Annotated in this window: 218 protein-coding genes, 2 tRNA genes, 1 other RNA gene and 3 pseudogenes (2 of these 224 cut by a window edge); 131 read left to right on the top strand and 93 right to left on the bottom strand. The window is 61.2% G+C overall.

The features are described from left to right. A protein-coding gene (locus tag NO357_RS06530; RefSeq protein WP_306734831.1) for a hypothetical protein crosses the window boundary here: on the bottom strand, positions 1-102 show its 5' end (the start). It extends 450 nt beyond the left edge of the window; the window shows 102 of its 552 coding nt (coding positions 1-102); its start codon is at positions 100-102; its stop codon lies beyond the left edge, outside the window. 182 nt (positions 103-284) lie between these two features. Between NO357_RS06530 and NO357_RS06535 the strand changes: the two genes are divergently transcribed. Continuing rightward, positions 285-524, top strand: a complete 240-nt coding sequence (locus tag NO357_RS06535; protein ID WP_306734832.1) for a hypothetical protein — start codon at positions 285-287, stop codon at positions 522-524. Positions 525-540: 16 nt separating this feature from the next. Beyond that, positions 541-1,245, top strand: a complete 705-nt coding sequence (locus NO357_RS06540) for a winged helix-turn-helix domain-containing protein (RefSeq protein ID WP_306734833.1) — start codon at positions 541-543, stop codon at positions 1,243-1,245. A 36-nt stretch (positions 1,246-1,281) separates the two neighbouring features. Here NO357_RS06540 and NO357_RS06545 read toward each other — a convergent pair whose 3' ends face one another. The 3 genes from NO357_RS06545 to NO357_RS06555 form a co-directional block, all read right to left on the bottom strand. Further along, a complete protein-coding gene (locus NO357_RS06545; RefSeq protein WP_306734834.1) occupies positions 1,282-1,836 on the bottom strand; it encodes an NADPH-dependent FMN reductase in 555 nt (184 codons plus the stop codon). Between the two features lie 142 nt (positions 1,837-1,978). Next, positions 1,979-2,647: a YiaD family glycine zipper/OmpA-like lipoprotein gene (locus tag NO357_RS06550; RefSeq protein WP_306734835.1), complete on the bottom strand. Its 669-nt coding sequence runs from the start codon at positions 2,645-2,647 to the stop codon at positions 1,979-1,981. 123 nt (positions 2,648-2,770) lie between these two features. Beyond that, positions 2,771-3,607 (bottom strand): methylated-DNA--[protein]-cysteine S-methyltransferase, encoded by an 837-nt coding sequence (locus tag NO357_RS06555; protein ID WP_306734836.1) that lies wholly within the window; start codon positions 3,605-3,607, stop codon positions 2,771-2,773. Between the two features lie 115 nt (positions 3,608-3,722). Between NO357_RS06555 and NO357_RS06560 the strand changes: the two genes are divergently transcribed. From NO357_RS06560 to NO357_RS06570, 3 genes are all read left to right on the top strand, one after another. After that, entirely contained in the window at positions 3,723-4,319 is a 597-nt protein-coding gene (locus NO357_RS06560) for a pyridoxamine 5'-phosphate oxidase family protein (RefSeq protein WP_306734837.1), read from the top strand. A 62-nt stretch (positions 4,320-4,381) separates the two neighbouring features. Then, a complete protein-coding gene (nth, locus tag NO357_RS06565; RefSeq protein ID WP_306734838.1) occupies positions 4,382-5,026 on the top strand; it encodes an endonuclease III in 645 nt (214 codons plus the stop codon). Then, positions 5,023-6,006 (top strand): adenosine kinase, encoded by a 984-nt coding sequence (locus NO357_RS06570; RefSeq protein WP_306734839.1) that lies wholly within the window; start codon positions 5,023-5,025, stop codon positions 6,004-6,006. Before nth ends, NO357_RS06570 begins: the two co-directional genes overlap by 4 nt. Positions 6,007-6,104: 98 nt before the next feature. Here NO357_RS06570 and NO357_RS06575 read toward each other — a convergent pair whose 3' ends face one another. The 3 genes from NO357_RS06575 to NO357_RS06585 all read right to left on the bottom strand — a co-directional run bounded on the left by NO357_RS06575 (position 6,105) and on the right by NO357_RS06585 (position 9,111). Next, complete coding sequence (locus tag NO357_RS06575; protein WP_306734840.1) at positions 6,105-6,791, bottom strand: DUF1287 domain-containing protein; 687 nt, start codon at positions 6,789-6,791, stop codon at positions 6,105-6,107. A gap of 273 nt (positions 6,792-7,064) precedes the next feature. After that, positions 7,065-7,161, bottom strand: an RNA gene (ffs, locus tag NO357_RS06580) — signal recognition particle sRNA small type. 45 nt (positions 7,162-7,206) lie between these two features. Continuing rightward, positions 7,207-9,111: a bifunctional 2',3'-cyclic-nucleotide 2'-phosphodiesterase/3'-nucleotidase gene (locus tag NO357_RS06585; RefSeq protein WP_306734841.1), complete on the bottom strand. Its 1,905-nt coding sequence runs from the start codon at positions 9,109-9,111 to the stop codon at positions 7,207-7,209. A 268-nt stretch (positions 9,112-9,379) separates the two neighbouring features. On the opposite strand from NO357_RS06585, the gene nudC reads away from it, so the two are divergent. Together nudC and NO357_RS06595 are read left to right on the top strand one after the other, a co-directional pair. Then, a complete protein-coding gene (gene nudC, locus NO357_RS06590) occupies positions 9,380-10,351 on the top strand; it encodes an NAD(+) diphosphatase (RefSeq protein ID WP_306734842.1) in 972 nt (323 codons plus the stop codon). Between the two features lie 60 nt (positions 10,352-10,411). Next, complete coding sequence (locus NO357_RS06595; RefSeq protein WP_306734843.1) at positions 10,412-10,879, top strand: SRPBCC family protein; 468 nt, start codon at positions 10,412-10,414, stop codon at positions 10,877-10,879. A gap of 124 nt (positions 10,880-11,003) precedes the next feature. On the opposite strand, the gene NO357_RS06600 is transcribed toward NO357_RS06595, so the two are convergent. The 3 genes from NO357_RS06600 to NO357_RS06610 all read right to left on the bottom strand — a co-directional run bounded on the left by NO357_RS06600 (position 11,004) and on the right by NO357_RS06610 (position 13,674). After that, entirely contained in the window at positions 11,004-11,846 is an 843-nt protein-coding gene (locus NO357_RS06600) for a hypothetical protein (protein ID WP_306734844.1), read from the bottom strand. Between the two features lie 117 nt (positions 11,847-11,963). Then, complete coding sequence (locus NO357_RS06605) at positions 11,964-12,329, bottom strand: hypothetical protein (RefSeq protein WP_306734845.1); 366 nt, start codon at positions 12,327-12,329, stop codon at positions 11,964-11,966. A 514-nt stretch (positions 12,330-12,843) separates the two neighbouring features. Then, positions 12,844-13,674: a prephenate dehydratase gene (locus NO357_RS06610; RefSeq protein WP_306734846.1), complete on the bottom strand. Its 831-nt coding sequence runs from the start codon at positions 13,672-13,674 to the stop codon at positions 12,844-12,846. A 123-nt stretch (positions 13,675-13,797) separates the two neighbouring features. Here NO357_RS06610 and NO357_RS06615 point away from each other — a divergent pair, with 123 nt between their 5' ends. The 5 genes from NO357_RS06615 to NO357_RS06635 all read left to right on the top strand — a co-directional run bounded on the left by NO357_RS06615 (position 13,798) and on the right by NO357_RS06635 (position 20,299). After that, positions 13,798-14,322, top strand: a complete 525-nt coding sequence (locus NO357_RS06615) for a c-type cytochrome (protein ID WP_306734847.1) — start codon at positions 13,798-13,800, stop codon at positions 14,320-14,322. Positions 14,323-14,500: 178 nt separating this feature from the next. Beyond that, entirely contained in the window at positions 14,501-16,408 is a 1,908-nt protein-coding gene (locus NO357_RS06620; protein ID WP_376744356.1) for an extracellular solute-binding protein, read from the top strand. Between the two features lie 3 nt (positions 16,409-16,411). Then, positions 16,412-17,500 carry a microcin C ABC transporter permease YejB gene (locus NO357_RS06625; RefSeq protein WP_306734849.1) on the top strand — a complete coding sequence of 363 codons (1,089 nt, stop codon included), beginning with the start codon at positions 16,412-16,414 and terminating at the stop codon, positions 17,498-17,500. Between the two features lie 100 nt (positions 17,501-17,600). Continuing rightward, on the top strand, positions 17,601-18,707 hold the full coding sequence (locus tag NO357_RS06630; protein WP_306734850.1) for an ABC transporter permease: 1,107 nt from the start codon (positions 17,601-17,603) through the stop codon (positions 18,705-18,707). After that, positions 18,704-20,299, top strand: coding sequence for an ABC transporter ATP-binding protein (locus tag NO357_RS06635; protein ID WP_306734851.1), 1,596 nt, complete (start codon positions 18,704-18,706; stop codon positions 20,297-20,299). Before NO357_RS06630 ends, NO357_RS06635 begins: the two co-directional genes overlap by 4 nt. 152 nt (positions 20,300-20,451) lie before the next feature. On the opposite strand, the gene NO357_RS06640 is transcribed toward NO357_RS06635, so the two are convergent. Next, positions 20,452-21,366: an endonuclease/exonuclease/phosphatase family protein gene (locus tag NO357_RS06640; RefSeq protein WP_306734852.1), complete on the bottom strand. Its 915-nt coding sequence runs from the start codon at positions 21,364-21,366 to the stop codon at positions 20,452-20,454. A gap of 17 nt (positions 21,367-21,383) precedes the next feature. Further along, a complete protein-coding gene (hemN, locus tag NO357_RS06645; protein ID WP_306734853.1) occupies positions 21,384-22,739 on the bottom strand; it encodes an oxygen-independent coproporphyrinogen III oxidase in 1,356 nt (451 codons plus the stop codon). 66 nt (positions 22,740-22,805) lie between these two features. Here hemN and fnrL point away from each other — a divergent pair, with 66 nt between their 5' ends. Continuing rightward, positions 22,806-23,552: a transcriptional regulator FnrL gene (fnrL, locus tag NO357_RS06650; protein ID WP_306734854.1), complete on the top strand. Its 747-nt coding sequence runs from the start codon at positions 22,806-22,808 to the stop codon at positions 23,550-23,552. Positions 23,553-23,799: 247 nt separating this feature from the next. Here fnrL and NO357_RS06655 read toward each other — a convergent pair whose 3' ends face one another. Next, positions 23,800-24,639: a universal stress protein gene (locus NO357_RS06655; protein WP_306734855.1), complete on the bottom strand. Its 840-nt coding sequence runs from the start codon at positions 24,637-24,639 to the stop codon at positions 23,800-23,802. Positions 24,640-24,844: 205 nt separating this feature from the next. Between NO357_RS06655 and ccoN the strand changes: the two genes are divergently transcribed. From ccoN to ccoS, 8 genes are all read left to right on the top strand, one after another. Further along, positions 24,845-26,449, top strand: a complete 1,605-nt coding sequence (gene ccoN / locus NO357_RS06660) for a cytochrome-c oxidase, cbb3-type subunit I (protein WP_306734856.1) — start codon at positions 24,845-24,847, stop codon at positions 26,447-26,449. Between the two features lie 14 nt (positions 26,450-26,463). Next, entirely contained in the window at positions 26,464-27,192 is a 729-nt protein-coding gene (ccoO, locus tag NO357_RS06665; protein WP_306734857.1) for a cytochrome-c oxidase, cbb3-type subunit II, read from the top strand. An 11-nt stretch (positions 27,193-27,203) separates the two neighbouring features. Then, on the top strand, positions 27,204-27,395 hold the full coding sequence (locus tag NO357_RS06670; protein ID WP_306734858.1) for a cbb3-type cytochrome c oxidase subunit 3: 192 nt from the start codon (positions 27,204-27,206) through the stop codon (positions 27,393-27,395). A 3-nt stretch (positions 27,396-27,398) separates the two neighbouring features. Further along, positions 27,399-28,274: a cytochrome-c oxidase, cbb3-type subunit III gene (ccoP, locus tag NO357_RS06675; RefSeq protein WP_306734859.1), complete on the top strand. Its 876-nt coding sequence runs from the start codon at positions 27,399-27,401 to the stop codon at positions 28,272-28,274. A gap of 359 nt (positions 28,275-28,633) precedes the next feature. Continuing rightward, positions 28,634-30,061: a cytochrome c oxidase accessory protein CcoG gene (ccoG, locus tag NO357_RS06680; RefSeq protein ID WP_306734860.1), complete on the top strand. Its 1,428-nt coding sequence runs from the start codon at positions 28,634-28,636 to the stop codon at positions 30,059-30,061. Between the two features lie 14 nt (positions 30,062-30,075). Further along, positions 30,076-30,534 (top strand): FixH family protein, encoded by a 459-nt coding sequence (locus NO357_RS06685; protein WP_306734861.1) that lies wholly within the window; start codon positions 30,076-30,078, stop codon positions 30,532-30,534. A gap of 4 nt (positions 30,535-30,538) precedes the next feature. Then, entirely contained in the window at positions 30,539-32,725 is a 2,187-nt protein-coding gene (locus tag NO357_RS06690) for a heavy metal translocating P-type ATPase (protein WP_306734862.1), read from the top strand. A 4-nt stretch (positions 32,726-32,729) separates the two neighbouring features. Beyond that, positions 32,730-32,888 (top strand): cbb3-type cytochrome oxidase assembly protein CcoS, encoded by a 159-nt coding sequence (gene ccoS, locus NO357_RS06695; RefSeq protein ID WP_306734863.1) that lies wholly within the window; start codon positions 32,730-32,732, stop codon positions 32,886-32,888. Positions 32,889-33,106: 218 nt separating this feature from the next. Here the strand turns inward: ccoS and NO357_RS06700 are convergent, their stop codons facing one another. The 13 genes from NO357_RS06700 to NO357_RS06760 all read right to left on the bottom strand — a co-directional run bounded on the left by NO357_RS06700 (position 33,107) and on the right by NO357_RS06760 (position 46,654). Further along, positions 33,107-34,555, bottom strand: a complete 1,449-nt coding sequence (locus NO357_RS06700) for a D-alanyl-D-alanine carboxypeptidase family protein (protein WP_306734864.1) — start codon at positions 34,553-34,555, stop codon at positions 33,107-33,109. Between the two features lie 241 nt (positions 34,556-34,796). Further along, entirely contained in the window at positions 34,797-35,834 is a 1,038-nt protein-coding gene (gene curA / locus NO357_RS06705; protein WP_306734865.1) for an NADPH-dependent curcumin/dihydrocurcumin reductase, read from the bottom strand. Further along, on the bottom strand, positions 35,831-36,247 hold the full coding sequence (locus NO357_RS06710) for a PaaI family thioesterase (RefSeq protein ID WP_306734866.1): 417 nt from the start codon (positions 36,245-36,247) through the stop codon (positions 35,831-35,833). Before NO357_RS06710 ends, curA begins: the two co-directional genes overlap by 4 nt. Positions 36,248-36,249: 2 nt before the next feature. After that, entirely contained in the window at positions 36,250-37,284 is a 1,035-nt protein-coding gene (locus NO357_RS06715) for a phosphotransferase (RefSeq protein WP_306734867.1), read from the bottom strand. A gap of 11 nt (positions 37,285-37,295) precedes the next feature. Next, on the bottom strand, positions 37,296-37,961 hold the full coding sequence (locus tag NO357_RS06720; RefSeq protein ID WP_306734868.1) for a histidine phosphatase family protein: 666 nt from the start codon (positions 37,959-37,961) through the stop codon (positions 37,296-37,298). Then, positions 37,954-38,925: an NAD(P)H-dependent flavin oxidoreductase gene (locus NO357_RS06725; protein WP_306734869.1), complete on the bottom strand. Its 972-nt coding sequence runs from the start codon at positions 38,923-38,925 to the stop codon at positions 37,954-37,956. The genes NO357_RS06720 and NO357_RS06725 overlap by 8 nt, the downstream gene beginning before the upstream one ends. A gap of 88 nt (positions 38,926-39,013) precedes the next feature. After that, positions 39,014-40,216, bottom strand: a complete 1,203-nt coding sequence (locus tag NO357_RS06730) for an acetyl-CoA C-acyltransferase (RefSeq protein WP_306734870.1) — start codon at positions 40,214-40,216, stop codon at positions 39,014-39,016. A gap of 4 nt (positions 40,217-40,220) precedes the next feature. After that, positions 40,221-41,150 (bottom strand): SDR family NAD(P)-dependent oxidoreductase, encoded by a 930-nt coding sequence (locus NO357_RS06735; protein WP_306734871.1) that lies wholly within the window; start codon positions 41,148-41,150, stop codon positions 40,221-40,223. Continuing rightward, on the bottom strand, positions 41,147-41,614 hold the full coding sequence (locus NO357_RS06740) for a MaoC family dehydratase (protein ID WP_306734872.1): 468 nt from the start codon (positions 41,612-41,614) through the stop codon (positions 41,147-41,149). The genes NO357_RS06735 and NO357_RS06740 overlap by 4 nt, the downstream gene beginning before the upstream one ends. A 1-nt stretch (position 41,615) precedes the next feature. Beyond that, positions 41,616-42,434, bottom strand: a complete 819-nt coding sequence (locus NO357_RS06745) for an SDR family NAD(P)-dependent oxidoreductase (protein ID WP_306735539.1) — start codon at positions 42,432-42,434, stop codon at positions 41,616-41,618. 126 nt (positions 42,435-42,560) lie between these two features. Next, a complete protein-coding gene (locus NO357_RS06750; RefSeq protein WP_306734873.1) occupies positions 42,561-43,682 on the bottom strand; it encodes an acyl-CoA dehydrogenase family protein in 1,122 nt (373 codons plus the stop codon). Positions 43,683-43,695: 13 nt separating this feature from the next. After that, positions 43,696-44,859 carry an acyl-CoA dehydrogenase family protein gene (locus NO357_RS06755; RefSeq protein WP_306734874.1) on the bottom strand — a complete coding sequence of 388 codons (1,164 nt, stop codon included), beginning with the start codon at positions 44,857-44,859 and terminating at the stop codon, positions 43,696-43,698. A 163-nt stretch (positions 44,860-45,022) separates the two neighbouring features. Beyond that, positions 45,023-46,654 carry a long-chain-fatty-acid--CoA ligase gene (locus NO357_RS06760; RefSeq protein WP_306734875.1) on the bottom strand — a complete coding sequence of 544 codons (1,632 nt, stop codon included), beginning with the start codon at positions 46,652-46,654 and terminating at the stop codon, positions 45,023-45,025. 178 nt (positions 46,655-46,832) lie between these two features. On the opposite strand from NO357_RS06760, the gene NO357_RS06765 reads away from it, so the two are divergent. Then, entirely contained in the window at positions 46,833-47,801 is a 969-nt protein-coding gene (locus NO357_RS06765; protein ID WP_306734876.1) for an NADPH:quinone oxidoreductase family protein, read from the top strand. A gap of 91 nt (positions 47,802-47,892) precedes the next feature. On the opposite strand, the gene cbbR is transcribed toward NO357_RS06765, so the two are convergent. Beyond that, positions 47,893-48,816 carry a LysR family regulator CbbR gene (gene cbbR, locus NO357_RS06770; protein WP_306734877.1) on the bottom strand — a complete coding sequence of 308 codons (924 nt, stop codon included), beginning with the start codon at positions 48,814-48,816 and terminating at the stop codon, positions 47,893-47,895. A 106-nt stretch (positions 48,817-48,922) separates the two neighbouring features. On the opposite strand from cbbR, the gene NO357_RS06775 reads away from it, so the two are divergent. From NO357_RS06775 to NO357_RS06885, 23 genes are all read left to right on the top strand, one after another. Then, positions 48,923-49,930: a class 1 fructose-bisphosphatase gene (locus NO357_RS06775; protein ID WP_306734878.1), complete on the top strand. Its 1,008-nt coding sequence runs from the start codon at positions 48,923-48,925 to the stop codon at positions 49,928-49,930. A 16-nt stretch (positions 49,931-49,946) separates the two neighbouring features. Next, on the top strand, positions 49,947-50,819 hold the full coding sequence (locus tag NO357_RS06780) for a phosphoribulokinase (RefSeq protein ID WP_306734879.1): 873 nt from the start codon (positions 49,947-49,949) through the stop codon (positions 50,817-50,819). Between the two features lie 25 nt (positions 50,820-50,844). Beyond that, positions 50,845-52,836: a transketolase gene (gene tkt, locus NO357_RS06785; RefSeq protein WP_306734880.1), complete on the top strand. Its 1,992-nt coding sequence runs from the start codon at positions 50,845-50,847 to the stop codon at positions 52,834-52,836. A gap of 23 nt (positions 52,837-52,859) precedes the next feature. Beyond that, positions 52,860-53,858, top strand: a complete 999-nt coding sequence (gene gap, locus NO357_RS06790) for a type I glyceraldehyde-3-phosphate dehydrogenase (RefSeq protein ID WP_306734881.1) — start codon at positions 52,860-52,862, stop codon at positions 53,856-53,858. A gap of 1 nt (position 53,859) precedes the next feature. Then, the gene (locus NO357_RS06795; protein ID WP_306734882.1) at positions 53,860-55,065 is read left to right on the top strand and encodes a phosphoglycerate kinase; all 1,206 of its coding nucleotides are present in this window, start codon (positions 53,860-53,862) and stop codon (positions 55,063-55,065) included. Positions 55,066-55,076: 11 nt separating this feature from the next. After that, positions 55,077-56,132, top strand: coding sequence for a class II fructose-bisphosphate aldolase (gene fba / locus NO357_RS06800; protein ID WP_306734883.1), 1,056 nt, complete (start codon positions 55,077-55,079; stop codon positions 56,130-56,132). 82 nt (positions 56,133-56,214) lie between these two features. Next, positions 56,215-56,913 carry a ribulose-phosphate 3-epimerase gene (gene rpe, locus NO357_RS06805; RefSeq protein ID WP_306734884.1) on the top strand — a complete coding sequence of 233 codons (699 nt, stop codon included), beginning with the start codon at positions 56,215-56,217 and terminating at the stop codon, positions 56,911-56,913. A gap of 76 nt (positions 56,914-56,989) precedes the next feature. Then, complete coding sequence (locus NO357_RS06810; RefSeq protein ID WP_306734885.1) at positions 56,990-57,535, top strand: thioredoxin family protein; 546 nt, start codon at positions 56,990-56,992, stop codon at positions 57,533-57,535. Beyond that, the gene (gene gph, locus NO357_RS06815) at positions 57,532-58,194 is read left to right on the top strand and encodes a phosphoglycolate phosphatase (protein ID WP_306734886.1); all 663 of its coding nucleotides are present in this window, start codon (positions 57,532-57,534) and stop codon (positions 58,192-58,194) included. The genes NO357_RS06810 and gph overlap by 4 nt, the downstream gene beginning before the upstream one ends. Then, positions 58,191-58,925 (top strand): HAD-IA family hydrolase, encoded by a 735-nt coding sequence (locus tag NO357_RS06820; RefSeq protein WP_306734887.1) that lies wholly within the window; start codon positions 58,191-58,193, stop codon positions 58,923-58,925. The genes gph and NO357_RS06820 overlap by 4 nt, the downstream gene beginning before the upstream one ends. A gap of 210 nt (positions 58,926-59,135) precedes the next feature. Then, positions 59,136-60,419, top strand: a complete 1,284-nt coding sequence (locus tag NO357_RS06825; protein WP_306734888.1) for an acetylornithine deacetylase/succinyl-diaminopimelate desuccinylase family protein — start codon at positions 59,136-59,138, stop codon at positions 60,417-60,419. Positions 60,420-60,488: 69 nt separating this feature from the next. Beyond that, positions 60,489-62,267: a carboxyl transferase domain-containing protein gene (locus tag NO357_RS06830; protein WP_306734889.1), complete on the top strand. Its 1,779-nt coding sequence runs from the start codon at positions 60,489-60,491 to the stop codon at positions 62,265-62,267. A gap of 106 nt (positions 62,268-62,373) precedes the next feature. Further along, positions 62,374-63,849 carry an ABC transporter substrate-binding protein gene (locus tag NO357_RS06835; protein ID WP_306734890.1) on the top strand — a complete coding sequence of 492 codons (1,476 nt, stop codon included), beginning with the start codon at positions 62,374-62,376 and terminating at the stop codon, positions 63,847-63,849. Positions 63,850-64,023: 174 nt separating this feature from the next. Beyond that, positions 64,024-64,971: an ABC transporter permease gene (locus NO357_RS06840; protein ID WP_306734891.1), complete on the top strand. Its 948-nt coding sequence runs from the start codon at positions 64,024-64,026 to the stop codon at positions 64,969-64,971. 50 nt (positions 64,972-65,021) lie between these two features. Continuing rightward, positions 65,022-65,822 carry an ABC transporter permease gene (locus NO357_RS06845; protein WP_306735540.1) on the top strand — a complete coding sequence of 267 codons (801 nt, stop codon included), beginning with the start codon at positions 65,022-65,024 and terminating at the stop codon, positions 65,820-65,822. A 97-nt stretch (positions 65,823-65,919) separates the two neighbouring features. Continuing rightward, a complete protein-coding gene (locus NO357_RS06850) occupies positions 65,920-67,521 on the top strand; it encodes an ABC transporter ATP-binding protein (protein WP_306734892.1) in 1,602 nt (533 codons plus the stop codon). Beyond that, complete coding sequence (locus tag NO357_RS06855) at positions 67,518-68,969, top strand: aldehyde dehydrogenase family protein (protein ID WP_306734893.1); 1,452 nt, start codon at positions 67,518-67,520, stop codon at positions 68,967-68,969. The genes NO357_RS06850 and NO357_RS06855 overlap by 4 nt, the downstream gene beginning before the upstream one ends. A 42-nt stretch (positions 68,970-69,011) precedes the next feature. Beyond that, the gene (locus NO357_RS06860) at positions 69,012-69,746 is read left to right on the top strand and encodes an SDR family NAD(P)-dependent oxidoreductase (protein ID WP_306734894.1); all 735 of its coding nucleotides are present in this window, start codon (positions 69,012-69,014) and stop codon (positions 69,744-69,746) included. Between the two features lie 41 nt (positions 69,747-69,787). Further along, positions 69,788-70,285 (top strand): hypothetical protein, encoded by a 498-nt coding sequence (locus NO357_RS06865; RefSeq protein ID WP_306734895.1) that lies wholly within the window; start codon positions 69,788-69,790, stop codon positions 70,283-70,285. Further along, complete coding sequence (locus tag NO357_RS06870) at positions 70,255-71,001, top strand: SDR family oxidoreductase (RefSeq protein WP_306734896.1); 747 nt, start codon at positions 70,255-70,257, stop codon at positions 70,999-71,001. The genes NO357_RS06865 and NO357_RS06870 overlap by 31 nt, the downstream gene beginning before the upstream one ends. A 296-nt stretch (positions 71,002-71,297) precedes the next feature. Further along, the gene (locus NO357_RS06875; RefSeq protein WP_306734897.1) at positions 71,298-72,476 is read left to right on the top strand and encodes an MFS transporter; all 1,179 of its coding nucleotides are present in this window, start codon (positions 71,298-71,300) and stop codon (positions 72,474-72,476) included. An 86-nt stretch (positions 72,477-72,562) separates the two neighbouring features. Further along, positions 72,563-74,113: a trimethylamine methyltransferase family protein gene (locus NO357_RS06880; RefSeq protein WP_306734898.1), complete on the top strand. Its 1,551-nt coding sequence runs from the start codon at positions 72,563-72,565 to the stop codon at positions 74,111-74,113. Positions 74,114-74,360: 247 nt separating this feature from the next. Then, positions 74,361-75,383 (top strand): aspartate-semialdehyde dehydrogenase, encoded by a 1,023-nt coding sequence (locus NO357_RS06885; protein WP_306734899.1) that lies wholly within the window; start codon positions 74,361-74,363, stop codon positions 75,381-75,383. 186 nt (positions 75,384-75,569) lie between these two features. On the opposite strand, the gene NO357_RS06890 is transcribed toward NO357_RS06885, so the two are convergent. Then, positions 75,570-75,992, bottom strand: a complete 423-nt coding sequence (locus NO357_RS06890; protein WP_306734900.1) for a hypothetical protein — start codon at positions 75,990-75,992, stop codon at positions 75,570-75,572. Here NO357_RS06890 and NO357_RS06895 point away from each other — a divergent pair. Continuing rightward, complete coding sequence (locus NO357_RS06895) at positions 75,991-77,622, top strand: DUF4139 domain-containing protein (protein ID WP_306734901.1); 1,632 nt, start codon at positions 75,991-75,993, stop codon at positions 77,620-77,622. The two genes, NO357_RS06890 and NO357_RS06895, sit on opposite strands and share 2 nt — an antisense overlap. A 25-nt stretch (positions 77,623-77,647) precedes the next feature. Here the strand turns inward: NO357_RS06895 and NO357_RS06900 are convergent, their stop codons facing one another. From NO357_RS06900 to NO357_RS06915, 4 genes are all read right to left on the bottom strand, one after another. After that, positions 77,648-78,703, bottom strand: coding sequence for an SH3 domain-containing protein (locus NO357_RS06900; protein ID WP_306734902.1), 1,056 nt, complete (start codon positions 78,701-78,703; stop codon positions 77,648-77,650). 96 nt (positions 78,704-78,799) lie between these two features. Continuing rightward, complete coding sequence (locus NO357_RS06905; RefSeq protein ID WP_306734903.1) at positions 78,800-79,057, bottom strand: transcriptional regulator; 258 nt, start codon at positions 79,055-79,057, stop codon at positions 78,800-78,802. Between the two features lie 162 nt (positions 79,058-79,219). Further along, positions 79,220-79,762, bottom strand: coding sequence for an SRPBCC family protein (locus tag NO357_RS06910; RefSeq protein WP_306734904.1), 543 nt, complete (start codon positions 79,760-79,762; stop codon positions 79,220-79,222). A 75-nt stretch (positions 79,763-79,837) separates the two neighbouring features. Next, the gene (locus NO357_RS06915) at positions 79,838-80,485 is read right to left on the bottom strand and encodes a carbonic anhydrase (RefSeq protein WP_306734905.1); all 648 of its coding nucleotides are present in this window, start codon (positions 80,483-80,485) and stop codon (positions 79,838-79,840) included. Positions 80,486-80,644: 159 nt separating this feature from the next. Here NO357_RS06915 and NO357_RS06920 point away from each other — a divergent pair, with 159 nt between their 5' ends. The 7 genes from NO357_RS06920 (at position 80,645) to NO357_RS06950 (ending at position 87,280) form a co-directional block, all read left to right on the top strand. Beyond that, positions 80,645-81,025, top strand: a complete 381-nt coding sequence (locus tag NO357_RS06920; protein ID WP_306734906.1) for a hypothetical protein — start codon at positions 80,645-80,647, stop codon at positions 81,023-81,025. Between the two features lie 86 nt (positions 81,026-81,111). Beyond that, positions 81,112-82,497 (top strand): leucyl aminopeptidase family protein, encoded by a 1,386-nt coding sequence (locus NO357_RS06925; protein ID WP_306734907.1) that lies wholly within the window; start codon positions 81,112-81,114, stop codon positions 82,495-82,497. Then, complete coding sequence (locus NO357_RS06930) at positions 82,497-83,363, top strand: C40 family peptidase (RefSeq protein ID WP_306734908.1); 867 nt, start codon at positions 82,497-82,499, stop codon at positions 83,361-83,363. The genes NO357_RS06925 and NO357_RS06930 overlap by 1 nt, the downstream gene beginning before the upstream one ends. 597 nt (positions 83,364-83,960) lie before the next feature. After that, positions 83,961-86,006 (top strand): NADH:flavin oxidoreductase, encoded by a 2,046-nt coding sequence (locus tag NO357_RS06935; protein WP_306734909.1) that lies wholly within the window; start codon positions 83,961-83,963, stop codon positions 86,004-86,006. Then, on the top strand, positions 86,006-86,782 hold the full coding sequence (locus NO357_RS06940; protein WP_306734910.1) for an NAD(P)-binding domain-containing protein: 777 nt from the start codon (positions 86,006-86,008) through the stop codon (positions 86,780-86,782). The genes NO357_RS06935 and NO357_RS06940 overlap by 1 nt, the downstream gene beginning before the upstream one ends. Further along, complete coding sequence (locus NO357_RS06945) at positions 86,779-87,129, top strand: antibiotic biosynthesis monooxygenase family protein (protein WP_306734911.1); 351 nt, start codon at positions 86,779-86,781, stop codon at positions 87,127-87,129. The genes NO357_RS06940 and NO357_RS06945 overlap by 4 nt, the downstream gene beginning before the upstream one ends. A 74-nt stretch (positions 87,130-87,203) precedes the next feature. Then, positions 87,204-87,280: transfer RNA gene (locus tag NO357_RS06950), tRNA-Pro, on the top strand. Between the two features lie 68 nt (positions 87,281-87,348). Here the strand turns inward: NO357_RS06950 and NO357_RS06955 are convergent. Beyond that, positions 87,349-87,561 carry a hypothetical protein gene (locus NO357_RS06955; protein WP_306734912.1) on the bottom strand — a complete coding sequence of 71 codons (213 nt, stop codon included), beginning with the start codon at positions 87,559-87,561 and terminating at the stop codon, positions 87,349-87,351. A 622-nt stretch (positions 87,562-88,183) separates the two neighbouring features. Between NO357_RS06955 and NO357_RS06960 the strand changes: the two are divergent. The 5 genes and pseudogenes from NO357_RS06960 to NO357_RS06980 form a co-directional block, all read left to right on the top strand. Beyond that, positions 88,184-88,348 (top strand): annotated as a pseudogene (locus tag NO357_RS06960) (IS6 family transposase); the annotation flags it as partial. A gap of 438 nt (positions 88,349-88,786) precedes the next feature. Then, positions 88,787-90,781 carry an asparagine synthase (glutamine-hydrolyzing) gene (gene asnB, locus NO357_RS06965; protein WP_306734913.1) on the top strand — a complete coding sequence of 665 codons (1,995 nt, stop codon included), beginning with the start codon at positions 88,787-88,789 and terminating at the stop codon, positions 90,779-90,781. Beyond that, on the top strand, positions 90,774-91,787 hold the full coding sequence (nadE, locus tag NO357_RS06970) for an NAD(+) synthase (RefSeq protein ID WP_306734914.1): 1,014 nt from the start codon (positions 90,774-90,776) through the stop codon (positions 91,785-91,787). Before asnB ends, nadE begins: the two co-directional genes overlap by 8 nt. Positions 91,788-91,940: 153 nt before the next feature. After that, the gene (locus NO357_RS06975; RefSeq protein WP_306734915.1) at positions 91,941-92,216 is read left to right on the top strand and encodes an acyl carrier protein; all 276 of its coding nucleotides are present in this window, start codon (positions 91,941-91,943) and stop codon (positions 92,214-92,216) included. Between the two features lie 234 nt (positions 92,217-92,450). Further along, on the top strand, positions 92,451-93,968 hold the full coding sequence (locus tag NO357_RS06980; protein ID WP_306734916.1) for a class I adenylate-forming enzyme family protein: 1,518 nt from the start codon (positions 92,451-92,453) through the stop codon (positions 93,966-93,968). A gap of 306 nt (positions 93,969-94,274) precedes the next feature. Here NO357_RS06980 and NO357_RS06985 read toward each other — a convergent pair whose 3' ends face one another. The 8 genes from NO357_RS06985 to NO357_RS07020 form a co-directional block, all read right to left on the bottom strand. After that, positions 94,275-94,940 carry a CatB-related O-acetyltransferase gene (locus NO357_RS06985; RefSeq protein WP_306734917.1) on the bottom strand — a complete coding sequence of 222 codons (666 nt, stop codon included), beginning with the start codon at positions 94,938-94,940 and terminating at the stop codon, positions 94,275-94,277. Positions 94,941-95,592: 652 nt separating this feature from the next. After that, positions 95,593-96,834, bottom strand: coding sequence for a Coenzyme F420 hydrogenase/dehydrogenase, beta subunit C-terminal domain (locus NO357_RS06990; protein ID WP_306734918.1), 1,242 nt, complete (start codon positions 96,832-96,834; stop codon positions 95,593-95,595). Positions 96,835-97,244: 410 nt separating this feature from the next. Next, on the bottom strand, positions 97,245-97,445 hold the full coding sequence (locus tag NO357_RS06995; protein WP_306734919.1) for a hypothetical protein: 201 nt from the start codon (positions 97,443-97,445) through the stop codon (positions 97,245-97,247). A 401-nt stretch (positions 97,446-97,846) separates the two neighbouring features. After that, complete coding sequence (locus NO357_RS07000; RefSeq protein ID WP_306734920.1) at positions 97,847-98,272, bottom strand: GlcG/HbpS family heme-binding protein; 426 nt, start codon at positions 98,270-98,272, stop codon at positions 97,847-97,849. A gap of 63 nt (positions 98,273-98,335) precedes the next feature. After that, entirely contained in the window at positions 98,336-100,483 is a 2,148-nt protein-coding gene (locus NO357_RS07005) for a malate synthase G (protein WP_306734921.1), read from the bottom strand. 324 nt (positions 100,484-100,807) lie between these two features. Next, positions 100,808-101,443: a VPLPA-CTERM sorting domain-containing protein gene (locus NO357_RS07010; RefSeq protein WP_306734922.1), complete on the bottom strand. Its 636-nt coding sequence runs from the start codon at positions 101,441-101,443 to the stop codon at positions 100,808-100,810. A 713-nt stretch (positions 101,444-102,156) separates the two neighbouring features. Then, positions 102,157-102,927, bottom strand: coding sequence for a VPLPA-CTERM sorting domain-containing protein (locus tag NO357_RS07015; protein ID WP_306734923.1), 771 nt, complete (start codon positions 102,925-102,927; stop codon positions 102,157-102,159). A 921-nt stretch (positions 102,928-103,848) separates the two neighbouring features. Then, positions 103,849-104,973, bottom strand: coding sequence for a Coenzyme F420 hydrogenase/dehydrogenase, beta subunit C-terminal domain (locus NO357_RS07020; RefSeq protein ID WP_306734924.1), 1,125 nt, complete (start codon positions 104,971-104,973; stop codon positions 103,849-103,851). A 205-nt stretch (positions 104,974-105,178) separates the two neighbouring features. On the opposite strand from NO357_RS07020, the gene NO357_RS07025 reads away from it, so the two are divergent. From NO357_RS07025 to NO357_RS07050, 6 genes are all read left to right on the top strand, one after another. Further along, a complete protein-coding gene (locus NO357_RS07025) occupies positions 105,179-105,838 on the top strand; it encodes a rhomboid family intramembrane serine protease (protein WP_306734925.1) in 660 nt (219 codons plus the stop codon). A 106-nt stretch (positions 105,839-105,944) separates the two neighbouring features. After that, positions 105,945-106,661: a polysaccharide deacetylase family protein gene (locus tag NO357_RS07030; RefSeq protein WP_306734926.1), complete on the top strand. Its 717-nt coding sequence runs from the start codon at positions 105,945-105,947 to the stop codon at positions 106,659-106,661. Positions 106,662-107,147: 486 nt separating this feature from the next. Continuing rightward, entirely contained in the window at positions 107,148-107,669 is a 522-nt protein-coding gene (locus tag NO357_RS07035) for a glycosyltransferase (RefSeq protein ID WP_306734927.1), read from the top strand. Continuing rightward, on the top strand, positions 107,666-109,030 hold the full coding sequence (locus NO357_RS07040) for a nucleotide sugar dehydrogenase (RefSeq protein WP_306734928.1): 1,365 nt from the start codon (positions 107,666-107,668) through the stop codon (positions 109,028-109,030). Before NO357_RS07035 ends, NO357_RS07040 begins: the two co-directional genes overlap by 4 nt. 38 nt (positions 109,031-109,068) lie before the next feature. After that, on the top strand, positions 109,069-110,457 hold the full coding sequence (locus NO357_RS07045) for a hypothetical protein (RefSeq protein ID WP_306734929.1): 1,389 nt from the start codon (positions 109,069-109,071) through the stop codon (positions 110,455-110,457). A gap of 301 nt (positions 110,458-110,758) precedes the next feature. Continuing rightward, complete coding sequence (locus NO357_RS07050) at positions 110,759-111,373, top strand: VPLPA-CTERM sorting domain-containing protein (protein WP_306734930.1); 615 nt, start codon at positions 110,759-110,761, stop codon at positions 111,371-111,373. Positions 111,374-111,451: 78 nt separating this feature from the next. On the opposite strand, the gene NO357_RS07055 is transcribed toward NO357_RS07050, so the two are convergent. Genes NO357_RS07055 through NO357_RS07070 form a run of 4 tightly spaced genes read right to left on the bottom strand, consistent with a single transcriptional unit; the run spans position 111,452 to position 115,599 of the window. Next, a complete protein-coding gene (locus NO357_RS07055; RefSeq protein ID WP_306734931.1) occupies positions 111,452-112,348 on the bottom strand; it encodes a glycosyltransferase family 2 protein in 897 nt (298 codons plus the stop codon). Next, positions 112,326-113,150, bottom strand: coding sequence for a CpsD/CapB family tyrosine-protein kinase (locus tag NO357_RS07060; RefSeq protein ID WP_306734932.1), 825 nt, complete (start codon positions 113,148-113,150; stop codon positions 112,326-112,328). The genes NO357_RS07055 and NO357_RS07060 overlap by 23 nt, the downstream gene beginning before the upstream one ends. Positions 113,151-113,162: 12 nt before the next feature. Then, positions 113,163-114,722, bottom strand: a complete 1,560-nt coding sequence (locus NO357_RS07065; protein ID WP_306734933.1) for a GumC family protein — start codon at positions 114,720-114,722, stop codon at positions 113,163-113,165. Further along, on the bottom strand, positions 114,715-115,599 hold the full coding sequence (locus tag NO357_RS07070) for an ExeA family protein (protein WP_306734934.1): 885 nt from the start codon (positions 115,597-115,599) through the stop codon (positions 114,715-114,717). The genes NO357_RS07065 and NO357_RS07070 overlap by 8 nt, the downstream gene beginning before the upstream one ends. 397 nt (positions 115,600-115,996) lie before the next feature. On the opposite strand from NO357_RS07070, the gene NO357_RS07075 reads away from it, so the two are divergent. The 5 genes from NO357_RS07075 (at position 115,997) to xrtD (ending at position 123,255) form a co-directional block, all read left to right on the top strand. Further along, positions 115,997-116,686, top strand: a complete 690-nt coding sequence (locus NO357_RS07075) for a sugar transferase (protein WP_306734935.1) — start codon at positions 115,997-115,999, stop codon at positions 116,684-116,686. A 61-nt stretch (positions 116,687-116,747) separates the two neighbouring features. Then, a complete protein-coding gene (locus NO357_RS07080) occupies positions 116,748-119,192 on the top strand; it encodes a tetratricopeptide repeat protein (protein ID WP_306734936.1) in 2,445 nt (814 codons plus the stop codon). A gap of 127 nt (positions 119,193-119,319) precedes the next feature. Further along, positions 119,320-119,955, top strand: a complete 636-nt coding sequence (locus tag NO357_RS07085; RefSeq protein WP_306734937.1) for a polysaccharide biosynthesis/export family protein — start codon at positions 119,320-119,322, stop codon at positions 119,953-119,955. A gap of 59 nt (positions 119,956-120,014) precedes the next feature. Next, the gene (locus tag NO357_RS07090) at positions 120,015-121,340 is read left to right on the top strand and encodes a hypothetical protein (RefSeq protein ID WP_306734938.1); all 1,326 of its coding nucleotides are present in this window, start codon (positions 120,015-120,017) and stop codon (positions 121,338-121,340) included. Between the two features lie 316 nt (positions 121,341-121,656). Continuing rightward, a complete protein-coding gene (gene xrtD / locus NO357_RS07095) occupies positions 121,657-123,255 on the top strand; it encodes a VPLPA-CTERM-specific exosortase XrtD (RefSeq protein ID WP_306734939.1) in 1,599 nt (532 codons plus the stop codon). A gap of 56 nt (positions 123,256-123,311) precedes the next feature. On the opposite strand, the gene NO357_RS07100 is transcribed toward xrtD, so the two are convergent. After that, positions 123,312-124,487 carry a DegT/DnrJ/EryC1/StrS family aminotransferase gene (locus NO357_RS07100; protein WP_306734940.1) on the bottom strand — a complete coding sequence of 392 codons (1,176 nt, stop codon included), beginning with the start codon at positions 124,485-124,487 and terminating at the stop codon, positions 123,312-123,314. A 217-nt stretch (positions 124,488-124,704) separates the two neighbouring features. Between NO357_RS07100 and NO357_RS07105 the strand changes: the two genes are divergently transcribed. The 4 genes from NO357_RS07105 (at position 124,705) to NO357_RS07120 (ending at position 128,744) form a co-directional block, all read left to right on the top strand. Beyond that, entirely contained in the window at positions 124,705-125,805 is a 1,101-nt protein-coding gene (locus tag NO357_RS07105) for a glycosyltransferase family 2 protein (RefSeq protein ID WP_306734941.1), read from the top strand. Then, on the top strand, positions 125,802-127,010 hold the full coding sequence (locus tag NO357_RS07110) for a GNAT family N-acetyltransferase (RefSeq protein ID WP_306734942.1): 1,209 nt from the start codon (positions 125,802-125,804) through the stop codon (positions 127,008-127,010). Before NO357_RS07105 ends, NO357_RS07110 begins: the two co-directional genes overlap by 4 nt. 1 nt (position 127,011) lies before the next feature. Next, positions 127,012-128,052, top strand: a complete 1,041-nt coding sequence (locus NO357_RS07115; protein WP_306734943.1) for a lipid II:glycine glycyltransferase FemX — start codon at positions 127,012-127,014, stop codon at positions 128,050-128,052. A gap of 125 nt (positions 128,053-128,177) precedes the next feature. Continuing rightward, a complete protein-coding gene (locus NO357_RS07120; protein WP_306735541.1) occupies positions 128,178-128,744 on the top strand; it encodes a polysaccharide deacetylase family protein in 567 nt (188 codons plus the stop codon). 287 nt (positions 128,745-129,031) lie between these two features. Here the strand turns inward: NO357_RS07120 and NO357_RS07125 are convergent, their stop codons facing one another. Next, entirely contained in the window at positions 129,032-129,910 is an 879-nt protein-coding gene (locus tag NO357_RS07125) for a class I SAM-dependent methyltransferase (protein ID WP_306734944.1), read from the bottom strand. A 26-nt stretch (positions 129,911-129,936) separates the two neighbouring features. Continuing rightward, a complete protein-coding gene (locus NO357_RS07130; protein ID WP_306734945.1) occupies positions 129,937-131,358 on the bottom strand; it encodes an oligosaccharide flippase family protein in 1,422 nt (473 codons plus the stop codon). A gap of 156 nt (positions 131,359-131,514) precedes the next feature. On the opposite strand from NO357_RS07130, the gene NO357_RS07135 reads away from it, so the two are divergent. Then, positions 131,515-132,675 carry a polysaccharide pyruvyl transferase family protein gene (locus tag NO357_RS07135; protein ID WP_306734946.1) on the top strand — a complete coding sequence of 387 codons (1,161 nt, stop codon included), beginning with the start codon at positions 131,515-131,517 and terminating at the stop codon, positions 132,673-132,675. 183 nt (positions 132,676-132,858) lie between these two features. Here NO357_RS07135 and NO357_RS07140 read toward each other — a convergent pair whose 3' ends face one another. Next, the gene (locus NO357_RS07140) at positions 132,859-133,932 is read right to left on the bottom strand and encodes a GNAT family N-acetyltransferase (protein WP_306734947.1); all 1,074 of its coding nucleotides are present in this window, start codon (positions 133,930-133,932) and stop codon (positions 132,859-132,861) included. Between the two features lie 647 nt (positions 133,933-134,579). Between NO357_RS07140 and NO357_RS07145 the strand changes: the two genes are divergently transcribed. Then, positions 134,580-136,025, top strand: a complete 1,446-nt coding sequence (locus tag NO357_RS07145) for an O-antigen ligase family protein (RefSeq protein ID WP_306734948.1) — start codon at positions 134,580-134,582, stop codon at positions 136,023-136,025. 68 nt (positions 136,026-136,093) lie between these two features. Here NO357_RS07145 and NO357_RS07150 read toward each other — a convergent pair whose 3' ends face one another. From NO357_RS07150 to NO357_RS07170, 5 genes and pseudogenes are all read right to left on the bottom strand, one after another. Further along, on the bottom strand, positions 136,094-136,930 hold the full coding sequence (locus tag NO357_RS07150) for a class I SAM-dependent methyltransferase (RefSeq protein ID WP_306734949.1): 837 nt from the start codon (positions 136,928-136,930) through the stop codon (positions 136,094-136,096). Between the two features lie 231 nt (positions 136,931-137,161). Beyond that, positions 137,162-137,410, bottom strand: a pseudogene (locus NO357_RS07155) (integrase core domain-containing protein); the annotation flags it as partial. A 309-nt stretch (positions 137,411-137,719) separates the two neighbouring features. Then, a pseudogene (locus tag NO357_RS07160) lies at positions 137,720-138,156 on the bottom strand (transposase); the annotation flags it as partial. Between the two features lie 102 nt (positions 138,157-138,258). Next, a complete protein-coding gene (locus NO357_RS07165; RefSeq protein WP_306734950.1) occupies positions 138,259-139,731 on the bottom strand; it encodes a right-handed parallel beta-helix repeat-containing protein in 1,473 nt (490 codons plus the stop codon). Positions 139,732-140,445: 714 nt separating this feature from the next. Then, positions 140,446-143,298, bottom strand: a complete 2,853-nt coding sequence (locus tag NO357_RS07170) for a right-handed parallel beta-helix repeat-containing protein (RefSeq protein WP_306734951.1) — start codon at positions 143,296-143,298, stop codon at positions 140,446-140,448. Between the two features lie 216 nt (positions 143,299-143,514). On the opposite strand from NO357_RS07170, the gene NO357_RS21420 reads away from it, so the two are divergent. The 13 genes from NO357_RS21420 (at position 143,515) to NO357_RS07235 (ending at position 154,792) form a co-directional block, all read left to right on the top strand. Then, complete coding sequence (locus NO357_RS21420) at positions 143,515-143,601, top strand: hypothetical protein (RefSeq protein ID WP_376744366.1); 87 nt, start codon at positions 143,515-143,517, stop codon at positions 143,599-143,601. A gap of 807 nt (positions 143,602-144,408) precedes the next feature. After that, positions 144,409-144,585, top strand: a complete 177-nt coding sequence (locus NO357_RS07180; RefSeq protein WP_306734953.1) for a Flp family type IVb pilin — start codon at positions 144,409-144,411, stop codon at positions 144,583-144,585. Between the two features lie 122 nt (positions 144,586-144,707). Further along, entirely contained in the window at positions 144,708-144,887 is a 180-nt protein-coding gene (locus tag NO357_RS07185; RefSeq protein WP_306734954.1) for a Flp family type IVb pilin, read from the top strand. 137 nt (positions 144,888-145,024) lie between these two features. Then, positions 145,025-145,834, top strand: a complete 810-nt coding sequence (gene cpaB / locus NO357_RS07190) for a Flp pilus assembly protein CpaB (protein WP_306734955.1) — start codon at positions 145,025-145,027, stop codon at positions 145,832-145,834. Between the two features lie 8 nt (positions 145,835-145,842). Further along, complete coding sequence (locus tag NO357_RS07195; protein WP_306734956.1) at positions 145,843-147,402, top strand: pilus assembly protein TadG-related protein; 1,560 nt, start codon at positions 145,843-145,845, stop codon at positions 147,400-147,402. Positions 147,403-147,406: 4 nt separating this feature from the next. Further along, positions 147,407-147,919, top strand: coding sequence for a TadE/TadG family type IV pilus assembly protein (locus tag NO357_RS07200; protein WP_306734957.1), 513 nt, complete (start codon positions 147,407-147,409; stop codon positions 147,917-147,919). Then, positions 147,916-148,575: a TadE/TadG family type IV pilus assembly protein gene (locus tag NO357_RS07205; RefSeq protein ID WP_306734958.1), complete on the top strand. Its 660-nt coding sequence runs from the start codon at positions 147,916-147,918 to the stop codon at positions 148,573-148,575. The genes NO357_RS07200 and NO357_RS07205 overlap by 4 nt, the downstream gene beginning before the upstream one ends. Positions 148,576-148,596: 21 nt before the next feature. Then, entirely contained in the window at positions 148,597-149,814 is a 1,218-nt protein-coding gene (locus NO357_RS07210; RefSeq protein ID WP_306734959.1) for a CpaE/TadZ family protein, read from the top strand. A gap of 13 nt (positions 149,815-149,827) precedes the next feature. Continuing rightward, positions 149,828-151,222: a TadA family conjugal transfer-associated ATPase gene (locus NO357_RS07215; protein WP_306734960.1), complete on the top strand. Its 1,395-nt coding sequence runs from the start codon at positions 149,828-149,830 to the stop codon at positions 151,220-151,222. A gap of 3 nt (positions 151,223-151,225) precedes the next feature. After that, entirely contained in the window at positions 151,226-152,197 is a 972-nt protein-coding gene (locus NO357_RS07220) for a type II secretion system F family protein (protein ID WP_306734961.1), read from the top strand. Positions 152,198-152,209: 12 nt separating this feature from the next. Further along, a complete protein-coding gene (locus NO357_RS07225; protein WP_306734962.1) occupies positions 152,210-153,211 on the top strand; it encodes a type II secretion system F family protein in 1,002 nt (333 codons plus the stop codon). 230 nt (positions 153,212-153,441) lie between these two features. After that, positions 153,442-154,320 (top strand): helix-turn-helix transcriptional regulator, encoded by an 879-nt coding sequence (locus NO357_RS07230; protein ID WP_306734963.1) that lies wholly within the window; start codon positions 153,442-153,444, stop codon positions 154,318-154,320. Continuing rightward, the gene (locus NO357_RS07235; protein ID WP_306734964.1) at positions 154,310-154,792 is read left to right on the top strand and encodes an A24 family peptidase; all 483 of its coding nucleotides are present in this window, start codon (positions 154,310-154,312) and stop codon (positions 154,790-154,792) included. The genes NO357_RS07230 and NO357_RS07235 overlap by 11 nt, the downstream gene beginning before the upstream one ends. A 144-nt stretch (positions 154,793-154,936) precedes the next feature. Here the strand turns inward: NO357_RS07235 and NO357_RS07240 are convergent, their stop codons facing one another. The 9 genes from NO357_RS07240 to NO357_RS07280 all read right to left on the bottom strand — a co-directional run bounded on the left by NO357_RS07240 (position 154,937) and on the right by NO357_RS07280 (position 163,952). Next, positions 154,937-156,310, bottom strand: a complete 1,374-nt coding sequence (locus NO357_RS07240; RefSeq protein WP_306734965.1) for an aspartate aminotransferase family protein — start codon at positions 156,308-156,310, stop codon at positions 154,937-154,939. Between the two features lie 103 nt (positions 156,311-156,413). Further along, entirely contained in the window at positions 156,414-157,505 is a 1,092-nt protein-coding gene (gene pqqE, locus NO357_RS07245; RefSeq protein ID WP_306734966.1) for a pyrroloquinoline quinone biosynthesis protein PqqE, read from the bottom strand. Positions 157,506-157,675: 170 nt separating this feature from the next. Then, positions 157,676-157,963 carry a pyrroloquinoline quinone biosynthesis peptide chaperone PqqD gene (pqqD, locus tag NO357_RS07250; RefSeq protein ID WP_306734967.1) on the bottom strand — a complete coding sequence of 96 codons (288 nt, stop codon included), beginning with the start codon at positions 157,961-157,963 and terminating at the stop codon, positions 157,676-157,678. Further along, entirely contained in the window at positions 157,960-158,685 is a 726-nt protein-coding gene (pqqC, locus tag NO357_RS07255; RefSeq protein ID WP_306734968.1) for a pyrroloquinoline-quinone synthase PqqC, read from the bottom strand. Before pqqC ends, pqqD begins: the two co-directional genes overlap by 4 nt. Continuing rightward, the gene (gene pqqB, locus NO357_RS07260; protein WP_306734969.1) at positions 158,682-159,569 is read right to left on the bottom strand and encodes a pyrroloquinoline quinone biosynthesis protein PqqB; all 888 of its coding nucleotides are present in this window, start codon (positions 159,567-159,569) and stop codon (positions 158,682-158,684) included. The genes pqqC and pqqB overlap by 4 nt, the downstream gene beginning before the upstream one ends. A 27-nt stretch (positions 159,570-159,596) precedes the next feature. After that, entirely contained in the window at positions 159,597-159,704 is a 108-nt protein-coding gene (gene pqqA / locus NO357_RS07265; RefSeq protein WP_306734970.1) for a pyrroloquinoline quinone precursor peptide PqqA, read from the bottom strand. Positions 159,705-159,801: 97 nt separating this feature from the next. Continuing rightward, positions 159,802-162,042, bottom strand: a complete 2,241-nt coding sequence (locus tag NO357_RS07270) for a hybrid sensor histidine kinase/response regulator (RefSeq protein WP_306734971.1) — start codon at positions 162,040-162,042, stop codon at positions 159,802-159,804. Further along, entirely contained in the window at positions 162,039-163,217 is a 1,179-nt protein-coding gene (locus tag NO357_RS07275) for an FIST N-terminal domain-containing protein (protein WP_306734972.1), read from the bottom strand. Before NO357_RS07275 ends, NO357_RS07270 begins: the two co-directional genes overlap by 4 nt. A 30-nt stretch (positions 163,218-163,247) precedes the next feature. Further along, positions 163,248-163,952, bottom strand: coding sequence for a response regulator (locus tag NO357_RS07280; protein WP_306734973.1), 705 nt, complete (start codon positions 163,950-163,952; stop codon positions 163,248-163,250). Between the two features lie 246 nt (positions 163,953-164,198). Here NO357_RS07280 and NO357_RS07285 point away from each other — a divergent pair, with 246 nt between their 5' ends. Continuing rightward, positions 164,199-165,002, top strand: a complete 804-nt coding sequence (locus NO357_RS07285) for a hypothetical protein (protein ID WP_306734974.1) — start codon at positions 164,199-164,201, stop codon at positions 165,000-165,002. Between the two features lie 119 nt (positions 165,003-165,121). Here the strand turns inward: NO357_RS07285 and NO357_RS07290 are convergent, their stop codons facing one another. The 8 genes from NO357_RS07290 to pedA1 all read right to left on the bottom strand — a co-directional run bounded on the left by NO357_RS07290 (position 165,122) and on the right by pedA1 (position 172,561). Further along, the gene (locus NO357_RS07290) at positions 165,122-166,885 is read right to left on the bottom strand and encodes a PQQ-dependent methanol/ethanol family dehydrogenase (protein WP_306734975.1); all 1,764 of its coding nucleotides are present in this window, start codon (positions 166,883-166,885) and stop codon (positions 165,122-165,124) included. A gap of 237 nt (positions 166,886-167,122) precedes the next feature. Beyond that, on the bottom strand, positions 167,123-167,539 hold the full coding sequence (locus NO357_RS07295) for a c-type cytochrome (protein WP_306734976.1): 417 nt from the start codon (positions 167,537-167,539) through the stop codon (positions 167,123-167,125). A gap of 115 nt (positions 167,540-167,654) precedes the next feature. Next, complete coding sequence (locus NO357_RS07300; protein WP_306734977.1) at positions 167,655-168,191, bottom strand: SEL1-like repeat protein; 537 nt, start codon at positions 168,189-168,191, stop codon at positions 167,655-167,657. Positions 168,192-168,324: 133 nt separating this feature from the next. After that, the gene (gene pedC / locus NO357_RS07305) at positions 168,325-169,116 is read right to left on the bottom strand and encodes a lanthanide ABC transporter permease protein PedC (protein WP_306734978.1); all 792 of its coding nucleotides are present in this window, start codon (positions 169,114-169,116) and stop codon (positions 168,325-168,327) included. A gap of 46 nt (positions 169,117-169,162) precedes the next feature. After that, on the bottom strand, positions 169,163-169,894 hold the full coding sequence (gene pedB, locus NO357_RS07310; RefSeq protein WP_306734979.1) for a lanthanide ABC transporter ATP-binding protein PedB/LutE: 732 nt from the start codon (positions 169,892-169,894) through the stop codon (positions 169,163-169,165). Beyond that, on the bottom strand, positions 169,891-170,325 hold the full coding sequence (locus NO357_RS07315; protein WP_306734980.1) for a hypothetical protein: 435 nt from the start codon (positions 170,323-170,325) through the stop codon (positions 169,891-169,893). The genes pedB and NO357_RS07315 overlap by 4 nt, the downstream gene beginning before the upstream one ends. 15 nt (positions 170,326-170,340) lie before the next feature. Continuing rightward, positions 170,341-171,297 carry a YVTN family beta-propeller repeat protein gene (locus NO357_RS07320; protein WP_306734981.1) on the bottom strand — a complete coding sequence of 319 codons (957 nt, stop codon included), beginning with the start codon at positions 171,295-171,297 and terminating at the stop codon, positions 170,341-170,343. Between the two features lie 91 nt (positions 171,298-171,388). Then, positions 171,389-172,561 carry a lanthanide ABC transporter ABC transporter substrate-binding protein PedA1 gene (gene pedA1, locus NO357_RS07325; RefSeq protein WP_306734982.1) on the bottom strand — a complete coding sequence of 391 codons (1,173 nt, stop codon included), beginning with the start codon at positions 172,559-172,561 and terminating at the stop codon, positions 171,389-171,391. 161 nt (positions 172,562-172,722) lie between these two features. Here pedA1 and pedF point away from each other — a divergent pair, with 161 nt between their 5' ends. The 6 genes from pedF (at position 172,723) to NO357_RS07355 (ending at position 178,656) form a co-directional block, all read left to right on the top strand. Next, positions 172,723-173,403: a cytochrome c-550 PedF gene (pedF, locus tag NO357_RS07330; RefSeq protein ID WP_376744357.1), complete on the top strand. Its 681-nt coding sequence runs from the start codon at positions 172,723-172,725 to the stop codon at positions 173,401-173,403. Between the two features lie 16 nt (positions 173,404-173,419). After that, positions 173,420-174,322 (top strand): substrate-binding periplasmic protein, encoded by a 903-nt coding sequence (locus NO357_RS07335; protein ID WP_376744358.1) that lies wholly within the window; start codon positions 173,420-173,422, stop codon positions 174,320-174,322. A 95-nt stretch (positions 174,323-174,417) separates the two neighbouring features. Beyond that, positions 174,418-174,942, top strand: a complete 525-nt coding sequence (locus tag NO357_RS07340; protein ID WP_306734983.1) for an SRPBCC family protein — start codon at positions 174,418-174,420, stop codon at positions 174,940-174,942. Between the two features lie 36 nt (positions 174,943-174,978). Then, a complete protein-coding gene (locus NO357_RS07345) occupies positions 174,979-175,461 on the top strand; it encodes a (2Fe-2S)-binding protein (RefSeq protein WP_306734984.1) in 483 nt (160 codons plus the stop codon). A gap of 30 nt (positions 175,462-175,491) precedes the next feature. Continuing rightward, positions 175,492-177,858, top strand: coding sequence for a xanthine dehydrogenase family protein molybdopterin-binding subunit (locus NO357_RS07350; RefSeq protein WP_306734985.1), 2,367 nt, complete (start codon positions 175,492-175,494; stop codon positions 177,856-177,858). A 15-nt stretch (positions 177,859-177,873) separates the two neighbouring features. Beyond that, positions 177,874-178,656 carry an FAD binding domain-containing protein gene (locus tag NO357_RS07355; protein ID WP_306734986.1) on the top strand — a complete coding sequence of 261 codons (783 nt, stop codon included), beginning with the start codon at positions 177,874-177,876 and terminating at the stop codon, positions 178,654-178,656. 151 nt (positions 178,657-178,807) lie between these two features. Here the strand turns inward: NO357_RS07355 and NO357_RS07360 are convergent, their stop codons facing one another. Beyond that, complete coding sequence (locus NO357_RS07360; RefSeq protein ID WP_306734987.1) at positions 178,808-179,689, bottom strand: FAD:protein FMN transferase; 882 nt, start codon at positions 179,687-179,689, stop codon at positions 178,808-178,810. Further along, positions 179,686-181,758: a 4Fe-4S binding protein gene (locus NO357_RS07365; RefSeq protein WP_306734988.1), complete on the bottom strand. Its 2,073-nt coding sequence runs from the start codon at positions 181,756-181,758 to the stop codon at positions 179,686-179,688. The genes NO357_RS07360 and NO357_RS07365 overlap by 4 nt, the downstream gene beginning before the upstream one ends. Positions 181,759-181,880: 122 nt before the next feature. Between NO357_RS07365 and NO357_RS07370 the strand changes: the two genes are divergently transcribed. Together NO357_RS07370 and NO357_RS07375 are read left to right on the top strand one after the other, a co-directional pair. Then, positions 181,881-182,468, top strand: a complete 588-nt coding sequence (locus NO357_RS07370) for a rhodanese-like domain-containing protein (protein WP_306734989.1) — start codon at positions 181,881-181,883, stop codon at positions 182,466-182,468. Between the two features lie 39 nt (positions 182,469-182,507). Then, positions 182,508-182,894 carry a RidA family protein gene (locus tag NO357_RS07375; RefSeq protein ID WP_306734990.1) on the top strand — a complete coding sequence of 129 codons (387 nt, stop codon included), beginning with the start codon at positions 182,508-182,510 and terminating at the stop codon, positions 182,892-182,894. A gap of 6 nt (positions 182,895-182,900) precedes the next feature. Here the strand turns inward: NO357_RS07375 and NO357_RS07380 are convergent, their stop codons facing one another. The 3 genes from NO357_RS07380 to NO357_RS07390 all read right to left on the bottom strand — a co-directional run bounded on the left by NO357_RS07380 (position 182,901) and on the right by NO357_RS07390 (position 184,949). After that, positions 182,901-183,842: a quinoprotein relay system zinc metallohydrolase 1 gene (locus NO357_RS07380; RefSeq protein ID WP_306734991.1), complete on the bottom strand. Its 942-nt coding sequence runs from the start codon at positions 183,840-183,842 to the stop codon at positions 182,901-182,903. Continuing rightward, on the bottom strand, positions 183,842-184,624 hold the full coding sequence (locus NO357_RS07385) for a quinoprotein dehydrogenase-associated SoxYZ-like carrier (protein ID WP_306734992.1): 783 nt from the start codon (positions 184,622-184,624) through the stop codon (positions 183,842-183,844). Before NO357_RS07385 ends, NO357_RS07380 begins: the two co-directional genes overlap by 1 nt. A 73-nt stretch (positions 184,625-184,697) precedes the next feature. Beyond that, complete coding sequence (locus NO357_RS07390; RefSeq protein WP_306734993.1) at positions 184,698-184,949, bottom strand: HypC/HybG/HupF family hydrogenase formation chaperone; 252 nt, start codon at positions 184,947-184,949, stop codon at positions 184,698-184,700. 57 nt (positions 184,950-185,006) lie between these two features. On the opposite strand from NO357_RS07390, the gene NO357_RS07395 reads away from it, so the two are divergent. The 7 genes from NO357_RS07395 to hypB all read left to right on the top strand — a co-directional run bounded on the left by NO357_RS07395 (position 185,007) and on the right by hypB (position 191,710). Further along, entirely contained in the window at positions 185,007-185,489 is a 483-nt protein-coding gene (locus NO357_RS07395; protein ID WP_306734994.1) for a hydrogenase maturation protease, read from the top strand. A 153-nt stretch (positions 185,490-185,642) separates the two neighbouring features. Further along, complete coding sequence (locus tag NO357_RS07400; RefSeq protein ID WP_306734995.1) at positions 185,643-186,083, top strand: hydrogenase expression/formation C-terminal domain-containing protein; 441 nt, start codon at positions 185,643-185,645, stop codon at positions 186,081-186,083. 32 nt (positions 186,084-186,115) lie between these two features. Continuing rightward, on the top strand, positions 186,116-187,204 hold the full coding sequence (locus NO357_RS07405; protein WP_306734996.1) for a hydrogenase small subunit: 1,089 nt from the start codon (positions 186,116-186,118) through the stop codon (positions 187,202-187,204). Next, a complete protein-coding gene (locus NO357_RS07410) occupies positions 187,201-187,866 on the top strand; it encodes a hypothetical protein (RefSeq protein ID WP_306734997.1) in 666 nt (221 codons plus the stop codon). The genes NO357_RS07405 and NO357_RS07410 overlap by 4 nt, the downstream gene beginning before the upstream one ends. After that, entirely contained in the window at positions 187,863-189,128 is a 1,266-nt protein-coding gene (locus NO357_RS07415) for a (Fe-S)-binding protein (protein ID WP_306734998.1), read from the top strand. The genes NO357_RS07410 and NO357_RS07415 overlap by 4 nt, the downstream gene beginning before the upstream one ends. Before the next feature lie 16 nt (positions 189,129-189,144). Beyond that, the gene (locus NO357_RS07420; RefSeq protein ID WP_306734999.1) at positions 189,145-190,863 is read left to right on the top strand and encodes a nickel-dependent hydrogenase large subunit; all 1,719 of its coding nucleotides are present in this window, start codon (positions 189,145-189,147) and stop codon (positions 190,861-190,863) included. 1 nt (position 190,864) lies between these two features. Next, on the top strand, positions 190,865-191,710 hold the full coding sequence (gene hypB, locus NO357_RS07425) for a hydrogenase nickel incorporation protein HypB (RefSeq protein WP_306735000.1): 846 nt from the start codon (positions 190,865-190,867) through the stop codon (positions 191,708-191,710). A 265-nt stretch (positions 191,711-191,975) separates the two neighbouring features. On the opposite strand, the gene hypE is transcribed toward hypB, so the two are convergent. From hypE to NO357_RS07460, 7 genes are read right to left on the bottom strand one after another with little or no spacing between them, the layout of a single operon-like run. Then, the gene (hypE, locus tag NO357_RS07430; RefSeq protein WP_306735001.1) at positions 191,976-193,016 is read right to left on the bottom strand and encodes a hydrogenase expression/formation protein HypE; all 1,041 of its coding nucleotides are present in this window, start codon (positions 193,014-193,016) and stop codon (positions 191,976-191,978) included. Continuing rightward, positions 193,013-194,137: a hydrogenase formation protein HypD gene (gene hypD, locus NO357_RS07435; RefSeq protein WP_306735002.1), complete on the bottom strand. Its 1,125-nt coding sequence runs from the start codon at positions 194,135-194,137 to the stop codon at positions 193,013-193,015. The genes hypE and hypD overlap by 4 nt, the downstream gene beginning before the upstream one ends. Further along, positions 194,134-194,361 (bottom strand): HypC/HybG/HupF family hydrogenase formation chaperone, encoded by a 228-nt coding sequence (locus NO357_RS07440; RefSeq protein ID WP_306735003.1) that lies wholly within the window; start codon positions 194,359-194,361, stop codon positions 194,134-194,136. The genes hypD and NO357_RS07440 overlap by 4 nt, the downstream gene beginning before the upstream one ends. Beyond that, entirely contained in the window at positions 194,352-195,455 is a 1,104-nt protein-coding gene (locus NO357_RS07445; RefSeq protein WP_306735004.1) for a Kae1-like domain-containing protein, read from the bottom strand. Before NO357_RS07445 ends, NO357_RS07440 begins: the two co-directional genes overlap by 10 nt. Then, a complete protein-coding gene (gene hypA / locus NO357_RS07450; protein WP_306735005.1) occupies positions 195,452-195,793 on the bottom strand; it encodes a hydrogenase maturation nickel metallochaperone HypA in 342 nt (113 codons plus the stop codon). The genes NO357_RS07445 and hypA overlap by 4 nt, the downstream gene beginning before the upstream one ends. Next, positions 195,786-196,778, bottom strand: coding sequence for a hypothetical protein (locus tag NO357_RS07455; protein WP_306735006.1), 993 nt, complete (start codon positions 196,776-196,778; stop codon positions 195,786-195,788). Before NO357_RS07455 ends, hypA begins: the two co-directional genes overlap by 8 nt. Before the next feature lie 59 nt (positions 196,779-196,837). Next, on the bottom strand, positions 196,838-197,140 hold the full coding sequence (locus NO357_RS07460; RefSeq protein WP_306735007.1) for a ribbon-helix-helix domain-containing protein: 303 nt from the start codon (positions 197,138-197,140) through the stop codon (positions 196,838-196,840). Positions 197,141-197,333: 193 nt separating this feature from the next. Between NO357_RS07460 and NO357_RS07465 the strand changes: the two genes are divergently transcribed. The 11 genes from NO357_RS07465 (at position 197,334) to NO357_RS07515 (ending at position 202,474) form a co-directional block, all read left to right on the top strand. Further along, the gene (locus tag NO357_RS07465; RefSeq protein ID WP_306735008.1) at positions 197,334-197,831 is read left to right on the top strand and encodes a YeeE/YedE thiosulfate transporter family protein; all 498 of its coding nucleotides are present in this window, start codon (positions 197,334-197,336) and stop codon (positions 197,829-197,831) included. A 3-nt stretch (positions 197,832-197,834) separates the two neighbouring features. Continuing rightward, the gene (locus NO357_RS07470) at positions 197,835-198,473 is read left to right on the top strand and encodes a YeeE/YedE thiosulfate transporter family protein (RefSeq protein ID WP_306735009.1); all 639 of its coding nucleotides are present in this window, start codon (positions 197,835-197,837) and stop codon (positions 198,471-198,473) included. A gap of 25 nt (positions 198,474-198,498) precedes the next feature. Then, entirely contained in the window at positions 198,499-198,801 is a 303-nt protein-coding gene (locus NO357_RS07475; protein ID WP_306735010.1) for a sulfurtransferase TusA family protein, read from the top strand. Between the two features lie 4 nt (positions 198,802-198,805). Further along, positions 198,806-199,015, top strand: a complete 210-nt coding sequence (locus NO357_RS07480) for a hypothetical protein (RefSeq protein WP_306735011.1) — start codon at positions 198,806-198,808, stop codon at positions 199,013-199,015. A gap of 111 nt (positions 199,016-199,126) precedes the next feature. Then, positions 199,127-199,399 (top strand): hypothetical protein, encoded by a 273-nt coding sequence (locus NO357_RS07485; RefSeq protein ID WP_306735012.1) that lies wholly within the window; start codon positions 199,127-199,129, stop codon positions 199,397-199,399. Position 199,400: 1 nt separating this feature from the next. Next, positions 199,401-199,982 carry a rhodanese-like domain-containing protein gene (locus NO357_RS07490; protein ID WP_306735013.1) on the top strand — a complete coding sequence of 194 codons (582 nt, stop codon included), beginning with the start codon at positions 199,401-199,403 and terminating at the stop codon, positions 199,980-199,982. Positions 199,983-200,003: 21 nt separating this feature from the next. Next, positions 200,004-200,294 carry a hypothetical protein gene (locus NO357_RS07495; RefSeq protein WP_306735014.1) on the top strand — a complete coding sequence of 97 codons (291 nt, stop codon included), beginning with the start codon at positions 200,004-200,006 and terminating at the stop codon, positions 200,292-200,294. A 12-nt stretch (positions 200,295-200,306) separates the two neighbouring features. Then, positions 200,307-200,585 (top strand): hypothetical protein, encoded by a 279-nt coding sequence (locus tag NO357_RS07500; RefSeq protein WP_306735015.1) that lies wholly within the window; start codon positions 200,307-200,309, stop codon positions 200,583-200,585. A gap of 12 nt (positions 200,586-200,597) precedes the next feature. Beyond that, positions 200,598-200,786, top strand: coding sequence for a hypothetical protein (locus NO357_RS07505; protein WP_306735016.1), 189 nt, complete (start codon positions 200,598-200,600; stop codon positions 200,784-200,786). A gap of 46 nt (positions 200,787-200,832) precedes the next feature. Continuing rightward, positions 200,833-201,783, top strand: coding sequence for a sulfurtransferase (locus NO357_RS07510; protein WP_306735017.1), 951 nt, complete (start codon positions 200,833-200,835; stop codon positions 201,781-201,783). A 16-nt stretch (positions 201,784-201,799) separates the two neighbouring features. Next, the gene (locus NO357_RS07515) at positions 201,800-202,474 is read left to right on the top strand and encodes a hypothetical protein (protein WP_306735018.1); all 675 of its coding nucleotides are present in this window, start codon (positions 201,800-201,802) and stop codon (positions 202,472-202,474) included. Between the two features lie 30 nt (positions 202,475-202,504). Here the strand turns inward: NO357_RS07515 and NO357_RS07520 are convergent, their stop codons facing one another. Both NO357_RS07520 and NO357_RS07525 read right to left on the bottom strand, forming a co-directional pair. Continuing rightward, positions 202,505-203,224 (bottom strand): hypothetical protein, encoded by a 720-nt coding sequence (locus NO357_RS07520; RefSeq protein ID WP_306735019.1) that lies wholly within the window; start codon positions 203,222-203,224, stop codon positions 202,505-202,507. A gap of 20 nt (positions 203,225-203,244) precedes the next feature. Next, positions 203,245-205,674 (bottom strand): Lon protease family protein, encoded by a 2,430-nt coding sequence (locus NO357_RS07525; protein WP_306735020.1) that lies wholly within the window; start codon positions 205,672-205,674, stop codon positions 203,245-203,247. 475 nt (positions 205,675-206,149) lie between these two features. On the opposite strand from NO357_RS07525, the gene NO357_RS07530 reads away from it, so the two are divergent. The 5 genes from NO357_RS07530 (at position 206,150) to NO357_RS07550 (ending at position 209,900) form a co-directional block, all read left to right on the top strand. Next, positions 206,150-207,328: a tyrosine-type recombinase/integrase gene (locus NO357_RS07530; RefSeq protein WP_306735021.1), complete on the top strand. Its 1,179-nt coding sequence runs from the start codon at positions 206,150-206,152 to the stop codon at positions 207,326-207,328. After that, on the top strand, positions 207,325-208,188 hold the full coding sequence (locus tag NO357_RS07535) for a hypothetical protein (RefSeq protein WP_306735022.1): 864 nt from the start codon (positions 207,325-207,327) through the stop codon (positions 208,186-208,188). Before NO357_RS07530 ends, NO357_RS07535 begins: the two co-directional genes overlap by 4 nt. A gap of 76 nt (positions 208,189-208,264) precedes the next feature. Continuing rightward, positions 208,265-208,462 (top strand): helix-turn-helix transcriptional regulator, encoded by a 198-nt coding sequence (locus tag NO357_RS07540; protein WP_306735023.1) that lies wholly within the window; start codon positions 208,265-208,267, stop codon positions 208,460-208,462. A gap of 253 nt (positions 208,463-208,715) precedes the next feature. Next, entirely contained in the window at positions 208,716-209,321 is a 606-nt protein-coding gene (locus NO357_RS07545; RefSeq protein WP_306735024.1) for a hypothetical protein, read from the top strand. Positions 209,322-209,363: 42 nt separating this feature from the next. After that, positions 209,364-209,900, top strand: a complete 537-nt coding sequence (locus NO357_RS07550) for a hypothetical protein (protein WP_306735025.1) — start codon at positions 209,364-209,366, stop codon at positions 209,898-209,900. 505 nt (positions 209,901-210,405) lie between these two features. Here the strand turns inward: NO357_RS07550 and NO357_RS07555 are convergent. The 4 genes from NO357_RS07555 to NO357_RS07570 form a co-directional block, all read right to left on the bottom strand. Beyond that, the gene (locus NO357_RS07555; protein WP_306735026.1) at positions 210,406-211,371 is read right to left on the bottom strand and encodes a restriction endonuclease; all 966 of its coding nucleotides are present in this window, start codon (positions 211,369-211,371) and stop codon (positions 210,406-210,408) included. Next, the gene (locus tag NO357_RS07560; RefSeq protein ID WP_306735027.1) at positions 211,368-214,817 is read right to left on the bottom strand and encodes a class I SAM-dependent DNA methyltransferase; all 3,450 of its coding nucleotides are present in this window, start codon (positions 214,815-214,817) and stop codon (positions 211,368-211,370) included. Before NO357_RS07560 ends, NO357_RS07555 begins: the two co-directional genes overlap by 4 nt. A gap of 160 nt (positions 214,818-214,977) precedes the next feature. Continuing rightward, positions 214,978-215,053, bottom strand: a tRNA-Ala gene (locus NO357_RS07565). Positions 215,054-215,142: 89 nt separating this feature from the next. Next, a complete protein-coding gene (locus NO357_RS07570) occupies positions 215,143-215,463 on the bottom strand; it encodes a TIGR02300 family protein (RefSeq protein ID WP_306735028.1) in 321 nt (106 codons plus the stop codon). A gap of 112 nt (positions 215,464-215,575) precedes the next feature. Between NO357_RS07570 and NO357_RS07575 the strand changes: the two genes are divergently transcribed. From NO357_RS07575 to NO357_RS07595, 5 genes are all read left to right on the top strand, one after another. Next, on the top strand, positions 215,576-216,262 hold the full coding sequence (locus tag NO357_RS07575; RefSeq protein WP_306735029.1) for a M48 family metallopeptidase: 687 nt from the start codon (positions 215,576-215,578) through the stop codon (positions 216,260-216,262). Positions 216,263-216,347: 85 nt separating this feature from the next. After that, entirely contained in the window at positions 216,348-217,541 is a 1,194-nt protein-coding gene (locus tag NO357_RS07580; protein WP_306735030.1) for a pyridoxal phosphate-dependent aminotransferase, read from the top strand. Positions 217,542-217,602: 61 nt separating this feature from the next. Then, positions 217,603-218,250: a GntR family transcriptional regulator gene (locus NO357_RS07585; protein ID WP_306735031.1), complete on the top strand. Its 648-nt coding sequence runs from the start codon at positions 217,603-217,605 to the stop codon at positions 218,248-218,250. A 3-nt stretch (positions 218,251-218,253) separates the two neighbouring features. Then, complete coding sequence (locus NO357_RS07590) at positions 218,254-219,414, top strand: cation:proton antiporter (RefSeq protein ID WP_306735032.1); 1,161 nt, start codon at positions 218,254-218,256, stop codon at positions 219,412-219,414. 51 nt (positions 219,415-219,465) lie between these two features. After that, positions 219,466-220,473: a hypothetical protein gene (locus NO357_RS07595; protein ID WP_306735033.1), complete on the top strand. Its 1,008-nt coding sequence runs from the start codon at positions 219,466-219,468 to the stop codon at positions 220,471-220,473. Here NO357_RS07595 and NO357_RS07600 read toward each other — a convergent pair. Then, positions 220,453-221,415 carry an acetyl-CoA carboxylase carboxyltransferase subunit alpha gene (locus NO357_RS07600; RefSeq protein WP_306735034.1) on the bottom strand — a complete coding sequence of 321 codons (963 nt, stop codon included), beginning with the start codon at positions 221,413-221,415 and terminating at the stop codon, positions 220,453-220,455. The genes NO357_RS07595 and NO357_RS07600 overlap by 21 nt on opposite strands. 144 nt (positions 221,416-221,559) lie before the next feature. On the opposite strand from NO357_RS07600, the gene NO357_RS07605 reads away from it, so the two are divergent. The 3 genes from NO357_RS07605 to NO357_RS07615 are packed head-to-tail and all read left to right on the top strand — an operon-like array spanning position 221,560 to position 223,076. After that, positions 221,560-222,009, top strand: a complete 450-nt coding sequence (locus tag NO357_RS07605) for a helix-turn-helix domain-containing protein (protein ID WP_306735035.1) — start codon at positions 221,560-221,562, stop codon at positions 222,007-222,009. A gap of 33 nt (positions 222,010-222,042) precedes the next feature. Further along, entirely contained in the window at positions 222,043-222,675 is a 633-nt protein-coding gene (locus NO357_RS07610; RefSeq protein WP_306735036.1) for a GyrI-like domain-containing protein, read from the top strand. Then, entirely contained in the window at positions 222,672-223,076 is a 405-nt protein-coding gene (locus tag NO357_RS07615; protein WP_306735037.1) for a DUF1801 domain-containing protein, read from the top strand. The genes NO357_RS07610 and NO357_RS07615 overlap by 4 nt, the downstream gene beginning before the upstream one ends. Before the next feature lie 129 nt (positions 223,077-223,205). Here the strand turns inward: NO357_RS07615 and NO357_RS07620 are convergent, their stop codons facing one another. Together NO357_RS07620 and NO357_RS07625 are read right to left on the bottom strand one after the other, a co-directional pair. Further along, positions 223,206-223,805: a hypothetical protein gene (locus tag NO357_RS07620; protein WP_306735038.1), complete on the bottom strand. Its 600-nt coding sequence runs from the start codon at positions 223,803-223,805 to the stop codon at positions 223,206-223,208. A gap of 1 nt (position 223,806) precedes the next feature. After that, entirely contained in the window at positions 223,807-224,406 is a 600-nt protein-coding gene (locus NO357_RS07625; RefSeq protein WP_306735039.1) for a LysE family translocator, read from the bottom strand. An 81-nt stretch (positions 224,407-224,487) separates the two neighbouring features. Between NO357_RS07625 and NO357_RS07630 the strand changes: the two genes are divergently transcribed. Both NO357_RS07630 and NO357_RS07635 read left to right on the top strand, forming a co-directional pair. Then, entirely contained in the window at positions 224,488-224,931 is a 444-nt protein-coding gene (locus NO357_RS07630; RefSeq protein ID WP_376744359.1) for an Lrp/AsnC family transcriptional regulator, read from the top strand. Positions 224,932-224,942: 11 nt separating this feature from the next. Beyond that, on the top strand, positions 224,943-225,545 hold the full coding sequence (locus tag NO357_RS07635) for a 2-hydroxychromene-2-carboxylate isomerase (RefSeq protein WP_306735041.1): 603 nt from the start codon (positions 224,943-224,945) through the stop codon (positions 225,543-225,545). 84 nt (positions 225,546-225,629) lie between these two features. Here the strand turns inward: NO357_RS07635 and ilvD are convergent, their stop codons facing one another. Continuing rightward, positions 225,630-227,462: a dihydroxy-acid dehydratase gene (gene ilvD / locus NO357_RS07640; protein ID WP_306735042.1), complete on the bottom strand. Its 1,833-nt coding sequence runs from the start codon at positions 227,460-227,462 to the stop codon at positions 225,630-225,632. Positions 227,463-227,608: 146 nt separating this feature from the next. Between ilvD and NO357_RS07645 the strand changes: the two genes are divergently transcribed. Beyond that, positions 227,609-227,977: the 5' portion of an NAD(P)-dependent alcohol dehydrogenase gene (locus tag NO357_RS07645; protein ID WP_306735043.1), read on the top strand. 591 nt of this gene lie beyond the right edge of the window; 369 of the gene's 960 nt are visible here — the first part of the coding sequence; the start codon lies at positions 227,609-227,611; its stop codon lies off the right edge, out of view.

The raw sequence follows: 227,977 nt of genomic DNA on the forward strand, positions 1-227,977 counted from the left end.
CACGTTTCGTGTGCGTTTGTCGGTGGCCTGGGCCTGGCTTGCGGACAGGCCGGCAACGGCGAGCGAGGCCGCAGCAATCAAGGTGATGAACTTGCGGGACATGGGGCTGATCCTTTCGCATTTCGGTTATTTGCGGCGGCGCGAGGGGCCGCGACGCCTTGACGCCACCAAGTTCGGACCAACCGACAGAGACAGGCAATAACGCCCCGATGCTATAGGATAACAGCGCAGTAAATAGCCGCTGGATATTGAATAACGGTCGATCCTCGCGCATCGTCTGCGCCATGAAACAGATTTCTCGCATCACTTTGCTGGCCCTCGGGCTGGCGCTTGCCGCCGGCGGCGCGCAGGCAGCTTGCGTTGTTGAGTACAAGGCCAAACGGGACAACCCGCTTGAACTGTTCTACGGCACGGCGCAGGTTGGCGGCGACTGCTCGGTGGGCGACGCAACCGATCGGTTGCGCAAGAAACTCGGCCAGGAGGGGCTGACGCTTCTCAAGGTCTTATCGGTCACGAAAAACTAGGGATACCAGTCGGCGCATGACGGATTCGTCGAACAGCGTGACGGAGGCGCGCCGCGCCGGCCAGCGGGTGGTGGTCTGGGGCGTCGTCGCGATCGTGGCGATCCTTGCGCTGGCGGCCGTGTTCCTGTTCCTGTCGCTGCCCGATGCCAACGCCTTCAATGCTCGGGTCGAGCGGATCTTCGTGGAGAACGATGCGCTGACCTCGGATGCCGAGATCAAGCTGTTGGAGATCCTGGCGCTGTCGGGCACCGCCTTTGCCGAGACCCTGACCTCTTACCGCATGGTGATCTTCGTGCTGCTGGTCTTCGCGACCGCGCTTCTGATCGCTGCGCTGGTGTTCCTAGTGATGCTGGTGGCGATGAACCGGCGGATGGCGCAGGTGGAACGGGCGGGGATCCAGGTCAATTCACTGCTGATTTCACGTGAAGAAAACACGGTTTACCTGAACAACCTGGGTTTCAAGCTGACTGCGGCGGCAATGGAGACACTGAGCGTGCTGGCCGAAGCACGGATGGATGACGACGTGTTGTCGGGGGCCGAGATCGAGGCGATGATTTCGGGCCGGAACGCTGCTGACTGTGACGAGGCGGCGGGCGCAACGCGGGTGAAGCGGTTGCGGGATACGTTAGGCAATCAGCTTGTCAGCGAGCTTCTGGTCAAGAACATCGCACGACGGGGTTATATCCTGTCCATCGACAAGGACGTGATCCAGGTTTTGTAAGCGGGCGTTGGGCGAATGCCAACGCGCTCGCCCTGGTTAGCCGTGCTCCCAATCCACCAGTTCGGCCCGCAAGTCGCGCATCAGGATACCCAGGTTCTTGCGGTAGAGCTCGCCTGCCAGCTGGCCGTTGCCGTCGAATTCCTTCTCAGTCCCGGCCACCGCGATTTCCGGGCCGAGCAGCAGGCGCGGGCGGAACGGCGTGAGGAAACTGCGCAGGATCACCTGGGCGCGTTCGCCGCCGGCACGGCCCGACGCGGCGGACATGATCGCCACCGGCTTGCCCTTCCACGGGTTGCCCTTGACGCGGCTGACCCAGTCGAGCGCGTTCTTGAGAACGCCCGAGGGGCCCTTGTTGTATTCCGGTGAGGCGACGATCACGGCGTCGGCCTCGGCGATCTGGTCGAACAGAGTCTGCACCGCGGCGGGGATTCCATGGGCGTCCTCGTCGTCGCCATTGTATAGTGGCAGGTTGAGGTCGGCCTCGCTGAACGCGGCCTCGCCGAAGGCGGCCGCGGCCTCGCGCATCAGTTTGCGGTTGTAGGAGCCTTTGCGCAGTGAGCCGCAGAGGCCAAGAAGCTTGAGTTGGGTCATGGGCGTCTTTCCTGATCGCAAATTTTCACCGAGATAGGTCAGCGGCCGGCATGTAGCAAGGCGACGGGTGCGCGCAGAGGCTGTGCGCAAAACAAAAGCCCCGCCCGAAGGGCAGGGCTGTCTGGTGCCGGAGCGGGTCGGATCAGGCCGCGTTGGGCAGGATCACGATTTCCACACGGCGGTTCTGCTGACGACCCTGGGACGTGAGATTGGAGGCCACTGGCTGGCTTTCCCCGCGGCCGATCGAGCGGACCCGCGCGGCCTTGACCCCGGAGTTGACCAGCAGCAGCGCAACCGTTTCGGCCCGACGTTCGGACAGGCCCTGGTTATACCCGGCGTCGCCGACATTGTCGGTGTGGCCCAGCACCTGCACTGTGGAGTTCGGATAGGCGTTGAGGTTTCTTGCCACGGCGCGGATGTCGCTTTGCAGATCGGGGCGCAGCGAGGCGCTGTCGGTCGCAAACAGGATGTCCTGCGGCATGGTCACAATCAGACGGTCGCCGGTATTGGTGATTCGGACGTCGTTGCCAACGGCATTTCGCAGGTCGCGTTCCTGGCGGTCGAGGATCGAGCCGCCGATCACGCCGGCGGCCGCGCCGACGACGGCGCCGGTCATCGCGGCCTTGCCGCGGTCACCGCTGCCGGCGGTGACGGCGCCGATCGCGGCACCAAGCCCGGCGCCCAGAAGCGCACCCTGCTTGGTCTTGTAGTCGGGATCGTCCGGGCTGAGATAGGCCGGATCGGTGCAGGCCGTGGTCAGGCCCAGAGAGCCGGCGGCCAGGGCCAGGGTGATTTTTCGTGCTCGGTTCATTGTCTGCCTCGTAGCGTAGGCCGCTTCCCCGCGGCGATACGCATAATATATGCGAGGGCTTCCACCGACCCAAGTGGTAATAAGGGGGGAAATCGGCGGCAATTCGCGCAGAACGGCGGTACGTCACGCCTCGGCGCGCGCGGATTCCCAGGCCAGAAGCGCGCGTTTGACAGGCAGACCCCAATGATAGCCGCCAAGAGCGCCGGATTTGCGCAGGGCGCGGTGGCAGGGGATCAGCCAGCTGACCGGGTTGCGCCCGACGGCGGTGCCGACGGCGCGCACGGCGCGGGGGCGGCCGATGGCCTGGGCGATCTCGGAATAGGTGGTGACCTGGCCCGAAGGAATCTGCAGCAGCGCTTCCCACACCTTGATCTGGAACGGCGCGCCGATCAGGTGCAGCGCGGTTTCGCCCTTTTGCGCGAAGGCGGCATCGACCAGCGGTTTCAGGCGCGTGGAGTCTTCTGTGAACGTGGCGTTTGGCCAGCGCGACCGCATGTCCTCCATTGTGGTCTCCGGGCCGGTTTCAGACGCAAAGGCCAGGCCGCAGATGCCCTTGTCGGTGGCCATCACCAGCGCCTGGTCAAACGGGCTGTCGAACCAGCCCCAGAACACCTCGAGCCCTTCGCCCTTGCGGGCGAACTCGCCGGGGCTCATCGCCTCCCACCGGACGAAGAGATCGTGCAGGCGGCCCGAGCCCGAGAGGCCCAGCGAATGGCTGACCTGCAGCGTAGTCATGTTCTCGGCCAGCATGCGCTTGGCCTGGCCGAGCTGGAGATATTGCTGGTAGCGCTTGGGGCTGACCCCGACCCACTGCGAAAAGACCCGCTGGAAATGCGCCGGCGACATGTCCATCGCCGCGGCCAAGGCGTCGAGCGACAGTGGTTCTTCGGCCGCGTCGATCAGGTCGAGCGCCCGGCGCATGACGTGGTAGTGATAGCTGTGCTGCGGTTCGGCGTTCATCGGGTATCCTCCGGTTGGCAACAAACCTAGTGGCGCAGGGCAATCGGTGCGACCCGGATTTTGCGCAAAGGGTGCACGCGAGATATGAACCGGGCAGGCAAGGAGGACCCTCACGATGGACACTGTGAACAGCATCGAGGCGCTGGAGGCGCTCTATGGCCCGCCGGTGCCGGCATCACTGACCAAGGTGACCAACCGGATGACGCCGCTTTACCGGCAATGGATCGAAGCGGCGCGGTTCATGGTGCTGGCCACCGTGGGCCCCGAGGGCACCGACGCCAGCCCGCGCGGCGATGACGGGCCGGTGGTGCAGATCGCCGGTGACGCCACGCTGCTGCTGCCCGACTGGCGCGGCAACAACCGCATCGATTCGCTGCGCAACATCGTGCGTGACGGGCGGGTGAGTGCGATGTTCATGGTGCCGGGGTCGACCAATGTGGTGCGGGTCAACGGCACCGCGGTGCTGACCGCCGACGAAGGGTTGCGGGAGACGTTTGCCAAGGGCAGCAAGCGGCCAGCCACGGTAATCGTGATTACCATTGGCGAGATGTATTTCCAATGCGCCAAGGCGGTGATGCGCGCCGACCTGTGGGGCGACGCGCGGCCAGAGGTTCCGACGGCGGGGCAGTTCATCCGCGAGATGCAGGCCGAGTTCGACGCCGAAAGCTATGACGACGGTTATGCCGACTACGCCAAGCCGCGCATGTGGTAGGTGAGTTGTCATCGGGCGCGGGGGCCCTTATCAGGGCTGAAACCGCAAGCCCGGACACAGCCATGGCCAAGCAGCTCGATTACCACACCATCCGCGAGATTTTCACCCGCTTCCACGCGTCCGAGCCCGAGCCCAGGGGCGAGCTGGAGCATGTCAACGCCTATACGCTGGTGGTGGCGGTGGCGCTGAGCGCGCAGGCCACGGATGCCGGGGTGAACAGGGCGACGCGTGAGTTGTTCAAGATCGCCGACACGCCGCAGAAGATGCTGGACCTGGGTGAAGAGGCCTTGATCGAGCATATCAAGACCATCGGGCTTTTCCGCAACAAGGCCAAGAACGTCATCAAGATGGCGCGCATCCTGGTCGACGAGTATGGCGGCGAGGTGCCCAACAGCCGCGCCGCGCTGCAGGCGCTGCCGGGGGTGGGGCGCAAGACCGCCAACGTGGTGCTGAACATGTGGTGGCATTACCCGGCGCAGGCGGTGGACACCCATATCTTTCGCTTCGGCAACCGTTCGGGCGTGTGCCCGGGCAAGGACGTGGTGGCGGTGGAGCGGGCCATCGAGGACAATATTCCGGTGGATTTCCAGCGCCATGCGCATCACTGGATGATCCTGCACGGGCGCTATACCTGCGTGGCGCGGAAACCCAAATGCGCGGCTTGCCTGATCCGCGACCTGTGTCAATTCGAGGAGAAAACCCTGTGAGCAAGTACCAGGTTGTCGGTATCGGCAACGCGATTGTCGACGTAATTTCCACCTGTGACGATCATTTCCTGACCCGGATGGGGATTGACAAGGGCGTGATGCAGTTGGTCGAGCAGGAGCGCGGCGAGTTTCTTTATGACGAGATGGATAACCGCACCCAGGCGCCCGGGGGATCGGTGGCCAACACGATCGCCGGCGTCGGCTCGCTGGGGTTGTCGACGGCCTTCATCGGGCGTGTGCATGACGACGCGCTGGGCCGGTTTTATGCCGCCGAGATGGCTGCCGACGGCACCGATTTCGTCAACCCGCCGGTGGCAGGGGGTGAGCTGCCGACCTCGCGCTCGATGATCTTCGTGTCGCCCGATGGTGAACGGTCGATGAATACATATCTTGGCATTTCCGCCGAGCTGGGGCCCGAGGATGTCGACGACGCCGTGGCCGGCCGGGCCGACATCCTGTTCCTCGAAGGCTACCTGTTCGACAAGGACAAGGGCAAAGAGGCGTTCCTGGCGGCGGCGCGGGCCTGCCGGGCGGGCGGCGGCAAGGCCGGGATCGCGCTGAGCGATCCGTTCTGCGTCGACCGCCACCGCGCCGATTTCCGGCGGCTGGTCAAGGAGCTCGACTACGTGATCGGTAACGACCACGAATGGGAGTCGCTTTACCAGGCGGATCTGAGCACGGCGCTGGAACAGGCGGCGGCGGATGCCGGGATGGTCGTATGCACCCGTTCGGGGCATGACGTGGTGCTGTTGCGCGGCGACGAGGAGGCGGTGGTGCCGGTGACCGAGATCGTGCCGGTGGACGCCACCGGCGCTGGCGACCAGTTCGCCGCGGGTTTCCTTTACGGTGTGGCGACCGGGGCGAGCCTGGAAGTTTCCGGTCGGATGGGCTGCGTTGCGGCGGCCGAGGTCATCTCGCATTACGGGGCGCGGCCGGAAACGGACGTCAAGGCATTGTTCCGCAAGGCCGGGCTGGTCTGAGGGCTATCCCGCGGCCGCCCGGCCCAACCCGCCCACTCGACCGTAGAGTGCCTCCGGCGGAAGCTCACCAAGCAAAAGAAAAGGCTTCTTGGGCCGTATCAGAGCCTGTTTTCGAGGCGGTAATGGCCGGTCATCGGATAGGCGTGGAGAAAATCCTCGAGCCGGGCGCCGGCGCCGACATTGTGAAGGATCAGCGGGCGATCGGTGCCGGGGACGAGGCGGTCTGACACGATGCCGATATGCGGCAGACCCGGGCCCAGGGTCCAGGTGACGAGATCGCCCGGGTGGAATTCGGTCTCGGGTGTCGGTGACGGCAGTTCGGCGCCGTGGCGGGCGAAGAAGCGGCGCAGGTTGGGCACGCGGCGATGGTCGATGTTGCGATCGGGGCGGGTAAGGCCCCAGTTTGCTGGGTATGCCGAGAAGGCGCGGGTCATGTCTTCGTGCACTGTCTTCTGGAGATCGATACCATGGGCATCGCGCAGAGCACGAATGATAACATCGGTGCAGACTCCGCGCGTGCGCGGGACGTCGCCCCCTGGGTAGGCGAGGCTCTGGTAGGAGCCATCATAGATCGTGGTCACGCCGATCTGGGTTTCGGCGGCAGCGATCAGCGCGCGGGCCCAGTCGCTGGAAAAAAGGGACATGGGTGATGTCGTAGTGGCAGGAAGCGGAACAGCATCGGTCAGCTTGGCTTGGGCGATGCTCAGGTTGTGGGGCCGGGCAAAGCCGATCGCCGCAAGCGTGAGCGCCAGGAGGACCATGAGGATTGCGAACGTCTTTTGCATGGGCGCAGTTTACGTGTGGTTGTGAGAAGTGGAAACTGATCCCCGCACGGTGGGCGGGCGCTTGCGCGCCCGCAAGCGGGATCGCGGGGAGCAGAAAGAGTGCCCGGGACTTCGCTCCTCCGGCTCTTCACGGTCTGGGACAAGGTCGCGAGGCTCGTCGCCGCGGATGTGCGGGTTCGCGGTGAAACGGGTTCGGTTATGCCGGTGAACTTACTCTCTCGGCGGCAAATACGCCTTTCGGAACGACGCCGATTTGCGAGGCAAACGCGCATGGGTGAGAGGCTGGACAACGACCCAAGCGGGGCTCGTTACGGCTGCTTCCTTCCGGACCTGACCGGGTTGGCGAGGCGCTTGCCCGCGCCAACCTCTCGCCGCCGATATAGGCGGACCGGAGAGGATTCGCAAGCCGGAGCGGTCAGAGCGTGACGCGGAAGCGGGCAAAGCCTTCGGGCGTGTTGCCGAGGTCTTCCAGCGGCGGCAATTGCGGCTCGCCGAGATAGGCGCGGGCAAGCGGCGAGGTTTCGAACCGCAACCTGGCCCCGCCCAGCGGCGCAAAAGACCAGACCGGCACCACATTGGGCAAAAGGGGATCAGACTGGCGGATGTAATCAAGCAGAATGTCGCGGTTCGAGACCGGGGCCGTGAAGACGACTTCGGGGGGCGGGTCGGAGAAACCGATTCCGTAGATTCGATAGGAATTGGAGGCGACGAGAAAGACCTGGTCGTCAATGATCGGCCGGCTCTCGTGACACAGGGAGCGAATGCGCCAGGCAGCGGGATCGGTGATCCGGCGGTGCGAATCGTAACGGGCTGGCCGAGACAGGTCGATTTCGTAGGTCAGGCCGCAGAGGATGTCGAACTTGTAACCAGGGAACGCGTCGTCAAGCAGAGGTGTGTCGTCGGGTGTGGCTTGTTCAACGTGGCAAAACAGGCTGGCGGAATGTTCGAGCCATTCCCGCAGCTGGCGGCCAGTGACCTTCACGGCACAGATCGTGTTGGGATAGATGTACAGATCGGTGACCGACCGCCGGGTCAGCGGTCCAGCGGGAATGTGGGTGTAGTGGTCGGGCCCGCCCAGTCGCCCGGTCTTGAACGGGTTGGCGGCGGAGAGCATCGGCAGCTTGGCCAGCGGTGTGCCGGCGATGGCGTTGGCCAGATAGCAGGTCTGCGCCCCGGCGACGAGCTGGGTTGCCGCATCATTGCCAAGCAGCGCAAAGAAACTGTGCAGCGGCTGGAGCGTCCGGCCGATGGGTTCGCGATTGTAGCGCAGGGTTTCGGCATGGGCGGGTTCGGTGAGCGTAACGAGGTCGGGATCCTCCGGGGTAAGGCCGGCGATGATCCCAAGGGCGTCGCGCCGGGCCAGCGGTGTCACGCTGCACCGCGCCTCGGTGACGATCCACTTGCTCTCCGCATCGAGCGACAGGACCAGGTCAGCCTGGCCGAGATGGTTGCCGGAAAAGCCGGATATCAGCACCGGGGTTCCGTGGATGCGGCCGCGTTCGGTGTCGATCGACTCGTGCGCGGCTGGCGTGGCTGGGTCAGGTGGAAAGGTGAGATGGGTGTGCCCGCCGAGGATCAGGTCGAGGCCGTCGAGCGCGGCCAGGTCGATCAACGCGTTTTCCGCGCGGGCCTCTGGGGCGGCGGGGTCGATACCGCTGTGTGCCAGCAGGATGGTGAGGTCGCAGCCTTCGGCCCGGATGTCGGCCAGGGTGCGCCGCACCGCGGCGACCATGCAATCGGTGTCGAACCTGTCCGCGAGGGCATGATCCCAGTCTATGGTCTGCGGCGGTAGGCAACCGATAATCGCAACTCTAAGATCATGCCAGGCGCCGGTTGAGTCGCTGACGCGGCGTTTGAGAATTGCGTGGGAGGCAAAGACCATGCTGCGGTCGCTGACCGGACCGCGGTGCAGGAAATTGGCCGATACGACCGGAAACGCGGCGCCTTCGAGGGCGCGAAACAGGAAGTCGGAACCGTGGTTGAAATCGTGGTTGCCGGGGGTGAAGCCATCGTAACCGAGCGCGTTCATTGCTGCAATCATCGGGTGCACCTGGCCGGGAGCGAGCCCGGTTTCGGCGGTCAGATCGCAGACCGGGCTGCCTTGCAGGGCGTCACCGGTGTCGAAGAGCAGCGTGTTGGCCGCCCCGGCGCGGGCGGCCCGGACCAACGTTGCAGTGCGGCTGAGCCCGATCGTTTCGCTGGGCTTGTCAGCCAAATAGTCGAAGCCGCGCAGCGCACCATGCAGGTCGGACGTGTGCAGGACCCGAAGACGGATATCGGCGGTGGCGGAGTTTCGGGAGGAGGTCGCGTCGCTGGCCAAGATCGGTCGAACCTGTCTGAGGAACTGGTGACGGGCCGCTGCCCGCGATCCCGGGAGATATCTTTCGCGCCTCCGATGGCTTGCCGGAAGTGATTTCCAACCGGAGCCACGCGAGCGCTATCCTAGCTGCCCACTCAGGGGAGTGCAATGTTCAGAGTTGAGTGATCGAGTGGACATACTCGTTTAGATTGCTGAAGCCGGGTATCAGTCGCCCGCACCATTGTCGTGCCGTGGCAATCATGCGACAGGGAAGACAAAGGAGAGGGACATGCGGGACGCGGAACTGGTGACTTTCGGCGGGTCGGGTCTGGACCGGGCGGCGCATCTGCGCGGCGATACGGAGGAACTGGCCCGGGCTGCGGCGGACGATCGGGCACGCAGCATCGTGTTGTGGCGCGGCAAACCGCTGATTCAGGGGGAAGAGCGAGACCGGCTGGCGCGGCTGGCAATGGATCACCCGCTGGTTGCCGTCTCGGCGATGCCGCCGATCTTTCTGGGGATCGAGGCCGACGGGACGCCGGCCTTCGCGCATGACATTTCCGGCTGGCAACCCGAGGATCTCGACCGTGAGGCGATGGGCCGGTTCCTGGACCCGACCGAGCAGCGCCACCCGGACGGGCCGGAAAACGCGGCGTTCTGCGAACTCAGGGCGCGGATGGTGGCGCTTTCCCCGCGGGATGCCGAATTGGCCGCGACCGCGAAGGCGATGTTCAGTTGGCATCGAAGCCATCGGTTCTGCGCAAAATGCGGGCAAGAGAGCCGAATGGCGATGGCGGGCTGGCAGCGCAACTGTCCGGCATGCGGGGCGCCGCACTTCCCGCGCACCGATCCGGTCGTGATCATGCTGATCACGTACGGAAATTCCGTGCTGATGGGGCGCAGCCACGGCTGGCCCGACGGGATGTGGTCGCTGCTTGCGGGCTTCGTCGAGCCGGGCGAGACGATCGAAGCGGCGGTGCGGCGCGAGGTCGAGGAAGAGACCTCGGTGCTGGTGGGGCAGGTCGACTATCTGGCGAGCCAGCCCTGGCCCTATCCCAGTTCACTGATGATCGGGTGCCGGGGCGAGGCTTTGCGCCGCGAGATCAAGGTTGACCCGAAGGAGATCGAGGATGCGCGCTGGTTCACGCGAGAGGAGATCGGCGACGCATTTGCCGGCCGGAACCCTGTGCTGAAACCGGCACGCAAGGGCGCAATTGCGCACTTCATCCTTTGGAACTGGCTTGCGGATCGGCTGGATTGAGGCGAGACTCGCGACCGCAAAACAACCGGTAAACCGGGAAGCCAAGGGGACAGGCAGGCAATGAAATTCAAGACACGAGAGGATATTGGCGCGCCGATCGACTATGTCTTCGGGGTGGTGTCGGATTTCGAGACGTTCCAGCGCAAGGCACTGCGGCGCGGGGCTGAGATTGCCCGGCGCGACGCGCTCGAGACGCCGGGTGTCGGCATGGCCTGGGACGTCGCTTTTGCGTTCCGCGGCAAGCGGCGCGAGATGCAGGTGCAACTGGTCGACCACGAACCGCCGAACCGGATGTCGTTCGACAGCCGTATGCCGGGCATGATCGGGTATATGGGCGTGGAGTTGATCGCACTGTCGCGGGCGCACACGCGGATGGTGCTGGAGATCGAGCTCAAACCCGAAACCCTGTCGGCGCGGCTCTTGGTGCAGTCAATGAAACTGGCGCGTGGCTCGCTCAACAAGCGGTTCCAAGTTCGCGTGGCGGAGTTTGCCAAGACCACCGAGGACCGGTACGGGCGGATGGTTTGAGGGGCCGTTTTCACCGCGTTATTCTCGTTTGGGAGGATCGTGAAAAAAACGGTCGTTTCTGTCCAGGTCACAATCCCCGGGTAAAACTCGCGTGATCGGCTAAATTTGGTCGGCAAAATCGCCCTCAGAGAAGAGCGCTTGTTAGAAGCCACGCAGCTAAGAAGGCGGCCAATGCCCAGATACCTCTCCGAAGATATATGTAGGTGTTGTAGCTAGGCCTTTCCGTCAAAGGGGCGCCTAGCGGTTGGACGTCACTTCTGGAAAGCAATGGTACCAATTCGTCTTTTAGGTGTTCTATTGATGTGCAACTGCTGTGGTTGTGAGTAAAGAAGCGATCCTGCACAAACCCATTCAAGAAACCTGTAAAGCCGACGTCACTGTAGCTGTCTGGGCGAGCAGTGCTCGCCCAAAAAGGCCAATAATCTTTGATGCCAACATCGTTCACAAAGAGCTCTGTGCATCCATGCAGTCTCTGCGCATGTCTTCTGTGGCAAACGCTTCCTAAGAAGACAACTGTATCAAATTTTCCTTTAGGAAGGGTGCTCGCAAGACTGTCGACAATATCTGAGAATAGAGCTGAACCCATACTATGGGCAAAGACATTTACTGATGCGTACTCTCTTTGCGAAGATAGTATACTGATTTGGCTAGTAAAATTATTCCTAAAACCTGAAAGGCCAACTCTTGATAGTAAGTGCCAGCTGGACAGTCGATCCGTGTTTCCTCCGTTTCCGCGAACGGGCACAAAGTGTATCTCTCTGCCATCCCAAAGAAGCTCTTGCATCCTTGCTTCTTGAGCCCACCAGCCATTGGTTCGAATTCCAGGTATTAGAAAGACAAGATGAGGTGAATCATCCCTAACTCCTTCAAGTTCTTCGGGCTCAAGAACTTGAATGTCACTTTCGTCAAAATCGCCCTTTTCTACAGAGTCGAAAGCTAGTGTTATTTCTGAAATGTCTCGTGCCAATGAACGTCACCCCATGAAATAGGGGTGACGTTACCTTTCTGGGCTCGGAAATCAACCTATACGGTGATTTGAGGGCCTATGAGCCTACCGAGTAGTATTGGACACCTCAAAACATGCTTAGACCACGCCAAGCTTCGGTTTATTCACGACGGATCGACCTTCTTTTGGTGCAGTCTGCCCTGCTTCTCTAGAGGCGGCGGTCGATGTACTCTCGGCATCAGGTTGCTCAATAAGATCGAGTGCAGGTAGTGCAACCATCTCGATTTCATCATACTTTGGGTCATAAGAAGCAATTCTCCGACCTTTCTGTGTTTCTTGAACAGCCCACTTCATGAGTGCCATTGAGTTGCTAAAAAGCTCCTTCTTCGAACTGAGGCCACAGATGTTCACTAAGTTATCGATGATGTTCAGTTGGGCACGGCGTACGTCAAATTGAAGACGAACAACATCTTTGATTTTCTTAGCTGGTGCTTGAGCGTTCATTGTTCTCTCCTTTCTTGCTTGATGTTCATTTTGTAGGTGTGGACAGCTTGTTTTGTTTACACATTTGAGAGCTTCCAATTTTTACGGCTTCTGGGGTTAGGACTTCTGGGGTTAGGACTTCGGCCGCCTGGGGGAGGATCAGGTTCATCGTCGTCGATGACGGTTACCTCCAGGAACCAGTCTTCCACTTCCAGTGTTCTTTCTTTCACTTTACGGCCCTTCGGGGCTCTATCTTGGTTGGACTTCAGCATATCATGCCTCCGTGTCAAATCGCGGGTGGCCCTAAGACCATCAAAATCAATGAGTAATATATGAGTAGATTTTACTCATGTCAAGTTTTGCGTACGGTTTGAGAGAATGATCACCCTGAAAGCCAGGAAGCTATCGACAAAATTTGCCAAAAACGGTGGTTTCTGTCACAAATGGCCACGCTACCTGAAATCAGTCACTTGCTCAGGACATAACCCCCCGGCAAAACCGGGGTGCTATTGGCAGGGTTTTGTCCCACGAGATGTTATCGTACCCGGTCCGCCGGGTAGACGCCTAGGATGTTGAGGTAGGACGTGAAATAGTCGAGTTCTTCCATCGCCAGCCGGACGTTTTCGTCATCGGGGTGGCCGTCGATATCAGCGTAGAAACGGGTGGCGGTGAACGAGCCGTCGACCATGTAACTTTCCAGCTTGGTCATGTTGACGCCGTTGGTGGCAAATCCGCCCATTGCCTTGTAGAGCGCCGCCGGAATGTTGCGGACCTCGAAGACGAACGTGGTCATCATGCCGAGCTTGCCGCGACGGGTCAGGTCCATCTCGCGGCCCATGATGACGAAGCGGGTGGTGTTGTGGCCGTGGTCCTCGATATCGCGGGCCAGCACGTCGAGACCATAGATCTCGCCGGCCAGAGCCGACGCGAGCACGCCCTCGCCGGCGGTCTTGTGCTTCGCCAGCTCGGCGGCGGCGCCGGCGCTGTCGGCGGCGGCATGGCCCTTGATTCCGTGGGTCTTGAGGAAGCTCGCGGATTGCGGCAGCAGCACCAGGTGCGCGCGGACGGTGTGGACGTCTTCGAGCTTGGTTCCAGGCAAGGCGAGCAGGTTGATGCGGACGCGCACGAAGGCTTCATCCACGATGTACAGACCGCTCTCGGGCAGAAGGCGGTGAATGTCGGCGACGCGGCCATAGGTCGAGTTTTCGACCGGCAGCATGGCATAGTCGGCGCGCCCGTCGCGCACGGCCGCGATCACCTCCTCGAAGGTTTCGCAGGGCACGGCCTCCATGTTGGGCCGCGCCTTGCGGCAGGCTTCGTGCGAATAGGCGCCGGGCTCTCCCTGGAAGGCGATACGCTGGCTCATCTGCGGTATTCCTGTCATTTTTACCCGGAAGGGCGATTGGTCGCGGAAACTACACCTTGCCTTGAGCAAGGGGAAGCGGATAGATACGCGCCGACAGACGACTCCAAATTCGGAAACGGGCACATGTTTGACACGATGACATCCACCAAGATTATCGGCGCTTTCTGCGGATCGTTGCTGATCCTGATGCTGGGCAAATGGGCCGCGGAAAGCCTTTATTCGATGGGCGGCGGCCACGGCGATGAGCACCACGCGGCCTATGTGATCGAAGTGGAAGGCGGTGACGACCATGGCGCCGAGGAAGAAGAGGCCGGCCCGACCCTTGAAGAACTGCTGGCAGAGGCCGACGTCGCCAAGGGCGCGAAGGTGTTCGGCAAGTGCAAAGCGTGCCACAAGATCGAGGATGGCGCCAACGCAACCGGTCCGCACCTGTTTGGCGTGGTCGGCCGCACCATCGGCTCGGTCGCCGGTTTCGGCTATTCCGGCAACCTGAACCAGGTCGGCGAGATCTGGGATGCGGCGGCGCTGAACGCGTTTCTGATCAGCCCGAAGGCGGCTGCACCGGGCACGTCGATGAGCTTCGGCGGCCTCAAGAAAGACACTGACCGCGCCGACCTGATCGCCTATCTCGACAGCCTCGACGACTGATCCGGGCAAAACAGTTGCGAAAAAGCCGCCGGCACCCGCCCGGCGGCTTTTCTGTGCCGGTTCTCGCGACGGGCGCGTGTCATTCACGCCAGATCACGCATTCTCAACTTGAATGTCGCGGAGCGGGGCTTTTAGCTTATATAACAAAACGGCCCCGGCATAGCGGGGCGGCAGGAGGATGAGCGATATGCGGAAATCGCAAAGCGCAGGTCGCGCCATGGAGGGCCCACATACAAGGGCGACGTTTGGATTGATTCTGGCCGTGCTGGCGGCATTGGCGGTGGCGCTGCCGCTCCGGGCCGAAGAGAAGATCATCCGCAGCCACGGGATTTCGACCTTCGGAGATCTGAAATATCCGGCCGATTTCGAAAATTTCGACTATGTGAACCCGGACGCGCCCAAGGGTGGCGAGTTTTCGACCTGGGCGTTTGGCACCTTCGACAGTCTGAGCCCCTTTATCCTGAAGGGAAACGCGGCGGCCGGAGCGACGATTTTCTTCGACAGTCTGATGAGTGGGTCGATGGACGAGCCGGATTCGATGTACGGACTCCTGGCGCATACGGTGGAATATCCCGAGAATCGGGAATGGGCGATCTTCCACCTGCGGCCAGAGGCGAGCTTTTCGGACGGCACGAAGGTGACGGCGCAGGATGTGGTGTTTTCTTTCGAGACGCTGCGCGACAAAGGCCAGCCGGCCTACAAGGTGACGTTCCGTGACTTCATCGGTGCCGAGGCGCTGGATGATCACAGGGTGAAATTCAGTTTCAAGCCCGAGGGCGCGCTGCGCGAGCTTATCCTGACCGCAGCCGGTCTGCCGGTGTTCTCGAAAGCCTACTACGATACCCGCGATTTCACCGAATCGACGCTGGAACCATCGCTGGGCTCGGGACCTTACATGCTCGACAAGGTCGAGCCCGGGCGGACGGTGAGTTACAAGCGGCGCGACGATTACTGGGCCAAGGATCTGCCGGTGAATGTCGGGCAGAACAATTTCGACACGATCAAGATCGAGTATTTCGGCGACTACACCAGCGCGTTCGAAGCCTTCAAGGGCGGGGCCTATACCTATCGAGAGGAATTCCTGTCGAAGCTCTGGGCGACTTCCTATGACTTCCCGGCGATCGACAAGGGTTGGGTCAAGGTCGAGACCCTACCCGACGGCAATCCGGCGGGCACGCAGGGCTTCTTTTTCAACCTGCGGCGCGAAAAGTTCAGCGACTCTCGTGTTCGCGAAGCGATCGAGCTGGCGTTCAATTTCGAATGGTCGAACCAGAGCCTGTTCTATGGGCTTTACACCAGGACCGACAGTTTCTGGGAAAACTCGACGATCCAAGCCGAGGGCATGCCGTCGCCCGAAGAACTGGCGATTCTGGAGCCGTTCCGGGGGCAGGTGCCCGATGATGTGTTCACCGAGCCGGCCTATGTTCCGGCGGTGTCGCGGGACCGTGCGGTGGGTGACCGCAAGAACCTGCGCGCAGCCGGTCAGCTTCTGGACGAGGCGGGTTGGGCCGTCGGCAGCGACGGGCTGCGCCGCAACGCTTCGGGCGAGGTGCTGAGCATCGAGTTTCTCAATGACAGCCCGTCGTTCGAGCGGATCATTTTGCCATTTATCGACAACCTCAAGCGGCTGGGGATCGATGCGACCTCGGAACGGGTGGATTCGGCGCAGGCGCAGGAGCGCGAGAAGAAGTTCGACTTCGATGTCGTCATCAACCGCTATTCGATGTCATTCACGCCGGGGGTAGAACTGCGGCAGATCTTCGGGTCGCAGTCGGCGGATCTCGAAGGCTCGGCCAACCTGATGGGACTGAAGAACGAAGCGGTCGATGCGTTGATTGAGAAGATCATTGCGGCCAAGACCCGCGAGGAGCTGAATCACACCGTCAAGGCGCTGGACCGGGTTCTGCGGGCGATGCATATCTGGGTGCCGCAATGGTACAAGGCCTCGCACAACATTGCCTATTTTGACTTGTTCGAGCGTCCTTACACCGACAACCCGCCGCCCAGCACGCTGGGGGAAACCGCGATCTGGTGGTACAACGCCGAGAAGGCGGAGAAGCTGAATGCGGCGGGGGCGCTGCAGTAAGCGATGGGCGCCTATATCCTCCGACGGCTGTTGCTGATCATTCCCACGCTTCTGGGGATCATGATCATCAATTTCACGCTGGTGCAGTTCGTGCCGGGCGGACCGGTGGAGCAGATCATCGCGCAGCTTCAGGGCCATGGCGACGTGACCGAGGGGTTTGCCGGCGGCAGCGATGCCGGAGGTCCGACGACGCCGACGGGCGGCGATGACCAATCGGTCGGATCGCGCGGGTTGCCGCCGGAATTCATCGCCCAGCTGGAAAAAGAGTTCGGCTTCGACAAGCCGCCGCTGCAGCGGTTTCTTGACATGATGTGGCGGTATATGCGGCTGGATTTCGGCGAAAGCTATTTCCGCTCGATCGGGGTGATCGACCTGGTGATCGAGAAGATGCCGGTGAGTATCACGCTGGGTCTGTGGAGCACGCTGATCGCCTATATCGTGTCGATCCCGCTGGGAATCCGCAAAGCGGTCAAGGATGGCAGCGCGTTTGATACCTGGACCAGCGGGGCGATCATCGTGGCCTATGCCATCCCGGGGTTCCTGTTCGCGATCCTGTTGCTGGTGCTGTTTGCCGGGGGCTCTTTTTGGCAGGTCTTCCCGCTGCGCGGGCTGACCAGCGACAATTGGGATGAGCTGAGTGCCTGGGGCAGGGTGGCGGACTATTTCTGGCACATCACCCTGCCGGTCGTGGCCTCGACCATCTCGGCCTTTGCGACGCTGACGCTGCTGACCAAGAACAGCTTTCTTGACGAGATCAAGAAGCACTACGTGATTACCGCGCGGGCCAAGGGGCTGAGCGAAGGTCGAGTGCTTTATGGTCATGTCTTCCGCAACGCCATGCTGATCGTGATCGCTGGCTTCCCGGCGGTGTTCATCGGGGTGTTTTTCGGCGGCTCTCTGATCATCGAGACGATTTTCTCGCTCGACGGGCTGGGGCGGCTGGGCTTCGAGGCCGCGGTGGCACGGGATTACCCGGTGATGTTCGGCACGCTGTTCATCTTTGGCCTCATTGGCCTGATCGTCGGGCTCCTGAGTGACTTGATGTATGTGTTGGTCGATCCGCGGATCGATTTCGAGCGGAGGGAGGGGTAGTGGGTTTCCCTATTGAGATGAATCCGATTTTGCTGCCTCTCGCCTTCGGCTCGAACGCGAAATCCGATACCGGTGTTTCCCTGAAAAAGGAAACGCATTGATGGCGCTGTCGCCGCTCAACGAGCGCCGCTGGCGCAGCTTTCGCCGCAACGGGCGGGCCTTCTGGTCGCTGATCGTCTTCTGCGTGCTGTTCGGGTTGAGCCTCTGTGCCGAGTTCATCGCCAACGACAAGCCGATCCTGGTGAAATACCGCGGCGATTTCTACATGCCGATCTTCAAGTTCTATCCGGAGACGACGTTCGGCGGGGATTTCCAGACCGAAGCCGTCTATCGCGACCCGGAGGTGAAATGTCTGATCATCACCGGCGGACTGGAAGACTGTTTCGACGATCCCGAGGCGCTGATCGAGGACGCGGCGGATAGCGAGGTCGGCGGAGAGACAATCGCCAAGGGCTGGGAGTTGTGGCCGCCGGTTCCGTATTCCTTTGACACCCCGGTCGATCGTCCCGGCGCGGCACCCTTGCCGCCGGGAGAAGGCAACCTGCTGGGCACCGACGACACCAAGCGCGACGTGCTGGCGCGGGTGATCTATGGCTTCCGACTGTCGATCCTGTTCACGCTGCTGGTGACGGTACTGGCAAGCGTGCTGGGGATTATCGCGGGGGCGGTGCAGGGCTATTTCGGCGGTTGGCTCGACCTGATCTTCCAACGGATCATCGAGATCTGGGGGGCGACACCGCAGCTTTACGTGATCATCATCCTGTTTGCGGTGCTGGGGCGAAGTTTCTGGCTGCTGGTCTTCATCACCGTGCTGTTCGGTTGGACGGCGCTGGTGGGCGTGGTCCGGGCCGAGTTCCTCAGGGCGCGGAACCTTGAATATGTGCGGGCGGCGAAGGCACTAGGGGTATCGAACGCTACGATCATGTTCCGTCACATGCTGCCGAACGCCATGGTGGCGACACTGACCATGCTGCCCTTCATCGTCACCGGCACGATCTCGCTTCTGGCGGGGCTCGACTTTCTGGGCTTCGGGCTGCCGTCGTCGTTGCCGTCGCTGGGGGAACTGACGTTGCAGGCCAAGCAGAACCTGCACGCGCCATGGCTCGCGTTCACCGCGTTCTTCACCTTTGCCATCATGCTGTCGCTGCTGGTCTTCATCTTCGAGGGCGTGCGCGATGCTTTCGATCCGAGGAAGACGTTTCAATGAGTCTTCTCGAGGTGCGCAACGTGTCGGTGGCCTTCCGCCAGGACGGCAAGGTCAACCAGGCGGTGAAGGGGGTTTCGTTCACCGTCGACCGCGGCGAGACGGTGGCCCTGGTGGGCGAGAGCGGCTCGGGAAAGTCGGTCTCGGCGCTGTCGACCGTGTCGCTGCTGCCGTCGAGCGCCGAGATCGAAGGCTCGGTGCTGTACGACGGACAGGAGATGATCGGAGCGAAGGAAAGCGTGCTGCGCGATGTGCGGGGCAACGACATCTCGTTCATCTTCCAGGAGCCGATGACCAGCCTCAATCCGCTGCACACGATCGAGAAACAGCTTTCCGAGAGCATCCTGCTGCACCAGGGGATTGCGGGCGACAAGGCGCGGGCGCGGATACTCGAACTGCTGCAGAAGGTCGGCATCCGCGATGCAGAAAGCCGGCTCGGGGCCTATCCGCATCAGCTTTCCGGCGGACAGCGGCAGCGGGTGATGATCGCCATGGCGCTGGCCAACAAGCCCGACATCCTGATCGCGGACGAGCCCACGACGGCGCTCGACGTGACGATCCAGGCGCAGATCCTCGAGTTGCTGGCCGAACTGAAACGCACCGAAAACATGGGGCTTCTGTTCATCACTCATGACCTCGGCATCGTGCAACGTTTCGCCGAAAAGGTCTGCGTCATGAAGGACGGCGAGATCGTCGAGGCCGGGCCGACGGCCGAAATTTTCGCGTCGCCGCAGCATCCCTATACCAAGAAACTCCTCAGCGCGCGGGCGGTCGGGCAGCCGGCGCCGGTGCCGGAGGGAGCCGAAACACTGGTTGAGACTCGGGGCCTGAAAGTGTGGTTCCCGATCCAGCGCGGGTTTTTCAAGCGGACGGTCGGCCATGTCAAGGCGGTGAACGATGCCACCATTGACGTGCGTGCCGGCGAGACGCTTGGAATCGTGGGGGAATCCGGGTCGGGCAAGACGACGTTGGCACTGGCGATCATGCGGCTGATCTTGTCGGAAGGCAGCATCACCTATCGCGGCGAGAATGTGCGGGCCTGGTCGACCCGCAAACTGCGCGATCTCAGGCGCGAGATGCAGATCGTGTTTCAGGATCCTTACGGGTCGCTTTCGCCGCGGATGAGTTGCGAGCAGATCATCGCCGAGGGACTGGGAGTGCATGGCCATCCGGGTGGCCGGAACGAACGCGACCTGGTGGCGGAGGTGATGGAGGAAGTGGGACTCGACCCCGCCACGATGGACCGCTATCCGCACGAGTTCTCGGGCGGGCAGCGGCAGCGGATCGCGATTGCTCGGGCCATGATCCTGCGGCCGCACCTGCTGGTTCTGGATGAGCCGACGAGCGCGCTGGACATGACGGTGCAGGTGCAGATCGTGGACCTGCTGCGGGCCCTGCAAGTGAAATACGGGCTGGCCTATCTGTTCATCAGCCACGACCTCAACGTGGTCCGAGCCATGAGCCACAAGATGATCGTGATGAAACAGGGCGATATCGTCGAGGCGGGCGCGGCGCAGCAGCTGTTCGAGAACCCGCAGACCGACTATGCCAAGACGCTGCTGGCGGCGGCGCTGGACCTGAAGGCGGAAGTCTGAGCCGACAGGACGCGCCCCCTCGGCAGTCCGCCCACCCACCCGCCCCGGACCGCCGAGGGGGCTTGGAATCCTATCCGGGACCACTATGCCAGCGGACAACGGAGATTGAGTATTTTCGCCAAGAAAGAGACCCGTGTGGCGGGCGTGCCGGCTCAGTCCAGATCGACGTAGATCAGCGCGTGGTCCGAAGCATGCGGGCGGTGATGGCCGGTACCGGCCAGGCGGGGACCTGTGTACCGACTGGTCTCGAAGCCCAGGCCTTGGCGCAGGATGATCGGCCTCGCCGCGGCGTTGGCCGCCGCGAGCGCGGGCGAGGCCAAGAGCTTGTCCGGGGCCGCGTAGAGACGGGCCTGCGGTTGATGGTAGGACCAGCGTTCGGCGTCCGGCAGGCGGTCAACCAGGCTTTCGGAAAAGGGCGGCAGCAACGGCGCGATGGCGCGGTGGCGGCTTTCCGGCGCATCGCGGGGATCGTTGAGGTCGCCCAGCACCAGCCAGCGCGCGGTCACGGGATCGGCAAAGCGGGTCTCGATCAGGTGGCGCACGGCCAGTGCCTCGGCCCGGCGGGTGGACCAGGCCACGTCCGGGTCTGGGTAGGGCGCCTTGAAGTGACAGGCAAAGAGGGTGAGGTCGTCAAGCTCGATTTCGAGACAATCCCGGCGGAACACCGGCTCGTCGGGTGCGAGGCCGAGGGCCGGGTCGATCCCGGCCTGCGCGGCCGTCAACCCGGCATGCGACCTGATCCGGATCGGTCGCAAACGGGCGAGAACCGCAAGATCGAGACCGCGGCCGTCATTGCCGGGCAGGCAAGTGCGGTGGGGATAGTGCACGCCGGACGGGACAAGGTGACGACGATGGAAATGTTCGAGAGTTTCGGCATCGAAAACTTCCTGCAGCACCAGCAGATCGGCCTCGGCGTCGCGGATCAGCGCGGCGGTGAGGCGGCGGTCGAGAACGTCGAGCGCCTCTGCCATCGGGCCGGTGTCGCCGGGCGTATCACCGTCGCGGGCGCCGTCGAGATGATCACCGCGCAGGCGCATGTTCTGGACGTTGAGCGTGGCGATGCGCATGAGATCGCCTCTCAGGGTCAGATGGCCGAGCTGTGCCCGGCCTTGGAAAGATCATAGGCGTCGAAAGCCCGCGCGATCATCCGGGTCAGTGGACGGGCCTTGATCGGGATCGTGAGGCCGTTGCCGCTGATCTTGAGGATGTTCCGAAACTCGGCATTGGCGGCTTCGAACATCGTGTAGAGCGCGTCGCGCGAGATGTCATGCTCGCGCAGAATCTCGCGGGTATCAATGCGGAAGTCGCACATCAACATCTCGATCATTCGGGCGCGGAGCTTGTCCTCGTCGGTGAAGACGTGGCCGCGGGCGGTGGAGAAGCGCCCGTCGCGGATCGCCGCGGTATGGGCCGAGGTGGCCGGCGCGTTCTGGGCATAACCCTGCGGGAAGCGCGAGATCGATGAGGCGCCGACCCCGATCAGAACCTCGGCCGGGTCGTCGGTATAGCCCTGGAAGTTGCGGCGCAGCTTGCCGGCCTTCTGCGCCACCGCGAGGCCGTCCTCGGGTGTGGCAAAATGGTCGATGCCAATCTCGACGTAGTTGTCCCAGAGAAACAGTTTGCGGGCGGTCTCGAACAGCGCCAAGCGCTCTTGCGGGGTGGGCAGCTTGTCCGACGGAATCATCTGCTGGCGCTTGGCCATCCAGGGCACGTGGGCATAGCCATAGAGCGCCACCCGGTCAGGCGACAGCGCCAGCAGCTTCTGAACGCTTTCGGTGATCCGCGCGTTGGACTGGTCAGGCAGGCCGAACAGGATATCGGCGTTCAAGGAATGTACGCCGCGGGCACGAATCTCCGCGACCGCGTCGCGGGTGATGTCGAAGCTTTGGATCCGGCCGATGGTCTGCTGAATCTCGTCGTGGAAATCCTGCACCCCGATCGAGGCCCGGTTCATGCCGGCACCGGCGAGCGCATCGAGCCGCGGGCCATCGATCTCGTTGGGATCGATCTCGACGGAAAACTCGTAATCGTCGGCGAAGGCCGCAATCTCTGCGATGGTGCCGGCAAGGTCCTGCATCATCGGCGCGGTCAGCAGCGTCGGCGTGCCGCCGCCCCAATGCAGCCGAGACAGCCGCACACCCGCCGGCAGTTCGGCCTTGAGCAGGGCCAGTTCGCTCTTCAGGGTTTCAAGATAGGCCTGCACCGGCGCGTCGCTTTGCGTGCCTTGCGTTCGGCAGGCGCAGAACCAGCACAACCGCCGGCAGAAAGGCACGTGAACGTAGAGGGATATCGCCGAATCAGGGGCGATGTCCCGGATCCAACGCGAGAAATCCCCCGGTCCGACCGAGGAATTGAAATGCGGTGCCGTGGGGTAACTCGTGTAACGCGGGACTTTCGCGTCAAATAGACCCATTTCGGCGAGTTGCGTTTTCGTAACCATCGGCGTAGCGTTATGAGACGATCAGGGCGAGAGCCTTGATGCAGATCAAACGCGCGAACAGACCACATGTTGAAAGACAAACCCGTAATCGCTCCGCACGAGTGTGTGGACTGTCCGATCCGGCATCGCGCGGTCTGTGCCCGTTGTGACGTGAACGAACTCGAAGAGCTCGAGGCAATTAAGTATTACCGCTCTTACGAGGCGGGTCAGACGGTGATCTGGTCGGGCGACCGGATGGATTTCGTCGGCACGGTCGTGAGCGGCATCGGCACGCTGACCCAGACCATGGAAGATGGCCGGACCCAAATGGTGGGGCTCCTGCTGCCGAGCGATTTCGTCGGGCGGCCGGGGCGGGACGGATCGGCCTATGACGTGGTGGCGACGACCGACCTGGTAATGTGCTGTTTCCGCAAGCGCCCGTTCGAGCAGATGATGGAGCGCACGCCGCACCTGTCGCAGCGGTTGCTGGAGATGACGCTCGACGAACTCGACGCGGCGCGAGAGTGGATGCTGGTTCTGGGCCGCAAGACGGCGCGCGAGAAGATCGCGAGCCTGCTGTCGATCGTGGCGCGGCGCGATGCGTCGCTGAAGCTGGGTGTCCCGGACGGGCCTCTGGTTTTCGATCTGCCACTGACGCGCGAGGCGATGGCGGATTACCTGGGTCTGACGCTGGAGACCGTGAGCCGCCAGATCTCGGCACTGAAGCGCGACGGGGTGATTCATCTCGAAGGCAAACGGCACGTGACGATCCCGGATTTCACCCGGCTGATGGAAGAGGCGGGCGACGACAGCGACGGCGGGATGCTGGTCTGACGCTGGAAACCGAGCGGCAGGCCGCACAGTGAGCCCCATCCGATTCGAAATACCGCGCTCTCAGTTCATACCCTAGGACTCGTTGCGCTTTGCCTTCAGCCCTTGGCTGTTAAACCACTTCATGACGCCAAGACCGACCATCAGGATTCCGAGTCCACCAAAGAAAAACCAAGGAATAGACCTAGATCACCGAGAACTTGAGCACCTGTTTCAGTCTCGTTTTCTACTGTCTGCCGAACGTAGCGCCTCAGTGCGCCATGAACACCGGCAGCTTGGCCTGTTCCAGCATGTAGCGGGTTGCGCCACCGAGGATCGCCTCGCGGAAGCGGGAATGACCATAGGCCCCCATCACGATCAGGTCGGCGTCGATGTCGTTGGCATGGCGCATCAAAACGTCCGACACGCGCGGCATGGTTTTCGACAGCACGTCAATTTCGGTCCGGATGCCATGGCGCGATAGATATTGCGACAACAACCCTCCTGGATCCGAGCGGTTCGGTCCGTGGGTGGGAGGGTCGATGACGACGACATGCACGTTATCAGCAAATTGCAGCACCGGAAGCGCCGTGCGTACAGCATTCAGCGCTTCGGAACTTTCGTTCCAGCCGATCATCACGGTCTTGGGCGTGGGCTTGGGCGGGCCTTGGTCGGGCACCACGAGTACCGGGGTCTGACCTTCGAACAGGGCAGCCTCGACCACTGGTTCGAGTTCGGCGCCTTTATTGTCGCCATAGGGCTGCGGCAGGATCGTAAGATCAGAGAACCGCGACCGGGCTGCGACATGGCGACCGAGATCGGCCAGTTGGGCGACACCATGATCGGTGCCCCAACGGATGTTCGAGCCAGCCAACACGGACTTCGCTTTTTCCTCGATTTCCTGTGCCTCTTCCTGGGCGCGGTTGATGGTTTCCTGCAGCACCATCGCGTTGGCGCCGGCGTAGTAGTAACCGGTCTGGCTGCGGTCGACACCGAGGCAGAGCACGTCGAGATGGGCGTCAATCGCGTTGGCAATGGCGATGCCATGGGCCAGCACGTTTTCGGCAAGGTCGGTATCGGTCAGCACCGAAAAGAGTGATTTATAGGCCATGGAAGTCTCCTGAGATAGCAGTGGACCGTATCAAACAAGCATATCGCTATACGCAACTGCGTTACTTTGATGCGTATCAGGAAAACACGCCGCTATTTTTGATGCAGATCAAGGCAGTTTGTTGGCGGACACACGCATTAAGCTGCCAGTCAAATTCCCCGCCGCGGGAGAACGAATCGCGCCGGGCAAGACGAAGGGACGAAAAATGGGTAACTATATCAAGCTGATCGTGTTCGGCGTGATCGTGCTTCTGGCACTGATCGCAGCGTCGTATGCACGTGATGTGGCCTACATGGTGAATGCGCTCGAAGTCGCGCTGGTCGCCGCAGTGGCTTTCATCTGGATTTTGCGCCGGACCGACGAACCGGTGAAGAAAGTCGATCTTTCCGGCGAATACATGGACGGGCCGATCCGTATCGGCGTCGCCCTTACGGCTTTCTGGGGTGTCGTGGGCTTTCTGGTCGGCGTGATCATCGCCTTCCAACTGGCTTTTCCGCAGCTCAACTTCGAATGGGCGCAAGGCTATCTCAACTTTGGCCGGCTGCGGCCGCTGCACACCAGCGCCGTGATCTTCGCCTTTGGGGGAACCGCACTGATTACCACGTCTTTCTACATCGTGCAGCGCACCAGTGCCGCGCGGCTGTGGGGCGGTAACCTGGCGTGGTTCGTGTTCTGGGGTTATCAGCTTGTGATCCTGTTGGCGGCGACCGGTTATCTTTTGGGCGCAACCCACGGCAAGGAATATGCCGAGCCGGAGTGGTATGTCGACTGGTGGCTGACCATCGTCTGGGTGGCCTATCTCCTCGTCTTCGTTGGCACGATCATGAAGCGGAAAGAGCCGCATATCTACGTGGCCAACTGGTTCCTGCTTTCGTTCATCATCACGGTGGCTATGCTGCACGTGGTCAACAACCTAGCCATTCCGGTCTCGTTCTTCGGCTCGAAATCGGTTCAGGTGTTCTCGGGTGTGCAAGATGCCATGACGCAGTGGTGGTACGGCCATAACGCGGTTGGCTTCTTCCTGACCGCGGGCTTCCTAGGCATGATGTACTATTTCGTGCCGAAGCAGGCGGAGCGTCCTGTGTTCTCGTACAAGCTGTCGATCATCCACTTCTGGGCGCTGATCTTCATCTATATCTGGGCCGGTCCGCACCATCTGCACTATACCGCTCTGCCGGATTGGGCTTCGACTCTCGGCATGGTGTTCTCGGTCGTGCTGTGGATGCCCAGCTGGGGCGGCATGATCAACGGTCTGATGACCCTGTCGGGGGCTTGGGACAAGCTGCGCACCGACCCTGTGATCCGGATGATGGTGATCTCGATCGGCTTCTACGGCATGTCGACCTTCGAAGGGCCGATGATGTCGATCCGCGCGGTGAACTCGCTGTCGCACTACACCGACTGGACGATCGGCCACGTGCACTCGGGTGCTCTCGGCTGGAACGGCATGATCACTTTCGGCGCGCTCTACTTCCTGGTGCCGAAACTGTGGAACCGTGAGCGGCTCTACTCGCTCAGCCTCGTGAGCTGGCACTTCTGGCTGGCGACCATCGGCATCATCCTCTACGCCGCAGCAATGTGGGTGACGGGGATCATGGAAGGCCTGATGTGGCGTGAAGTGGATGCCAACGGCTTCCTCGTGAACTCGTTCGCCGACACCGTGGCGGCCAAGTTCCCGATGTATGTCGTGCGCGGCACCGGTGGTTTGCTGTTCCTCACGGGCGCAATCATCATGTGCTACAACCTCTGGATGACCGTGAAGCGTTCGCCGGCTGTGGAAGCCACGAACCACATGGTCCCGGCTGAATAAGGAGGGCCGGACACATGGCAATTCTCGACAAACACCAAGTTCTTGAGAAGAACGTCACGCTTCTGGCCATCTTCGCCTTCCTGGTGGTGACCATCGGCGGTATCGTGCAAATCGCACCGCTGTTCTGGCTGGAAAACACGATCGAGGATGTAGAGGGCATGCGCCCCTACACCCCGCTCGAACTGGCCGGGCGTGACATCTACATCCGCGAAGGCTGCTATGTCTGCCACAGCCAGATGATCCGGCCGATGCGCGACGAGGTCGAGCGTTACGGTCACTATTCGCTGGCGGCGGAGTCGCAGTACGATCACCCGTTCCAGTGGGGGTCGAAACGGACCGGGCCTGACCTCGCCCGCGTCGGTGGCCGCTACTCGGATGAGTGGCACGTGGATCACCTGCGTGACCCGCAGTCGGTGGTGCCGGAATCGGTGATGCCGAAATACGGCTTCCTCGAAAACCGGCTGATCGACGGCAAGTACATCGAGGACGTGATGGCGACCCACAAGATGGTTGGCGTGCCTTACACCGACGAGATGATCGAAAACGGCAAGGCGGACTTTGCCGCCCAGGCGGATCCGGACAGCGACTATGATGGGTTGCTGGAACGCTATGGCGAAAAGGTCCAGGTCCGGAACTTCGACGGGCGGCCGGGCATCTCGGAAATGGATGCGATGATCGCCTATCTGCAGATGCTCGGCACGTTGGTTGATTTCTCGACCTTCACGCCGGACGAAAGCCGATAAGGGAGGGACCGATGGAAACGTATTCCCTTCTGCGTGAGTTCGCCGACAGTTGGATGCTGCTTGCGCTTTTCACCTTCTTCGTCGGGATGGTCCTTTGGGTCCTGTTCCGGCCGGGAAGTTCGAAAACCTATCGCGACGTGGCAAATATCCCGTTCCGGCATGAAGACAAGCCCGCGCCTGAGCGGGACGCCAAGGAGGCGTAAGACATGGCAAAACAACCTCAACAACACCAAGACCCGGATACCACGGGCCACAAGTGGGACGGCGATCTCGAAGAGTTCAACAACCCGCTGCCGAAATGGTGGGTGTGGATCTTCTACCTCACCATCATCTGGGGCATCTGGTACACCATCGCTTACCCGGCCTGGCCGGGCATCAAGAGCGCAACCGCCGGGTACCTTGGCTTTTCGACCCGGGCACAGGTGGCCGAGGAGATCGCGGAGGTGGAAACGGCCAATGCGGCTATCACCGAGAAGCTGGCTTCGGTTGAGCTTGCGTCGATTTCCGGCGATGCGGAGCTGAACAGTTTTGCGCTGAACGCCGGTGAGGCCGTGTTCAATACCTGGTGCGTTCAGTGCCACGGTCGCGAGGGTCGCGGCTTTGTCGGCTATCCGACATTGTCGGATGACGACTGGCTGTGGGGCGGTACCATGGAGGATATCCATTTCACCGTCACCCACGGCATCCGTAATGAGGATGATCCCGAAGGCGAAGCCCGCTATTCGGAAATGCCGGCCTTTGGCGTCGACGAGTTGCTGGAAGAAGAGCAGGTCGACCAGGTGGTCAACTTCGTTATGTCGCTGTCGGGCGATGCACAAGACCCGGCCAAGGTCGCTGCGGGCGCGGTTGTCTATGAAGAGAACTGCGCGGCATGCCACATGGAAGACGGCTCGGGTGACCGGGCACAGGGCGCACCCAACCTGAAAGACGCCATCTGGCTGTATGGTGGCGACTTTGCCTCGATCAAGGAAACGGTTTGGAACTCGCGCTATGGCGCGATGCCCAACTGGAACACCCGTCTGAGCGAGGCTGAAATCCGCGCGGTTGCGACTTACGTCCACCAGTTGGGCGGCGGCGAGTAACCGTAAAAAAGAATTCCGGGGGCGAAAGCCCCCGGATATGGCACCGGCCCTTCCGTCCTGTTCGCGCGTTTCCTGGAAGGCCGGTGCCAGCTTTTTCACCGATCTCTCGGACCCGCGTCAAGCCCGCCGCTGGCGGGATTTCGGTTTTGTGGAGCCGTCTGACGCCCGGATGCGGGATGGGACCGCGCTCCGGGTTGCAGGAGTTTTGGACATCGGAACCGCCGGGCCGAGGCATCTGAAAAAATGTGACAAACGTAATAGATGTTTCAAAAATGCAGAATTTGATGCAGGTCAAAGCCGCAACCGTGTTCTCCTGTGAGAAGGGCGGGAATTGCGTACAGTAATATCGGAGTGATTCCGTGTCCCAGGCCGAACCTGAACAACTATACGCCGCGCGCGAGCCGGTTTTCCCCAAGAAGGTCTATGGCAAGTTCCGTAACCTGAAATGGGGCCTCATGATCTTCACGCTGGGTATCTATTACCTGACGCCCTGGATCCGCTGGGACCGTGGCCCGAGCCTGCCGGATCAGGCGGTGCTGATCGACCTGGCCAACCGGCGGTTCTATTTCTTCTGGATCGAGATCTGGCCGCACGAGTTCTATTTCATCGCCGGGCTGCTGGTGATGGCGGGGCTTGGGCTGTTCCTGTTCACTTCAGCGCTGGGCCGGGTGTGGTGCGGCTATGCCTGCCCGCAGACGGTGTGGACTGACCTGTTCATCCTGGTTGAGCGTTGGATCGAAGGCGACCGCAACGCACGGCTGCGCCTGCACCGTCAGAAGAAATGGGACCTGAAAAAGCTGCGCCTGCGGCTGACCAAGTGGGTTTCGTGGATCGTGATCGCGGCGGCCACGGGGGGTGCCTGGGTGTTTTATTTCGCCGATGCACCGACGCTTCTGGTCGATCTGTTCACCGGCAATGCCCATCCGATCGCCTATACCACGGTGATGGTGATGACCGGCACGACCTTCTTCTTCGGCGGTATCGCTCGCGAGCAGGTCTGCATCTATGCCTGCCCCTGGCCGCGGATCCAGGCGGCGATGATGGACGAGGACACGCTGACCGTCGCCTATCGCGAATGGCGCGGCGAGCCGCGCGGCAAGTTGAAGAAGGGTCAGCTGGACCCAAGTCAGGGCGATTGCATCGATTGCATGGCCTGCGTCAACGTCTGCCCGATGGGGATCGACATCCGCAATGGCCAGCAGCTGGAATGCATCACCTGTGCGCTGTGCATCGACGCCTGCGACGAGATGATGGACAAGATCGGCAAGCCGCGTGGCCTGATCGACTACATGGCTTATACCGACGAGACGGCCGAGCGTGCAGGCGGCAAGGCCAAGAACATCTGGAAACACATCTTCCGGCCGCGCACGGTTCTCTACACTTCGCTGTGGTCGTTGGTGGGCATAGGCCTGGTGGTGGCTCTCTTCATGCGTTCGGACATCGACATGACGGTCGCCCCGGTGCGCAATCCGACCTTCGTGACCCTGTCGGATGGCACGATCCGCAACGTTTATGAGATCAAACTGCGCAACAAGCACGGCGAGGAACGCCCGTTCACAATGTCGATTTCCGGTGACGATACGCTGGCGCTGCGGATTGAAGGTGAAGACGATACCAACGTTATGGTGCCTGCCGACACGGCGCAGCCGCTGCGGGTCTATATCGAGGCGCCGAGAGGATCCGCCGCCGCGGACAGCGAGCGCTCACCGTTCCGTTTCTGGGTGGAAGACGATATCAATGGCGAGCGGGCCTACAAGGACACGGTCTTCAACGGCAAGGCCAACTGATGAAAGGCGCAGAGATGGCAGAACGCGAAATCACCGGAAAGCACGTACTGATCGGATTTGTTGCCGCCTTCGGCGTCATCATCGGGGTGAACATGGTGTTGGCGGTCAGCGCGGTAAAAACCTTCCCGGGGCTCGAGGTGAAGAACTCCTACGTGGCCAGCCAGGAGTTCGACAAGCGCCGCGCCGCGCAGGAGTCGCTGGGCTGGGCCGTGACGGCGGAGCTTGAGGGTGAAGAGCTGGTGCTGTCGATCACCGACAAGTCCGGTCAGCCGGTGGAACTGTCCGGACTGATGGCGGTTCTGGGGCGCCCCACCCATGTCAAGGAAGACCGCGAGCCGGCGTTCCGGTTCAACGGCCAGGCTTATGTCGCGCCGATGCAGCTAGAGGACGGCAACTGGGATCTGCGCATGGAGGCCACCGCCGCCGACGGCACCGAATTTCGCCAGCGTATAAAATTGCATGTGAAGAAATAGCGCCATGACCGCCACGATGCGCCCCAATATCTCGGCTTGTCCGGCCTGCGCCGCTGCTCCGGCGGCCGAAGCGTTGGCCGAGCAAGAGGCGCAGAAGGATGTCCGCATCGCATTGTCGGTCCCGGCGGTGCATTGTGCCGCCTGTATCGTGGCGGTGGAAAAAGCACTGGCCAACCACCCCGGCGTTGAGAGTGCGCGAGTCAACCTGACGCTGAAACGCGCGACGGTCGAAGCGGAACCGCACGTGATGCCACAGGACCTCGTGAAGGTGCTCGAGGGCATTGGTTATGAGGCGCACGAGCTCGACGCTGGCACGCTTAGCGCCACCGAAACCGACAAGGCCGGGCGTGAGCTTCTGATGCGGTTGGCGGTCGCCGGGTTCGCTTCGATGAATGTCATGCTTCTGTCTGTGTCCGTATGGTCGGGTGCGGCGGATGCGACCCGCGATATGTTCCACTGGATCAGCGCTGCGATCACCCTGCCGACGATTGCCTTCTCAGGTCAGCCCTTCTTCCGCAGTGCCTGGGCGGCGCTGAAGAACGCCCGGTTGAACATGGACGTGCCGATCACGCTGGCGATCCTTCTGGCGATCGTGACCTCGCTGTGGGAGACTTCTTTGTCCGGTGAGCACGCTTATTTCGACGCGGCGCTGGCACTGACCTTCTTCCTGTTGGCGGGGCGTTATCTGGACCACCGCACCCGGGCGATTGCGCGCTCGGCGGCCGAGGAACTGGCGGCGCTGGAAGTGCCGCGGGCGATCCTGCTGGTGGACGGGGAACAAAGACAGGTGCCGGTGGCCGAGGTCGCGGTGGGCGATCTGGTGCTGGTGCGCCCGGGCGGGCGGATGCCGGTGGATGGCGAGGTGGCCGAGGGCCAGTCCGAGCTCGATCGGTCGCTTCTGACCGGCGAGACGATCCCAGTCTATGCCGGGCCGGGGCTGGGCGTGTCGGCCGGTGAGGTGAACCTGACCGGGCCTCTGGTGATCCGCGCCACGGCGGTGGGCGAGGAGACTTCGCTGCACCGCATGGCCGACCTGGTGGCCATCGCCGAGTCGGGGCGGTCGCGCTATACGTCGCTGGCCGATAGTGCCGCCAAGCTTTATGCGCCGGGAGTGCACATCTTGTCGGCGCTGAGTTTTGCCGGCTGGTACCTATATACCTTCGATGTGCGCACGGCGCTTAATATCGCGGCTGCGGTACTGATCATCACCTGTCCCTGCGCGCTGGGCCTCGCCGTGCCAGCGGTGACGACCGCCGCCTCGGGACGGCTCTTTCGCAAGGGTATGCTGATCAAGCATTCCACCGCGCTGGAGCGGCTGGCGCAGGTAGATACGGTGGTGTTCGACAAGACCGGCACGCTGACGGCCGGGGCGCCCGAGTTGATGAACCTGGGGCAGGTCTCGACTCGCGATGTGCAAGTTGCTCTGGCCCTGGCAGAGGCGTCGTCGCATCCGCTGTCGCAATCATTGGTCAAGGCCGCGCGGGATGCCGGGTTTGACCCGGCAGAGGTGGACGAAATCACCGAAGTGCCGGGTTATGGCACCAAGGGGCTCTGGCAGGGGCGCGAGGTGCGGTTGGGCCGGGCGAGTTGGCTGGAGGCGCCGACGATCTCGCGCACCGCGGCCTGGCTGAAGGTCGGCGACGAGGCGCCTCAGGCGTTCGAGTTCATCGACCGGCTGCGCGACGGTGCCGAGGAGGCCATTGCGGCGCTGAAGGCGGCTGGCAAGGAGGTCTACCTGATGTCAGGTGACACCACCGCCGCGGTCGAGGAGATGGCCAACCGGCTGGGTATCCCGCACTGGCTGGCCGAGGCGCTTCCGGCGGACAAGGCGACCCGGGTTCAGGCGATGACGGATGACGGCAAACGGGTGCTGATGGTGGGTGACGGGCTCAACGACACCGCGGCCCTGGCCGCAGCGCATGTCTCGATTTCGCCGGCAAGTGCGCTGGATGCGGCGCGGGTGGCGAGCGACATCGTGCTGCTGGGCCATGACCTGAGCCCGATCGGTGACGCGGTGACAACGGCGCGTTCGGCGATCCGCCGGATCAGGGAAAACTTCCGTATCGCCACGCTTTACAACGTGATCGCCGTGCCGCTGGCGGTGGCAGGGCTGGCGACGCCGCTGATTGCCGCATTGGCGATGTCGGCGTCTTCGATTACAGTATCGCTGAACGCGTTGCGCCTGAGGTGAGACCATGAACATTCTGGCCTATTTGATCCCGATTTCGTTGGTTATGGGTGGCGTGGGGCTGTTGTTCTTTATCTTCACCGTGCGCACCAACCAATATGACGATCCCGAGGGCAACGCCCGGCGCATCCTGTCGGGGGAATACGACGACAAGCCAAAATCCTGAACGTCGGCCTTTCGGAGCCGACGGGATTTCGTGGTCTCTCCGCACCATGACGTTCAGGCGCATGGCCGACGGCGAATGAGTATTTTCGGCAAGATGAAGCAGACAGACATTGGCAGCCCTTGGATCGCCGAGCGTCAACGAGACGCGACTTGCGACCGGGTGTCTGCGCGGTCAGCTGACGGCCGATCCTGCGCGATACGCGGGGCGAGTTGTCGGGATTAACTCGGACCCAGCATGAAACAGGTGACGTTGCGCGCCTGCAGGCGGCGGCAGGCCAACTCGGCGCTATCGCGGTTGAGACCCATGAAGTTGGCATCAAAGCCCTTGCTTGTCTTGACTACGCGCCGCAGCGTGCCGTCGAGGGTTTCCATCTCGTTCAGCGCGGTTTTCAGAAGCACGCGCTCGGCCTCGTAGCGCGACCGGTAGCGTCCGACATTGATGCCCCAGTGCCGCCCGCCCGAGGTGCTGACGCGGGTAACGATCTCCTGGACCACTGGATCGGGCGTGGTGACGGTGGCCGGGGCAGAAGCCAGCACAAGGTCGCCGGGCCGCGCCCGCGGAGACTTTGCCGGCGCGGTCTGTTGCGGTGTCGGCTCTGGTGTGGCTTTGGCGACAGGTGAGGCGTTGGCCTCGGCCAGGGCGTCCTTGATGTCGTCCTTGAGGCCGGCGACCAGGACCGGCTGCTGCGCCGGGGTCGGTTCTGCACCCGGGCGGAGCTGAGGCCGCAGGCTTTTCTTGACGGCCGTGACCAGCCGGATGGTCTTTCCGGCGGTGCCGGGGGCGGGTTTGTCGGGCCGGGTTTCGGCGTAGATCGGGGCGGACGGTTTGCGCACCGGCGCTTTCGACGGCGAACGGCGGAAACCGAGGTCCAGCAGTTCTGCCACCTTGGCATTGCGCGAGGCTGAAGAGCGGCCGCCGAAAACGGTGGCGATCACCCGTTCGTTGCCGCGTTCGGCCGAGGCCACGAGGTTAAACCCGGCGGCGCGGGTATAGCCGGTCTTTATGCCGTCGGCGCCCTGGTAGCTGTCGAGCAGGCGGCGGTTGGTGTTCGAGACCTCGCGCAGACCGGCATAGGTCGAGCGGCGCGAGAACAGGTTGTAGTATTGCGGATAGTCATAAAGAACATGGCGGCCGAGGATCGTCATGTCGCGGGCGGTGGAGAGATGTCCGGATTCGGTCAGCCCGTTGGCGTTCTTGAACGTGGTGCGGGTCATCCCGAGTGCCTTGGCGGTGCGGTTCATCCGGCGGGCGAATTTCGCCTCGGAGCCTTCGATGGCCTCGCCGATGGCGGTGGCGGCGTCGTTGGCCGATTTCACCGCCGCGGCCCGGATGAGAAAGCGCAGCTTGATCTGCTGGCCTTCCTTGAGCCCGAGTTTCGAAGGCGGCTCGGCGGCGGCGTTTTTCGAGATGCGCACCTTGGTGTCGAGGCTGATCTCGCCGCGTTGGATCGCCTCGAAAGCGATGTAGAGTGTCATCATCTTGGTGAGCGAAGCCGGGTGCAGGCGGGTATCGGCGTTGCGGGCGTGCAGGACATTGCCGGTGCGGGCGTCCATCACCATCGCTGCATAGGGTGCGGCGGCGGCCGACAGGGGCACGACGACGAGCATCCAGATCGCTGCAATTACGAAGAGCCCGGTTCTGGCCGGGGACCTGCCACGCGTGCGCATGGATTCTTACCTTTGTCTGCCTCGTTGCCGCCGGTTTTCCGGCTGGCTTGTTCTGCTAATTAACAGCCTAGCACGGGCGGTCTTCTAATTAAAGTTTAGATTTCAAAAGGATAGGCGCGCTGTTTTTCCACATCTTGGGGCGCGTCGGGAAACGCCCCCAAGATGGGTGATTGTGGCAGGAATGTGGCAACGGATTTTCACGGAAAACCCGTGGGCCGGACAGAATGATTTTTCCGCCGCGTCAGATCAGTTTCACGATCTGTTTTCCGACATTGCGGCCTTCGAGCAGGCCCATGAAAGCACCGGGTGCATTGTCGAGCCCTTCAGCGATGTCTTCGAGATAGGCAATCTTTCCGCTGGCCACGAGCGGGGCGACCTCGCCTACGAATTCGGCGAAACGGTCCCAGTGATTGGAGATGATGAACCCCTGTGCCAGAAGGTGTTTGACCAGCAGCGTGCGCCAGAAGACCGGGAACTTGTCGGGGCCTTCCCCGGCAGTGCCGCCGAGTGCGCCGGTGTTATAGCCGGAGATCATGCCGCAGACCGGAATGCGGCCGAAGCGATTCATCAGCGGCAGCACCGCTTCGAATACCTTGCCACCGACATTCTCGAAATAGATGTCGATGCCGTCGGGCGCGGCTTCGGCAATGGCCTTGCGCAGGCTCCGAGCGTCGTCGAAGGCGCGGTGGTCGATGGCGGCGTCAAACCCGAAGGTGGCGGTGGCGAGTTTGCATTTTTCAGCCCCTCCGGCGATGGCGACGGTGCGCAACCCGCGTGACTTGGCAATCTGGCCCACCATCGAGCCGACCGGTCCGGTGGCGGCGGCAACGACGAGGGTTTCACCTTCCTTCGGCTTGCCGATCTCGGTCAGGCCGTACCAACCAGTGAAGCCGGGCATGCCGAGCACTCCGAGCGCCGTGGTGATTGGCATCCCGTCAGGCAGCTTGCGCAGCATGGTCCCGTGCTGCACCCCGTGGGTCGTCCAGCCGAACATGCCGAACACCATGTCGCCGGTCGAGAACTGCGGATGGTTCGAGGCGATCACCTCGCCCACGCCGCCGCCTTCCATGATACCGCCGATCGGCACCGGTTCGGCATAGGACTTTGCGTCGTCCATCCGCCCGCGCATGTAAGGGTCGAGCGACATGTAGTGGACGCGGACCAGCACCTCACCGTCGCCCGGGGTCGGTATATCGCGCATTTCGAGCTTGAAATCGCTGTCCTTGGGGGCGCCTTGAGGCCGTGCGGCCAGTGTGATGCAGTTCATTTGGTCGGTCATGTCGTCTCTCCCTTAAAGGTGCCGCGATAGCGGAAAACACCGGTCGCGGTGGCAATCAGGTTGCCGTTTTCGTCCTTGATTTCGCCTTCGGCGAAGGCGGTTGATTTGCCGCCGCCGGTCTTGCGCCCTTCGGCGATGAGATGTGCACCGCTGGCAACGCCCAGATAGTTGACGTTGAGCGACAGGGTCATCACCAGCTGTTTCTTTTCCGGATCGCCGGTGAAGCAGACGGCGAACCCCATGGCTGTGTCAAGAAGCGTAGCATGCACGCCGCCATGGGGAATGCCGTAACGGTTGCCGATATGAGGCACCATGGGCTGTTCGACGCGGCAGTAGTTGTCCGACCAGTCGGCTATAGTGAAGCCGAGATGAGCCTGAAACGGATAGGGCGGCTCGCGAAAGGAATCTTCCATGATCACACCGTCTTTGCCGCGTCCAGCCCGGCCTGCGCGAATCGAGGCACGTATCCCCCCAGCTTGCGCGCGCGCTCTGGATTGGAAGCATTGCCGTCGATGGCGCGTTTCAGCACGCCTTGCAGGATGCCGCCCATGCGGAAGAAGGTGAACGCGAGGTAGAAGCCGAAGTCCGGGATGCCCGGGATACCGCGGCGCTCGCAATAGTGGGCGATGAAATCCTCGTCGGACATCAGCCCTTGGGCGGCCCGGTCAATTCCTGCCAATCCGCGGCCCTCGGCGCCGTTGGGCATCTGCCATTGCATAATGACGGCGGCGAGATCTGCATAGGGGTGGCCGATGGTGGACAGTTCCCAATCAAGGACCGCAAGGACACGCGGTTCGGTCGGGTGCCAGAGCATGTTGTCGATGCGGTAGTCGCCATGGACGAGCGTGCGCTGTCCATCGTCTTCCGGGATGTTCGACTGCAGCCATTGCGACAGCGCATCCATTTCCGGGATGTCATCGGTTTTGCTGGCTTCGTACTGCTTGGCCCACCGGCCAATCTGGCGCTCGTAGTAATTTCCGGGCGGGCCGTAGTCGGCGAGACCTACCGCCTCGATATCGACCTCGTGGATAGCGGCGAGGACGCGATTCATTTCATCGATCACCGGGCGGCGTTGGTCTTTCTCCAGCTCCGGCAGCGCCGGATCGTCGAAGCGGCGGCCGTCGATGCAATCCATGACGTAGAAGGCCGAACCGATGACGTCATCGTCCTCGCACAGAAGATGCATTTTGGCCACCGGCACGTCGGTGCCGGCCAGGGCTTTTTGTACGCGGAACTCGCGGTCGACAGCATGGGCGGATTTCAGCAGCACCCCTGGCGGTTTGCGGCGCAGAACGTACCTGCCGGAAGGCGTGGTCAGCCTGAAGGTCGGGTTAGACTGGCCAACCGAGAACTTGTGCAGCTCGATAGGGCCGCGGAAGCTCGGCAGGGTGTCGGAGAGGTAGCGTTCGACGGCGTCGGTGTCGAGTTGGGCGGCGGCGTTTTCGCTCATGGAGCCCTCCCTTAGCTATAGGTCAGAAGCCGCTCTTGATTGGCGGCGTTGATATGGGGGGTTTCGTTGAACCCGTGCAGGTAGACCGACTTCGCAGAGTAGACGAAACGGTTTACGGCGCAATTCTTCATCTGCAGTTGCAGCTTGATCTGCTGGCCGGGACCGCAGTTGAGAAGGGATGAGATCATGCGGGCGATGGCGCCGCCGGAGGAGATGGCAAGCACGGTCTGGTGATCAGGAGTCATGATCGTCTGGCGTGCGGCTTCGACGCGGTTGGTGAAGTCGGCCCAGGATTCCTTGGCGTCCGGGATGCCGCCCTGTTCCCATTCCAGCACCGTGTCGCGCAGGGTGCGGAAATGCGCCTTGCGCTCGGTGTGCATGTTTTCGGGGCCGGTGCCGTCGGCGTATTTGGCATCGAGCAGGTTGGTGAAGTCGAACTCGTTGAGGCCGGCGTGAATTTCCGGTTCGCCTGTCGTGGCTAGTCCTTCGAGGATACCTTCCAGCGTTTCCCGGTGGCGCATCATGTCGCCGATGAAGAAGGCAGTCGGGATGACGCCCTGATCTTTGAGCGCGCGACCCAGTTCGCGGGATTGCTCGTGTCCGAGTCCGGAGAGCTTGTCGTAGTTCGCCGCCCCGAACGAGGCCTGGGCGTGGCGGATGAGGTAGAGCTCAGGCACTGCAGAGCTCCTTGTAAGCGGCAGCATACTCGTTTGCCAGACGGTCGATCAGCCGAGCGGCGGGCACGATTTCCTTGACCGCGCCGATGCCTTGGCCTGAGCCCCAGATTTCTTTCCAGCTTTTCGGTTTTTCCCGGTTGGCGCCGAAATTCATTTTTGACGGGTCGGATCGTTCGAGATTGTCGGGATCCATCCCCGCGCGGGCGATGGAGGGTTTGAGGTAATTGCCGTGCACGCCGGTGAAGAGGTTGGAATAGACGATGTCTTCGGCGCCCGAAGCGACGATCATGTCCTTGTATTCGGGCTGCGCGTTGGCTTCCTCGGTGGCGATGAAGGGCGAGCCGATATAGGCGAAGTCGGCCCCCATCGCGCGGGCGGCGAGGATTGAGCGGCCATTGGCGATGGCGCCGGACAGGGCCACCGGCCCGTCGAACCATTCGCGAATTTCGCTAATCAGCGCGAGCGGCGATTGGGCGCCCGCGTGACCGCCGGCGCCGGCAGCAACGGCGATGAGACCGTCGGCACCTTTTTCGATGGCCTTCTTTGCAAAGGTGTTGTTGATGATGTCGTGCAGGGTGACGCCACCGCAGGAATGGGCAGCCTCGTTGACCTCGACCCGGGCACCGAGAGAGGTGATCCAGATCGGTACTTTCCACTTGGCGCAAATCTCCAAGTCGCGTTCCAGCCGCGTGTTGGAGCGGTGGACGATCTGGTTGACCGCGAAAGGAGCCGCGGGATTGTCCGGATTAGCCTGGTTATGGGCGTCGAGTTCCTCGGTGATGCGCTTGAGCCATGACTCCAGCATGATCGGCTCGCCGTCTTTTTCGCGGGCGTTCAGCGCCGGGAAGGACCCGACGATGCCGGCCTTGCACTGGGCGATGACAAGATCGGGGTTGGAGATGATGAAGAGTGGGGCACCGATCACCGGGATGCGCAAGGATTGCAGTTGCGTGGGGAGAGTCATGGTCCGTTCATCTTGGTAGGGGAAGCCGGGCTGAAGCCCGGCCTACGTTTGTGGATGGGGTAGGGCGGGCTTCAGCCCGCCTTTTTTGTCACAGAACCTCGAACAGGCCTGCGGCGCCCATGCCGCCGCCGACGCACATGGTGCAGACGACGTATTTCGCGCCACGGCGTTTGCCTTCTATCAGCGCGTGGCCGACCATGCGTGCGCCAGACATGCCGTAGGGGTGGCCGATCGAGATGGCGCCTCCGTCTACGTTCAGGATCTCGTTGGGGATGCCGAGAACGCGAGCAGATTGCAGGACTTGACTTGCGAAGGCTTCGTTCAGCTCCCACAGGTCGATGTCGTCCATCGTCAGGCCGTGGGCTTTCAGCAGTTTCGGCACGGCGTAGATCGGGCCAATGCCCATCTCGTCAGGCTCGCACCCGGCAGCCATCACGCCGACATACCGGCCCAGCGGTTCCAGACCGCGCTTCTCGGCCTCCTTGCCTTCCATCACCACGGCGGCGGAAGCGCCATCCGACAACTGCGAGGCGTTGCCGGCGGTGATGTATTTGCCTTCCTTGATCACCTGGCCGTTCTTGAAGACCGGTTGCAGGCCTTGGAGGTTTTCCAGCGTGGTGCCGGGGCGGTTGCCTTCGTCCTTCTCCAGCGTGACCTCGTGGAAGGACACCTCCTTGGTTTCCTTGTCCATCACGCCCATGGTGGTGGTCAGTGGCACGATCTCGTCATCGAACCTGCCGGCCTCTTGCGCGGCGGCGGTGCGCTGTTGCGATTGCAGCGCGTAAGCGTCCTGGTCTTCGCGCGACACGCCATAGCGTTCGGCCACGGTTTCGGCGGTTTCCAGCATGGTCATGTAGAGCGCCGGCTTGTTCTGCTTGATCCATTCGTCGGCTAGATGGTCGACGCGCATCTTTTCGTTCTGCACGAGGCTGATGGACTCGACCCCACCGCCGATGGCGATATCCATGCCGTCATGCACCACCTGCTTGGCTGCGGTGGCAATCGCCATCATGCCCGAAGAACACTGACGGTCGAGCGACATACCGGCGACCGTCACTGGCAAGCCGGCGCGGATCACCGCCTGGCGGCCAATATTGCCGCCGGTCGAGCCCTGCTGAAGCGCGGCGCCGACGATGCAGTCTTCGACTTCTGAGCCATCGAGGCCGGCGCGGGAGACGGCGTTGGAAACGGCATGGCCGATCAGGGTTTGCGCCGAGGTGGCATTGAAGGCGCCGCGATAGGCTTTGCCGATCGGGGTGCGGGCGGTGGAGACGATGAGTGCTTCGCGCATGGGTTTAGTCCTTTTTCTCAAGCGAGATGCCGCGCAGGTTTGCGGCCATCTGGATATATTTGTTGGTCTGGTCGAAGGCGCCAGGCATTTCCCTTTGGCCTTCGGGGTCGCGGATCCGGGCCATGTTGGCGACGACGGCCTCGGGGGTGAGCTCGTCGTCGGGCAGCGCCACGCCGGAGGTTTCATAGATCTTTGTTTCGGCAAAACAGCCGCCGCCGGCACCGAGGATCATCCGGCTGGGTGCGTCCTCGGACACCAGGGCCAGAAGGCCCGGGGTGATGGTTTCAGGCCTGAGAAGCGGAAGCACCTCGGCCGGGAGCAGTTCCTGGGTCATGCGAGTGGCGGCGGTAGGGGCGAGCATGTTGACGCAGATGCCCTTGCGGTGGCCTTCCTGGTGCAGGACGTTCATCAGCCCCAGCATCGCGGTTTTCGCGGCACCGTAGTTCGACTGGCCGAAATTGCCGTAAAGGCCCGAGGCCGAGGTGGTGAAGACGATGCGGCCGTATTCGCGTTCGATCATGTGGCGCCAAAGGGCATGGGTGCAGTTCACCGCGCCCATCAGGTGCACGTCCATGACCGCCTGGAAATCCTCAAGATGCATCTTGGCGAAAGTCTTGTCGCGCAAAATGCCGGCATTGTTCACCAGGATGTCGACATGACCAAACTCGGCGATGGCCGCGTCGACCATGGCTTGCACCTGATCGGCATCGGCGACGTTGGCGCCGTTGGCGATGGCGTGGCCGCCGGCCTCGCGGATCTCATGGACCACAGCCATGGCGGCATCACTTGACCCGCCCGAGCCGTCGCGCGCGGCGCCGAGATCGTTGACCACGACTTTGGCGCCGCGGGCGGCGAGTCCAAGGGCATGGGAGCGGCCGAGACCAACGCCGGCGCCAGTGACGATGGCAACGCGTCCGTCAAAACGTACTGTCATGGGTTTTCTCCGAAATAGCGCCGGCCGATCCAGTCGGCGACCAGCGCGGGTTTATCCTGTCCTTCGATTTCGACTTCGACCGTCGTATAGCTGGTAACGAATCCGGGGCGGCTTTCATCCAGTTTCGTCAGTGTGAAATGGCCCCGGATGCGGCTGCCTGCGGGCACGGGCGACAGAAACCGGATTTTGTCGAAGCCATAGTTCACACCCATTTCGACACCTTCGATCACCGGCATTTCATAAACCATGGCCGACAGCATAGAAAGGGTCAGGAAGCCGTGGGCGATGGTGGTTCCGAAGGGGGTTTCCTTGGCGGCTTCCGGTTCGACATGGATGAATTGCCAGTCCTCGGTGACATCGGCGAACTTGTCGATGCGATCCTGGTCAATCAGATACCAGCTTGTCGTGCCCATCTTGTGGCCCACGAGCGCGCGCATTTCGTCGAGAGTCAGGATCTTGCCCATCTCAGAGATCCTCGTTGAAGATGCCGGGCTGGGCCTTGGACTGCATGCCGCCAGAGAGCGGCAGGATGGCGCCCGAAAGGTAGGAGCCGCCGCGGCCGCAGAGATATTGCAGCGCCCCCGCGACATCCTCGGGGCGGCCGACCCGGCCCAGCGGCACGCCCTTGGCGGCAACGTCCTGGCCTTCCTTGGTGGCGATGGCGAAGGCGGTCATTTTCGACACGAACGGGCCCGGAGCGATGGCGTTGACGGTGATGTGCTCGGGCGAGAGGTCGTTCGACAGCACCCGGGTCATATGGTGCACGGCGCCTTTCGACACCGCATAGGAGTAGGTCTTGGTACCTTTGGGAATGTCACCCATGACCGAGCCCACGTTGACGATTCGGGCGGGATCTTCGGGTTTGGCGGCCTTGCGCAGCAACGGCAGGAGCTGTTGCGTGAGGTGGAACATGCCGGTGACGTTCAGCGACAGAAGCTTGTTCCAGGCGTCATAGGGATGTTCGCCCAAGGGCGCCCCCCAGGTGCGGCCGGCGTTGTTCATCAGGATATGCAGCTTGTCGGTACGCTTGCCGACTTCGGCGACGATGGCGTCGATGCCCTCTTCCGTTGCCACGTCACCCCCGAAGCCTTCGACAGAGCCCGGCAGACCGATGGCGTTGATCTCGTTTGCCACCGCTTCGCAGGCATCAGCCTTGCGTGAACAGATGATGACGCGGGCGCCGGCGGCGGCGAGGCCTTCGGTGGCCATGCGGCCAATGCCGGTGGCGCCGCCAGTGACGAGGGCCACTTTGCCGGTCAGATCGAACAGCGCTGAGGGAGTCATGTTGCTCATGTCTTTATCCTTCTGTTCCGCCGCGTCCCGGGCATGACCCGGGACCTCTGGCAGGGAGCGGGGAGAGGCCCCGGATCAGGTCCGGGGCGGGGTTTGAGAGCGGAAGCCCGTTACGCATCAGACCCCCCGTGCGGCGGCGACGATGGCGGCGTGATGCCCATAATCGCCCAGCCACTCGGTGCCGACGCGGGCGCGTTTCATGAAAAATCCGGCGTCGTATTCATCGGTCATGCCGATGCCGCCATGCATCTGGACGCCTTCCATGACGGCGAGCTTCGCGGTCTGGCTGGCCCGGGCCTTGGCCAGCGACACTGCGACCTGGGCAGTCTCCGGGTCGGCATCCAGCACCCGGCCGGCGTTGGCGATTGCGCTGGCGGTGACCTCGATTTCCGCGAACAGATGGGCGGCGCGGTGTTGCAGCGCCTGGAAGCTGCCGATGGTGCGGTCGAACTGCTTGCGCTCTTTCAGATAGCCCAGCGTGATCGCGGCAATACCCGAGGACAGCCCGCCCAGTTCCGCCGCCAGTGCTGCCTGTCCGGTGCGCAGCGCGGGGGCCAGGGCGGCGAGGCCGTTGTCGACGTCACCGACCACGTCGTCGCCGGTGGCGTCGACATTGTCGAAGTCGAGCGTGGCGAAATCGCGGGCGTCGATGCTGTTCGCTGTGGCGCGGGAGAGACCCGCGCGATCCGCGCCGATGTCGAAGAGGGTGAGGCCCTGGTCCTCGCCGTCGGCGCCCGAGGTGCGAGCGAGAACGAGGAGGCGGTTTGCCGTGCTGCCGTCGGCGACGAAGCATTTGCGCCCCGAGAGTCGGAAAGCGTTGCCGGTCTGCCTGGCTTCCAGCGCGGTGCGGGTGGGGGCGTGTTTGACGTGTTCATCGATGGCGAGCGCATATAACGCGTCGCCACCTGAGATCTCGGCCAACCGGTCGGAGCCAGTTTCACGCAGCGCGGTTGCGGCGATGACCGCCGACGAAATGAACGGTGTGGCGGCAAGCGTCTTGCCCATTTCTTCGCTGAGGATACCCGCGGCGCGGTGGCCCATGTCGGCGCCGCCAGACTCTTCCGGCACCAGCACTCCGGCCCAGCCCATCCGTGCCATTTCGGCCCAGAGGCCGGGATCGAAGGGGCGGCCCGCGTCGCGATTGGCGCGGAAGGCGGTGATGGGGGCGTTTTCATCGAGGAAACCGCGGGCAGCGTCACGCAGCATGACCTCGTCGTCGCTGTCGAGGAGTTTGTCCATGTCTCGTCTCCCCTTACTTCGACGGCAGGTCGAGTACACGTTTCGAGATGATATCGAGCATCACCTCCGATGTGCCGCCTTCGATCGAGTTGGCCTTGGTGCGCAACCAGTTGGCAGCAAAGCCTGCGTCCCAGTCGAGCGCGTCCGAGCCCCGGGCCGACATGATGATTTCGTGCCGGCGCTTGTTGAGTTCGGTGCCGTAGTATTTCAGCATCGCCGAGGCATGGCCGACGCCCTGCCCGGCCTCGGCCATATCCCGGTACCGCTCCATGGTCAGCGCGAAGGCCATGGCATCGACCTCCAGTTCCATCGCTTCGGCCCGGATCACCGGGTCGGCTGCGGCGTCGGCATCCATTGTCCCGATCATGTCGGCGAGCGTCGAGCCCGAGAGCAGCCCGCCACCGCCGCCACCGATCATCTCGCGTTCGTGGGTGAGCAGATATTTGGCGACGTCCCAGCCTCGGTTCTGCTCCCCGACGATGGCGCCGTCTTTCGGCACTTTAACGTTGTCGAAGAAGGTTTCGCAGAACGGCGAGGCGCCGGAGATCAGGCGAATGGGTTTGGTGGAGACACCGGGCGTCTGCATGTCGATCAGCATGAAGGAAATGCCCAAGTGCTTGGGCGCGTCGCGGTCGGTGCGCACGAGGGCGAAGATCTTGTCGGCCTTGTCGGCATAGGAGGTCCAGATCTTCTGGCCATTGACCCGCCAGTGATCGCCCATGTCCTCGGCCTTAGTCTGGACATTGGCGAGATCGGACCCGGCGCCGGGTTCGGAATAACCCTGGCACCAGCGGATCCTGCCGGCGGTGATGTCGGGGAGATGTTCAGCCTTCTGTTCGGGCGTGCCGAATTTCAGCAACGCAGGACCCAGCATCCAGATGCCGAAGGATTCCAGCGGCGAGGGGGCGCCGGCATTGAGCATTTCTTCGCGGAAGATCTTTTCTTCGTCACGCGACAGGCCGCCGCCGCCATATTCAGTGGGCCAGCGCGGACAGGTCAGGCCCTTTGCATGGCAGTGCTCGAGCCAGAGACGCTGCGCGTCGGAGGCAAACCTCCAATTTCGTCCGCCCCAGCAGATCGTCTCTTCATTTCGGGCGATGCCCTGCAACTCGGAAGGCAGGTTTCCAGCGATCCACGCGGTGATGTCACTGCGGAAGCTTTCGAGATTGTCGGACATGCACGGTCTCCTCCCAGAACCTTATCCAAGGCACACCGGAATCGCGCCGTGGTGCAAGGGGCGCAGTGGCCTGACGGAACGTCATTCGGAGCAAGTGCCGTGGCGTTCCGGCGCGGGCGGCCCCGCCGCGCGAACGTGCGTTCGCGTGACCCGGCATCGAAGTTCAGCGAAGATCAGGCAGTTTGTAATCGGCCATAATCTTGCGCAGCGTGAGTTTCGAGACCTTGCCGGTCGCGGTCAGCGGCAGCTCGTCGACCCAGATCACATCGTCGGGCAACTGCCACTTGGCGAAATGCTCTTCCATATGGGAATGTAGCTCTTCGAGCGAAGGTTTGTCTTCGCCCGCGGCAACAGCCACCAGCACCGGGCGTTCGTCCCATTTCGGGTGTGGCATGGCGATGACGGCGGCATTGGCGATGCCGGGATGTGAGATAGCAGCGTTTTCGAGATCGATCGAGGAAATCCACTCACCGCCCGATTTCACCAGGTCCTTGGCACGGTCCTGGATGTTGAGGAAGCCGTCCGGCGTGATCGAGGCGACGTCGCCGGTACCGAACCAGCCGTCGGCGTCGATGGCGCCTTTCGACGCGTCGTCGTTCTTGAAATAGCCCGAGACGATGGCGTTGCCGCGAACGAACAGTTCGCCCGCAGCCTCGCCATCATGCGGTAGACGGTTGCCATCTTCATCAACGATCTTGAGATCCACGCCGAAAACACGGCGGCCCTGCATCGATTTCTTGTCGATCATGTCCTTGAAGGGAAGCTCTTTCACCCATTTCGGCATGGTGCCGTGGGTGCCGATCGGCGACATCTCGGTCATGCCCCAGGCATGGACGACGTCGACATCCATCTTCTCGAAATTCTCGATCATCGAGCGCGGCGCGGCCGAGCCACCGACGACCACATGCGAGAAACTGCCGGGCTTCCGGCCCTGCGCCTTGATTTCACCCATCAGGCCCATCCAGACGGTGGGCACGCCCCAAGCGGAATCGACTCGTTCCTCTTCCATCAGCTTCCACAGCGATGGTCCGTCGAGCGCGCCGCCGGGCATGATCAGCGAATGGCCCATCAGCGGCGCGAAATAGGGCAAGCCCCAGGCGTTGACGTGGAACAGCGGCACCACAGGCAGGATCCGCGCCTCCTGCGGCAGGCTGACACCCAACGCCATGGCGACATAGAGCGCGTGCAGCACAGTCGATCGGTTGGAATAGAGCGCCCCCTTGGGGTTGCCGGTGGTACCGGAGGTGTAACAGAGCCCGGCGGCGGTGTTTTCATCGAACTCGGGCCAGTCGATCGTTTCGGGCTGACCGTCAAGCAATTCTTCGTAGCAGAGCGCGTTCAGCGAGTTTTCCGGCATGTGTGCGCGATCGGTCATGATCACGTAGGTCATGTTCTGCGGCAGGTGGTCCTTGAGGGCCTCGAGGATCGGCACGAAAGTCGTGTCGACGAACAGAATCTTATCCTCGGCGTGGTTCACGATGTAGATCATCTGCTCGGCCGACAGCCGCGGATTGATGGTGTGACAGATCGCACCGATGCCGGAGATGGCGTAGTAAGCCTCGAAATGCCGGTAGCCGTTCCAGGCCAGCGTCGCGACACGGTCGCCGAGCGCAACCCCGCGTGCCTTGAGCGCATTGGCCAACTGAGCCACGCGGCGGGCGGTTTCGGCGTAGGTCTGGCGGTGAATGTCGCCTTCGGTGCGGGCCGAGACGATCTCGCCCTTGGGGTGCATCTCGGCGCCATAAGTAAGGATATCGCTGATCAGCAGCGGACGCTGCATCATCTGGCCTAGCATGGCTCTCTCTCCCTGATGTTCTTGTCGCAAAAGCCTAGTGTCAGGGAGGGGATTCCGAAAGGGATTTCAAGAGGGCCGCGTGGATTGCCGTTTGTGACGTTCCGGCATTTTCACTGGCGGGCCTTGCCGGGGGCGGGCCGCTCTCTCTAGGTTGACGGCAACAAGGGAGGATGCGCGCATGAAGGCGATTGTCTGCAAGGAGTTCGGACCGCTAGATGATCTGGTGCTGGATGATGTTCCGGAGCCGCAGGCAGGCAAGGGCCAGATCGTGATCGGGATAGAGGCAGCCGGCGTGAACTACCCGGATGGGTTGCTGGTCCAGGGGCTTTACCAGATGAAGCCCGACCGTCCGTTCACGCCGGGGATGGAGGTGGCCGGCACCGTCGCGGCCGTCGGTGAGGGCGTGACCGGCTTTTCCGTGGGCGACCGCGTGGCCGGAAAGGGCGGGCTGGGCGGCTATGCCGAAAAGGTGGCGATGCCGGCGAGCCAGTGTTTCAAGATGCCCGCAGGGATGGATCCGGCCGACGCCTGCGCGCTGATGGTGGCCTATGGCACCTCGCACCACGCGCTTAAACAGCGGGCGGCGTTGCAGTCCGGCGAGACGCTGGTCGTGTTCGGGGCGTCGGGTGCGACGGGGATCGCGGCGGTGCAGATCGGCAAGATTATGGGCGCTCGGGTGATCGGCGTGGCTTCGACCGAGGAGAAGCGGCAATTGGCAAAGGCGGCCGGCGCAGACGAGGTGATCGGCTATGACAACCTTAAGGACGACGTGAAGGCGCTGACCGGCGGCAAGGGCGCTGATGTCTGTTACGATGTGGTCGGCGGTGACGCGTTTCACGCTGCCAGCCGCTTCATGGCGCGCAACGGGCGGCTGTTGGTGATCGGCTTTGCCGGGGGCGAGATTCCAAAGCTGCCGGTGAACCTGACGCTGGTGAAGGAATACAGCGTGGTCGGAGTGTTCTGGGGCAACTTCACCATGCACGAGCCGGACGTCTATGCGCAGAACATGGACGAGCTTTTCGGCTGGTATGCCAGTGGCAAGGTCAAGCCGCTGATCGAGGGGCGCTATCCGCTTGCGGAGGCGGCGGAGGTTCTCAAACGGGTGTTGGGCCGGGGCGCCACCGGCAAGATCGTTCTGACCCCGTGACAGGCCGCGCCGCCGAAGTGCTTCCCGTCGACGACAGCGACAGTGGCGGTCAAAAAAATGCCGCACAACGGCTGCGCAAAACCCGGGCGCGTCAGAGCTGCGGCAGGAAGGCGCCCTTCTGGTCGGAGATATAGCCAAATACGGTTTTCAGCGTCGGGGACAGGTCGAGATCGGCGCGGTGCAGAAGGTACCATTGCCGGCGGATCGGCAGGGTGTCGGCGTCGAGAGTCACCAGCCGCCTGCTGCGCAACTCGTCGGTAACCGTGTGTTGCGAGATCATGGCGATGCCCAGCCCTGCGATCACCGCCTGCTTGATGGTTTCGTTCGAGTCCATCTCGATGAGTCGGTAGGGTGTGCCACCGCCGATCCGGTCGAGATAGCGGGTCATCAGGATGCGCGTGCCCGAGCCCTGTTCGCGGGCGATGAAGGTCTGGTCGAGCAGGGGCTGCGGCGCGATGCCGCGCACGCCCGCCAGCGGGTTATCCGGGGCGGCGATGATGACGTGGGGATGTTCGCCGATCGGTTCTGAATGGACGATGGGCGTGCGTGGCGGGCGGCCCATGATCGCCAGCTCGATCGTGCGCTGCTGCAGGGCGGTGACGATACCATCGCGGTTCGAGACCTTGAGAGACACCTCGATTTCGGGAAAGGCGTCGCGCAGCTGGGCCACCAGGCGGGGTGCGAAATACTTGCCTGTCGAGACCACGCCCAAGAGTACGAGGCCCGATCGGCCCTCCTTGTAAGCCCTTAGTTTTCTGGAGCAAATTTCCAGCGCAGACTCGATAGTGATATCCGCATCAAGCACCGCACGACCCTCGTTTGTGAGCTGCGCCCCGCCCGAAGACGAGCGATCGAGCAAGGTGCAGTCGAGATTCTGCTCGAGCGTGCGCAACTGGGTATGCACGGCCGGGGGAGTCAGCGACAGGATTTCCGCAGCCGCCGTGATCGAGCCATACTCGGCCACGGCGCGCAGGGCGCGGAGCTGTTTCAGGGTGATAGATTCGAGTCTAGCCATTAAATTCCCTTTAAGCTGGAGAATAATTTATTAAATTCTATAAACCTCTCGATTCTGGAATATCAACCCCGACAACAGCTGCCAGTTTCAGAATCGGGAGGGGATCATGACGACGACAGACAAGGTCATTGCGGTGGATCGCATGCCGGCCGAACTTGCCCCGATCATCGCGGCACTTTGCGAGGTCGGGCGCGACGTCGCCGGGATCATCGCCAAAGGCCCGCTGGCCGGGGCGCTGGGTGCCGGCGTCGGGGAAAACCTGGGAGGCGACCAGCAGAAGGCACTCGACGTGATCGCGGACGACATGTTCGCAGAGCGGTTGAAATCTACCGGCGTCCGCTATTATGCCTCGGAAGAGCAGGACGATGTCGTCGAGCTGAATCCCGATGGAAACTACGCGTTGGCGATTGATCCGCTGGACGGATCGTCGAACATCGACGTGAACGTGTCGATCGGTACGATTTTCGCGATTTTCGAGGCGGCCGATGGCGCTGACGAGAGTTTCCTGCGCACAGCGCGCGAGCAGGTCGCGGGTGGCTATATCATCTTCGGTCCGTCGACCGCGCTTGTCGTGACCTTCGGCGACGGTACACAGATGTACACGCTCGATCCCGAGACGCGGGAATACGTCCTGACCAACGAGCGCATGTCGATCCCCGAGACCTCGCTGGAGTTCGCGATCAACGCCTCGAACTATCGCCACTGGAGCAAACCGATCCGGGCTTATGTCGACGATTGCTTGGCCGGCGACACCGGTCCGCGTGACCGCAATTACAACATGCGCTGGGTGGCGTCTCTGGTGGCCGAAACCCACCGCATCCTGACCCGTGGCGGTGTGTTCCTCTATCCCGGCGATGCGCGCCCGGGGTACGAGCGGGGCCGTCTGCGCATGATCTATGAATGCGCGCCGATCGCGTTCCTGATCGAACAGGCGAACGGCAAGGCCACCGATGGCTGCGACGCGATCCTCGACCAGAAGGCCGACACGCTGCACGCGCGCACGCCGTTCGTGTTCGGCTCGGCCGAGAAGGTCGACCGGGTGGCAACCTATCACGACCTGCCGGACGAGGAGGTCTCGGCATTGTTCGGACAACGCGGCCTGTTCCGTGGCTGAATAAGGGAAAAGGACTATGAGCAAGAAACACCCCATCATCTCGGTGACGGGCTCGTCGGGGGCGGGCACCTCGACCGTCAAGGGCACCTTTGACCAGATTTTCCGCCGCGAGGGCATCAAGGCGGTGTCGATCGAGGGCGATGCGTTCCACCGTTTTGGCCGGATGGCGATGAAAGCCGAGCTGGAAAAGCGCACTGAAAGCGGTGACCACACCTTCAGCCATTTCTCCTATGACGCCAATGAACTGGCCAAGCTGGAAGACGTGTTCCGCACCTACGGCCAAACCGGCGCCGGCGAGACGCGGCACTACGTGCACGACGACGAAGAGGCTGAGAAATACGGCGTGCCGCCGGGACAATTCACTGACTGGGCGGCGTTCGAGGACGGGTCTGACCTTCTGTTCTACGAAGGGCTGCACGGCGCAGTGGTGAACGACGAGGTGAACCTGGCGAAATACGCCGATCTCAAGATCGGGGTGGTGCCGGTCATCAACCTCGAGTGGATCCAGAAGATCCACCGCGACAAGGCGCAACGTGGCTATTCGACCGAGGCCGTAACCGACGTGATCCTGCGGCGGATGCACGACTACGTGCATTGCATCACACCCCAGTTCACCCAGACCGACGTGAACTTTCAACGGGTGCCGGTGGTCGACACGTCGAACCCTTTCATCGCGCGTTGGATCCCGACGGCGGACGAAAGCCTGGTTGTGATCCGTTTCGCCAATCCGCGGGGGATCGATTTCCCCTATCTGACCTCGATGATCCATGACAGCTGGATGACCCGGGCGAACTCGATCGTGATCCCGGGGGGCAAGATGGATCTGGCGATGCAGTTGATCTTTACGCCGATGGTGCACCGGCTGGTGAGCGAGAGTAAGCGCACCTGAGCGCGGTCTTTGGGAGGAGACAAGTATGAACACGCAAGCGGCAATTTCGACTTCGACCGAAGACCTGATGGCCAACGCCATTCGCGCTCTGGCGATGGATGCGGTGCAGGCGGCAAATTCGGGCCACCCCGGCGCGCCGATGGGGCTCGCGGATGTGGCGACCGTGCTGTTCAACCGGTTCATGAATATCGACCCGAGTGCCGACCGCTGGGCCGACCGTGACCGGTTCGTGATGAGCGCGGGCCACGGTTCGATGCTGGTCTACGCGATCAATCACCTGCTCGGCTATGACGACATGGACATGGACCAGATCCGCAACTTCCGGCAGATGGGATACCGCACCGCGGGACATCCGGAATACGGCCATGCTAAAGGCATCGAAGTGACGACCGGTCCGCTGGGCCAAGGCATCACCACAGCCGTCGGCATGGCGTTGGCCGAGCGGATGGACAATGCGCGGTATAGTGACGACCTTGTCAATCACTATACTTACGTTGTCGCCGGCGACGGCTGCCTGATGGAAGGCATCAGCCACGAGGCGATCGACTTCGCCGGCCATATTGGGCTGGGCCGTTTGGTGGTGCTGTGGGATGACAACAGCATCACTATCGACGGCAGCACCGATATATCGACTTCGACCGATCAGAAGGCGCGGTTCGAGGCAGCAGGGTGGCATGTCCAGGCTGTGGATGGCCACGACAAAGAGGCCATTGCGGCAGCTATCGAGGCCGCCAAGGCCGATCCACGCCCTTCGATGATTGCCTGCAAAACAGTGATCGGCTTTGGGGCGCCGAATAAGCAGGGTACCTCGTCGACCCACGGATCGCCGCTGGGTGAGGAAGAGGTTGCAGCGGCGCGCAAGACGCTGGGCTGGTCCCATGCGCCGTTCGAGATTCCCGGAGAGATCTACGAGGCATGGCAAGCAATTGCCAAGCGTGGTCAGGCGGCTCGTGTTGCGTGGGAGAGCCGCCTGACCTCCCATCCTAAAAGGTCTGAGTTCGAGGCAAGCCATGGCGCCGTGGATGGTGCGGCGTTGACGGCGGCGCTGACCGCCTATCGCAAGCAACTGTCGGCGGATGCGCCCAAGGTCGCGACCCGCAAGGCCAGTGAGATGGTGCTGGAAGTGGTTAATGCCACTCTGCCCAACAGCATCGGCGGCTCGGCTGACCTGACGGGCTCGAACAACACTAAGACCAAGGGAATGGAAATCGTCACCCGAGACAGTTTCGGCGGCGATTATCTGCACTATGGCGTGCGCGAATTCGCCATGGCGGCGATCATGAACGGCATCGCGCTGCATGGCGGCTTCAAACCATATGGCGGCACCTTCCTGGTCTTCTCGGACTACTGCCGCCCGGCGATCCGGCTGTCAGCGCTGATGGAGGTTCCGGTGGTCTATGTCATGACGCACGACTCGATCGGGCTCGGTGAAGATGGCCCGACCCACCAGCCGGTGGAGCATGTGGCGAGCCTGCGGGCGATGCCGAATCTCAACGTGATCCGGCCGGCGGACGTGGTCGAGACGGCGGAAGCCTGGGAACTGGCGATGACCGAGACGAAGACGCCGTCGGTGCTGGTGCTGAGCCGCCAGGGGCTGCCGTGCGTGCGCACCGCGCATACCGATGCAAACATGACGGCGAAGGGTGCCTACGTCCTTCGGGAGGCCGACGGCGGGCGCGACGTGACGCTGATCGCCACCGGCTCCGAGGTTGAGATCGCGCTCGACGCAGCCGACAAACTGGCCGAGGGCGGCATCAAGGCGGCGGTGGTATCGGCCCCCTGTTTCGAGCTTTTCGCGGCGCAGGACGCGGCCTATCGCGCCGAGGTTCTGGGAGACGCGCCGCGCGTAGGCGTCGAGGCGGCTGTGCGGCTGGGCTGGGGCGACATGGTTGGTCCGGACGGTGCCTTCGTGGGGATGAGCAGCTTTGGTGCTTCGGCCCCTGCGGGCGAGCTGTACCAGCATTTCGGGATTACTGCCGATACCGTGGCCGCGGCCGCGCGTGGGCTTTTGAACTGAGACGAGACGAGAGAGGACAAGACATGACTGTCAAGGTTGGGATCAGCGGGTTTGGCCGCATCGGGCGCTGCACGCTGTCGGCGATCATTGAAAGCGGCCGTGAGGATATCCAGGTGGTGAAGATGAATGCCACCGGGCCGATCAACGACATCGCGCATCTGCTGAAATACGACAGCGTGCATGGCCGTTTCGCCGGCGATATTAAGATCGACGGTGACATGATGGACGTAGGCCACGGCCCGATGAAGGTGTTCTCGACCTACAACCCCGAAGAACTCGACTGGTCGGGTGTCGATGTGGTCCTGGAATGCTCAGGCAAGTTCAACTCGAAGGAAGCTTCGTCGGTTCACCTGAAGCAGGGCGCCAAGAAGGTACTGGTCTCGGCGCCTGCCACCAATGCTGACAAGACCATCGTCCATGGCGTCAACTCGGACATGCTGACCGCCGACGATCTGATTGTGTCGAACGGGTCGTGCACCACCAACTGCCTGGCCCCGGTGGCCAAGGCGATCAATGACGCAATCGGGATCGAGTCGGGCATCATGACGACGATCCACTCCTATACCGGCGACCAGCCGACGTTGGACCGTCGCCACAAGGACCTCTACCGCGCCCGCGCCGCGGCGATGAGCATGATCCCGACCTCGACCGGCGCGGCCAAGGCCATCGGTCTGGTCCTGCCCGAGTTGAACGGCCGGCTCGACGGCTCGGCCATCCGGGTGCCGACGCCGAACGTCTCGGCTGTCGACCTGACTTTCCTTGCGTCAAAGGATGTGACTGCCGAGGACATCAACGAGGTGATCGCGGCGGCGGCTGCGGGACCGATGAAGGGTATCCTGACCTACGAGACCGAGAAGAAGGTTTCGGTCGACTACAACCACAACACCGCATCGAGCAATTTTGCCGCTGATCAGACCAAGGTGATGGGCGGTCGCCTGGTGCGGGTGCTGTCGTGGTATGATAATGAATGGGGTTTCAGCTGCCGGATGGCTGATAACGCCGTTCATATGGGGAGCCTGTGATATGACCGTTCCTGCGATTTCCGAGATGAATGTGGCCGGCAAACGCCTTCTGGTGCGGGCTGACCTGAATGTGCCGATGAGTGAAGGCCGGGTCACCGACGCGACCCGCATCACCCGCTTTGCCGAAGGCATGAAGCCGCTTTTGGCAAAGGGCGCGCGGCTGGTGATCCTGACCCATTTCGGTCGGCCGAAGGGTCAGGTCATGCCTGAAATGAGCGTCGACGCGCTGCGCCCGACGCTGGCCGAGGCGCTGGGCGTGGATGTGGCGTTCTGTTCGACCTCGTCGGGCCCGGAGGCCGAGAGGGCGGCCAGCGCGCTGAAGGATGGCGAGGCGGTGCTGATGGAGAACGTCCGCTTCGACTCACGGGAGGAGGCCAACGACAGCGGCCTGGGCGCGCTGTTTGCACGGCTGGGGGACATTTACGTCAACGATGCCTTTTCGACTGCGCACCGGGCGCATGCCTCGACCGAGGCGGTGGCGCATCTGATGCCGGCCGCGGCAGGTCCGCTGATGATGGAAGAGATCACCGCCCTGCAGAACGCGCTGGAGGCGCCGCAAAGCCCCGCAATCGCAATCGTGGGCGGGGCCAAGGTCTCGACCAAGATCGCGGTTCTGAAGAACCTGGTGAAAAAGCTGGACGGCGTGATCATCGGCGGTGGTATGGCCAACACTTTCCTCTTTGCCGACGGCGCGCCGATGGGGGCCTCGTTGCACGAGCCCGACCAGGTGGCAACGGTCGAAGAGATCCGTCGTCTGGCGGCCGAGAACGACTGCACGCTTCACTTGCCTGCAGATGTAGCCTGCGGCGCCGAGTTCAAGGCAGGCGCGGCGATGTCGTTGGTGCCGGCGGACAAGTGCCCGTCGGACCAGATGATCCTTGATGCCGGGCCGCAGGCGGTGGCGAGCTTCAAGGCGGCGCTCGAGACCGCCAAGACGATCCTGTGGAACGGGCCGTTGGGCGCCTTTGAAATCCCACCCTTCGACAAGGCGACAACCGAGCTGGCCAAGAAGGCGGCGGAACTGACGAGAAACGGCAAGGCTGTGTCGGTTGCCGGTGGCGGCGATACGGTTTCGGCGTTAATCCATGCCGGGGTGAAAGATGATTTCACTTACGTGTCCTCGGCCGGGGGCGCGTTCCTGGAATGGCTCGAGGGCAAGACCCTGCCGGGGATCGCCGCTCTGATGCGCTCGGAAATTGCTGCTTAAAGGACTGAACGATGGCTCTCATTACGCTTCGACAACTTCTCGATCACGCCGCCGAGCAGGGCTATGGCGTGCCCGCCTTCAACATCAACAACATGGAGCAGGGCCTGGCGATCATGAACGCCGCCGCGAAATGCGACGCGCCGGTGATCATGCAGGCCAGCCGCGGGGCGCGGTCTTACGCCGGCGATATCATGCTGAAACACATGATCCAGGCGCTTTCGGAAATGTACCCGGATATCCCGATCTGCATGCACCAGGACCACGGCAACAACGAACAGACCTGCCTGAGCGCCATCAAGCACGGTTTCACCAGCGTCATGATGGACGGCTCGCTTGAGGCGGACATGAAGACGCCCGCCAGCTGGGACTACAACGTCGAGATCACCGAGCGCGTCGCCCGCATGGCGCACTGGGTCGGGGCCTCGGTCGAGGGTGAACTGGGTGTCCTGGGCTCGCTGGAGACCGGTGAGGCCGCGGAGGAGGATGGCTCGGGCGCCGTCGGCAAGCTGAGCGAAGACCAGCTTCTGACCGACCCGGACGAGGCGCTGGATTTCGTCAAGCTGACCAAGGTCGACGCGCTGGCGATTGCCTGTGGCACCTCGCACGGCGCCTACAAGTTCAGCTCGAAACCCACCGGCGAGACGCTGGCGATCAGCCAGATCGAGAAAATCCACGCCAAGATCCCGAACGTGCACCTCGTCATGCACGGCTCGTCGTCGGTGCCGCAGTATCTGCAGGATTTGATCAACGAGTATGGCGGTGAGATGCCCCAGACCTATGGCGTGCCGGTCGAAGAGATCGAGCGCGGCATCAAGTCGGGTGTGCGCAAGGTCAACATCGACACCGACAACCGGATGGCCATCACCGGTCAGTTCCGCAAGGTGGCGCAAGAGAAGCCCAGCGAATTCGACCCGCGCAAGTTCACCATTCCCGCGATGGAAGAGATGGAGAAGCTGTGCCTCGACCGGTTCCAACGCTTCGGCACCGCCGGCAATGCCAGCAAGATCAAGCCGATCGATCTTGACGATATGGCCAAGCGGTATGCAGACGGATCGCTCGATCCGTGAAGTGGCGGCGGGCTGAAGCCCGCCCTACGCCCGCAAGGGAGGTGCGTGTACTCTCGCACCCTACATAAAGGAGGTTTGGATCATGAGTTTTGACCGTTCCATCAAGATTGCGCCCTCGATCCTGAGCGCCGATTTCGCCGATTTCGGCCGTGAAATTCAGGCTATCGAGGCACAGGGGGCTGACTGGGTTCATGTCGATGTGATGGACGGTCACTTTGTGCCCAACCTCACTTTCGGGCCGCCCGCCGTGAAGGCGTTCCGGCCGCATGTGAAGACCTTCATGGACGTGCATCTGATGATCGCGCCGGTGGATCCTTACATTGAGGCCTATGCCGAGGCGGGCGCCGACATGATCGTGGCCCATTTCGAGGCCGGCCCGCACCCGCACCGCACGCTTCAGGCGATTCGCGCGACCGGCAAGAAGGCTGGGATCAGCCTGAACCCCGGCACGCCGGCGTCGGCCGTCGAGTATCTGCTCGACCTGTGCGACATGGTGCTGGTGATGAGCGTGAACCCCGGATTCGGCGGGCAGAAGTTCATCCCGTCGAGCGTCGACAAGGTGCGCCAGGTGCGCGAGATGATCGGGGATCGCGAGATCCATATCCAGGTGGACGGGGGGGTGGACCCCAACACCGTTGGGCCGCTGGTGGCCGCGGGAGCCGATTGTTTCGTCGCGGGCTCGGCGGTGTTCAAAGGCGGCTCGGTCGAGAACCCGGCGCCTTACGGCGAGAACATCCGCGCGATCCGCGCGGCAGCGAAAGGTGCGCTCAAGGCAGCGTGACGCTCGTCGGCCCTGGCGGGCCGCCTCGCGCGACGTATTGAAAAATCCCACGATGTAACAGCGAGAGGAGAGGGACATGGCTGCAATTCCCCCGGTATGCGATTTCGGATGGCAAGCCCCGGATTTCACCCTTCCGGGTGTCGACGGGAAAACCTATTCCTTTGCCGATGTGGCGGGCCCGAAAGGCGCGCTGATCATGTTCATCTGCAACCATTGCCCTTACGTTCTGGCGGTAAAGCAGCGGATCATCCGTGACGCGCTGGAGCTCAAGGAGCTCGGTATTGGCGTCGCCGCGATTTCGTCGAACGATGTCGCAGCCTATCCGCAGGATAGTTTCGAAAAGATGAAGGAAGAGGGCTATCCCTTCCCATATCTCTATGACGAGAGCCAGGACGTGGCCCGCGCCTATGACGCGGTCTGCACGCCGGATTTTTTCGGTTTCAACGCGGATGGAGCGTTGCAGTATCGCGGGCGGCTTGATGCAAGCCGCAAGGAGACCGGCCCGGCCGACCTTCGCCGCGACCTGTTCGAGGCGATGAAACAGGTGGCCGAGACGGGGCGTGGCCCGGAAGACCAGATCGCTTCGATGGGCTGTTCGATCAAGTGGAAGGAAAGCGCGTGAAGGCCATCGTATTCGATCTTGACGGCACGCTGATCGACAGTGCGCCGGATATCCGTGCCGCCGCCAACCGGATGCTGGCGACGCTCGATCTGGAGCCGCTCGATCTGCCGACGATCACGTCGTTCATCGGCAACGGGTTGCCAAAACTGGTCGAGCGGGTGATGCGCACGCGCCAGATCGACATGGTGCGGCACGAAGAGCTGACACAGGTGACTCTTGATTTCTACAACCAGGCGAGCACCGAGCTTACGCGGCCTTACCCTAACCTGATGACCGTGCTGGAAACGCTTAAGAATGCAGGCTATGCCATGGGGGTCTGCACCAACAAACCGGAGGCCCCGGCGCGCGACATCCTGCGCGACCTGGACATGGAGCGGTTCTTCGATGTGGTGATCGGCGGCGACTCAATCGGCGTGAAGAAACCTGACCCGGCGCCGTTGTACAGGTCTTTCGAAGATCTGGGCGCGACGGCCCGGCTTTATGTCGGCGACAGCGAAATCGACGCGGCGACGGCGCACAGTGCAGGGATCGATTTCGCGCTTTTCACCGAAGGTTATCGTAAGGTCCCGATTGAACAGTTGCCGCACCGGGCGAAGTTCGCCGACTTCGCGGCGCTGCCGGGGATCGCGGCGGATGCCTTCCGGGTGGCTGCTGAATGAGCCTGGAGGCGCTGATCTTCGATGTCGACGGCACTCTGGCCGAGACAGAGGAAGCGCACCGCACCGCGTTCAACGCGACCTTCGAGGCGTGGGGCCTGTGCTGGCACTGGACGCAGGCCGACTACCGGGAGCTTTTGAAGACGACGGGCGGCAAGGAGCGCATCAGGGCGTTCCAGAAGACCCTGCCTGGGGGCGCGCGGCGGCTGTCGGACGAAGAGGTCGCGCTGTTCCATGCCGAGAAGACCGCCGCCTATACCGATATCCTGGCCCGCGGTGAACTCGAGTTGCGGCGAGGCGTCGCCGATCTGATCGCGGCGGCCAAGCGCGCGGGGCTCAGGGTCGCGGTGGCGACGACGACGAATCTGCCCAATGTGGAAGCGTTGACCCAGTGCTGCTGGGGCCAGCCGGCGAAAGAGGTGTTCGAGGTGATCGCGGCCGGCGACGAGGTCGAAGCCAAGAAACCGGCGCCGGACGTATTCGAACTGGCGCTGACGCGGTTGGGGATTCCCCCCGATAGGGGGCTGGCGTTCGAGGACAGCCGCAACGGGGTTCTGTCGGCCAAGGGCGCCGGACTCGAGGTGGTCGTGACGCCAAGCGCCTATACCGATGCCGACGATTTCTCGGCCGCGGATTATGTCGTGCCGTCGCTGGAGCCGGCGCATTGGCCCGTGAGACTGCGTGAGGCGATCGCTGACGTGGTTGAAAGCGCACAGGGTCAACGCGTGGGTTAACGCCACCATGCGGTGGACAAACCCGGGTATGGCGGCCTGGCTGGCACGCTGGCTGGCATCCCGTCTGGCGCGCGGTGGGGCAAGAATCCGGCAACGGACGGGGTTAACGCGGCGCGCGGTAGCAGTGGTGGGTTGGCATCCATCCGGCGGGGTTGCGCTTGCCCCGGTCCCGCGCGCATCATCGTGCCCGCGTGACAAGGGAGCGATGGGATGGACATTGCCGAGAAACTGATGCTGGAAATTTCGGCGCGACGGGATGACCTGGTCACGTTGACCCAGGATCTGATTCGTATCCCGACGTTGAATCCACCGGGCGAAAACTACCGCGAGATCTGCGATTTCCTCGACCGGCGGCTGGTGCGGAGCGGTTTTCATACCGAGCTCATCCGAGCTGAAGGCACGCCGGGCGACAGCGACCGCTATCCGCGGTGGAACCTGGTGGCGCGGCGCGACGGTGCGGGTCCGGGCGACTGCGTGCATTTCAACTCGCATATCGACGTCGTCGAGGTGGGCCGCGGCTGGACAACCGACCCGTTCGGGGGAGAGGTGAGGGACGGCAAGATCCATGGCCGCGGCGCCTGTGATATGAAAGGCGGGTTGGCGGCGTCGATCATCGCGGCCGAAGCCTTCATCGCGGTCTGCCCCGGTTTCCACGGTGCGATCGAGATCAGCGGCACCGCGGACGAGGAATCGGGCGGCTTCGGCGGAGTCGCGTACCTTGCCGAGCAAGGGTTCTTCAGTCCCGAGCGGGTGCAACACGTGATCATACCCGAACCGCTGAACAAGGATCGGATCTGCCTCGGGCATCGCGGCGTCTGGTGGGCCGAGATCGAGACCCACGGAGAGATCGCGCATGGATCGATGCCGTTCCTGGGCGATTGCGCGGTGCGGCACATGGGGGCGGTGATGACCGAGATGGAGGCCTCTCTGTTCCCGCTGCTGGCCTCGAAACGGACGACCATGCCGGTGGTGCCGGACGGGGCCAAGCAATCGACGCTCAACATCAACTCGATCCATGGCGGCGAGGCCGAACAGGAGGCCGATTACACCGGCCTGCCTTCCCCGTGTGTGCCCGACAGTTGCCGCATGGTGATCGACCGGCGGTTCCTGATCGAGGAGGATATCGACGAGGTTCAGGAGGAAGTGTTCAACGTCCTCGAGACTGTCGCGGCGCGGCGCGAGAACTTTCACTATGACGTGCGCGAGATTCAGCGGGTGCTGCCGACGATGACCGAGAAGTCGGCACCGGTGGTGCAGTCGGTGGCGAAAGCGATTGGCGCCGTGATGGGTAAAGACCCGCAATATGTCGTCAGCCCCGGCACCTATGACCAGAAACACATCGACCGGATCGGCAAGTTGAAGAATTGCATTGCCTATGGGCCGGGGATCCTCGATCTGGCGCACAAGCCTGACGAATATGTCGGTATCGACGACATGGTCGAGTCGGCGCAGGTGATGGGGCGGAGCCTGCTCGACCTGCTGGATCAGGTCTGACCGGGCGTCACGCTGGGCAGGCGTGGTCGTCTGTGCCAACTTTCGGCCAGAGTGGCGACGGGGGGCGGTGTGAACATCATCAGGGCAGAAAGTGCGGCGATCGTCGCCGAGATTCGCGTGGCGCCAGGCGATGCGGTGGCAGCGGGGTCGGTGCTGATCGTGACCGAGCTGATGAAGATGCACCACGAGATCTGTGCCGGGAAGAGCGGCGTGGTTCGGGCGGTGCATGTGGCCGTGGGAGACGAGTTGAAAGGCGGTGAGCCGTTGCTTGAATTGGAGCCTGCCGAGGTTGGTCCGGTTGAGCCTGAGGCGGCGCGCGGGTCACGTGCGGATTTCGCGGAATACCAGGCACGGATGGCGCTGCTCGAAGATGCTGCCCGGCCTGATGCCGTGGCGAACCGGCACGCGCAGGGGTTCCGCACGGCGCGCGAGAATATCGCCGACCTGTTCGACGAGGAGTCTTTCATCGAATACGGCGCGCTGGCGGTGGCGGCGCAGCGGTCGCGCAAGCCTTTGGAGGACTTGCAGGCAAGGTCACAGGGTGACGGCATCATCTGCGGCACCGGCACCGTGGACGGGCGGCCGGTGGCGGCGATGGCGGTGGATTACATGGTGATGGCGGGCACCCAGGGCTTCAACCATCACCGCAAGATGGACCGGCTGATCGAGGTGGCCGGGCGCGACGGCCTGCCTATCGTGCTGTTTGCCGAAGGCGGCGGCGGGCGGCCCAATGACAGCGATGTCGCGCAGGTGATGGCAGCGTGGTTGAACGTGACCTCGTTCCGCGCTTTTGCTGCACATCGGGGGCCGAAGATCGGGATCGTGGCGGGCTATTGTTTTGCCGGCAATGCCGCTCTGTTCGGGGTGTGTGATCTGCGGATTGCGAGCCGGCAGAGCTGGATCGGCATGGGCGGGCCGGCGATGATCGAGGGCGGGGGTCTGGGCGTGGTGCGGCCCGACGAGATCGGGCCGAGCGAGGTGCAGGTGCGCAACGGGGTGATCGATCTGCTGGTCGAGGACGAGGCCGGGGCGGTCGCGGCGGCGAAAACGGTGCTCGGTCTGAACGGGATGAGCGAGACGGGCATGTCGGAGCCCGGCGAGCGGCCCGGTCTGCGCGACGTCGTGCCGGCGGACCGGACCCGGGCCTACGACATGCGCGAGGGCATCGCGATGCTGTTCGACGAGGGGTCCTTCCTGGAGCTGCGGCGTGGGTTTGGCGCGGGCATGATCACCGGTTTTGCCCGCATCCGCGGCCAGGCGATGGGGCTGATGGCCAACAACCCGCTGCATCTTGGCGGCGCGATCGATGCCGAGGCGGGCGACAAGGGGGCAAGGTTTTTGCAGCTCTGCGATGCCTGGGGACTGCCGGTGGTGACGCTTTGCGACACGCCCGGCTTCATGGTCGGTCCGGAGGTCGAGACGACGGGGCAGGTGGCACATATCTCGCGCCTGTTCCTGGCAGGCGCCCATTTTTCGCAGCCGCTGGTGACGGTGATCCTGCGCAAGGCTTATGGTCTGGGCGCAATGGCGATGGCGGGCGGCGGTTTCGACCGGCCGCATTTCTGCTGTGCCTGGCCCACGGGCGAGGTCGGGGCCATGGGCCTGGAAGGGGCGGTGAAGCTGGGTCATCGCGACCACCTGGCCGCGATTGCCGACCCGGAGGCACGGGAGGTGGAATATCAGCGGCTGGTGGCGGAACTTTACGCGCGCGGCAAGGCCATGAACGCCGCGAGCCTTCTGGAGTTCGATGCAGTGATCGACCCGGCGACGACGCGGGACCAGATTTGCCGCGCGCTGGCGGTTGCCGGGCCGGCGCGGCCCGGGTCGCGTTATGTGGACGCGTGGTAGACGAGCCCGTCCGGCAATCGCTTGATTTCGCGGGGCTTTAGGGGGACACTTGACGCAGAATCTGCGGACCGGGGTGGTTCCGGTCGGGGAAACAGGGAGAAAGCTCATGTCTTTTCTGAAGCTTGGCGCGGCAAGCGCGCTGGCGATGCTGGTGGCCGGGGGAGCGCTGGCGAAAACCGATATCGTGGTGGCGATGCAGCTGGAACCGCCGCATCTGGACCCGACGAGCGCTGCCGCGGGTGCGATTGACAGCGTTCTTTATTCCAACGTTTTCGAAGGGCTGACCCGGTTCGGGCCGGATGGCAGCGTCAATCCCGGTCTCGCCAAGAGCTGGGATATCTCGGACGACGGGTTGACCTATACCTTCCACCTGAATGAGGGTGTGACGTTTCACGATGGCACGGCGATGGATGCCGAGGACGTGAAATTCAGTCTCGATCGCGCCCGCGCCGAAGACAGCGCCAATGCGCAGAAGGCGCTGTTTTCGGCGATTGCCGATGTCGAGGTGGTGGACCCGGCGACCGTGAAGGTCATGCTGAGCGAGCCCAACGGCAATTTCCTGTTCAACATGGCCTGGGGCGACGCGGTGATCGTGGCGCCCGAGTCGATCGAGAACATCAAGCAGATGCCGGTGGGCACCGGCGCCTTCAAGTTCACCAACTGGGTGCAGGGCGACAATATCACGCTTGAAAAGAACGGCGACTACTGGGGCACACCGGCGAAGCTCGACGAGGTGACGTTCAAATTCATCTCGGATCCGACGGCGGCCTTTGCCGCGGTGATGGCCGAGGATGTGGACGTCTTCACCGGTTTCCCGGCGCCCGAGAACCTGCCGCAGTTCGAGGCCGATCCGCGGTTCCAGGTGATCGTCGGCAACACGGAAGGCGAGACGATCCTGTCGATCAACAACAAGATGCCGCCGCTGGACAACGTCAAGGTGCGCAAGGCGATTGCCCACGCCATTGACCGCCAGGCGATCATCGACGGCGCGATGTTCGGTCTCGGCACGCCGATCGGAACGCATTTCGCGCCGCATAACCCCGACTATGTCGATCTGACCGGCAATTCGGCCTACGATCCGGAGATGTCAAAGGCGCTGCTCGCCGAGGCGGGGTTCCCGGACGGGTTCAAGACCACGCTGAAGCTGCCACCGCCGTCCTATGCGCGGCGCGGCGGTGAGATCATCGCGGCGCAGCTGCGCGCTGTGGGGATCGAGACCGAAATCACGAACCTGGAATGGGCGCAGTGGCTGGAGCAGGTGTTCCGCGGTAAGGATTACGGCCTGACCATCGTCAGCCATACCGAGCCGTTCGATATCGGTATCTATGCGCGGCCGGACTACTATTTCCAGTATGACAACAAGGCCTTCCAGGACCTGATCGCCGAACTGAACAAGACGACCGATCCGGCGATGCGGACGGATATGCTGCACAAGGCGCAGACGATCATCAGCGAAGACTATGTCAATGGCTACCTGTTCCAACTGGCCACGGCGACGGTTGCCAAGGCCGGGGTGACGGGTCTTTGGAAGGATGCGCCGACCCAGGCGACCGACCTGACGGCGGTTTACTGGGCCGAGTGAGGACCATGCGGCGGGCCGCCCCCCGGGGCACGCGCCCGCCCACCCACCCCGCGCGCCCCGGGGGGCGGGATCAAATTGCCGACCGGAACGCGGAGAGTGGGTTCGGGAGCCTCAGGCGGGGACATTTCTGCCGAGACGACGTAGGAGCGGGGCGATGACGGAGCGGTACGCGCGATGCTGAGATACGCTTTGAAGCGTCTGGTGTCGCTGGCGATTTCGCTGGTCGTGGCCAGCGTGGTGATCTTCGCCATGGTCGAGGTCGTTCCCGGCGATCCGGCTGCGTACATGTTGGGCATCAATGCCACCGAGGAGACGTTGAACGCGTTGCGCGATCAGCTGGGGCTGAACGGGACGCTGCTTGAACGGTATGCCGGTTGGGTCGGCGGTATGCTGCGTGGCGATTTCGGCACCTCTTACACCTATCGCACACCGGTGGCCGAGATGATCGGCGAGCGGTTGTGGATCAGCCTGCCGCTGGCGCTTTTCGCACTGACGCTGAGCACCGCGATTGCCTTTCCGGCCGGGATCTGGGCGGCCTCAAAACGCGGGTCGCTGGTGGACACGTCGGTGATGGGGGTGACCCAGCTGGGTGTGGCGATCCCGAATTTCTGGTTCGCGATGCTGATGGTTCTGGTGTTCGCCATCAACCTGCGCTGGTTCAATGCCGGCGGGTTCGCCGGTTGGGACGCGGGGATTTTGCCTGCGATGAAATCGCTGACTTTGCCGGCGATTGCGCTGGCCCTGCCGCAAGCCTCGATCCTGGCCCGGGTGATGCGATCGTCGCTCTTGGACACGCTGGGTGAGGATTTCATCCGCACGGCGCGGGCCAAGGGACTCAGCAAGCGGCAGGCGCTGTGGCGGCATGCGCTGCGCAATGCGCTGATCCCGGTGCTGACCATCATCGGTCTGCAATTCTCGTTCCTGATGGCTGGCGCGATCATCATCGAGAACGTCTTTTTCCTGCCGGGGCTGGGGCGGTTGGTGTTCCAGTCGATTTCGGCGCGTGACCTGATCGTTGTGGAATCGGTGGTGATGCTGTTGGTTTTCGCCGTGGTGATGGTGAATTTCGCCGTTGACCTGGCCTATGCCGTGGTCGATCCGCGGCTGAGGGTGCGGGCGTGAGTCTGACAGAGGAGAGCCTGGCCCGCGCGGCGCTGCGCTCGCGCAACCTGATGCTGGGCGCGGCCCTGACGCTGATCTTCGCCGGGGCAGCTCTGATCAGTTTCCTCTGGGTGCCATACGACATCACCCAGCTCGATATCGCCAACAAGATCAAGGGGCCCAGCGGCGCACACCCGCTGGGGACCGACCATTTCGGCCGCGATATCCTGTCGATGATCATGGTCGGTGCGCGCACCTCGATCGCCGTGGCGCTGGTGGCGGTGGGGATCGGCATGGGGCTGGGGGTGCCGCTGGGTCTGGCGGCGGCGGCGAAGACGGGCTCGCTTCTGGACGAGGTGATCATGCGCGGCAACGATCTGGTTTTCGCCTTCCCCTCACTTTTGATTGCGATCATGATCACCGCCGTGTTCGGAGCCTCGGCGCTGAACGCAATCATTGCCATCGGCATTTTCAACATTCCGGTTTTCGCCCGGCTGGTGCGCGGCGCGGCGCTGAGCCTGTGGACCCGCGACTATGTCCTGGCGGCAAGGGTTTCGGGCAAGGGCGCGGCGCGGATCAGCGTCGAGCATATCCTGCCCAACGTAACCAACCTGCTGATCGTGCAGGGGACGATCCAGTTTTCCCTCGGCATCCTGGCCGAGGCGGGGCTCAGTTACGTGGGTCTCGGGGCGCAACCCCCGCTCCCGTCGTGGGGGCGCATGCTGGCCGACAGCCAGACGATGATTTCCTTTGCCCCGCACATGGCGCTGTTCCCCGGCCTGGCGATCCTCCTGACCGTGCTCGGGCTGAACCTGATGGGCGACGGGCTGCGTGACCTGCTCGACCCGCGGCTCAGGAGGGGGGCGAGATGACGGGTTGCGTCCGGGACCCCGGAAAATGCAGGCGTGGGGGCCAGCCCCCACACCCCCGGGATATTTGTGGTCAGATGAAGGGCAGGGGGTGTGCGCCGTGAGCCTCCTGGAGATTGAGGGGCTGGATCTGGATATCCACGGGGCGCCGATTTTGCGCGGCGTGTCGATGAGCGTGGCGCCGGGACAGATCGTGGGGGTGATCGGCGAGAGCGGCTCGGGCAAGTCGATGACGGCGTTCGCGGTGCTGCAGCTGTTGCCCGAGGGCGCCATGTGCCGGGGGCGGGTGGAACTGAACGGTCACGATATGCTGGGCCTGCCGGAGCCGAGCCTCTGCCGGCTGCGCGGTAACGAGGTTGGCATGGTGTTCCAGGAACCGATGACAGCGCTGAACCCGATCAAAACGATCGGCGAACAGGTCGCCGAGACGATCCTGATCCACGAAGACGTATCGAAGCGCGCGGCGATGGCCCGGGCGCGGGAGGCGCTGGACCGCTGCGAGCTGCCGGGCGACCGCTTTCCGATGAGCCGCTATCCGCATGAACTCAGCGGCGGGCAACGACAACGGGTGGTGATCGCCATGGCGATCGCGCTGCGGCCGAAGCTCTTGATCGCCGACGAGCCGACGACGGCGCTCGACGTCACCACGCAGGCCGAGATCCTGCGGCTGATTCGACGGCTGGTCGAGGAGGACAGCATGGGCTGCATGCTGATTACCCACGACCTGGCGGTGGTGGCCGACATGGCTGACGAGATCGTCATCATGCGCCGGGGTGAGGTGGTCGAGGCGGGGCCGACAGCGCAGGTCTTTGCCGAGATGAACCACCCCTATACGCGGGCGCTGTTCGAAGCCTCGGGTCATCAGCCCGTGCGGGAAGCGCAGACCCAGAGCGTGCCGCTGTTGCAGGTGCGGGACGCGGTACGTGACTATGCCCTGCCGCGCAACCGGCTGTTTGCGCCTCAGGACTATTTCCGGGCGGTGAACAGAGTAAGCCTGACGATCGAACGCGGCGAAAGCCTGGGGCTGGTTGGCGAGTCGGGCTGCGGGAAGTCGACACTGACCCGGGCGATCCTGGGGTTGGAGGAGCTGCAGGGCGGGGAGATCCTGCTGGACGGTGCACCGGTTTTTTCCGGGCATCAGCCCAACCGAGCCGTACGCAGGCGTATGCAGGTGGTGTTCCAGGATCCTTACGGCAGTTTCAACCCGCGCTGGAAGGTGGCCCGGCTTGTGGCCGAGCCGTTTCATCTGATGGACGCCCGCCCGGCGGATTGGCGCGATCAGGTCGCGAAGGTGCTGGAGGATGTGGGCATCGGGGCCGATGCGATGCATCGCTATATCCACGAATTCAGCGGCGGGCAGCGGCAGCGGATCGCGATCGCCCGGGCGCTGATCCTGAGGCCGGAGCTGGTGGTGCTGGACGAGGCGGTCAGCGCGCTGGATGTGAGCATCCGCGCCCAGATCCTTGATCTGCTGGCGGCGCTGCAGAAGGACTACGGCCTGTCCTACCTGTTCATTTCCCACGATCTGAGCGTGGTACGCAACATTACCGATCGGGTGCTGGTGATGCGGGCGGGCGAGATTGTCGAGCAGGGGAAGACGGCAGCCGTGTTTGACAACCCGCAGAATTGGTATACCAAAAAACTGATCGAAGCGGCGCCGGTTCTGCCGGATCACGGCGTTGCAGGAGGAGGTGCTGAATGAGCCTGGAAGATCTGTGGTTAGATCCGTCGAAATGCCTGATCGACGGGGCATGGGTGGCCCCTGCTGGGGGCGAAGTCCTGCCGTTGATGAACCCGTCGACCGGCGAGCAGATCGGGGAGATCGCGCGCGGGCGGGCGGCGGATGTCGATGCCGCGGTCGCGGCGGCACGCAAAGCATACGATAGCGTATGGTCACGAACCCCGGCGGCGGAACGGGGTCGCATCCTGATGCGGCTGAAAACGCTGGTCGAGGAAAAGGTAGAGGCGCTGGCGCGGATCGAGGCGCTGGATGTGGGCAAACCCCTGAAACAGGCGCGGGCCGACGCGGTGGCGCTGGCGCGGTACATGGAATTCTATGGCGGGGCCGCCGACAAGCTGATGGGCGAGACCATTCCCTATCTCGATGGCTACACGGTCTACACGCTGCGCGAGCCGCACGGGGTGACGGCGCATATCGTGCCGTGGAACTACCCGATGCAGATCATCGGCCGCAGCGTTGGCGCGGCGCTGGCGGCGGGCAATGCCTGTGTGTTGAAGCCGGCCGAGGACGCTTGCCTGACGGCGCTGGCCTTCGCCGACCTGGCCAAGGCGGCCGGCCTGCCGGACGGAGTGCTGAACGTGGTGCCGGGCTGGGGCCACGAGGCCGGTGCAGCGCTGAGCGGGCATCCGGGGATCGATCATGTCAGTTTCACCGGCTCGGTGGCCACGGGGGCGATGATCCAGGCGGCGGCGGCAAAGAACGTGGTGCCGGTGACGCTGGAACTGGGCGGCAAGAGCCCGCAGGTGGTGTTCGATGACGCCGATATCGACACAGCGCTGCCGTTTCTGGTGAATGCCGGCATTCAGAACGCTGGGCAGACCTGTTCGGCGTCGTCACGCATCCTGATCCAGCGCGGGGTCTATGACGAGGTGGTGGGGCGGATGGCCGAGCGCTATGCCCTGCTGCGGGTGGGGCCGGCGATGGACGATCTCGATGTCGGGCCGCTGATCTCGGCCAAGCAGAAGGGGATCGTCAGCGGATATCTCGACCAGGGGGATGACCTAGAAACAGCGGCCTTGGGCCAGCTGGTGAACGCGCCCAAGGGCGGGAACTATGTCGCGCCACGGCTCTTTGCCGGGGTGTCGGCGGAACATGCGCTGGCGCGGGACGAGATTTTCGGCCCCGTACAGGTGGCGATTCCCTTCGATGAGGAGGAAGAGGCGGTGAAGATCGCTAATGGCACCGATTATGGCCTGGTGGCGAGCATCTGGAGCCGGGACGGTGCGCGGCAGATGCGGCTGGCCAGGGCGATCAGGGCCGGGCAAGTATTCATCAACAATTACGGTGCCGGGGGCGGCGTGGAATTGCCCTTCGGCGGCATGGGAAAGTCGGGCCACGGACGTGAGAAGGGGTTCGAGGCGTTGTATGGGTTTACCGTGCTCAAGACGGTGGCGGCCTATCACGGGTAAGGGACGGTGCGTTGAAAACGCACCCTGCGGAAGGGGGATCAGATGATTTTCGAAGGACGGTTCGCCGGGCGGCGGGCGATTGTCACCGGCGGGGCCTCGGGGATCGGCCGGGCCTGCGCGGCGCGGATGCGCGACGAGGGCGCCGAGGTGACGGTGTGGGACATCGATACGGCCGCGATGGCCGTTATGGAGGGGGTCCGCAGCCGCGACGTCGACGTGACCGATGCGAGCGCGGTCGAGGCGGCGATGGCGGCGGATGCCGAGGCGATGGGCGGGCTCGACATCCTGGTCTGTTCGGCCGGGATCACCGGGCCGAACGCAACGACCTGGGAGTATCCACTGGAGGATTGGCACCGGGTTTATGACCTGAACCTGCATGGGGTGTTCTATTGCAACCGGGTGGCGGCGCCGATGATGAAAGCGGCCGGCTATGGCAGGATCGTTAACATCGCCTCGATCGCGGGCAAGGAGGGCAACCCGAACGCGCCGGCCTACAGCTCGTCCAAGGCGGCGGTCATCGGGTTGACGAAATCGCTCGGCAAGGAGTTGGCCGATACGGGCGTAACGGTCAACTGCGTGGCGCCGGCGGCGGTGGAAAGCCCGATTTTCGAGCAGATGACCGAAGAGTTCATCGCCTATATGAAATCGAAGATCCCGATGGGACGGTTCGGCACTACCGACGAGATCGCCGCAATGGTGACCTGGCTGGCCTGCGAGGAGGCGGCGTTTTCCACCGGCGCCTGTTTCGACGTTTCGGGCGGACGGGCGACCTATTGAGCGCAATGCGGGCAGCCCGGCTTGAGAGGCTTGCGCGGGAAGTGCGTGCGTTTCTGGAGCCGCACTGGGCCGTGTGGCACGCGCGGACCGGATCGCCAGAGGGACGTCGCACGCTGTCGGAAGGTACTTGCGGACGATCGTCGCGCTTCCTCTGCGAGGTGCTGCGGCGGGACGGGTTCGAGGCCGAGTTGGTCTTTGGGTCGCCGGTGGAATGTGACTGTGGGTTTCGAACCGAGGCCGGGTGGAAAGGGCACGGCTGGGTCTTGGTGCGAGAGCCGGCGCGGATCGTCGATCTGACCGCCGACCAATTCGGCGCCGCGCCGGTGATCGTGACCGGGATCGATGACCCGCGCTATCGCGCCGGGCACGACATAGCGGGGCCTGGTTGGATCGCCGAGCGCCAGCGCGTCGCGCGCACGCTGCTGCGGGCCTGGGATGCACGCGGCCTTGCGTCGGAGGGCAAAAGCACGTCATCTGATCCGGCAAAACTGAGAAAGGGAGGAGGCCGATGCGGCTGGAAGGAAAAACCGCAATCGTGACCGGCGCCGCGAGCGGGTTCGGTGCGGGCATCGCCCGCAAATTCGCGACCGAGGGGGCGCAGGTGATGGTGGTCGATATCGACCATGACGGCGCCCTGGCCATGGCCGAGGAGTTGGGCGAAGGCGCGTTCGGCCACGCCGCCAACGTGGCTGACCGCACCCAGGTCAACGGGGTGATCGGGACCGCGCGCGAGGTTTTCGGCGAAGTCGATATCCTGGTGAACAATGCCGGGGTGACCCATTTGCCCGCGCCGATGGAGGAGGTGACTGAGGCCGATTTCGACCGGGTTTTCGCGGTCAACTGCAAATCGATCTATTTCTTCGCGCGGGCGCTGGTGCCGCATATGAAGGCGCGCGGGTCGGGCGTGATCCTGAACGTGTCATCGACAGCGGGACTGAGCCCGCGGCCCAATCTCAACTGGTACAATGCCTCGAAAGGCTGGGTGAATGTCGCCACCAAGACCATGGCGGTCGAACTGGCGCCGCATGGCGTGCGGGTCAACGCGCTCAATCCTGTAGCCGGCGAAACGCCGCTGCTGGCGAGCTTCATGGGCGAGGACACGCCCGAGATGCGGGCGAAGTTCCTGTCCACCATTCCGCTGGGACGGTTTTCGCAACCGGACGACATGGGCAATGCCGCCGCCTTCCTGTGTTCCGACGAGGCCAGCATGATTACCGGCGTGTTGCTGGAGGTCGATGGCGGGCGCTGCATCTAGCGGATCGCAACCTGAAGGAGCGCCTGCGGCGCGCAGGTTTGTCTCGTCTTCGGCCCCTGGCCTCATCCTCGGGATTGGCGCCCGTGGCGAAGCTGCGGGACAGACCTGCCGGTCGGTGAGCGCGGGTGGCGACGTCGTCGTCGACGCCTCGGGCCGAGGCGGCCTGTCGCGTGGTCACGGTGCATTGCCGGGAGTGCGTAGGCGTCGATTGCCGGTGCGGAATGGCGTGCCGGGCCGGCAGGTTGGGCTTGCAGCACGGGTCTGCGCATGTCACCGGTGGCGGGCAAGGAGGGGACATGCGCGCAGATCTGATCCTGCTGACCTTCGCCTATGTGCTGAGCCAGTTCTACCGCACCTTCCTGGCGGTGTTGGCCGAGGTGCTGGACGCCGACCTGGGCGCCGACGCCTCGGCGCTGGCCACCGCATCAGGTTTCTGGTTCCTGTCCTTTGCGGCGATGCAGATCCCGGTGGGCTGGGCGCTGGACCGGATCGGACCGCGGTTGACGGCGAGCGCCCTGCTGCTGGTCGGCGGCGGCGGCGGGGCGGCTCTGTTCGCAATGGCGCAGAGCCCGGCGCATGTCTCGGCGGCAATGCTGCTGATCGGGGTGGGCTGTTCACCGGTGCTGATGGCTTCGTACTACATCTTTGCGCGGGTCTATCCGCCGGCGGTGTTCGCCACGCTGGCGGCGGTGATCCTTGGAATCGGGAGCCTTGGCAACCTGGCGAGCGCCCTGCCGACAGCGCTGATGGCCGAGGCGATCGGATGGCGGATGGTGATGTGGATCCTGGCCGCGATCAGCAGCGCGACGGCGCTGGGGCTGTTCCTGATGGTTCGCGACCCGGAGAAGCTCGCGGCGGGTGAAAAGGGCTCGGTCTTCGAGCTTTTGCGGATGCCGGCTTTGTGGCTGATCTTTCCGCTGGTGTTCGTCCACTACGCGCCGTCGGCAGGGTTGCGCGGTTTGTGGATCGGGCCGTTTTTCGCGGATGTCTTTGATTTCGGCCCGGCGACTGTGGGTCAGATCACCCTGGTGATGGGGGTAGCGATGATCGCCGGGACCTTTGTCTATGGCCCGCTCGACCGGGTATTCGCCACCCGCAAATGGGTGGTTTTCGTAGGCAGTTTCCTAGGCATGCTGAGCGTGATGGCGCTGGCTTTCGCCCAACCCGAGGGGGTGTGGGCGACAACGGTTTTATTCGCGGCGGCCGGGTTCTTTGGGGCGTCCTATCCGGTGCTGATGGCGCATGGGCGCAGTTTCTATCCCGATCATCTCGTGGGCCGCGGCGTAACGCTAATGAACCTGTTCGCGATTGGCGGCGTCGGGGTGATGCAGGTGATCACCGGCAAGCTGTTCGCGGCGGCCGAAGCGACCGGGCAGGGTGCGGGTTATGCCTATCAGACCCTGTTCGGGTTCTTCGGGGTGACGGTTCTGGTCGGGTTGATCATCTATCTCTTTGCCGAGGACCGCACCGGCTGACCCAGGGGTGTCGCAAACGGACGGGAATTGCCGCCGGTCTGTTGTGAGGATGATCCCAGCTCAGGCAGGGAGGCATCGTTCGGATCATGGCAGATGGGAACAGGCGGGTCCGGTCTGGTGGCCGGGCCGCGCGGCGGGCGCTGCGCACCGGAACCGATATCGCGATGCTGCCCGGGCTGCGCCGGGCGCTGCCGCTTTGCGAGGTGATGGATGGCGCGCAGGTCGAGCGGATCGACGCGGCGTCGATGGATATCCTGGAAAATGTCGGGGTGCAGTTCCGCGACGCGGTGGCGCTTGCCGACTGGGCGGCGGCCGGGGCCAAGGTGGAGGGCGAGATTGTCTATCCTGACCGCGGTCTTATCCGCGAGCTGATCGCCAGCCTTCCCGAAAGCTTCACCTATCACGCCCGCGATCCGAAGAAAAACGTGGCGCTGGGCGACAACCAGTCGATTTTCGTGCCGATGACCGGCGCCCCTTATCTGCGCGACCTCGACGACCGGCGACGGGCGCCGACGCTTGACGACCTGGCGATGTTCCACAAGCTGAGCCACATGCTGCCGGCGCTGCACAGCTCGGCGCATCATATTGTCGAACCGATGGATCACCCGATCAGCCAGCGGCATTTGCGCATCACCTATTCGTCGATGAAACATTCCGACAAAACCTTCATGGGTATGACCACCAGCCCGAAGAATGCCGAGGACGTGTTGGATATGTGTGCGATCCTGTTCGGCGCTGATTTCATGGAGAGCCACCCCGTTATCACCGGCAATTGCAACGGCAACAGCCCGCTGGTCTGGGACGAGACCATGCTGGGGTCGATGCGTGCCTTTTGCCGGCGCAACCAGCCGGTCTTGTGCTCGCCCTTCGTGCTGGGTGGGGCCAACACGCCGGCCAGCGTGCCGGCGGCGGCGGCGCAGCTCAATGCCGAGGCGCTTTCGGCGCTGGCCTATACCCAGATCATCCGCAAGGGCTGCCCGGCGATCTATGGTCATTACCTGTCGACCGTGTCGATGCGCTCGGGGGCGCCGATGGCGGGCACGCCCGAGATCAGCTTGATGAATTTCATGATCGGCCAGATGGCGCGGTTCTACGGCGTGCCCTGGCGTACGTCGGGCGCGTTGGGCGGGGCCAAGACATTCGACGCGCAGGCGGGATATGAAAGCGCCGCGACCCTGTCGGCGGTGTTGCACGCCGGGGCGCATTACATCTGGCACGCGGCCGGCTGGAACGAGGCGGGGATGCATTGTTCGGTCGCCAAGTTCGTGGTCGATGCCGAGCAATGCGCGATGGCCTATCGCATGGGGGCCGGGCCGGACTGGAGTGATTTCGACGCGGCACTTGCGGCGGTGGTGGATGTCGGGCCGGGGGGGCATTTCCTCGGTCATCCGCATACGCTGGAGCATTTCGAGAGCGCGTTCTTCATGCCGGAACTGTTCGACAACAACTCGATTGAGCAATGGCAGGCGGAAGGATCGGTCGAGATCACCGGCCGGGCGCTGGCCCATGCGCGGGCTTTGCTGGCGGCTTATGAGGAGCCGGTGCTCGACCTGGGCGCAGACGAGGCGCTGCGCGATTTCATTGCCCGGCGCGAACGGGAAATCCCGGCCGCGGATGCCCTGAATACGGAATACTGACGCCGGGAGACTGCCAGACGGGTGCCGCATGCCGGGGCGTGATAATTTGGCGCGCAAGTCTTGAGACATGGGCCGCTTTCCTGCCTAAAGCGTCGCGCCTTATACCTGAGACACGGATAAGTTGGGGCGCAGTGCAACATATGAGCGTTGCGCGCGCCCCGCCAAAAACCCGCAGATCAGGTTTTTGGCGTGACGCTTTTACGGCGCTGGGGTATGACGCGGGTCGATGAATCGAAGGAGACCCGAGATGGGCTATAAAGTGGTTGTCGCCGGTGCCACGGGGAACGTGGGCCGTGAAATGCTGAACATCCTTGCCGAACGTCAGTTCCCGGTCGACGAGATTGCGGCGCTGGCTTCGCGCCGGTCACTGGGCACAGAGGTGAGCTTCGGCGACAAGACCTTGAAGACCGAGGATATCGAACAGTTCGATTTCACCGGCTGGGACATGGCGTTGTTTGCCATCGGATCGGACGCGACCAAGGTATATGCGCCGAAGGCCGCCAAGGCGGGCTGCGTGGTGATCGATAACTCGTCGCTCTACCGCTACGACCCCGATATTCCGCTGATCGTGCCGGAAGTAAACCCGCAGGCGGTGCATGGCTATGCCAAGAAGAACATCATCGCCAATCCCAACTGTTCGACGGCGCAGATGGTGGTGGCGCTTAAACCGCTGCATGATCGGGCAAAGATCAAGCGGGTGGTGGTGTCGACCTACCAGTCGGTATCGGGCGCCGGCAAGGAAGGCATCGACGAACTGTGGGATCAGACCAAAGCGATGTACAACCCGACCCAGGAGGTTGAGCCGAAGAAATTCACCAAGCAGATCGCGTTCAACGTCATTCCGCATATCGATGTCTTCATGGAAGACGGATCGACCAAGGAAGAATGGAAAATGGTGGCCGAGACCAAGAAGATCATTGATCCGGCGATCAAGGTCACGGCGACCTGCGTGCGGGTGCCGGTTTTCGTCGGCCATTCCGAGGCGGTGAATATCGAGTTCGAGGAGTTCCTCGACGAGGACGAGGCCCGCGACATCCTGCGTGAGGCGCCGGGCATCATGGTGATCGACAAGCGCGAGAACGGCGGCTACGTGACGCCGGTGGAATGCGTCGGCGATTTCGCCACCTTCATCTCGCGTATTCGCCAGGATTCGACCATCGAGAACGGCCTGAACCTGTGGTGCGTCAGCGACAACCTGCGCAAGGGCGCGGCGCTCAATGCGGTGCAGATCGCCGAGCTCCTGGGCCGCGAGGTTCTGAAAAAGGGCTGAGACTTTTCAGCCATTTTCGATCAGGTGGGAGCCGTCTTCGGCCCCTGCCTTTTTCTTTTCGACATGCGGCGAACGCGGATGGCCAGAGAAAGGCCGCCGATTCGAAACATTCGCCGGGAAGAGCCAAGGCTGTGATCATGGGCCTTGCAGATCCGCCGCCCGGACGAATGGGCGTACGGGGTCAGCTCACCGCCGGCCGAGCGCAGCTGTTCGCGATTCTGCCGCGGCCGATCCTGAAGATGGTCGCGTTGGAAGCATGGGCCAGGCGAAGGGCGCGACGAACTGTTCGTCTACCCTGTCTGGCAGGTTCGCTGCCGCATGCCGGCGGATTTCACGTGCAACGAAGTTACGCAGGTTCTGGCCGACTGCCGCGTTCCGGTGGCGGACGATGGTGACGATCGCGCGTGACCTCCCGGGATGCATCTTGAACCGGCAGCTTTCCATCATGCCCGGAGGTTGGTCGATCCTGGAACAGGAAACCTTCACGATTCCGCCCGGCGAGCCGATTTTCGCCAAGGTTTGGCGCATTCGAAACGTCATACCGATGCCCCCTTTCCATTGTTCCGGCGATGGGATTTGATTGGATCTGTCGAAAAGGAGATATCGCATGCGTGCCCTGCCCCTTGTCCTGGTGTTTTTTCCGTCCGTCGTTCTGGCTGACGAGATCGCACTGACCAGTACCGTTTCCGAGGTCACGCTCTATCCCGATGGCGCCAGGATCGTGCGCTCGGTTCCCTTCGCGGCACCGGCGGGCGATCACGTGTTGCGCCTGCTGGACGTGCCGGCCGGAGCGGTGATGGAGACGCTCAGGGTTAAGGTCGATGGCGCAACCATGGGAGCGGTCACGGTACGCGAAAGCTATGTGCCGCCCCGTGGCGACACCGAAAGCGATGCGCTGAAGGCGGCGCGCGAAGAAGTCGAGCGCCTGGAGGACGCGGTGCGCGCCAAGGCGGACGAGGCCGAGGCGCTGCGGCTGGCGAAAGAAGCTGCGGACACGCGCATCACCTTCCTGGGTCAGCTGGGTGAAGGCGAGGCGCTGACCGGGGCGACCGCCGACCAGCTGCGCGAGGTCGCCCGCATGATCGGCGAGGAGACGCTGGCGGCCCGCCAGGCCCAGATCGCGGCGGAAGCCCAGGCGCGGGCGGTGGACCGTGACATCCGGGATCTGAAGGACGACCTGGCCGATGCCGAGGCGGCGCTTGAGGCGTTGGTACCCGAAACCGAAGAACGCAATCTGGTTGAGGTTCGGATAACGGCGGCGGCGGCGACCGACGGTCGCCTGACCCTGATCTACAATGACTGGGAGGCGGGCTGGATGCCGGTCTATGACGTGCATCTCGATCAGGCCGGCGGCACCCGCTCGCTGCGGATCGAACGCAAGGCGCTGATCGGGCAAAGCACAGGTGAAAACTGGCAGGGTGTGAAGCTCGGCCTGTCCACCAGCCGGCCCGGCGGCCAGTCCGAGCCGGGCGTACTGTGGCCCAGGAAGCTGGAGATCGGCGATCCCGAACCGCCGCGGCCGGTGCTGATGCGCAAGTCGAGCGACATGGCGGGCGCGGCAATGCCCGAGGCGATGGTCATGGCCGAGCCGTCGATCGTCGAGGAGGCGGTAACGCGGATCGGCGAATTCAACGTGGTCTATGACTATCCGACGCCGGTCGATCTGGCCAACGAGGCCGATGACGTGCGGATCACGCTGGGCACGGTGGAGATATCGCCTGACCTGCAGGCCCTGGCGGTGCCGCGGCGCGACCAGACGGCCTTCCTGACGGCGGCATTCGTCAACGAGAGTGGCGAAATGATCCTGCCCAGCGACGAGGCGCAGTTTTTCCTCGACGGTGAATTTGTCGGCCGGCGGGGGATGGCGCATATCGCGGCAGGGGCGGAAGCACGGTTGTCCTTCGGGCCGATCGACGGGCTCAGGCTCAAGCGCGTGGTCGACCGAAACGAGGGAGATCGGGGCGTGTTGACGCGGTCGAACGAAATCACCGAACAGGCGCAGATCGAGGTCGAAAATCTGACCGGGCGGACGTGGCCGATGCGAGTGCTCGACCAGGTGCCCTATTCCGAGCAGGAGGATCTGGTGATCACCTGGACCGCGCGCCCCAGGCCGTCAGAAGTGGATGTGGAAGACGGCAAGGGTATCCTGGCCTGGGAATTCGAGATCGGCGCCGGCGAGACCCGCACGATCGATCTGAACCACCGAATCGAATGGCCCGAGGGTAAGGTGCTGCGGTGACCTGCAGCACCGGCCCGGCGGCAGATCAGTCGATGCCGATGATGATGTTGTAACTGACGGTCGTGCCGCCGCGGTTGAATACCTCAATGGCGTGATCGCCCGATTGCCAGAGCTGGCCGCGATACTCCTGCGCCGGATCCATCGCTCCGAGGAGGAAGCTGCGGTCGGGGTTGAAGATCTGGTAGCTGAGCCCGGGCCCCTGAGGCGCGACCCGAACGTAAAGGGCTTGATTGGCCGCGGCACCGATCAGGTAACGGCGCGATTCGCCAGGGGCCAGCGCGCCGGTCATCTCGCTGCCGGTGGTACCGGCGGCAAAGCGGACGCGGACGTCGGACGATGCGCCGGACTGGCCGGCGCCGTGATGCGTGGGCTGGACGGGCGCGGCGCTGGCCCGGTCGCTGCCTTCGATGAGGAAGTCGCCGGCAACCCAGCCTTCGTAGCCGGGATCGGCCAATGTTGCGACGCGACACCAGCGGCGGCCTTCGGCCATGCGGCAGCCGAGATTGCGCAGGTTGGTGCCGTTGCCGATCTTGGTGACCGCGCCCGCTTCGGAGGAGGGGCCGGTGCGCATGTTCAGGCCGCCGCCCGAGGTGTTGACGCGCCAATAGTCCGGCCCGCCCTGAAGCCCGTCGGCGTAGTCGGATTGCACCGTGGCGCCAGTGGCACCGGTGATCGAGATGTCGAGGGCGTAGTCCGACACCTCGTTCCGGCGCGCGGCGACCCGCATCATGTAGACCGAGACGGTATAGTCGCCCGAACCCGGCAAGATGCCGTCAAAGCGGTTCAGGACCAGTGTCATCGAGCTGTTGGCGATGGCCTGATCGCCGGGGCCGCTGCCGGGGCCGTAGACGTTGAAATAGGTCTGGGTATTGCTTGGATTCAGAGTGATCGAGAGGCGCTGCCCGGCCTCGGCGCCGAGCTTGTAGGAGACCGACTCATAACCGGTGATCCGGTCGCGGATCGTGGTCCCGGACGCGCCTGCGGCGAAGTTCACCGTCTCGGTGCGGATATCTTGGGCGGAGGCAAGGGTCGCGGGAAAAAGCAGGCATAGTGACGCGACGAGACGGACAGTATGTTTCATGACATGACACTCCCTTTTCTTGGGTCAGTGTGACCCAACCCGGTTGAAGCCCGCAAGGTTTCGGCGAGTCATTCCGCCAGACGGTGCACGCCGCAGTCAGAACCGCTCGCCGCGCAGCACCTCGCAATCGGTGATGCTGACCACGCCGATATGGCGTTCGACCACCTTGAAGGCGGCGTTGAGCCATTCCGGGCGGATGATACAGACGGTCTGCAGCATGCCTTCGGCGCGTCTGACCTGCCCCGAGCGCGACCACTCGCCCGACCGGCCCGAGCCGCCATAGACCTGCAGGATCGTGTAGCCTGTGACCCCGGCGCCCTGCAGCGCCGCGGCCAGGCCCAGGGCGAAGCACAAAACGAAGAGCCAGGCGAGATTGTCCGCCGCCAGCTAAAGCTTTTCGGTCATGATCGAGCGTCGCCGTTGCGCGTGTTGCCTACTCTTCAGGAAGGCCGGAACGGGAGAAAACCAGCTGACGGGAAAAACCGGACGATTTCGATCCGGAGCGTGGCGGTTTCGCTAGTTTGCCTCGGCCATCCGTTTAAGGTCGGCCAGGCCGCGTTCGAAATCCGTGCCCACCCAGCGGTCCATCATCAGGCCCAGCCAGCGACGCAGCGGGTTCATGCCCAGATCGGTGGTGAAGTGCCAGGTGATCAGGGTGCCGGTTCCGGCGGGTTCGAGGGTATAATCGGCCTGCGCGCCGCCCATCTGTCCGAAATCGAGGTCCGTGGTGACCCGCTTGCCAGCCACGCTCTCGGTAATGATCTGGGTGCCCGAACCGACCTTGGGATGATCCGACCGCCAGTCGAGCCGGTTGCCGATGCCGTTGTCTGGGCCGGACCAGGCCAGGCGCACATCCGGATCGAGCGCCAACCAGGGTGACCATTTCGCGGCTTCCCGGAGGGAGTTGACCAGGGGAAACACCTCGTCGGGCGTGGCATTGATGGTGATCGCGCGGCTGACATCGACCTGGCGCGGCAGCAAATAGGCCAGCGCCACGGCGGCGGCGATCAGCAACAGGATCAACCCGACCAGACGTCTGAAAAACCGCTTGATGCGCATGGTGCCCCTCCACGGACCGCAACCGTCATCTTGGAAGCTAGCATGGGAGAGGCCGGTGCCGGAAAGGCTGGCTGCTCAGATCGGCTGAAACCCGCCCGTTTCGGGAAGGAAATGTTCGACGCCGCCTTCGCCGATATCGTTCCACAGACCGTGAAGCGACAGCCGGCCTTTCTCGACTTCTTCGGCGACGAACGGGAAGGTCATCAGGTTCTCAAGGCTGACGATCACCGCCTGCTTTTCCAACGCATCGCGCTGGCTTTCCGATGGAAGCTCTTTCACCCGGTCGTAGCCGGGGCGCAGGATGTCCATCCAGCGGCCGACGAAGCTCGACGTTTCTTCGAGTTCCGGGGCGTGGCCGGAACACATGTCGAGGCAGCCCTGCACGCCGCCGCAGTTGGAGTGACCCAGCACAAGGATATGCGCGACCTTGAGCGCAGTGACGGCATATTCTACCGCCGCCGAGGTGCCGTGCTGCAGCCCGTCGGGCTTGTAGGGCGGCACCAGGTTGGCGATGTTGCGGTGAATGAAGAATTCGCCTTGATCGGCGCCGAAAATCGAGGTGACGTGAACGCGGCTGTCGCAGCAGGAAATGACCATCGCCCGGGGGCGCTGGCCCTCGTCGGCCAGGCGATGATACCAGGCCTGGTTGTCCTTGTAGGTGGTGGCCTTCCAGCCGTGATAGCGCTGGACCAGGTAGGAGGGCAGGGGCTTGGCGTGTTGCATACTGTCTCCGTCAGCGTGACGCGTGTTTTTCCCGGCTGAATAGCCACTATTCACTGAGAATTCGAGAGAAAACACCCTGTGTGCCTAACCTTTTGGGAAGATAATTCGGCGAAGGATGGGCACCGTGCCGTGGGGGCGCAGATGTGAAGGGGTGAGAACGTGGCTGAAGTGACCATTCTGGCTCAGGATGAGGCGGTTCGGCTGGACGCGGAAAAACTGGAAGCGCTCTATCGCCAGCTGGGCGATGTCAGTGCCGAAGATATCGTCTGCCGGGCGATGGAGGAACTGGCCGTCAAGCTAGCGCAAGTCGAGCGCCACTACCGCGAAGGCCGCGCCGGGGAAATGCGCAAGACCGCCCGCATGATCGTGGCGATCGCCGAGCAGATCGGCATGCAGATGCTGGCGCGGGTGGCGGGCGACGCGGTCCGATGTCTCGATCATCGCGACGAGATTGCGCTGGCGGCCGTTCTGGCGCGGCTGATCCGCACCGGAGAGCGGTCGCTGACCGAAGTCTGGGAGCTACAGGATCTGTCGATCTGACCGGCACTGCGCCGGCGCGCGCATGGGGTTGCAGGCGGCGCGGATCGGGATAGGCTGGGTTTCGACGGTTGCAAACGGAGACCCCCATGCCGATGACCTTCGCCGCCAACGATGCGGCCGCTTTGCCTCTCACCCTGCTCGACTCCGAAGCGCTTGAAAGCTGGCTTGAGGATCAGCCCGAACGCGTGGCCCGGTGGGTCCGCGGGTCGGGGTTCGAGGCCAAACTGGGCCAGGCGCTGGTCATTCCCGGTGAGAACGGTGCGCCGGTGGCGGCGCTGGCAGGCTATGGCGATGCCAAGGCGCGGGCGCGGGGCCGGTTCCACCTCGCCGGCGCTGCCGGCAAACTGCCCGAAGGCGTTTTCCGGCTGGAAGGCGACCTTGACGGCGCGGCACTGGAGCAGGAGGCGCTGGGCTGGCTTCTGGGAGAATACACCTTTGACCGCTACGCCAAGGCCAACGGGAACAAGGCGCAGCTTGTGGCCCCCGCGGGTGTCGATGCAGCGCGGCTCGAGGCGATCGCGGCGGGGGAAAAACTGACCCGTGACCTGATCAATACACCGGCGAGCGACATGGGGCCGGTGGCGCTCGAAGCGGCCTGCGTCGATCTGGCGGGACAGTTCGGGGCAGAGATCAACGCGATCCGGGGCGAAGGGCTTCTGGAGCAGAATTTCCCTATGATTCATGCGGTTGGGCGGGCCAGTGCGCAGGCGCCCCGGCTCATCGACATGACCTGGGGCGCGGCGGGTCCGAAGCTGACGCTGGTGGGTAAGGGGGTGTGTTTCGACACCGGCGGGTTGAACCTGAAGCCTGGATCGTCGATGGGATTGATGAAGAAGGACATGGGCGGTGCAGCCACGGTGATGGGGCTGGCGCGAATGATCATGGCGTTGAAGCTGCCGCTGCAACTGCGCGTGCTGATCCCGGCGGTGGAAAACGCGGTAAGCGGTGACAGTTTCCGGCCCGGGGATATCCTGACCAGCCGCAAGGGGCTGACGGTTGAGATCAACAACACCGACGCCGAGGGACGGCTGGTGCTGGCTGACGCGCTGGCGCTGGGGGCTGAAGCGGAGCCGGACCTGATGATCTCGATGGCGACGCTGACCGGTGCTGCGCGGGTGGCAGTGGGACCTGACCTGTCGCCTTATTTCAGCGATGATGCCGGGGTGGTTTCGGCGCTGGAAGACGGCGCCGCTCGGGTGGCCGACCCTGTCTGGCGGATGCCGTTCTGGACCCCTTACGAGAAGATGATCGAGCCGGGGATCGCTGATCTCGACAACGCGCCGAAGGGCGGGTTTGCCGGGTCGATCACGGCGGCCTTGTTTCTGCGGCGGTTCGCCGGGGAAACGACGCGGTACACCCATTTCGACATTTTCGGCTGGAACCCCACGGCGGCGCCGGGGCGGCCCAAGGGCGGGGTCGGTATGGGGGCGCGGGCGGTACTCGAGGCGCTGCCCGGGATGCTGGGCCTGTGATGGATCGGCGGCGGACTCCGGCCAACGCGCGCGTGGCCGACGTGTCGCTGAAAGGGCAGGTCAAGGCCGAGCGGTTTGTCGACGGCGTTGCAATGCAGATTGGCGAAACCCGGGCTCCAATTCTCGCGGCTCCGAATGGGCCGCGCGAACGGGAACTGATCACCGGCGAGATTTTCACCGTTCTCGAAGAACATGAAGGAATGGCTTTCGGTTTTGCGGATAGGGACGGGTATTGTGGCTATGTCGCAGGCCATTTCCTGCATCCCCGCCGGGATGTCACACATCGCGTCGTCGCGGTGCGGAGTTATCGCAAGGAAAACCCTGGACTTAAGGACACAAGCCGCGCCGTCGACCTCGTCTTCGGATCTTTGGTGCGGGTCGTCGATGCACGCGACGGGTGGTCGGAGATCGAGATTGATCTTTCCGGTCACGGCAAGCCGTTTCACCAGTATGTGCCCACCGTCCATCTTGCTCCGGTGGGCGATCTGTTTTCTGACCCGGTGAGTGTGGCGGAGCTGTTTCTTGGTACGCCCTATCTCTGGGGTGGTAACTCCGCCCTAGGAATCGACTGTTCCGGGTTGGTGCAGGCGGGGTGCCTGGCTTGTGGCATTGCCTGTCCGGGCGACAGCGACATGCAGGAGGCGGAGCTGGGCGCGCCGCTGTCCACGACCGCCCCTCTGCACCGGGGAGACCTGTTGTTCTGGACGGGGCACGTGGCCTGGGTGGTCGACCCGGAGACCATCCTGCATGCCAATGCGCACCACATGGCGGTGGCTTACGAGGGGCTGGAGGAGGCAATCGCGCGGATTGAGGCGCAGGGGGATGGGCCGGTTACGGCACGGAAAAGATTGCAGGAACTGGGATGAGCGAACGGTTTTTCGCGGCTCAGGCGGAGGTGTTCTGCCAGGACGGTTGTGCGACGGGTCGACGATGATCCGGGCGCAGGCCCCGGTTGGCGGCATCAGGCCGTTCGAGGTAACGACCTGAGCGACGCTCGCTGAATTTCGCCGGGTGCAAAGTGGTGCGGAACTGGGCGGTCTGACCGAGAGCGTCGCTGTTCGAATCGCCGGGTCGAGCGGCGTTCCCGGGCGCGTCGATCATGTTGCAGCCGCCGCGCCCGGGCAAGATCGACGGTGCAAAGATTAACGCCCCCGCACGATGAAAACCGGCTGTCTGGCAACCTGGCTGGCAGGCTGTCTGGCCCCCTGTCTGGCGTACGGTGGGGCAAGGATTTGGCAAGGGGCGAGGTTAACGCGGCGTGCGCCCCCCGGCACGCCGCCCACCCGCCCGCCCCGTCGTGCCGGGGGGCGCGGCGCGCGGGTTCGTCCGATATCGTTTGTGGCGCGCGGCGGATGCCTCCGGCGGGGATATTTTCGGAAAGAGGAAGGGACGGGTCCGGGAAAGAGGCTGGACGCCACGACATTGTGTGACAGGATGGCAGTGGACCGGAAGGGAGAAAGCTCATGTCGCAAGATCCGTTGTTGCAGCCCTACAGGCTGAAGCATCTGACTCTCAGGAACCGGATCATGACGACGGCGCATGAGCCCGCCTATGCCGAGGATGGCCTGCCGACGGAGCGCTACATCGCCTATCACGAGGCGCGCGCCAGGGCAGGGGTGGCGATGGCGATGACCGCCGGGTCGGCCAGTGTCAGCCGCGACAGCCCGCCGGCGTTCAATAACCTTCTGGTCTGGAAGGACGAGGTGGTGCCCTGGGTGCAGCGCCTGACCGACGCGTTGCACGCGCATGGCTGCGCGGCGATGATCCAGCTGACCCACCTGGGCCGGCGCACCGGCTGGAACAAGGGGGACTGGTTGCCGTCACTGGCGCCGGGGCCGCACAAGGAGCCGGCGCACCGGGCCTTTCCCAAGGTGATGGAGGACTGGGACATCGCCCGGGTGATCAGCGATTTCGCCGATGCCGCCGAGCGGATGCAGGCCGGCGGCATGGACGGGATCGAACTGGAGGCCTACGGTCATCTGCTGGAACAGTTCTGGAGCCCGCTGACCAACCGGATCGAAGGCGCGTACGGGCTGGGCAGCATCGAAAGCCGGATCCGGTTTTCGATGGAGGTGGTCGAGGCGATCCGCAAGCGGGTGGGGCCGGACTTCCTGGTCGGGCTGCGCTACACGGCGGATGAGACCGTGGCGGGGGGCACCACGGCGGAGGAAGGGCTGGAGATCGCGCGGCGCTTCCGCGACAGCGGCATGGTCGATTTCCTCAATGTCATTCGCGGACGGATTCATTCCGACCCGGCGCTGACCCAGGTGATCCCGCTGCAGGGGATGAAAAGTGCGCCGCACCTGGATTTCGCCGGCCGGGTGCGGGCCGAGATCGGCCTGCCCACCTTCCATGCCGCGCGGATCCCGGACGTGGCCACGGCGCGGCACGCGGTCAGCGCCGGGCTTCTCGACATGGTGGGGATGACGCGGGCGCATATGGCCGATCCGCTGATCGTCGAGAAAGTCATGGCCGGGCGCGAGGACGATATCCGGCCCTGCGTCGGGGCGACCTATTGCCTCGACCGGATCTACGAGGCCGGCGGGGCGCTGTGTATCCACAACCCCGCCACCGGGCGCGAGCTGGAGATGCCGCATGTGGTCGGGCCGGCGCCTGAGCCGAAACGCATTGTGGTCGTGGGGGCCGGGCCCGGGGGCCTGGAGGCGGCGCGGGTGGCGGCGGAGCGCGGCCATGAGGTGACGGTCTTCGAGGCGCAGCCGGACCCCGGCGGGCAGGTGCGGCTTCTGGCGCGGGACGCGCGTCGGCGCGAGATGATCGGGATCATCGACTGGCGCATGACGCAATGCGCGGCGCGCGACGTCGCGTTCCGGTTCAACAGCTGGGCCGAGGCCGAGGATGTGACCGCGCTCGACCCGGACGTGGTGATCGTGGCCACCGGCGGCCTGCCCAACCGGGTGCTGCTGGAGCAGCGCCGGGAGCAGGAGCTGGCGGTCACCGCCTGGGACCTGATCGCGGGCGACGTGGCGCCGGGCCGGGACGTGCTGATCTATGACGAGAGCGGTGATCATCCGGGGCTGATGGCGGCCCAGGTGGCGGCGGCGGCCGGGGCGCGGGTGGAGGTGATGGGGCCGGACCGTGGCGTTGCACCCGAGGTCATGGGAATGAACCTGTCGCCTTACCTGGCGGAGTTGCAGCAGCAGGAGGTGACGTTCACGGTGGCGCGCCGGCTTTTCGGCGTGCGGCGTGACGGCAACCGGCTGATCGCGCGGATCGGGACGGACTATTCCGATCACGTCAGCGAGCGGGAGGTCGACCAGGTGGTGGTGAACTATGGCACCTTGCCGATGGATGCGCTGTATTTCGACCTGAAACCGCTGAGCCGGAACCTGGGCGCGGTCGATTACGAGGCGCTGATTGCGGGGCGGCCACAGGCAGTTGACCGCAACCCCGAGGGCGCGTTCATGCTCTACCGGATCGGCGACGCGGTCAGCGCCCGCAATATCCACGCCGCGATCTATGATGCGCTGCGACTGGTGAAGGACATCTGATGAAGATCGGGTTTATCGGCACCGGCACGATTGCGGCGGCTGTGATCGAAGGCATCGTCGCGGACGGGCACGCGATTTGGGTGTCCGAGCGGTCGCAGGATGTCTCGGCCCGGCTGGCGGCGCGGTTCGACAACCTGCGAGCGGCTGGGAATCAGGGTGTGGTGGACGCGGCCGAGGTGATTTGTCTCGGCCTGATGGCGGATGCCGCTGCCGAGGTTCTGGGGGCGCTGAATTTCCGCGCCGACCAGGTGGTGTTTTCCTTTATGGCGGGGGTGTCGCTGGCTGACGTTCAGGCGATGGTGGCGCCGGCGCGGGCCGAGGCGATCGTCATCCCCTTCCCGGCGATTGCGCGGGGTGGCTCGCCGGTGCTGTGCTGTCCGCGCTCGGACCTGGCCGAGGCGGTGTTCGGGGCCGGCAACCAGGTGATCGCGCTGACCTCGGAGGATGACCTGGCGGCCTATATGGCGGTGCAGGCGCTGCTGTCGCCGGTGGTGAAGCTGCTGGCCGAAGGGGCGGCCTGGGCCGCTGAGCGGACGGGCGACGCGGCCGGCGCCGAGCGGTTCCTGCGGCTTCTGGTTGGCGGCGGGCTGCTGGCGGAGCCGATCGATCAGGACGGCGTGCTTGCGGCAATGCTCGATGCGCTGAACACCCCGGGCGGGTTGAACGCGGAACTGCGCGAACATCTGGGAGCGGCCGGGACGTACGACGCGCTGCGAGCCGGGCTTGACCGGCTGGAGGCGCGGACGAAGGGTGACGAAACGGGAGAGACGACATGATTGCGGTGATTTTCGAAGTCTGGCCGGCCGAGGGCCGCAAGGCGGAGTATCTGGACATTGCCGCCTCGCTCAGGACCGAGCTGGAGGGCCATGACGGGTTCATTTCGGTCGAGCGGTTCGAGAGCCTGACAAGCCCCGGCAAGCTGTTGTCGTTATCGTTCTGGCGCGACGACGAGAGCCTGGCGGCCTGGCGCAACATAAGCGCGCATCGCGGGGCGCAAAGCGCCGGGCGCGGCGGCGTGTTCCGCGACTATCGCCTTCGGGTGGCGCGGGTTCTGCGCGATTACGGCATGACGGACCGCGCCGAGGCGCCGGCCGACAGTCGCACGGCGCATGACGCGGGGTGAGAGAAAAGCGCGCCGCCGCGGCACGCGGACCCTTGCCAAAGCGGCGCGCATTCTGTAAGCGGCATCGGCACGGTCGGAGTGTAGCTCAGCCTGGTAGAGCACTGTCTTCGGGAGGCAGGGGCCGGAGGTTCGAATCCTCTCACTCCGACCATTAAAACAAGGCCCCTGACGGGGCCTTTTTTGTTTTTTGACGATCTCGCCGCAACGATATTCGCAACGTTACAATGGCTGTTTTGTACGGCGGGCATCGGCCCACTGCTTTTTCAGCGTGTCGATCAGGCCCGAGGCGATCAATTGCCGGGACTTGGCGGACATCTGGGTCAAAGGGTTGCAGTCGTAGGGGCAGTCCGGGTCGGCGAGGTTCCAGATCAGCGCCGTCTCCGGGCAAGACCCCGCGATCTGCTCTGCCGGATCGCCATAGGGATCGAGCAAGCAGAAGCCGTGGCCCTACCCGAGATCCTTTCGCATCATGTGGTTTAGCAGCGTTGACTTGCCGGTGCCGGTCTCGCCGAGGAAGTAGATGTGCTGAATCTTCGTGGTCTTCGGCGTGGGCAATAGGCGCAGACGTTAAAAGGCAATGACCTCTGCTCCTGCATTAAGCATGAGCGACATTTGTCTTGTCCAGTGAAGGGGAACATCCAGAAAGAATTATGTAATGAAATCAGGACAATGGCTGGTGGCGTCAGCCGGGCGAAACAGTCAGGTATTTAACTTAGAAAGGAACCAGCGGAACTCTCGGAATTTGGGTACCGGCGGCTCGTAAATTTGAAGTATCGGGCCAGACCCGCCGTTGACGACCTGATTGATCGCCGCAGCGCTGCTTCACCAGAGCGGACCTTTGAGGCACGCTGCAGCAATTCGGAAAAGAGAATGACGGCAGAGTGGGACTTACCGCGCATTGGAACACAGTTATTCCGCGTTCTGGACGCGCTCGGCCGTAGAGGTCTGTGGTCCGGATTTTTTCTGATCTTCAATCTTTGGCGGTTCAGATGAGCCAGAAAATCTCCGTTCCGAAAACCCCTCAACCAGTCCCAAAGGCGCTGATCCCGGACGCTCGCACCTTCCATTCCGACGACGAGCGCGCGCGATGCAGCGCTTCCGCGGCATGCGAAGTCTTCAGAAATTCGTCGCCGCCCACTCTTTCGTCTTAAACCACTTCAACCAGGATCGTAGCCTCGTCCCACGGGATCACTTCAAGCGGAACCGAACCGCCGCCTAGGCCAAGCGGCGCGGTTTCTGTGCGGCATAAGGGACAGATCTATCGCCCCGGCAGAGATGAGTTCGAATTCGTCTGACAGCACCCTCTTAATCGTCTTACTCCTCGTTCGGAGAAAAGGCTAACCTCAAGTCTAGGACATTTCAGGGGAGCAGGTCACCCTGTGACCCGTCTCAAGCCAAGGCATTCCGACATGACACTATCCGCGAAAGAAACGAGTCAGTGGTAAGACCGGTCACGGAAGAGCACTTTTCCTGAAATGAAGACGATAGCAAGCGGCAGCCTGAATTGTTCAAAAAATGGCCACAAAGGCACACGTGAACTGGAGCTTGAACGTTTTTTTTGGGGGGTGCCCTCGATGAAAGCTCAGAAACCGCTTTGAAGCCAAGCCACTTCCAAATTAGCATGTTGCGATGGGGAATTTACGGTTAACAAACTGACGTGTGTGGGATCTGCGGTATATTTGTTAGTCATCCTGGCGCGCAGCTGCCAGACCACGCGATAACTGACATGCTGGGCATGATACAACATCGTGGTCCAGATGCGTCCGGTGTCTATCGCGACGACCAGATCACCCTTGGACATGCACGTCTGTCAGTGATCGACCTTGAGACAGGCGATCAACCCATTTCCTGCAGCCGGGCACGGTATTGGATCTCCTATAATGGCGAAGTCTACAACTATCTGGAACTCAGAGATGAGTTGATTGCCCTTGGCCACACGTTTCACACGAAAAGTGATACCGAAGTGGTTGTGAATGCGTTCTCCGAATGGGGCCCTCGCTGCTTTCAGAAGTTCAACGGCCAATGGGCCGCTGCGATTTGGGACTCTTGGGAAAACCGATTGGTACTTAGCCGCGATCCAATAGGGATTTGTCCGCTCTTCTACGTCCAGAACAACGGCAATCTCCTTTTCGCATCGGAAGTTAAGGCGATCTTCGCCAACGCCAATGTGTCACGCGCACTTTCGAAGACAGGTTTGTGTCAAGTGTTCACATTGTGGGGGTCTTACGCCCCTCAGACCGTGTACTCCGAAGTCCATGAAGTGCCTCCGGGTCATTGCGTCTTGATCAGTTCAGATACTATCAGGAAGGAAGCATACTGGAGATTAGAGTTCGGCGTTAGTGAACCCGGTGACCGGCGGTTGGAGTTTGGTCCGGCGATGGAAGAACTCGAAGCCCAGTTGACCCGAGCAACTCAGCTGCGCTTTACACGTGCGGATGTTCCAGTCGGCGCTTATCTCTCCGGTGGTATCGATTCAGCGATTACCGCTAGTCTGGTGAAGCAGCTATCATGCGCGCCCGTCGACACGTATTCGCTGCGGTTTTCCGATCCAGAGTTTGACGAAGGAGAGTACCAGAGCTTAGTGTCAAGCGACCTTGGAACAACCCACCATGAAATTGCGGTTTCGGCCGAGGATATTGCCAAAACTTTTCCAGAGGCTGTGTTCCACGCGGAACGCCCAATTCTTCGCACCGCGCCAGTGCCTATGTACCTGTTGTCGAGGGAGGTTCGAAACAACGACAAAAAGGTGGTGGTTACCGGAGAGGGAGCTGATGAGATGCTGGGGGGATACGACCTGTTCCGCGAAGCAAAAGTACGAAGGTTCATTGCTCGAAACCCGACCTCGAAGGTTCGCAAGCATCTGGTTGAAAAACTCTACCCTTGGATGGAACGAAACCCTGCCAACATACCCGCGTTCGGGCAGTCATTCTTCTCCAAGAACATCGATCTTGCAGACCCGGGATTCTCGCACAGACCGCGATGGGATACCAGCCGCGCCATCACGCAGTTCTTGCACGATCCAGACACCAGTCCTGAGAAGTGCGTGCTGGACGACCTTCCACACAATTTTGAAACCTGGCACCCTCTTGAGATGGCACAGTGGATCGAGATCAAGACCTTGCTAAACGGGTACCTTTTGTCTGCGCAGGGAGATCGCATGCTGATGGGAAACGGTGTCGAAGGGAGATTTCCGTTTCTAGATATCAATGTCATTGAGTTTGCCTGCAAAATGAACCCTGCCTACAAACTGTGGGGCCTAAGAGAGAAGCATATTCTGAAAAGGGCCTTTTCTGGCAGGATTCCTACGCGAGTCATTTCAAGACCTAAACAACCCTATCGGGCGCCCGAAGCAAATGTGTTTTTTTCACCTTCTGCCCAGGACTGGATCGACTACCTGAGCCGAGATGTACTTGATACGATTGAACTGATCGACTCTCGGAAAGTGAAAAAGCTATTTGAAAAAGGCGAAAAGTTCAGCTCAAAAAAGATGAGCAATACTGACAACATGAGGATTGTGGCAATGTTATCCTTGGCACTTATCCAAGAACAATTTGTCCTTGGCAGAGGTCTGCGCCCCAAGCCTGTCAAAGTTACTCGTCACATTGACAGACGAAGTGAACGACGTGAGACAAAGGGTGATGAATATGTTTAGTGATAAGGGAATGCTGGACTTCAAGGAAAAAATCACTTCCGCCATATCCTTGGACTGTGAGGCAGAAGCAGACCGCATCGCTACGTTCTTGAAGGAAACAGTTGGCAAACGGTTGAAACGGCACGGTGTCGTTGTCGGTGTTAGTGGCGGAATAGATTCAAGCGTGACCTTGGGATTGTGTGTACGGGCCTTTGGTGCTCAGCGAGTTGTGGGCCTGTTGATGCCGGAACGGGACTCGTCGGAAGACACTCTGAAACTGAGCAGAGCGGTAGCAGACCATTTCGGCGTCCGAACCATCCACGAGGACATCACGGCCGCGCTGGAGGGGTTCAGAACGTATGACTTGCAGGAAGACGCTGTGAAGCGCGTAATTTCCGAGTTCGATAAAGGTTGGAAATTCAAAGTTGTCTTACCTAGTGTGATTGAAAAGGAAAGCCTTCGAGTCTTTTTCATCGTGGCCCAGTCTGCTGAAGGCAAAATAGTTAGAAAACGCCTACCAAAGGAGGAATATCTCCAGATCGTTGCTGCAACAAACTTCAAACAGCGAACACGAAAGTGCTTTGAATACTATCACGCTGATAGGCTTCACTATGCGGTTGTAGGCACGCCAAATCGTCTGGAGTTCGATCAAGGGTTTTTTGTCAAACTTGGAGATGGCAGTGCCGATATCAAGCCCATTGCTCATTTGTACAAAACGCAAGTCTATTCCTTGGCTTCGTATTTGGAAGTACCAGATGAAATCTTGAACAGGGCACCCACAACGGACACATATTCGATGCCCCAAGAGCAGGATGAATTCTACTTTTCGTTGACGTATGATAAAATGGACATTTGCCTTTTAGGTCTGAACAATAACTTTCCGAAGGATGAGGTCGCCAACACCGCCGGTTTGACAATCGAGCAGCTTGAACGTGTATACAAAGATATCATACAGAAACGGCGCGCAACACAGTACCTTCACAGTTCAAGTCTTACTATTGAACCTATTCTGGAAGGCCAAAACTGATGGTGCGGTCGAATTGTACCGAGATGACGGTAGGGGAAGTAGTTCTTTCCCGGTACATCGCGACGGACGTGGGGAATCGCGGGAAAACCAAAAACTTACTTAAGAAACAAGCATGAAGCTGAACAAAAGAACACCACTGGGAAGAGGTTCACAATGAGAAATGAAGTACGGGAATTTATCATCGAAAATTTCCTTTTTGGCGACGAAGCTGAAATGGTGGATGATAATGACTCACTGATGGAGACCGGCATTATTGACTCGACGGGTGTGCTAGAAGTCATCATGTTTTTAGAAGAAGAGTACACGATTTCTATCGAGGACGATGAATTGCTGCCCGAGAATTTGGATTCTGTGCCGGCTATCGTTCGATTTGTTGGCCAAAAACTGTCCACGCCCAAGGCGCAAACCGGATTACTGGCCGTGGAGTAGTGTCATCTAGAAAGGCTCCAAGCGCTGGCAATACGAACCGGGCAGACCTCGCTGTGCGCGTGTTTCGTGGCGCAGGTGTCAGCTAAGGCGCTTTTCGTATCGAATAAACAATAGGAAACGCAGTCCTATGCTAAACAGAGATTTGGCAGTCGGGCCTGCACGGCAATCGCATCCAATGTACTCCAAGACATGCGTTGGGAAGGTCGAATGAATACTAACAGAACTCAACGGTTAATGCATGAAGGCCTGCTTCGTTCCGCGGACAAATTCCCCGAAAAAACTGCAATACTTGCAGAGGGCCAGCCATACCCTTACGCGCAGCTGAAGCGGGATGTCCTGAACATTGCCGAATACCTCATGCTTAAAGGCATCCAACGGGGGAGTCGTTGCGTAATTTACATGGACAACACCTACGAATGCGTCGCAAGCGTTTATGCAGTCCTAGCCATTGGAGGAGTCTTTGTTCTAGTCAACCCGCAGACAAAAAGGGATAAACTTCATTATATACTGAATGATTGCAACGCATCGGCTCTTCTTGCGAGCAGCCATCTGTACCAGAATTTTAAAAATGCGGCAGACGAAGTTCCGCCATTACAGGTCGTCGTATCGTCTGGCGACGACGTGCCGGATCCCCGCGTCCGTCCATTCTCTGAGCTTCTTAAACCGACCGAACCAGATTTGGATTTGCCCCAAATCATACCTAACGACCTTGCCGCATTGATTTATACCTCGGGCAGTACCGGACGGCCAAAAGGCGTGATGCATACACACTCAACAATGCTTTTCGCTTTGGGCAGCTTGATTGAGTACCTCCGATTGAGGGAAACTGACAGGATGCTTGTTGTACTCCCCCTATCGTTTGACTATGGGCTTTATCATCTATTCATGTGCGTGCAACTCGGAGCAACGTTGGTTCTAGAGCGATCGTTTGCTTTTCCATCTGCTATTTACAATCGAATCCGGGAGGCGAAAGTTTCGGTTTTTCCTGGCGTCCCGTCCTTGTTCTCGTTGCTGTTGTCTTCACACAAGCGGCAGCGCTTAGAGTTTCCCAGTGTGACTCGCGTAACGAACACCGCAGCAGCACTTCCGCATCAGTTCGTATCTGAACTAAAGGAAATCTTTCCAAATGCACTAATCTATAAGATGTATGGTCAAACCGAGTGCAAACGAGTTTGTTTTCTTGAGCCTGAATTGGTCGATGAGAAACCAAATTCGGTGGGCAAAGCCATACCCGGAACAGAAGTTTTCATTGCGGATGAGCAAGGCAAAAGGCTTGGTCCAGGGCATTCGGGAACACTCTATGTAAGAGGACCACACATAATGTTGGGATATTGGAATCTTCCAGAAGAAACAGAAAAAGTTCTATTGAAGGGCGACCTGCCAGGAGAGCGTGTGCTCTGCACTCAGGATTTGTTTAAAATGGATGATGAAGGGTTTCTGTATTTTCATGGCCGAAATGATGATATCATAAAATCTGGAGGTGAGAAAGTAAGCCCGACAGAGATAGAAAACGTTCTGCTTTCGATTGACGGAATCAAGGAGGCAGCCGTTGTTGGTGTAGATGATGAAGTCCTTGGAGAAGCCACTAAATGTTTCCTAGTTCTGGAATGTGATGCCGAAATTTCGGCTCTTCAAGTTAAAAAGGCTTGCGCAGAGAAACTAGAAAATTTCATGGTCCCGAAACATGTGGAGTTCGTCGAAGAGCTTGAAAAAACCGTAACCGGAAAAATTTCGAAGAAAAACCTGAAATAGACCATAATCGTGCTGCCATAGCAACTACAAATTTCCCGATTGATGTATTTGCGCTGCGCCTTACGCCGTCAATTAACTGAGCCGGGTGGCCGATCCGATTTTCTCCGAAATGGTCTCGAGTGCTGAGGCTTTGGCACAGTTCGAAGTTGAAAAAGACGCAAGCTCGCCGGAACACCAAACACTGAAGGATCGACCACAATACGGATCTGCGACACACATCTCTTGCCCACGTCAAACTAAGCTCCACTATTTTGACCCGCCCTGTTGAAGCTGGTCTCTCAATTCAGATCACCTAGGTCAGGCTGATTATTGCTTCGAAATCTTGAATTCTTCAATTTGGTCGGCAAGCTCTTCGATATCCTTTTCCCACCATTTTGACTGCAAGAGCTCGGCTATTCTTTCTTCCGAGAAGCGATATCGAACAATACGCCCCGGATTGCCCAGCACCACAGCATAGGGCGGCACATTCTTGTTAAGGACCGCACCGGCACCAATTACAGCGCCGTGTCCGATTTCGGTGCAGCTGGACAGGATATTCACGTTTTGACCGATCCAAACGTCACTCCCGATACTGAGTTCCGAGTCCGGAAGATATTGTCCTGTGATATACCCCAAGTTCGGATTAAAGAAAAATGCGTGAGACGATATTGTTTGAATTGGGTGATTCCTGTGCGCTTGTGCCGACGCACCAATCGAACAATACCTACCTACGTGGGTTCCCGGAGGAAAATTACCCGGAGTGCAACAGCCCCCGTGGGAATACAGTCCTACTTCAATACCATGGACGTCCTTAAGCATTTTCCTAAGCGACAATGAGTAAAACTGGTAGTGTTTTCCTAAAACATACCAAAGTAGTTTGAGCACGAGCTTCTTTAGGTTGAAAAAATTTTGGCGATACAGCAAATACAGGAGTTGGCCGGTGATCCCTTTATCACGGCGAAAACTGAAGTCGACTTTCTTTCGATTGCTCACACTCAAACCCGCCTTCTGATCTAGGGTTCCTCTGCACCTGTTTGATGATGGCAACTTTTCCGTTGGTTTCTTAGAGTTTATTTTCGTCGTTCGATCAGTTATTGGCCCGCCGTGTCGACTGGTCCTCCGGCTTTTGCTTAGTCCAATTCCCGATGGAATCAACCCGAAACTTCGGTTTCTAAGTGCGGCTACTTCACCAGTCCAGGTTTATTTCTCTAGCATACCTTTAGCTCGCGCGATAAGCACGGTTGCGCCAATTCATCTCCTAGGGCTAGTGTTTGGTAGCTCTGCGGAAATATGAGATAATGTGGGAAATCTTGTGAACTGAGGCGGTCGTGTGCGATGGACCAAGGGTCGTGGTGCCGGTGCGGACGGACTTAGTATCGAATCAGTCTTGAGAAGACTCTGTGATTTGACAGCTCTCCTCCTCTTCCAGGCAACGCGTTCAGATCAGTGATCATCGTTGATGCGTTCGATCATCGAACTATTGTCGGGAAACGCGTTCAGCTCGCTTATGCGTCTGGTGCGCAATCTGCTCATTGCCAAGCTAACAAAGTGTGACTATCGCACGAGCATCTTCTTTGCTGACCGGCTGAAAAGGGAGAAATGGGTTCGATGGCAATTGATGCTGGCTGCAGCCGCCGGCTTCTCTTCAATCGGCGTAATCAGCCTTAACCGCCTGATCGCCTTGACCCGCGCGGACACGTGTTAACGTGCCCGCGAAATTGCGCGCTAAAGTGTCCGGGTCGAGGCCGGCGGAGCAGGCATTCAGTCCGAGCCCACGGAAATTGGGTTCGGGCAGGCCAGCAATCCGTGCAGCGGCTAGCCGGGCGGCCAGGGCCCGCCGGAGGTCTACGTGGTGGGGCTGGGTGTCGGACAACAGCTCAATATCAGACTCCTCGAGCCGGATCTTGCCGGCTTCTTCGCACTCGGCCAGCAACTGCTCGCCGACCTCGGTATGGGCGATCAGCATGTTCCAGCCCTCGCTCTCGCCCGTCGGCCAGCCGCCCGGCCAGGCGTCGCCAGTGGCGATGTCCGCCTGCAACCCCACTGCATCCGGACATATCTTGCAGCGAAACTGCGTGGTCCATTGATGATCGACCCAGAATTCACGATAGGGGCCTTCAAACTCACGACCATCCGCTGTTCGTGCGTAAGTCGGCCCCGGGCAACCGTGGCCCCGCCAGCGAAACTCCGCGATATCCTCCCGCGCCAGGCCGCGCCGGGCGAGGAAATCGTCCGAGGCTTTCAGGCTCGGGACCGTTCCGCAAAACAGTGCGATGGTGCACACGATCAACTCGCGTGCCCGACTGTCCTCGGCCTGCAAGTTTCGGATTGCGGCGATGTCGCAGGGTTTCATCGCGACGGCAATCGGTTCGCCTTCGGCCAAAATATCGGGCAGTGTTTCGAGCGTGGCGCAGGTGGCATAGCGCGACCCTGAGCTTGCGAGCACGGAACCCGCATCGCGGCTCACAACCGGCCGAGAGTGAAGCGCGTCTTTCGGATCGGCTTGCACCTGCAGGACTTTGCTGACCAGGCCGCTGTCGATCAGAAACTGGCTGAGCGCCGTCATGATGCCGCCGGCGGCAGCCCTGAACCGGATATCAGGATCCGCCGCATAGCCGCGCGCGATCCTTCGTACCTGCCCCCAGACCGGATCGACCTTGTCGATTTGTTTTCCGAATGGCCCGTGAACATTGATGCCGGGACAAAGCCGCAGGATCGCGGCTTCTTGGTCAACGGGAATAGAGTTGGCTGCGCGCGGGCGCAGATGGCCATTCTCAGACTCTGCCATGGTGATAGCGGCTCCGGGCGCCAATGCCTTGCAGAGACCGCATCCGATACAGAACCCATTGTCGATGATGTCGTCTAGAGTTTCGAAATTGCGCGACATGGGGGCGCTCTCTTTACTGGAGGTCGAGGTTCAGGCGGGGCTCGCCTGATCAGGCTCATCTCCACCTTGGATCATTTCAAGCGAAATCGTACCGCCGCTCTGTTGCGGGCGCGTCCGTCTCCCACCGTAAAGCCGACAGAGCCACCACTTAGGCATTTGAACGGAAAGTCGGGGCCGAGCCCTGGGCGACCATCGAGCATAACCGCTCGTTAAAAGGTCTTAGGGGACTGGTTTCTGGAAAACTCCACAAGAGAGCGATTGATCAAAGACTAGGTGTCGAAGCCGCCCTGTGCGACCCACGCCGGGTTGCGCTGTCGCGACCGACCTGACCTCTGGATCTTTGACGTTAAGTCAAAAGAAACCGGGCCAATGACGCCCGGTTTCTCTCCATCCTGGTTAATCTTCTTGGATCAGGTGCCGCTTGCCGCAACAGCCGTGATCACGGCAAACGTGGTGATAACAAGGACCCCACCCAGGCCCATTCCTCCCAAACCTCCCGCCATCTGAGTCGAGATGAACGGGTCGGGCTTGGTTGTTGTGATGTCTTCAGCGACCGCCGGTCCGGCGACGAAGCAGGCCGCAATGACAGCGGCGCAAGCAGTTTTCTTCATTTCAGGGTCCTTTCACATTCGATCGAAAGCCAACCGATCCTCGTATGACGTGATAATGCGGAGGATTTTGGGACCTGTCAAAGAACTTCGGCTTGAGACCGGCAGGCGGCTTTCGAACCCTGCGCAGATCACAAGGCGCTGTTCTTTGGCATATTCTGGGACCAGCTCCGAGATTATCCACCTGGCGGTGAGGCGTCATGTCTGAAAGCCGTTGCCGACAGCCACGGCAGCCGCGACAAGGGCGCGATTAACAGTTCGGCCCACGACCTTTTAAACAGTGGCAATCCACATTGTGACATGGACCAGACATAACAGCCTGATGCTGGCTCAAAGATCCGGTTGCCACGGTCTGTTCATGTTCAAACGCGGACGCCGATGATCGGCATGATCCTGGTGCGAGCTCAGATTTCGCCGGTCAGCCCCGCCGCCGCGATCCCGGCCACCGCCGCGATCGCATCGTTGTCCGAGCTGTCGCCGGTCACGCCGACAGCGCCGATGACCTCGTCGGCGTCGTTGCGAACGAGCACGCCGCCAGGCACAGGAACGACCCGACCACCGAACAGCCCGTTCATGGCATCCATGAAATAGGTTTGACTCTCGGCCCGTTGCATCTGCGCGGTGCCGGCCAGGCCGAGCATGATCGATCCGTATGCCTTGCCATGCGCAATCGCGAAACGCCCGGGCGAGGCGCCGTCCTCTCGTTCGAAGGCTTTGACGTGACCGCCGCTATCCAGAACGACCACAGACAACGGCTTCAGGTCCAGCTCCCGGCCTTTTTCAAGGGCTTTTGCGATGATAGTGCGTGCTTCGGTCAATGAAATCGCCATGGTTTTCCCTTCCAGACATGTCTTCACCCCCGGCTTTCCCGACCGTGGGCAGCTCTCGCAACCTCAGCCGAGGCTTTTGCGCTTCAACTCAAGCCGTCGTTGATGGAGAATAGGCTCGGTGTAGCCTGACGGCTGCACCCGCCCCTTGAACACCAGGTCGCAGGCCGCCTGAAACGCGATCCCGTCGAAGCCGGGGGCCATCGGGCGATAGTGCGGATCGTCCGCGTTCTGCGCGTCCACGATTTCGGCCATCTTGCGCAGCGCGACCATGACCTGGTCCTGGCTGACCACCCCGTGGTGCAGCCAGTTGGCGATGTGCTGGGCGGAAATACGGCAGGTTGCACGGTCCTCCATCAGGCCGACATCGTTGACATCCGGCACTTTGGAACACCCCACGCCCTGGTCGATCCAGCGGACGACATAGCCCAGGATACCTTGCGCGTTGTTCTCGACCTCGCGGATGATCTGCTCGGACGTCCAGCGCCGGAACGTTGCGAGGGGGATGTCCAGGATTCCGTCGACATGTGCCCGGCGGCCGCCCGCTTTGAGTTTCTCCTGCACTTTGAATACGTCCACCTTGTGGTAGTGCAACGCGTGCAGGGTCGCGGCGGTTGGACTGGGCACCCAGGCGCAGCTTGCCCCGGCGCGGGGATGCTCGATTTTCTGGTCCAGCATCGCCGCCATCATGTCAGGCATCGCCCACATGCCCTTGCCGATCTGCGCCTTGCGCATCAGCCCGCATTCCAGCCCGATATCGACATTCAGGTTCTCGTAAGCGCCGATCCAGGCTTTGCGCTTGATGAAATCCTTGCGGCTGAATGGTCCGGCTTCCATCGACGTGTGGATCTCGTCGCCGGTCCGGTCGAGGAAGCCGGTATTGATGAAGGCGACACGGTGTTTGGCGGCGCGGATGCATTCCTTGAGATTGACCGAGGTGCGGCGTTCCTCGTCCATGATGCCGATTTTCACGGTGTTGCGCGGCAGGCCCAGGGCATCTTCGACCATGTCGAATGTCCTGACGGCAAAGGCGACCTCCTCCGGCCCATGCATCTTCGGTTTGACCACATAGACCGAGCCCTCGACCGAGTTGCCACCATCGCGCTGCAAGTCGTGTATGGCGATCAAGGTCGTGATCATCGCGTCCATCAGACCTTCGAAGACCTCTTCGCCATCGCGGTCCAGAATGGCGGGGTTGGTCATCAGGTGTCCGACATTGCGGACCAGCATCAGGGCCCGGCCTTTGACCGAGCTTGGGCTGCCGTCAGGCGCCGCGTAGGTCAGGTCGGGACTCAACGCGCGGGTAAACCGGTCTCCACCCTTGGACACTTCTGCGGTCAGGTCGCCGCGCATCAGGCCCAGCCAGTTGGCATAGGCCAGGACTTTGTCTTCGGCATCGACGCAGGCCACGGAATCTTCGCAATCCATGATGGCCGACACGGCGCTTTCCAGCCGAATATCCGCCAGGCCGGCCTGGTCCCGACTGCCGATGGGGTGGGTGCGGTCAAACACCAGTTCGACATGCAGCCCATGATTGACCAGAAGCACGGCGTCCGGTGCCTTGGGATGGCCACGGTAGCCGACGAATTTTTCCGGCTGCATCAGTGGCAGGTCATCAACCAGCAGCGCCCCGTCGCGCACGTGATATCGCCGCGCGTCGGCATGCGACAGGCCGGCAACGGGGAAAGCATCGTCAAGGAACACCCGCGCCCACGCCACGACCCGCGCGCCGCGCCCCTTGTCGTAGCCTCCCGCGGGAGGGGCTGAGCCCAGCGCGTCGGTCCCGTAAAGCGCGTCATAGAGGCTTCCCCAACGGGCGTTGGCGGCGTTCAACGCGTAGCGCGCATTGGTGATCGGCACGACCAGCTGCGGTCCGGGGATCAGGGCGATCTCGGGATCGACATTCGAGGTCGCGATCTCGAAATCCGGCCCTTCCGGCGCCAGGTATCCGATATCGGTCAGGAACGCCTTGTATGCGTTGTGATCATGTGGCTGCCCTCGCCGTTCGATGTGCCAGGCGTCGATCTGTTCCTGAAGCCGTTGCCGCCGGTCAAGCAGTTCGCGGTTTTCCGGTCCCAGTTCATGGATGATCTTGGAAAGGCCGGTCCAGAACGCTTCTGTTTCGACCCCGGTCCCGGGAAGCGCACGCTCATCGATGAACGCGGCCAGTTCGCTGGCGACCTGTAATCCGGACTTGTCATGTCTTTCGGTCATTTCCGAGCTCCGTTCGAATTCATATGCAACCGTATACCGTTTGGTTCCGCAATAAACAGGCCCTCTTACTGAAAACCCGAAAACTGCCGTGACGTCGTTTTCAAACGACTTCGAATGCGAAGCAGCCAGGACAAAGATTTCGTTCTTTACTGTCGAGGGATCCAGCCACGCGGTTGGCGTACCGGTAGCGCGTTGCTTGAAACGATCTCGCTAAGCCTGCAACAGTGGCACCTGCCGCGGGGTCGTCGCAATCTGGTTGTTGAAATATTAAGCGGGCGGCAGACTTGTCGTCCACCGCCCGCTCAAAAATCTCTCTGTTCGCGGTTAGGCCGCGCGGCGCTTCCGTCGTGCCACGAAACCCAGACCACCAAGCGCCCCGATCAGCATCAGGCCGGCTGCCGGAATAGGGATGGGCGCTACGTAGATCGCCAAGTGTGAAAGATCCTTATTCCAGGCGACGTCGAACGTGCCGCTGGTCGAAGTATTGTTAGGATCACCAAAGAACGACCATACGCCATATCCAGGCGTGCTTGACGCTTTCAGGACGATCAGGAAATCCTGCCCGATAGCGGACGTGATCGTCCAAGTGCCCGAGGTTCCTTGAGTCCAGGTCAGGCCGATATCCGCCCCTTCGGTCACACCAGTGCCATTATCGAATTCGTATTTGGTCAGGAACGTGTATTCGACGCCGTCCAACTCGAATGCCCCGCCGGGACCCGGATCGTTCCCATCGTAGGCGCCCCAGCAATCGTCAGCTCCACCGTTATTGCCGGTGACATCGCCAACCGAAATCGTGTTCGCGTTACCTTCCGAGCACTGAATGTTTGAGTTCAGCGACACAGTAGCCGCAATGGCGTTCGATGAAAGCGCTGTGAAGGCAACAGCAGCTATGGCTCCCAAGAGACGCGGCGTTTTCATGGTACTTCCCCCAACAAAAAAGATGGCGCGAATCGCGCCCAATTGAAACACTCCATGTTTATATTAAGGCAAAACGAAGCCTATTTCCATCAAAAATTAAGATATTGATTTTGCTAGAAAATCACCCCTAAGAAGAAAATTTCTTTATGGATTTTCAATCCCAAGCTGAAGAAATCTGCACACAATCACGACTGGAAAGCCTCGTTTGTTCGCAACTTGGAAACACTCTGATCGTCTTTGTCTGGAACGATTCGCAAGGAGCGGGGTCGTTCGGAAGTCCGTAAAGTCGGGATTTATAACCAAAATATGGCGGTTGCGGCGAAGGCTAAGGTGGAGAGGAAAACCTTTGAGCTTCAGTTTTTGCCGGTGCCGTGTGCCGCCCGTCCTTCAGCCTGCTGAAGAAAATCTCGACCCGGTCGCGGCGCTTATCGAATGTGACGGGTTTCATTCGATCATTTTGGCGCTGGATGCGTGGCCTGAAATCTTCTTTCGTGGGTTCGGGACCAGTCGGTGTTATTCCCGTAATCTCGTAGAAGCCACTCGGTATGCGGCAGATTGCTCCGGAATGCGACGGCGCCGATGTGGTCGCGGACAGGAATGAGCAGTGTTTGCGGAGCACTTTCAGGAGGAGCCTTTTCAGGAACTGCATCGCGAACTTTCAATCCAGGTCGATTAACAAACTGAAACGGCCTGCCAAGTCCGGCAGGCCGTTTCAGTTTGTTAAAGCAAGCGTGACGTCGGTTGTCAGGCTCGCATCAGCTTTCCTTGCGGCGCCGCCGAGCGGCGAAGCCAATCCCGGCCAGACCGGTCAGCAGCAGCAGGCCCGCTGCAGGCACCGGAACGGCTGCAATGCTAACAAGATTCTGATTGGTACCGCTGTTGTGCTGCCAGAACGTCAGGTCGTAATTTTGCTGAATCGTCCCGCCAAGGTTGGCCAGAAACCCGTCGGCAGCATCGTTGACTGCGTCACGCGTGCTGTTGCTCGGGCTACCCTGGAAATTGCCGCTTGTAAGACCGTAACTGTCCCCGGTCTCGTAGATAATCTCCCAAAGCGCCATCTGGAAGCCGGCGGACTGGATGCTGTTCACCCCGGAGTAGATCGCTTCAACGGTGAGCGCATTGACTTCGAAAAGGTTTTCGATTTTCGCCAGCTGTTCATTGGTCAGCACCGGCGCTTGCCAGCTGTTTCCGCTCGCGGTGGAATAAGGGTTCGGGTTGCTCCCTGCCGTAGGATCTGATTCCGTTCCGGTGAATGGCCCGTTCAACTGGGTGTATTCACCGCCGGCGAGATAATCATACAAATCAAGGCACCAGGCCAGGAAGGTTCCGCCGGTATCGTTGTTGTTCATCGTGAACACGCCGGCTGACCCGCTTCTGTTCGGCGGATCGTCGCTGTTGGTCGTGTAAACGCCAACCGCGCCGTTGTTTTGCCCGTCATAAGAAAGCGAAACGGCCTCCGCGCTTGTTGACAGAGATACAACTGCCACGGCGGCGCCGGCCAAAGATCCAAAAAGCTTACCAGTCATCACAACCTCGTTAACAGTCACGGCATCTGCAGCAGTGCCGTCCGATTACTATTGGGGGGAGAGTAGCGGCACAGTTTCCAGTCAGCAACTCAGTCGCCGACCGATTCCCTAGAAATCGCCTTGATTTTGCCGCGATTTCATTCCACGTGGCCCTGGCCTTGAGAGATTGGTGCAAATATCGAAACAGATTGCCCACTAAATGCCGCGAGTATCGCCCTTAGGGGGCAATAAGGTGGAGGCTTCAACCAGAAGTTCTGTAGATTTGTTCCTCTCCGCGAATCAACAGGGAATTTCGCCGAAAGCAACATCGTTCCTGCTTCAGTTGAGCCCCCAATCCGCGGTTTTCGTGATTCCAGATGCCAGGGAGTCTCGTGTCGAATTGTTGGGCGTGTTCCGCCAAATACTTTTTCGCGTATGAGGAATCAGCCATGTGTCGCCGAACTGAATTGTCCTTTTTGCAGCAGCGCTCGCTCAGGGAACATACTCCATCGACCTAAGTCAGATCCCGTTTCGTAGGATAGAACCATACAGAAATCGCGATCGCACTGAGGGCCAATGGCCACAAAACGCACAGAACAAAGCTAATCAGATTGAAAATCGGGCTGCTTTTCCCAAGCCGCTTCTGCTCCTGATATGTCATGCTGATGGCAAAAAGAGATACGCAGATGTAGAGTGAAATGAAAACTGACCAAAACACGTTAACCCCCCTTCGTGACGAGCCTATTCACATTACAAGAGTAACATTTCAAAGGCCCTTGTCTACTGTCAGGAGCTTTTTTCACGAGCTGCTGAACATCACCGGTATACGTCCGGTCTGATCTTTACGGGGCCGCCTGTTTGGCGCTCTTCGGCGTGATCGCCCGCTTTTCGGTCAAGGAAGGAAAAGGTCGGAACAATAAAGAACACCCACGTCGCATGAACTCAGTCCAATCGCCCGGTTAATCCACGCCGAAGCATTCCAACGAAATTCCGGAGGTTCTTTGCAAAACTGTTTCGCCGGGCGGCGGCGAAAATGTGCAGCCCGCGATACCGTGGCACCGGACGTCCGAGCAGGCGCAAACCGGCCAGCCTGGCAAGAAGTGCGCGGCGACGTCCCAGTTGACCCGGCTGGATAGACTTCAGGTCTTCAAGGTTGAAGGGAGCCAATTCTATCTGCCCGGCATCTTCGGCCTCTCGCATGATCGCCGCACCGGTTTCGGTGCGCGCCATCACAAGGCTGACGCCCTCGCTTTCCTCAAACAGTGGATAGCCTTTGTCATCGCAGTGCCAGGCATCTGCGCAGACCAGATCAGCGGCCTTTCCTGTGCCGTCCGCGCAAATCTTGCACCGCAGCTGGGCATGGTCCGAAAGGATGGTCCCCCAGCTTTCGTGATACGTCATCGATCGCTCGGTCCCGTCTTTCAGACTGGCGGTTGCGCGGCCGGGCCAGCCATTGCCGCGATAGCGGAAGGACTCGGTGCTCTGCAGATCCGTGCCGAGTGCCGTCAGGACAGCTTCGCCCCCTGCTTGCGAGGGAACACCCGCGCAGAAAAAGGAAAGCATATAAGGGATGCTTGCCCCGATTCTCGGGTCTTCGGCCGCAAGCGCGCGCAGGGCGGCAACATCGCAGGGTTTTCCAACGAACGTGAAACGCAAATCGCTGTCGAGGTGCGGCGCCAACTCGGCGAGCGGCGCCGAGGGAGCGTATCGCGAGCCTGCGGCGGCCTGTACGTCGGCCGCGGTTTTCGACAGCACCGTTACATTCGCAACCGGCACCTTGGGCGATGCCGCCGTCTGGATCACGGCATCGACTTTCCCGCTTTGCAAAAGATGGACCAGCAGTGCCGAAAGCGCTCCGCCGGAGGAGGCTGAAAACCGCAACCCGGGATCGGTGGCAAAGCCGACCTTCACGGCCTCGTAGGGTCCCCACAAAACATCGTCAGTTCGGCCGGCGGGTTCGACATCCTGTCCCAACCCCGGGCAAATTCGGGCGATGCGCGCATCCTCCAGTTCAGTGAGTGGCGCAGTCTGACGGGGACGAAGATAGCCGGGGGGCGTCATTTCCATGACAACCTTTCCTGGTGCGACCAGGGCGCAACCGCCGCAGCCGGCGCACAGATTGCCGCGCGCCACACGTCCCAGCGATGGTGCCTTGGGGGAGGTTTTCCCGGTGGTCAAAACAGTTCTCCAGCAGCTTCAGCCAGTCTCAGGCAAGAGCCAGTGCCCTCGGCTTGGCTTGCCAAATTAGCGGGCAGATCGCAAGAAGGGCTTAATGACGCCTGAAACACGATCATCGTCCTCTGTCTGTACATACCTCGGTCACCTGCGCTCGTGGACGGTCTTGCTGCTGTTGGCGGGGCTTTGCTGCGTAGTGGAACTCGTGCTGATGTCAGCTGACCTCGGGTTCATTGGGTCTACCCGATGGCGGGGGTTGGCCTATCAAAATGGCGCTTTCTGGGCGGGTCTGCTTGACGATTGGCGGCCGAACTATGTTGCCCAGCCCTGGTTGATGTTTCTCAGCTATTCCTTTTTACACGGCGGATTATCGCATCTTGCCGGCAACATGCTCATTCTGGTCTTTCTCGGTCCGGCCGTGCAGGCGCGCGTGGGGCAATGGAAGCTGCTGGCGATCTATGTTTTGTCGGCTATTGGAGGCGCGGCGGGCTTTGCACTTTTGGGAAACAACCCCCAACCCGTCGTCGGTGCCTCGGGGGCTTTGTTCGGATTGGCCGGAGCTCTGGTTTTCTGGGAATTCGCGGATCACAGGCGCGAAGGTCGGGGGCTCTGGCCTGTCGCAAGCATAGTGCTGGTTCTGATCGCGATGAATGTCATATTTTGGGTGCTGTTGGAGGGCGTATTGGCTTGGCAAACCCATCTGGCCGGGTTTGTTTCGGGTTGGCTAGCGGCTTGGATGTTGAAAAGATCGGGGTAGCGAACGACTAGGCAATTTGATTTTGTGAACAAGCTGTTTACAGGGGTTCATCTTGAGACGTTAGCGGACTTGTGCGAGAGTTTCGCGACCGATTGGAGAGTATTTCGTGATTGTCCTTTACGCCGTTGCGCTTTTTGGCTCTCTTTTAGCGGCTTGGTACCTGATTCCATTCGCTTTAAGGCGGCTATCGTCCGGCAAATTGCGCCGGTATTGTCGGGAACAAGGAATAGTCGTGCTCAGCTATGACGACGGTCCCAGTGAGCAATTGCTGCCTCAGCTTCTGGAATTGCTCTCGGAGCACAAGGTACAGGCAACTTTTTTCCTTCTTGGACGCAATGCCGAGGTGAACCGGGAGGCCGTCCGGCTCTTGCGCGAAGGCGGGCACGAAGTGGGCAGCCACACGTATGATCACAGTAACGCATGGAAAACCTGGCCTTGGCACTCCGCTGCGGATCTCGCCAAGGGGTTGAAAAGCCTGCAGAGCAACGGTGCAACAACTGAGATTTTCCGACCTCCTTACGGCAAGGCGACGCTGTTGACTTTTTTTGACTGCTACTTGCGCAAACTTCGATTGGGGTGGTGGACAATCGATAGCCAGGATGTTTGGAAGAGGCGACCGGTGAGCGATGTTCTCAACGAGTTGAAAACAGACGGAGGTGGGGTGATCTTGATGCACGACCTCGACCGCGACGAAGTTCAGGCTGATGGGATGTCCCATTCTGACTATGTACTTGGTTTGACGCGTGAAGTTATTGATTTTGCATCAAGAAGTGGTTTGAAGATGCAACGAATGGGCGACATTTATGCCAAAGCTTTGGACTAGGAAGACTGGCGAACGGCCAAAACGCGTGCTGGCTATTGCGTCAGGCGGCGGTCATTGGGTGCAATTGTGCCGTCTAATTCCTGCGTGGGACGGTTGTTCCGTTACTTATGTCACGACCCAACCCGGTTACCGGACCGGAGTAGCTGAAGTTGCGCTCGAACGCGGACAGGAAGAACCAGCGTTTTTTGTCGTTCAGGAAGCAAACCGGCATCAAAAGCTGAAGCTAGTCAAATCGATGCTGCAGATATGCTGGATCATTCTGCGAGTTTGGCCGGACGTTATCATCACCACGGGTGCGGCGCCTGGCGGTATGGCATTGTTCGTCGGATCCCGACTGCGCCGCCGGACAGTCTGGATCGACAGCATTGCCAATGCGGACGAGCTTTCAATGTCCGGACAACGGGCAGGGCGATATTCAACGCTATGGCTCACGCAGTGGGAGCACTTGGCCAAACCTGGTGGGCCGGATTGTCGCGGCGCGGTATTATGATTTTCTTGACAGTCGGCACTCATGAGCCTTTCGACCGGCTTGTACGCGCAGTAGACAATTGGTGCGCAGCGCGCCCTGATAAACCGGACGTCCTCGGCCAGATTACTGCCCGAGCAGGTTACCGGCCGCAGAATTTTCGCACCGTGGATACTCTCGATCCAAACGACTACCAACTTCATTTCCGCGAAGCGGAATTTGTCATATCCCATGCCGGCATGGGCTCGATCATCACGGCACTGATGCTGAATAAACCCGTGGTAATTCTTCCCAGGCGCGGTCATCTTGAGGAAACCCGAAATGATCATCAGTATGCCACGGTGCAGCGACTTCGCGACAAGCCGGGAGTATTCGCTGCTGAGGATGAAACCGCTCTTCCGGACTTGCTGGACAGGCTGGCAAGGGGCAAGATCGATGCGGGAAAAGTGATTTCTTCTTACGCGAGCCAAGAATTGATCGACGCGCTGCGCTCCTTTATCCATATGGACGACACTGGCAACAGAAAAGGGACAAATCAGTGAATGTGCTGAAGCAGCCTGGATTGCCGAAAAACTTGTATACCGAGCTGTTGCACATGGTGCAGACATGCCAGGCAACCGTGGGCGTGATCGGTCTTGGCTATGTTGGCTTGCCACTGGCGGTAACCGCAGCGGATCGTGGAAGGTATCCCGTGATCGGTTTCGATATTGACAGTGGGAAGGTCGCGGCGTTGGACCGTAGCGAGAGCTATATCGATGCCGTCAGCCAAGAAATGTTGGACAGTGTTGTTAGGACAGGCCGGATATCGTGGTCTGCTGATTTCAGCCGTCTGGCAGAATGCCAAGTCATCGTTATCTGCGTTCCCACACCGCTGACAAAGCATCGCGAACCGGACTTGTCATATGTTGAGGCAACAGCACGCGCCGTTGCAGAGAATATGGCCCAGGGTACGCTTGTGGTCCTGGAGTCCACCACCTTCCCCGGGACTACCGGAGAGGTTCTTACTCCGATTCTTGCCAGTGGCGGGAAGGTAGCCGGAACGGATTTCTGGGTCGCGTTCAGCCCAGAGCGCGAAGACCCCGGCAATGCAAAGTTTTCGACAAGCAGTATCCCAAAGATCGTGGGTGGCGACAGCGTCGAAGCCAACCAATTGGTAGCCGCATTTTACGAAAACGTGGTCGACAAAGTGGTGCCGGTTTCATCAACCCGGACTGCCGAGGCGGTCAAGATCACTGAGAATATCTTTCGAGCGGTCAACATCGCTTTGGTGAACGAGCTGAAGATGGTCTACGATACTATGGGTATCGATGTCTGGGAGGTGATAGACGGTGCGGCGACCAAGCCTTTTGGCTTCATGCCTTTCTATCCGGGGCCTGGTCTGGGCGGGCACTGTATTCCGATAGATCCATTCTATCTCACTTGGAAGGCGCGCGAATATGGTCATTCGACCCGCTTCATTGAACTTGCCGGCGAGATCAACGTCAATATGCCGGGATATGTCATAACGCGACTCCGAGAGGTTTTGGATAAGTCTGCCGGAAAGGCGCTCAGCAAAGCGCGGGTACTTCTGGTAGGGATCAGCTACAAGAAGAACGTTCCGGACACCCGAGAAAGCCCGTCGATCAAACTGTTGGACATGATGTTGGATGGCGGCGCCGAGGTTGATTTTCTCGATCCCCATATCGAAAGTATCCCGCGTTTGCGGGAGTTCCCTCATCTATTTGGCCGTAAGGCTGTTCAACCTTCAGAAATTGGCGAGAGGGTTTACGACGCGATATTGATCGCCACCGATCACGACCAGGTGGACTATGCCGAGCTCGCAGCGCTGAACATTCCAATAGTTGATACCCGTAACGCTTTTGCTGCGCGGGGCCTGCCAATGAATCTGGTGACAAAAGCCTGAGGGGCCGTGGAATGCGAGGGCGGGGCACGGCAAGCTGGGTGGCCGTAGCCGTTTTTCTAGTTCAGGCTATTGCCGTTTTTGGCGGTCCGCTGCAGGCGCAAGAGTCGCGGCTACCGGCATCAGTTCTTCCGGTCGTTGTGCAGGATGGTATCGCGACAGTGCAGGTAGAGAACACGGTCACGCTGTTACCGAGTGATCGGCGGCTAATTCGTATGGTCTTTCCCGACAACCACACGACGGTTCTGGGAGAGACGCAGACCGGCGCGGCGGAAGGGTCGCTGCGGCGTCTCTATGCAACAGGTCAGGCCGCCGGCAATCATGGTGATCTTTACGAGAACCGCGATCGCGGCCACTCTACCCTGCCCGAGGGCGCTTTTCCGCAACTCACCCGCGTTACTTATGGCGAGAAGCTGCGCGCGGCCCGGGTCGACTATGGCGCCGCTCTCGGGTTGATCTTCGATGCACCGTTGATCGGCAATTCCTCGATGGCGGCTACTGGCGGCAGGTTCTGGCGCTCATTGCCACGGTTGATTCTGACCCAGGAGGGCGGTCCTGCCCGTCTCTTCCAAAACTATGTGGCCGGCCAAATCCACGTCTATCCCGAGCACAAAGACCACGACCCAGAGCTTGGCGATCTTTTGCCGGCGAACACGCCCTATTATCTGGTCTCGCAAGGATCTTCCGGGTTCGACCAAATGCACCTGGAGGCGCTAGCGATGATTCTCGCGGCGTTCCGGCCAGATACCAAGGCGCGTTTGCGCGAAACCGGGCTGATCGCGCCGACCGTGCAAATGGTCTATCGACGGGCAAGGGTTTTGAGCCGGGAAGCTTACCTGAGTGGTGCAGCGCACCCTTCGGTTTTTGGTGCGGAGGAAATTGTTGCAGGCCGCATGGTGTCGCTGGCCAATGCGATTGCGCCGGACTCAGTGCCACCGATGATACGGTTGGAGGTTGTCGCGGAGGACTTGGCGGAGGATGAAAGGTACTTCGACACGCCGTCGGCTATCGCCCGGATCTGGAGGCACGAGGCGTTTCGACGTGAAATGGTCGTTTCCGCCGAAGGGACACGCGACCCGAACGGGCGGGAGCTGATGTTTTCCTGGGTGCTTTTACGCGGTGATCCGGAAAATACACTTATCGAGCCGCTGGACGAAAAAGGCCGGCGGGCGCGGATCGAGGTGAGCTGGCAACAGCCCCGCGCAACGCCTGGGCGCAATGATGTCCTCTCTTCTCGAGTCGATATCGGTGTTTTCGCCCATAACGGGGTTTTCGATAGCGCTCCAGCGTTCATCTCTATCTTGCTGCCGCGGCATGAACAGCGCGTGTATGAACTGGGGCAGGACGGTGATTGGCGATTGGTACGATCTGATAAGGTGCCGCGCGATGAGGTCTATGTCGACCCTTTGCTCTTTCCCGATGAACCATAATTCGAGCAGCGCTGAACTGAATGCTGCAGGTTTTCGGTTCGGGAGGAAGCGCGATTCAGAAAAAGTCATTACCGAATCCGGTTTGTTGCGGCTATGGAAACAGTCTGTTCGGCAAACCGCGCATGTGGGCAGGTTTTGCAGCTTCAGCGAGAACTTCGGCGGACCAAATGTGTCAAAAATATGGAAACTTGAAGAAAAACATTGAGCGACTCACTTCGTACATGTAGGTTTACTCGGAGAGTTGAACCATTCTATGTGACTGGTTTGTGTTCAAAGAAGCTTACAAGGTTTGGGGGCGAAAATGATTGACCTGAAGAATTTTCTGAAATCGGCGGTGGCTGGGGCCGTTCTGGCGGTGGCGCCTGTTGCAGCCAGTGCTGTGACTGTGGGCAACCTCACATACACGTCTGAACCTTCCGCTCCGCTGGAGCTGGACGCCATGGAAGAGAATGGAGTCGCATTTGCGCATCCGCACGCCGTGAATAGTATCTCGATGGGGGATGTCTTCGACGGCGAACTGCAGGCGGTCAATTCCACGAATGGTGGCGCGATCGCATTTTACTTCTACGCTGAAGAGGATTTGACGGCGCTGAATTTCAGCACGACCAACCCGCTGGACCCGTTTGTCGGTCTTCGTATATCCTGGTGCTCGGACAACTCGACCTCGTCTCCGCTTTCGTGCCTTGGCGAACTCGCCTATACGACCGAGCCGGTCGATGGCGCTCTCTCGGTTAGTGTTAAAGCTGGTGACTATTTCTCGCTGGTCGCGACGTGGGACAGCATCAATAGTGCTGTGCCCGGCCAGGCGAACATGGACTTCCTCATCGCGGCAGTGCCGCTGCCGGCCGGTGGCCTGCTGCTGCTGACCGCGCTTGGCGGTCTTGGGATCGCACGCCGCCGTCGCAAGGCAGCCTGATCGCTCAGTCACGATCTGTACGTAATTCCGGAAAGAGGCCGCTTTGCGGCCTCTTTTCTTTTGCGACAGCCAGATTGTTTAGATTGCTCTGCCTAGCGCTTGGCGCAGCATCCAAACCATCCGCAGGGTGCGTAGATGAACCAAGGTCAGCGCACCGCGTAGCCGTTCGCCAAAGCTATCGAGCTTGGGGCTGGCCAGGATCTTCGGCAGATGAACCAACGCGCTTGCTGGCATAGCCAGCGCTTTCAGGCCCCAGCGAATCCGCGCCATCGGCGCAGGATGGGTGGTTAGCGCCAGGGCAAAGCTCTCCTGCATCAGCCGGCGCCATTTGCTCCGGAGGGCCGGCCAGTCGGCGCGTGACGGGTGGCTCGCCACCAGGTCATCCGCGTATTCCAGCCGGTAGCCTTTCGCCACAGCGCGGCGGGTCCAATCGGTGTCTTCCGACACGACTGTGCGGAAAGGTCCAACATCGTCGAAAACGGCACGAGACGTGACCAGGTTACCTGCTCCGGAAATGCCCTGAACCTCGATGTATCTTTTAAAGTTGAAGGCAAATACCTTTTCGAAAGCCTGCGCACCGCTGCGTGGCGGCGGGGTTTCGTCGAAGACATCGACACGGCCGCCGATCAGGTCTGCGCGCTTGGCCACACGACGCGCGGTCGCGAGCCAATCGTGGCCCGGCACGCAATCCGCATCGATGAAGGCCAGAAACGGAGCTCGGCTGGCGGCGACGCCACGGTTGCGGGCAGGTCCGGCGCCTTTTTCAAGCTCGTTCAAAAACCGTACCTTGGGAAATAGATCGTGCAGTCGGTCAGGTGGGTCCGGTGAGTTATTGTCAATCACCAGAACCTCGGCCCCAGCGATGTCGTTCTGCATCAATGCGGTGAGGCATCGCTCAAGCCGCTCGACATCGTTGTAATGCGGAATGATGACGGCGATGTCGGGTGCGGGCTCAGTAATAACTGTTGTATTCATGCCCATGCGCCCCGTCGGTGTAGCGGCACTTGTTCAGGACGATGCCCATGACATTGGTCAGATCGGCGACCTGGCGCTCGGCGACGTCGATCTGGGACATGGTGGTCTTTTCTGCCGCGACCAGCAGCAGCGCGGCATCGACGTTATGCAGAAACCCGAAATTGTCGTCACTGGCCATCAGCGGTGGCATGTCAAAAAGCATCAGGTCGGGCTGATAATCGTTCTGGATCTCGTCGAGGATAGCCTGTGTTTTTTGGCTCTGCAGAATTTCCGAAGCGGTTTGGGTTGATTCGAGGTTGAATCCAAATGCCACATTTTTTCCATAACGAAGAGCATGGTCGGCGAAAGACACGCGGCCCTCCAGCACGTCAGCCATCCCATATGTGGGCTTTTGCCGGAAGAGTTCAGTCAGACCACGCCGGCGCAGGTCGAAGTCGAAGACCAATGTCCGGATACTGGTTTGCCGGGCCAGGCTGAAGGCGAGGTTGGCGACAGTTGTGGTCTTGCCGCAGGAGCTGTGCGGTGACACAAACGCAATGCGACGCCAGCCGTGTGTTTTTGCCTGACGCAGCATTCGCGTACGCAACAAATCGAACGGTGCGGAAATCGCCCCGCTTTGTGGTGTGACGATCCGGTTGCGGTGCAAGGTGCCGCTCTTGAATTGAATCGTGGGCAGCGCGTCCCACGCTTCCTCCACCGATGTGGGGACAGGCGAGATATCTTCTGAGGGCTTCTGCCGTTCTTTGACTTCGCCGTCTCGCTGTGCACGGGCCTTTTCGATCGCTCTCTGAAGTTTTTCCATATCGCTTGACCCTTACCAACGCACGCCGATTTTGTTCATAAGCTGGTCGGCGAGCAAATCCAGCGGCAGGTAGTAGACATGAACCGCATAAATTGCGGCGGGAATACCGGTTAGAATGGCGAGGATCAGAAACAGCTTCGAAGCGCGTTGTCTGAACCGCTGTCCGCGTGTCCGGACATAGGGGATCGTCGTAAACGGCGTGATTCCAAACCGGTTCACAAGGTCTTCGGGCCGACGGGCCGTAGTGTTGAGAAATTCCAGCAGCACGACCAGAGCAAGCCCGGCAACAACCCCAAACAGGGTACCGCCCGCAGCTATCAACATACGGTTTGGTTTCGTCGGTTGGCTCGGAACAGCGGGCTGTTCAATCACCGAGATCCTTTGGCCACGCGACCGCGCCTCGATCCGTTCGCCGGTCCGGGCCTTCGACAGCCGGTCTTCGGCCTGATCGAACTGGGTTTGGATCGTGGAGTATTTGCGCTCCATCTCCTGCAGAGTGATTGCGACCCCGGGTGTCCGTTCAATGCTTTCCGTCAGTCGTTTCAGTCGAGCGTCGACCTCGGTTTTTTCGCTGGACAGAGTTTCGAGCCGGCTGTCGATCTCAGCCAGTTGGAAATCAAGCATCGATGGCGTTTGGGCTCCGATCGCGTTCTCGGGGGTCTCAACCTCATTAGCCGATGCTGTGGTCGCTATAGTGGCTTGCAACTGTTTGATACGGGCCTGGAGCAATGTCACGCGCGGATTCTCTGGCGAATAGATCGCCAGGGCTTCATCAAGCTGACGTTGCAGGTCTGCCAGGCGTTGTTGATCCGGGGTCAGAGAACGCTTGTCTTCGTCAGGATCTGCGACCCTACCGGTTTGCTCGAAAAGTTCGATCAGTCGCGTGCGCTGGTTTTGAAGGCTTGCGATCTCACGGTCGAGGCCGTTGTACCGCTCCTGCAACAGCGCTTGCTGGCTGAGGCGGAAATCCAGACTGTCGGGAAGATCGTTTGTATTGGCTTCTTTGAATTCGAGTATACGCGCGCTTTGGTCGTCGAGCTCATTGCTGAGTCGTTCGATCTCTTGGGAGAAAAATTCCAAGGTCTCTCCAGCCCGGCCGCGACGGAATTCGACATCTTCTTGCTGAATCAGGGTTAGGTATTCGTTGAGTACCTCCGCAGCATTGCGGGGAGTCGGCGCCTCGAAACTTATCGTCATCAGCGGTACAGGATTGCGGCCCCGAGGCATTTCAAAGGAGGTGCGTGCCCGCATCGCTTGGACGATCTGATCGGGGTTCATCTTGTCCGTATTGGGAAGCACATTGAGCCGCCGCGCGATATCCAGAAGATTACTCCGCGTAAGAAGTTTCTGCTGAAGTACCTCCAACTGTTCCACCGGCGGTGTTCGCACAGTCGACGGTGCCAGTTCTTCAGGGATTTGCGGCGATTCAACAATCAGCCGCATCTGGCTGACATAGGCAGGTGGCAGCGTGAATGCCACGGTGACAGATATAGCCGACAAGATGGTTGATACCACCAGAAACCAGGGCAAGCGGCGTAGGAAAATCGAGAAATAGTACTTCAGATCACTCATCTGTGCTGCCGTTTCTCTGGAACATCACCAAGTTTTCGTCAGAAGGTTGGCGTTCTCCGAAGAAGACGCCGTCGTCAAGAACCTGCTTTACGATTTGCTCATCGACGATGCCAGACTCACTACTCCATGCATAGAGCAGGGCAAACTCACAAAGTTGATTGACGAGTCGCGGAACGCCGCCAGTTGCGTCGTGAATCCGCTTGCAGGCCTCTGGTGTGAATTTTTTTCCACTGCCGCCCGCCATTTGCATCCGGTGGTCGATGTAGAGGGCGACAGCTTCTGCATTCAGCGTGTCGATATGAAAGCTTGCCGCGACACGCTGCGCCAACTGCTGCATTCTGGGGTCTCTGACCATGTCCCGCAGTTCGGGCTGGCCAACCAGAATGAGTTGGATCAGCACGTCCTTGTTCGAGTTGATGTTGGTCAGCATCCTGAGCTCTTCGAGGCCTTCGAGCGACAGGTTCTGCGCCTCGTCGAAAATCAGCACAACCCGCTTCCCGGCGGCGTATTCAGCGAGCAGGAAATCCTGAAGCGTCTGGAACAGCAAGACGTAACTGGCGCTTGCTTCGAACTCGACCGAGAGAGCATTCAGAATCCACTGCAATAGCTCGCCGCGGCCGCCCTGAGCATTTGAGACCAAACCGATTGTGACGTTTTCATGGATGTCGGCCAGAAGCGCCTGGACCAGAGTTGTTTTTCCGGCACCAATCTCGCCGGTGATCAGCGTGATCGGTGCACTGGACAGGACCCCGAATTCGAGAACCGAGTATGCCTGTTTGTGCTGCTTGGACCAGAACATGAAGTTCCGATCCGGCACGAGCGTGAACGGGCGCTCACTCAGCTCGAAAAAATCCAGATAGAGCCTGTTAGATGACATTCTGTCTTCAGAATCCTAAAAGAACCGATTTACCGTCTTACCCTTGGTGTCCCCCACACAGCCACTTACCACGAGTGGACAGGTGTGGAAACATACCCTTCCAAATTCCGGGCGAAAACCTTTGCAGGTACAGACGAGCTGCGTGCGTTGTTGGCTAAATGATCATGATATCTCGCAAATTGTTTCCAAATACCGAACGCCTTCAGCTTGTGGTTGTGAGGTGGTCAAGCCGTTGGTTTAAAATAGAATCACTTTACTCTACGGCGATTTTCGATACTCTAAAGAAAGTAGGAATTATGGCTGTGGGTCAATTCAGCGAGGCTGCATTCAGGTAAGTCATCCGCCGAAGCAGGTTGGTGATATTGTATTTTTGGAGAGTGCTTGGGGGAGTACCATTGTGACTGTTCAATTTAGAGACTCCGTTGGCACGGAGACCGTTGATATTTCTGAACGAGAGATCGGGCGCCAAGGCGATCGTTTTGGCATCTATCGTGCATTCGGTAAGCGTGCCTTTGACATATTCTTCGTCCTCATCACGGCGCCAGCCGGCCTGATGTTGGTCGCCCTTACGGCACTCCTGACCGCATTGGATGGCCATTCGCCATTTTACTGGCAAAAACGAGTCGGTCGAGGCGGCCGGGTGTTCAGGATGCTGAAGATACGCACGATGGTTCCCGATGCCGAAGCCCGTCTGCTATCGTTTCTGGACGAAAACTCGGAAGCGCGCCGGGAGTGGGATCTCAAGCAGAAGCTTCACGACGATCCGCGCGTTACCCAACTGGGCCACATTTTACGTCGAACTTCGCTTGATGAACTGCCACAGCTTTGGAACGTGTTGAAGGGAGACATGTCGATCGTTGGGCCGCGTCCGATGATGGAGGACCAAAAGCAGCTTTATCCCGGGCAGGACTATTATGCGCTGCGTCCAGGCATCACGGGTCTTTGGCAGATTTCCGACCGCAGCTATGGAAGTTTCGCTGCGCGCGCGTCATTCGACACCGTTTACAACCGAATTCTCAGTTTCGGCACGGATCTGCGCATACTTGCGGCGACGGTCGGGGTTGTTCTACGCTGCACCGGGCGGTGAATAGCTGGAAGTCAAGCGGGGCCTGACGGTAGCGTAGTCATTAATCAAACTTGAGGCTCAAATGCTAAAACGCGCAGTCGTTATTCTGACGCTCTTTCTTGGTGCAGGCTTGTTGGCCGGTTGCGACTCCGCTGAAGAGCGCGCCGAAGAGCACTTTGAGAAGGGGATGGAACTGCTCGAAGCAGGTGACACGGACCGTGCGCTTGTCGAGTTCCGCAATGTCTTCAAACTGAACGGGTACCACCGTGATGCACGGCTTGCGTATGCGCAGGTTGAAGAGCAACGCGGCAATATTTCTTCGGCCTATGGCCAGTATCTGCGTTTGGTAGAACAATACCCTGAAGATCTGGATGGGCGCCGGGCATTGGCGCGGCTGGCGTTGGAGACAGGCAACTGGGAAGAGGTCGAGCGCCATGTTGTCGTGGCAAAAAAGTTGGCGCCGGATGATCCGATTGTGCGGGCCGTTGGCACAGCCTTCGACTATCGCAAAGCGCTGCTCGATCAGGATCCGGCTGCCGCTGGAGCCGCAGTTGCCGTGGCGCAAGAGTTGGTCAAGACAGACCCGAGCCTGATGAATGCTCGCCGCGTCGTAATCGACAATCTGATCCGTCGCCAGGACTGGCCGGACGCGCTGGTGGCTATCGATGAGGCTCTCGCAGTCAACCCGGATAGCCGGACTCTGCACAACTTACAGTTGATTTCGCTAGAGCAACTCGGTCGCGAGGATGAGATCGAGGCCCATCTGAAAATGATGGCCGAACGCTATCCCGAGGACAAAAGTATTCACCGTCAGTTGATCGGCTGGTTTGTTGCGCGCGAACGCATTGCAGATGCCGAAGATTATCTTCGTAGCCGCATTGCCTTGGACGATGAGGCCGTCGAGGGGTACGTAGTGCTGGTAGGTTTTCTGGCTCAGTATGTCAGCCCCGATGCCGCCCGCGCCGAAATTGAACGGATTCTTTCGGAAACCGAGGCTGATCCAGCCCTGTTCCGCTCGATACGCGCCGGGCTGGATTTCAACGCCGGCAAACAGGATGCGGCGATTGCCGAGATGGAAGACATTCTGCAGGGGGCCGAGCCGTCGGATCAAACCCGCAGAATCAAGATCGCGCTGGCGAATATGTTGATCCGCACCGGCAACTCGGTCGGCGCGCGTGCGCAAGTCGAGGAGGTTCTGAATGAGGACCCAACCCATGTCTCGGCGCTGAAGCTCAAGGCCGGATGGCTGATAGATGATGATCACACCGGTGATGCGATCGTCGAACTGCGACGGGCGCTCGATCAGAGCCCGCGCGACGCCGAAGTGCTAACGCTTCTGGCGCGCGCCTACGAACGTGCCGGCAACCGCGAGTTAATGAACGAAATGCTGGCGCTTGCCGTGGAGGCCTCGAACAGTGCGCCGCCTGAAGCCTTGCGCTATGCACGGGTTTTGCTTCGCGACGAAAAGCTCCTGTCGGCGGAAGATATTCTGTTGGATGCCTTACGCCTGAAACGCGACAATCCTGAACTTCTGGAAGCTTTGGGGAATGTCTATGTCCGGATGGAAGACTGGTCGCGTAGTGACCATGTGATCGATACTTTGACACGGCTGGGTACTGTTGAAAGCCGCGCTGCTGCCAATGAGCTGACGGCGCGCAAACTTGCCGGCCAAAACCGTGAAACCGAGCTTGGCGCCTTTCTCGACCAGTTGGCCGAGGTTGACGGTGGATTAAGGTCCGTCGCCGCGGTGGTTCGACTGCGGTTGGCCAATGGTGACGTGCAAGGGGCGCTCGAATACGTCAACGAGCAACTCGAAGCGGATCCGGAAAACCCGGCATTGCGCTTTGTGGCGGCTACGGTTCTGGCGATCGAGGGCCAGGTGGAAACTGCGGAGAGCATGTTTCGAGAGTTGTTGGAAGAGTCGCCCAATCGGGAAAATATCTGGGTCGCGCTCTATAACCTTCACCGCAGTCGCGGCGAGAACGAGGCGGCGGCAGCAGTTCTCAGCGAGGGTTTGGAGGTCTTGCCGGAAAGCGCCAACCTTAACTGGGTTCAAGCCGGTGAGTTTGAGTCTCGGGGCGATATCGAAAAGGCCATCTCGATATACGAGACGCTTTATGAGCGGAACAGCAACTCGCAGGTCATCGCCAACAACCTGGCGAGTCTTATTTCCTCTTATCGCGATGATGATGAAAGCCTTGAGCGTGCTTTCACGATTGCCAGGCGCTTGCGCGGCACCAAAGCCGCACCGTTTCAGGACACCTATGGCTGGATCGCGTACCGGCTGGGAAATCACGAGGAAGCGTTGGAGTACCTGAAACCCGCCTCGGAAGGCCTTCCAGAAGATCCACTGGTGCAATATCATCTGGCGATGGTCTATTCGGCGCTGACACAGCAGACGGAGGCGCTGGCGAAGCTAAGAGAGGCGGTCGAACTAATCGAAGAAAGCGGCAGGAGACCGGAGATACTGGACAAGGTAAAAGCTGAGATTGTTCGACTCGAGGCGGAGGTGCCTGCCGATAACTGATCCGCAGCGGCAGCTCAAACTTGGCAAATCTGCCGCACCGAGAGTTTTTTTTCCAGGGCGAGTTCCGTCGGTCGGTGCAAACCGGCATATTTTTTCCACGTGGAAGCCAACTAGACGAAAGCAACACATGCCGCGACATCTGATGAGAGTTATCAGCGCCCTGGTTCTGACTATGGTGTTTGTGGTGACTTCAGCCCCATCGTCCACGGCGCAGGACGGGTACCGGATACGTCCCGGGGACACACTGCGCATTGAAGTGTTGGAAGATAGCGCTCTGAATCGCGATGCGCTGGTTCTTCCTGACGGTACGATCAGTTTTCCTCTTGCAGGGACCCTTCGGGCGAGCGGGCGCACGGTGTCGGACCTGCAAGGCGCGATCGCAACCGGACTGGCCTCGAACTTTGCTGCGGCGCCGAACGTGTTCGTGTCGGTCAATACTCTGGCTGAACGCAAACCGGTGCGCAGCCGCCGCGCGGCGCCGCCGGTGGTTGCCGCCTATGTGATGGGCGAGATCGCCAAGCCGGGCAAACTGGAAGTATCGCCGGGCACCACCATTTTGCAGCTCCTTGCCGAGGCCGGCGGATTGACCAAGTTCGCAGCACAAAAACGTATCGAGCTTCGCAGGACCGATCCGGCAACCGGCGCCGTGACGACTTATCTTTTCAGCTACACCGGCCAGAGCAACAAACCGCGCATTCCCGGTAGTACAGTTCTTCAGTCGGGAGATGTGGTTGTAGTTCCCGAGCGACGTCTTTTCGAATAGCCACAGGTGGGGAACATATGTGGTCTCGCAGGTTCAGAGCGGCTCTGGCAGGAGCCGCCGTGCTGGCTGGCGCGGCGGAGGCATCGCCGCAGCAGCCTGCCGGGGGACTGCGACTGACGTTTGGGATCAGTTCTGATCTGCGGGCCCATGACAATCTGGATCTTGACCCGGTTTCCGCCGGATCGACGCTGCGCTTTGACAACCGACTGAGTTTCGGCTTGGAAAGCGAAACCCGGCGTCAGAAGCTGGCGTTGAGTGTTGCTGGCACCTTTCGAACCGAAGATGCGCCGGGCACCGGGTTTTCCACCGTTATCGAGAACCCAAGCGTCGATCTCAGCTATGCGCTTGAAGGCGCCAATGCACGACTGTCTTTCGATGCCAGCTTTGACCGAACAGAGGTCGATGGATTCACTATCCTGGAAGAAGGCGAGGATCCCGGTGAGATCGACCTGATCACCGATAACGGAACGCGCGACAGTTATCGCGCTACTATGACCTTTGAGACCGGGCTAAACGCGCCTTTGGGTTTTCTTCTCGAACTGGAACATCGCGGCACCCGATATGACGGCACCACGGATCCAGGGCTTTTCAAGCGGACGACCAACAGTGCCAAGGCCACAACAAAGCTGCGGTTCTCTCCGCGAACGGAGGGCCAAGTGATGGCGACCTTCGCGCGCTATGAGGCCGCGGACGCTACGTCGACGAAACGTGACACCCGGGCGCTGAATTTCGGCATTACGCATGAGCTGTCGGAGACCACCGTCATTGAGACCAGCTTAGGTGTGCGCAAAATCGATGATTCCGTTGCGGGCGTGACTCAAGGGACAGAACTGTCACTGTCATTGTCCCGTATTCTTCCGCGGGGTGCGATTGCACTGCATTTGAACAGCGAGCAGACCAGTGCCGGGCGCCACAGCACGGTAGAGGTGGAACGACAATATGTGCTTCCGGCGGGTTCGATTACCATCGGCCTTGGCGCCATGGATGCTGATGGTATCGACCCTAGGACAATCGGCAAACTCGACTACAGCCATGAATTGCCGCGGGGTCGAGTCACGGTTTCACTGTCGCGCAGCTTCAATGTCAGCGATGAGGCGGAGGTCCAGCGTGTGACACGCGGTGCGCTTGGCTTGGGATACGAAATAACCGAGTTTTCCGAGCTAACCTTCGATCTCGATTACGTCGATGTCAGCGATGCCGGCACCGGCGGGATCATCGACCGTGCCCGCGGCCAGTTCCGTGCGGCCTATCAGCGTGAATTGGCGCGGGACTGGACCCTTTCGCTTGGCTACGAGCGCCGCTATCTCTTTACGTCCGGTATCGGCACCGCTTGGGACAACGCCGTTTTCGTGACACTTGACCGCAGCGTTTCCTGGTTTCGCTGAGAGCGAATGGCGAGAAGGGGTGATCAGCCCGACCTGAGTGGTCCAGTTCGACGATTGAAAAAGACAACCTGCGCGGCTCGGAGATTTTCTAATATACCAACAGATTGTGCGCGTGGTGAATCAAATAGCGTCCTTGATTTTTACGCTCATTTTTCAACCGGAAACAATGAGTGAATGATCATGCATTTTGTTTCGATTTCGATTGGGCAAAGCCAAGTTCGGGAGATCACGACATTTTTTCTCGTCTCCCATTGTCTGGTGTGGACATGAAGCTTAACGTGTGTGGGTCCGAGTCAATGTGCCCGTCAGCTGAATCATGTGTGCCGTTTCATCAGAACAGAGCCTTCACGTAACACGTCCCGGTATCAACGCCGCCGGCCTTTTCTGGTTTGCTCTTCTGCTCGCCGGATCTGTCCCGATTTTCTGGATCGGCATCGTATCGCTCGCCCAGGCGTGGAGTACCGCCGAATATAGCCACGGACCGCTCATTCCGCTCATCTCGCTATACCTTTTCTTGCGTGAGCTCCGGCGCATGCCTCTGCCGGAGGTGAACCCACCTGATCGCTGGCCCGGAGTTCTGGTGATCCTTTTCGCGCTGGTGGTGGCGGTTTTCGGAAACCTGACCCGGATTCCCGACATCGTTACTTACGCGATGATCATCTGGATTGGCGGCGTTGTGCTGACCGTTTTTGGTTGGCGACGCGGAAAACGGCATCAGCTTGGCGTTGTGCATCTGGTCTTCATGCTGCCATTGCCGCAAATCCTCTACTGGAAGATGACCATTTTTCTGCAGTGGGTGTCGTCGGCGATTGGCGTCTGGTTCATCAGCCTTGCCGGCATCTCGGTCTATCTGGAAGGCAATGTGATCGACCTTGGGGTCTACAAACTTCAGGTCGCAGAGGCCTGTTCCGGCCTGCGGTACCTCTTCCCCATTCTGAGCTTCTCGTACCTTTTCGCGATCCTCTATCGTGGGCCGCTTTGGCACAAAGTTTTTCTCCTATTGATGGCTGCACCGTTGTCGGTGCTGATGAATTCCTTCCGGATCGGGGTGATTGGATTGCTGGTCGATCGCTACGGGATTGAACAGGCAGAAGGCTTTCTGCATTTCTTCGAAGGCTGGGTGGTTTTTCTGGCCTGTATTGCCGTTTTGTTCGCGACGGCCGTGATGCTGCAGCGCCTGACCGCAAACCCCAAACCGCTTGCGGAGGCGATCGATCTCGACACAAGCGGCTTTGGGGCAATTTTGGCGAGACTGTGGGGAATTCGTGCATCCAAAGCCTTAGCCGCAGGGGCGCTTATCACGCTGGCGGTTTCGGCTGCCTGGAGCATCCGCGGTGTCAATGACGCTCCGCCGCTAGACCGTCAGCCCTTTGCGCTTTTTCCCTACAGTATAGGGACCTGGTCGGGAACCACACACACGTTAGAACCCGAAGTCGAAGAAGTCCTGGGCGCGACCGACTACCTGAACGCGACCTACAGCTCCGTCGAGGCCTCGGCCGCTGTGAACATGTTCGTGGCGTTTTACGACACGCAGGCGGAGGGTGAAGGCATACATTCCCCCGAAGTCTGCCTGCCTGTCGGAGGGTGGGAAATCTTCAGCCTCGAACCTTACCGCATCGATATGACCGGCGCTGGGTATGGCGTTTTCGAAGTGAACCGTGCGGTGATCCAGAAGGGATTGTCGCAGCAGCTCGTTTATTACTGGTTTGAACAGCGTGGCAAGCGAATGACCAACGATGTCTTGGCAAAGTTCAGCGTTGTGAAGGACGGCCTGACCATGGGCCGAACCGATGGCGCATTGGTGCGCTATGTCACGAAGATTGGCGGCGATGAGTCCGAGGTTGAAGCGGATGCCAGGCTGAAGGATTTCATAGCACAGAGCCTCAAACGTCTTCCTCGATTTGTGCCTTTGTGACGAGTGATATGGTTACCTTCGACGGCAGTTCCTGCGTCGTCGGAGCATGCTTCGTTCTAGTTGCGCTGGTCATTCGGTTCAGACTGAATAACATGATGTAATCGACCAACAATTCGAGCAATCGCATCAGCGGAAAGCCCCTGATGCAAGGGAAGCGACAGAATGTTGTTTTTAAGAAATATGGCGTCTCCGCAATCTTCGTTCCAAACCAGGTGACGGTTGTACCCGGCCCACCATGGGGTGGCGTCAATTCCACTCCGAATGAGGAAAGCTGCAACCTGATCACGCCGTTTGACGAGGATCGGAAAGGACTGTGGGCAGGTGGTCTCAGGCAATTGAGGGAAAAGCGGTTCTACGCCCTCTATCCCAGCAAGCAGATCCAAATAGGTCAGGTAGTTCTCGCGCCGCTTTTGGATGGTTTCTTGAGAATTAAAAGACCGCATCGGCCACTTAGCAAACAGATCGATGCGGGCATCTGACAGCCGGGGGTCAAAGTAGTAGTTAGATGGCATGTCTGGCCGAGCTTCAAGCTCGGCCGCTGTCTCGGGCGAGCGCTGCCGGAAGCGCAGCTTTTTCAAACCACTCAGGAGTCGTGAGCCAAGAAGCATACCAGAAGTAAGACGCAGCCGCTCCTTGTATACTCGGGCGGCTGGGGCGCGGCCGACAAACCGCGGCGCGTTTGGAATTGAGGCACTATTGATGACCAGCGCTCCGCCGGAGAGAACCGGAAAGAATTTGTAGAAACAGAAGACCGCGACGTCTCCGCTGTATCCCTCGGCGGGAGCGGTGCCGCTAAGAAGACTAAGCGCGCAGTCCTCGATCAGGTACAGTCCACTCCGGTTGCACAACTCCCGCAAAGCCTCTGTTTCGGGCTGCAGGAAGCCGAAATAGTGTGTCAAATAGATTGCTCGTGTCTTTTCCGTAATCTTGGCCTGCAATCCCGCCAGATCGATCCGTGCTTGTCGATTGACTGGATAGAGCGTGACTTTCAATCCGGCATGGAGTAGCGGGTCAAGTTCAGACCCACAATTGTAGGCTGGAGCTAAAACCTCGTCTCCAGGTTTCAATTTCAGAAGGTCGCAAGCTTTTCTTATTGCAGCACGGGTGTTGAACGAATATCCGATCCGCCGATTTGCGAAGAGACCAGGTACGCCGCCGTTCTTGTCAGCTACCAAAAAATCCCGGATTTTTAGTCGGGGGTGAGTGCAAACAGCTTTTCTTCTAAACTTCACGTGGCAACTCTTCTTGCATCGAGTAACGCTGGCTACCCGAATGATTGTCCACGCTGAAACCTGAATGCGGGACTTGGTTGCCCGGATGGAAAAGCCACTTGGTGACTATCCGGGCGTGCGTCAGCATCGGGTTCCTGCATACAGAACACTCTGCCGCGTTTGTCAGCATCTGGCTCCTCAGTAAAATCGCTGTTCTGGTGTCTGCCAGCCGTTTTTCTTGTATGTTTTCATACTCCTCAAGAACCTTATCAACTCGGCTGTGGATGAGGAAGTGACTTCCGCAACGGTTTTCTGTAAGGCCATGTATAACGAAAGAAAACGCGAAAAAACACATTCTATGAGTAACTCCATCGATCCGCAGGTGATAGGCCAAGAACAGATTCGCGTCTCCGTTATCATCGTGAACTGGAACACTTGTGATTTGTTGCATAATTGCGTCCGGTCGGTGAAGGCGCAGACCTCCGCGGTTCACGAAATCATCGTCATCGACAATGCCAGTTCCGACGGCTCTGCCGAGATGGTTCGGAGGGAGTTTCCCGATGTGATCCTGATTGCCAACACCGGGAACCGGGGGTTCGCAGCAGCCAACAACCAAGGGTTAGAAATCGCTCGCGGCGAGTCTGTTCTTCTGCTCAACCCGGATACGGTTGTATTGGATCACGCTATCGATACCATGCTCGACTGGCTTGAAATCCACCGAGATGTGGGATGTGTTGGCTGTCAGGTGCTGGAAGGGCCGGATGTCGTCCAGAAGACGTGTTTTGCCGACCCCTCACCGCTGAACCTCGCGATCATCGAGCTTGGGCTGTTGCGACTGGCACGGTATGCTCGCGTTCTGGGACGGCCTTGGTATATGGATTGGGATCGGGAATCGACACGTGACGTCGACGTGGTTTCAGGAATGTTCATGTTGGTGCCACGCATGGTCCTGCAAGAAGTGGGGCCGCTGGATGAGGGTTTTTTCGTTTATGCTGAGGAAGCCGACTGGTGCCGGCGTATCCGAAAGGTCGGTTGGCGCTGCGTCTTTGCCACGGAAGCCCAGATTATTCACCTTGACGGTGGTTCGAAGAGCACGGCACAAATCCGTTCGCGGATGTATGTTCAGTTGCAGAAAAGCCACCTTTACTACGTTCGCAAACACTATGGGCGTCTAGGCTTTGCTGCAGTGAAGACGTTGTTTGTCGGTTCGGCACTGGCGCGCGGTGTCTTGTTTGGAATTCGGTCCGTTTTCCGACGCGACGCTGATACGCGGGCACGAGTGCGTCTGTCGGCGGCGGCGCTTCGCTATCATTTGTTCGGACGAGAGGCCGAGTCGTGACAGTTGAAGGTTTTCAAGTGCGTTGTTTGCAGTCCATTGATGAACTGCAGGTTCACAAGGACGAATGGGACGCCTGCGTGCACCGCACGAAAGGAGATATCTACTTTTGCGGTGACTGGGTATCGGTTTGGATGAAGCATTTCGGGAAGGGGCATCCCTTTCGGGGCGTATGTCTCTGGGAGGGAGAGAATCTTGTCGGTGTTCTGCCGATCTATTTGGAGAAGTTCGGACTTGGACCGTTTTCCGTTACAATGGCGCGATTAGTCGGTGTCCATTCAAGTTATCCGCTGCTTTCTCTCCCCTTGCCTGCTGGGAAAAAAGAGACAGTGTTGAGCGATGCTGTGAGCCGAATCCTGAGTGACGAAAATTGTCAGGGGATCAGTTTCTCTCCAATATCAGGTCATGCCGATGACATTGCTGGCTTGAGGTCGGCAGTTTCAAGCTTGCCCAATGCATGTTTTAGTGCCGATACGGAAATCGGTAAGCACACGATTTTTCTTCTGCCGGATAGTTTTGAGGAGTACTTTAGCAGCCTTTCGAAAAGCCGGCGCCGTGAATACCGGAAAGGATTGTCTATTCTGGAAAGCAAATATTCTCTGGAGCGGCGAGTTTCCGATCAAAAGACCATCGCAGCCTTTTTTGACCGATTTGCAAAGCTTCATTCCAAGCAATGGCAAGCTGTTGGGAAAGCCGGCCATTTCCAAGACTGGCCCGGCAGCGAGGGGTTCTATCGCGAACTGTTAGAAAAGATGTCCCCTTCCGGGCAATGTGGCATCGAGGAATACTGCGATCAAGACGAGGTGTTGGCGGCGCAGTTTTTTTTTCAGTTCGGTGAAAAAACCTATTGGCGTCTCATAGCGCGCACTCTTGATCCGTTGGCAACCAAGGCTGGCGTTGGTCGCATCGGAATGGTTGAACGGATCATGCATCTGATTGACCAAGGTGTAGAAGTGATTGAATCTGGAGCAGGAGAGTACGACTACAAAACGAGCTATGGTGGAACTCTAACGCCTTTTCGGCGATGTGTGATTGTTCGCGATCAGAAATGGTCTAAAGTGCGTGTCGCAACGCTGCTGGCATGGGCGGATTTTTTGGACTTGGCTTATTATCGCATCTGGTTTTTGAAACTGGCGCCGCGGTTGCGCAAGCTGACCGGGGCGAAACCGCGTCCGCTCTGGCGAAGCTGGATCCGGACACGGCTCTGACATGCACGTTCCCGTTTCATCCGTGCAGATCGTTGCAGAAAAAGTCTGGCCGGACTTGTCTGGCCGGTTCCGCGATCTGACCTACGAACAGAGCCTGACCTATGCCCAGGCGGCGGCGCGGCGGATCGGGGCGGAATTGCAGTTGCTCCGCGTGGAATGCGACGGCGAACTGGTTGCGGCCGCCGCAGTGCGGATCAAGCGGGTGCCGGGACTGCGCCGGGGCATTGCATGGATCGCATCCGGCCCCTTGACTATGCCGGTCGCTGGCGTGGTTCCCAATGACGACCGGTATCGGGACATTCTGCGCGCCCTGCGCGACCACCTGGTTACCCGCGACGGCCATGTGCTGCGCCTGCGCTTCCCCGGGATCGCTTTTCACGAGGCGGAACGGATGGATGCAATCGCAGCCAAGGCTGGGTTCGATCCGGCGCCTCGCGTCGCGCCCTACAGATCATTTGCCATGGATCTGAGCCTCGACGAGGAAAGCCTGATGACGGCACTCAAGGGCAAGTGGCGCACCGATTTGCGCTATGCGCAGAAATCCGGTCTGGGGTTGGACAGCGGTCTTACCCCTGATCTGGAAGAACGTTTCCTGGCGCTGTTCGAGGAGGTCCAGAAGACAAAGGAGTTTCGGCCCGACATCACCCCGGAGTTTCACTTTGCACTTCAGGGGGACGACCTCAGGCATGACATCCTGATCGCGACTAAGGACGGCACCGATATCGCCGGCATCGTCACAGGTAGTTGCGCACGCACGGCTGTCTATCTTTACGGGGCAACGTCCGACATCGGAAGGCGCCTGCGGGCGGGCTATTTTCTGACGTGGCAAGGAATTGCCCTGGCGCGGGCGCGCGGGTTGGCCTGGTATGATCTCGGTGGGGTCGATTTCGAAGAGAATCCAAGCGTTGCCCGTTTCAAAGAGCGGATGAACGGACGCCCGATTCTCGCCGCGGGTCCCTATGAAGCACGACCTGCAGGCGTTTTTCCGTACCTCGTAGACAAGCTTGAAACCTTGCGAGAGAAGATCAAGGCACGAAGGTGACGGCAAGGATGGCGACGCGAAATATCGGCATAATCATCCACGGGATCGGTCGGCCTGGGCGAGCGCTTGAAACCGGTGAAGCGCCCTTCTGGATAAGCACGGACCAGTTTGACACTCTGCTAGGCATGATCACCGAGGCGCCACGGCCTGACTTGATACGGCTTAGTTTCGATGACGGCAATGCATCGGACTGCGACATCGCCCTGTCCCGGCTATTGGGCCAGGGAATGACTGCTGACTTTTTTCCACTAAGTGGACGTATAGACCACGAAGGGTCACTGACGGCGGAGCAGATCCAGACGCTTGCCGCTGCTGGGATGGGGATAGGCAGCCATGGCGTGGCGCATCGGGATTGGCGCCGACTGCCGCGGCAGGAGCTTCGCGAGGAACTCATCCGTTCGCGGGCCGAGCTGGAGGCGGTCTGTGGAATGCCAGTGACCGAGGCGGCGATTCCCTTTGGCAGCTATAATGGCCGGGTCCTTCGCGCGCTCAGGCGGGCCGGTTACCGCGTGGCCTATTCCAGCGATCGTGGACGCATGAACCCCGGGGCCTTCCTCAGACCGAGAAGCTCTGTCCGGGGCGACATGCAAGACAAAGATTTCGCCGACCTCTTGCGCGGTGAGCTGCGCCTGGCCCGCCGCCTTCGACGCGGACTCGGAATGACGCTCCGACAGGTGCCAGGATTGCGATGAGGAAGAGTAGGGCAACCTGACGCCGGACCAGTTTTTCACGATCCAAGAGGCAGTTTTTTCCACGTCTTTTCGTGGCCGGTCGCCATGGTACTTTTTTCGTTCATGACGGTACTAGGCTCCGTTGGTCCATTGCCTTCGTGCCTGCACGGGCAACTCTGTGGGGCGGGTCGTTAAAGCAGGTCTATGTCTTCCGGCCTTAAGGGCCTTGGTAAGGCCACGAAAGCGGTAAATTGTTCTGCTATGTCTCGGGACATTTCCCCGGTCGACCTAGCTTTTGAAATTTGTTTCTATGCCTTTTCAAGAACTGCTATGTCTTGAAAAAAGAGTCCGGGAACTTCTTTCCAATTCCCCGGATAGAATTTAACAATCTTTAGTCCCGCATTCTGCATCTCTCTCTTGAATGCGTCTTCAGTCACTGCAATTGCTGCCTCCGGAGGGTCTGCCCAAATTGGGCAAAACCACTCAGAAGAACCGTATGCCTTTTTTTCGAAAATCCACCGACTTTTAGGTTGTGGATAGTACCTACTTACCTCTGGCCCTCTCTTTGACAAGGTTTCTCGATAGAGATCATCTAGCACGAAAAAGCTAATGACGGCTCGCCCTCCTAGTTCAAGCCTACCAGCTACTTGTCGAAGATAACCGACCCAATCCTCTTCATTGAGATGCGTCCAAACGGAAAGAGCGGTAATCAAGTTAAATTTCTGCTTGCCGAGTGGCCATTCGACAACCGAGCGCGTTGCTTCTGGTGCATAACTTGCATTCGAAGCTTCGTAGTAAACGAAGTTTACTCTACTATCGGAATAGTGACGCCTGCAAATTTCGATCGAGGCTTTTCCGACATCTAGTCCCGTATAGGTATCAGAGTCTTTCATGAAAGAACTTGACGACAAGAATAAGCGGCCTGTACCGCAACCGACATCTAAAATGTTTAGAGGAGTTTCCACATCGGGTTTGTGCAGGAACAGTATGCTCTGGAAAACACCAACGGTATAACACCATTCGCCATACGTGATAGTCCCGAGGCCTCCCAGACGGTCCGAGTAGCGAGGGATATTCTTCAGAACACTGCCGCGCGAGAACGCCCTTTTCTCGAACTTTCTGTAGATGTTCTCGAAACACTCTATGACAAAGGTTTTCCCTCGCCGCAACAAGCTTCGTATTCTCATTGGGTTTTCCCAAGCCTTAGCGCCATTCAGTTTTCTCGCCAATCAGTTTTCGCGTCACGGAAAACTGTGATCAAATCCCTTACATTCATAGCAACTATGGCTAAGCAAGCAAGGCTAATTACCACCAAGTACCAGTTTCCGTTTGTATTTGTGCTAGTAGAGATGGCACTCGTGGCGAGGGTTGCTATCGCTAGAACTCCAGCGATCAATGACACTCCGACTCGGCCAAAGTCGAGGCTCAAACGGTAGTGTACGAGAACCAGCGACACTGCGAACGCGATCGCTTCACCTGCTATTGCGACCCAGATAACGACGAGCACATCGCCCCAGATCGTTGCCGCATACCAAGCGAGTGGTAGTACCAGAATGCGCATCGTGTTGGCGATCATGGCATTGCTGGTGTGGGCCCTCGAAAGCGCGACAATTGCGCATCCGACCTTGAGATTACGGACGGCCTGCTGGATGGCCAACCAGCTCAAAAGCGGCACAAGCGCCTCGTATTTTGCGCCAAGCAGGAGGCGAATTGTGGGCGGCCCGAAAGCGAAGACAGCCAAGACCAGGAACAGGCTGCTGAGCAGGCTGGCTTGCATCGCCGCAGCGGCCAATTGTGCAAATCGATCCCGGTCCCGGTCCCGGTGCTGCGCCGCAGCTGATAGTTGCGGCAGGAAGAACTGTGTTTCGCTTGCCGCCGTCACCAAGGTCGGCGTCAGGGTCAAGGTCACGCCCATGGCAAAGATCGCCAGGGCCTCGATGCCAAGCTCTCGGCCGACAATCAGCTTGTCGCCTTGAAACACCGCAAAAAGCAGGATGTTGTTGACGAGGATCGGCCATCCGAAAGACAAGGCGTGGGCGGACTGGTTCAGATCAAACCGGATCCTGAAAGGACGTTCCGCCAGAAGATGCGAGGCAGCGACCGTGCAGGCCCACTGGATAAGCACCGCGTAGAGCATCACCCGATAGTCGGCAAAAAACTGATAGAGTGGCCAAAGGCTCAGGACAGACAAGAAGGCCGGCACCGTCTTCGACAGGATCAACGGGCGGTAGACCATACGCCGGTTCAGCCGGTGGATGTCGAAATGCTCAAAGCCGCGCAGCGCCGGCACCAGCGCGAGCATCTGATAAGCCCAGGCCACATCAGGTATGCCGAGAAATTGCGCAATAGGAGATGCCAGCAGGAACAGAATTGCACCTGAAAGGAGACCGCGCAGCAAGTTGAACCCATGCAAACCCGCCTGCAGTCGCGGGTCGTTGCCTTCTTTGTCCTGAACGATCAGTTGCTGCAGGCCGAGCCCTGAAGCCATCTCAACTATGGCCATGCTGATCGCGAAGGTCGCAGCGATGCCGTAGTCCTCGACGCTGACCAATCGGGCGACCAGCAAGTTGCGCGCGAGCAGCATGAGCGATCCAAGGGCGTTGCCGGACAGCAGCAGGATGACGGATCGGAACATCGAAGGCCTTTCGAAACTTAATTCAGCAAAATCGGCGCCGGCTGTGGGTGTTCTTTCCGCTACGATGGGGAAGGTCAAGAAAAACGAAGGTTTCAACCCTTGCCAAATCGGGTTCTATGGAATGCAGTATGACCAACGAACAGCCTGGATTGTCAGATGCTCAAGATCGCCTTGATCGGCCACGATACCCGTAATCCAAATCTCGGTGTTGGCGCGCTGACGGTTTCAGAGATCGAGTTGATCCGTCGCGTCGCACAGCGCCGGGGACTGGAAATTGAAATCACGGTTCTGATCGGGCCAAGTACTTTTCCAAGCTGCGTTGAGGGCACTGAGGTTCGCGAACGTTTTGTGCGCCCGCTGCGCAAACCGCTGGACTATTTCCGGGCGGTCCGGGCCAGCGACCTGGTGATCGACATCTCAGGCGGCGACAGCTTTGCCGACATTTATGGCAGCAAGCGGATCTTCCAGATTCTCTTGATGAAATATCTCACCCATTTGGCCGGCCGTCCGCTGGTGATGGCACCTCAGACGGTTGGGCCGTTCCGCCACCGTCTGTGGCGCAGCCTGGCTGCCGGATCCATTCGACGTGCGGCCAGCGTCGCGACCAGGGATGACAAGTCGACTGCTTTTCTGCGCGAAATAGGAATACGCCGCGAAATCGTGGAAGCATCAGATGTCGCTTTACGCCTGCCCTTCGTTGCGCCGTCCACGCACTCCGGTCCGGTGCGGGTCGGTCTGAATGTCTCGGGGCTTCTGATGAATGGTGGCTATACCGGTTCGAACATGTTTGGTTTAGAGTCCGATTATCCGACCCTGGTCCGGGACATTATCAAGAGCTTCCTGTCCCATCCCGAAGGCTGCGAGCTTCACCTCGTCGGCCATGTGATCCCGCAGGACCGCGGGGGCGTCGAGGACGACTACCAAGCCTGTCTGGACCTTGCCGCGGAATTTCCAGAAACCATCGTCGCTCCCGCATTTTCAACCCCGTCAGAGGCTAAGAGCTACATTGCCGGGCTTGATTTCTTCATGGGGGCACGCATGCACGCTTGCATCGCCGCGTTCTCTTCCGGCGTTCCGGTGGTTCCGATGGCATACAGTCGGAAGTTCGCCGGGCTTTTTGGCGCACTGGGCTACACTGAAACCGTCGATCTCGCCGCCGACAAACCGAAAGACATCGTGATGCGGATATTGAGGTCCTACGAAAACCGCGAGAACATTTCTGGCGAGATAGAAACCGCTCTTAGTATCGGCTTGAACCGGCTGGATGAGTATGAGGCGGCTTTGGAAAAGGTTTTTGTTTCGTGGTATTCGCATTAGCCTCACAGGGTTGGGACTGAGAAACACGGAGAGGAATGCGTGCAATCAGGGATCGAGTTATCGAGACTCATGATCAGGTATACGCGGCTGATGGTCTATTTCCCCGAAAAGTCTCGATTTAGTCTTTATTTTTTTGCTGTTAGATTTAGCGCACATCCCTTGGGCCGGCCGCGGGGCAGGGTCTCAGCGCTGCCACAGGCGTTTGGACAGTCGCCTTGCCTGCCCGATCATCTTGTCAGCCCCAGAGCCAGTCAGATGCGTGAATTTGTTGACTGGTTTCTCGCGAGCACTGACGCGGTAGACCAGGTCTGGACTAAGTTCTGATTTGTACTTGTAGATATTGCGCATTTTTGAACCGGGAGCGGGCAGCTCGTACCCCTCGACATCCATGGCCGCGCAGCCCTTCTCCTGCCCCCATTTCATGGCTTCAAACCAAAGGGCTGGTGCGATCCGCAGGTTGCCTGCCTTGGCTAGAGGCTCGGGTTCGGTGGTAAAATGACTAACATGAACGGTTGTCCTGCTTCTGATCACGAACACTCCGGCCAGAAAACAATCTGCCTTCCACGCGGTCATTAGCACCCCGATGTCGGCCGGACGAAGAACCACTCGAAAAGCGGCCATGAAACCCTCCCGCGTGATGGGCTTAAGATGCCGCTCGGTTCGTAGGGCGTTGAGGCTGCGAAGAAAGATAAGCGCTTCGCTGTCTGTTGCAGCAGGCCTGTAGACTACCTCTTGCCTCGCAGCTCGACGCACTTCCCGCCGGGCGCTTTTCGAGAAGTCTGCGAAAGCCTCTTCGGCTTCTTTTTCGAGGTCAATGATGCCGGTACTCGAAAACCGTTCCTTTCCGGAGGTTTTCCAGCCAGCCTTGTCGAATTCCCGATCCATCTCGGTGCTTTTTTCTCCAATCCAGTACGGCGAGACATGCAGCCGGCCGACACGTGACAAAGCCTCGTGCGTTTTCAATACCTCCAGAAATTCGATCATCCCTGATGCGGAATTGCAGATCGGACCGCTCTGCCACCATGCCGTCGAGAAATATCCGGGGAAAAGCTTGTGCGGTTCCAGCGATATCAAGGCTGCTGCTGTGACCCGGCCTCCGGACCTGCCGACCGCAAACACCGGACGGCGACCGAGCGCACGTTCCTCCTCAGCGAAAGCCGGATGCTGACGAGGATGTTGGTGGGGGCTATTTTCTAGAAAGTTCCGCCACTCGACATCCAGATCGGAAGTTAGTTGTTCGTGAATTTCGACGTCCATGCTTTCTAACTCGGCACCCGAAAAATTTCCAAAAATAATGAAAAAACTCGTTTGGCGATACTTGTTCCCGCTCTTTGCTCAACAAACGTCAACATATTCTTCCCGGCTCCCAAACGCCTTTGCTCCATTGATCCGAACCAGAGAAAGCGTTCAATTGTCATCATGATGAAAACGACAGAGTCACGATACTCCAGAAATTCATCATGGGAGATTCGGGCGCGCTTGGACAGAATTGCAGCATTCACCGACGTTCCCCAAGTAGAATGTCTTATTCTGTATGCTGCCGTTTTTTTGTGACCCGATCAAGCCACTTGGAAACGTTGTACCGCGGCTCGGGCATCTGACACGCAATTTGAGTAGATTTTCAACCTCGGCGGTGGGGTTATCCGGATTTTCGCCTGATCGACGCCCCTGTGGACAGACCAGCCGAGCCGCTTTCCACCAGGTTTTGCTGTTATCACCTTCATGTGACATCCGCAAAGTGCTGGAGGGGATCAACAGTAATTTTCTTTCGGGTCGGTTTCGAGGTCGGCTATCTTTCGCCGTTGCTTTACAACGGCCTGACGAACGCCGGATGGCCCGGCGTCTGGACAGTGGGAATGATGAAATTGAGTTGGCCATGATTGTTAAGGGTAAAGATAACTGCTATGTACGACAAAAAGCAAACGGTGGACAGGCTTAGCATGAAGGCGGTTCAAAGTAGCAGTCGGCCCGCAAACCGCATGCTCCATCGCAAAGGTCTCGGTAAAGCCCGGAATGATGGAGTACCCTTCGTCGTAGCTCTGTTCATTGTCGGCCTCTTAACGCCGCTTTTCATCTACGCGGGAACGCTTAGGCTTTCCGTCTATCGAATTGTACTTCTAGCTCTGTTTTTCCCGAGCCTCTACCTCCTTGTTCTCGGCAAAGCGGGGCGTATCAAAATTGCAGATATTTGCGTCGTGCTGATCTGCATCTGGTCATCGCTTTCTCTCACCGTTGTTCATGGTTTCACTGAGATGATCGAAACAATCGGTATTTTCTGGGTCGAGACACTCGGCGCCTATTTGATCGGACGCTGCTTTATTCGTACCCCTGAGGCTTTCTATTCGACGGTGCGTATGTTCTTTTTTCTAGGATTGCTTCTTATTCCGTTCGCTCTCTTTGAGATGTTTACCGGCCGTAACTACGTTCTTGATTTCTTCGACTCCCTTGGGGCCACCTATGCCGATGTGCCAAAGGAAAAGCGACTTGGTTTCGAACGAGTCCAGGGTCCATTCGCTCATCAGATCCACATGGGGGTGTTTTTTGGTGCCTTGATCGGTCTTACGTATTACGTCTTGGGCTATCAGCGGCGCTGGCTTGGACGTATGGGGCGAAGTGGAGCAATCGCGTTTCTTGGATTTAGCTCGCTTTCCTCTGGCCCGCTCGTTGGGATGATGACGCAGATTTACATGCTTCTTTGGGACGGGATCATGAATCGTGTCAGACAACGCTGGTATGTTTTTGTTGGCCTTGCGGTCGCCGGGTTTGTGACTGTTGATTTGATCTCAAATCGTACTCCATTTCATGTTATCGTTGAATACTTGTCCTTCAATAAGGATACGGCGTATAATCGTATTCATATATGGAACTTTGGGACAGAAAGCATTTTTGCCAATCCTGTGTTCGGTATCGGCCTCAGCGAGAATTGGGAGCGGCCTTGGTGGATGTCGCCAAGCGTGGATATGTTCTGGATCGTCGGCGGTATGCGTCACGGCGTTCTTGTTTGGGGCCTATATATTTTTCTTTTCCTGATTGTCTTCGTTGCTGTCGCCATGAAAAAGAACCTGAGTGAGCGTGTATCTTGGTACCGCACCGGGTACTTGATTTCTATGTTCGGGTTCTTTATGGCCGGGTGGACCGTCCACTTTTGGGATGCAATCTACGCTTTCTTCATGTTCCTCTTCGCAAGCGGTATATGGATACTGGACTATCAACAGAGTGAAGTTAGTGAGGATGCTGGAAACTCTAATCAAGCCAAAACGCCCGTGCCCCATTCAGGTTACACGCGATTTCCAACCGCTTCGGTCCTTTCCGATACCCAATCAAACGCTGCCTCCACTCACGAGCAGTGATTGCCGCATAAGAAATCAGGGGAAAGGACATGCTTTTTTTGAGAGCTTTTCAGAGGAGCAATTCAAGCTTAAATTCGCTTGAGCCATATACTTCCCGCGTTTTGCTGTGGATTTATCGGAGTAATGTCTTGAAGAACTTCTTTTAGCTCGGGTTCAAGCCTGGTTGCCACGTAGTACGACGGAAAAATCACCTCAAAGAATCCTGAAAGTATCCAACCTATCAGCGCATTTTGCTCCGAAAACATACGCTGGTTCCATTCAACAGGGTAGGAATCAGGTAGAAAAATGTCATGGACATGAACGAGAGCACCGGAGGGTAACGCGGGAAACATGCGATTGAACTGAATGTCTACGTCCATCCCTGGAAGCATTACATGACTGGAATCTATGAAAAGAACATCGTTTGGTTCAAAGTTTTCAACTAGTTTGGCGTCTTCAGTGCTTAAAGTGCGACAGTGAACTTCCGCTCCTGTGGACTCAATTGACCGCCGGGGCTTTGGATCAATGCACAGGAGGTTCCCGTGCTGATTGTCGTTCAAAGCACGTGCCAAAACATGCGTAGAGGCTCCGGAACCAATTTCGACTACTCTTGTCGGTTTTCTTTCCCTTACCAAATGGTAAGCCGCTATCGAATCCAGCTTTGGGAACATTCCACACTCCTCAAATGGTATCGCGTTTTCTTCAACAGCTTTGCGAAAATCGGGAAGAGTCGTTTTGATGCTCTCTAAAAAAACTTTGAAATCGGCTATCGAGCCTTCGAAAAAGGCCTCGACGGCCTCGTAGGCCGGCACTTCGGAAGAAACAGATGATGCGTAAGCAAATGGGGTGAAGAATCCTGATTTCCTAATCCCTAAAGCAGTTAGTATTTGCTTAACGCGGTAAGAGACGGTTTCTCTATCGAACACTTCAGGCAACCTCCGTGAGCCTATCTTTTTTCTCCAATCCGAAACGATTAGCGGTTTCGTCGGGAGCTCTACGAAAGAACTTAACAAAGCTCTAGACTTTTGGATGCAAAATCCAAGGCATTTGTCAATCTCAGTTCTGTCCCGCAGAGCTTTCTATCACGCGTTGTGTCGTAAAAGACCGCAAAATGCACCCTTGATCAGCCTCACTTGAGTGGTCAAGTTTGGTGTTAAGTGCATGACTGGCCGTGGGTCTATCGGGGCGATCGTTTCAGGGACCGGCGGGCGGCAACCCAAAGCACTGTGTGGTCGTTTGGTGTTGTAGTGTTTCCTCCATGGTTCGATCAGGATCTGCGCATCGCGCAGGCTGTAGAAGATCTCACCATTGAGCAACTCGTCGCGAAACCGGGCGTCGAAGCTTTCGAGGTATCCGTTGTCTGAAGGTGAGCCGGGTTCGATTTAGGCGTTCTTGGCCTCGACGGCAGGACAGCCGCGCCACGAACTCCGTTCCGTGGCACGTCGGGAAGACGCGCTGTTGAGAGGTTATGGCCACGCGCGCAGCCCTCAAATTGCGCAGCAGGTGGCCATAACCGGGTCTCAGTTCTCAACAGTGGTTTTGTGCAGCCACACTGATGAGGAGACCGGCTATGACCGCCATCCAATCTACCGCTTCGACCTTGCTGGCCGGCATCGATATTTCCAAACACCGTCACGAGTTGCCGACCGGAATTCCCGGCAAGAAGCGCTGTCGCTGATTGACGATCGCGAACACGCTGGAGGACTTTCAGCGCCTATGCCCCTCTCGTCGCCACAGACCTTGAACCGGCTTGTCGTTCACCTGCCAGCCTGAGTCTCGCAGCAAGGCAGCGATCCGGCGATAGCCGTAGCGGCCATACTGGCGAGCAGTTCGGTCATGTCCGCCACCAGGGCTCTCTTCGTCAGCACGACCTCTTGGCAGCTTCCTCTGAGTGGATCGGTGTTGACCCAGAACACGACAGGCGCGCCGTTCAGATACTCGGAACCCGCGACGCACATGATCGATGCAGGCACGGCGGCGAGGGGGCTCAGAAGTTTCCCCTTACAGCTTCCGTCGGGATCAGCTTGAGGTCTGAGACGGCTCTTTGAAGCCGCTCGTTCTCCTTTTGAAGCCGTTTGAGTTCCCGCAGTTGGTCTATTCCCATCCCGCCATACTTCTTGCGCCAGCGGTAGTAGGTCTGCTCGGCAATCCGGAAAACTGTTTCATGCCTAGGACGGTGAAACACCGTTTTGTCTTTGAGCACCGCTTAGGAAACTGCTTTAAATCAAGCGGTTATCATCTGGCTCGTTCTTGTTTATTTATTCTTTTTGTCTTTGCCCGGTGGGGTTTCCCATTTTGGGCCCCAGCTGTTGCCGCGCCGCCCCGAATTCCCATCGGTCGTCGTGCCGCTATCCGTAGAAGTCGTGGTACCATCGGTCGTCGAACCTCCACCCGTGGCGGTCCCGCTGTCTGTTGATGTTCCATTCCCTCCGGTTGCGGTCCCACCCAATTCATAGGCTCCGACATCCGGTCCGGCGCCGGCCGGACGTGCATTGCCGAGGATATCAAATGCTGGTGCGTGATCCGGATTGCCTTTGTCGACAAATCCGCTGTCCACTGTCGGGCGGAAATCGTAATTGCCAGCATTCTCAAACTGAGAGAAAGGATCCGAAATATAAACGTTGTCTGTCAAAACAACGTTATCCATATCGTTCGAGCCCAAAACGAAATTCGGAGCGACATTGTTGGCGACCAAAACATTCTGCGCACGCTGACCGTTCCTGTGATCAAACACCCCGATCCAAGAAACCATGTTATCAATCCGCCCGCTACTCACAAGCGTGTTGTTGACGATCGTCGCATTACGGCCGCCATAGACCGAAATGCCGTGGTAGTAAGTGACGGAAACGACATTGTTCCGGATAATCAGGTTGTCATAAAAACCGTCAAAAAGACCGATCCCCTGCATTGCACCTCGCAGGGGATGCGTCTCGGACGCGTTCCATTCAATGAAGGTATTGTTCTCGATAACGAGACCATCGACACTGCCGCTGGTTGCCCACGACTGGAAGCCATCGTCATGATTGTCGTCAATTGTAATACTGTTGATTACACGGTTTCCACGGAAGACACTTTGGTTGCCCAGGCCCCGCAGGCCATCGCCTGAAAACCCCTCGATGATGTTGCCGGTTACCACTGCGCCTTCTCCCACCGTGGTCACCCCAAAAGTCACTCCAATCAAAGTATTGTCACGCACAGTGCTGTACGGCCCGGTCAGGAAAACACCTTCATTCTTCGAAGACCACTCATTGGCCGTCCAGTTCAAATACTCCTGAGACAATTTCCCGCCGCCACGAATATCCAATCCTTGAATTGTGATGTGGCTCGTGTCCGCTAACGACTCTACCAGCTTTCCGATTTTTGTATTCGGCGTATTGGGCCAGACACTTAGATTCTGGAAAGTTAGATTGCGGCTGCCACCAAGGACATAAATGCTTTCCAGGTGGGCGTTCTTTGCGTTCAAAGACCGAATGACGACCGGAGTATCAAAAACCACACCATAGATTTTAAGCATCCCGAAATCGCCATCCATCAAGAGGATTGTATCCCCGCCTATGGCGTTTTTAAGTGCATCAGCGATAGTTGCCCAAGGTTTGGTCTCGGAACCGTCAGCCGTGCTTGCTGTGGCTTCACCCGGGGGCGCGACATAGTGCGTGGTCTGCGCAAAGGAATTGCCTGCGAGGATCGACCAAAGCATCAGGGTAGCGAAAATCAAGCGAGGAAACATTTCATAACTCCATATTGCACGACTTCACGCACTCCATGCGCGTTCTGTCCAAGCATTAGAAAGAACATCGTGGCAGCGGATAGGCATCATTATGGCATGCCGCGTCCCAGCCTTTTTCCAAGCGGACTTTCGCCGATGCCCCACCGCTATTTGGCGTCCCAGCCTGATCAACCTGGCCCGGGTTGTCCAGTTTGATTGCAGGTTCATGACCGGCTTTCGGTCCATTCGGGCGACAGTTTCCGGGGCCGGTGGGCGAAAGTGCAGGGCAATGTGCGGTGTTTTGGCGTTGCAGTGCCTCCTCCATGGTTCGACCCGACCTTTTTCCAGAGGCGCTTCAGTTCCGTGCGTTGGTCGGTTTCCATCTCAATGCTTGGCCGCGTAATGCCCTCTCCGTTCAATACCATGAGCCGCTGTCCAGTTTTGGCAGTACCGTCTGTAATAGTTTTAACAGGCGTGCCCACAAGGATACGGATCGTTGGACGGGGCTATTGTGACGCCGATGTGTTCTAAACTGGCCTAGCCAACGGAACCGCTCTGGGCGGGTAGTTCGGCAAGGTCGAAGAACGCCCGCGGATCGGCAGTGAGTGAGCGGGTGCACGTGAGGCCATTCAATTCGGCCCACACAGGCCGGCCGGAAAACAACGGATTCAGGTCAGGCGAGGTGCAACAAGTTGATCGCAAAGATGACTGTTTAGAGACGTTCGCGATTGGTGTTTAGAAGATAAAGTCATTGGCATCGAGATCCGCCAGGTTCACGTTCTCGAGCACAATCGAGTTACCGCCACCGGTATCGATCACCACGTTGGCGCCCACCTGCATGGCGGCACCGTTGTTGGGATTACTCAAGTCGAGATCGACAAGCGAGGCGATGGACGAAACGTCCGTAAGATCGATCTTCTCTTTGTCGTTCAGGGCATCGAAATCGACGATCGTGTCGTTACCGTGACCATCGCTGAAGACAAAGCGGTCGGCATTGATGCCGCCTATTAGGACATCGTCTCCAAGACCGCCCTCTAGCCTGTCGAACCCGATGCCGCCAATCAGCGTGTCGTTGCCACCGCCGCCATAGATCTGGTCGTATCCGCCTGTGCCCAGCAACCGGTCTGGGCCCAGGTTGCCGTTGATCGTATCGCGCCCTAGACCACCAATGATTTCATCACTACCGTTACCGCCGTTTACTCTGTCGTTGTCGGCTTGTCCGAGCAGCGTATCGTTCCCGTCGCCGCCGTTCAGTGTGTCGTTTTCGGAGCCACCTTCGAGAACATCATTGCCGTCACCACCTTCGAGAAGGTCCAGTCCGACCCCACCGAGCAACGTATCGCTGCCCAATTCTCCGCGCAGCGTGTCGAAACCGAGGCCGCCGTCGAGCAGGTCCGCTCCGATGCCACCAAGTATCAAGTCGCCGTGCGCTCCCCCGTAAAGAAAGTCGTTGCCGTCGTCGCCGTTCAGAGTGTCACTCCCGAAACCGGCTTTGATCACGTCGTTGCCCTCGCCGCCGAACAGCAGGTTTGCATTGGGATCGCCAAAAAGACGGTCGTTCCCGGGGCCGCCAAGGATTGTATCTCCGACGAGGCTGATTTCGAAACGGTCGAGAATGCCTTCGAAGTTCTCGGTAGAAAAAACCGAGCCGAAGGTCAGATCATGGTAGACGGGGTCTACAATAGAGCCTGAGAAGGCCTGAGAGGCTAACACGTCACCATCTACGGACAGAGCAATCTGGCCGTTATTCAGATGGAGGCGGATTTGGTGTGGCAGGCCGTCATTGATGACGATTCCATCTGATCGCAGAACAACTATTTGCCCTTCAGAGGTCCAAATGGTGATTTCAATTTCACCGTCGGCGGTTACTTTTGCCAGGAAGCTCCCATGCAGCCGGAAAACTTCACCGAAGGTACCGGGCTGCGAAGACTGCAAGGTGAAATCGATCGCGAGACTATCCTCACCGAAAATGCGTTGCAGGTAGTCACGCCCGATTATCGCCGCGGGTTCGGATCCTCCAAGTATCAAGTTGGACTCAGAGTCGAGTGGCATACTGTCCTCGACCAAGGTTTCCTGTCCTTCCGAAGTGGCGACGAACCCACCCGTTTCGGTCAAACGTAGGATTAGTGGGTCTTCAACTGCCATTTCGAAAGTAACTTGATCTGTCGTGCCGTCTGGATTCTCGACACTTAGAGTGACCGAGTAACGGCCGCCATTTGCAAACGCGTGCTCGACAATTTCACCGGTCGCGGAAGTGCCGTCACCGAACGTCCAAACATATGTGGCATTCTCCGCCACGATGCCAGTCGTCGCCGAAGCATCGAACACAACGACGCGCGGATCATCTTCCGGTGTCGTGGCGTTAAATGCAGCATTTAGTCCGTCTACAGAAGGCTCTCTGGTCGATTGTGCCCCCGCGTTCAAAGCAACAAGCGTGCTATCGGCTTGTGCAACGAAGACATGGAGCCCGTTCTCTAACGCCATACTTGATGTTACAAATTCATTGCCGTACCAACCGGCCAAATGGGGGTGTTGATCCTGAACGAAGACGTTGTCAGTGACCACCCAAGTCGCTTGGCCTGAAAACCCGGAGATATCTGAGGTCGCGTTTCTCACGATCGTCACGTTTGTCGATGAGGATGCCACGTAGATCCCTGGTATCTCGACGCCAGGATCAGAACCGTCTGGGAAATCGCCATCGGCATGCAGCACGGTATTGTTCGAGATTGTGAGGCCATTTGTTTCACCAACGGTAATGCCATGCAGGTGGCCGTTGATGATCACATTGTCCTTGATCACTATGTTTTGGTAGAAAAGCTCTTCACCCGCAGCCCCAGTATCCACCAGTTCATTGCGCATGAAGATCGATTGGGTCCAACGGCCCTCGCCGATGTCGAGCACGTTGTTGCGAATGATGATATCCGTCGAGGGTCGCGACGTGCCGGTTGTCCAGAACTGGATCATGTCCGCATGTTCTGAAGCACCGTCTGGAATACTGAAATTGTGGATTACGTTGTATTCAATTACCACGCCTTGAACGGATGAAAAGGTCATGCCGTCCATTCGAATATGGTAGATTTCGTTGTTGGCGATGTAGACGTTATCGCTCTCACCTACCGCCAAGGCCCTGTAAAAATTAAAAAATTCGCTATTTGTAACGGAAATCCCGTCAACGTCGGCGATGAGCAGACCCTGACCCGTCCCGAACCCATCATCGATTGCGGACAGCCCGGACGCCAAATCGCCTTCGAATATGCAATTGTCGAAGCTGATGTTGCTGCCACCACGAACGGTAAACGCCACAACCCAAAGCGGCGCCCCCTCATCGGCCTCATAATCGAAGGTAATCCCCTCGAAACGAAGATTCGATGCACCCTGAAGAACCAGCCCGTTCACGATCACCGGCTGAGCTGGATCGGCAGCCCTGATTATGACCGTGTCAGAAAAGGTCAGATCGAATGCACTTGAATCCCGCAGATCAAGTTCCCCGTAGTTTCCACCGGCCAGCAGAATGGTCTCGCCGCCTGTCGCATTTTCCAGTGCGGCAAGCAGCTCGGTTTGATTGGAAACGTAAATTGTTGCAGCCATGTACGAAGCCCTCAGAGAACGGTTGAGACGAAGATTTGCCCGATAGTCGCGATTTCAATTGCGGTTCTAAGAGCAGTTTTTGGCAATGAAGAGGCGATTTTTAGAGTAGGACTGATTTCGAAGCTTTTTCGGCGGTTTTGCGCTTTGCGGTGGCGACTTTTCGCCGAATCCGGGATCGTGGCCGAGACGCTGGTCGAGGACTCGACGGTTCCGGACGTGGCGGCGAGGTTTGATCTGCAGCCCAATAATCTTTCAAAATGGCGGCGACTGGCGCGGGAGAGGAAGCTGGATTTGCCAGCGTAGCCTGAACCGGAGCTTGCCTTCGCATCAATGGGTATTTCAGAGTCAACCGAATGCACGGTTGGGGCCCGGGACGCAACGCTCGAGATTGTCTGTGGCAACGTGTCGATCTGGCTGGATGTGGCGAATTCGACGAAGCGGATTGCCGGAATTGTCCGCGCGCTCAACGAGGCATATTTGCTTCCCTTTGAACCGGGTGCGGACCTGTGGTGACGACGCGGACTTAGGACTTCAGGACGGGCTATGGCGGGTTGGCGGCGCTGGCGGAGAACGAACTGGTAAAAGAGCTGTTTACAGGGGGACGGCCCGTGGCGCCCAACTATGCTCAGTTCGAGGCGCTGTTTGCCGGGCTTTGATCTGGTTGGGATCGGATATTTTGTCGAAACCTTCCGGGTTGTCGCACTCGCCGGCAGAGGCCGAGAAACTTGAGGCGGGGGTGCGGGGTTTGGTGTCTTTTGCTCCTGGCACAGTGGTTTCATGTCTACCGACAATTACCAGTTCACGGAAATTCCCCGAGCAAGTCGGTTCGATCCCTTGATTTCTGCTTGCCGTAGGGTTTGGCGGCAGCAGAGTGAATCACCGTCACCTCCTGCCAAGCCGTCTTCCGCCACGTGGCCGATTTCAGGCAGGAATCTGGTCGAATTGTGGCGAAACCATGAAAATTTCAACCTGAGCGGGCAAACTTCATCCTTTGGAACGACGCGGCGGTCCATGGCGTCGCGGTAGATTCTTAACAGGCCTTTAAGGACTCTGAAGGGCCGTGTCGCCGCGATCAGTCATGCGGCAAAACGCAGACCAAAGGAGAAAGTTATGCGTGATCTCATTGAATACACCGTTGGCCGCTTCATCAAGGATGAGCGCGGTGTGACCCTGGTTGAATACGGCATCGCCCTGACGCTGGCCGTGACGTTCGGCGCTGCTGCGCTCGTCGCGCTGGGTGGCGAAATCGGTGGTGCCACCACCGCCGCCGGCAACGCGATGCCGTAAGAGCGCTTCCTGGTTACCAGGATGCTCTGAGCGTCCGCCGCGGGATCGTCCCGCTTCCGCGGCGGACAGCTAAACCACAACGCCATGCGGGGCGACGTGCATTCATTCGATCGGATTTCGCCATGAAACCACTGCTTGCCGACATGCTGTTCCGCCTGTGCCGAGATGAGCGCGGCGTGACCCTCGTTGAATACGGCATCGCCATCACCCTTGCCGTGACCGTTGGCGCGGCGGGGTTCGTGGCTCTCGGAGGCGAAATCGGGGTGGCAACCGTGGCCGCCGGCGCCGAGATGCCGAACTGAGGCGCGGCCATTCGATCGGACCCGTATGTCCGTTGCCGACCAGATGGCCGGGACATGGCCGTGTCGGCGCACCGACTTGTTGCGCGATTGAGGGCCTCGGTCACAGCGCAGGACTTTGAAACCGACTGGAGAAAACCATGAGACTAGCCGCCTTGTTCACCGCAGTTGCAGGTCTCGCCGTTGCCGGCGGATCGGTCTATTTCGCGCGAGATTATCTGGCGCTTGACCTGGCCGAAGCCCAGTCCTCCCGGGAAGACAAGACTGTGTCTGTGATTGTTGCCAGCCGTGACGTAAAATTCGGCGAGGCGATCACTGCGCAGATGCTGACGTCGATCGACTGGCCGCGGGACTCTGTTCCCGAAGGCGTGTTCAACAGCAGCATCGACCTGTTGCCGGAAGAAGGACGAGATCCGCGCCGGGCCCGGCGTCAGATTTCTCAGGGCGATCCGCTGCGTAACACGACGATTTCCGATTTCGGTGAAAAGGTGACGATCGTCCAGACGCTTGCGCCCAATACGCGGGCCATGGCGATCAAGGTGGGCGCGGAAACCGCGGTTGGTGGGTTCGTCACGCCAGGCGACCGGGTGGACGTGGTGCTGACGCAGGGCCGGGAAGAAACGCTGCGCGCCGTGACCATCCTGCAGAACATTCGCGTTGTCGGTGTCGACCAGGAGTCTAACGAGTTGAACGAAACCCCGGGCGTGGCCCGCACCGTGACGGTCGAAGTCACAGCGGTGCAGGGCCAGCGCCTGGCGCTTGCGCAGATGGCCGGCACGCTCAGCCTGTCGCTGCGTGCGCTCGAGGACGAGCGGTCGGTCGAGCTCGAGACCACGCGCCTGAGCGACCTGCTCTATGATTCTCCGGCTCCCGAGGCACCGGAGAAGCCGCGCTCGGTGGTTCGTGTCCGCCGCGGCAGCACCGATGTGACCGAAACTCCGGTGAACTGAGGCAGACGATGCGCCAGCCCCAAGCCATATCGCGGTTCATTCGCTCGGAAGATGGCGGTGTGCTTGCCTTCTGGGGAGTGTGCCTGGCCGCGCTTCTGGGGATGGTGGCGCTGTCGTTCGATTTCGGTCGCATCGCCGTCACCCAGACCGAATTGCAGGCCTTTGCCGACAACGTGGCCCTGGCCACCGCGGGCGAGTTGGACGGCACCGCAGACGCGCTCGATCGCGCGACCCTCGCCGCCGCGCAACTGATCTCGGATTACCAGACTTACGGCAATGGCGACAACGTGCTGTCCGGCGCGACCGATTACACCCTGACGTTCCTGGCGTCCTTGCCGGAAAGCGACACCGATATCGCAGCCGACGTGACGGCCGATCCCGTTGATGCCGCCTATGTGCAGGTGTCGGTTTCCGCTCAGACCGTCGATCTGACCTTTGCCGCCGCGTTCTCGGCGTTGACCGGTCAGGACCCGATGGAGAACGTCGTCAGCGCCACTGCCGTGGCGGGGTTTGTCTCCTATGCCTGCGACGTGACGCCGATGATGTTCTGTATGCCATCGCCGTCCTGGACCGCGGATGCTAATATCGGTCAGATGATCCAGCTTCGCGCTGGTGGCCAGGGCGCGGCCTGGACACCGGGGGCGTTCGGATTTCTCGACCCGTCCAAGGTGCTTGTCGATACGGAAGGGCCGTGCGAGGGGCTGAACGGCGGCAACCTGGATCGCTGTCTTATGGGTGCAGCAGGCCCGATCACCCAGTGTTTCAGCTATCGCGGTGTCGATATCGAGCCCGGTCAGAAAACCGGCAGCTTGGAGGCCGCGATCAACACCCGGTTCGACATCTACAATTCGACGATGAACGGTGAACGCAACGATGCGGACTATGCGCCGGCGCCCAATGTCATCAAGGGGATCGTCCCGGCGGGCGGCGGATCTTGCATCGGCAACAACGAAGCGCTTTCTCCCAATACCGTCGGCCTTCCCCGCGACACCTGCTTCGGTGACGGTGTGACGCCCAATACCTGCAATTCGGTCAATGGCGGCGTGGGGACTCGCTTTGGCGATGGAAACTGGGATCGCAGCGGCTATTTTGGGACAAATTATGCGCCGTTTGACGGCACAGTGCCGGCGTCGATTCAAGGTTGGCTGACCACGAACGCGGCCAACGCGGCGCAGCCGACCCGGTACGAGGTTTATCGGGCCGAGATCGCGACGGCGGGCGACATCCTGACCGGCGATATCGACGGCAATGGCAATGACGGCAACCCGATCGCCGAGTCGGGCCGGCCGATCTGCAACACTCGAAGCAACCCGGACATCGACTATTCCCGTCGCGTGATCGTGGCAGCCGGTATCAATTGCGGTGCGCCCAACAACATCAGCGGCGCCGCAACGAATGTCCCGGTCGAGGAATACGTGAAGATATTCCTGACCGAGCCGGCCAGCAATGACGGCACTGGCAACAGCTTCACAATCTGGGGCGAGGTCGCGGGCACCGCCGGCGGCGACGGCGACGGCGTTTCGGAAGATGCCGGTCTCTTCCGTGATCTCGTGCAGCTCTACAGGTGACGCGATGAGATGGTATCCCAGACATATCAGTGATGCAGCCCGGCGCTTCCGCAAGGACGACCGTGGCTCGGCGCTGGTCGAGTTGGCGATTTCCCTGCCGCTGCTGCTGCTGGTCTTTGCGGTGATCATCGAGGGGTCCCGCTTGTTCTGGGCCTACCAGATGACGGCGGCCGGCGTGCGCGACGCGGCGCGGTACCTCGCCCGTATCGCCGACTCCGATTCCTGCGTGAGTGGCGCCAGTTTCAGCACGCATACCGACAAGATGACCGAGATCGTACGCCAGACCAGCACTGGCAACTCGTTGCTGCCCAGTTCGATCACTGTGACCTCCGTCTCGCCTCAGCTGATCTGCATCAGCGGTGCGTTTCGGCAGTCGCCGGTGCCGATCGCACAGGTGACGGCGACGATTGAGGTGACCTTCCCGTTTGGTGGCGTGTTCGGGCTGATGCAAGGGCTCGACGATCTCGCGACCATCACCACGACCGTAACCGACCAGAGCAGGGTGTTCGGCGCATGAGCTGCTTGGCGATCATATCGAGACGTGCAACCCGCGGTGTGAAGGGTTTCTGGCGGGATGACAGTGCCGCGACGCTGGTCGAGTTCGCCCTGTCGATTGCCCTGATGCTGTTCCTTCTGCTCGGGATCATCGACTTCGGCCGCCTGGCGTTCCACTATGTCGCGGCTGAGAAATTCGTCCAGCACGCGGCGCGCATTGCCGCCGTCCGCCCGCCCGCCTGCGGCGGCGTTCCGGAGACGTATACCCGCGGGACGGCGGGTGATGGGCCGCGGTTTGGGACGTCGTGCCGCGCCGGCGTGGGGATCTGCGTCAATCCCGGACCGATAACCTGCACGGCGACACCGGATGACCCGACCTCGCAGGAGGTCTGGGCCTTTCTTCAGGTCGCACTTCCGGATGATGCGACGATGAACAACGTCGTGTTCCGCTATGATTACGACCCCGATCTGGGCTTTCTCGGAGGTCCCTACGTGCCGCTCGTGACGGTGGAACTGACGGGGCTGACCTTCGATTTCATCGCCCCGCTGAGCGAGCTTGCCGCGCTGATCATCGGGGAAACCACGAACATGACGGAATCCCTTGGCGGGAGCATCACTTTCCCGGCACTGAGCGCCTCGGTGCCTGGCGAAGATCTTGCCTTGGGAACGAACGGATAGGGGCTCGAAAGGACAGGAACCATGACGACCGCGAACCATTCGATCATCCTGATTTCAAACGAAGACGACATTACCCATGCCGTCGGAGAAGCGCTAACGGACATCAAGGATGTTACTCTTGACGTGCGGCCCGGCACGTTGGCCTCGGTCAATGGCGCCGCGGTGCAGATGGTGGACCAGCATAACCTGATTGTCTTCAAGCTGAACGCGGACACCGATCGTGAAGCGGTGGCGGAACTTCGCGAACAAGTGGGCGCGCGCGGAACGCTCCTGGCGCTCAGCGACGGCAGCATTTCCCTGGCCGAGGCGATGGAGCTCAAGCAGAACGGGATTGACGAGATCCTGCCATTTCCGATTTCCCGGGAGGTGCTTACCAAGGAGCTTCTGGCGCTGTCAGGCCATCGCACGCAGCTTCCGGCGCTGATGAACGACGAGGATGCACCCCGGATGGGGCATGTTGTTCCGGTTATGCCGGTACGCGGTGGAATCGGCGCGACGACCGTCGCGATCAACCTCGCGGACGCGTTGCAGCAGAAGACCGGTATGCGGCGCAAGACGGCGGCACATCGCGTTGCGCTGGTGGATCTGGATATCCAGTTTGGCACGGTCGCCAATGCGCTGGACCTGGACCCGTCCGATATCTTCTTCCGCATGGCCAGCGAGCAGGTCAATCTGGACGCGACCTTCATTTCGCAATCCATGCAGCAGCACGACTCGGGTCTCGATATCTTGGCCGCGCCGGATCGGTTCGCGCCGATCGAGGCGCTTGACCGGGCCCAGGTTGATGCCCTCGTCGGTCATCTTCAGCGCGGCTACGACTATGTCGTGATCGACATGCCGCGGACCCTTGTCGAGTGGATTGCGCCGATCCTGACACGGGCCGCGCGGCTTCTCATGGTGACGGATACGACCGTGCCGTCGATCCGCCAGGCGCATCGGTTGATCGAGTTCTTTTCGCAGGAGCGGCTCGATCTGCCGGTCGACATGGTCGTCAACCATGAAAAGAAACCGATGTTCGCCGCGCGCCATCATGTCGAAGCCCAGAAGGTGCTCGACCGACCTCTTAAATACTGGTTGCCGGATGATCCGCGCCATGCGCGCCAAGCGCTTGATCGTGGAGAACTGCTTTCCGATGCAGCCGGGGGGGCGCCGCTGACCAAGGCGATCCGCCGGATGTCCGAGACCATCCTGACCGAAACCAAGAATGCCGACGCGGCACAGCCCAAGACCAAGAAGTGAAAGGATCACGGACATGTTCAACAATTTCAGCAAGTCCAAAGCCGGAGAATCGGATCGTGTCGTGGTCCTGCCGAGTGCCAACCGTGTGGCGGTCGAGCCGGATAATGTCATCGAGGCGTTTCAGCCGGAAGATCCCGAGTTGACGGCCTGGCTCGACCTCAAGACGCGGTTGCATGAGGCGCTGCTCGAGCGCCTGAATCTGTCGGTGATCGAAAAGGTCGAATCCGAGGACCTGCGCCGCGAGGTTGCGGTGGCGGTCGGGGAATGGCTCAAGGAGTCGGGCGAGGCACTGAACGGTACCGATTTCAATCGGCTGATCGATGAGCTGCTGCACGAATTGCTGGGCTTCGGCCCGCTTGAACCGCTGCTGGCCGACCCGACCGTGAACGACATTCTGGTCAATGGCCATCGCAAGGTTTTCGTTGAGAGGTTCGGGGTGCTTGAACAGGCGCCGATCCGTTTTCGCGATGAAAAGCACCTGTTGCGTATCATCGACAAGATCGTGAGCCGGGTCGGCCGCCGCGTCGATGAAAGCCAGCCCTGGGTCGATGCCCGTCTCGAGGATGGCAGCCGGGTGAACGCCATCATCCGGCCCTGCGCGATCGACGGACCATCGCTGTCGATCCGCAAGTTTTCGGCCAAGCCGCTGACCATGCAGAACCTGATCGATACCGGGTCGCTGTCGCAGGCCGCTTCCGAACTGTTGCAGGCGCTGGTCGCCGCGCGAATGAACATCCTGATCTCAGGCGGCACCGGTTCGGGCAAGACGACGATGCTCAACGCGCTGTCGTCTTATATCGACCCGCGCGAGCGGATTGTCACGATCGAGGATGCCGCTGAGCTTCAGTTGCAGCAGAGTCACGTAGTGCGCCTGGAAACCCGCCCGCCGTCTTTGCAGGGCAACGGTTCGGTCGGGCAGCGCGAACTGGTGCGCAACGCGCTTCGGATGCGTCCGGACCGGATCATCGTCGGCGAGGTACGCGGCGCCGAAACCTTCGACATGCTGCAGGCGATGAACACTGGCCACGACGGCTCGATGACGACCGTTCACGCCAACAGCGCACGCGACGCGATCAGCCGGCTGGAACAGATGGTCACGATGATGGGCATCGAGTTCCCGCTTTCGACGATCCGGGCGCAGATCGCCTCGGGCCTGCATTTCGTGGTGCAATTGACCCGACTCTCCGACGGCAAGCGCCGGGTCGTGAGCGTGTCGGAAATCACCGGCATGGAGGGAGAGGTGCTCTCGATGCAGGACATTTTTGTTTTCCGCCGCGAGGGGCGGGCGGAAACCGGCGAGGTTCTGGGCCGGTTCATGCCCACGGGCGTGCGGCCAAAATGCATGGATCGTCTTCTTGCTGCCGGGATCGACCTGGATCCGCGGGCCTTCCGCCCCTCGGAGGGTTGAGCGATGGAAAACCTCCTGACCGTCGAAGTCATCAACTATATGGTCTATGCTGGCACGTTTCTGGGCATCTTGCTGCTCTTTACCGGCGTTGCCCAGTTGGCCCAACGCGGCGAAACCCGCGGCGAGGCGCGCAGCCGCCGGATGCAGATGATCGACAAGGGTGCCGACATCGAGGAAATTCTCTCGGTGCTCAAACCTCCGCGGAAAACCGGAGTCTGGGCTCACATACCCTTGATTGGCCAATTGCCCGACCTGTTGTCCCAGGCCGGGATGACCATTTCTACCAACCGTTTTCTGTTTTTTTGCGGCCTCGCGACCATCACGGTGTTTAGCGTCGCGTCGGTGATCTTGATCCTGCCCGTTGCCGTTCTGGTCGGCCTAGGAATCGGATTTCTGGTGCCCCTTCTCGTCGTCAAATCGCGGCGCGATACGAGAATGAAGAAACTTGTCGAGCAGCTTCCAGATGCGCTTGAGCTGATGGCGCGCGGGTTGCGTGTGGGGCACCCGCTCAACACCTCGATCGGATCGGTTGCCCAGGAGATGCCTGATCCAATCGGCACGGAATTCGGCCTGATCTTCGATCAGATCAGTTTTGGCGACGATCTGCCGGATGCCGTTCAGGAATTCGCAGACCGTGTCGGGCTGGAGGACGTGCAATACCTGTCTGCCAGCATCGGCATCCAGCATGGCACCGGCGGTGACCTGGCGCGGGTTATCCGCATCCTCGCCAAGGTGATCCGCGACCGGCTGACCATGCGTCAGAAAATCCTCGCGATTTCGTCGGAAGGCCGTCTGACCGCAGTGTTTCTGTCGGCGTTGCCGGTTCTGATTTTCGTATTCACCACCATCACCAACCCGACCTATTTCGGTGGCGTGCGCGATGACCCGTTGTTCGTTCCGATGATGGTAACGATTGCGGTTCTGACGGTTCTCAACTTTCTCGTCCTGCGCAAGCTCGTTCATTTCCGCGTCTAGGGAGCGTCGATCATGGAACAGTATTTCACTCTTCTTTCGACTCGTTTCGGCGTCACGCCGGAAATTCTGGTGCTTGCCGGGATCGGGCTGGGGGCCGCCGTGTTCTTTATTTCGTTGGCCGTGGCGATCGGCCAGCGCAACCCGGCTGCCGAACGCATAGCGGAAACGCGCATGGCAAAGGCCAACGCGCGCTTTGACCGGGGGCTGCTGCGCGAGACGGTCAGGACGCCGAAGGGATTGCTGCGCGCCGCGCTGCCGACTGACGAGCAGGAGCGGTTGAAGATTGAACAGAAATTCCGGCGGGCCGGGATCACGTCACCAAATGCGCTGCGGGTCTATACGCTGGTTAGGATCGGTCTGGGCGTTCTGTTGCCGCTGTTCTTTGCCGCGCTGGTGGTTGCGTCGAAAACGCCCGGAATGCCGGTGCCCGAGGCACTGGCCGAGCGACTGGCCGGGCTCAACCGTCTGACGGTCATCCAGATCATCGCCGTAGCTGTCGCGGTGGGCTACTATCTGCCAGCGATCTGGCTCGACGGGCGGGTCAAGGAGCGCCAGCTTCGCATCACTGAGAGCTTTCCCAATGCCCTTGATCTTCTGCAGGTTTCGATCGAGGCTGGGCTTGGCTTCGATGCGGCGATGACGCGGGTGGCCAACGAACTGGCCGCAGTATCGCCCGACATCGCCTTCGAGTTTCTCACCGTGCAACACCAGGTGGCGGCAGGTCGTCCGCGAGAAGTGGCGTTGCAGGCCATGGCCCGGAACACCGGCGTGGATATGGTGCGTTCGTTTTCGACCGTCATCGTGCAGTCGATGCATTTCGGCACGAGCATGGCCGAGGCGCTGACGACCTATGCCCACGAAATGCGGATTGCGCGCGAACTCAAGGCACAGGAAATGGCGAACAAACTCCCGGTCAAGATGTCGGCTGTGCTGGCGTCGCTTATGCTGCCTGCCGTCGTCATCGTCACGATTGGCCCTGTTGTGATTCGGTATATCCGGGTTTTTTCGGGTTGAGACAAAGATATTTCCGTTTGCCCAGAAGGCCGATTGTTAGCTCTTTAGATCGAATATTTTGTGGATACGAGGATTGTTCAGAGCAAATACACGCCAGACGTGAAAATCTGTCATTTTCAAGGCTTCAAATTGACTGAAGTTTAACGAGATCGATAATTTTACCTTGGGGGCGTTTTGAGCCGAAGCCCGTGTATTGGGGCGCAGTTCAAGTTTCTTGGGGAAGTTTTCGAATGTTCAGTGGTGGAATCGAGGAAAGGCAGTCCGGTCACGATCCCGGGCTGGGTGTCAGCTGTATAGAAGCGGTCGCTTCGTGGTGCCAGGCGGTACAAGGTAGTGTGCCACTTACCGGTGCCCTTCGGCAGGTTTGCAACGCTTTCGGTGGAGAGCTTGCGGCGGTTGCGCGGGTCAATCACGAAAACAAGGGTAGCCGGATTGACAGGGTTCGCATCGTGGCTTTCGATCGTCGCGCGAATTTCATCAATGAAATTGAGGGGTTCAACGTTTCCAGTGCCGAGGCCGTCTGCAGCAAGTATCTTGCCGTAGCAAAGCTGGGGTCGATCTGGCACGCGCATGTGATGGATTTCATAAATACGCCGCGTCTGTGGGCGCCGCTGAACCAGCGACGGCTGGTGGAAACCGTCGTCATTCCACTCGAGCATCACGTAAACAGCAGCGACTTTCTGGAAATCCATTTCCCGGCGGAAATTCATGCATCGACACTCGATAAACTGGGTCTTGTTGGCGAGACGATTGCGAAGGCATGGAAAACCCGGAGCATGGGTCTTTTATCGCGCAATTTCATGCGCGACGGCCATTCGGCGAAATCCGGTGCGGGGAAGTCGCAGAAAAACATCGACGTTCTGGCGATGGACAATCCGTGCAAACTCAGCCGTGCGGAATACAGGGTATGTCTGCTTCTAAGTTCGGGGCTGAAAAAGGCGGCACTTCTGGAAGAGCTTTCTATCGGAACGGCAACGTTGCGCACGCATCTTCGGAACATTTATGCCAAGACCGACACGGCCTCGCAGGCGGAATTGTTGCAGAAACTGCTCGTACCTGCGGCGCGGCGCGGAACGCACCGTTCGGAGGTGACCAGCCGTGTCGCCTGAGTTTGTGCCGCTGTTGTTCACCGCACCGCTGCTTGTTGTCATGGCTGCGAGCGACGTCAGGCACATGCGTATTCCGAATTGGCTGGTTCTTGCCATGATCGTTGTCTTTGCTGCGGTGGCGCCGTTCTATCTGAGCGGGGAAGAGATCGTGATGCGGGTTGCAGTGGCGGGCGGGGTTCTTCTGGTTGGCATTGTAGCATTCACATTCCGGATAGTCGCCGGTGGCGACGTCAAAGCCCTTGCCGCGCTCATGCTTTTCGTGCCGGCGGGGGCGACGTCGATTGCCTATTTCGGGTTCACTTTCTCGGCTGCCATGGTGCTCGGCATGATTTTCATGCTGACCCTGCGCCGCGCGTTCAGCTCTCCCGAAAGCAGCTTTCTCAGCCTGTCGATCGACGCGGGATATCCGATGGGGCTTTCGATCGCCTTGGCCGGGCTCGCCTTCCCGGCGGTACACATCTTGATCGGGTGATCCCGACGGCTCGAGTCCGGGACGCGACAAAATACTCACGCTTGCCAGCGTTGGTGCATTGGATGCCGTCGGCGGGGCCAAAGTACGAGTTGGCCCATCCCGATAGCTGACGTGTCCACAGCGGCGTAATGGATCCCGTCCGGCCTAGCCGAGCACCGTATTCACTGCCCTGGCGGTGGCGGCGACGACGCTGTCGGCTTCGTCCCGGGTCAGGCAGAACGGCGGGGCAAAGCCCAGAATGTTGCCCTGTGGCATGGCGCGGGCAATCACCTTGTCTCGGTCGAGGAGCGCGGCGGCGATTTGCGGGCCGATCTTGTCGGCAGCGTCGAAGAAGGCGCGTGTATCTCGGTCCTTCACGAACTCGACGGCGCAAAGCAGGCCTTCTCCGCGGACCTCGCCGACATGTGGGTGATCGGAGAGCGCGTCGCGCATCGCAGCGTTGAGATAGGCACCGGTGTCGCGGGCGTTGTCGACAAGGTTCAGATCGTCGATCAGTCTGAGGTTGGCCACTCCGGCGGCGGCACCGATCGGGTGGGCGGAATAGGTCCAGCCGTGACCGATCGGGCCGTTTTCGTCGGTGCCCTGTTCGAGCACGTTCCAGACCTTGTCAGAGACGATCGAGCCCGAAAGCGGCGCATAGGCCGAGGTCAGGCCCTTGGCTATGGTGATGATGTCGGCCTCGATGCCGTAGTGATCCGAGCCGAACATGGTGCCGAGGCGACCGAAACCGGTGACGACTTCGTCGGCGATGAGCAGGATGTCGTGTTTTTTCAGCACGGCCTGGATCGCGGCCCAGTAGCCGGCGGGCGGGGGGACGATGCCACCTGTGCCAAGAACCGGCTCGCCGATGAAGGCGGCGATGGTGTCGGCGCCTTCGCGTTCGATTAGCGCCTCCAGCGACGCGGCGCATTGGGCGGTGAACTGTTCCTCGGTCTGGGAGAGGTCGTCGCGGCGGAAGTAGTAGGGTGCGTCGGTGTGGATCACCTGAGCCAGCGGCAGGTCAAATTTCTTGTGGAAGAGCTCGAGTCCGGTGAGCGAGCCGGTCATCAGTCCGGAGCCATGATAACCGCGCCAGCGCGAGATGATTTTCTTTTTCTCGGGACGGCCCAGGATGTTGTTCATGTACCAGACCAGCTTGATGTTGGTCTCGTTGGCGTCCGAGCCGCCGAGGCCGAAATAGACCTTCGACATGTTCGCGGGCGCGCGGTCGAGGATCATCTTGGCAAGTGTGATCGAGGCCTCGGTGCCATGACCGACGTAAGAATGGTAATAGGCCAGTTCGCGGGCCTGTTCGGCGATGGCATCGGCAATCTCGGCACGTCCGTAACCTACGTTGACACAGTAGAGCCCGGCGAAGGCGTCAAGCAGGCGATTGCCGTCACGATCCTCGATATGGCAGCCGCTCGCGGTCTTGATGATACGGTTGGGACTTTCGCCGCGGGCGTGCTGGGCGAGGTGAGTAGAGGGGTGGAAGAAGTTCTCGCGGTCCCACGCGTCAAGTTGATCGTTCTTCAGCATGCCCTGTCCTTTCTTGTGCCAACCCGGCCAGACCTATGCGATTCGGTCGGGTGGGGCCAACCCCCGGGCGGTATGGCTTGCGTTGTCCGGGTGCAGGTCAGGCTTACGGGCGCGGTATCACGCGGTAGGTGAACGTGGCGCTGTCGGCCTCGGCCATGGCCTCGGAAAGCAGCCGGTCCACGCGGCCATGATCAGGGGATCTGCGGCAGACCGGGTCGGTGGCGGCGGCATCGCCGGCGATGGCGAGCGCCTGGCAGCGGCAGCCGCCGAAATCGACCTCGACTCGGTCGCAGGATTGGCAGGTGTCGGGCAGGAAATCGGTGCCGCGGTAGGCATTGAAGGCGGGGCTGTCATACCAAATGTCGCGGAGCGGCGTGTCGCGGATGTTGTCGAAGGTCAGGTGCGGAATGGTTTCGGCGGCGTGGCAGGGCAGCACCTTGCCGTCGGGCGAGATGTTGAGCCCGGCCGTGCCCCAGCCGCCCATGCAGGCCTTGGGATAGTCGGCATAGTAATCGGGCGGGACGAAATCGAAGGCGAGCGTGCCGCGCAGCCGGGCCTCGGCTTCGGCCACCTTGCGCTTGGTCGCCTCGGTTTGCTCGCGGGTCGGCAGCAACGCGGCGCGGTTCAGCGTGGCCCAGCCGTGGAACTGGACGCAGGCCACTTCCAGCCGGCGCGCGCCCAGTTCGACCGCCATGTCGATGGTGCGGTCGAGGTCGTCAAGGTTGTGACGGTGCATCACGGCGTTGAGGGTGAGGGGAAGGCCGCGTTTCCTGATTTCCTCGGCCACCATCATCTTGCGCTCGAACCCGCCCTTGTAGCCGCCGATACGGTCGGCCAGCTCGGGCGTGGTGCCCTGCAGCGAAAGCTGGATGTGATCGAGCCCGGCGGCTTCGAGCGCGTCGAGCCGTTTCGGGGTCAGCCCGATGCCCGACGTGATGAGGTTGGTGTAGAGCCCGGCCTCGTGAGCGGCCCGGGTCAGGTCAACCAGATCGGGGCGCGAGGCGGGTTCGCCGCCCGAGAGGTGCAGTTGAAGCACGCCGAGATCGGCGGCCTGGACGAAGGCGTCGGCCCAGGTCTCGGTGGCAAGCTCGGTTTCCTTGCCATGCAGCGCCACCGGGTTCGAGCAATAGGGGCAGGAGAGCGGGCAGCGGTGGGTGAGTTCCGCCAGCATGGCGATCGGGGGCGGGGTGGTCATGGATCAAGCCTCCTGCCCGACAGGGAACACGCCGGAATTTTTCGAAAATTCTGGTCCGAATTCTTTCGAAGAATTCGGGGTTGCGCACGTGGCTGAAAGGCGCGTACGCGGAAAATGCGACATTTTCCGGATCGTTTTCTTCGAAAGAAAACCAATGGCTCGACCCCCGGTCATTTCACTACCGTCAGGAAGACGCGGGCGCGCAGGGATTGCAGGAAGGCCTGGACGTCGGATTCGATCTGGTCGCGCGGGGCGCTGTAGGTGTCGGCGAGATCGCTGACGATTTCGGCGAAGGTGGCGTCGCCGGTGACCCGGGTCAGGATCGCCTCGCCGATGGCGTCGAGCGCGATGGCCTTTTCCGGCGCCAGCAGCACCATGCCGCCGCGGACCCGGTCCTGCGCCAGGCGCACGCCCCGGGGCAGGCGGGGCCGGTCGGTGGGGGCGAGGGCGAGGCTCATGCCATGCTGTCTCCGGGTTGCCAGGCGCCGGGCGGCACGTGGCCGTCGACGTAAGCCGACCAGAGCGCGTCGAGCTGGGCCCAGAGCATATCGGTTTTGAACAGGAGCGCCTCGCAAGCCATGTCCTCTTTCTCGGGCGTGTCGGCGTGGTCGAGCACCCATTTCAGGCCGTAAGCCACGTCCTTGGGAGCTTCGGTCAGGCGTTTGCGGAAATAGGAGAGGCTGACAAGGTTGGCGAAATCATAGTGTTTCAGCAGGCCTTCGATGCGGTTTTCGTGGATTTTCGGGGCGAAAAGTTCGGTGAGCGATGAGGCGACGGCCTGCAGCAGCGGTTTTTCGCGGACGTAATGCACGTAAGCTTCGCAGGCAAAGCGCGTGGCCGGCAGGATGCCGACGCCGGAGGCAACGTAATCGGGGTTGAGCCCCACCGCCTCGGCCAGTTTAAGCCACCGACGCAAACCGCCGCCTTCGTCGATGCCGCCGTCATGATCCTCGATGCGGCTTCGCCATTCGCGGCGGATATCGGGATCAGTGCAGCGCGACATGAAGGCAGCATCCTTCATCGGGATCGCAGCCTGGTAGGCCCAGCGGTTGATCACCCAGGCGCGGACCTGGTCCGGCGTGCAGTCGCCGCCGTGTAGCTTGTGATGGAACGGGTGCTTGTCATGATAGCGCTCGGCACCAATGGCGCGCAGGCGGGCCTCGAGGCTGTCGCGGCTCATAGGTCGACCTCCAGTCCGTCAGATGCGATCTGCCAGCCATGTTCGAGCACATGGGTGCGCTCGGGGCTGTCGGGACGCCAGACGGGGTTGGTGTTGTTGATATGGATGAAGGTTTTGCGCGCGTGTATCGGAGACAGCCGGGCGATTGAACCGTCGGGGCCGGACATCGAGATATGGCCCATGCGACGGCCGGTTTTTTGGCCCGTGCCGGATCGGATCATTTCGTCATCGTCCCAGAGCGTGCCGTCGAAAAAAAGCTGATCGGCATCCTGAAGCCGTGCCAGCAGGTCATCGGGGACATGGGCGCAGCCGGGAATGTAATAGACCACCTTGCCGTTTGCCGTGAGGCGGACGCCAACCGTCTGTTCGCCGACCAGGTCGGTTTCGACCACCTCGCCCTCCATGAAGAGCGGTACCTTGCCAGGGACGGCGAACAGCGTGGCCTCGAGACCTTCGTGGAGGGGGAACGGGGTGTCGAGCGCGATATGGTTGCGGGTGACCTTGTCGCGCGAGACAGCGTCGAAGATGCGGTTCTCGTCAAGCACGGAGTGAATCTCGTGCGTGGCGAAGAGGGTGAATGGGGTCTGTTCGCGCAAGGAGAGCAGCCCGGCGATGTGGTCGATATCGCCATTGGTGACCAGCACCGACGCGACCGGCGTGTCGCGCAAGGAACGCGGGTGCAGGGCGGGGAGGTCCTGCATCTGGCTGCGGATGTCGGGTGAGGCGTTGAGGATCGACCATTGCGATCCGTTGGCGGAGACCGCCAAAGACGACTGGCCGGACGGCGCTAGCCGCCCGGCGCGGGCATCAATGCAATTGGGGCAGCCGCAATTCCATTGCGGCAGGCCGCCACCGGCCGCGGCACCCAGAACGAGACATTTCATCGATCAGGGCCTCCGCGGCGGGCGCTATCAGAACAAGTCGTCGTTGCCGCGGCCGCCTTCGTCCTCTGCCGGCGTGTACATGTTGATTTCCATGCCGCAGTTGACTTCGCGGAGCTTGGGAGCAGTCCAGGCCATTTTTCACCTCCACTGGCTGGTTGTCTGGGTTCAACACTATCGGCAGTGTGGACCGAGTCCAATGCTGCTTTGGTCGTAATCGCGAAATGGGCGGGATTCAGCCCCCCGTCAGAATCGGGGCAACAAAGGGCGTCTTGGCTGCCGAGGCGAGAAAACCGCGCAGGGTTTCGGGGGCCACCGGCTTGTGAAACAGCGGCCAGCCGTTCTGGACGCAGAGCTCGGTCACCTCGGGCGCACGGGTGGCGGTGATGATGCAGGCCGGCACCGGGCCGAACCGCGCCTGGATGTCGGAAAGAAGATCGGTGCCATACTGACCGGCACCAAGCTGAAGATCGGCGATCACGACATCGGGTGAGATGCCCTCACCGTCGACCAGCTCGATCGCCTCGGAGATGCCCGAGGCGGGCAGGACGCAGACGTTCCAGGACTCCAGCGCGACCGTCAGGGCGTGCCGCAGGTTGGCGTCGTTTTCGACCAGTAGCACGATGAGATCATCGAGGCCGGACGGTTGGACGGGGCTGTCGCCTTCGGCACGGCGCGAGGAGAATCCGAGCGATTGTGCCAGCGGTAGTTCCACGAGAAAGCCGGTGCCGCGGCCCACCGTCGAAACCAGTTCGAGTGGGTGGCCGAGCAACGCACAGGCGCGTTCGACGATGGCGAGGCCGAGCCCCATGCCCTCGGCTGCCGAGGCGGCAGCGTCGAGGCGCTGGAATTCGCGGAATATAATGTCGCGTTGGTCCGGGGCGATGCCGGGGCCGGTGTCCCAGACTTCGAGCCGAACCGATTTCGGCCGCCGGCGAACGCCGACGAGGATCTTGCCGCGTTCGGTATAGCGCACCGCGTTGACGATCAGGTTCTGGGCAATGCGGCGCAGGTAGGTTGCGTCGGAATTGACGACGGCGCTGGTGGGCAGGATGCGAAGGTCGAGCCCCTTGGCGCGCGCGGTGGGGCCGAGTTCGTCGCCAAGCTGACGCAGGATCAGGTCGAGCGGCACCGGGGCGCGGAGGACGGCGGCCTTGCCGGAATCGAGGTTCGAGATGTCGAGCAGGGCCTCAAGAATGGATTCAACGCTGTCGAGCGAGCGCCGGGCTTTGTCGGCGATCTGGCGGATTTGGTCGGGAGACTGATCCGGTTCGATCGACGCCATGTAGAGCTTAGCCGCCGAGAGCGGCTGCAACAGGTCGTGGCTGGCTGCCGCGACGAAGCGCGACTTGGAGGCGTTGGCGCGTTCGGCCTCGGACAGCGCGTCGGCAAGCTCCAGTGTGCGTTCGCGGACCCGGGCCTCGAGCATCTCGTTGGCCTGCTGAATGGCGCGCACGGCGGTGCGTTCGGCAGAGACGTCAGTGAACGAGATCACGAAGCCCTTGTCCGGCATTTCCTGAGCATGGACGGCGAGGGTCTTTGCCTCGCCCTGCTCGATGTTCAGGCTGATCGGCGGACGGCTGTCGGTGGAGTTGATCCAGTTGCGGATGAACTCTTCATCGATGCCGCTGGAATAGGAGGCGACCTGGGAGAAATCGCGAAACAGTGTGAAGAACCGCGTGCCCATGGTGAACTGCCGCGCCGGGATCGACAGCATCTCGCTGACCCGCTGATTCCAGCCGGCAAGCCGGGCCTGGTTGTCGAAAATACAGACCCCCTGGTCGAGATGGTCGAGCGTGGCGCGAACGAGCCGAGCCTGGTCATCGAGCATGCGCTCGCGTTCCTGGCGTTCGAGCCGCATGATGTCGGTCACATCTGTCTGCAGGATCACGGTGCCGCCGTCCGGGGTGCGGTGTTCGCTGACCTGGACCCAGCGGCTGCCGACCATGCGGACGTTGAAGATCACGTGGTCGTCCTTGTGCCGCTCCATCCGCCGCTCGATCCAGTCTTCGGGCGTCATGTTCTCGGGCAGCGACATGAAAGCCGAGCGGCTGACCAGGTCGACATACTGGTGGAAGGTGAGGCCAGGTCTGAAGCGGTCGCGGATGTCGGGCATGTGCAGGCCAAAGCGGGAATTGCACATCACCAGTCGCTCGTCGCGATCGAACAGCGCGAAACCCTCCTGCACTGTTTCAATCGCATTGGCGAGGTTCGAGCGGGCCTCTTCGGTGGCGCGGTTGGCCTCGGCCAGGCGGGCGTTCGATTCGTTCAGCAGGTCGAGTGCGCGTTCGAGATCGCGGGTCCGATTGCGGACTTCTTCCTCAAGGAGCGCGGCGCGCTGGAACTGGGCATAGGCGGCGCCGGAATCGTCAGTGGTCTGTTCGACCCGCCGCATCAGTGACAGGTTGATCTTGGTCAGCTTCTCGATCTGGCGCTCGGGCGTGTCCTGGGGATTGATCAGCGAGGCAGAGGTCATGGGGACTTGTCCTCGTCCGGGGGATAGATCGCGACGCCGGTGAGTGTCTGGTTGACGTGCATCGAGTTGAACTGCTCGCCATAGGTCGAGAAGCCGACAACGTGGTTGTCTCGCAGAATCTCCGACAGCGCGCCGGTGACCTGGGTCTCCTGGGCCTCGAGCCGGCGCAACACGCAATCGCAGCCTAGGATGACTGCGGGTTTGCGGGTCTCGGACAGCCGCTCCATTTCCTCGCGCAGGTGCTCGACCATGTCGCGCGGTTCGGCGAGCGTCAGCACCAGCCCCTCGTCGATCGCCGAGAAGAACACCAGATCACCGTTCTCGGCAACCCTTTGGATCGAGCGGACGTGATGCTGCCCGCCAATGCGCACAACGACCGGGTGGGCGGCAAAAGTGAAGGTGGTGAGCTGTTCGGGGTCCTTGCCCAGAATGCGAGCATATTCTCTGGCCGCGGGTTCGGCGTTGATCTCGTGCACGGTACGGCGGGCCGGGTCGGCGCCGGTCACGACCAGGCGCTGCTCGGTCGGTACCAGGTGGTCGGTTTTGAACACGCGCACCGGGCAGCGGGTGCGGATCTGGGTGAGGATAGCGGCGTTTGAATGGGCGGCGCCGTCGCAGAGCACGAAAGTGGCGCCGAAATCCTCGCCGTCACCGGCCGAGCCACCGAACAGTGGCACCGGCCCCAGCCCCATGGCAATGTCGGAGACCAGCTTGTCTTCGAGCGTCGAGAGCCCGTCGATCATGATGAAGTTGAACTCATGGGACCAGTCGGGTTCATCGAGTGCCATCTCGTGCCGGGTCTGGATCATGCGGTCGATGAGCGCCTGGGCGTCGTAATCGGTGAGGTCGGGGATCAGAGTGGCGCGGGCGCGGAAGTGTTCGCGCGGAAAGCCGATGGCGACGATTTCGCCTTCGGTATAACCGGCCTCGGAGATTTCGCCTGCTGTGGTGCAGCCGATCACGGTGGTTCCGGTGCAACAGGCCGAGGCATCGCGGATGACCGACGCGAAATCTGCCTGGGGCGAGACCAGCAAAACCACCAGTTCGAGGTCGCCGGTGTTGATGTGGGCGGCCAGTGTCTCGATGGCATGCGGGTGGTCGTGCCGCACCGACGCCGTGCGCAACACCAATGGCGCGGTTTGTGTCGCGCGGGCCGGACCCGGATCGAGGTCCAATCTTTCCTCCCTTTTTCCCCGACGGACAGGTTACGCCTTGTTTTGACCCTCTGGCAAGAAGGACGAGAAGCTGGTCTTCTTGGCGATCAGCACCGCCTGGGTACGGCTTTGCACGCCGAGTTTGCGCATGATTGCAGTGACGTGCGCCTTAACGGTGGTTTCGGCGATGCTGAGGTCATAGGCGATCTGCTTGTTCAGCTTGCCCTCGCAGACGAGTTGCAGGATGCGGGCCTGCTGATTGGTGAGCGAGGCCAGCCGTGCCAGCGCGTCGTCAGTATCGGGGCCATCGTTGCTGTTGCCGGAGACCGCGACGAAGCCTTCAGGGGTAAAGCGTTCGCCGCGGGAGACGGTTTCGATGGCCGTGCGAAAGACGTCGCGTTGAGAATGCTTGGGCACGAAACCGGCGGCGCCGGCGCTGATCACGCCCGAGATAACCCGGTTGTCGGCCATCGACGAAACAACGATCACCGGCACCTCAGCGGCAGTCTTGATCCGAACGAGACCATCGAGCCCGTCAACATCGGGCAGGTTTAGGTCGAGTACCACGAGATCGGGTTCGAGCTTGTCGGCGATAAGGTCGAGCGCCTCCTGCAGGCGGGCGGCGGTGTGAACCTGGCGGATATCGGCGACCGCCTGGAGGGTCATCGACAGCGCGTCGCAAAACAACGGGTGATCGTCGACGATCAGGGCCGACTGGAATTGCGCGGGCTGGGACGTCTGGGCGGCGGGTTGCATGAAAGGGCCGTTTGGTTGCTGTGACGGAAAGTTTAGCGCGCCAAGGGGGAAAGGCCATAGGCCAAAGGTCGAATGCGCGCCGGAAACGTACCCCGGCCGCGCCAAAATCCCACCGACTTGTCATCGCAGTCTAAGCAGGTCAGATCGCGCGTAAGCAGGTCAGGTCACGAAGATACCATTTTGAAAGGCTTCTTCCTGTTCATTCGTCGTCTTTGATAGGATCGTCGCCGCTATGCGATTTGCGCCTTGCTGTTGTTTGCAGCGGGGTATCTGTCATTCATCGGCGCACCGCAGAAATTTCATGGCGTGTCCTTTCCGATCGTGGTCGGGTTGGCGTTTGTCATTGGCATCCTGCCGCTTGCGCCGTTGTTGTGCCTGATTATCCCGTCATGGCGATTTTCCTGCGAAACTTCGGCGTTGGGCGTGTTCCTGATTACGCTAATCGGAGCGTTCAACCCAATGCTGGGCCTAACTTCGGTTGTGTTTGCCGATGGCCCGGGGTTCTGGATCTTTCTGTTTGGCATCACCATCATCGGGCAGCTTTGTTGTAGCCCGATGGTCGACCGGTCAGCGCGCAAGCGTCACTGGACCGGCTACAGCGTGACCACGCGGCTGGAGCCCAGCGCACTGTGGGATGGACTTATCGGCGAGCCGACGCGCGGCGACCGGTATGTCGACCGGGACATGATGATCGCCTTCGAGCATCTTGAAGCAGGTCGACCGGATCGACGTCTGATCTACCGCATCAACCCGGGCGGGCGGCTGGAAGAGCATCATTTCATCGACGAGATCAACGAGCCTCACCAGATTCGGTTTCGCTGGAAGGCCGTGGACGGCACTGAGGATCAGCCATTTGCTGAGGGCGAGAAACACATCGCCATCACCGATTGCGGGCGCAAGCGCGTGGTTAGAGTTACGCAGCAACCGCGAGCGCATCCGTGGCGGGCGGTGGTGATAAACTGGATCGACGACAGTTTCGGGCGGCCAGGCGATGACCGGGTGGCCGGACTGGAACGGCGCATGAACGACGGGTCGTTTTCGTCGCCCTAGGATACGGTGGAGGCGCATCCGGTGTAACGCCTGAATTAACAAAACCCTCACCTTGCACAAGAAAAAGCGCGCCCCGTGAGTGGGGCGCGCGCCATGCGTGGGAAGTGTTAAAGCTTCCCTCAGTCAGCCGAGGCCAGCTGTTTCGGAAGGCGGAAGGTCCAGAGCGTGCCACCCTGGTTGAGGTAGTTGACCTTCTTGGCCACCTCGCCGCCCCAGAGCGGAACCGCGCCGCCCCAGCCCGAGATGATCGAGACATACTGCTCGCCATCCTGTTCCCAGGTAATCGGCTGGCCGACGATGCCGGAGCCGGTCTGGAACGACCACAGGACTTCGCCGGTTTCATCGTCAAAGGCGATGAACTTGCCTTCCGGCGTGCCGGTGAAGACGAGGCCGCCCGCGGTGGTCATCACGCCGCCCCAGAGCGGTGCGTCGTTCTTGAACTCCCACTTCAGCTCGCCGGTGTCGGGGTCGATGGCCTTCAGCGAGCCGATATGGTCTTCGTAGTTCGGCTTGATGGTGAAGCCGGCGCCCAAATAAGCGGCACCCTTCTTGTAGGTGATCGGCTCGTTCCAGATGTCCATGCCCCATTCGTTTGAGGGCACGTAGAAGTTGCCGGTCTTTTGCGAGAACGCCATCGGCATCCAGTTCTTGCCGCCGAGGAAGCTGGGCGAGGCAAAGATCACTTCGCCTTTCTTGCCGTCGGCTGCAGCCGAAGGATCGCCTGGGCGATTGTCTTCATTGAAGATTGGTCGGCCGTTTTCATCGAGGCCAGAGGCCCAAGTGATGTCCTTCACGAAGGGCACGCCGCGGACGAATTTGCCGTCCTCGGCATTGAGCACGTAGAAGAAGCCGTTGCGGTCGGCGGTGGCGAGGCGCTGGTTGCCGTCGCGGTCGTTGAAGGCCACAACCTCGTTGACGCCATCATAGTCCCATCCCTCGCGCGGCGTGGTCTGGAAGTGCCACTTGATCTCGCCGTTCTCGGGATTGATGCCGATGCGCGAGGCGGCATAGAGGTTGTCGCCCGTGCCGTCGTTCGTCTGGCCCGCGTCGCGCAGCCAGCTGTTCCACGGTGCCGGGTTGCCAGCGCCGAAGATCAGCGTGTCGGTGCGCGCGTCGTATGAGCCGCCGAGCCAGGTAGCTCCGCCGCCGGTTTTCCACATGTCACCTGGCCAGGAGGCGTTGAGCGTGCCGGTCATGGTGCTTTCTTCGCCGTTAAGAGTGCCCATGTGGCCTTCGATCACGGGCCGTGTCCACACCAGCTCGCCGGATTCGGCGTCGCGCGCCTGGACTTCGCCGACGATGCCGAATTCACCGCCCGAGTTACCGGTGATGACCAGACCGTTCACGATCAGCGGCGCGGCGGTGTAGGAATAGCCTGCTTTGTAATCGGCGATCTTCTTGTTCCAGACGACGTCCCCCGATTTGGCGTCGAGTGCCACAATGCGGGCATCGAGCGTGCCGAAATAGACCTTGTCGCCGTAAAGTGCTGCACCGCGATTGATCACGTCGCAGCAGGGCAGGATGCCTTCGGGCAGGCGCGCGTCGTATTGCCATAGCTCGTCGCCGGTCTTGACGTCGATGGCATAGAGCCGCGAGTAGGAGCCGGTGATGTACATCACCCCGTCATAAACGAGCGGCTGGGTTTCCTGGCCGCGCTGTTTCTCGCCGCCGAGCGAGAAAGCCCAAGCGGGGACGAGATTCTTAACGTTGTCCTTGTTGAGCGTGTCGAGCGGCGAGTAGCGCTGAAGATCGCGCCCCATACCGTTGGTCACGATCTGACTGGTGTTCGTCTGGTCGTTGGCCAGGTCTTCCTCGGTGACCTGGGCCTGCGCGCCGGTTGCCGCGATAACGCCAGCAACGACCGCCATGATAAACCGGTTCATCGGTTTCCTCCCTTACAATCCTGTTTCAGCCGGATTTGCCCCGGACGCGGGGATTTTGGCTGAGTGGCATTATTGGAGGGAGTGGTCTTCGGCGAAATTGCACAAAGGTCGTAATGGCGGAATGCGGCCGGTTGGCAGCTGGTCCAGTGGTCGTGGGAGGCGCTGCTGAAAATCGGTTAAGCCCCAGAATCCAATGAGAATTCCGGGGCCACCACGTAGAGAGGAGAAATGCTTTGGCTACTCGGAAATTTTCGTGGCGTCCCGCGGCGAGATGCTGGCGAGATAGGCGAGGATGAAATCCTGCACGGTGCGGTCGGTGATGCCGACATGCCGCATCTTGGTGCCGGGCATGAAGCCCTGGTTGTCTTCCATCCAGGCCCGCAGTGCCGCCGGTGTCCAGACAATGCCCGAAGCCGAAAGCGCGATGGAGTAGTCGTAGTCGGGATAGGTGCCGGCGCCGCGACCGATCACGTTTTCCAGCGGTGGGCCGTAGCTGGTGTCGCTGGCGTCGGCGGCGTGACAGCGGCGGCACTCCGCGTCGTAGAACGCCTTGCCAGCCTCGATCTTGATGCGGGTGAAGGTTTCCTCCTGCGCCGAGGAGGGCCCGGCGAGAGCAGCGGTGGCGAGTGCAGCGGTGAACAGGGTGGTTTTCATCTGGGCCTCCTCGAGGATGTCCGCGCGATCTGGCCCGGTGCGGCCAGTCTTTCCAAAGGCATAGCAATGCGCCCTGGATTTTTCTTCTGTCCTTTGGTCGTAAGGCGAGCGCGTCTCAGAAGACCGGGGCGTATTTCCAGTTGTCGGCATCCGGCGTGACTTCGTCGAGGTCATAGTCTGCGGCCTGCAGGCGTTTCGCGACGGGCAGGCCGTCGGCGGCGGCTTCATCGACAAGGCTGCGCCCCAGCGCTTCGTCTCGTGCAACACCGTGGCCGCGCAAAAGGCTGATGCCGTAGTTGAACTTGCCCACCGGGTCGCCGGCCTCGGCCGCGCGGCGGTCCCAGTCGGCGGCGGCGTCGGGATTGTAGTCGCCCCCGAGCCCGTTGTTGTCGAGCTGGCTCATCCAGGTCATCGCGCCGGTATAACCTGCCTTGGCGCAGGTTTCGAAAACAGAGCGGGCGTCGCCGTGATCGCCTTTCTTGGTGATCATGTAGCCCATGGCACAGGTCATCATGCCGGTCTCGCCACGTTTGGCCCGCTCGATTTCCAGCGATAGTGTCATCTCGTCGGGATTGGTGGTGCCGTATTGGCTGAGATCCTCGGCAAGGACCGGTGTGGCGAGAAGTGTCGCGAAAAGGGCGGTGCGGATCATCGGGAACCTCCTGTTCGAAAAATAGGATAGCAGAAAGGGCGCAGCGGGTCAGGGGAGAATGATCGCGGAGGTGTTGAAGGGTTTTGGCCTCCGGTCGCCGGAGCCAGCAAAAGCATTGATTAGATACCTTTACTCACCCCTTGCGGCGCAAGAATCCCCGGGCAGGGTCGTAGCCCCAGAGCGCGAGCGCCAGAAAGAAGAGGCCGGCAAGCACGGTCCAACCCAGCGCCGGCCAGTTGGGTTCGGCATAAAGCGCGAAACGGATCATCTCGACGGCGCGGGTAAAGGGGTTGGCGGCACAGATGTCGCGCAGAAGCGTCGAGCTTTCGGCCATTTTCCACAAGGGGTAAAGGGCGGTGGAGAGAAAGAACATCGGGAAGATAACGAAGTTCATGATGCCCGCGAAATTCTCCAGCTGTTTGATCAGCGAACTGAGCGCAAGGCCTAACGCCCCGAGCATGATGCCGGCGACCACCAGTGCGGGCAGGACGGCGAGGTAGCCGAGGGTCGGCATCTGGATGCCGTACAGCCAGGCGACAGCGAGAAAGGTGTAGACCTGCAGCACAGAAATCGCGGTTGAGGCGACAAGACGGCAGAACAGCAGCCACCAGCGCGGCAGGGGCGAGGTCAGCAGGAGCCGCATCGAGCCCATCTCGCGGTCGTAGACCAGGCTGAGGCTGGACTGCATGCCGTTGAACAGAAGGATCATGCCACAGAGGCCCGGGACGATGTAGGTCTCGTACTGGATATAGGTTTGGTAGGGTGGGGTGATCGACAGCCCCAGCGCGGCGCGGAAACCGGCGGCGAAGACCATGAGCCACACGAGCGGACGCACAAGCGCGGCTATGAACCGGCCGCGCTGGCGGACGAAGCGCAGGGCCTCGCGGGTGACGATGGCGCGAAGGGCGGTGAGCGCGGCGTTCATCGGCAGCCCGGGTGTTCGAGTATTTTTAACAAGATGAACGGGGCCGTCATGCCGGCTCCATTGTTTGCGCGAGGAAATAGTCCTGCAGCGAGGTTGGACCGCGCAGCGAACCGGCATTGCCGTTCTGCAGCAGGCGGCCCCGGTGCAGGATCAGCAGGCGGTCGCTGTCTTCGATTTCGTCGGTGAGATGCGTGGCCCAGAGCACGGTGAGGCCGTCGTCGCGCGAGAGCGCGTGGACGTGATCGGTGATCGCGCGGCGCGCGGCGGCGTCGAGGCCGACGGTTGGTTCATCCAGCAAAAGCACCGAAGGGGAATGGATCAGGCAGCGAGCGATCTCGGTACGGCGGCGATGGCCGCCGTTGAGGTCGCGGGCGCGCTCCTGAGCGCGGTCGGCCATGTCCAAACGCTCGAGCGCGGCGTCGATCCGCGCACGGGCGCCGCGGCCCGACAGACCATGCAGCGCGGCAAAATAGGTCAGGTTGCGCATCACCGTGAGGTCGAGATCGAGCGTCGACTGCTGGAACACCACGCCGATCCGGGCCAGCGCGGCGCGGGGGTTTTTCGAGAGGTTGTGGCCGGCAATTTCGATCACGCCGTCGCGGGTCGTGAAGAGCCGGGTGAGCAAGGAAAACAGCGTCGACTTTCCGGCACCGTTGGGACCCAACAGGGCGGCGAACTCGCCGGGGGCGATCGAGAAGCTGACAGTGTCGAGCGCGCGTTTCGACCCGTAGCTGTAGCTGACATTCCGGGCCGAAAGGCCTGCCGATCGCCCTGTCACTTGATGGTAATCTCCAGCCGCTGGGTTTCGCCGGTCGAACCCGGCACCTTCATGTAATAGCGGCCGGGTTTGATGGCGACAAAGCCTATTTCCATCTCGCCTGCCTCATCGAATTCGATGCTATCGAGCCCGAGCGGGCGAATCTCGAGGCCTTCGACGACGATCTCGTCGATCCAGATGGCACGGAAGAACTCGGGACCGACCAGCGCCAGTTCCTGGGAGCCGTCGCCCTGGATTTCGAACTCGTAATAGGTGCCGGACTTGAGCACCCACGGGGCGTCGGCAAGCGGTATGCCGGCGGAGAGGGTGACGGGAGGCAGGTCCTGTTTGTTGCTGGCTGACAGGATGCCCGCGAGGCCAAAGCCGTTGTCGTCATCGGCGAGGGCGACCGAAGGTAGGGCGAGGGCGGCGACAAGTAGCTGCTTCAGCATGTGGAGATCCTTTGGTCAGGGGCGCAAGGCGGCGCCCCAGGGGAAGCGGCCGACCTTGATGGATTTGATGGCTTTGCGCTTGGCGACGTCGATCACGGTGACATCGCCCGAGACGCCGTTGGTGGTGAAAAGGCGCGACTTGTCGGAATTGAAGGTCATGTGCCAGACGCGGCGTCCGACAAGGATGTAGTCTTCGACGTCGTATGTTTCGGCATTGACCACGGCGACATGGTTCGACGGTCCGAGCGCGACGAAGGCGGTTTTTTCGTCCTCGGTCAGCTCGAAGCCGACCGGCTGTACCCGGTCAGGGTGAACGCCCTTGACCTCAAAGGCGATTTTGGCTTTTTCGGCTTGGGTCGCGACATCGAAAATGGTGATGGTGCCACCGATTTCGGAACTGACCCACAACTCTTTGCCACCGTGAACGAACTCGGCATGGCGCGGGCGGCTGTCGACCAGAGTGTTTGCGAAAAGCTCGCGTGTTTCGGTGTCGATCCAGTGCGCCATGTTGGTGGTCTCGGACGTTGTGATGGCGATCTTGCCGTCCGGCGAGACGGCCATGCCTTCGGGTTCGATACCGACATTGATCTGGGCGATGACGGTCCGGGTCTCAGTGTCGACCACGGTGGTGACCGCATCATCTTCGTTGGCGATGTAGAGGTGGCGGTCATTGGGGTGCAGGACGAACTGCTCGGGGTCTTCGCCGGAGGGAAGGTCGTGCAGGATCTGGCCGGTCTCCGGGTCCATGACTTGCACGGTGTCGCTGTCGGAGGCGCAGATGTAGACGCGGGAATAGTCCTTCGAAAAGGTGATGCCGCGGGGGCGTTCGCCAGTGGGTATGGTGCGTGTGACCTCAAGCGTGGCGACGTCGATTACACTGATGGTGTCGTCCTTTTCGTTGGTGACCCAGATTTCCTCGGCGGCTAGGGGCGTGGCAAGGGTAAGGGCCAGCGAGGCGCAGAGGGCTTTCATGGCGGTGATCCTTTGGAGGTGCCGGAGTGTTTCGAAAATTCCGGTCCGAATTCTTTCGAAGAATTTCGGAGGAGCGGTACAGACGGGCCGGTCATTGGAAGGCCTCGCATCTGGATTCGGGTTCATCCAAACCCAGCGTGTCGAGCTCGGTGCGCTGGTGGAGGAAGCCTTCGACCGGGGCCTGGATAACGACGGCGCGGTCGGTCACCAGCGGAATCGGCTGCCGCATCTGGCCGTTCCAGGGGCGGAAACTTTGCGGGCGGCCCTTGAAGCCTGCTAGTTCGAACTGATCGGAGAGGATGAAGGCGCGCAAGCGGGTCGGGTCGTTGGACTCGGTGCGGGTGACGGCTTCGCCCAAGGCGCGGACCGCTGCCCAGGCGGCGTAGTCGCGCGGGCGCATGTCGCGGCCAGTCAGTTCTTTGAAGCGCGATTGCAACTGGGCTGCGCCCCATTGTTCGACCACGCGACTCCAGGCCACGGGCACCAGGCCCTCTGAGCCTGCCACCGGGCGGGGCAACCAGGTGTTGTAAGCGATGTAGCGGCCGAAATCGTGGATCTCGTCGGCGACCAGCAGCACGTCGTGGTCTTTGAAGTCCTGCGTGAAGAGCGGTACCTCCTGGCTGGCGTTGCGGCGCATGTCGGCGTCGAAATCCCATTCCTTCTCGCCGACGATTTTGAGGCCGAACTTGACGGCCGAGCGACGCAGGGCATGAGCAAATGCCTTGTCCGGCGCATGCGGACCGGTGATCAACGCCAGCCGCACGAAGCGCTTGCGTTGCAGCGCCTGCATCAACGCATCAGCGCGCATCGCCTCCGACGGTAGGGTGTGAAACAGGTTGGTGCGGCAGTCGGCATCGCGCAGGCGGGTATCAGGTGCCGCGACGTTGAAAATGAGCGCGCTCGCGGCTTCGGGCAGGTCGGTGATGCGCAGAACGTCCGCTGCCGGCGCGTTGAGGACGAGATAGGGTGAGGCGGTCAGCGCCGACTTCGCCGCAGCGATCAGGTCACCCCCGGGGGGCACGCTCGCGGTTTGCAGCGCGTAGTTGTGGCCGAGGAAGGCGCCGGTTGTCCTGTTGTCGCCCAGCCCGAGCCGGGCGCCGTCTTCGCCCAGCGTGTCGGGGATTGGATCAAGGTTCGACAGCACTGGCGGTAACGGCACTTCCTGGTGGAGAAAAGTGATGGTCAGGAACAGGTCGGCTCGGGCCGCGCCTGCGAGCAGGCCGACACACAGAAAGAGGGCTGCTTTGATGAGCCTTTTCGGCACGTGTTTTCTCCTCTCTGACGTACAAACTAGGGAGACTTGCCACCTGCCTGCCATTGTACCAAAGTCGAAACCCGCCGGTGCGGGTTCGGATGGAACCAAGGTCGAATACCGGGCCCGGCCGCGACACGGTATCACCGGGGCAACCGAGAGGATACTGGAGGATGCAGATGTTTGACGCGATGAAAGGCGGCGCGCTGATCATGACTCTGAGCGCAGGCGTGGCGCTCGCCCACGGGGACGTGGCGCCGCAGCCGGTCAACACCGACGCCCTGCCGAATGTGGGCGAGGAATGGCTGATCGAAAATCCCTATCGCGCCGAAAAGGTGGGCGAAGAGGTCTGGAAAGCGGCGGTTGCCATCGGCGACTCTGGTTATAACCAGAACTGCGCGCGGTGCCATGGGCTGGGGGCGGTGTCGGGCGGTTTGGCACCGGACCTGCGCTATCTTGAAGCCGAGGAATATGGCGATGAGTGGTATGCCGAGCGGTTTCGCACGGGCTATACCCAGAACGGGATTACCAAGATGCCGGCATTTGGCGAGTTGTTGGGCCAACAGGCTGCCTGGGCGATCCGGACCTATATCGAGACTCGGCCGGATGACGGGGCGCTGGACGATTTCACCCCGCGGCTGAAAGAGATCCGAGACCAGCTTGCGGCTGGGGCAGGCGACATTGCCGCTTTGAAGGACGAGTTGATGGGGATTGCCGGTAAGATCGAGACCGCTTCGGGCGCGCCGGTGGCCGATAGCGCCGCCTTCCGGGCGGCCAACCTGATCGCGGGCGACTCGCCGGACGTGAAGGCGGCCGCTGAAGCGCTGACTATCGGGCTGTCGGCGGCGCATTGAGGAGGGTCGGCACTCGATGACTGCGGTGTTTCGGACGGTAATCGGTGCTCTGCTGTTCGTGGCGGCAGGGGCGATGTCGGCCGAGGCGCGCTGTGCCGATCACGTGCCGCAGCCGAAACCCCAGAACGCCAGCCGTGATATCGTCGGTGCAGATCTCGACTCCATCCAGGAGCGCGGCTGGATAGAGTTTGCGGCCTACGAGGATTTTCCGCCCTGGAGCTGGGAAGAAGGCGGCAAGCTCAGGGGTGTGGATATTGAGATCGGGCGGCTGATTGCCGAGGATCTGGGCGTCGAGGCGCGGTTTAACCTGGTGGCGGCCGGTGAAAACCTGGAAGCCGATCTGCGCAACTGGCTGTGGAAGGGGCCGGTGGTAGGCGGGCGTGTCGCCAACGTGATGCTGCATGTGCCCTATGACAGCAAGTTCGCCTGCCGGGTCGAGCAGGTGGTGTTCACCGGACAGTACCATGTCGAACGGGTCGGCATCGCCTATCGCGAGGACGCCTATCCCGAGGACAAGCCGGTGCCGGCCTATTTCCGGTTCGACACGGTAGCCGTGGAAAACGACTCGATTGCCGATTTCTACCTCGCCGCCTTTCCGGGCGGACAGCTGGCGCGCAACATGCGGCGATACCCGAGCATGGCAGCGGCGATGGCGGGGCTCGCTTCTGGCGAGACCAAAGCGGCGATGGGGCCGCTGGCACAGCTGCAGCATGGGCAAAACGATGGGATAGGAGTGCACACACCGCCGCTGCCGGGCTTCGGCTTGGGCCAATGGACCGTGGGCGTCGGCGTGCATTTTGCCTATCGCCCGCTGGGCTATGCAGTGGATGACGCGGTCTTCGCGGCTATCCAGGATGGGCGCATGGCAAGGATATTCGCGGATTACGGCGTGAGCTTCTCGCCGCCGAAGCTGCGGTGAAAACGGATTGAATTTCGGCGGGTCTACACCCAAGGTCGAATAGAAGCAGCGGGCTGGGCGGCGTAGCGTGGCCCCGATACATGGAGTGACGTGACATGCACATGAGCGATTCCCGCGAGATTACTGCCGACCGCGAGACGGTGTGGGCGGCACTTCTGTCGCGCGAGGTGCTGAAGGAATGTGTGCCAGGCTGCCAGGAAATGACCGGTAGCCCTGAAGAAGGCTTCGAGGCTACGGTGGTGCAGAAGGTCGGCCCGGTGAAGGCTACGTTCAAAGGTGGCGTGACGCTGTCGGACATCATCGACGGTGAGAGCCTGACGTTGACCGGCGAAGGCAAGGGCGGCGCGGCCGGGTTCGCAAAGGGTGGCGCGAAGGTATCGCTGGCCGATGGCGAGGACGGCAAGACCGTTCTGACCTATGACGTCGATGCCAAGGTGGGCGGCAAGCTGGCCCAGCTTGGCAGCCGGATCATCGACGGCTTCGCCAAGAAGATGGCGGATCAGTTCTTCACCCGGTTCCAGGAAGCCGTGGAAGGCCCGTCGGAGACGGAGGGTGGAACGGATGCCCCGGAAGAGGGCGGACAGAAAAAAGGCTGGTTCAAGCGTGTGCTGTCGCGCTGAGCCAGTGAGACTTGGATAACTTAAGGGAGGATAAGGATGGCGACGATATCGATGGTTGTGAATGGCCGGCAGATGTCCGGCGAGGCGGAGGGGCGGACGTTGCTTTCGTCTTTTCTGCGTGATGCGCTGGGATTGACCGGCACCCATGTGGGCTGTGACACCGGCCAGTGCGGGGCCTGCGTGGTGCATGTCAACGGAGACGCGGTCAAAAGTTGCAACATGCTCGCAATGGAGGCCGATGGCGCCGAGGTGGCGACGATCGAAGGCCAGGCGGCGCCGGATGGTACGCTGAACGCGATCCAGGCGGCGTTTCAGGAGTATCATGGGCTGCAATGCGGCTTCTGCACGCCGGGCATGGTGATGTCGGCAGCGGCCCTTCTGAAGGAAATCCCCAAGCCGAGCGAGGCGGAGATCCGAAAGTATCTGAGCGGCAACCTGTGCCGCTGCACCGGCTATCACAACATCGTACGAGCGATCATGGCGGCGTCCGGTCAGGACGTGGCCGTCGCAGCGGAATAAGCGAAACAGCGATCCAGGGAGGAGAATGACATGCCCATGGATGGAGGCATCGGCGCCAGCACCAAACGGCGCGAGGACGTACGGTTCCTGACGGGAGCCGGGAATTATACCGACGATATCAACGTGAACGGCCAGGCCTATGTGGCGTTCCTGCGCTCGGATGTAGCGCACGGCAAGATCAAGAGTGTCGATACCAGCGACGCCGCCGGCATGCCCGGCGTGATCCGGATCTTTACCGGCGCCGATTTCGAAGGCATCGGCGGCCTGCCTTGCGGTTGGCAGGTGACCGACCGCCACGGTGAGCCGATGCAGGAGCCGGCGCATCCGGTTCTGGCGCAGGGCAAGGTGCGCCATGTCGGCGATCCAATCGCCGCGGTGGTGGCCGAGACGCTGGAACAGGCCAAGGACGCGGCGGAAGCCATCGAGGTCGATCTCGAGGAACTGCCGGCGGTCGTGGACATGAAGGCAGCGCTGGTCGACGGCGCGGTGAAAGTGCACGACGACCTGACCTCGAACCTTTGCTACGATTGGGGTTTCGTCGAGGAAAACCGCGACGCGGTGGACCAGGCGATCAAGAGCGCCGCGCACGTGACCACGCTGGAGCTGCGCAACCAGCGATTGGTGGCGAACCCGATGGAACCGCGTGTCGCCATTGGCGATTTCAACCGCGCCACGGGTGAATCGACGCTCTACACCACCAGCCAGAACCCGCATGTGATCCGCCTCTTGATGGGCGCCTTCGTGCTGGGCATCCCCGAGCACAAGCTGCGGGTGGTGGCCCCGGATGTGGGTGGCGGCTTCGGCTCAAAGATCTTCCACTATGCCGAAGAGGCGTTCTGCACCTTTGCGGCCAAGGCGATCAACCGCCCGGTCAAGTGGACGGCGTCGCGCTCGGAGGCGTTCCTCAGCGATGCGCAGGGCCGCGACCACGTGACGAAGATCGAGCTGGCGCTCGATGCGGACAACAACTTCACCGCGATCCGCACCGAAACCTATGCCAACATGGGGGCGTATCTTTCGACTTTCGCTCCCTCGGTGCCGACCTGGCTGCACGGCACGCTGATGGCGGGCAACTACAAGACGCCGGTGATCTACGTGAACGTCAAGGCGGTCTTTACCAACACGGTGCCGGTGGATGCCTATCGCGGCGCTGGCCGGCCCGAGGCGACGTTCCAGCTGGAGCGAGTGATCGACAAGGCAGCGCGCGAACTGGGCGTCGACCCGATCGCGCTCAGGCGTCAGAACTTCGTGACCGAGTTCCCCTATGCGACGCCGGTGGCGGTGGAATATGACACCGGGGACTACAACGGCACGATGGATGCGCTGGAGCGGATGATCGACCGCGACGGATTTGCCGCCCGCCGCGCCGCCAGCGAGGCCAAGGGCAAGCTCCGCGGCCTCGGCATCAACTGCTATATCGAGGCTTGCGGCATTGCTCCGTCGCAGCTCGTCGGCCAGTTGGGCGCCCGGGCGGGATTGTATGAATCGGCCACCGTGCGGGTCAATGCCACCGGCGGCATCGTGGTGATGACCGGTTCGCACAGCCACGGCCAGGGCCACGAGACGACCTTCCCGCAGGTGATCGCCGAAATGATCGGTATCGATGCCAGCATGGTCGAGATCGAGCATGGTGATACCCAGAACACGCCGATGGGCATGGGCACCTATGGCTCGCGTTCGATCGCCGTCGGCGGTAGCGCCATGGTGCGGGCGGCCGAGAAGATCATTGCCAAGGCCAAGAAGATCGCGGCTCACCTGATGGAAGCGGCAGAGGCCGATGTGGAGTTGAAGGACGGTCAGTTCTCAGTCGCGGGCACCGACAAGTCGGTGGCTTGGGGCGATGTCTGCCTGGCGGCCTATGTGCCGCACAACTACCCCCTCGAGGAGATCGAGCCGGGGCTGGAGGAGACGGCGTTCTACGACCCGTCGAACTTCACCTACCCGGCCGGCGCCTATTCCTGCGAGGTCGAGGTCGATCCCGAGACCGGCAAGGTCGAGATCTGCTCGTTTGCTGCGGCAGATGACTTCGGCAATATCATCAACCCGATGATCGTGGACGGACAGGTCCATGGTGGTATCGGCCAAGGCATCGGCCAGGCGCTTCTGGAGAACTGCGTTTATGACGATCAGGGCCAGTTGTTGAGCGCGTCGTTCATGGATTACGCTATGCCGCGCGCCGATGACGTGCCGTTCTACGAGGTGGACCATTCGAGCCGGACGCCGTGCACCCACAACCCGCTGGGGGTGAAGGGCTGCGGTGAGGCCGGGGCGATTGGCTCGCCGCCGTCGGTGGTGAACGCGGTGATCGACGCGCTGCAGTCGGGCGGTCATGACGTCGACCATATCGACATGCCGGTGTCGCCGTCGCGCGTCTGGGCCGCGATGAACAACGCTTGAGAGGAGGACTGAGACATGTATGCATTCGACTTTGAACGGCCCTCCACGGTTGCCGATGCCGTCGCGGCGCTGAGCGCGGAAGACGCGCAGGCGCTGAGCGGCGGCCAGACGCTGATCCCGACGCTGAAACAACGACTGGCGAGCCCGTCGAAATTGGTCAGCCTCGGCGGCATTGCCGAACTTCAGGGGATCACCTCGGACGGTGACGCCGTGACGATCGGGGCCGGCACGACCCATGCCGCGGTGGCGGCTGACGGGTCAATCCCGGCGTTGTCGGCGCTGGCCGGCAATATCGGCGACCCGGCGGTGCGCAACCGCGGCACCATCGGTGGCAGCCTGGCCAACAACGATCCGGCGGCCTGCTACCCGTCGGCAGCCCTTGGTCTTGGTGCGACGATTGTCACCAATGCGCGCGAAATCGTGGCGGACGACTTCTTCCAGGGCCTGTTCACCACGGCGCTGGACGAGGGTGAGATAATCACCGCAGTGCGCTTCCCGAAACCGCAGGCGGCGAACTACCAAAAGTTCGAACAGCCCGCCTCGCGCTTCGCGCTGGTCGGCGTGTTCGTCGCGAAAGGTGCGGATGGCGTACGCGTCGCCGTGACGGGGGCATCCGAGGACGGTGTTTTCCGCTGGAGCGAGGCCGAAGCGGCGCTCGGGTCGAACTTCTCGGCCGGGGCGCTGGATGGCATGGCGCCGCCGGCTGACGGGATGATCTCGGATCTGCACGGCTCCGCGGCGTATCGCGCCAACCTGGTCGGCGTGATGACGCGACGGGCGGTGGCCGCGGCGGGTTGATCCGACCGCTTCAAATGATTGGAGGAAGGCCCCTGCGCTGGCGGGGGCTTTTCTTTTATGTCGGCGCGATGCGTTGGCTTCGCCCGCAGGAGCGGGGGCAATTCCCGCGCCTCCGGGATATTTGCGGCAAGATGAAGATCAGGCAGTCGGGTCAGACGAGTGTGCTGACCGAACCCTCATGCGAGACGAGGCGGGCGAGGGGACGGCCGGGCAAGGCGCGCAGCGCGACGCGGATATCGGCGCGGGTCATGTGGCAGAAGGCGGTGGAGAGGCCGTCGGCCAGTGCGGCGCTGGCGGTTTCGACGCTGACGGTTGACCACCGCGGCGGGGCGTCGGTGACAGGGTTCAGGATATGCGTGTCCCGGCCCAGGGCAAGCGCCCCGGGGCTGGAGGTGGCAATGGCACGGTCGCGCAATGTGGTGATCGCCTTGATACCGTGTGTAGGGTCTTCGATACCGAGCCGCCAGGGGCCGCCGACTGCGGCAAACTCGCCGATATTGACGAGGGTCTGGCCGAAACCAGCGGCGTGCAAATGCGCCGCAACGCGGTCAGTGGCGTAGCCCTGGGCGATGCCGTTGAAGGTGAGCTGCTGTCCCGGTGCGAGGCTGATGCCATCGGCGGTGCGCATAACCTTGGCCCAGCCGATCAGGCCGCGCGCGGCGGCGGGGTCGCCCCCACGGGCCAGCGCCTGCCAGAGCGGTTGCACGGTGGGATCAAAGAGTCCATCCGTAAGGGTATGGATTTCTGAGCAGAGACGGCAGAGGCGGGAGAAGTCGTGCGGTGGGGTGGCGAGTCGGCCGGTGCGATTGAGGCGTGACAGGGCAGAGGTCGGATCGTGGAGGCTGAAGAGCGTTTCCATACGCTTAAGTATGTATTGAAGGCCAGCGAGCGTGTTTGCGGTAAGGCGGTCTGGACCGCGCAGGGTGATCGAAACGTTTGCGCCCAGCGCGCGGCCTTGCCAGGTCTTCGCGCCGGCCGGAGGCGCGGCGACGGCAGCGGCGGAGATAGCGAGAAAGCGGCGGCGGCTGATCATTGGCCAGTCCTGCCGCGTCCACGGGTGGCGAGCACCAGCGGTACACATTGTTGTGGGTCGTCGTGGATCGTCACGCAATCGAGGCACTGGAAACATTCGTCATATTCAATCTCGCCCGTCGGCCGGATGGCGTTGTAGTTGCAGCGCACGCGGCAAAGCTGGCAGGGGTTGCCGCAGTCCGAGCGGCGCGGGATCCATGTGCGGGTGCGGATCAACCCACCGATCGCCATCAGTGCGCCCAGCGGGCAGACGTAGCGGCAGAAGCTCTTGAACATGACCATCGCCAGCAGCAGCCAGAAACCGGCATATGCCGCGTAGTACCAGTCGCGCAGGAAGAAGGTGGTGATGGCGGTCTTGAAAGGTTCGACCTCAGCGGCGGTATCGATCTGGTCGGGGGCAACGAAGACGATCATGCCGAGCGCGGCGAGGACCGCGTATTTCAGCCATTTCAACCGGCGGTCCCAGCGGGTTGGCAGCGCGAGGCGCGGCAGGCGCAGGAGGCGGCCCAGATGATGAGCGAATTCTTGAAGCGCGCCGAACGGGCAGAGCCAGCCGCAGAACAGGCCGCGGCCCCAGAGACCGAATCCGAGGATCGTGGCGGCCCAGAGGAGCAGCGAGAAGGGATCGTAAAGCAGGAAGGCGAAGCTGCCGCCCTCGAGCCCGGTGCGCAGCGCGGCGAGAGGCGTGACGATGGAAAGCTGGCCCTGGCCCCACCAACCGATGAACCCGAGCGTGATGAAGAGGATGCCGAGGCGTGTGGGGGTGAAACCGCGTAGCCCCGCGAGCCAGCTTTGCCGTAGCAAAAGAAGGGGCAACAGCAGCCCTAGGAAAACGCCGAGCGCGATCAGGTCGGTGCTGCGGTTGCGCATCGCCTCGCGCCAAGGCGAGAGCGGTTTCGGGGTCTCGGGCCGGAGGAAGAAACGTTCGGGGGTTTGGTGGGTAACGGTGAAGGTCTGCGAACCGATCACGGGCCGGAAGCTGCCATGGGCACGCAGCACCTGGAGCGAGAGCTGCCATGGACTGGCCGGGTCGAAGCCAAGGCGGCGGTCGGTGCGCAGGATCATCGCAGTGCCCTCGGGCATTCCAGGGGCGAGGTTGGTAAACAGGTCGGCATCGCGCAGGGCGACAGGCAGGCCGTTTTGTTCGGCCGACAGCCAGTCTGGTGCGGTGTTGCGAACAAAGTCCTCGCCCACCAACCCGTGACGGGCGGTTTCGATCAGCAGGAGCGGTTCGTCATTGGGCGAAATTTCGAGGAAATCGCGCAGTTCGGCCAATGTCTGCGCCGACAGGGCAGCGCGGGCGATGGCGGGCGGGCCAAGATCGACGATCCAGAGGTCGACATAGGGGGCGTCGGGTGCGGAACGGGCCTCAGCGTCATCGTCTTCCCACAGGGTGCCGGCGAAGGCAGCGTCGACCTCGGCATTGGTCACGACATGGTGGCTGGCGATTCCCTGGGCCACGAGATCGCTCCAGCTTAGCGCTTCGTCATGCCTGGGGTTGGGTGTGGCGGGCGGACCGGTAGCGATGCCTTGCATCTTTTCGCGAGCCACCGCCAGCGCCGCGGCGAGTATGGTTTCATGGGCGATACGGACCGAGGCGGTGGCCTTGGTTACTCCGTCGAGATAGGTGAGCGACGAACCTTGGCCGCCGGTGTTGCCATACGGAGTGCCCACCGCCATCGGCGTGGCGATGTTGAGGCCGGGATATTGTTCGAGGAATCGTTCGAAGGGTTCCTCGCCGAGGCCGGAAACGAAGATCGGTTCGTTGTGCTCGATCAGCTTCACATCGAGGAAACTGCCCTCGCGGTCGAGCGTCACCATCATGTTGATCGGCGCGCCTGAGAACCCGGGCAGCGAGGCCAGCGGTTCGGTCTCGAAGATATATCCCGCAGGCGCGCCATAGACGTTCACCATCTCGTAGACGCCCTGGTCGGTGAGGCGGTCACCGAGCAGAAAAGGTGGTTGTACGTAGGCTTCGATCTGTGCGCGACTCAGCGGTTCCGCCGCGGTCGCGAAGGTGGCAATCACGTACGCAAGGCTGGCAAGCAGGAGGCGCAGTGCGGTCAGCATGTGGCGAAGGCTAGGGCCGGGTCGGGATTTGCGACATTGGACGAAGGTATTAGGGGTCCGACCCGGGGCTTGACAGCACGGGGTTGGCTGGGGGCCAATCGGGTGGAACGGGGAGAGGACCTATGCAGACGATATGGGCGCTTTTGGCCATTTGGTTTGTGGCGCTGGCCGGAACCGTCGCCGCGGAAAGCTCGGCCGAGATCCGCGAGCGGCGGCCGGACCTGTTCCATCCCGAGTCCGGTCTGCGCATAGACCGCCACAGGGCGCCAGTGCCGCAGGACGTTCCGCTGCCTGCGCAGCGGGTCTCGGCCCTGAAGGCCAAGCGATTGATGGCACGGGGAGCGGTGGTGTTGGATGTCTATGGCGCAGCGCAGTCGCGCTACGACGAGCTTGACGGGACCTGGCTGGTGCACGGGCCGCGGCAGAGCCTGCCGGGGGCCACCTGGCTGCCCGAGGTCGGGCGGGGCGTGCTGGAACCGGCGATGGCGTCCTATCTGGAGCGCGAAATGGAGCGGTTGACCGAGGGTGCGAAGGCGCGGGCAGTGATCGTGTTCTGCGTCGCCGATTGCTGGATGAGTTGGAACGCCGCGCAACGGATTGCGGGGTTGGGCTATTTGCGGGTTTACTGGCTGCGCAATGGCACCGACGGCTGGCGCGAACTGGGCTGGCCGCTGGAGCCGGTTCTGCCGGTGCCGGTGACGTTGGACTGACCGGGTGCCGGGGGCACCGTATTGAACAGGGAGTGAGACATGAACCGGACTATTGAAACCCGGGCGGCGCCGCCGTCCTTTTCCGACTACAGCCAGGCGGTAGAAGTGCCGGCGCACGCACGCACGGTCTACGTTTCGGGTCAGGTTGGTGCTGAGCTGGACGGGACCATACCCGAGGATATGGCCGCCCAGCACGAACTGGCCTGGAAGAATGTGCTTGCGATCCTGGAAGCCGCCGCGATGGAAAAGACGGACATCGTCGATGTTTTCGCCATCGTCACCGATCGGGCGGGTGTGCCGGTGTTCCGTGAAGTGCGCGACCGGATGTTGGGGGGGCACCTGGCCTGTTCGACGATCATGATCGCCGGGCTTGCCAGCCCGGACTGGAAGGTGGAAATCGCGGTGCGGGCGGCGAGGGCTGAGTAAGCCAGTTCAGTTGGCGCGTGGCAGCACGGCGCGTTCGATTCCCGAATAGAGGTGCGAGACCGAGCGGTAGAATTCCTGCGGCTGCGCGCCCATCCCGGCGAACTCTGCGGGAAGCGCCACGTCCATGATCTCGACCATCGACTGGCCGTTTTGGGCGGCCTTGGTCAGCGTTTCATTCAACCAGATGAGATAGTCCCGGGTCTGGGTCAGCGAGGCGCCGGTGCGGTCGAGCGGACCATGGCCGGGCAGGATGGCGGGGGCGCCGATCGCGACGAGTGCGTCGAGCGAGGTCTGCCATTGCGCAAGATCGGCATGTGGCGTCGTGGGGGCGCGATCGAGGAAGGCCAGGTCGCCGGTGATCAGCAGGCCGGTTTCGGCATCGATCAGGGCGAGATCGGCAGCGGTATGGCCGGAGAGACCCAGCGCGGTGAAGCTGCGGCCGTCGATCATGACCTCGCCGGGATCGAGCACGGTGTTGGGCGCCACCGGTTCGGTGCCGCGCATCCAATCACCTAGTAGCCGGTACATGTTGTCGGAAAAGCTGTCGCCCTCGGCCCGGGCCAAGGCGCCGGTCTGGCCCAGCGCCAGGATCGGCTTGTCGGCGAAGACCTGATTGCCGAAGAAATGGTCGGGGTGATGATGGGTGTTGACCACCGCCGAGACCCCGCGCAGGTCGAGTTTGCGAATGGCGGTATTGAGCGCCTCGCCATAGCGTCGCGATGAGCCGCTGTCGATCAGGATCAGACCGGTCTCGCCCTGCAGCAGGGCGCAGTTGACGATGGCTCCGCCGTTCTGCATCGAGAAATACTCGGTGGCACCTTCGATCATCCAGATACCGGGCAGGACGGGTACCGGGCGCAGGTCGTAGCTGAGCGGCTGGGCGAAGACGTGTTGTGGCAGGGCCACGCTGGCAGCGAGAAAACCCAGGGCAGCGCGGCGCGACGGCATCAGTTGGCTTCCCCGGCCATGAGCGTGGCTTCGATTTCGTTGCCGTTGTTGTCGCGCCCGGCGACGTGGATCAGCGGCGGCATGGTGGCCGGGTCGAAGAACAGCGTGAAGGCGGGGTCTTCGTTCACCGGCTCGCGCAGCTCGATGCTGGCGAGTTTGTGGCCATCGTCATCCGACAGGTCAAGGTTGCGGATAATGAAAACCGGGATACCGTCGGCAAGGCCGGTGTCCATTGGATGGTCGACGATCAGCCGCGCCCGGCCCGAGGCGGCCCAGAGACGTCCGTGAATTTCGCCCAGCTTTTCCTCCCAGTCGTCCGAGGCATAAGCCTGGGCCGGCGCGGTGCAGCCGCCACCGGCGGCGTCAATCCAGGTTCCGCCGACATGCCAGCGGTCCGACTTGGTGCGCACGCTGGCGCGGATGGCGGTGGCCTGGTCGATCTTGAAGCGCAGGCCGATCTTCGGCAGCGCGTCGCCGGGACGGTACGTTAAGATATGCGGGATCGGGCCGTAATCGACCGAGACGACGATTTCCTCGACATCCTCGAGCGCCGTGGCGTCGACCAGCACCGGCACGTTAAAGGCATCTTCTGCCGCCTCCGGGGCGCGAACCTTGATGCGATCGTCGAAGCGTATGTCGTCCGGGTCACCCAGAAGCTTGATCTGGTGATAGTCCCACATACCGGAATCGTAGGGGTCGGTCAGCTGGACGTGCGGGGTGTCGGCGGCGATGGCCGGGCCGGCCAACACGATTGCGAGCGACGCGAGGGTGGATCTCAACATGAACGGTCTCCTCCGCGGGACATTGGGCCACGGGCGGCGGTCGATGGCAATTCAACTTTGGTTCAATAGGCGATCAGCCCGCCCGGTCTTGGGTTTCCGCATCCAGAACACGGGTTATTTCGCGAAACAGCTCATGGCTTTCCAACGCTTCGGACTCGGGCACGATACGTTGGATGAAGCCCAGCTCGATGACCACATAGTCGCCCACTTCGGGGGGCTGATCACCCATCAGCATCAGGTCGGCCCAGCGCTCTTGACCGAGCGCGGCACAACGGGCGCGGTGGCCTGCGATTTCCTCGATCCGCATGGGGACGGACAGACACATAGCTTAGCCTCCTTATTGCCGCTTGCCGGGGGGCGTACGCGCAGTATGGTGAAGCGCATGACGACTGGCAACGCGACAATTCTGGTACTGGGGCTCGGCAACATCCTGCTGACCGACGAGCAGGTCGGCGTGCGCGTTGCCGAGGCGGTGGGCGCGGCACCCGAGGCCGGGTCGTTGGGGATAAGGGCACTCGACGGCGGTACGATGGGGCTGAGCCTGCTGGTCGAAATGGAAGAGGCCGACGCAATGGTGGTGGTCGATGCAGCCTATCTGAACGCCGAACCGGGCCGAATCGAGGTGTTCGAAGGCGTGGCGATGGACAGTTTTTTGCGTACGCGAGGACGGAACCCGCATGATATCGGGCTTGACGACATGCTTGACGGGCTGCGGCTGCGCGGCGCGGTGCCCGAGCGCCGGGCGCTGGTCGGCATTCAGCCAGAAAACTTGCGCGTCGGCGAGGCGATGACGCCGGCCGTTGCCGCTGCGGTGCCGCAGGCCGCCCGCGCGGTGCTGGATCTGGCGGCACGCTGGGTCGGCTGAGTGCCGACCTGTGGCAAAAATATTCCAGCATTCTGATATGATGAAGGTTTGATACACATCAAAGCCTTGAGGCCCTTCTGTGCGCAATCTTTTCGACACGTGCTTGACAGCAGCGGGTGTTCCGCTCGACGCTGAGTGCAGGGAGACAGTGACTTGACCGCCGAAGGACATCCGCCCGAGACTTCGAAAAGTGCCGTGGACGAGTTGCGTTCGCATCTCGGCACCGGCAATGCCCGCCCGGTTCTGCGCGAGATCGAAACTGCGCTGGGCGCACTGCTGGAAAGTGGCCGGGAAACCACCATTGATTTGGGTGCAATTCCCTTTGGCCCGGGCGATGAGCGGATGCTGGACGAGGTTCTGGGTCCGGGCGAGGTGCACGCGACCATCTACGCAATGGGCGAGAGCCATGTGGCCGAGACCGGGGTTCCCGGGGTTTGGCGGGTCGACCATTTCGACCAACGCGGCGAAACGCTGTCACGGTTTATCGAAGTGACGTTTTGCCCTGACATACTGAAAACGCAGACCGCGGACGCCGAAGCCGGCCTCGCGCGGCTCACGGCCCGGCTGGCGGCGCAGGATGGCCACCAGCATTGATCGGGACGCATGGTGACAAAGGAGGACATGCGATGGCGGAAAGACCTGTTCTGGCGGAGGCGCTGAAGGCGCACGGGATCAGCCGACGAGGGTTTCTGAAATACTGTGCCTCACTGACATCGCTGATGGCCTTGCCACCGGCGCTGGCGCCTAAGGTGGCCCACGCACTGGAGAACGCGGCGCGGCCCTCGGTGATCTGGCTGAGCTTCCAGGAATGTACCGGCTGCACCGAGTCGATCACCCGCAGCCACGCTCCGACAATCGAGGACCTGATCTTCAACACCGTCTCGCTGGATTATCATCACACGCTTCAGGCGGCGTCGGGCCATGCCGCGGAAGAGGCGCGGATGAAGGCGATGGAAGAGCACTATGGCAAGTACTTGGTGATCGTCGACGGCTCGATCCCGGTCGGCAACCCGGCCTATTCCTGCATCGCCGGGATTTCCAACCTCGACATGCTGAAGGAAACCGCCGCGGGAGCGGCGGCGATCGTCGCAGTCGGCACCTGCGCCGCCTATGGCGGCATTCCCCATGCCGACCCGAACCCGACCGGCGCCGTGGCGGTGAGCGAGATCATCAAGGACAAGCCGATCATCAACGTGCCCGGCTGCCCGCCGATCCCGATTGTGATGACGTCCGTTCTGGCGCATTTCCTGACCTTCGGCCTGCCTGAGCTCGACGAGCTTGGCCGGCCCAAGGCGTTCTTCGGTGAAACCATCCACGACCGCTGCTATCGCCGTCCATTCTATGACCAGGGCAAGTTCGCCGAGGCCTTCGACGACGAAGGCGCGCGTTTGGGCTGGTGCCTCTACAAGCTGGGCTGCAAGGGCCCGACCACCAAGAGCGTCTGCGCCACGGTGAAATGGAACGACGGCACCTCGTTCCCGATCCAGTCGGGGCATCCTTGCCTGGGTTGCACCGAGCCCGACTTCTGGGACAATGGCGGCTTTTACAAGCCGCTGTCGATGCCGGCGGGGGATTACCGCAAGCTGGGCCTTGCCGCCGTCGCCGGCGGCGCCGCATTGGGCGTGGCGGGGGGCGCGATCGCCCGCGCCACCAAATCCAAGGCCGCTGCTGCGCACGAAACTGTCGATGCGCATGATCTGGAGAAGAAGTCATGAACAACCCGTATTTCGACCTGCTGATGTGGGCCCGGGGGCCGGGCTTCGACATCGCGCTGACGATTATGGTGGGCGGCATCCTGCTGAGGGTCGTCGAGATCTTGGTGCTGGGCCGCAAACGCGACCTGGCCACCGCCAAGGGCAGCCCGGTTGGGCAAGGCGTGAAGACGATCTTCACCCGCTCTTTCCCGCGCAAGGGCTTGGTGCCGTTCGCGCCGATCACCTATATCGGCGGCTATATCTTCCATATCGGCTTCGCCATCGCGTTCCTGTTCCTCGGAGCGCATATCGCGCTGATCGACGGGCTTTTGGGTCTAAGCTGGCCCGCCGCCAACCGCGCCATCGTCGAGAGCGCCACAGCGCTGGCGGTGATTGCGCTTTTCGCGCTGCTTTACACCCGCATCACCGACCCGGTGCGCCGGGCGCTGTCGACCTTTGGCGATTATCTCGTCTGGCTGCTCAGCCTGCTGCCGCTGGTGCTGGGTTACGTCGCCGTCAACAAGCTGTTCGGTGATCCGACGCTTATGATGGCGTTGCACATCCTCAGCGCCGAGGCGCTGATGGTGGCCTTCCCCTTCACCAAGCTGATGCACGCCGTCACCTTCCTGATGGCGCGCTACTACAACGGCTCGATCCAAGGCCGGAAAGGAGCGGAATCATGACTGCGACGCTCGAACGGGGCCTCAACGCGCTCCGCGAACAGATCGATGCGCCGGTGGCGAGCTTCTTCACCTCTTGCGTGAGCTGCGGGCTGTGCGCCGAGGCCTGCATTTTCTACCGCGAGACCGAAGACCCGAAATACACGCCGATCCACAAGCTCGAGCTGATGCGGCGGATCTGGTCGAACGAGTTCACCTTGCTGGGCCGGCTGAAATCCATGGTCGGCCTCGGCCGAAAGGTCACCGAACAGGACCTGAAGGACTGGGAAGAACTGGTCTATGACAGCTGCACCATGTGCGGCCGCTGCACCATGGTCTGCCCGGTCGGCAACGACCTGGCGATGATGATCCGCAAGATGCGCGAAGGCATGTCAGGCTCGGGCCACGCGCCGGTGGAGCTGATCGGAGCGGCCGAGCGGCATTCCGACTATGGCTCGCCGATGGGCGAGTTGCACCCGGCCTTGCACGCCCAGATTAAGCATGCCGAGACCGAAACCGGCATTCCAATCGAGATGAACAAGGAGGGGGCCGATTACCTGGTGATCCTGTCGGCCGGCGAGATCCGCGATTACCCGGAAGTGATCGGTGCGATGGCGAAGATCTTCAAACAGGCCGGGATCACCTGGACGATATCGGATGACGGGTTCGAGGCCACCAATGTCGGCATCCAGCTGGGCAACCGCGACGTGGCCCGCACCCTGGTCAGCAAGGTGGTCGAAGCCGCCGAGAAGCTGAAGGTCAAGGGCATCATCAGCCCCGAATGCGGCCACGCCTATCAGGCGCTGCGCTGGGAGGGGCCGAACCTGATCGGCCGCAGCTATGATTTCGAGGTGGTGCATATCATCGAGCTGCTCGACCGGCTGCGCGCGGAGGGCAAGCTCAAGACCAAGGGTAAGGCGTCGGGCAAGATCACCTTCCACGACCCGTGCCAGATCAACCGCCGCGGCGGGATCAACCGCGAACCGCGCAACCTTCTGAACATGGTCGCCGACGATTTCGTCGAAACCGAGGATGCCGGAACAATGAACTGGTGCTGCGGTGGCGGCGGTGGCGTGGGCGCCAACGAACGGGCTGCCGATCTGCGCTTCAAGGCGTTTAATCGCAAGAAACGCCAGTTTGACGCGGTGGGGGCCGAAAAGATCGTCACCATGTGCGCCTATTGCCACCACACGCTGGAAGAACAGCTGGAACTGCATGGCGACGAGGAAACCGAAGTGATCGGTCTGGCCGAGATGATCGGCGAATACCTCGACGACGAGGCATGAGAGGGGAGACGAAGACATGAACAAGAGACTGGTCGTTGACCCGATCACCCGGATCGAAGGGCACCTTCGGATCGAGGCGCAAATGCAGGGCAACCAGATTGCCGAGGCCTATTCCTCGGGCACCATGGTGCGTGGTATCGAGATCATCCTGCGCGGTCGCGACCCGCGCGACGCCTGGGCGTTTGCCCAGCGCATCTGCGGTGTCTGCACGCTGGTGCATGGTATCGCCAGCGTGCGTTCAGTCGAGGATGCACTGAGCATCGAGATCCCGAAGAACGCGCAGCTCATTCGCAACCTGATGATTGCGGCACAATATGTGCATGACCACGTGATGCACTTCTATCACCTGCATGCGCTCGATTGGGTCGATGTGGTTTCAGCGCTCGATGCCGATCCGAAGGCGACGGCCGATCTGGCTTCGTCGCTGTCAAACTACCCGAAATCGAGTCCGGGCTACTTCGCCGATGTGAAGACCAAGCTGAAGACCTTCGTTGAACAGGGCCAGCTGGGCATTTTTGCCAATGGCTATTGGGGGCATTCGGCCTACAAGCTGCCGCCCGAGGCCAACCTGATGGCCGTGGCGCATTATCTCGATGCGCTGGAATGGCAACGCGACGTGGTCAAGCTCCATACCATTTTCGGCGGCAAGAACCCGCATCCGAACTTCCTGGTCGGCGGCGTGCCTTGCCCGGTCGATCCGAACTCGGACGGGGCGATCACCATGGAAGACCTCAGCGAAATCTCCCGCGTGATCACCAAGATGGAAGATTTCGTCAACCAGGCCTATCTGCCCGACACGCTGGCGATCGCCAGCTTCTACAAGGACTGGGGGGCCATCGGCGAAGGGGTCGGCAACTTCCTGACCTACGGCGACTATCCCACAGGGGCCACCAATGACGTGTCGTCCTTCCTGGTGCCGCGTGGCGTGATCCTCGACCGTGATCTGTCGACCGTACACGACATCGATTTGCATGCCGAAGATCAGATTCAGGAATATGTCGATCACGCCTGGTACAAATACCAAGGCGGTGAGGGCAAGGGATTGCACCCCTATAATGGCGAGACCGAGTTCGACTTCACCGGTCCCGAGCCTCCTTACGAGCAGCTGAATGTGGATGGCGGTTATTCCTGGCTGAAATCGCCGCGTTGGAAGGGTAAGGCGATGGAAGTCGGCCCTCTTTCGCGGATGTTGATGCTCTACGCCACTGGCAATGATCATGCCAAAGAGTTGGTGGACACCACGTTGAGAACGCTCGACGTGCCGGTCACGGCTTTGTTCTCGACGCTGGGGCGGACGGCGGCGCGGACGCTGGAGACCAAGGTTTATCTCGACTGGATGCGCGGCTGGTACAACGACCTGGTTGCCAACATTAAAGCCGGGGATCTGAAGACCCACAACGCCGAGCGCTGGGACCCGTCGACCTGGCCCGCCCGGGCGCAGGGCGCGGGGTATATGGAGGCGCCACGCGGTGCGCTGGGCCACTGGATCGTGATCGAGGATCAGAAAATCGCCAACTACCAGGCGGTGGTGCCGACCACGTGGAACGCCGGACCGCGCGATGCCGACGGAGCCTCGGGGCCTTACGAGGCGGCGCTCAAGGGGCATCAGCTCGCCAATCCCGAGCAACCGCTGGAAATCCTGCGCACCATCCACAGCTTCGACCCCTGCATCGCCTGCGCGGTGCATATGGTCGGCGAGGACGGGCAGGACATGCTGCAGGTCAAGGTGAGCTGACATGTGCACAACCTGCGGCTGCGGCCATGGACAGGTAACGATCGACGGGCAGGGCAAGCATGTCCACGATCACGACCATGCTCATGACCACGGGCATGAGCACGGACATGATCATGGCCACCACCACCATCACGGCCCGCTTGGCGCTGCCCATGCGCCGGGCCTCAGCCCGGCGCGGATGATCGAGATCGAGGAGAACATCCTCGCTCATAACGATCACCTTGCTGCCCATAATCGTGAGGATTTTCAACGGGATGGCACGCTGGCCCTGAACCTCGTCTCGTCACCCGGATCGGGTAAGACGACCCTTCTGGTCGAAACGGCGAAGGCCCTTGGCGGTGATATCCCGATCACGGTGATCGAGGGTGATCAGCAGACCGATCTCGATGCCGACCGCATCCGTGAAACCGGTGCGCTGGCCGTGCAGGTCAACACCGGCAAGGGATGTCACCTGGATGCCGACATGGTGCGCCGGGCGATGCGGACGCTGGAGCCCGACCCCGGTGGGGTGCTGTTCATCGAGAATGTCGGTAACCTCGTCTGTCCAGCCGGGTTCGACCTTGGCGAGGCGGCCAAGGTGGTGATCCTGTCGGTGACCGAGGGCGCGGATAAGCCTTTGAAATATCCCGACATGTTCCGGGCGGCGCGGCTGATGCTGATCAACAAGTCGGACCTGCTGCCTTACGTGCCCTTTGATGTCGAGACATGCATCGAATACGCCCGCCGAGTGAACCCGCAGATCGGGGTGATCACGGTTTCGGCGCTGACGGGGGACGGCATGGACCGCTGGTATGGCTGGATCGCGGCACAGCGGGCCGAACGCGCGGCGCTTGCCGCGACGGGATGAGCTCGAAACCGTCCGCGGCGCGGGCCTGATCCCGGACTTGCCCCGGTTGCCGTACCCCGATCGCAAGCCGGGTTAACGTCAGCGAGCGGCGACAAACGGTGGTATGGCAGCCCGGCTGGCAGTCTGGCTGGCGCCCCGTCTGGCGCACGGTGACGCAGGGTTTCGGAAAGGGTGGGGTTAATACGGCGTGCGGCGGGTTGTCCGGCGGTAACGACTGGTGCCTGCAAGCACACACTCTGCGCCACCGCGTGAGATCCGGATCCGGTCAGCAGATCCGCGGCAACTGTTCGCCCGCCATCCAATCGACCATGCGCGTGCCGCCCAGCCCGGTCACCATGCGAACGAAGCGGCGGTCATCCTCCAGTACTCGGCCAATCGCTGCTGCATCGCGGCCGCGCGGGTGCGCCTGCATCGCCGAAAGCAGCGCAGCGGCCTTGTCTTCGGGGCAAATCGCGATCAGCTTGCCCTCGTTCGCCACGTAAAGCGGATCGAGCCCAAGCAGTTCGCAGGCGCTTTTGACTTCGCGCCGCAACGGGATCGCGGCCTCGTCGAGTTCGATGCCAACACCGGATTGCTGGGCGATTTCGTTCATCGTTGCCCCCAGCCCGCCGCGGGTGGGGTCGCGCAGGACGCGGGTTTCCGGGACCGCCGCCAGCATCGCCGCGACAAGGTCTGCGAGCGGCTGACAGTCGCTTTCGATCTCGGAGCCGAAGCTGAGATTCTCGCGTTTCGACATGATGGCAACGCCGTGGTCGCCGACGGGACCGCTGATCAGAACCACGTCCCCCGGCCGGGCCCGTTCGCCGCCGATCTCGATGCCCTCGGGCACCAAGCCCACGCCGGCGGTGTTGATATAGATGCCATCGCCATGACCTTTTTCGACCACCTTGGTGTCGCCCGAGACGATCGCCACACCGGCCTCCTGGGCTGTCTTCGCCATGCTTTCGACGATGCGTTGCAGGTCGGCCAGCGGGAAGCCTTCTTCGAGGATGAAGCCGGCGGTCAGGTATTTCGGCACGCCGCCGCCCATGGCGAGGTCATTGACCGTGCCGCAGACCGCGAGCTTGCCGATATCGCCGCCGGGAAAGAACAGCGGCGAGACCACGAAGCTGTCGGTGCTCATCACGATCCGCCCCTCGGGCCGCGCCAGCAGCGCCGCGTCGTGTTCACGGTTCAGTGCGGGGTTGTCGAAGGCGCCGAAGAACAGTTCCTCGATCAACTGCGCCATGGCACGGCCGCCGGCGCCGTGGCTCATGTCGATCTGGCCGCGGGACAGGTCGAGGGCGCGGCGGCCGGTTCGGCTCATGCGGGGACAGCCTTTTTCTCGCGGAAGCGGCCATAGGTCCAATGCGCCGCGCAGGCGCCTTCAGAGGACACCATGCAGGCGCCAAGCGGGTTTTCCGGCGTGCAGGGATCGCCGAAGATGCCGCAGTCCTCGGGTGTCTTTTCGCCGCGCAGGATGGCGCCGCATTCGCAGGCCTTGTTCTCACGGGCGGGCTCGGTTTTGACAGAAAAGCGCTTTTCGGCATCGAAATCGGCATAGGCGTCGGCGATTTTCAGCGCTGAATGCGGAACTTCACCGAGGCCGCGCCACTCAAAACTGTCGCGCAGGTCGAAGACCTCGTCCATCAGGGCGATGGCGCGGGTGTTGCCTTCCGGGGTGACGGCGCGGGAATATTCGTTTTCGACCTCGGCCCGGCCGTCGTTGACTTGCCGCACCAGTTGCAGCACGGCTTGCATGACGTCGAGCGGTTCAAATCCGGCAATCACCACCGGCTTGGCATAATCACGGGTGAATTCCTCGTAAGGCTGCGTGCCGATCACGGTGGAGACATGCGCGGGGCCGACGAACCCGTCGAGCGGCACTTTCTCTCCATCGCCGAGGATCGCGCGCATCGCCGCGGGGGTCAGCACGTGATTGCAGTGAACCGAGAAGTTCCTGAGCCCTTTCGCCGTCGCCTGTTTCAGCGCCAAGGCGGTGGGGGGCGTGGTGGTCTCGAAGCCGATGGCGAAAAACACGACCTGCCGGCCGGGGTTTTCCTCGGCGATGCGCAGCGCATCCATGACGGAATAGATCATCCGGATGTCGGCGCCGCGGGCCTTGGCTTTCATCAGGCTGTCGAATTTCGAGCCCGGCACGCGCATCAGGTCGGCATAGGTGCAAAGGATAACGTCATGTTGGGTGGCCAAAGCCACCGCCACGTCAACGCGACCGACCGGCAGCACGCAGACCGGGCAGCCGGGACCGTGGATCATCTCCACCGCCGGCGGCAGCAGGTCTTCGACACCATAGCGGGCGATGGCGTGGGTGTGGCCGCCACAGAATTCCATGAAGCGATAGCTCCGGCCCGGCGCGACCTCTGCGGCAATGGCCCTGGCCAGGGTTTTCGCGAGTGCCGGATCGCGGAACTCCTCGATATACTTCATGCTGCGGCTCCCGTCCCGGCCTCGGCAAAGAGCGCCAGCGTGCGCTGTGCCTCTTCCTCGCTCAGGAGCGACAGGGCGTAGCCGACATGCACGATCACGTAGTCGCCGGGACCGGCTTCGGGGACGAGGTCAAGCGAGACTTCCTTGGTCACACCTTCGAGTTCGACATCGGCGAGGCCATCTTCGCGCATAGCGATGATCCGGGCGGGAATAGCTAGGCACATGGTGCATCTCCTTGCATCTGACGCTCGGCGGTGAGCGCGGCAGCGATGGCCTGCCCGAAACTCAGGCCGGCATCTCCGGGCGACAGTTTCATCGGGCGCAACACTTCTATTCCATCCGCCTCGAGCCGTGTGGTCAAGGCTTCGGTGAAGACCCGGTTGAGAAAACATCCGCCGCCGACGGCAATTGTGGAGAGCCCCGTCGTCTTACGCGCTTCGCGCACCTGATCAGCGAAGCCGGCAGCCAGCGTGCCGTGAAACAGATTCGCGCCGCGTTCAGGGGTGAGGTCTGAAACGCGGTCGAGCAGGGGGGCGAAGTCGAGGCGTCCGTCTACCAGCGTCCATCCGCCTTCCATGGTGTCGGGCGCGTTGGCCATGGCTTCGAGCGCCATCGGCGCCTGGCCTTCGAACGTGGCCACCGGGTGTACGCCCAGGAGTCCGCAGGCGGCATCGAAGAGACGCCCGCAGGAGGAGGTTTCCGGCGCGTTGACCCTGCGGTCGAGCATCTGCGCCAGCAGCGCGGCGTGCGGCTGGTCCGCGAACCGCGTCGCGATCTCGTCACCCCGACCCAGCCGCCAGAGCGCGGCGGCGGCCATCCGCCAGGGCTCGCGGGCGGCGACATCGCCGCCCGGCTGGGGGAGCATGGCAAGATGGCCGATGCGGGTGAAGACCGGGCCGTCGACCTCGAGAAGTTCGCCGCCCCAGCTTTCGCCGCCCGGTCCCAGCCCGAAGCCGTCGAGCGACAGGCCGAGCACCGCGCCGTGTTGACCGTGCTCCCATTGCGTGGCCAGGGTGTGGGCATGGTGATGCTGCACGCCGAGCGGAACACAGTCCAGCGTGGCCGCGGTGCGGGTGGAGTGGAAGTCAGGGTGCAGGTCGTGGGCGGCCATCACCGGCGGTGTGGCGCCGTCGAGCAGCCCGGCCAGCAGCGTGTCGTAGCGTTGAACGGCCTCGAGCGTGCCAAGGTCGCCGGCGTCCGGGGTCACACGGGCCCTGGTGCCGTCGATGTGGCAGAGACTGGCCTTGAGAAAGGCACCCAAGCCCAACACGGGCGGCAACGCGCGGGGCAGGTCGAGAAAGGTGTCGCGGCCGGTCATGCCACCTCCATCTCCTTCACCCGCATGTCCTCGCCGGCGGTAACCTGCAGCTTGTAGCCGCCGCACTCGGGACAGGCGTCGACCAGCGATTTGACCGGCACAGCCTGGCCGCAGTCGTGGCACCAGGCCCGGCCCGGGAGCCGCGCGATCTCGAGCCGGGCGCCGTCGGCCAGCGTGCCCTTGACCACCGCGGTGAAGGAAAAGGCCAGCGCGTCGGGGTCAACATGGCTGAGTGCGCCGACTTCGAGCCAGACCGCGACCACCTTGTCCGCGCCGGCGCGGCGGGCGTGGTCTTCGCAGATCCGCAGGACGCCTTCGGCGAGCGCCATTTCATGCATGGCGCACCTCCAGCTCGAACTCGACGCAGGGGTCCACGGCGAGGATATGCAACGCGGCCGCGCGGTCGAGGCCGTCTGCGCGGGCGCCCAGAAGCCCCGCGCTCACCGGGCCGTCGGGGCGGAAGTTTTTCTCGGTCGGGGCATCGATGGTGTAGGCGGTGATGCGACCATCGGCGATCTCGACCCGGTGGGTCAGGGGACCGCGCGCGGTTTCGACCACGGCAATGCCGTGGCCGGAGAGACAAGCGGGTTGTTGTGGTGCGGCCGGCACCACCTGGGACAGGGCGCGGCGAAGTTCCGGCACCATGCCAGCGAGGTCAGTCAGGCCGGCGGTGAGCCGGGCGGTGAGGCCCGGACCGTGCCGGGCGCGCATCTCGGCGACGGCGGGGGCCTCCCAGCGACGGGAGAAAGTGCCGCCCTCGGGTGCCACGTCTGCGGGCAGGGCACCGAAGCCGTCGAGACCGGCGTCAGTCACTGCCGCGGCGAGGTCGTTGTTCGTGACGAAATTTTTTACCGCTGCTTCGAGCTGTTCCAGCGTTTGTTCCGCTTGGGCCAGATCTGCTTCGGGCTGCCCGGCTCCGGGAGTTCGCCAAGTCGATCCGAAAAAAAGCGCCGTCTCGAGCGCCTGCTCGGCGGCGAGGCAGGCGCGCGGCAGGGCAGGATCGGGCGGCAAACCCAGGGCGCGAGGCCAGTGCAGGGCAAACCGCATTGCCAGTTGCGACAGGGTCTCGGCGCGGCGCAGAACGTCGCGCGCGGCTGCGATGCCGGGCCGGGCCGCAAATCCCAAGGCGGTTTCGATCGCGCCGAGCGCGGCAATGGTCTGGGCCCGGCCGCACAGCGAATAGACCGTGCCGATCCGCGCCGGCAGCTCGGTTGCGGACATGCCGGTGAAGGCGAGGGTCGCCGAACCTGTGTCGCGCGCCCGAATGGACACGTCCCGGACCCGGCCGTCTCTGATGTCGAGCGTGATACCTATCTTTGCCATCGTCCTGCCGGCCTGTTTCCTGCCTGATAGTATTGTTCCCGGACCGAATTGGACGGCCTTCAAGAGTAGATGTTCATGTATTTCATGCAGATTACCCGCAGGCAGGACGAGATGTTCTTGTCGTTCGCCACCAGGCACTGGTCGTGGATGCGAGTGATCAACTGCGGCAGGGTGATCCCCATGCGGTCGGACATGTCCTCGAGCACGGTCCAGAACACCCGTTCCAGCCGGACCGTGGTGGAGTGGCCGTGGATGCGGAACCCGCGCCGTTCGGGCACGAATTCACTCACCTGATCGAGGGAACAGGCGTTGAACATGTGACCGAGAAAGTCGTTCGGGTCGATTTCGACATAAATTGACATCCGTCGCGGGCCTCCTCGGCTCGTACATTTCTCAGCCTTCTCAAGGCTTTGAAACAATTCCACAATCCCTGTCCACGCGATAAACCGGACAGCAACGGGCATGTTTCCAATAATTACTACCGAATCTCCCGGCAGTGTCATTATCCTGATTGCATATCCGCCGGGATACATTGAGCCAGATCAGGGAGGGGGTATGGCAGCCGAGTTTTTCAAGAAAACCCTGGATCCGGTGATCGCTTTGTCTGCGATCGCGGTTCTCGATATCTTCCTGTTCCTGATCGTTGGCGCCTGGACGGTTGGCGGCGGCGAGACCATGATGACCGGGCTCATTGCCCAGGCCGTCATGGGGGACGAGCTTGAGCGTATCCCGTTCTGGAGCCTCGTCTTCACGCCCGATCCGACCTACTGGAAGATCTATATCAGCCTCGGCATGCTGTTCGGCGCCTTCGTCGGCGCGATACTGAGCAAGGAATTCTATATCCGCATGCCGCGGCGGCTGTCGGAATGGGTGTTGATCACCATCGGCGGGCTGCTGATGGGGATCGGGATCCGGCTGGCCTTCGTCTGCAACGTCTCGACCTTCTTCGGGATGACGCCCGAGATGAATATGGGCGGCTATCTTGCCATTTCCGGCATCATCGCCGGGGCCTGGGTCGGCTCGCTGATCTACAAGAAAATCCTGGAGGGCTGAGACATGAGCGCCATCGGTCAATGCCTCGTCGCTTTTGTCTTCGGCTCGGTCGTGGGGCTGCTGGTGCAGCGGTCGCGGTTCTGCAACACCGCGGCGCTGCGGGACGCGATCCTGTTCAAGACCTACCGCAACACCAAGGCGCTGCTGGTGGCGATGATGATCCTGACGCTGGGTTTCACGCTGTTCCTGACCTTCGGCGAGGGCAATCCGATGCATTTCGACGTCGGGCTCAACACCTTTGCCGGACTGTTCATCTTCGGGGTCGGCATGGTTCTGGCCGGGGCCTGCACGGTGTCGACCTGGGTCAAGACCGGCGAGGGCAATGTTGGGGCTCTCTGGGCGCTGTTGTTCACCTTCGTCGGGATGTTCCTGTTTTCGCTGGTCTGGTCGGTGAACTACTGGCCGCCGGCGCCGGCGTCGATGACCGGGGAGCCGAACCTCGAGGCGTTCCAGCTGGGTTATTCCAACGCCGCGACGCTGCAGGAAAAATTCGGTATTCCGGCGATCGTCTTCGGGGTGATCCAGACCGGGGTTCTGGTGCTGATCTATCGCGCCATCCGGCGCAAGGAGGAGGCGCAGGCCGAGCGGCACCGGAAATCGCAGGCCGCGCACAAGGACATGCAGGCGCAGCCTGCCGAGTGAAGCGACAGACAAGGAGGAGGACGAGATGGGCCTTTTCGGACGCAAGAAGACGGAAGACAGCGGCGGTGGCGGCAATGCCACGCTGACCTCGGGCGAAGTGGTTTCGATTGCGCGCAGCGTCGATTGCATCGGTGACAGCTGTCCCCGGCCGCAACTGATGACCAAGAAGGCGGTGGGCCAGGTCGGTTCGGGCGACGTGGTCGAGGTTCTGGTGGACAACCCGTCCTCGGTCGAGGCGCTGCCGCCGATGTGCGACGAACTGGGCGCGGTGCATCTGGAGACGATCCAGGAGCCGCGCTGCTGGAAAGTCTACCTACGCAAGGATTGATGCGATGACCGCCCCGAAGCTGATCATGCATGCCTATGCCTGGGCCTCGCTTGCCGTGGTGGTGATCGGGCTTGTCTGGCTCCTGATCTTCCCGCCGCCGAGCATGCGGGTCGACCGGGACGGGGTGCCGCATTTCACCCCGCTGGTCGAGCACCCGATCTCGGGCGAAGGTGTCAGCGTGAACGTGCTGATCCGGCATTACCGGGGCGATTGACAGGAGGGTGAAATGGACCTGGAAACCACAGCGCATGTTGTCTTAGGCGTTCTTGCCTTCGGGGTGATGTTTGTCGCCTTTCTCAAGGACTCGATGTGAGGGAGGGAGAAGATGGATCGTAGCAGCGCGATATTCTGTGTCGGCAGTCTTGCCGCCTGCCTTGCGATCTCGGCGGTGGCCTTTCCCTATGCCGCACTCGATCGCGACGTGGTCGAGCAGGCGCGGGTGCCGCAGCCGGCCGAAACCATGGCGCTGGTGAATGTCGGCGAAGGATTCGGCGAACTGCCGGTGGAGGAGTTGATGTTCTATTACGTCGAGACTCCGCCGGCTCCGATCGCGGTCGGTGCACCTGCGGCGCCGGAAATCAAGTTCGGGGGCTGCTGAAATGGGCGCCGGGCTCTGGTTGGACGGACTCACCGGCCCGGCCCGGCGGATCTGGGCCGCCGCACTGTTTGGGCTGGCGCTGGTATCGCCTGCGACGGCGCAACCGGTCGGAGTGCTGGACACGGTGCCCGAGGGTGCGGCCGTGCTCGACATTCGGGACGAGGGGGCCTGCTTGGAGGCCTCGCTGTCCGGGGCGCGCTGCCTGCCGGCGGACTGGTTGCTTCCGGCAAACGGTCCGATGATCGGGTTCCATGCCTTGCGCTGGCTGTTCGGCACGGTCGGGTTGCGCGGGGATGAGGTGCTGGTGATCTATGACGGGACCGAGCGCCCGGGCGATGTTGGCTTTGCTGTTGCCGCTCTGGCGCATCTGGCCGGGCAGGCAGAGGTCGCGGTGCATCGGGGACCCGGCACCGTTTCGGACGCGGGTGGCGAGAGCCGCAACCTGAGCCGCGAAGCGGTCTATACCGCGCCGATGCGGATCGCCGAAATGGTGGTGTCTGACGTGCCGAAGGGGCGGCTCAGCGACCAGCTCGCGGGATTTGCGAAAACGGGCGGGGTGGTCGTGTTCCCGCCGCGGAACTGACCGGGAACAGGAGGTCGACGGATGGACGTTCTGCTGCATGTCACCACGCCGGAGGCGGCAGGTATTGCCGCCGGGTTGGGCCGGGCGCTGACTGCGCGGGGTGCGGCCTGGGGCTGTTTCCTGACCAATGACGGGGTGAAGGCGATAGCCGATCGGGGATTTGCCGAAGCCTGCAAAGGCGCCGCGCGAGTCGCGGTCTGCGAACATTCCTGGGATCTGCACATGGCCGGGCGGGACTGTCCGGCGGAGCTTGGCAGCCAGACGGTGAATTCGCTGATGATGGCCGAGGCCACGCGGGTGGTGAGCCTCTGAGGGAGGGGTGAGATGGACGAAAAGAAAATCCTCGTTCTAGGCCGGCGCGACCATACCGAGGCGATGCGCGTGGCGGCGGGCCTAACGATTTTCGGCCACGAGGTGCGGTTGGTGTTTATGACCGAACCGGTGGCCGAGACCGAAGAGAACGCCGAGCAGGCCGAGTTGCTGGAATTGTCGGACATCGTGCCGGAAACCACGGTGCCGGAGATGGGTGAAGACCTGACGCTGCTTGACGCCGCAGCGCTGGGAAAGGCGATGGCCGAGGCCGATCGCGTGGTGAATCTTTAGGGGGAGGAGCCGATGAAGATCGTCGAACTGAAAACTGGGCTCTTCCCGGACGCCGGCACGGTCGAAGCGGCGCTCGCCCATCTGCGCGGCGATCAGGAGGTCGAGCGGAAAGACCTCACCGGGCTGACCCTGGAGAGCAAGGATGCATGGGACGACGTGGCCGGGGCGATCCTCGCCGCCGACCTCGTCGTCACGCTGTAGGAGCGGCCCTGAGCGGCCAAAGGAGAAGAAAAAGGGAGGACTAGACATGACAAGTATTGCGAACTGGTTGCGCGGCATAGCCGCGGGGGTAGGTATGTTCGCCGCGGTGGCGCTGAGCGCCGGGGCGGCCTGGGCGGCGGACCCGCTGGTCGATGTGGACTGGGTCAAGGCCAATATCGGCCAGCCCGGCGTCGTGTTCGTCGATGCCCGTGGCTCGACTGACTTTCTGCGCGGCCACATTCCCGGGGCGGTCAACACCAACTATGGCAAGGACGGCTGGCGGGTGAAGGCTGACGGCGTGCCGGGCGTGTTCCCGGCTGACCCGGCCAAGCTGGGCGAACTGATCGGCAGTCTCGGCATCGACAATTCGAGCCACGTCGTGCTGGTTGCGCCGGGCGCGAACTCGTCGGACATGGGCACGGCAACTCGGATGTACTGGACCTTCAAGGTGCTGGGTCATGACAACGTGTCGATTCTCGACGGTGGCATGGCGGCTTATCTCAAAGAGGTCGACGACAACAAGAACCCCGTGAACCCGCTTGAAAAAGGCGCGTCGAAACCCGAGGCGAAGAGTTTCGACATAGCGCTGCGCCAGGAGATGCTGATTGACGAAGCTGGGATGCAAGCAGCGATGGACGGTGGTGTGACGCTGGTCGACAACCGCACCGCTGACCAGTACCTGGGCGTCAACCGGCACGGCGCCTCGAAGGCGTCGGGCACGATCCCCGGGGCGGTGAACCTGCCGCAAAGCTGGATGACCCAGAACGGTGGCGGCACGTTCCGCGACGCGGCAACGCTGAAAAAGCTCTACTCCGCGGCCGGCGTGCCGACCGAGGGCGATCAGATCAGCTTCTGCAACACCGGACACTGGGCGTCGATCGGCTGGTTCGTATCGTCCGAGATCCTCGGCAACAAAAGCGCGCAGCTTTACGACGCCTCGATGACCGGGTGGACGGCCAAGGGCCTGCCGATTGAAGCCAAGATCGCGGCAGAATGACGTGAACGTGGCCTGAATGGCGCCTTCCACCGAGGTCCGCAGGCCGAATGGCCCGAAGGTCGCAGCGCACGTGCGTGTTGCGGCCTTCTTTCTGTTTTCCGTGGTGACCGCGGCCGGGCCCGTCCCCGCGTCAGCGACGGAGGCCGAGGAGCGCACACTGGCAAGCGAGTTGCTGATTGTCCGGGGCGATCTCGACCGGTTGGAGATGTCGCTGCCGCCGGCGCATCACGCGGGGCTGCATCAGCGGATCAGGGGGGCGCTGGGCGTGCTGCCCTGGCTGCTGAAGCAAGCGGGCGACTACGCCGGGGCCGGGGCGCTCGAAGCCTGGCAGGACAATCCCCTCGATCTACCGGGGGACCGGGCTCGGTTGGCCGCGCTGCTGTCAACGCTTGCGGAGCGCCATCCGCTGGCGTTGGGCCAGGCGGACACAAGGCTGCCGCCGGCCGTCCAGCGGGAGGCGCGCGCGATTCACGACGCGTATTGCGCCGGTTGCCATGACGGTCTTGGTGAAGGTGATCCCGAGCTCGATCTGCCGGCCCGCGATCTATTTGGGATGGGCCGGACCGAGCCGCCGAAGCTGTTCCTTGCCCGGTTGATCAACGGAGTCAAAGGCGATGAGACGCTGGGGTTCCTCAATCCGCTGACGGACCGACAGCTTTTGGCGTTGTGGATCCTGTACCGGACGCAATGACACCGCCCGGCGCATCGTCCAAGACCGGGGTCAAGCCGTGCGGACCGGGAGTGCCGGTTCACTGCCCGCGCCCAGAACCACGATTGGGCAACGTGCCGCAACGTGTAACTTGCGCAGCTGGTCGTCGCTGCGAAATGGACCTGCGGAAAGATCGACGACCAGTACGGCAGCCGGGATCCGGGACAATCTTGCAAGCAGCGCATCCTCGTCGCCAAACCGGTCAACCTGCATCGCCGCGGCCCCGGAGGCGGGTGTTTCCAGTTCCAGCGACAGGCCGTGGAGGCCGGTTCCCAGAACCTGGGCCAAATCCCGAGCCAGTTCAGCCGATCGCCACGAGGCGTTTTGCGGCGGCAAGATCACGACCACCTGTCCCGTGGTCCTGCGCAGCACGCTGTGACCAAGCAGAAGCATGTCCCAGCCGGATGCGGCGGCGCGCAGGCTGCCGATCAGGTCTCCGCGGCGCCGCTCGAAGGTCCATTTCCGGCTTCGGGCAACGGTCGACAGCATGTCACGGAAGGCGGCGGCATCTCGTTCCAGCAGCCGTCCGAACTCCTGGCGGGACGGGATCTCGGCGAATGTTCCGGCCGCGGTGACCAGGCGTTGTTTCGGCGAATAGGCGATCTCGGGGAACCCCTCATCCTCGAGCAGCAGCCCGCCCAGCTCGGTCAGCCAAGAACCGGCAAGCCGGTCGACCAGCCGCAACGCCGATCGGGCATCGGCGAAACATCCCGCCCCGATCAGAACGCGCATGGAAGATCGTTGTTCCACCATCAAACCTCCGCCTCGCCCCGGCCGGACCCCGACGGACCGACGAAGGCCTTTCTGGCCCGCGCGAAGTCCCGCAGTTTCGCCTCGACGCGCGCGTTGACCGAGCCCCCGGGAAACGTGTCGTCATCGCCGCGGACCCCAGCCTTGACACCGGTCAGGATTGCGATGCCTTCATCGATTGTCGCCACCGGGATCACCCGGAACTTGCCGTCCGCGACCGCGGCGACCACTTCGGGGCGCAGCATCAAATGTTCGACATTCGACTGCGGGATCAGGACCCCCTGCCGGCCGGTCAGGCCGCGTGTGGCGCAGGTTTCGAAAAAGCCCTCGATCTTCTCGTTGACGCCGCCGATGGCCTGCACCTCGCCTGCCTGACTGACCGATCCGGTGACCGCCAGCCCCTGGTCGATCGGCAGGTCGGACAGGGCCGACAGCAGGGCATAGAGCTCGGCAGACGAGGCACTGTCGCCGTCAACGCCGCCGTAGCTTTGCTCGAAAACGAGACTGGCATGCAGCGAGAAGGGTACGTCCGTTGCGTAGCGCGCGGTCAGATAGCCCGACAGGATCATCACGCCCTTGGAATGCAGCGGGCCACCCAACTCGACTTCCCGTTCGATATCGACCAGCTTGCCCGCCCCCAAGCGGGCGTTTGCAGTGATGCGCGACGGGCGGCCGAATCGGTAATCGCCCAGCCCGATCACCGACAGCCCGTTGATCTGGCCGACTTTTTCGCCGGTGGTGTCGATCAGAACCGTGCCGCGGGCGATGGCCTCCTGCATGCGGTCTCGGACCCGCGAGGCGCGCTTTTCCTTTTCGCGGACGGCGCGCTCGATATCGCTGTCGTCGATTTCGGTGCTGTCGCGGGCTTCGGCATAGTGTTCGGCCTCCTTCAGCAGGTCGCCGATGGTGCCCAGCTGCAGCGTCATCTTGGTGGAATCGTCGGCAAGGCGCGTCGCCTCGTCGATCAGCCGCGCCACCCCGGCGGCAGTAACCGGACGCAGCTTCTCGCGCGTGGCGTAAGAGCCGATGATGCGGGCATAAAGCGCGGTGTTGTCGTCATTGATCTCGACGGCGGCCTCGAAATCGGCCTGAACCTTGAACAGCTCGCCGAAATCGGGGTCGAGCATCACCAGCAGCGCGTGCAGCATCCTGTCGCCGATCAGCACGATCCGGGTGTCGAGCGGGATCGGGTCGGGTTCGAGCGACGTCGTCGAGATCAGACTCAGACGCTCGGCCATCGAGGTGATGTTGATCGACTGGGTTTTGAGACAGCGTTTCAGCGCGTCCCAGGCCAGCGGTTCGCTCAGGACATCGCGCGCGTCGAGCGCCAGATAGCCGCCATTGGCACGATGCAGTGCCCCCGGTTTGATCAGGGTGAAATTGGTCACCAGCGAGCCCATCTGCGACACGTGGTCGATCCGGCCGACAAGCCGATCGAGCGTCGGCAGCGGCTCGGTCTCGACCGGCGCGCCGGCGTGCTCGTCGCAGTTCTGCGAGACCATGATGTTCACGACATAGCGATCGAATGCCGGGTCGCGGTGGGTGTGGCGAATCGCTTCGGGAAACGGCCCGTCATTGCCGCGCGCCGCGGCGGCGAGAAACAACTCGGCATGGGCGATGATGTCCTCGCGGGCGTCTTCGACATAGTTGGCAATCGCCTCGATGGCCAGAAGCTCTGGATCGATCTCGGCCACCCGTGCCGACACCGCGCGTTCGGCCATTTCGACGTTCAGTTTCTCGACCCGCTTGCGGTGGTCCCGCTCAAGCTTCGGCGCCTGCCGCAGGACCTTGGCCAGATCTTCCTGCAGGCGGGCAATCTTTTCTTCGATTTCAGCCTGCTCGTCCGGCTCAAGCTTTTGAAAATCCTCGGATTTGACCAGCTGGCCGTTGCGGATTGCGGTCAGCATGAAGCCCATCGGAGTGCGCAGCAATGCCACGTTCTCGGCCTTGGCGCGATCGGCGAAATCGGCCATTGCCGCTTCCTGTGCCTCGGCCAGTTCCTGGTCCATCGACCGGCGTTGGGACTGGTATTCGTCGGACTCGAACAGCGCCGGGATCTCGCTGGCGAGGTCGTCGATCAGGTTCTGCATCGTCCGGCGGAAACGCGGTGCGGTCCCCGGCGGCAGCTGCACGGCCCTGGGTTTGTGCGCCGCTTCGAAATTGTTGACGTAGACCCAGTCGGACGGCACTGGCCGCGCGGTGGCCTGCTCTTTCAGCAGTTTGGCCGTCGCGGAATGCCGGCCCGACCCAGGCGGTCCAAGAACGAACAGGTTGAACCCTCGGTGCCGGACCTGGGCCGACAACCGGATCGCCTCGAGTGCGCGATCCTGTCCGATCAGGTCGTCATAAACAACAACTTCTGCCGTGCTGCGGAACGGGAGTTTTTCCGGATCGCACCGATGGCTCAATTTGTCGGGTGGAAGCTCTTTCACGTGTGTTTTCCTTCCCGAATGGACGCCGGTCGGGCGAGGTTTCGGACCCTTTCCGACAAAACCTGACAATAGAGGAATCCTGCGACGGGAAAATTGATCTGCCGCAAGCTCCGGTCTTGTTCACGGCAATACCGCCCGGTTACTTGCCCGGCATTTGCCACGATGTTCACAAGTTTAGCAAACCTGACGGGCAGAGTCCCGAAGGCGTGCCCTGCGGTTGGTCAATTGTCCGGACATCGCTTTGCCGCAGACAATATTCGTCTGCGCACGGACCGGTGTCCCGCCGTTTGGCCACTGGCTTTTCAATGGGGAATTTGGTGGAGCCTAGGTCTGACAAACCTACGTCTCATGTTTTCTCAAGCAATTTCAAAATGACAAGAAAATATTGTATTGACTGGATTTCTTAGTGCATCTTCTTGCAAATGGTCTCATCCCATCCCAAGATTAGTGTTGGGAACAATGTTGGGAAGATGGCATGGCAAAGCTTAACGCGAAACGGGTTGAAGCCCTGAAAGAGCCGGGTTTTTACGGTGATGGCGAAGGACTGTATCTCAAGGTTGGAGTTGCGGGCGCGAAGTCCTGGATACTGCGCACTGTGGTCCATGGGCGGCGGCGCGATCTTGGGTTGGGCTCGGCAAGCCTTGTCGCGCTGTCGGAGGCGCGGGCCAAAGCACGGCATTTCCGTAAAATTGCGCGCGATGGGGGCGACCCCGACGCTACGCGCAAACAGGAAAGCCTGACCTTCGAACAGGCGGCGCGGCGAGTGTATGAACAACTCCTGCCTACATGGCGAAACGCAAAACACGCCGAAACTTGGATCGCCACGGTCGAGCGATATGCGGGGTCGAGACTTGGGAAGCGGCCATTGCCCACGATTGGCACTGCCGACATTCTTGAGGTCCTGACGCCTATCTGGACGGAAAAACACGAGACAGCGAAACGCTTGAAACAGCGCCTCGCCACGATTTTCGATTGGGCCAAGGGCGCGGGACAGTATCCACATGAGAACCCTGTCAACGGTGTGAAAAAAGCCCTTCCAGCGGTAAAGAAGCGGACCAATCATTTAGCGGCGATGCCGTGGCAGGAAGTTCCTGACCTCATGCGGGAATTGGTCCAGCGCAATGCGGTCTCGGCCCGGACGCTTGAGTTTGTCATTCTCACTGCCGCCAGATCAGGCGAGGCGCGCGGCGCGCGATGGTCTGAGTTTGATTTGACGAGCAAGGTCTGGACCATTCCGGCCGACCGGATGAAACGCGGCGTTATTCACAGGGTTCCGCTTTCGGAAGCTGCAATAGCGGTGCTGGAAAAGGTCAAAGGCCTCGATACGGAGCTGGTTTTCCCGAGTGTGCAGCGCGCGAAATCAGGCATCTCGAAGCCGCAATCGGGGATGGTCTTTAAGGCTTTGCTGAACCGGATGCAGCGCGAAGGGTTTACCGTGCACGGCTTTCGGTCGTCATTCCGGGATTGGTGCGGCGAAAGCGCAAGGGCAGACCGCGAAGTCGCGGAAGCTGCACTGGCACATACGCTCGGGAATGAGGTCGAGCGCGCTTACGCGAGGTCTGACTTGTTCGACCGGCGGGTGACTTTGATGCAGGCTTGGGGTCAATTCGTTAGTGGAGCACATGGCAACGTTGCCCACTTGGTAAGAGCATGAAAGGGCGAAAGGTCACAATAGCCGGGTATTCGTTTCTCGAAGTCCGTCAAGAAGAGATTTGGCTCAGAGTTGAGCCGTGCCCGGAGCCGGACCGCCTTGTGTTGATCCTTCATCGTGACCGTGAAAACCCAGATTATCTGGAGTTCCCGGATGGGGGCGATTTCGAAAGTCACGACTTTGGAGGAAGTCCATTAACATTGGCCACAGACGGTTTTTCCCGCCATGAGTTTTGGAGTGAGCTGCCGGACGAAGAACCACTTGGCTTCAAAGGGCGAGCCGGTGGGTTTTCGGCCCGACAAGTAAATGTATTGTCGGATTCCTTCCACGGGGAATGTCAATGCGTGATGGATGCGCATGGCTGGATGGAAGGGCTCGACCTTCCCTCAAGGGAAATCCAGGCAAAGCTTCTTGAACTGGAAGGCCCAGAAGTTATGTCCGCTGCCCGGGAGCGATTTGGTGATAACTGCCGTGCGTTCTTCTGCGAGTTGGCGGCTGTCCATTTCTCGAAGCCGTTCAGCCGACTGTGGTATGCGGCAAACATGTTTTCACTGTATTATGCGCACTATGACGACCTTCGCGTCGGTTTTCTTTGGGCAGAGTATCAAATCAGGATGCGACAAGGCTCAAACGCGCGTCGGGGCGAGAAGACAAAGAATGCCGCGCGATCAGGTGGTGAAGCGCGACGACATGCTAACGAAGCGCTCCGGCAAGCCGTTGTGGAAGCGATGGCACCGCAAATTCACAACGGTCTTTCCATAAGCCGTGCGGCCACGCTTGCCTATAAGGGCGGCGTCGGGTCGAGCCCGGAAGCCAATAGAAGACTGTTCAACCGATTGAAGAAGGCGGCGGGCGAAAAATAGTTGGGACAGCGCCCGCCAAAGTCCCAACAGCATCATTCAAATTCACGCTGAAGCAAACAGTTTCAGGGTGCAGAGAATGGACGCAATAGCCGAAAACCGATTGGTTCGTGACAGCGAGGCGGCTGGAATCCTTGGGTGCTCCAAGGCGACATTCTGGCGGCGCGTTGCGGACGGAACGATTCCCAAGCCTTTGAAGATAGGCGGCATGAGCCGTTGGCCGACTTCCGAGATTTTCGCGGTAATCGAAGCGGCAAAGGCTCAGCGTGAAAACTAACGATAATCGTCTGGGTGCACTCAGAGTGCGCTGGCTCGGGCGACCGATGCACTGCAAAGGCATCGAACCACACGCTGACCAATTTTTGAGAAAAACACCCGTGTTTGATCTGGCGACGAGATACTCCGACGAGATGCCAGAAACCCCTTTTGTTCAAAGGGCGCTGAGGCCAGCGGCGCGGCCCTGTCATATAGTAGGGAAGAGAAGCCCTCGTCCGTCACGCCATGAAAGGCGCAAAGAGAGGGAAAGGTTCATGCGGTTCCGTGCAGCGGTGGTATTCGCGTATGCGATGGACTGGCCCCTGAATATCGGCCTCACGATCACCTGGACGGCCCTGCAAGCGGTTGGCGAACACAACGAGGGTCATTGCCTCGGGCGGGGTGAGTGGGATCGAGAGAAATACACCCGGGATGAGCTGGCGCGACTATGTCGCTCTGAAGGCTTGCCCTTTGTCGCCCTCTGGGGACGGGACGTAGGCGCGGACATGGGCTCCCATGTTCACCTGTCCATTTTCTGGCCTTCACGAAAGCTAGCCCAGCTCGTCGCCGTGATCGAGCGCATCAGCGGCAGCTCGGCGGACTTCGTTTTGAAGCCTTACACGGCAGATGTTGTCGCCCGTTCGGTCTGCGGCGGGTGGCAGATCAACATGAATACTCGTGACAAAGAGGGCGCTCTTGCATGGGCGGAATACATCGCAGCCCAGCATGCCAAGCACCCGGCCCCGCCAAAAATCAAGGGCAAGGCGTTTGGCATATCCCAAGCGATAGGGAAAGCGGCCCAGAAGCGTGAAAGGCCCGCGTTAGAGGCCAGAGCGGCAAAATATGGCTTCACCCGCACAGAGACGGCGGAATGCCCCTGAGAGGCCCGCATATCGCCTCCGATTAGCAATGAAAGGTTCGGTATGGGAAAGATCGAAAAGGCCAAGACGGACGATCTCGGGGTGAAGGTCAGCGGATCAGCGCGGGCAGGGCACAAGGTCGAACTGGCCCAGAAAAGTGCTCTGTGTAAGATATTCGGCACCTCAGACGAGATGCAGGCGAACGCCCTTCTAAGCCATTGCCTGAAACCTTTGAAAGCGGACGAGGCCAGCGACGAGCACCCGGCCAATGACGAGCGGACATTCATGCTGTCTGTGGTCCGTGATCTGGCCCCACGCGATCCTGTCGAACGCATGCTTGCGGTGCAGATGGCGGCAACGCACGTCGCTACGATCCGTTCGGCACGCTGGCTGGCGAACACTGAGAACATTCCCCAGGTCCAAGCTCATTATACGGGGTTCAACAAACTCGCCCGGACATTCGCGGCCCAGGTCGAGGCCCTGAGAAAACATCGGACGGGCGGGGAACAACGGGTTACGGTGCAGCACGTCAACGTCTCGGATGGCGGGCAAGCTATCGTGGGCGATGTCAAAGCCGGGGGGAGGGGTGGTATTGAATGATGGCGACAACCCCATGAACAGTCGAACAAGTCACCGCCTAATGAAGTCGTATTCCTCGAAAGTTGGTATACTACCATCCGCCGCTGCGACGAAAAAAATGAGTGGTCCAACGATGAAAACCAAAACAAGAAGAGCTAGCTTGAGTTTGTCCACTATTTCCGCACGCCGCATTTTGTGTCTCCTATTGTTGGGGCCCTAAATGCCGAGTCCAAGCAAAATGCAAGCCGCACACGAGTCCCTCAGGTGCTCGGCAACGTCCAAGCGAACTGGCGAGCGATGCAAAGGTCCTGCCGTCAAGGGGTGGTGCGTCTGTCGCTTTCATGGCGCTGGGGGCGGTCATGCACCCGGCAAGGATCACCCGTCCTGGCGGCATGGCATGCGGTCGCGTGAATGGATCGAGGCAAGGCGTGAAATTAATGAGATAGTGCGAGAGACGCGCAAGATCGAACGCATGCTTTAGCATTGTCGCCAGCCTTGTCTTGGTGCCTATTTCCAGGCTCTAATCTCAGGAAAGCACTAGACCTGGTTTGAGGCCGAGGCGGTCACGAAACTCCTGTGGAATGTCGCTCCAATACTCGACCAGCAGGTCTACCAGCTGTCTTCCGTTCACAAGCCCTATTCGTGGAAAATTGTGTTCGAAAGCTACATCAAGGGCCTTTGTCTGAAAGTCTGCGGTGGTAATGAAAGCGCCTTGGCCGTTTGCTGGGATGCTTGAGCGCAAGGCTTTTACGGTGCTTGCAGGGATGCGGGCGCCGCGTTTGTAGCGTTTTGCTTGAACGAATAGCTTTATCTTTGCCAAATTGGCGACATTCAATTCGCCGGTTACATCAACGCCGCCGTCGCCTATCTTACCAGTCACTTCGGAACCCTCGAAACCGAGTGCGGTGAGCAAATGCCCAATCAGGATTTCGAACTCCTTGTCATCCAGAGCCAGAACACGCTCCAGCACGCTTTCGTAGGGATCATACTCGGAAAGAGTTCTTTTCACCAATTCGCCGCGACCTGCGAGCTCAAGAACTTCATCTACTTGAGAGACGGAAAAGACCGTTAGCGATGAACGCATTGTATTTCCAAGCGGCACCGAAAGGCTGGATCGCCTGATTGGTTGTTGCGCCCACTTAACGACGCGACGATGGGGGTAGGGGCAGGTCGGATCATTCGATTCAAAGACGTAAGGCTCATCCAAGACGATACCGTGTTGAAGTATTTCAGTATCGCGGGACGGGGTTATCACCGTGTCCCCGGGTGAAATGTCGAACAAGAAGCGCGCAATCTGTCCGACCTGCTGTCCGACTACCACATTGCTTTTGTCTTCCGGGTAGTAGTCTCGGTAAAGCGGATATAGGTTTTCACGCCCGGTTACCGAACTCAGGTCGATCTTATCCAACCAGCCGATTGCAACGTAACCGCCTTTAAGAAATGCGTCTGTGAATTGACCGAACTCAGCTCTTACGCACCAGACGTTTGTCATGCCGCATACCTTTTCGCGTCGATCTTCTCAGCTTGTCCCAAGGCTGCCAGGCTTTCCAACAGCGGCTGCACGGCGGTCGTCCGCGCCCGCATGAAGCGGCGAGCGATTTGTTCGGGGGTGGCTTCGCCCATCTCGGAGAGCGCTTCGCGGACGGCGGCGATCTGGTCGGGGAGGGTTTTGGGCCAGGGGGCTTTCTCGACCTTGGCGGCGGGGCCGACGTCGAGTTCGGTTTGCCGGCCCTTGGCGGTCTGGCGGCCTTCGGGGTTCTGGTAGTCGGGGCGGAGCCAGCGAATGTGGCCGCGCGCCTCTTCCTCGGCGCGGGTCCTGTTGAGGGCAACGAGGCGGAAGAGGATGTCTTCGTCGCTCAAGTCCACAGGCCAGCCATAGGCCTCGGCGACGGCGGCGTCGATCCGGTCGTGCAGGTTCTTGAGGATGCCGATCAGGCCATGGTCGTAAATCTCGCGGTCTTTACCCTCGATAGTCTCTCCGGCGCGGAGCTTTTCCAGCACGTTGTACATTTGGGTCAGCGTCAGTTTGGGATGGGCGGCCTGCTGGCGTTTGCGGTGGGCGTCCAACTCCTCCCCTAGTGCGCGGAGACGGGTCCTCTGATCCTTGTTGGGTTCAGGGAAGGGGAAGGGGTCCAAGCAGCGTGACTTGTTGTACCTGGGATCGTTTCCGACACCTAGGCGCCCGCCTGCGGCCAATGACCAAACCACATGGATTCTGCTAGAAAGAACACCGAGCATAGCGGCATCGTCGAGGGCAATTGCGATCAACATGTGGTCCGGGAGCGTTTCGTTCGGCAGGAACTGAAACATGCGATGCTTCGAGGTTTCCACTGTGACGATGTATCGATCAATCGAACTGAGTGCAGGCCGAATGCGCTTGCGCGGTTCGCCGAATATCCACCAGTTATCCTTGAGCTTCGGGCGCCTGTTTGCATCTCGTTGCGGTTTCACTTCATTCAGCAGGTGCTGGTAAACCAATGGATAGGTTCTTGAAATTTCCTCTTCCGAGAACCCAAGCATGTCGATCAACCATAGATCACGGCTCGTTTGGTTTATGTCCCGCCCATTTCGATATGGCCGGATTTGTTTATCAAGTCCTTCCGCCGCTCCAAGGCCTAATTGCTTCGCTGTTTCGAGGGATACGATGAAACCCGAACCAGCCAGCATCATTCCATTTGATGAAAGGCCAGAATTAGACATCAGAGGCTTGCAGCCTGAGACATCGGCGCCAACCTGCAAGTTCGCGAAAACCTTACCGATTTGGTGGTTGAATGTGACCGGTCGCCCTTCCGCTTCGCTGGTTTCGTGTTTTCCCTCTGTTGCGATAGTCAGCAGCTGTCCGACGCGATTGCCATTCGCGCCCACTGTCATGGCTATCCGCACGGCTGCGCCATAGAGTGTATCGACCCAAGGGTGATCAGGAATGGCGAACAGGAGCGACAGGGGTTTTTTCGGGTCGTTCAGGTGGCGCTCTAGCACCCGGCGATTGAAGGTCTGGCGAAGCGAGTTGGTGGTGATCAGACCAAAGCGACGTGTGCCCTTGCCCTTCTTAGCTTCATATGAGCGCGCGGCCAACGCGGCCTTTTCCCACCAATACATGACGAAATCAGTGCTCTCGCCCAAGTTAGGATATGTTTCCCGCAATGCTTCTACATAGCCGTCTCCCAACGCCTCTCGCATACGTTTGTCGCCAATGAAAGGCGGGTTGCCGACGATGAAATCGGCGCGAGGCCATTGAGTGGCTTTGGGTCGGACGTAATCATAGACCTGCACCCGTGCGGCTGGGTCGGGCACTTCCTCGCCCGTCACAGGATGGCGCATGGTGGTTACGCCGTCCCAACGGGTGACGGGATTGCTATTGGCATCCATGCGCGGGGTTCGGTCGGACCATTCCAGCACGGCGTCGCCCTGGGCGATGTTCTTAAAGTCGCGCAGCACCGGTTCGGAGGGCGCCGCCGTGCCGTGGGTGCGGAAGTGCCATTGCAGGTAGCCGATCCACAGCACCAGCTCGGCCACGTTGGCGGCCCAGGGGTTGAGCTCGATGCCGAGAAACTGGTGCGGGTCGACGGTGATCAGCGGGCGGGTGTCGCCCAGTTCCTCCATCAGTGCGGTGACCTCGCCCTCCAACCGCTTCATCATTTCCAGCGCGACATAGAGGAAGTTGCCCGACCCGCAGGCGGGGTCGAGCACGGTGGTCTCGCAGAGCTGGTGGTGGAAGTCGCGGACCAGCTTGAGTGCCTCGTCGGGTTTGCCGTCCTCGGTCAGGCGCTGGACGGCGGTCTGAACGTCGCGCCAATCGTCGCGCAGGGGTTCGATGATGGTGGGCGTGACCAGCCGCTGGACATAGGTGCGGGGCGTGTAATGCGCTCCGAGCTTGTGGCGCTGGCGCTTGTCGAGGGCGCGTTCCAGCAGGGTGCCGAAGATCGCCGGTTCGACCTGTTTCCAGTCGGCCTCGGCCGCCTCGATCAGCAGACCCAGTTGCAGGTTGTTGAGCGGCAGGGCGGAGGAGTTTCGGAATAGGCCACCATTGAATTTCCTGACCTTCGTCAAGAAGGCATGGGCGAAATCGCCCTTGTCCATTGCCTCCCACAATCCCGCCAGCGTAGGTTCCGCGTCTTGCGGGTGGCCCCGGAGTTTGTGCAACAGGTCGGTGAAGCTGTTCTTCGGGATAAGGTCTACGTCTTCCGCGAACATCGAGAACAGGCAGCGCATGAGGAAGCGGGCAACGGTTTCGCTGTCGTGCCCTTGGCCTTCGAAGCTTTTCCCCAACTCGGCAAGGTGGGCGGCAATGTCGCGCGTGACCTCGGCGGACTTGAGCGAGGGGTCGAGGCTGTAAGGATCGTTCCAGATGGTGCGCAGCAGATCGCGGGTTTCTTCGCTTCGTATTTGGTCAAGGGGGATGCGGTATCGGTTGCCATCGGGGAACTGGTTATAACCCTGCCCTTGGCGCGAAAAGTCGGCGTATAGCTCTATGACGTGCCCGACATCCATGATCATCAGAAACGGGGGCCAGCCGTCTTCTTTGGATACAGCGCGGGCATAACTGTCTGCCTGGTTCCGAGCTTTCAGCATCGTGTCATCGAAACCGGACGTTCCCCGCTTCCCGTGGCCGGGCTGAATCGGTGCCTCTTTTTCGGTTAGCAGCGAAAGCTGGTCTTTGTTTTCCTTGTTCGCCTTGTGGCTACCCTGCTTGGCTTCGAGAACGAAACAGCCCTTCCGATAGAGATCGACTCGCCCTCGCCTTTCGCGGCCAGTGTGCGTGAAGGTCACGGGCCTTTCGAAGCGATAGTCATTGTTTTGACCATCGGCGTCGGCAACCTTGATCGGTTCCAATCCGAGAAGCTGCACCAGTTCCCCAGCGAAGCTCTGGAAATTTGCCATTTCATTGCCGCCGGATTTCTTCCAGCGCTCAATGAACTCTTCGATTTCGTGATTCACACTTTCACCAGCGGCTCAATCTTTGCGTGAATTTTGCCGGTATTGGGCTTGCGAACAACCTAAATCATTGCTGGCGCAAGCCGAGTGTTGGGGGAAATGTGGGGAAGCATCGGGCCAAAATGAAAAACCTTAGCGGTTTCAGTATTTTAAAGGGGAGATTTGGTGGAGCCTAGGGGAGTCGAACCCCTGACCTCTTGCATGCCATGCAAGCGCTCTCCCAACTGAGCTAAGGCCCCATCTGCCGCGGGCATGCGCCCACTGGCGGCTAATTAGGCAAAGGGCGCGGCGGGATCAAGCCCAAAATGCCGCGCCTTCGGCTTTTCGTTTAGTCCTCGTCGTCCGAAGCGACATCGGCGATTTCGTCAAGCGAGACATTGTCGTCATCGTCATCATCGAGCACATCATCGTCGATATCGACATCGACATCCTCGTCTTCGAGACTATCCAGTTCCAGTTCTTCTTCGGGTTCTTTCGCTTTTTTGCTGGCTGCGTCTTCGGCATCGGCGGCGATCATCGACCGCTTGCCGGTGTCGAACGCGAGTACTTCGCCAGTGTAGGGGCTGACGATCGGATCGCGGTTGAGGTCGTAGAAACGCTTGCCGGTGGTCGGGCAGACACGTTTGACGCCCCATTCTTCCTTGGGCATGGGATTCCCTTTCGAGATTCTCTTGTCTTGTCGACGATCCGCGCCAACTGCCATAACATGACCGAGGTGTCAAAGGCTTTCCTGACCGGAAAGCGAGGCAGGGGGCACGTGCATGAACCGACATGTATTGCCAGGCGAACCGCCGGTGGAAATCACGCTGCGCCGCTCGGCGCGGGCGCGGCGGATTTCGTTGCGTGTTTCGGGAGTTGACGGACGCGTGACGCTGACCCTTCCGAAGGGCGCGAGCGAACGCGAGGCACTTGAATTTGCCGGTGAGAAAGCCTCCTGGCTGCGTGGCCATCTCGAGCGGCGCCCCGACGAGGTAAGGGTCGCGCACGGGGCTGAGTTGCCATTTCGCGGACAGACTCTGAGCGTGGTGTCCGGCCCGGGCCGCGCGGTGCGGCTGGGTTCGCGCGAAATCGCTGTGCCCGGGGCACCCGACCGGGTCGGCGCGCGTGTTCTGGGATTCCTGAAAGAGGCAGCGCGGGCGCGGCTGGCCGAAGCGTCCGACCGTCACGCTGCGGCGCTGGGACGCAGCTATGCCAGGCTCACACTCCGCGACACGCGGTCGCGATGGGGGTCTTGCTCGGCACATGGCGGGCTGATGTATTCCTGGCGGCTAATCATGGCGCCGGATTCGGTGCTCGACTACGTTGCGGCGCACGAAGTGGCGCATCTGGAAGAGATGAACCATTCGGCGCAATTCTGGGCGGTGGTCGATCGGCTCTATGGCGATCACGGGGAACCGCGCCGGTGGCTGCGCGAGAATGGCGCGGCATTGCACCGTTATCGGTTCTGACCCGCACCGGCCGAGCGGTTTGATCCGGGACAAGGCAACCGGGTGTTGACCCCGTATCATCGCCTTGGATGTAGGGAGGATGGCGATGGAACATGGATTTCCTGCGGTTGCGGGCCTGGTGTCCGGGCGGGCCGGTGCGCTGGCAATGTCGGCGATCAAGGAGATGTCGATCCTGAGCGCCAAGATCCCCGACGCGGCCTCGCTGGCCTGGGGGTTACCGTCATTCCCGACCCCGGCCCCGATTCGTGCGGCGGTGGCCGCGGCGCTGGAGCAGGACCCGAAAGTCGGCATGTATGCGTTGCCCGGCGGATTGCCCGAGCTCCTGACCGCTGCCGCAGAGGAACACGCCCGCCGCACCGGGATACGGGTCGACCCCGAGCGGCGGGTGCTGATCACAGCCGGCAACATGGAGGGGTTGCAGGTGCTGTTCCAGGCTCTGATCGATCACGGAGACGAGATCATCGTCACCGACCCGGGCTTCGTGTCGCATATCAGCCAGATCGAATTCAGCGGCGGCCGGCCGGTGTTCTGGAAGATGGACGAGGCCCGGGGGTGGGACCTCGATATCGAGGCGCTGCCCGGTCTGATCACCGACAGGACCAAGGCAATCGTCCTGGTGAACCCGTCCAATCCGACCGGCGCGATTCTGTCGGAGACGACGCTTCGGGCGGCGGCGAAGATCGCACGCGATCATGGCCTTCTGATAATCATCGACGATCCCTACAGCCCGTTCGTCTATGACGATCCCGAAGGGGTTTTCCACCTTGCCTCGGTGCCGGAGTTCGCCAGCCACGTCGCCTATCTCTTCACTTTTTCAAAGGCCTATGCGATGAGCGGTTGGCGGGCGGCCTATATGGTGCTGCCAGAGGCGCTGCGCACCGAGGCGGTGAAGATCCACGATCTCACCATGATCTGCACGCCGCGAATCAGCCAGGTTGCGGCGCATGCGGCGCTGACCACACCGGCCATGCACCTGGACGAGTTCCGCGCCATCCTGAACCGCCGTCGGACCCTGATTTGCGAGCGGCTCGACGGGGTCAGCCATGTCTTTGACTATGTCCGGCCGCAGGGCGCCTATTACGTCTTCCCGAAAATCCTGGTCGAGCATGACAGCGACCGGCAATTCGCTCTCGACCTATTGGAGAAAGCGCATGTCACGGTCACGCCCGGCAGCGCCTTCGGACCGTCGGGGTCGGGCCATGTGCGCATGGCCTTTTGTGTCGAGGACGACATGATCAATCGCGCCTTTGACCGGATTGAAACGTATTTCGGGCGCTGAGAGATCATCGGGCTCTGCTTTGCCCGTTGACGTGCGCGGGATTTGTGATCACAGATGAAACATGCTGGCCCAGACCCGTTCCGACCCCGCCGCCTCGGCCCATGACCGCGTCTTTCGCGGGTTGAGGACCCGTATCATGCATGGCGACATGCTGCCGGGGCAGGCACTGACCCTGCGCGGCATCGGCAAGGAGTTCGGCGTGTCGATGACCCCGGCGCGCGAGGCGGTGCGGCGGCTGGTGGCGGAAGGTGCGTTGAGCATGTCAGCCTCGGGCCGGGTGGCGACGCCGGAGCTCAGCCATGACCGGATCGAGGAACTCGCCGCACTCAGGACGCTGATCGAGGTTGAACTGGCCAGCCGCGCCCTGCCGCGCGCGCACATGGCGCTGATCGAGCGTTTGCAGACCATCAATTCCGGCCTGACCGAGATGATCCAGCGGCAGGACCCGGTCGGCTATATCCGCACTAATCTCGAGTTCCACCGTACGCTCTATCTGCGGGCGCAGGCGCCGGCGATGCTGGCGTTGACCGAGACCGTCTGGCTGCAACTGGGCCCGACCATGCGACAGCATTACGGGCGGCTCAAGCGCAAGGCGCTGCCGCCGTACCACCGGATGATCATCGCGGCGCTGCGCGCCGGTGACGAGCCGGGGTTGCGGCTGGCGGTGCGGTCGGACGTGACGCAGGGTTTGAAGATGCTGCTGAGCTGAGTCATGAGCGAGGAGCAGGATCTGATCCTCATCGTACTGGGCGGGCTGTTCCTGGCCGGGCTGGCGGCGGATTCGCTGGGCCATCGCACCCGCCTGCCGCGGGTCACGTTGTTGCTGGCCTGCGGCATCGTTGTCGGGCGTTCGGGGTTCGACCTGATTCCGCCATCGGTGCGCGACTGGTACGAATTCCTCTCGGTGGTGGCGCTGACCATGGTCGCTTTTCTGCTTGGCAACACGCTCGAGGCCAAAACCCTGCGCCAATCCGGGAAGGCGATCTTTTCGGTCTCGCTTGCCATCGTGATCGCCACCGTTGCAATCGTGACTATGGGGCTCTGGGCGTTGGGGGTGCCGCCCGCAGCGGCGCTGCTTCTGGGCGGGATCGCCACCGCAACCGACCCGGCAGCAACACACGACGCCATCCGCCAGCGGGCACTGAGCACGCCGTTCGCCACCCGGGTCGAGACCATTGTCGCGATCGACGACGCTTGGGGACTGGTTGCTTTCGCGCTTGTGGCGGTGCTGGCGCATGGCATGACCGGGCAGTTCGAGATCGGTCTGTTGTTCGAGGCGCTGCGCGAAATCGGGCTGTCCATCGGGATCGGCATCGCGATCGGCGGGCCGGCGGCGGTGCTGACCGGGCGGCTGAAGAAAGGCGAGCCGCTTCAGACCGAGGCGCTGGGGGTGGTGTTTCTTTGCGCCGGGCTGGCGCTTTGGCTGGATGTCTCGTTCCTGATCACCGGCATGGTGGCCGGTACGGTGGTGGCCAATTTTGCCCGCCACCATGACCGCGCGTTCAACGAGATCGAGCATCTGCAATGGCCGTTCATGATGCTGTTTTTCCTGCTCGCCGGGGCATCGCTGGAAATCGGGGCACTGGTGCAGATCGGGCTGGTCGGTGTGGCCTATATCGTTCTGAGAATCATCGCGCGGATCGCTGGTGGCTGGATAGGTGCACGGCTGGCGGACGTGCCAGCGCGGGAACGGCCCTGGTACGGCCCGGCGTTGCTCGCGCAGGCAGGGGTGGCCGTGGGCATGGCGCTGGTCGCGGCGCAGGAGATGCCGCAACATGGCGACCTGATCCTGACACTGGTGATCGGAACGACGGTGTTCTTCGAAATCCTCGGGCCGGTGGCGACAGCTCTGGCGGTGCGCAGGGCCGGATGATCGCCATGTCCCTGCCGTAATTCGGCCGGGGTTGCAGATCATGTTGGCGCCATGATCGAGCAGACCCGAAAAAAAACCCACTGGCCGCGGAATCTAGGGGATGTGGCCTATCGCATCGGGCTGCTGCGCCGAGTGATTCTCATGTGCGTCTACACCGTTGCCCTGGGCCTTGTCGTGGGCGTGGCGGTACATGGCGGCGGGCTCTACTTCTCGAGCCTCATCGGTCTGGTCCTGGTCATAGGCGTGACCGTCGCCGTCTCGGCCCTGCACGCGGTTGCCTTTCCGTCAGGTACGATGGATGCCCTTGCGCTTTCGATCACGGCCGCCATTTGGATCATTTGCCTGCCGTTCCTGACCCCGTATTTCGACGGTCGGTCGCCGCTGCCGGGGCTGGTGCTTGTCGTGCTTGGGCCGGTGCTGACCTGGCTGGCGGTGGCGTGGCTGCTCGTGCAGCTCGTTCAGGCATTGCCACGTGGCAAGAAAACGATCCGGATCAGCCGCACGGTGCCGGTTTCGGCCGAGGCATTGGGCGAGCATTTGCTGGATCAACCCAACCGCCGGACGGCGACACGGCGCACCGGACCCGTTGACCGGCACGGGTTCTTTCCGGTCTGGTACGGTTTTGCTCACCCCAACGAAGCGACCGGGTTCGAGGCATCGGACGACCGCGTGGTCTGGGATAGGTCGCCGGATATCTACGTCAAGCTTCTCGAAGAGGGGCCGCTGTTCCAGGTGTCGCATGCCTTCGAGGCGGGAAAGGCCGGTCTAAATGGCGGCGGGGCCCGCTGGTCGGTCGTTGCCCGCACCCAGATCGAGCCGATCACCGATTCGCGCTGCCGGCTGACCAGTGAAGAACGTTACCACGGTTGGGAGGCGAGCACCTCGGTCATGGCCTGGTTGAACGATTATGAACGCGACCAGTTCCGCGAAATCGTGGATGCGGTCAATGGTGTCCCCAGCCCTGCCGTCCGGCGGTTGCCGCAGGTGACGCTGATGTCGGTAATCGCGAGCAAGATCGCGCAGATCGCCGACGCGCCGTCAGGCGGCGAGACCTTTTGAGCCAAGATCCAGGAATTTCTTCCGCCGGTCCTTGATCAGCTTTTTCGGACTCCTGCCATCAAGCTCGGCCAGCATCGAGGCGATGGCGGCGCCGACCGCGTCAATCGTGGACGCGCGGTCACGATGAGCCCCGCCCATCGGTTCGCGGATGATCCGGTCGGTCACGCCCAGTTTCTCGAGATCCTGGGCGGTGAGACGCAGCGCCTCGGCGGCCTCGCGCATCTTCTCGCTGTCCTTCCACAGGATCGAGGCGCAGCCTTCGGGCGAGATGACCGAATAGATCGAATGTTCCAGCATCGCCACCCGGTCGGCGGTGGCAAAGGCCACAGCGCCGCCCGAGCCGCCTTCGCCGATGATGACCGAGATCAGCGGCACGCCGATTTGCAGGCATTTCTCAGTCGAGCGCGCGATCGCTTCGGACTGGCCGCGTTCCTCGGCGCCCTTGCCGGGATAGGCGCCGGCGGTATCGACGAGGGTAATGAGCGGAAGGCCGAAGCGGTCGGCCAGATCCATCAGGCGCACCGCCTTGCGGTAGCCTTCGGGCCGGGCCATGCCGAAATTGTGCAGGATGCGGGACTTGGTGTCATGGCCCTTTTCGTGGCCGATCACCATGACCGGCGTATCGTTGAACCGTGCCAGCCCGCCCATCACGGCGTGGTCATCGGCAAAGTTCCGGTCGCCTGCCAGCGGCGTGTATTCGGTGAACAGCGTCTTGATGTAGTCGCGGCAATGCGGCCTTTCGGGGTGGCGCGCGACCTGACATTTCCTCCAGGGCGTTAGCTTGCCGTAGAGTTCCTTGAGAAGCTCGGCGGCTTTCTTGTCGAGCGCGGCGGCTTCGGACTCGACATCCATTTCCTCGTTGGCCCGCGCCATGGCGCGCAGCTCTTCCGCCTTGCCTTCGATTTCAGCCAGCGGTTTCTCGAAGTCGAGGTAGTTGGTCATCGCATGCTCCTGCGCCGCATTGCAGGCTATATGGCCGCAAGCCGCTCGCGATGCAACTCCGCAAGATTTGTTCAGTCGGGCCATGGCAGATAGGCTGGGTGAAAGGCAAAGGGCTGAGCGATGCGCGCCAACTAAGAAAAACGGATGTTGCGGGTGCTGGAATACATTCACACCAACCCGGCCGGCGATCTGCCGCTCGATGCGCTGGCCGATGTCGCGGCGATGAGTCGGATTCACTGTCGCCGCGTGTTTCACGCCATGACCGGCGAGACCTGTGCCGAGGCCGTGCGCCGCAGCCGGCTCAGTCGGCCGGCTTGCTGGCTGGTGCAGTCCGACTGGCCGGCCACCGAGTTGCGCGCCTATGCCGTGTTCGAACTGGCAGAGGGGGTGGCAATGTCCGAGGGGTTCGAGCCTGTCGACATCCCCGGCGGGCGAGTGGCGCGGTTGCGATTCCGCGGGCCCAGTGCCGGGCTGCACCGTGGCCATGACCACCTGTTCGGCGGCTGCCGTGGTCGGAGAGCGACCCCGGCGATGCGCCGGCCTATGTGGTTTTTCTCAACACGCCGGTCGATGCGCCACCGGCCGATCTGCTGACCGATATCTGCCTGCCGCTTAGGAACTGACGCCATGACCAAGCTGGATTTCAAGAAGACCGACAAACCGCTCTATACCGCGCCCCGTGAAGGCTGGGCGCGTGTGCAGCTGCCCGGGATGACATTCCTGATGATCGATGGGCAGGGCGACCCGAACGGCCCGGAATATGCCGCGGCGCTAAAGGCGCTTTACCCGATGGCCTACGGCGTGAAATTCGCCGAGAAGGATGCGGGCCGCGATTTCGCGGTGCCGCCGCTCGAGGCGCTGTGGTGGGCCGACGACATGACGGCCTTTGTGTCGGCAGACCGGGCGCACTGGCGCTGGACGGCGATGCTGCGGGTGCCGGACGCGGTGACATCGGATTTGGTGAAAACGGTGCGCGAGACGGTGGCGACCAAGCAGGCGAAGAAGACGGACGGCGCCGATCCTGACTTGCTCCGCGTGATACGGCTTGAGCGGTTTGCCGAGGGAGATTGCCTGCAACGGTTGCACCTGGGACCTTACACCGACGAGGCACCCGTGCTGGCCGACCTGCACGACAAGGTGATGCCGGGCCTCGGCTTGACCTTCGGTGGCAAGCATCACGAGATCTATCTCTCCGACCCGCGCCGGGTGGCCCCGGAAAAGCTCAGGACCATCCTGCGCCAGCCGGTAAAGCCATCATGAGCGCGCCCGGCCTGCCGCCCGATGTCGAGGCCGCGTTTGCCGCGTTTCCGGCGTCTGCCCGCGCGGGCGGGCTGGCGCTGCGCGATCTGGTGTTCGAGGTCGCCGCCCGGACGCCGGAAGCGGGGCCGATTTCCGAGGACCTGCGCTGGGGCGAGCCTGCCTATCTGACCGCGCAGACGCGGTCGGGGACGACGATCCGCATTGGTGCGCCGAAAACAGGTGGATATGGTCTCTTTGTCAATTGCCGCACGTCACTGATCGAAGAGTTCCGAGAAATGGCGCCGCACCTGCGTTTCGATGGCCGGCGCGGGGTGTTGTTTGCCGACCGCGACCGCCCGGATCGCGTGGCGTTGGCGATGCTGATCCGAGCGGCGCTGACGTATCACCTCCGAAAGGCGTAGAGTTTGCTGAGGTCGGTCAACCGAACCGGGGCAACAGGCCGGGCTGGCCGAGGTTTGTCCAATGACCTCCTGTTTCAATCGGCGGTCCTGAGATTGCTTGAAGCGAGAGGTGTCCCAGACGGCCCGGTATCAACACGCCAGCGCGGTGCGCAGGGCAATCTCGGGCGTGGCCAGCACCGGGCGATTCAGATCGCCCAGAAGGCCTGCCGCCCCATCCATCGAGGCCTGCGCCAGAACCACGCTGCCCCGTGGTTGGGTCGCTCGGACGGTTTCGGCGATCATCTGCCGGAACGCAGTTTCGTTGCCCGATTCGAATAGCGGCCACGCTTCGGACACGAACAATGTCTCGATCCCGGCGCCATTGCCAGCGGCCTGCATTTCCTCTTCCAAAAGCGCGCGGCTGGGGGCCGCGGTGGTTTCGAGGCAATAGACCAGCATCACCGCGTCGCCCGCCCGCGCGGCGGTGCGCATGGCGGGACGGTCGATGCGGATGGCGCCGGCCCTCTCGGCCGCCGCCCCCAGCGTCGAACAGGTGCAGAGCAGCGGACTTTCCCTCACCGCCTGTGCCACCGCAGCGGCGATCTCCGGCGTTACGCCGTCGGTCCGGGCGCGCTCCAGCAGATCTTCGCGCACGACGTGATGCAGCTCGGCGTGCGGCGCAATCCGGTCGCGCAGCGCGTTGAACCGGACGACATGCACGGGCGACGTGTGCAAGAGTGTCAATTTCATCCTAGCTCGCAGGGTACAGCACCGGGACGAGCGTCGCCACCAGCAAGGCCGCCATGCTCCAGTTGAAGGCTTTCAACCGCGTCGGGTTGGTCAGAAACCAGCGCATCTGCTGGCCGATAACCGTCCAGGTGCTGACCGAAGGCAGGTTGATTGCTCCGAAAATCACCGCCACCAGCCCGATTGCCGCCAGGCTGCGATCGGGCGCGTAGAGAGACACCGCGGTCACCGCCATCGACCAGGCCTTGGGATTGACCCATTGAAACAACGCCGCCTGCAGGAATGTCAGAGGTCGCCCGGTCCTGCCACCGCCCTCGGGGGGTGCCGCCCGCGCGATCCGCCACGCCAGCCACAGGAGGTAGCCGACGCTGAAGACCTTGAGCACCAAGTGGCTCAGCGGCCAGAGGTCGAAGACGCGGATCAAGCCCACGCCCACCAGCACGACCATCACGGTAAAGCCGATGCCGATCCCCAGCATGTGCGGGATGGTGCGGCGGAACCCGAAATTGGCGCCCGAGGCCATCAGCATCAGGTTGTTCGGCCCCGGGGTGATCGACGAGACGAAGGCGAAGCCAACAAGCGCGGAGAGCAGGTCAACGGACATGGCGGCAGACTAGGCGCGAATGGGCGGCATGGAATTGCAAATTCGTGCGCTATCGCGGTACTCTTGCAATCAATGACGAAGATGGATGACCTGAACCGCAGGATATTGCGTGAACTGATCCGCGATGGCCGGATCAGCAATCTCGATCTGGCCGACCGGGTTGGGTTGTCGCCGTCGGCCTGTCTCAGGCGCGTGCAAGAGCTTGAACGGTCCGGGGTGATCAAGGGCTACCGGGCCGTTCTCGACGGCGACAAGCTGGGGCTGGGTTTCGTGGCCTATGTCACCGTCGGTCTGAGTCAGCATAGCAAAGCGGCGCAGGAGGCGTTCGAACGGGCGGTGGCGCGGGCACCGGAAGTGCGCGAGTGCCACAACGTGACGGGCAGCGTCGAATACCTGCTCAGGGTCGAGGCTGCAGACCTCGCCGCTTACAAGGCGTTTCACACCGAGGTTCTGGGCACGGTACCGGGGGTGAATTCGATCACCTCCCTGGTGGTGATGGGGTCGCCCAAGGACGAGCGGGCGTAAGGGGCAAGCGTATGCCGGGGATGACATTCTGGTTCGAATTCGCCTCGACCTATTCCTATCTTGCGGCGATGCGGATTGGACCACTGGCCCGAGATGCCGGGGTCGAGGTCAGGTGGCGGCCTTTTCTTCTGGGGCCGACTTTCCGAGCCCAGGGTTGGAATACTTCGCCTTTCAACATCTATGCGGCAAAAGGCCGGAACATGTGGCGCGACGTGGAACGGCAGGCGGCCGGGCTGGGGTTGCCGCCAGTGGTGCGGCCCGATCCCTTTCCGCAGAATGGACTCCTGGCCGCCCGGACGGCAACCTTCGGTGAGGGGGCGGCGTGGGGGCCGGGTTTCGTGCGCGCGGTCTTTACCGCGGAGTTCGCTGAGGGGCGCGACATCAGCGATCCGGCGGGTCTCGCAGCGTTGTTGGACGGGCTTGGGCAACCCGGGCACGAAATCCTCGCCCGCGCCGGAACCGACCAGTCGGTGAAGGACCGGCTGCGCCTGGTCACCGATGACGCGCAGGCGCAGGGGATCTTCGGGGCCCCGAGCTTCGTGCCTGACGACGGCGAACTGTTCTGGGGGAACGATCGCCTTGAAGAAGCACTGGCCTGGGCCGCAGCGGGGTAAGACCGCGAGAACGTCGCAGTCCGGACGCGGTAAAGGGTCGCCCGGTAACCAGGGCGGTCGGTTGTCCAGCGCAAGTGAGCGCGGTCAGACCTGGCGCACCGCACCTTTCGAGGCCGAGGTGGTGAGCGCGGCATAGGCGCGGAGCGCGCCGGAGACCTTGCGTTTGCGTTGCTCTTCCGGCTGCCAGCCTTTCGCGTCGCGGGCCTTGCGGCGTGTGGCAAGCGTGGCCTCGTCAACGGCGAGATTGATGGACCGGTTCGGAATGTCGATCTCGATCAGATCGCCTTCCTCGACCAGGCCGATGGTGCCGCCTTCAGCCGCCTCGGGCGACACATGGCCAATCGAGAGCCCCGAGGTGGCGCCGGAGAAACGGCCATCGGTGACAAGCGCACAGGCTTTGCCGAGACCTTTGGATTTCAGATACGAGGTCGGGTAGAGCATCTCCTGCATCCCCGGCCCGCCGCGCGGGCCTTCGTAGCGGATCACCACGATATCGCCTTCGACGATCTTGCCGGTCAGGATCGCGTTCACGGCGGAATCCTGAGATTCGAAAATGCGCGCCGGACCCGAGAAGGTCAGGATCGACTCGTCCACACCGGCGGTTTTCACGACGCAGCCATCCTCGGCCAGGTTGCCGTAGAGCACGGCGAGGCCGCCATCCTGGCTGAACGCGTTGGCCTGGTCCCGAATCACGCCGCCGGCGCGGTCGAGGTCCAGCGCGTCATAGCGGCGGCTTTGCGAAAACGCGGTCTGGGTCGGCACGCCACCGGGGGCGGCACGGTAGAACTCGTGCACCGCCGGATCATTGGTCCGGGCCACGTCCCATTTGTTGAGCGCGTCGGCGAGGGTCGGCTCGTGCACCGTACTGACCGAGGTGTTCAAAAGCCCGGCGCGGTCGAGCTCGCCCAGGATGGCCATGATGCCGCCGGCGCGGTGCACGTCTTCCATGTGCACGTCGGATTTGGCGGGCGCCACCTTGCACAGGCAGGGAACCTGGCGCGACAGGCGGTCGATATCGGACTGGTCGAAATCGACCTCGCCTTCGACCGCCGCCGCCAGCAGGTGCAGGATGGTGTTGGTCGAGCCGCCCATGGCGATGTCGAGTGACATGGCGTTTTCGAACGCGGTTTTCGAGGCGATCGAGCGTGGCAGAACCGACGTGTCGTCATCTTCGTAGAAGCGTTTGCACAGGTCCACGATGCGACTGCCCGCCTGAAGGAAGATCGGCTTGCGGTCGGCATGGGTGGCCAGCATCGAGCCGTTGCCGGGCAGGGCAAGGCCGAGCGCCTCGGCCAGACAGTTCATCGAGTTGGCGGTGAACATGCCGGAGCACGACCCGCAGGTCGGGCAGGCCGAGCGTTCATAGGCGTTCACATCGGCGTCAGACATGCTGTCATCGGCGGCGGCGACCATGGCGTCGACCAGATCGACAGCCTTTTCGACACCGTTTTCCAGCACCACCTTGCCGGCTTCCATCGGTCCGCCCGAAACGAAAATCGCCGGGATGTTGAGCCGCATGGCGGCCATCAGCATACCCGGCGTGATCTTGTCGCAGTTCGAGATGCAGACCATGGCGTCGGCGCAATGGGCGTTGACCATGTATTCGACGCTGTCGGCGATGATCTCGCGCGAGGGCAGTGAATACAGCATCCCGTCGTGGCCCATGGCGATGCCGTCATCGACCGCGATGGTGTTGAATTCCTTGGCGACGCCGCCCGCCGCCTCGACCTCGCGCGCGACCATCTGGCCCAAGTCCTTGAGGTGGACATGGCCCGGCACGAACTGGGTGAAGCTGTTGACGATGGCGATGATCGGCTTGCCGAAATCGCTGTCGGTCATGCCGGTGGCGCGCCACAGGCCGCGGGCGCCGGCCATGTTGCGGCCGTGGGTCGAGGTGCGGGAACGGAGTCTGGGCATGGAAGCCTCCCTTGGGATTCGTCCGCCATGGTTTAGCGGGCAGCGCGGGCAGGCTCAAGCAGTGCCGGGTGCGGGCCGATTGAGATGGGCCGGGAAAAGGCGCAAACTGTCCGAAATCGGATACCGCGCAAGAAAGGGGCAAAGTCATGAAGGCCGTTGTTCAGGACAGATATGGAGGCCCGGAGGTTCTGCGGCTGTCCGATCTGCCGGTGCCCGAGCCGGACAAGGGCGAGATCCGGGTGCGCGTTCTGGCTTGTGCCGTGAACCTATCCGACTGGGAATACCTGACCGGATCGCCGTTCTATGCTCGCATGGTCGGCGGGCTGCTGCGTCCGAAAAGGGCCGTTCTGGGATCGGACATCGTCGGTCTCGTCGATGCGCTTGGCCCGGGAGTAACCGGATTTACCGACGGTCAACGAGTCATGGGCGATCTGGTGATGCAGCGCGGCGGGTTTGCCGAGCTTGCCTGCGTGCGGGCCGATCACGTGGTCCCCGTGCCCGGGGCGCTTTCCGAC

The organism is Marimonas arenosa, assembly GCF_030848945.1.
Taxonomy (GTDB): Bacteria; Pseudomonadota; Alphaproteobacteria; order Rhodobacterales; family Rhodobacteraceae; genus Marimonas; species Marimonas arenosa.

What these genes read in the sequence shown, in the direction of transcription:
- NO357_RS06535 (WP_306734832.1), top strand. Translation starts at nt 285, where the DNA reads ATGAAACAGATTTCTCGCATCACTTTGCTGGCCCTCGGGCTGGCGCTT.
- NO357_RS06540 (WP_306734833.1), top strand. Translation starts at nt 541, where the DNA reads ATGACGGATTCGTCGAACAGCGTGACGGAGGCGCGCCGCGCCGGCCAG.
- NO357_RS06545 (WP_306734834.1), bottom strand. Translation starts at nt 1,836, where the DNA reads ATGACCCAACTCAAGCTTCTTGGCCTCTGCGGCTCACTGCGCAAAGGC.
- NO357_RS06550 (WP_306734835.1), bottom strand. Translation starts at nt 2,647, where the DNA reads ATGAACCGAGCACGAAAAATCACCCTGGCCCTGGCCGCCGGCTCTCTG.
- NO357_RS06555 (WP_306734836.1), bottom strand. Translation starts at nt 3,607, where the DNA reads ATGAACGCCGAACCGCAGCACAGCTATCACTACCACGTCATGCGCCGG.
- NO357_RS06560 (WP_306734837.1), top strand. Translation starts at nt 3,723, where the DNA reads ATGGACACTGTGAACAGCATCGAGGCGCTGGAGGCGCTCTATGGCCCG.
- nth (WP_306734838.1), top strand. Translation starts at nt 4,382, where the DNA reads ATGGCCAAGCAGCTCGATTACCACACCATCCGCGAGATTTTCACCCGC.
- NO357_RS06575 (WP_306734840.1), bottom strand. Translation starts at nt 6,791, where the DNA reads ATGCAAAAGACGTTCGCAATCCTCATGGTCCTCCTGGCGCTCACGCTT.
- nudC (WP_306734842.1), top strand. Translation starts at nt 9,380, where the DNA reads ATGCGGGACGCGGAACTGGTGACTTTCGGCGGGTCGGGTCTGGACCGG.
- NO357_RS06595 (WP_306734843.1), top strand. Translation starts at nt 10,412, where the DNA reads ATGAAATTCAAGACACGAGAGGATATTGGCGCGCCGATCGACTATGTC.
- NO357_RS06605 (WP_306734845.1), bottom strand. Translation starts at nt 12,329, where the DNA reads ATGAACGCTCAAGCACCAGCTAAGAAAATCAAAGATGTTGTTCGTCTT.
- NO357_RS06610 (WP_306734846.1), bottom strand. Translation starts at nt 13,674, where the DNA reads ATGAGCCAGCGTATCGCCTTCCAGGGAGAGCCCGGCGCCTATTCGCAC.
- NO357_RS06615 (WP_306734847.1), top strand. Translation starts at nt 13,798, where the DNA reads ATGTTTGACACGATGACATCCACCAAGATTATCGGCGCTTTCTGCGGA.
- NO357_RS06620 (WP_376744356.1), top strand. Translation starts at nt 14,501, where the DNA reads ATGAGCGATATGCGGAAATCGCAAAGCGCAGGTCGCGCCATGGAGGGC.
- NO357_RS06625 (WP_306734849.1), top strand. Translation starts at nt 16,412, where the DNA reads ATGGGCGCCTATATCCTCCGACGGCTGTTGCTGATCATTCCCACGCTT.
- NO357_RS06630 (WP_306734850.1), top strand. Translation starts at nt 17,601, where the DNA reads ATGGCGCTGTCGCCGCTCAACGAGCGCCGCTGGCGCAGCTTTCGCCGC.
- NO357_RS06635 (WP_306734851.1), top strand. Translation starts at nt 18,704, where the DNA reads ATGAGTCTTCTCGAGGTGCGCAACGTGTCGGTGGCCTTCCGCCAGGAC.
- NO357_RS06640 (WP_306734852.1), bottom strand. Translation starts at nt 21,366, where the DNA reads ATGCGCATCGCCACGCTCAACGTCCAGAACATGCGCCTGCGCGGTGAT.
- hemN (WP_306734853.1), bottom strand. Translation starts at nt 22,739, where the DNA reads ATGGTTACGAAAACGCAACTCGCCGAAATGGGTCTATTTGACGCGAAA.
- fnrL (WP_306734854.1), top strand. Translation starts at nt 22,806, where the DNA reads ATGTTGAAAGACAAACCCGTAATCGCTCCGCACGAGTGTGTGGACTGT.
- NO357_RS06655 (WP_306734855.1), bottom strand. Translation starts at nt 24,639, where the DNA reads ATGGCCTATAAATCACTCTTTTCGGTGCTGACCGATACCGACCTTGCC.
- ccoN (WP_306734856.1), top strand. Translation starts at nt 24,845, where the DNA reads ATGGGTAACTATATCAAGCTGATCGTGTTCGGCGTGATCGTGCTTCTG.
- ccoO (WP_306734857.1), top strand. Translation starts at nt 26,464, where the DNA reads ATGGCAATTCTCGACAAACACCAAGTTCTTGAGAAGAACGTCACGCTT.
- NO357_RS06670 (WP_306734858.1), top strand. Translation starts at nt 27,204, where the DNA reads ATGGAAACGTATTCCCTTCTGCGTGAGTTCGCCGACAGTTGGATGCTG.
- ccoP (WP_306734859.1), top strand. Translation starts at nt 27,399, where the DNA reads ATGGCAAAACAACCTCAACAACACCAAGACCCGGATACCACGGGCCAC.
- NO357_RS06685 (WP_306734861.1), top strand. Translation starts at nt 30,076, where the DNA reads ATGGCAGAACGCGAAATCACCGGAAAGCACGTACTGATCGGATTTGTT.
- NO357_RS06690 (WP_306734862.1), top strand. Translation starts at nt 30,539, where the DNA reads ATGACCGCCACGATGCGCCCCAATATCTCGGCTTGTCCGGCCTGCGCC.
- ccoS (WP_306734863.1), top strand. Translation starts at nt 32,730, where the DNA reads ATGAACATTCTGGCCTATTTGATCCCGATTTCGTTGGTTATGGGTGGC.
- NO357_RS06700 (WP_306734864.1), bottom strand. Translation starts at nt 34,555, where the DNA reads ATGCGCACGCGTGGCAGGTCCCCGGCCAGAACCGGGCTCTTCGTAATT.
- curA (WP_306734865.1), bottom strand. Translation starts at nt 35,834, where the DNA reads ATGACCGACCAAATGAACTGCATCACACTGGCCGCACGGCCTCAAGGC.
- NO357_RS06710 (WP_306734866.1), bottom strand. Translation starts at nt 36,247, where the DNA reads ATGGAAGATTCCTTTCGCGAGCCGCCCTATCCGTTTCAGGCTCATCTC.
- NO357_RS06715 (WP_306734867.1), bottom strand. Translation starts at nt 37,284, where the DNA reads ATGAGCGAAAACGCCGCCGCCCAACTCGACACCGACGCCGTCGAACGC.
- NO357_RS06725 (WP_306734869.1), bottom strand. Translation starts at nt 38,925, where the DNA reads ATGACTCTCCCCACGCAACTGCAATCCTTGCGCATCCCGGTGATCGGT.
- NO357_RS06730 (WP_306734870.1), bottom strand. Translation starts at nt 40,216, where the DNA reads ATGCGCGAAGCACTCATCGTCTCCACCGCCCGCACCCCGATCGGCAAA.
- NO357_RS06735 (WP_306734871.1), bottom strand. Translation starts at nt 41,150, where the DNA reads ATGACAGTACGTTTTGACGGACGCGTTGCCATCGTCACTGGCGCCGGC.
- NO357_RS06740 (WP_306734872.1), bottom strand. Translation starts at nt 41,614, where the DNA reads ATGGGCAAGATCCTGACTCTCGACGAAATGCGCGCGCTCGTGGGCCAC.
- NO357_RS06745 (WP_306735539.1), bottom strand. Translation starts at nt 42,434, where the DNA reads ATGACTCCCTCAGCGCTGTTCGATCTGACCGGCAAAGTGGCCCTCGTC.
- NO357_RS06750 (WP_306734873.1), bottom strand. Translation starts at nt 43,682, where the DNA reads ATGGACAAACTCCTCGACAGCGACGACGAGGTCATGCTGCGTGACGCT.
- NO357_RS06755 (WP_306734874.1), bottom strand. Translation starts at nt 44,859, where the DNA reads ATGTCCGACAATCTCGAAAGCTTCCGCAGTGACATCACCGCGTGGATC.
- NO357_RS06760 (WP_306734875.1), bottom strand. Translation starts at nt 46,654, where the DNA reads ATGCTAGGCCAGATGATGCAGCGTCCGCTGCTGATCAGCGATATCCTT.
- NO357_RS06765 (WP_306734876.1), top strand. Translation starts at nt 46,833, where the DNA reads ATGAAGGCGATTGTCTGCAAGGAGTTCGGACCGCTAGATGATCTGGTG.
- cbbR (WP_306734877.1), bottom strand. Translation starts at nt 48,816, where the DNA reads ATGGCTAGACTCGAATCTATCACCCTGAAACAGCTCCGCGCCCTGCGC.
- NO357_RS06775 (WP_306734878.1), top strand. Translation starts at nt 48,923, where the DNA reads ATGACGACGACAGACAAGGTCATTGCGGTGGATCGCATGCCGGCCGAA.
- NO357_RS06780 (WP_306734879.1), top strand. Translation starts at nt 49,947, where the DNA reads ATGAGCAAGAAACACCCCATCATCTCGGTGACGGGCTCGTCGGGGGCG.
- tkt (WP_306734880.1), top strand. Translation starts at nt 50,845, where the DNA reads ATGAACACGCAAGCGGCAATTTCGACTTCGACCGAAGACCTGATGGCC.
- gap (WP_306734881.1), top strand. Translation starts at nt 52,860, where the DNA reads ATGACTGTCAAGGTTGGGATCAGCGGGTTTGGCCGCATCGGGCGCTGC.
- NO357_RS06795 (WP_306734882.1), top strand. Translation starts at nt 53,860, where the DNA reads ATGACCGTTCCTGCGATTTCCGAGATGAATGTGGCCGGCAAACGCCTT.
- fba (WP_306734883.1), top strand. Translation starts at nt 55,077, where the DNA reads ATGGCTCTCATTACGCTTCGACAACTTCTCGATCACGCCGCCGAGCAG.
- rpe (WP_306734884.1), top strand. Translation starts at nt 56,215, where the DNA reads ATGAGTTTTGACCGTTCCATCAAGATTGCGCCCTCGATCCTGAGCGCC.
- NO357_RS06810 (WP_306734885.1), top strand. Translation starts at nt 56,990, where the DNA reads ATGGCTGCAATTCCCCCGGTATGCGATTTCGGATGGCAAGCCCCGGAT.
- NO357_RS06820 (WP_306734887.1), top strand. Translation starts at nt 58,191, where the DNA reads ATGAGCCTGGAGGCGCTGATCTTCGATGTCGACGGCACTCTGGCCGAG.
- NO357_RS06825 (WP_306734888.1), top strand. Translation starts at nt 59,136, where the DNA reads ATGGACATTGCCGAGAAACTGATGCTGGAAATTTCGGCGCGACGGGAT.
- NO357_RS06835 (WP_306734890.1), top strand. Translation starts at nt 62,374, where the DNA reads ATGTCTTTTCTGAAGCTTGGCGCGGCAAGCGCGCTGGCGATGCTGGTG.
- NO357_RS06840 (WP_306734891.1), top strand. Translation starts at nt 64,024, where the DNA reads ATGCTGAGATACGCTTTGAAGCGTCTGGTGTCGCTGGCGATTTCGCTG.
- NO357_RS06845 (WP_306735540.1), top strand. Translation starts at nt 65,022, where the DNA reads ATGCTGGGCGCGGCCCTGACGCTGATCTTCGCCGGGGCAGCTCTGATC.
- NO357_RS06855 (WP_306734893.1), top strand. Translation starts at nt 67,518, where the DNA reads ATGAGCCTGGAAGATCTGTGGTTAGATCCGTCGAAATGCCTGATCGAC.
- NO357_RS06860 (WP_306734894.1), top strand. Translation starts at nt 69,012, where the DNA reads ATGATTTTCGAAGGACGGTTCGCCGGGCGGCGGGCGATTGTCACCGGC.
- NO357_RS06870 (WP_306734896.1), top strand. Translation starts at nt 70,255, where the DNA reads ATGCGGCTGGAAGGAAAAACCGCAATCGTGACCGGCGCCGCGAGCGGG.
- NO357_RS06875 (WP_306734897.1), top strand. Translation starts at nt 71,298, where the DNA reads ATGCGCGCAGATCTGATCCTGCTGACCTTCGCCTATGTGCTGAGCCAG.
- NO357_RS06880 (WP_306734898.1), top strand. Translation starts at nt 72,563, where the DNA reads ATGGCAGATGGGAACAGGCGGGTCCGGTCTGGTGGCCGGGCCGCGCGG.
- NO357_RS06885 (WP_306734899.1), top strand. Translation starts at nt 74,361, where the DNA reads ATGGGCTATAAAGTGGTTGTCGCCGGTGCCACGGGGAACGTGGGCCGT.
- NO357_RS06895 (WP_306734901.1), top strand. Translation starts at nt 75,991, where the DNA reads ATGCGTGCCCTGCCCCTTGTCCTGGTGTTTTTTCCGTCCGTCGTTCTG.
- NO357_RS06890 (WP_306734900.1), bottom strand. Translation starts at nt 75,992, where the DNA reads ATGCGATATCTCCTTTTCGACAGATCCAATCAAATCCCATCGCCGGAA.
- NO357_RS06900 (WP_306734902.1), bottom strand. Translation starts at nt 78,703, where the DNA reads ATGAAACATACTGTCCGTCTCGTCGCGTCACTATGCCTGCTTTTTCCC.
- NO357_RS06910 (WP_306734904.1), bottom strand. Translation starts at nt 79,762, where the DNA reads ATGCGCATCAAGCGGTTTTTCAGACGTCTGGTCGGGTTGATCCTGTTG.
- NO357_RS06915 (WP_306734905.1), bottom strand. Translation starts at nt 80,485, where the DNA reads ATGCAACACGCCAAGCCCCTGCCCTCCTACCTGGTCCAGCGCTATCAC.
- NO357_RS06925 (WP_306734907.1), top strand. Translation starts at nt 81,112, where the DNA reads ATGCCGATGACCTTCGCCGCCAACGATGCGGCCGCTTTGCCTCTCACC.
- NO357_RS06930 (WP_306734908.1), top strand. Translation starts at nt 82,497, where the DNA reads ATGGATCGGCGGCGGACTCCGGCCAACGCGCGCGTGGCCGACGTGTCG.
- NO357_RS06935 (WP_306734909.1), top strand. Translation starts at nt 83,961, where the DNA reads ATGTCGCAAGATCCGTTGTTGCAGCCCTACAGGCTGAAGCATCTGACT.
- NO357_RS06940 (WP_306734910.1), top strand. Translation starts at nt 86,006, where the DNA reads ATGAAGATCGGGTTTATCGGCACCGGCACGATTGCGGCGGCTGTGATC.
- NO357_RS06945 (WP_306734911.1), top strand. Translation starts at nt 86,779, where the DNA reads ATGATTGCGGTGATTTTCGAAGTCTGGCCGGCCGAGGGCCGCAAGGCG.
- nadE (WP_306734914.1), top strand. Translation starts at nt 90,774, where the DNA reads ATGTTTAGTGATAAGGGAATGCTGGACTTCAAGGAAAAAATCACTTCC.
- NO357_RS06975 (WP_306734915.1), top strand. Translation starts at nt 91,941, where the DNA reads ATGAGAAATGAAGTACGGGAATTTATCATCGAAAATTTCCTTTTTGGC.
- NO357_RS06980 (WP_306734916.1), top strand. Translation starts at nt 92,451, where the DNA reads ATGCATGAAGGCCTGCTTCGTTCCGCGGACAAATTCCCCGAAAAAACT.
- NO357_RS06990 (WP_306734918.1), bottom strand. Translation starts at nt 96,834, where the DNA reads ATGTCGCGCAATTTCGAAACTCTAGACGACATCATCGACAATGGGTTC.
- NO357_RS06995 (WP_306734919.1), bottom strand. Translation starts at nt 97,445, where the DNA reads ATGAAGAAAACTGCTTGCGCCGCTGTCATTGCGGCCTGCTTCGTCGCC.
- NO357_RS07000 (WP_306734920.1), bottom strand. Translation starts at nt 98,272, where the DNA reads ATGGCGATTTCATTGACCGAAGCACGCACTATCATCGCAAAAGCCCTT.
- NO357_RS07005 (WP_306734921.1), bottom strand. Translation starts at nt 100,483, where the DNA reads ATGACCGAAAGACATGACAAGTCCGGATTACAGGTCGCCAGCGAACTG.
- NO357_RS07015 (WP_306734923.1), bottom strand. Translation starts at nt 102,927, where the DNA reads ATGACTGGTAAGCTTTTTGGATCTTTGGCCGGCGCCGCCGTGGCAGTT.
- NO357_RS07020 (WP_306734924.1), bottom strand. Translation starts at nt 104,973, where the DNA reads ATGGAAATGACGCCCCCCGGCTATCTTCGTCCCCGTCAGACTGCGCCA.
- NO357_RS07025 (WP_306734925.1), top strand. Translation starts at nt 105,179, where the DNA reads ATGACGCCTGAAACACGATCATCGTCCTCTGTCTGTACATACCTCGGT.
- NO357_RS07035 (WP_306734927.1), top strand. Translation starts at nt 107,148, where the DNA reads ATGATTTTCTTGACAGTCGGCACTCATGAGCCTTTCGACCGGCTTGTA.
- NO357_RS07050 (WP_306734930.1), top strand. Translation starts at nt 110,759, where the DNA reads ATGATTGACCTGAAGAATTTTCTGAAATCGGCGGTGGCTGGGGCCGTT.
- NO357_RS07055 (WP_306734931.1), bottom strand. Translation starts at nt 112,348, where the DNA reads ATGAATACAACAGTTATTACTGAGCCCGCACCCGACATCGCCGTCATC.
- NO357_RS07060 (WP_306734932.1), bottom strand. Translation starts at nt 113,150, where the DNA reads ATGGAAAAACTTCAGAGAGCGATCGAAAAGGCCCGTGCACAGCGAGAC.
- NO357_RS07065 (WP_306734933.1), bottom strand. Translation starts at nt 114,722, where the DNA reads ATGAGTGATCTGAAGTACTATTTCTCGATTTTCCTACGCCGCTTGCCC.
- NO357_RS07070 (WP_306734934.1), bottom strand. Translation starts at nt 115,599, where the DNA reads ATGTCATCTAACAGGCTCTATCTGGATTTTTTCGAGCTGAGTGAGCGC.
- NO357_RS07080 (WP_306734936.1), top strand. Translation starts at nt 116,748, where the DNA reads ATGCTAAAACGCGCAGTCGTTATTCTGACGCTCTTTCTTGGTGCAGGC.
- NO357_RS07085 (WP_306734937.1), top strand. Translation starts at nt 119,320, where the DNA reads ATGCCGCGACATCTGATGAGAGTTATCAGCGCCCTGGTTCTGACTATG.
- xrtD (WP_306734939.1), top strand. Translation starts at nt 121,657, where the DNA reads ATGTGTGCCGTTTCATCAGAACAGAGCCTTCACGTAACACGTCCCGGT.
- NO357_RS07115 (WP_306734943.1), top strand. Translation starts at nt 127,012, where the DNA reads ATGCACGTTCCCGTTTCATCCGTGCAGATCGTTGCAGAAAAAGTCTGG.
- NO357_RS07120 (WP_306735541.1), top strand. Translation starts at nt 128,178, where the DNA reads ATGATCACCGAGGCGCCACGGCCTGACTTGATACGGCTTAGTTTCGAT.
- NO357_RS07125 (WP_306734944.1), bottom strand. Translation starts at nt 129,910, where the DNA reads ATGAGAATACGAAGCTTGTTGCGGCGAGGGAAAACCTTTGTCATAGAG.
- NO357_RS07130 (WP_306734945.1), bottom strand. Translation starts at nt 131,358, where the DNA reads ATGTTCCGATCCGTCATCCTGCTGCTGTCCGGCAACGCCCTTGGATCG.
- NO357_RS07135 (WP_306734946.1), top strand. Translation starts at nt 131,515, where the DNA reads ATGCTCAAGATCGCCTTGATCGGCCACGATACCCGTAATCCAAATCTC.
- NO357_RS07140 (WP_306734947.1), bottom strand. Translation starts at nt 133,932, where the DNA reads ATGGACGTCGAAATTCACGAACAACTAACTTCCGATCTGGATGTCGAG.
- NO357_RS07145 (WP_306734948.1), top strand. Translation starts at nt 134,580, where the DNA reads ATGTACGACAAAAAGCAAACGGTGGACAGGCTTAGCATGAAGGCGGTT.
- NO357_RS07165 (WP_306734950.1), bottom strand. Translation starts at nt 139,731, where the DNA reads ATGTTTCCTCGCTTGATTTTCGCTACCCTGATGCTTTGGTCGATCCTC.
- NO357_RS07170 (WP_306734951.1), bottom strand. Translation starts at nt 143,298, where the DNA reads ATGGCTGCAACAATTTACGTTTCCAATCAAACCGAGCTGCTTGCCGCA.
- NO357_RS07180 (WP_306734953.1), top strand. Translation starts at nt 144,409, where the DNA reads ATGCGTGATCTCATTGAATACACCGTTGGCCGCTTCATCAAGGATGAG.
- NO357_RS07185 (WP_306734954.1), top strand. Translation starts at nt 144,708, where the DNA reads ATGAAACCACTGCTTGCCGACATGCTGTTCCGCCTGTGCCGAGATGAG.
- cpaB (WP_306734955.1), top strand. Translation starts at nt 145,025, where the DNA reads ATGAGACTAGCCGCCTTGTTCACCGCAGTTGCAGGTCTCGCCGTTGCC.
- NO357_RS07195 (WP_306734956.1), top strand. Translation starts at nt 145,843, where the DNA reads ATGCGCCAGCCCCAAGCCATATCGCGGTTCATTCGCTCGGAAGATGGC.
- NO357_RS07200 (WP_306734957.1), top strand. Translation starts at nt 147,407, where the DNA reads ATGAGATGGTATCCCAGACATATCAGTGATGCAGCCCGGCGCTTCCGC.
- NO357_RS07205 (WP_306734958.1), top strand. Translation starts at nt 147,916, where the DNA reads ATGAGCTGCTTGGCGATCATATCGAGACGTGCAACCCGCGGTGTGAAG.
- NO357_RS07210 (WP_306734959.1), top strand. Translation starts at nt 148,597, where the DNA reads ATGACGACCGCGAACCATTCGATCATCCTGATTTCAAACGAAGACGAC.
- NO357_RS07215 (WP_306734960.1), top strand. Translation starts at nt 149,828, where the DNA reads ATGTTCAACAATTTCAGCAAGTCCAAAGCCGGAGAATCGGATCGTGTC.
- NO357_RS07220 (WP_306734961.1), top strand. Translation starts at nt 151,226, where the DNA reads ATGGAAAACCTCCTGACCGTCGAAGTCATCAACTATATGGTCTATGCT.
- NO357_RS07225 (WP_306734962.1), top strand. Translation starts at nt 152,210, where the DNA reads ATGGAACAGTATTTCACTCTTCTTTCGACTCGTTTCGGCGTCACGCCG.
- NO357_RS07230 (WP_306734963.1), top strand. Translation starts at nt 153,442, where the DNA reads ATGTTCAGTGGTGGAATCGAGGAAAGGCAGTCCGGTCACGATCCCGGG.
- NO357_RS07240 (WP_306734965.1), bottom strand. Translation starts at nt 156,310, where the DNA reads ATGCTGAAGAACGATCAACTTGACGCGTGGGACCGCGAGAACTTCTTC.
- pqqE (WP_306734966.1), bottom strand. Translation starts at nt 157,505, where the DNA reads ATGACCACCCCGCCCCCGATCGCCATGCTGGCGGAACTCACCCACCGC.
- pqqD (WP_306734967.1), bottom strand. Translation starts at nt 157,963, where the DNA reads ATGAGCCTCGCCCTCGCCCCCACCGACCGGCCCCGCCTGCCCCGGGGC.
- pqqC (WP_306734968.1), bottom strand. Translation starts at nt 158,685, where the DNA reads ATGAGCCGCGACAGCCTCGAGGCCCGCCTGCGCGCCATTGGTGCCGAG.
- pqqB (WP_306734969.1), bottom strand. Translation starts at nt 159,569, where the DNA reads ATGAAATGTCTCGTTCTGGGTGCCGCGGCCGGTGGCGGCCTGCCGCAA.
- pqqA (WP_306734970.1), bottom strand. Translation starts at nt 159,704, where the DNA reads ATGGCCTGGACTGCTCCCAAGCTCCGCGAAGTCAACTGCGGCATGGAA.
- NO357_RS07270 (WP_306734971.1), bottom strand. Translation starts at nt 162,042, where the DNA reads ATGACCTCTGCCTCGCTGATCAATCCCCAGGACACGCCCGAGCGCCAG.
- NO357_RS07280 (WP_306734973.1), bottom strand. Translation starts at nt 163,952, where the DNA reads ATGCAACCCGCCGCCCAGACGTCCCAGCCCGCGCAATTCCAGTCGGCC.
- NO357_RS07290 (WP_306734975.1), bottom strand. Translation starts at nt 166,885, where the DNA reads ATGAACCGGTTTATCATGGCGGTCGTTGCTGGCGTTATCGCGGCAACC.
- NO357_RS07295 (WP_306734976.1), bottom strand. Translation starts at nt 167,539, where the DNA reads ATGAAAACCACCCTGTTCACCGCTGCACTCGCCACCGCTGCTCTCGCC.
- NO357_RS07300 (WP_306734977.1), bottom strand. Translation starts at nt 168,191, where the DNA reads ATGATCCGCACCGCCCTTTTCGCGACACTTCTCGCCACACCGGTCCTT.
- pedC (WP_306734978.1), bottom strand. Translation starts at nt 169,116, where the DNA reads ATGAACGCCGCGCTCACCGCCCTTCGCGCCATCGTCACCCGCGAGGCC.
- NO357_RS07315 (WP_306734980.1), bottom strand. Translation starts at nt 170,325, where the DNA reads ATGCTGAAGCAGCTACTTGTCGCCGCCCTCGCCCTACCTTCGGTCGCC.
- NO357_RS07320 (WP_306734981.1), bottom strand. Translation starts at nt 171,297, where the DNA reads ATGAAAGCCCTCTGCGCCTCGCTGGCCCTTACCCTTGCCACGCCCCTA.
- pedF (WP_376744357.1), top strand. Translation starts at nt 172,723, where the DNA reads ATGCAGATGTTTGACGCGATGAAAGGCGGCGCGCTGATCATGACTCTG.
- NO357_RS07335 (WP_376744358.1), top strand. Translation starts at nt 173,420, where the DNA reads ATGACTGCGGTGTTTCGGACGGTAATCGGTGCTCTGCTGTTCGTGGCG.
- NO357_RS07340 (WP_306734983.1), top strand. Translation starts at nt 174,418, where the DNA reads ATGCACATGAGCGATTCCCGCGAGATTACTGCCGACCGCGAGACGGTG.
- NO357_RS07345 (WP_306734984.1), top strand. Translation starts at nt 174,979, where the DNA reads ATGGCGACGATATCGATGGTTGTGAATGGCCGGCAGATGTCCGGCGAG.
- NO357_RS07350 (WP_306734985.1), top strand. Translation starts at nt 175,492, where the DNA reads ATGCCCATGGATGGAGGCATCGGCGCCAGCACCAAACGGCGCGAGGAC.
- NO357_RS07355 (WP_306734986.1), top strand. Translation starts at nt 177,874, where the DNA reads ATGTATGCATTCGACTTTGAACGGCCCTCCACGGTTGCCGATGCCGTC.
- NO357_RS07360 (WP_306734987.1), bottom strand. Translation starts at nt 179,689, where the DNA reads ATGATCAGCCGCCGCCGCTTTCTCGCTATCTCCGCCGCTGCCGTCGCC.
- NO357_RS07365 (WP_306734988.1), bottom strand. Translation starts at nt 181,758, where the DNA reads ATGCTGACCGCACTGCGCCTCCTGCTTGCCAGCCTTGCGTACGTGATT.
- NO357_RS07370 (WP_306734989.1), top strand. Translation starts at nt 181,881, where the DNA reads ATGCAGACGATATGGGCGCTTTTGGCCATTTGGTTTGTGGCGCTGGCC.
- NO357_RS07375 (WP_306734990.1), top strand. Translation starts at nt 182,508, where the DNA reads ATGAACCGGACTATTGAAACCCGGGCGGCGCCGCCGTCCTTTTCCGAC.
- NO357_RS07380 (WP_306734991.1), bottom strand. Translation starts at nt 183,842, where the DNA reads ATGCCGTCGCGCCGCGCTGCCCTGGGTTTTCTCGCTGCCAGCGTGGCC.
- NO357_RS07385 (WP_306734992.1), bottom strand. Translation starts at nt 184,624, where the DNA reads ATGTTGAGATCCACCCTCGCGTCGCTCGCAATCGTGTTGGCCGGCCCG.
- NO357_RS07390 (WP_306734993.1), bottom strand. Translation starts at nt 184,949, where the DNA reads ATGTGTCTGTCCGTCCCCATGCGGATCGAGGAAATCGCAGGCCACCGC.
- NO357_RS07395 (WP_306734994.1), top strand. Translation starts at nt 185,007, where the DNA reads ATGACGACTGGCAACGCGACAATTCTGGTACTGGGGCTCGGCAACATC.
- NO357_RS07405 (WP_306734996.1), top strand. Translation starts at nt 186,116, where the DNA reads ATGGCGGAAAGACCTGTTCTGGCGGAGGCGCTGAAGGCGCACGGGATC.
- NO357_RS07410 (WP_306734997.1), top strand. Translation starts at nt 187,201, where the DNA reads ATGAACAACCCGTATTTCGACCTGCTGATGTGGGCCCGGGGGCCGGGC.
- NO357_RS07415 (WP_306734998.1), top strand. Translation starts at nt 187,863, where the DNA reads ATGACTGCGACGCTCGAACGGGGCCTCAACGCGCTCCGCGAACAGATC.
- NO357_RS07420 (WP_306734999.1), top strand. Translation starts at nt 189,145, where the DNA reads ATGAACAAGAGACTGGTCGTTGACCCGATCACCCGGATCGAAGGGCAC.
- hypB (WP_306735000.1), top strand. Translation starts at nt 190,865, where the DNA reads ATGTGCACAACCTGCGGCTGCGGCCATGGACAGGTAACGATCGACGGG.
- hypE (WP_306735001.1), bottom strand. Translation starts at nt 193,016, where the DNA reads ATGAGCCGAACCGGCCGCCGCGCCCTCGACCTGTCCCGCGGCCAGATC.
- hypD (WP_306735002.1), bottom strand. Translation starts at nt 194,137, where the DNA reads ATGAAGTATATCGAGGAGTTCCGCGATCCGGCACTCGCGAAAACCCTG.
- NO357_RS07440 (WP_306735003.1), bottom strand. Translation starts at nt 194,361, where the DNA reads ATGTGCCTAGCTATTCCCGCCCGGATCATCGCTATGCGCGAAGATGGC.
- NO357_RS07445 (WP_306735004.1), bottom strand. Translation starts at nt 195,455, where the DNA reads ATGACCGGCCGCGACACCTTTCTCGACCTGCCCCGCGCGTTGCCGCCC.
- hypA (WP_306735005.1), bottom strand. Translation starts at nt 195,793, where the DNA reads ATGCATGAAATGGCGCTCGCCGAAGGCGTCCTGCGGATCTGCGAAGAC.
- NO357_RS07455 (WP_306735006.1), bottom strand. Translation starts at nt 196,778, where the DNA reads ATGGCAAAGATAGGTATCACGCTCGACATCAGAGACGGCCGGGTCCGG.
- NO357_RS07460 (WP_306735007.1), bottom strand. Translation starts at nt 197,140, where the DNA reads ATGTCAATTTATGTCGAAATCGACCCGAACGACTTTCTCGGTCACATG.
- NO357_RS07465 (WP_306735008.1), top strand. Translation starts at nt 197,334, where the DNA reads ATGGCAGCCGAGTTTTTCAAGAAAACCCTGGATCCGGTGATCGCTTTG.
- NO357_RS07470 (WP_306735009.1), top strand. Translation starts at nt 197,835, where the DNA reads ATGAGCGCCATCGGTCAATGCCTCGTCGCTTTTGTCTTCGGCTCGGTC.
- NO357_RS07475 (WP_306735010.1), top strand. Translation starts at nt 198,499, where the DNA reads ATGGGCCTTTTCGGACGCAAGAAGACGGAAGACAGCGGCGGTGGCGGC.
- NO357_RS07480 (WP_306735011.1), top strand. Translation starts at nt 198,806, where the DNA reads ATGACCGCCCCGAAGCTGATCATGCATGCCTATGCCTGGGCCTCGCTT.
- NO357_RS07485 (WP_306735012.1), top strand. Translation starts at nt 199,127, where the DNA reads ATGGATCGTAGCAGCGCGATATTCTGTGTCGGCAGTCTTGCCGCCTGC.
- NO357_RS07490 (WP_306735013.1), top strand. Translation starts at nt 199,401, where the DNA reads ATGGGCGCCGGGCTCTGGTTGGACGGACTCACCGGCCCGGCCCGGCGG.
- NO357_RS07495 (WP_306735014.1), top strand. Translation starts at nt 200,004, where the DNA reads ATGGACGTTCTGCTGCATGTCACCACGCCGGAGGCGGCAGGTATTGCC.
- NO357_RS07500 (WP_306735015.1), top strand. Translation starts at nt 200,307, where the DNA reads ATGGACGAAAAGAAAATCCTCGTTCTAGGCCGGCGCGACCATACCGAG.
- NO357_RS07505 (WP_306735016.1), top strand. Translation starts at nt 200,598, where the DNA reads ATGAAGATCGTCGAACTGAAAACTGGGCTCTTCCCGGACGCCGGCACG.
- NO357_RS07510 (WP_306735017.1), top strand. Translation starts at nt 200,833, where the DNA reads ATGACAAGTATTGCGAACTGGTTGCGCGGCATAGCCGCGGGGGTAGGT.
- NO357_RS07515 (WP_306735018.1), top strand. Translation starts at nt 201,800, where the DNA reads ATGGCGCCTTCCACCGAGGTCCGCAGGCCGAATGGCCCGAAGGTCGCA.
- NO357_RS07520 (WP_306735019.1), bottom strand. Translation starts at nt 203,224, where the DNA reads ATGCGCGTTCTGATCGGGGCGGGATGTTTCGCCGATGCCCGATCGGCG.
- NO357_RS07530 (WP_306735021.1), top strand. Translation starts at nt 206,150, where the DNA reads ATGGCAAAGCTTAACGCGAAACGGGTTGAAGCCCTGAAAGAGCCGGGT.
- NO357_RS07535 (WP_306735022.1), top strand. Translation starts at nt 207,325, where the DNA reads ATGAAAGGGCGAAAGGTCACAATAGCCGGGTATTCGTTTCTCGAAGTC.
- NO357_RS07540 (WP_306735023.1), top strand. Translation starts at nt 208,265, where the DNA reads ATGGACGCAATAGCCGAAAACCGATTGGTTCGTGACAGCGAGGCGGCT.
- NO357_RS07545 (WP_306735024.1), top strand. Translation starts at nt 208,716, where the DNA reads ATGCGGTTCCGTGCAGCGGTGGTATTCGCGTATGCGATGGACTGGCCC.
- NO357_RS07550 (WP_306735025.1), top strand. Translation starts at nt 209,364, where the DNA reads ATGGGAAAGATCGAAAAGGCCAAGACGGACGATCTCGGGGTGAAGGTC.
- NO357_RS07555 (WP_306735026.1), bottom strand. Translation starts at nt 211,371, where the DNA reads ATGACAAACGTCTGGTGCGTAAGAGCTGAGTTCGGTCAATTCACAGAC.
- NO357_RS07570 (WP_306735028.1), bottom strand. Translation starts at nt 215,463, where the DNA reads ATGCCCAAGGAAGAATGGGGCGTCAAACGTGTCTGCCCGACCACCGGC.
- NO357_RS07575 (WP_306735029.1), top strand. Translation starts at nt 215,576, where the DNA reads ATGAACCGACATGTATTGCCAGGCGAACCGCCGGTGGAAATCACGCTG.
- NO357_RS07580 (WP_306735030.1), top strand. Translation starts at nt 216,348, where the DNA reads ATGGAACATGGATTTCCTGCGGTTGCGGGCCTGGTGTCCGGGCGGGCC.
- NO357_RS07585 (WP_306735031.1), top strand. Translation starts at nt 217,603, where the DNA reads ATGCTGGCCCAGACCCGTTCCGACCCCGCCGCCTCGGCCCATGACCGC.
- NO357_RS07590 (WP_306735032.1), top strand. Translation starts at nt 218,254, where the DNA reads ATGAGCGAGGAGCAGGATCTGATCCTCATCGTACTGGGCGGGCTGTTC.
- NO357_RS07595 (WP_306735033.1), top strand. Translation starts at nt 219,466, where the DNA reads ATGATCGAGCAGACCCGAAAAAAAACCCACTGGCCGCGGAATCTAGGG.
- NO357_RS07600 (WP_306735034.1), bottom strand. Translation starts at nt 221,415, where the DNA reads ATGACCAACTACCTCGACTTCGAGAAACCGCTGGCTGAAATCGAAGGC.
- NO357_RS07605 (WP_306735035.1), top strand. Translation starts at nt 221,560, where the DNA reads ATGTTGCGGGTGCTGGAATACATTCACACCAACCCGGCCGGCGATCTG.
- NO357_RS07610 (WP_306735036.1), top strand. Translation starts at nt 222,043, where the DNA reads ATGACCAAGCTGGATTTCAAGAAGACCGACAAACCGCTCTATACCGCG.
- NO357_RS07615 (WP_306735037.1), top strand. Translation starts at nt 222,672, where the DNA reads ATGAGCGCGCCCGGCCTGCCGCCCGATGTCGAGGCCGCGTTTGCCGCG.
- NO357_RS07620 (WP_306735038.1), bottom strand. Translation starts at nt 223,805, where the DNA reads ATGAAATTGACACTCTTGCACACGTCGCCCGTGCATGTCGTCCGGTTC.
- NO357_RS07625 (WP_306735039.1), bottom strand. Translation starts at nt 224,406, where the DNA reads ATGTCCGTTGACCTGCTCTCCGCGCTTGTTGGCTTCGCCTTCGTCTCG.
- NO357_RS07630 (WP_376744359.1), top strand. Translation starts at nt 224,488, where the DNA reads ATGGATGACCTGAACCGCAGGATATTGCGTGAACTGATCCGCGATGGC.
- NO357_RS07635 (WP_306735041.1), top strand. Translation starts at nt 224,943, where the DNA reads ATGCCGGGGATGACATTCTGGTTCGAATTCGCCTCGACCTATTCCTAT.
- ilvD (WP_306735042.1), bottom strand. Translation starts at nt 227,462, where the DNA reads ATGCCCAGACTCCGTTCCCGCACCTCGACCCACGGCCGCAACATGGCC.